The following is a 225,825-nucleotide window of genomic DNA, read 5'->3' on the forward strand; positions in this document are numbered from 1 at the left end:
GCGTGATCAATCATGGGCCTGACCTTAGCCCCGCCACACCTTTGGGTGAAGGTGGTGAACCTCCGCCAAAAATCGAAAGCACGTGCTATATCGTCGGGGGTGGCGTCGGGCATGCTGGATGACCGGGGGTTGTTATGCAACCGGGAAATCCGACCGGCGTTGTCAGTGGCTCCCCCTAGTCTCGAAGAAGCACGGGGGCCCCGCCCCTGTCACTTCTCTCAAGAAAGGTGCGGACCGGCGTGGCCGACCGTCTCATCGTCCGTGGCGCGCGCGAGCACAACCTGAAGAATGTCTCGCTCGACCTGCCGCGTGACTCGCTCATCGTCTTCACGGGCCTGTCGGGGTCGGGTAAGTCCTCGCTGGCCTTCGACACCATCTTCGCCGAGGGCCAGCGTCGCTACGTGGAGTCGCTCTCCTCGTATGCCCGCCAGTTCCTCGGCCAGATGGACAAGCCGGACGTCGACTTCATCGAGGGTCTGTCCCCGGCGGTCTCCATCGACCAGAAGTCGACCTCGCGCAACCCGCGCTCCACGGTCGGCACCATCACCGAGGTCTACGACTACCTGCGTCTGCTCTTCGCGCGCATCGGCAAGCCGCACTGTCCCCAGTGCGGACGCCCGATCTCGCGCCAGTCGCCGCAGGCCATCGTCGACAAGGTCCTGGAGCTGCCGGAGGGGAGCCGCTTCCAGGTGCTGTCGCCGCTGGTGCGCGAGCGAAAGGGCGAGTTCGTCGACCTCTTCGCCGACCTGCAGACCAAGGGCTACTCACGCGCGCGTGTGGACGGCGAGACCATCCAGCTGTCCGACCCGCCGACCCTGAAGAAGCAGGAGAAGCACACCATCGAGGTGGTCATCGACCGCCTCACGGTGAAGGACTCCGCCAAGCGCCGCCTCACCGACTCCGTGGAGACCGCCCTCGGCCTGTCCGGCGGCATGGTCGTGCTCGACTTCGTGGACCTCCCCGAGGACGACCCCGAGCGCGAGCGCATGTACTCGGAGCACCTGTACTGCCCGTACGACGACCTGTCCTTCGAGGAGCTGGAGCCCCGCTCCTTCTCCTTCAACTCGCCCTTCGGTGCCTGCCCCGAGTGCACCGGCATCGGCACGCGCATGGAGGTCGACCCGGAGCTGATCGTCCCGGACGAGGACAAGTCCCTGGACGAGGGCGCCATCCACCCCTGGTCGCACGGCCACACGAAGGACTACTTCGGCCGCCTGATCGGCGCCCTCGCGGACGCGCTCGGCTTCCGTACCGACATCCCCTTCGCAGGCCTGCCGCAGCGGGCGAAGAAGGCCCTGCTCCACGGTCACAAGACCCAGATCGAGGTCCGGTACCGCAACCGGTACGGCCGCGAGCGCGTGTACACCACGCCCTTCGAGGGTGCGGTGCCCTTCGTGAAGCGCCGGCACAGCGAGGCCGAGAGCGACGCCAGCCGCGAGCGCTTCGAGGGCTACATGCGCGAGGTGCCCTGCCCCTCCTGCGAGGGCACGCGCCTGAAGCCGATCGTCCTCGCCGTCACGATCATGGAGAAGTCGATCGCCGAGGTCTCCGCGATGTCGATCAGCGACTGCGCGGACTTCCTGGGCGAGCTGACGCTGAGCGCCCGCGACAAGAAGATCGCCGAGCGCGTCCTGAAGGAGGTCAACGAGCGGCTGCGCTTCCTGGTCGACGTCGGCCTCGACTACCTCTCCCTCAACCGCGCGGCCGGCACCCTCTCCGGCGGCGAGGCCCAGCGCATCCGTCTGGCCACCCAGATCGGCTCCGGCCTCGTCGGTGTCCTGTACGTCCTGGACGAGCCGTCCATCGGCCTGCACCAGCGCGACAACCACCGGCTGATCGAGACCCTGGTCCGGCTGCGCGACATGGGCAACACGCTCATCGTCGTGGAGCACGACGAGGACACGATCAAGGTCGCCGACTGGATCGTCGACATCGGCCCGGGCGCCGGCGAGCACGGCGGCAAGGTCGTGCACAGCGGCTCCCTGAAGGAACTGCTCGCCAACGCCGAGTCGCAGACCGGCCAGTACCTCTCGGGCCGCAAGTCCATCCCGCTGCCGGACGTACGGCGCCCGCAGGACCCGACCCGCCGACTGACCGTGCACGGCGCCCGGGAGAACAACCTGCAGGACATCGACGTGTCCTTCCCGCTCGGCGTGTTCACGGCCGTCACGGGCGTGTCCGGATCCGGCAAGTCGACGCTGGTCAACGACATCCTCTACACGCACCTGGCCCGCGAGCTGAACGGCGCGCGCAGCGTCCCCGGACGGCACACGCGCGTGGACGGCGACGACCTCGTCGACAAGGTCGTGCACGTCGACCAGTCGCCCATCGGCCGCACCCCGCGGTCCAACCCGGCGACGTACACCGGCGTCTTCGACCACGTCCGCAAGCTGTTCGCCGAGACCACCGAGGCGAAGGTCCGCGGCTACCTGCCCGGGCGGTTCTCCTTCAACGTCAAGGGCGGCCGCTGCGAGAACTGCGCGGGCGACGGCACCATCAAGATCGAGATGAACTTCCTCCCGGACGTCTACGTCCCGTGCGAGGTCTGCCACGGCGCCCGGTACAACCGGGAGACCCTGGAGGTCCACTACAAGGGCAAGTCCATCGCCGACGTGCTGAACATGCCGATCGAGGAGGCGACCGAGTTCTTCGAGGCGGTCCCGGCCATCTCCCGGCACCTGCGGACGCTGAAGGACGTCGGCCTCGGGTACGTGCGACTCGGCCAGTCCGCGACCACCCTGTCGGGCGGTGAGGCGCAGCGTGTGAAGCTCGCCAGCGAGCTGCAGAAGCGCTCCACCGGACGCACGGTCTACGTCCTGGACGAGCCGACCACCGGTCTGCACTTCGAGGACATCAGCAAGCTGCTGAAGGTCCTCGCCGACCTGGTCGACAAGGGCAACACGGTCATCGTCATCGAGCACAACCTCGACGTGATCAAGACCGCCGACTGGGTCGTCGACATGGGTCCGGAAGGCGGTGCCGGCGGTGGCCTCGTGGTCGCCGAGGGCACGCCCGAGGAGGTCGCGGGCGTTCCGGCCAGCCACACCGGCAAGTTCCTGCGCGAGATCCTCGGCGCCGACCGCATCAGCGACGCGGCACCGGTGAGGGCACCGCGCGGTGCGGCGGCCAAGAAGACGGCCGCGGCCAGGTCGACGGCGAAGAAGACGGTGACGGCCAAGGCCAACAACACGGCGACCAAGAAGGCCGCCGCGGCCACGCAGAAGACGACACCGGCCAAGAAGACGACGACGCGGGCCCGCAAGGCCTGAGGCCGGTTCGGGGCATGCCCTGACACGTCATCAAAAAAGCGGCGCCCCGCGGGAACTCCCCGCGGGGCGCCGTTCGTTCCACCATCAGCCACTTTGGCTCCGCGGTCCGGCCGTCCCACGAACCGCGGATCCGGTCGAACCTTGACACGAGCACAGAGGAAAGAGACCGCTCACAACTCGCCCAGCTCGGCCGCGTACGGCGGCTCCGCACCCGCGCGTGAGCAGGTGATCGCCGCTGCGCGTGCCGCGAACCGCAGCAGTCGCCGCCAGCCGTCCCGTCCCAGGGCGGCGAGTCCCTCCGGCGACAGCGCGTCCTGAGCGGACAGGCCGTGCAGCAGGGCCGCGTTCACCGTGTCACCGGCGCCGATGGTGTCCACGACCGCGACCTTCTCGCCTGGTACGGAGTACTCCGCGCCGTCCCGGGTGTGGACGGTGAGACCGTCGCCGCCCCGGGTCACCACAACAGCCGCCGGTCCCGCGGCCAGCCACTCGCGCGGGGTGCCACCCAGCCACTCCGCGTCCTCCGCGGACAGCTTCAGCAGCGTCACCGAGGGCAGCCAGCTCTTGAAACGCGCCCGGTAGGCGTCCGCGTCCGGGACGAGACCCGCCCGGATGTTGGGGTCGAGGGCGGTGAACAGGCCCTGCGCGGCCGCGTTTCGCATCAGCTCCTCGTAGGCGCTCGCTCCCGGTTCCAGGACGAGTGAGCAGGTGCCGAAGGACACCGCGCGCGTGCCGGCGGGGAGTCCGGCGGGGGTGCTGAAGAGACGGTCGGCGGTGCCGTCGACATAGAAGGAGTAGGCGGCGGAGCCGCCGCCGTCGATCGTGGCGACGGCGAGCGTGGTCGGCTCGGGGCCGCGCTGCACGCCGGACACGTCCACCCCGGCCCGGCGTAGCCCGTCCAGCAGGGCCTCGCCGAAGGCGTCGTGCGAGGTGCGGGAGCAGAACGCGGTCGGGGAGCCGAGGCGGCCGAGGGCCACGGCGGTGTTGTACGGGCCACCGCCGAGCGCCGGCTTCAGGTCCGCCAGCGCACCCGGGCCGTGCGGTACCAGGTCGATCAGTGCCTCACCGGCGACGACGATCACGAGGCGGTTCCCTTCTCGGACAGTGCGGACTGCGCGGAGTGTGCGGAGAGCGCGGACGGTTCGGTCTTCCGACCAGGTCCGGCCGACCTTGCGTCTGCGGCCCGGTCGTGGTCCTGGTCCTCCGGGCATCCGCAGGAGGTGCGGTGGACGAGGGTGCAGGGCAGCCGGACGGTCCGAGCCGGCCGGTCGGGGGCGGCCAGCCGGTCCAGGAGCACCCGGACGGCCTGGGCCCCGATCTCCCTGCTGGGCTGGGCGACGGCGGTGAGCCGGGGCGAGAACAGATCGGCCCAGGCGAAGTCGTCGAAGCAGCACAGGGCGATGTCGTCCGGGACGGCCAGGCCCTCCCGGCGCAGGGCGCGCAGGGCGCCGATGGTCATGGCGTTGTTGGCGGTGACCAGCGCCGTGGGCGGCGCCGGCAGGGAGAGCAGGGCGACCGTGGCCCGCTCGGCACCCGCCGACTCGGAGTTGCCGGACACCACGAGGTCCTCGTCGTGGGCCAGCCCGGCGGCGGCGAGACCCTGCCGGTAGCCGGTGATCCGCTCGCTGGTGGTGCTGAGCCCGGGCAGGCCCGCGACCAGGCCGATCCGGCGATGGCCGAGCCCGGCGAGATGGGTGACGAGGCGGGCCGTCGGGCCCTCGTTCTCGGCGCAGACCTGATCGAAACGCGCCTTCTCGGGGAGTACCCGGTCCAGGAACACCGTCGGAACCTCGTGGCGGCCGAGGTAGGCGACGAGGTCGTGCGGGTGTGCGGAGGGGGCGACGATCATGCCGTCCACCCGGCGCTCGTGAAGAAGCTGGACGACCTTCCGCTCGTGCGCGGGGTCGTCGTGCGGGTCGGCGATGAGCAGGCTGTAGCCCGCCTCCAGGGCGGCGGCCTCGACGCCCTGCAGGATCTCCGTGAAGTACGGGTTGCTGATCGCCGACACAGCGAGGCCGATGGAGCGGGTGCGGGAGGTCACCAGGGAGCGGGCGAGGGTGTTGGGTGTGTAGCCGAGGGCGTCGACGGCGTCCAGTACGGCCTGGCGGGTGTGGGGCAGCACCGGACGCGTGCCGTTGAGCACGTGGGAGACGGTTGCCACGGAGACTCCGGCACTCCGGGCGACATCCGCCATGGTGGCCATCGCGCTTTCCTCTCCCTGAGCCGCTGAGCCGCTGAGCCGCTGAGCCGCTGAGCCGCTGAGCCGCTGAGCCGCTGAGCCGCGGGACTTGTCGGACGCCGGGAAGGTATCCCATCCACCACCTCCGCGTAAACGCTTACGCAAACGTTTACGTGCCCGGATCCGATCTCCTCCCCACTCGCCACCCCCGCCCCGGAGCCGGTCGTTCCGTCCGAGTATCGTCGGCCTGCACACCCCCTGACCAGTGGAGACCTGATGTCCGCCCGATCGGCCCGCCCGTCCACGAGTCGTCGTACCGTCCTTCGAGGCGCCGCCGTGGCCCCGGTGGCAGGGCTCGGGCTGGCCGCCTGCTCGGCGCCGGGTGGCACCACCGCGGACGCGACGCCGACCGCGCCGGTCGACCTCGGTGCCGAGAGCGAGGTCGCCAAGGGCGGCGCGAAGCTCTACCGCGAGCACAACGTGGTCGTCAGCCGGGACGGGACCGGGGCCCTCAAGGCGTACAGCACGATCTGCACGCATGCGGGGTGCCCCATCAACAAGCTCCAGGGGACGACCCTGATCTGCCCCTGCCACGGCAGCCAGTTCGACGCCGTGACGGGCAAGGTGGTCCAGACGCCGGCCACCGAGCCGTTGAACGAGCTGCCGGTGAAGGCGTCGAACGGCAGGATCATCGCCGGTCCGGGCGCCTGACCGGCCCGCACCGCCGAGCGGCGCTCAGGTACTTACACCCGGCTCCCGCCACGCCGGCTCCGGGCGTTCCGGCCCCGCGTCACTCCCAGTCCCAGGCGATGCCGACCAGGCCCGGACGTATCCGGGGTTCGACCACGTGGACGCTGTGGTGCGGCCCGCTGACCGTGAGCTCGTGGCGGCCGCTGCGCGGGGCCGCGGGAGAGTGCTGGGCGAAGCGGTGGCAGCGGGTCGGCAGCACGGTCCGGTCGAAGCGCACCTGGAGCGCGTACTGGCCGCCAGGGAAGCCGAACCCGTGGACGTACTCGCGCGAGACCCCCGCCGTGCCGTCCTCGATGCCGTACCGGAAGAGGAAGGTGTCGCCGGCGCGCAGCCGGGTGCCGAAGAGGAGTTCGGCGACCAGCACACCCGTCTCCTGGTCCAGGCGGACGCGCCCGGTCCGGCAGTTCTCCAGGGCGTGCACCGCCATGGCGCGGGGGCTGCAGCCGGGGTCGCCGTGGTGGACGGCGAGGAAGCGGTCGACTCCGTCGCGGTGGGCCCGCACGATGTGGTGGGACTCGAGGCCGGCCAGTTCGCGGCGGGCGCCGATCCGGACTTGCTCGTGGTGGCCGAGGGTGTGCAGGCCGCCGTCGAGGGACCAGCCCAGGTCGCCCTGGAGCCGGTTCAGGGCGTCGGAGGCCTCGATCAGGGAGCGGTAGGAGCGGGCCGAGGTGCGCCGGACGGAGGTGGGCTCGCCGGACTCGGTGAGCAGCCGGATCAGGGACTCGTCCGGCAGCTGGAGGATCTCCTCCAGGGCCCGTACGGCGCGCAGCGACTCGGGGCGCTGCGGACGGCGGGCGCCCTGCTGCCAGTAACTCAGGCTGGTGACACCGACCTTGACCCCGTGGCGCGACAGATGGTGCTGCACACGCTGGAGCGGCAGCCCGCGGGCGGCGATCGCGGCGCGCAGCGCCACATGGAAGGGGCCGCCCCGCAGGGCCGTGTCCAGTTCCGCGGTGGGGACGTCCGCGTGCTCTGTGGCGTGCCGCATGCACAGGGGCCTTTCTGTGAGGTGTCGCGACGGCTGGTCAGACCGCTGGCGCAGGTGTGCGGGGCCACCCCCGTGGGCGTCGGGAGACGCCCCTGTGCGCACACACCGCGTCCGTACGCCGGCGTGCACGGCCCCGAGTTCCCCCGCATTGAAGCGTGTTGACCAGACCCCGACAACACCTCCGACCCGGTCACGGCCTACTCCTGGCCGAGCCGCGCCCCCCACGTGTGCGGGCCGGGGCCGTCACGGGCCGCAGGAGTGCACCCCGGGTGCCCTGCCGGGCAGGTTCGGAGGGACCGGCATGGCCGGAAATGCGGCCCTCGGGGGCAGTGCTGTGGGGGACCGCGCCGATCGGGGCTGACCGGGGGATCCGCGCCGGTGGGCGTTGTCCACAGGCGCGACGCGGTGTCGGTGCTCGCCAGTAGGGTGTGAGACATGGCCGACCCCTCCAGCTACCGCCCCAGGCCGGGTGAGATCCCGGACTCCCCGGGGGTGTACAGGTTCCGTGACGAGCACCGCCGGGTGATCTACGTCGGAAAGGCGAAGAGCCTGCGTCAGCGCCTGGCGAACTACTTCCAGGACCTGGCGAACCTGCACCCGCGCACCCGGACGATGGTGACCACCGCCGCGTCCGTGGAGTGGACCGTGGTGTCCACGGAGGTCGAGGCGCTGCAGCTGGAGTACTCCTGGATCAAGGAGTACGACCCCCGGTTCAACGTCAAGTACCGCGACGACAAGAGCTACCCGTACCTCGCGGTGACGATGAACGAGGAGTTCCCGCGCGTCCAGGTGATGCGGGGTCACAAGAAGAAGGGCGTCAGGTACTTCGGCCCGTACGGCCACGCCTGGGCCATCCGGGACACCGTCGACCTGCTGCTGCGGGTCTTCCCGGTGCGCACCTGCTCGGCAGGCGTCTTCAAGAACGCCTCCCGCACCGGCCGCCCGTGTCTGCTCGGCTACATCGGCAAGTGCTCCGCCCCCTGCGTCGGCCGCATCACCCCCGAGGACCACCAGGATCTGGCCGAGGAGTTCTGCGACTTCATGGCGGGCCGCACCGGCACCTACCTCCGCCGTCTGGAGAAGCAGATGATGGAGGCGGCCGAGGAGATGGAGTACGAGCGGGCCGCCCGCCTGCGCGACGACATCGAGGCCCTGAAGAAGGCCATGGAGAAGAACGCGGTCGTGCTCGCCGACGCGACCGACGCCGACCTCATCGCCGTCGCCGAGGACGAGCTGGAGGCGGCCGTCCAGATCTTCCACGTGCGCGGCGGCCGGGTGCGCGGCCAGCGCGGCTGGGTGACCGACAAGGTCGAGGAGGTCACCACCGGCGCCCTCGTCGAGCACGCCCTGCAGCAGCTGTACGGCGAGGAGACCGGGGACGCCGTCCCCAAGGAGGTCCTGGTCCCGGCCCTGCCCGAGCCGGTCGAGCCGGTCCAGGAGTGGCTGACCGGCCGCCGCGGGGCGAACGTCTCGCTGCGCATCCCGCAGCGCGGCGACAAGAAGGCGCTCATGGAGACCGTGGAGCGCAACGCCCAGCAGGCCCTCGCCCTGCACAAGACCAAGCGCGCCTCCGACCTGACGACGCGCTCCCGGGCGCTGGAGGAGATCGCCGACGCCCTCGACCTGGACAGCGCCCCGCTGCGCATCGAGTGCTACGACATCTCCCACCTGCAGGGAGACGACGTGGTCGCCTCCATGGTCGTGTTCGAGGACGGCCTGCAGCGCAAGAGCGAGTACCGCCGCTTCCAGATCAAGGGCTTCGCCGGCCAGGACGACGTCCGCTCCATGCACGAGGTCGTCACCCGCCGCTTCCGCCGCTATCTCGCCGAGAAGGAGAAGACGGGGGAGTGGGCCGACGGCGAGGAAGCACTGGCCGACGGCGAGCCGGTCCTCGGTGACGGCGATCCCCTCACCAGCTCCCTCAAGGACGACGACGGCCGTCCGAGGAAGTTCGCCTACCCGCCGCAGCTCGTCGTGGTCGACGGCGGGCAGCCGCAGGTCGCGGCGGCCCGGCGGGCGCTGGACGAGCTGGGCATCGACGACATCGCCGTATGCGGTCTCGCCAAGCGCCTGGAGGAGGTCTGGGTGCCCGGCGACGACGACCCGGTGGTCCTGCCCCGTTCCAGCGAGGGCCTCTATCTGCTCCAGCGCGTCCGCGACGAGGCGCACCGCTTCGCGATCACCTACCAGCGCACCAAGCGCGCCAAACGCTTCCGCGCCGGCCCCCTGGACGATGTGCCCGGCCTCGGCGAGACCCGCAAGCAGGCGCTCATCAAGCATTTCGGTTCGGTGAAGAAGCTGCGGTCGGCCACAATCGAGCAGATCCAGGAGGTGCCCGGGATAGGCCGGAAGACGGCCGAGACCATCGCAGCGGCCCTCGCCCGGGCGGCTCCGGCCGCACCCGCCGTGAACACGGCGACCGGAGAGATCATTGATGACGAGGAACCCGATACGACGGCGGGTTCCTCGGGGGAGCCCGTGTCCGCGGGTCTCCCGGACGAACGACGGGGGCAGGAGAGATGACCGAGCACGACGCACAGCCCACAGCGGACCGAGATCAGACGGCCGCGGGGGAGCCGCAGCAGGCGGCTGAGGAAAACGGAGCACAGGTGAGTACGGATGCCACGCCGGCCGGGGCGCCCGAAGCGGCCATCCCCGAGCTGGTGATCATCTCCGGCATGTCCGGAGCGGGCCGGTCGACGGCCGCGAAGTGTCTGGAGGACCTCGGCTGGTTCGTCGTGGACAACCTGCCGCCCGCCCTGATCCCCACCATGGTGGAGCTGGGTGCCCGCTCGCAGGGCAACGTGGCGCGGATCGCGGTCGTCGTCGACGTCCGCGGGCGGAGGTTCTTCGACAACCTGCGCGAGTCCCTGGCCGACCTCGACAGCAGGGGCGTCACGCGCCGGATCGTCTTCCTGGAGTCCTCGGACGACGCCTTGGTGCGCCGCTTCGAGTCGGTGCGCCGTCCGCACCCCCTCCAGGGCGACGGCCGCATCGTCGACGGCATCGCCGCCGAGCGCGAGCTGCTGCGCGAGCTGCGCGGCGACGCGGACCTGGTGATCGACACCTCCAGCCTCAACGTGCACGAGCTGCGCGCCAAGATGGACGCCCAGTTCGCGGGCGAGGAGGAGCCCGAGCTGCGGGCGACCGTGATGTCCTTCGGCTTCAAGTACGGCCTGCCGGTCGACGCCGACCTGGTCGCGGACATGCGGTTCCTGCCGAACCCTCACTGGGTCCCGGAGCTGCGCCCGTACACCGGCCTCAACGAGGAGGTCGCCGCCTACGTCTTCAACCAGCCCGGCGCCAAGGAGTTCCTCGACCGCTATGCCGAGCTGCTGCGGCTCATCGCGGCCGGGTACCGGCGCGAGGGCAAGCGGTATGTGACCATCGCCATCGGCTGCACCGGCGGCAAGCACCGCTCGGTCGCGATGTCGGAGAAGCTCGCCGCACGTCTCGCGGCCGAGGGCGTGGAGACGGTGCTCGTACACCGGGACATGGGACGGGAATGACGGAACGTACATCGCGGCTGAGCAGGCTGCGCCGGGTGGTGCCGGAGGGCCGTTCGAGCCGTGCCGCGACCGACGCGCGGGCGGCTCGCCCCGTCGAGGTCCGCGGCGGCCGGGTCCGTCGGCGCGGCGCCCAGCCCAAGGTCGTCGCCCTCGGCGGCGGCATGGGCCTGTCCGCCTCGCTCGCCGCGCTGCGCCGGATCACCGGCGACCTCACCGCCGTCGTCACGGTGGCCGACGACGGCGGCTCCAGCGGGCGCCTGCGCGACGAGCTGGGAGTGCTTCCCCCGGGCGATCTGCGCAAGGCCCTGGCCGCGCTGTGCGGCGACGACGACTGGGGCCAGACCTGGGCCCGGGTCATCCAGCACCGCTTCCAGTCCCAGGGCGAGATGCACGGCCACGCGGTCGGCAACCTGTTGATCGTGGCTCTGTGGGAGCAGCTCGGCGACCACGTCCAGGCCCTGGACCTGGTCGGCAAGCTGCTCGGCGCGCACGGCCGTGTGCTGCCCATGTCCGCCGTGCCGCTGGAGCTGCAGGCCCTGGTCAAGGGGCACGACCCGGAGCGCCCGGAAGAGGTCGACACCGTGCGCGGGCAGGCGACCGTCGCCCTCACCCCCGGTGAGGTGCAGTCCGTGCACCTCGTGCCGCACGACCCGCCCGCCGTCCCCGAGGCCGTCGCGGCGGTCCTGGACGCGGACTGGGCGGTGCTCGGCCCCGGTTCCTGGTTCTCCTCGGTCATCCCGCACCTGCTCGTCCCGGAGTTGCTGGACGCCCTCACCGAGACCAAGGCGCGCAAGGTCCTGTCCCTGAACCTCGCCCCGCAGCCCGGAGAAACCGAGGGCTTCTCCCCGCAGCGTCATTTGGAGGTTTTGGGGCGACACGCCCCTAAACTCGCCCTGGACGTGGTGCTGGCCGACGAGGCCGCGGTGCCCGACCGCGACTCGCTCACCGAGGCCGCCAAGCGGCTGGGAGCCGCGGTCGAGCTGGCGCCGGTGGCCCGGACCGACGGCAGCCCCCGGCACGACCCGGAGCTGCTGGCCGCCGCGTACGACCGTATTTTTCGGATGCATGGAAGGATCGGCCCATGGCGATGACGGCAGCGGTGAAGGACGAGATCTCCCGGCTCCCCGTCACCCGGACCTGCTGCAGGAAGGCGGAGGTCTCCGCCATTCTGCGGTTCGCCGGCGGCCTCCACCTGGTGAGCGGGCGCATCGTGATCGAGGCGGAGCTGGACACCGCGATGGCGGCCCGCCGGCTCAAGCGGGACATCCTGGAGATCTTCGGCCACAGTTCGGAACTGATCGTGATGGCGCCCGGCGGCCTGCGCCGCGGCTCGCGCTACGTGGTGCGCGTGGTCGCGGGCGGCGACCAGCTGGCCCGCCAGACCGGCCTGGTCGACGGCCGGGGCCGCCCGATCCGAGGCCTGCCCCCGCAGGTGGTCTCCGGGGCCACCTGTGACGCGGAGGCGGCCTGGCGCGGGGCCTTCCTGGCGCACGGCTCGCTGACCGAGCCCGGCCGCTCCTCCTCCCTGGAGGTGACCTGCCCGGGCCCGGAGGCCGCGCTCGCGCTGGTGGGCGCCGCACGTCGGCTGTCCATCGCGGCGAAGGCCCGCGAGGTGCGCGGGGTGGACCGGGTCGTCGTACGCGACGGCGACGCGATCGGTGCCCTGCTGACCCGGCTCGGGGCGCACGAGTCCGTGCTGGCCTGGGAGGAGCGCCGGATGCGGCGCGAGGTGCGGGCCACCGCCAACCGGCTCGCCAACTTCGACGACGCCAACCTGCGCCGCTCGGCCCGTGCCGCCGTGGCCGCCGGTGCCCGTGTCCAGCGCGCCCTGGAGATCCTCGGCGACGAGGTGCCCGAGCACCTCGCGGCCGCCGGCCGGCTGCGCATGGAGCACAAGCAGGCCTCCCTGGAGGAGCTGGGCGCTCTCGCCGACCCGCCGCTGACCAAGGACGCGGTCGCCGGCCGGATCCGCCGTCTGCTGGCGATGGCCGACAAGCGCGCCGCCGATCTGGGCATTCCGAGCACGGAGGCCAACCTCAGCGAGGAGCTGGCGGACAACCTGGCGGGCTGACCCGAAACACCGTCAACTCGCCGGTGCCGACGTCCATTCGGGTGATCGGCACCGGCGTTTGCGTGTCCATGAGGCGCCCTTGACTCGATCATGAAGTGACATGAGCCTGGCAACCTGTTCGCCGCTGTGGCGGACCACCGGTAGGGGGGTTCATGAGACCCAGAGCGAGATCGATCCTCGCTGTCGGCGCGCTCCTGATCGGGGGAGCGAGCCTTGCACCCATCGCCCGGGCGCAGAGCGGAAGTCCAGGCCCGTCCGACCCCGACGCGGTCAAGGTCTTCCGAGCTGACGTCACCCAGAAACAGATTCCGCTGCTCCTCGAGGCCGGGCAGGACGGCCAGGAACTCGGCGAGCAGGTGGCCGGGCACGGGAAGACCACCGTCGAGGTCTACCTCACCGACAAGCAGGCGAGGAAGCTCGAGAAGCAGGGCGTCCGGCTGACCGAGCGCGCCCTCTCGGCCAGGGCCGAGGCGCGCGTCGAGGGCGCCGCCCAGGGCGTGTTCCGGCCCTACGGCGGGAGCGGAGGTCTGGAGCAGGAGATCGTCCGGACCGGGCAGGCGCACCCCGGCCTCACCAAGGTCGAGTCCATCGGGAAGACGATCAACGGCCAGGACATCCTCGCGCTCAAACTGACCAGGAACGCGCGGAAGTCGAAGGACGGCTCCAAACCGGCTGTGCTGTACATGTCCAACCAGCACGCGCGCGAGTGGATCACGCCGGAGATGACCCGGCGTCTGATGCACTACTACCTGGACAACTACAGGACGGACCGGCGCATCAAGAAGATCGTCGACTCCACCGAGCTGTGGTTCGTCCTGTCGGCCAACCCCGACGGCTACGACTACACGTTCAAGGACTCCACCACCCGCCTGTGGCGCAAGAACCTGCGGGACGTCAACGGGGACGGCGTCATCAGCACGGGTGACGGCGTCGACCTCAACCGCAACTTCCCCTACAAGTGGGGCTACGACGACGAGGGTTCGTCCCCGAACCCCACCAGCCAGACCTACCGCGGCGCGAGCCCCGAGTCCGAACCGGAGACCAAGGCCCTCGACGCCTTCGAGAAGCGCATCGGATTCACCTACGGCATCAACTACCACTCCGCCGCCGAACTCCTTCTCTACGGCGTCGGCTGGCAGGTCGCCACACCCACCCCGGACGACGTGCTCTACAAGTCGCTCGCCGGCACGCCCGACAACCCGGCGATCCCGGGCTACCGCTCGCAGGTCTCCTCGGAGCTGTACACCACCAACGGCGAAGCGGACGGCCACGCCTCGAACGTCAACGGCATGGCGATGTTCACCCCCGAGATGTCGACCTGTCAGACCGCGTCGAACATCGACCCGAACGACGCCTGGAAGCCGGACGACTGCCAGTCGGTCTTCAACTTCCCCGACGACGAGAAGCTGATCCGGCAGGAGTTCGAGAAGAACGTCCCGTTCGCGCTCTCCGTCGCCGAGACCGCCGCTCACCCCGACCGGCCGGTCTCCTCGGTCGGCCTGAGCGCCGCCGACTTCACCCCGGCCGCGTTCTCCACGTCGTACGCGCGGGGCCGGGACCAGGAGGTCTCGGTCGTCGTCCGCAAGGCCGTGCGCGACAAGGAGCTCAAGTACCGTGTCAACGGCGGCCGTACGTGGGACCAGACGCTCAGGCACTGGAAGGGCGGAGAGACCTACGGCGGCGACGACAACCTCTACTTCGACGAGTACCGGGCCAAGGTCCAGGACGGCGAACCGGGCGACAAGGTCGAGGTGTGGTTCACCGGCGAGACCAGGAACGGCAAGAAGGTCTCCAGCTCCCACTTCACCTACACCGTCGCCGAGCGGCCCAGGGCCGACACCCTCGTCGTCGCCGAGGAGGGCGCGGCCGCCACGCAGGCGCATACGTACGTGGACGCGCTGAAGGCGGCCGGGCACAAGGCGATCGCCTGGGACGTCGCCACCCAGGGCGCGCCCGACGCGCTCGGCGTGCTGGGGCACTTCAGGACCGTCGTGCACTACTCGGGCGCCAAGGGCCCGGCCAACGCCACCCAGCTCCAGCTGCGCGCCTACCTCAACGAGGGCGGCCGGCTGATCGAGGCCGGCGAGCTGGCCGGTGGCAGCGTCGACCTCGGCGACGGCACCCTCTCGGACGACTTCAGCCAGTACTACCTGGGCGCCTACAGCCGTACGTCGACCAAGGGGGCCACCGCCTTCACCGGCTCCGGCGGCCTCGACGGCTACACTGGCGCCCTCGGTGACGCGCCCGGCAATCCGCTCGACAGGGCCGGCACCTACGGCGTCACCTCGGACGAGCTGCCCGCCGCCGCGTACCCGCAGTTCAAGAGCGCGGGTGCGGGCCGGTTCGCGGGGACCGTCAGCCCGTACGGCCCGTACTCCGGCTCTTACATGGCCGCGGCCCTGCACACCGACGACGCCTACAAGCGCCTCACCCGCACGATCGACCTCACCGGGGTCACCGCCGCCGACCAGCCGGCCCTGCGTGCCCGGCTGTTGTGGGACACCGAGCCCGGCTACGACCACGCGGTCGTCGAGGCCCACACCGTGGGCGCCGACGACTGGACGACCCTCCCGGAGGCCGGCGGCGCCACGAAGACGGCCGTACCGGCCGAGTGCGGGGCCGGGTTCCTGATCGGGGAGCACCCCTGGCTCAGGCACTACCTCACGCTCGCGGACAACGCCTGCACCGCGTCCGGCACCACCGGTTCGTGGCACAGCCTCACCGGCAGCTCCGGCGGCTGGCAGCAGGTGAGCTTCGACCTGAGCGCGTACGCCGGCAAGTCCGTCGAGATCTCGGTCAGCTACATCACCGACCCGGGCAGCGGCGGGCACGGCGTCCTCGTCGACGACGCCTCGCTCGTGGCCGGCGGCACGGCGAAGGAGACCGAGGGCTTCGAGTCGTCCCTGGGCGCCTGGAAGGTGGCCGGACCGCCCGCGGGCAGTCCGGCGGTCCTGAAGGACTGGACGCGCACGGGAACGCTCTTCCAGACGTACGGAGCGGTCACCACCGCGGACACCGTTCTGCTCGGCTTCGGTCTGGAACAGGTGCCGTCGGCGGCCGACCGGGCGGCCCTGCTGAGGAAGGCGTTCGGCTCGCTCGACAGATGAGACGGCCGTATTCAACATGTGAGCGGGGCCCCCACTCAACGGTGCGTGAAAACGGCACTCATCAGGTGAGCCGACCCGCTCACGAACGAGTGAAAAGAGCGCCAACGGGCGGCGGCATTACGTAACAAAGACTGGCAAAACAACCGCCGATCCGAGGTGGTCCGTACCCTACTGGCCGGTACGGACCGCCTGCCCTTTTATGCGGCATCTCGATGTCACCGCGGGGTCCCCAGAGGGGTAGGGTCGGGGGTGGTCGGGGACATCCCAAATACAGCTCGCCGGCACCGCATGGCCGGCGTACCAACGAGGAGATCGGTTCGTGACGATCCGCGTAGGCATCAACGGCTTCGGCCGTATCGGGCGTAACTACTTCCGCGCACTGCTGGAGCAGGGTGCCGACATCGAGGTTGTGGCTGTCAACGACCTGGGTGACACCGCGACCACCGCTCACCTGCTGAAGTACGACACCATCCTGGGTCGTCTGAAGCAGGAGGTGTCCCACACCGCCGACACCATCACCGTCGACGGTCACACCATCAAGGTGCTCTCCGAGCGCAACCCGGCCGACATCCCCTGGGGCGAGTTGGGCGTCGACATCGTCATCGAGTCGACCGGCATCTTCACGAAGAAGGAAGACGCCGCGAAGCACATCGCCGGCGGCGCCAAGAAGGTCCTCATCTCGGCTCCGGCCTCCGGCGAGGACATCACCATCGTGATGGGCGTCAACCAGGACAAGTACGACGCGGCCAACCACCACGTCATCTCCAACGCCTCCTGCACCACCAACTGTGTGGCGCCGATGGCGAAGGTCCTCGACGAGAACTTCGGCATCGTCAAGGGTCTGATGACCACGGTGCACGCGTACACGAACGACCAGCGCATCCTGGACTTCCCGCACAAGGACCTGCGCCGCGCCCGTGCCGCCGCCGAGAACATCATCCCGACCACCACCGGTGCCGCCAAGGCCACCGCCCTGGTCCTCCCGCAGCTCAAGGGCAAGCTGGACGGCATCGCCATGCGCGTCCCGGTCCCCACCGGCTCGGTCACCGACCTCGTCCTGGAGCTCGGCCGCGAGGTCACCAAGGAAGAGATCAACGCCGCCTTCCAGAAGGCCGCCGAGGGCGAGCTCAAGGGCATCCTGGAGTACACCGAGGACCCGATCGTCTCCTCCGACATCGTCAACGCCCCTGCGTCCTGCACCTTCGACTCCTCCCTGACCATGGTCCAGGAGGGCAAGAACGTGAAGGTCATCGGTTGGTACGACAACGAGTGGGGCTACTCCAACCGTCTCGTGGACCTGACGGTCTTCGTCGGCAACCAGCTCTGATCGGCCGCAGCAGGCCGCTGATGCGTCATGCAGGGCTCGGGCAGCGCACCGTCGCGCTGCCCGAGCCCTGACGCGCGTGCAGGCCGCCCCGGCCGACCTGCGAAGATCGGCCCTCGTAGGAACAAGAGCCCTCAGGAGTCCCCTCTCATGAAGACCATCGACGAACTTCTCTCCGCGGGCGTGGACGGCAAGCGGGTCTTCGTCCGTGCCGACCTCAACGTCCCGCTCGCCGACGGCGTCATCACCGACGACGGCCGCATCCGCGCCGTCCTGCCCACCGTCAAGGCCCTTGCCGAGGCGGGCGCCAAGGTGGTCGTCGCCTCGCACCTGGGCCGCCCCAAGGGTGCCCCGGAACCCGCCTTCTCGCTGCTGCCCGCCGCCGAGCGGCTCGGCGAACTCCTCGGCGCGCCGGTCGCGTTCGCCCAGGACACCGTCGGCCCCGCCGCCCACGACGCCGTGGACGGCCTGCAGCCCGGCCAGGTCGCGGTCATCGAGAACCTGCGTTTCAACGCCGGCGAGACCTCCAAGGACGACACCGAGCGCGGCGAGTTCGCCGACCGGCTCGCGGCCCTCGCCGACGTCTACGTCGGTGACGGCTTCGGCGCGGTGCACCGCAAGCACGCCTCGGTCTACGACCTCCCGGCCCGCCTGCCGCACTACGCCGGCTACCTGATCGCCACCGAGGTCGGCGTTCTGAAGAAGCTCACCAAGGACGTCGAGCGCCCCTACGTCGTCGCGCTCGGTGGCGCCAAGGTCTCCGACAAGCTCGCCGTCATCGACGAACTGCTCGGCAAGGCCGACCGCCTGCTCATCGGCGGCGGCATGGCCTACACCTTCCTCAAGGCCAAGGGCTACGAGGTCGGCATCTCCCTCCTCCAGGAGGACCAGGTCCCGGCCGTCACCGAGTACATGGCGCGCGCGGAGAAGCAGGGCGTCGAGCTGCTGCTCCCCGTCGATGTCGTGGTCTCCCCGGAATTCCCGGACCTGAAGGCCAAGGCTCCCACCGAGCACACCGTGGTCGACGCGGACAAGATCCCCGCCGACCAGGAGGGGCTGGACATCGGCCCCAAGACCCGAGAGCTGTACGCCTCGAAGCTCGCCGACGCCCGGACCGTCTTCTGGAACGGTCCCATGGGCGTCTTCGAGCACCCCGACTACGCCGAGGGCACCAAGGCGGTCGCCCAGGCCCTCGTCGAATCGGACGGCTTCACCGTCGTCGGCGGCGGTGACTCCGCCGCGGCCGTGCGTACGCTCGGCTTCGACGAAAAGGCATTCGGCCACATCTCGACCGGTGGCGGCGCCTCCCTCGAATACCTCGAGGGCAAGACGCTCCCCGGCCTCGCCGCACTGGAGGACTGACCTCAATGGCTGCATCTAATTTTTCTGGGCGCACGCCGCTGATGGCGGGCAACTGGAAGATGAACCTCAACCACCTCGAGGCCATCGCGCACGTCCAGAAGCTCGCCTTCGCCCTGGCCGACAAGGACTACGAGGCCGTCGAGGTCGCCGTCCTGCCGCCCTTCACCGACCTGCGCTCCGTGCAGACCCTGGTCGACGGCGACAAGCTCAAGATCAAGTACGGCGCCCAGGACCTCTCGGCGCACGACTCCGGCGCCTACACGGGCGAGATCTCGGGCCCGATGCTGGCCAAGCTGAAGTGCACCTACGTGGCCATCGGGCACTCCGAGCGCCGCCAGTACCACAACGAGACCGACGAGGTCGTGAACGCCAAGGTCAAGGCCGCCTACAAGCACGGCCTGACCCCGATCATGTGCGTCGGTGAGGAGCTGGACGTCCGCGAGGCGGGCAACCACGTCACCCACACCCTCGCCCAGGTCGAGGGCGGTCTCAAGGACCTCCCGGCCGAGCAGGCCGAGACGATCGTGATCGCCTACGAGCCCGTCTGGGCCATCGGTACCGGCAAGGTCTGCGGCGCCGAGGACGCCCAGGAGGTCTGCGCCGCCATCCGCGCCAAGATCGCCGAGCTGTACTCCCAGGAGCTGGCCGACCAGGTCCGCATCCAGTACGGCGGCTCGGTGAAGGCCGGCAACGTCGCCGAGATCATGGCACAGGCCGACATCGACGGCGCCCTGGTGGGCGGTGCCTCGCTGGACGCCGACGAGTTCGTCAAGATCGTGCGCTTCCGCGACCAGTGAGTATGCGCTAGACGCGATCCGTCGTACCCTGGCGGGGGCACAGCCGTGGTGCTGTGTCCCCGTCGTTCTATCCGAATCCGAGGAAGTTGGTCCAGCCGTGGTTTTGGGGTTCTCGATCGCCCTGATCGTCTTCAGCCTGCTGATGATGCTGCTGGTGCTGATGCACAAGGGGAAGGGCGGCGGCCTCTCCGACATGTTCGGTGGCGGCATGCAGTCGTCCGTCGGTGGCTCCTCGGTCGCCGAGCGCAACCTCGACCGCATCACCATCGTGATCGGTCTGCTCTGGTTCGCGTGCATCGTCGTCCTCGGCATCCTGATGAAGACGAACAGCTGATCGGCGTCTCGCAAGCACATACATTCCGTACGTAAGGCCCCATGTTCGGTACGCGCTCGTGAGCGCGGCCTATCATGGGGCTTGCGTCTAGATGTGGGGGCTGTAACTCCAATCACTGGACGCGCGTTGGGCCTTACGTAGACTGAGGCGCTCGCGGCGAAGCGGAACGCCGACTCGCTTCGCGGCACCATTACGCAGGGAGTTACACCGTGGCAAGTGGCAACGCGATCCGAGGAAGTCGGGTCGGGGCGGGGCCGATGGGCGAGGCCGAGCGCGGCGAGTCCGCGCCGCGTCTGCGCATCTCCTTCTGGTGCTCCAACGGGCACGAGACGCAGCCGAGCTTCGCCAGCGACGCACAGGTGCCCGAGACCTGGGACTGCCCGCGCTGCGGCTTCCCGGCCGGCCAGGACCGGGACAACCCGCCGGACCCGCCGCGCACCGAGCCGTACAAGACGCACCTCGCGTACGTACGGGAGCGGCGCAGCGATGCGGACGGCGAGGCGATCCTCGCGGAGGCGCTCGCGAAACTGCGCGGCGAGATCTAGGACTTGTCATCGGCCGGGTGCCCCACGGTGTCTGGCCGAAGCCGTTCCTCCCCGCGCGTCCGGCCGACTGTCAGTGGCACCCCCTACGGTTTACGTGAAGGCGTGAACCGCGAGGGGGAGTTGTGACGGCGGTCGGGGTGGCGGAGCCAGGTGCGCCCGCGTGGCGCGGGGGATTCGGGCGGCTGTGGAGTGCCGCGGTGCTCTCCAGCTTCGGTGACGCGCTGCGTACGGCCGCGCTGCCGCTGCTCGCCGCCTCGCTGACCGACGAGCCCCTGCTCATCGCGTCGGTCACCGCCTGCGGCTATCTGCCCTGGATCGTCTTCGGGCTGCTCGGCGGCGCCGTCGCCGATCGGGTGGACCAGCGGCGGGCCATGTGGACGGTCGACGGGCTGCGGGGCCTGCTGGTCGCGGGATTCGCCGTCGCCGTCGCGCTGGGGCACGCCTCGATCGGCCTGCTGATCCTGCTGGCCTTCACCCTGACCACGCTCCAGACGCTGTTCGACAACGCGTCGACGGCCCTGCTGCCCGCCCTGGTGGAGACCGAGGCGCTCGGCAGCGCGAACGCCCGGCTGATGACCGGACAGCGGATCGCCGGCGGACTGCTCGGCGCGCCGGCCGTGCCGCTGCTGATCGCCGCCGGGGCAGCCCTCCCCTTCGCCGTCGACGCGGCCACGTTCCTGGTGGCCGCCGCCCTGGTCGCCACCCTCCCGGTCACCCGGCGGACGACCGGCCCCGGAGGCGGCACCCTGCGCCGGGACATCGCGGACGGACTGCGCACCCTGTGGCGCGACGGCGCCCTGCGCGGACTCTGTGCCGCCACCGCCCTGTGCAACATCGGCATGGGCGCACTGCTCGCCACCCTGGTCGTCCTGGTCACCGGCTGGCTGGACGCGGGACCCGCGGGATTCGCGGCGGCGGGCACCGCCGTCACCCTGGGCAACCTGGCCGGAGGGCTGCTGAACGGCCGGCTGGTGGACCGCCTCGGCCGGACGGGCTCCGTCCTGCTCGCCGGCGCCGTGCAGACCGGGGCGCTCGTCGTCATGGGCGCCGTGCGCAGCCTGACCGTGCTGGTGGGGGCGCTCGCCGTCTTCGGGCTCATGGGCATGGTGTGGAACGTGAACACGACGACCCTGATGCAGGAGCGCAGCCCCGCCGAGCTGCTCGGCCGGGTCGCCGCTGCCTTCCGGACCCTGGCCTGCGCCGGCGTGCCCCTGGGCGCCCTGCTGGGCGGCGCCGTCGCGACCGCCTGGGGCGTCAACACCCCGCCGCTGCTCACGGCCGGTTTCTTCGTCCTCGCCGTCATCGCGCTGATACCCGCGCGCAAGCCGGACGTACCTGTTGTTGCCCCGCAGGACGGCGCCGCAACAGCTCAGGGCACCCACTGATCAACTAGGTTGGAACCGGCAGCGGGGCAAGGTACGCAGCAGGACAGGTTGCAGGAAAGAAGGCTGAAGTCGGATATGAACGCAGACGGACGTACCAGGCTCAACCAGACGCCCGAGTGGACCGCTCTCACCAAGCACCGGGAGGCGCTGGCCGACACCCGTCTGCGGGAGCTGTTCGCCGCCGATCCGGAGCGTGGCGCCGGGTACACCCTGCAGGTCGGCGACCTGTACATCGACTACTCGAAGCACCTGGTCACCGACGAGACGCTGCGGCTGCTGCGCGAGCTGGCCGCCACGACGGACGTCTTCGGCCTGCGGGACGCCATGTTCCGCGGCGAGAAGATCAACGTCACCGAGAACCGGGCGGTGCTGCACACCGCGCTGCGCGCTCCGCGGGACGCGGTGATCGAGGTCGACGGCGAGAACGTCGTCCCGGCCGTGCACGCCGTCCTGGACAGGATGAGCGACTTCGCCGAGCGCGTGCGTTCGGGTGCGTGGACCGGCCACACCGGCAAGCGCATCAAGAACGTGATCAACGTCGGCATCGGCGGCTCCGACCTGGGTCCCGCGATGGCCTACGAGGTGCTGCGCAGCTTCACCGACCGCGACCTCACCGTGCGCTTCGTCTCCAACGTGGACGGCGCCGACCTGCACGAGGCCACCCGCGACCTGGACCCGGCCGAGACGCTGTTCATCATCGCCTCCAAGACCTTCACCACCATCGAGACGATCACCAATGCGACCTCGGCCCGTAAGTGGCTGCTGGACGCGCTCGGCGCCGAGTCCGCGGTGGCCAAACACTTCGTGGCCCTGTCGACCAACGCCGAGAAGGTCGCCGAGTTCGGCATCGACACGGCCAACATGTTCGAGTTCTGGGACTGGGTCGGCGGCCGCTACTCCTACGACTCCGCGATCGGCCTGTCCCTGATGATCGCCATCGGGCCCGACCGCTTCCGGGAGATGCTCGACGGCTTCCGCCTGATCGACGACCACTTCCGCACCGCACCCGCCGAGTCCAACGTGCCGCTGCTCCTGGGCCTGTTGGGCATCTGGTACGACAACTTCCACGACGCCCAGTCGCACGCGGTGCTGCCGTACAGCCACTACCTGTCCAAGTTCACGGCGTACCTGCAGCAGCTGGACATGGAGTCCAACGGCAAGTACGTGGCGCGGGACGGCAAGCGGGTCGAATGGCAGACCGGCCCGGTGGTCTGGGGCACGCCCGGCACCAACGGGCAGCACGCCTACTACCAGTTGATCCACCAGGGCACCAAGCTGATCCCGGCGGACTTCATCGGCTTCGCCGAGCCGGTCGCCGAGCTGAGCGGTGAACTCAAGGCCCAGCACGACCTGTTGATGGCCAACTTCTTCGCCCAGACCCAGGCGCTCGCCTTCGGCAAGACGGCCGAGGAGGTCCGTGCGGAGGGCGTCGCCGAGGAGCTGGTCCCGCACAAGACGTTCCCGGGCAACCGGCCGACGACCACGATCCTCGCGCGCGAGCTGACCCCGTCCGTGCTCGGCCAGCTCGTCGCGCTCTACGAGCACAAGGTGTTCGTCCAGGGCGCCGTGTGGAACATCGACTCCTTCGACCAGTGGGGCGTGGAGCTGGGCAAGGTGCTCGCCAAGCGCGTCGAGCCGGCCCTGACGACGGGCGCGGAGGTCCCCGGCCTGGACGCCTCCACGAAGGCCCTGGTCGCCAGGTACCGGGAGCTGCGCGGCCGTAGCTGACCCGCACGCCCGAGCGCTGCCGCGGACGATTCTCCAGTGCGTCTTATGTGTGCTGTGGAAGTTCGGGGCAGGAGCAGGACGCCGGTCCCGGGTCGGCGGAACCGGGGTCAGGCCACCGCGCTCAGCGTGTCCGCCAGGCGGCGGCGTGCCGCCCGGGCCGCGGGGAGGGCGGCCAGGGCCGCGGCTCCCAGTACGGCGCCCGCGTCCAGCAGGAGCAGCAGGCCGGGCGAGGGTGCCTGGGCGATGCCGGCGCCGATGCCGTTGGAACTGCCCTGGGCGTCGATCAGCCGGTGCGCCAGTGGCAGTCCCAGGGCCGTACCGGCGAGGACCGCGGCCAGGGCCGTGCAGGTCGTCGCCGTGACGGTGATCGCGGTGATCTGCCGAGGGGACATGCCGATCGCTCGGAGGGCGAGCATGTCGCGCTCGCCCTCCCGGACGCTTCCGCCGATCGCGGTGAGCAGCTCGACGAGCCCGATGAGGGCGAGCACGGCGATCAGCCCGGCGACGACCGCGCGCAGCGGGGACAGCCCGTCGGCCGGGTTGGTCACGGCGTGCACGTCCAGGTGTCCGTTTCCGGCTGTGGCCAGGGCGGAGGCGACCCGCTGCGGGTCGGCGCCCGGGCGCAGCCGCAGCTGGTAGAAGGCCGGGGACAGCCGCGGGTCGTTCTCGCGGAGGGTGTCCAGGGAGGTCGTCACGACCCGGCCGGCGTTCTGCGGTTCGATGCTGCGGCCCACGATGTGCAGTATCTGCGGCTGCTCGCCCACCGTCATCCGCACCCAGTCGCCGACCCGCACATGCAGCAGGTCCAGCAGGCCCTGGCCGGCCACGGCCTCGTCCGGTCCGTGCGCGGCCCGGCCCTCGGCGAGGGTGTAGGGGTACGGCTGCGTACGGGTGCCGAGGCCGCGCAGCGCGATCGTCCCGGTCTGACCGGGGACCAGTGCGGCCAGCTCGACGCCCGGGTAGGCGGCGGTGACCTGGTTGTTCGCCGCCAGCAGGGCCCGTACGTCCGAGTCGCTCAGGTCGCCGTCCGAGCGGAGGGTGAGCGCCGTCGGCAGGCCCACCCGGTCCGGGCTGCTGTGGAAGCGGTCGATGGTGGTCCACGCGCTGAGCGCCACCACGATCAGCAGCAGCGGCAGCGTCAGCCTGGCCACGCCGGCCAGCGACCGGCCGCGGCCCGCGAACGCCTTGTGGCAGCCCAGGACCAGCGCGGCCGGCAGCCGCAGCCCCAGGGCACGGCGGGCCAGGCCGGTCAGCCGACCGCCCGCCGGAGCCGACGGGCGGGGCACCGGCACCGGCGGTACCCGGCCCGCCCGCCAGGCCGCGAGTCCCGTGGTCAGACCGATGAACAGCACCGCTGTCACGGGCACGGCGGAGAGCGCCACGGTGTGCCCCGGCAAGCCCTGCCACACGCCCACCGCGTCGCCGAGTCGTCCCGGGATCCAGGTGCCGAGACTCTCGGTCACCGCGGCCGCGGCCACCGCACCCAGCAGGGCGTACGCCAGGTGCTGGAGCAGGAAGATCCGTACGACCTGGCCCGGGGTGAAGCCGATCGCCTTCAGTACCGAGATGTCCCGCAGATGGCCTCGGATGCGGGTGCCGATCGCCCCGTGCACGGCGAATCCCGCGGCGACCAGGGCGCCGAGTCCGAACAGGCCGAGCACCTGGCCGAGGAGCCGGTTCTCGCCCTGTGCGTCGGCCCGCGCCTGCTGCCAGGTGGAGACCTCGCCGACCGCGCCCGCGCCCAGCACGGTGACGGCACGCTGGACCGCGTAGTCCGTGTCGGAAGGGTCCTTCAGGCGCAGCCCGGTCACCTGGCCGCCGGGGGCCCGCACGGCGGTCGGCAGCGCCCAGACGAGCCCCGGCTGGGCGCCCGGGCTGTAGCCGGGCTCCGCGCTGTCGGCGATGCCCTCGACGGTCAGGGTGCGGGCGGTGCCGGGGAGTGTCAGGGTGTCGCCGGGCTCGGCCAGCAGGGCCCGGGCCAGACGGGTCTCCAGGACCACGCCGTCCGGCTGCGCCGGATCCAGCCAGTGGCCGGCGGTGAGCAGCGGGCGCCCGACGGAGGGCAGGTGCGGGGTGCCGCGCAGCTCCACGGCGGCGCGGGTGCCGCGGGAGGCGACGGTGGCGGCCTCGGTCCGGTAGGGGCCGGCGACGGACTCGACACCGTCCAGCCGGGCGAGCCGCTGGGCGTCGGTGGAGGCGGCCGTGTGGATCCAGACGTGGGCCCCGCGTGCCTGGGTGAAGGTCCGCTGCCAGGGGTTGGTGGCGTAGCCGAAGAGGGCGGCGGCCAGCAGCAGCGAGGCGACGATGCCGGCGGTGGCGAGCGTGATGAACAGCGCCTCGCCGCGATGCGTGCGCAGATCGGAGTGGGCCCAGCGCAGGGTGGCTCGCACGGCTCAGCCCCCGGCCCCGGGCAGTCGGCGCGCCATCAGTCCCTCAGCTCCAGCACACCGGAGGTCCCGGGCTTGCGGGACGGGGTGCCGTCCAGTGCGGCGTCGTCGGCAATGCGGCCGTCGAAGAAGCTGATCACGCGGTCGGCGGCGCTGGCCAGCCGGGCGTCGTGGGTGACCAGCACGATGGTCTGGCCGCGCCCGTGGAAGCGGGACAGCAGCCGCATCACCTCACGGGTGCCCTTGCTGTCGAGGCTGCCGGCGGGCTCGTCCGCGAGCAGCAGCGGCGGGTGGTTGACCAGGGCGCGGGCGAGCGCGACCCGCTGCTGTTCGCCGCCGGACAGCTCGCCCGGCATGCTGCGCTCCTTGCCCTCCAGACCCAGCTCGGAAAGGAGGGCCTCGCGCTCGGCCCGGGCCCGCTTCGGCGGGACGCCGGCGAGCAGGGCGGGCAGCTCGACGTTGTCGGCGACCGACAGGTTCGACACCAGGTTGAAGAACTGGAAGACGATCCCGATGGCCTTCCTGCGCTCCACCGCCCAGCGCGCCTCGCTGAAGGAGTCCGTGCACCGGCCGTCGAGCCAGATGCTGCCCTCGTCCGGCCGCTGCAGGCCGCCGAGCAGGTGCAGCAGCGTGGACTTGCCGGCGCCGGACGGTCCGGTGATCGCCACGAACTCGCCGCGCTCGACGCTCAGGTCGACCCCGCGGACGGCACGCGCCGGCGCGCCCTCGCCGTGGTGGGTCTTCACCAGACTCTCGGCGCGCAGCACAGGAGCGTGGGCGTCGCTCACTCCAGCTCCTCCAGTTCCTCCTGGCACCGCTCCAGCCAGTCGAGGTCGGCCTGCAGGTGCAGCATCGCGCCCTCTATGAGCAGATGGGCGATTCGGTTGTCCCGCTTCTCGGCCGCGGCCAGCTTCGACAGGTTGCGCATGGTGTTGAGGTACTGGCGCCGCTGCTTGTTGATGAGGGAGATCTGCTCGACGAGACCGGTCTGCGGGGCGAGCGCGAGCTTCATGAAGAACTCGTCCCGGACCCGCGGCTCGTCCTCGGTCTCCTCGAACCAGGCGTGCAGCGCCTCGCGCCCGGCGTCGGTGAGGCGGTAGACCTTCTTGTTGGGCCGGCTGGACTGCTCGACGTCCTCGCCCTCGATCAGTCCCGACTTCTCGAGGCGGCCGAGGGTCACGTAGATCTGGCCGACGTTCGGCTGAGGGTACGCGGAGCCCAGCAGTTGCTCAAGGTCCTGCTTCAGCTCGTAGCCGTGGGCCGGGCCACGTGCCAGGAGTGCCAGGAGGGCAAGGCGCACTCGTGCTCTCCTCCTGTCTGCTCAATGTGCTCCAGGCCCTAGTATCGCCCATACCTAACAGGTATACATGGCCTCTGACCGTCGGGCGAGGGTGCCCGTGGCCGGGTGTACGTGTTCAGGGAGGAACCTATGCGGTGGATGCACGCCGCCGGTAGGGGGCTCCTCGTTCTGGCCGTGGCCCTGTCCGGGTACATGGCCTCCGGAGCCGGCGCGCCCGCCGACGAGCGCGACCGGAGCGGTCCGCTCACCCTGGCCACCGCCGGTGACCTCACCGGCTACCTCGGTCCGCTCCTGGAGGGCTGGAACCGTACGCATCCCGCGGAGAAGGTCACCCTCGTCGAGCTGCCGGACTCCGCCGACGAGACCCACGCGCAGATGACCACCGACCTGCGCGGCGGCGACCGGGGCCGGTTCGACGTCCTCAACATCGACGTCAACTGGACCTCGGAGTTCGCGGCCGCCGGCTGGATCCGCCCGCTGCCGCGCGACCGCTTCCCGCTCAAGAGCTTCCTGCAGCCGGTCGTGGACACGGCCACGTACGACGGGCGGCTGTACGCCGTGCCGTACGTCACCAACGCCGGGCTGCTGCTGTACCGCAAGGACGTCCTCGCCAAGGAGGGCGTGCCGCCGCCGCGCACCTGGGCCGAGCTGGAGCACGACGCGAAGACCGTCGCGCCCAAGTACGGTCTGGACGGCTACGCGGGCCAGCTCCTGCCCTACGAGGGCCTGACCGTCAACGCGGCCGAGGCCGTGTACTCGGCGGGCGGCTCCATCCTCGGCGACGAGGGCACCCGCGTCACCGTCGACTCGGACGCGGCCCGCGAGGGCATCGGCTTCCTGGCCCGCGGTCTGCGCGAGGGCTGGATCCCGAAGGCGGCGCTGACGTACAAGGAAGAGGAGTCCAAACAGGCCTTCCAGGACGGCCGGCTGCTCTTCCTGCGCAATTGGCCCTACGCCTACGCCGTGGCCTCGGCCCCGGGCTCCAAGGTCGCCGGCCGGATCGGCGCCGTACCGCTGCCCGGGCCCGACGGGCCGGGGAAGAGCGTCCTCGGCGGCTCCAACCTGGCCGTCAACACCCACGCCCGGCACCCCGACTCGGCCGCGCGCCTGATCGCGTACCTCACCAGTGAGGGCGTCCAGCGCCAGGTGCTCACCCGGGGCTCACTGCCACCCGTGCGCGCCGCGCTCTACGAAGACCCCGCGCTCGTACGGAAGTTCCCCTACCTGCCGACCCTGCGCACGGCCGTCCTCACGGCCGAACCGCGCCCCAAGAGCCCGCACTACGACCAGGTCAGTCTGGTGGTGCAGGCGGTCGTGCAGGACGCGCTGACCGGGCACGAGACGCCCGAGGCCGCGGTGCGCCGACTGGCGCACGAGCTGGCCGCCGTCTCCAGTCGCTAGTTACTTGTTAGGTAACGCGGACATCTCATCTGGCTTCAGAGTGCCCCAGTAGGTCCGTATTTGTTACCCCAACTCCCCAGTAGTGTTCGTTCTTTTCATTGACACCCTCGCGACACGCCTACCTAACATGCATGCATAACTGCTGCCCTTCACAGAGACAGGCCACAGGGTTGAACAGGCATCATTGGTGGCGTGACGCGGTGATCTACCAGGTCTACGTCCGCAGCTTCCTCGACAGCACCGGCGACGGCATCGGCGATCTCGCCGGAGTCCGCGCGGGACTGCCGTACCTGAAGAAGCTCGGCGTCGACGGGATCTGGCTGAGCCCCTTCTACCCCTCGCCCCAGCACGACCACGGCTACGACGTCGCCGACTACTGCGGCGTCGACCCGCTCTTCGGCGACCTCGCCGAGTTCGACCTGCTGGTGGCGGCCGCCCGGCGGCTCGGCGTCAGGGTGCTCCTGGACATCGTCCCCAACCACTGCTCCAGCGAGCACCCGTGGTTCCGCGAGGCCCTCGCCGCCGAGCCCGGCAGCCCGGCCCGCGCCCGCTTCCACTTCGCCGACGGCCGCGGCCCGGACGGCAGCGCGCCGCCCAACAACTGGCACGCCATGTTCGGCGGCCCGGCCTGGACCCGGGTCACGGAGGCGGACGGCCGCCCCGGCCAGTGGTACCTGCACATGTTCACGCCCGAACAGCCCGACTGGAACTGGCGCAACCCCGAGATCCCCGCCGAGTTCGACCGCGTCCTGCGCTTCTGGCTGGACCGCGGTGCGGACGGCTTCCGCATCGACGTCGCTGCCGGCCTCTACAAGCACCCCGGACTGCCCGACTCCGACGACCCGGAGGCCGACGCCCGCACCCGCGACTCGGTCAACCCGCTCGCCTGGAACCAGCCCGAGGTGCACGACGTGTGGCGGCACTGGCGCGCGGTGTGCGAGGAGTACACGGCACGCGACGGACGCGAGCGGCTGCTGGTCGGCGAGGTCTCGGTCCCCACCGCCCGCGAACACGCCCAGTACGTCCGCCCGGACGAACTCCACCAGGCCTTCTTCTTCGACCTGCTCGGCGCGGCCTGGGACGCCGACGCCTTCCGCAAGGTCATCTGCGAGGCCATGCAGGACATAGCCGGCACGGGTTCCACGGTCACCTGGGTGCTCAACAACCACGACCAGGTCCGCACCGTCACCCGCTACGGCGAACCCGCCACCGAGGGCAGCGGCCTCGGCGCCGCCCGCGCCCGCGCCGCCGCGCTGCTGATGCTGGCGCTGCCCGGAGCCGCGTACATCTACCAGGGCGAGGAACTGGGCCTGCCCGAGGTCGTCGACCTGCCCGACGACGTGCTCACCGACCCGATCTTCCACCGCACCGGAAGCCGCGCCCGCATCCGCGACGGCTGCCGGGTTCCGCTGCCCTGGTCCGGGCAGGCCTCCCCGTTCGGCTTCACCTCCGGCGCGGAGAGCGCCAAGCCGTGGCTGCCGCAGCCCGAGTACTTCGCCGAGTACGCCACCGACCGCGCCCTCGCCGACACCCGCTCCTTCTGGCACCTGTACCGAGACGGCCTCCAGCTCCGGGCCTCACTGCCCCAGTTGGGCGAGGGCGCGCTGCGCTGGCTGGACACCCCGCCGGGCGTCCTCGCCTTCGTCCGCGGCGACGGCCTCGTCTGCGCCGTCAACTTCGGTACGTCCCCCACGCCCGCGCCGGTCTCCGGCACCCCCCTGTTGTCCAGCGGTCCCTGCACGGCCGGGGTACTGCCCGGCTCGACGGCCGCCTGGTGGCTGAGCGACTCCGACCTCTGATCCTCCGTCAACTCACACCCCTCGAAGGGACATCAACGATGATGCGACGCCGTACCACCCTCCTCACCAGCTGCACCGCCCTCGCCCTGGCCCTCGGCGCGACCGCCTGTGGCGGCGGCCCGGTCACCGCGGGAGGTGGCGACAAGGCACTCAGCGGCCAGACGGTCACCGTGGCCGGCGTCTGGTCCGGCAGCGAGCAGAAGAACTTCCAGAAGGTGCTCGACGCGTTCACCGCGAAGACCGGCGCCAAGACGCAGTTCGTCTCCACCGGCGACAACGTCTCCACGGTCGTCGGCAGCAAGATCGAGGGCGGCAACGCGCCCGACGTCGTGATGGTCCCGCAGGTCGGCGTGCTCCAGCAGTTCGCGAAGCAGGGCTGGCTCAAGCCGCTGTCCCCGACCGCCGAGCAGACGGTCGGTGCCGACTTCGCGCCCGTGTGGAAGAAGTACGGCAGCGTCGACGGCACCCTCTACGGCCTCTACTTCAAGGCCGCCCACAAGTCGACCGTCTGGTACAGCCCCGACGCCCTCGCCCAGGCCGGCGTCAAGCCGCCCAAGACCTACGACGAGATGCTCAAGGCCGGGCACACCGTCTCCGACTCCGGGCTCTCGGCCTTCGCCGTCGCAGGTCAGGACGGCTGGACGCTCACCGACTGGTTCGAGAACATCTACCTCTCCCAGGCCGGACCCGAGAAGTACGACGCCCTCGCCGCCCACAAGCTGAAGTGGACGGACGCCTCGGTCGTCAAGGCACTCACCACGCTCGGCAAGCTCTTCAAGGACAAGCAGCTGATCGCCGGCGGCCAGAAGGGGGCGCTGAACACCGACTTCCCCAGCTCGGTCGAGAAGGTCTTCGGGCCCAAGCCCGCGGCCGGCATGGTCTACGAGGGTGACTTCGTCGCCGGCGTCGCCCACGACCAGTTCCAGAAGACCATCGGCAAGGACGCGAACTTCTTCCCGTTCCCCGCGGTCGGCGGCGGCACGGCACCGGTGGTCAGCGGCGGCGACGCGGCCGTCGTCCTCAAGGACGGCAAGAACGCCAAGGCCGGCATGAAGCTCCTGGAGTACCTGGCCACCCCGGAGGCGGCGGCCGTGTGGGCGAAGGCGGGCGGCTTCCTGTCCCCGAACAAGAAGCTCGACCTCGCCTCCTACAGCGACGACGTCACCCGGGCCACCGCCAGGTCCCTCGTCTCGGCCGGGGACTCGGTCCGCTTCGACATGTCCGACCAGGCACCGGCCGCCTTCGGCGGCACCAAGGGCGCGGGGGAGTGGAAGCTGCTCCAGGACTTCCTGCGCGACCCCTCGGACCCGAAGGGCACCGCGGCGAAGCTGGAGTCCGCGGCGGCCAAGGCCTACCAGGGCTGAGCTGACAGATGACCGCCACCACACTCGCCGAACGACAGGCGAACCCGCGGGCCGCAGGCGCGGCCCGCGGGCGCCGCGGCCGGCGGCGCGCCCGGATCGTCGCCTTGCTCTTCGTCTTCCCCGCCCTGCTCCTGCTCGGCGCCCTCGTCGTCTACCCGGTGCTGTTCTCCGTCGGCCGCAGCTTCTTCGACGCCTCCGGCACCCGGTTCGTCGGCGGCGACAACTACGCCGAGATGTTCCGCGACCCGGCCACCCTGAAGGCCATCCGCAACACCACCATCTGGGTCGTCGTGGCCCCGGCCCTGCTCACCGGCCTCGGCCTGATCCTGGCCGTCCTCGTGGAGAAGGTGCGCTGGGCCACCGCCTTCAAGCTCCTGCTGTTCATGCCGATGGCCGTGTCCTTCCTCGCCGCCGGCATCATCTTCCGGCTCGCCTACGACGAGGACCCGGACAAGGGTGTCCTCAACGCCGCCGTGGTCTCCGTCCACGACGCCTTCACGGGGACCTCGTCGTATCCGACGGCCCGGGCGCGTGACGGGCAGGGTCTCAGCCGGAGCCGGGACGGCTCGTACCTGACGGACGCGGACCTGTCCCCGGGGCACTCGGTGGCCCTCGGCCTGGTGGGCGTACTGCCCAAGGACCTGCCGAAGGGCACCTCGCCCGCCTACCCGGCCGCATCCCGCACGGCAGCCGCCGACGAACTGCGCGGCGTGGTCTACCTGGACTTCACGCCCGGCGGGGGAGGGAAGCGGGGCAGGGTCGACCCGAAGGAGCGCGGCCTGCCCGGCATGAAGGTCGAGGCGCTGCGCGACGGAAAGACGATCGCCGGCACCACGTCCGCGTCCGACGGCTCCTTCCACTTCACCGGGCTCGACCAGGGCTCGTACACGGTGGAGCTGCCCGCCTCGAACTTCGCGCCGCCCTACCAGGGAGTCTCCTGGCTCGGCCCGACGCTCGTCACACCGGCCATCATCGGCGCGTACCTGTGGATCTGGACCGGCTTCGCCATGGTGCTGATCGGCGCGGGTCTGTCGACCCTCCCACGGGACGCGCTGGAAGCCGCCCGGATGGACGGCGCGAACGAGTGGCAGATCTTCCGCAGGATCACGGTCCCGCTGCTCGCCCCCGTGCTGACCGTCGTGTTCGTGACCCTCGTGATCAACGTGATGAAGGTCTTCGACCTCGTCTACATCATCGCGCCGGGACCGGTGCAGGAGGACGCCACCGTCCTCGCGACCCAGATGTGGCTGGTGTCCTTCGGCGGCGGCAACAACCAGGGCCTGGGCAGCGCACTCGGCGTGCTGCTCCTGCTCCTGGTGATCCCCGCGATGGTCGTCAACGTCCGCCGCTTCCGAAGGAGTCAGCGATGAACTCGGCCATGAACACGGTCAGGCGTGGCCTGGGCAACAGTCTGGTCCAGGCGTTCCTCGTGGTGATCGGCCTGGTCTGGCTGACTCCGCTGGCGGGACTGTTCGTGTCGTCCCTCCGGTCGGCCCAGGACACGGCGAAGGGCGGCTGGTGGACCGCCCTGACCAGCCCCGGCCAGCTGTCCTTCGACAACTACTCGGCGCTGCTGAAGAACTCCGGGATGACCCAGGCGTTCTGGAACACCGTGCTGATCTCGGTGCCGGCGACCACCCTGGTCGTCGTCATCGCGGCGCTCGCCGGATACGCCTTCGCCTGGCTGGACTTCCCCGGCCGCGAGCCGCTGTTCCTGCTGGTGGTGGCCCTGTTGGTGGTGCCGGTGCAGATCGGCCTGCTGCCGGTGGCCAAACTCTTCGGCCAGCTGGGCCTGTTCGGCACGATCCCCGGTGTGGTCCTCTTCCACGTCGCCTACGGTCTGCCCTTCGCGGTGTTCCTGCTGCGGAACTACTTCGCGGAGATGCCGAAGGAGATGCTGGAGGCTGCGCGCATGGACGGCGGCAGCGAGTGGCGCATCTTCACCCGTCTTGTCCTGCCGGTGGGCCGCCCGGCCATCGCCAGCCTCGCCATCTTCCAGTTCCTGTGGGTCTGGAACGACATGCTGGTCGCCCTGCTCTTCGCCGACAGCTCGTCCCAGCCGCTGACGGTTGAACTCCAGTCCCAGATCCGCCAGTTCGGCAGCAACATCGACGTCCTGGCCCCGGGCGCGTTCCTGTCCCTGATCGTGCCGGTGGTGGTGTTCTTCGCCTTCCAGCGGCACTTCGTGCAGGGGGTGATGGCGGGGTCGGTGAAGTAGGGGTGGCGGCGCCGGGCGCCGCCACCCCCCGGTTCACGGCGAAGCCGGCGGGTACAGCGACCGGGGCAGCTGCGAAGCCGCAGCCGAGTCCAGCAGCCACAGGGTGCGTTGCCTGCCGTACGCGCCCGCCGCCGGTGCCTGGACCTCACCCGCGCCCGACAGGGCGATGGCCACGGCCTGGGCCTTGTCCTCGCCGGCCGCGAGCAGCCAGACCTCACGGGCCGAGCGGATCGCCGGAAGGGTCAGCGAGATGCGGGTCGGCGGCGGCTTGGGGGCGCCGTGGACGCCGACCACCGTCCGCTCCGTCTCGCGCACCGCGGGCAGCTCCGGGAAGAGCGAGGCCACGTGGGTGTCCGGACCGACGCCCAGCATCAGCACGTCGAAGGAGGGAACGGCCCCGTGGTTCTCCGGGCCGGCCGCCTTCGCCAGTTCCACCGCGTAGGCCTCCGCGGCCGCCTCCACGTCCGCACCGTACGGCCCGTCGGACGCGGGCATGGCGTGCACGCGCTCCGGGTCCACCGGCACGGCGTCCAGCAGGGCCTCGCGGGCCTGCGTGACATTGCGCTCCGGGTCGCCCTCGGGGAGGTAGCGCTCGTCGCCCCACCAGAGGTCGAGCCGGCTCCAGTCGACGGCGTCCCGGGCGGGGGCCGCCGCCAGCGCGGCCAGCAGGCCGTTGCCGTTGCGGCCACCGGTGAGGACCACGGACGCGTGGCCCCGGGAGGCCTGCGCGTCCACGACCTTCGTGATCAGACGGGCCGCGGCCGCCTGCGCCATCAGGTCCTTGTCGCGGTGCACGACCAGCTGCGGAGTGCTCACTTCGCCGCCGCCTTCTTCGCCGGGGCCTTCTTGGCGGCCGCCTTCTTCGCGGGTGCCGCGGCGACCTCCTCCGCCTCGGCCTCCGCCACCGGCGCCGCCGCAGCGGGCTCGGTGCCCGAGTTCAGCCGCTCCACGCCGTAGCGCAGCGCCGACGCGTAGGTGTCGTCCGGGTCCAGCCGGCGCAGCTCCTCCGCGATCAGCTCGGCGGTGTCCCGCCGCTTGAGCGCCACCGCGCGGGCCGGCTGGCCGTCGATGGCCAGGGTGGCCAGCGAGCCGTCGGCCCGGTCCAGGACGATCGGACCGCAGCTGGTGTCGATGCGGACGGCGGTCAGACCCGGGCCCGCGGACAGCGAGCGCCTGACGGGGACGTCCAGCCGGTCCGCGAGCCACATCGCCAGCAGCTCACAGCTCGGGTTGAACTCCTCGCCCTCCACCTCGACGGCCTTGACCTCGCAGACCACCTGGTCCAGAGCCGCCGCCAGCATCGAGCGCCACGGCGTGATCCGGGTCCAGGACAGGTCCGTGTCGCCGGGCGTGTAGGCCTCGGCACGGGCGGACAGCTCCCGTACCGGCTGCTCGGCGGCGTAGGTGTCGGTGACCCGGCGCTGGGCCAGCGCGCCCAGCGGGTCCTTGGCCGGGTCCAGCGGGGCGTTCACCGGCCACCAGACGACGACCGGGGCGTCCGGCAGCAGCAGCGGCAGGACGACCGAGTCGGCGTGGTCGGACACCTCGCCGTACAGCCGCAGCACCACCGTCTCGCCGGTGCCCGCATCCGCACCCACCCGCACCTCGGCGTCCAGCCGGGACGACGTACGGTCGCGCGGGGTGCGGGAGACGCGCTTGATGACCACCAGCGTGCGCGAGGGGTGCTCGCGCGAGGCGTCGTTGGCGGCCTTCAGGGCGTCGTAGGCGTTCTCCTCGTCGGTGACGATGACGAGGGTGAGGACCATGCCGACGGCCGGGGTGCCGATGGCCCGGCGGCCCTGCACGAGCGCCTTGTTGATCTCGCCGGCGGTGGTGCCGGTCAGGTCTATCTTCATGGCCGGCGCCAGCTCCGTCCGTCTCGTGCGAGCATCTCGTCCGCCTCGGCGGGGCCCCAGGTGCCCGACGGGTACTGCGCGGGCCTGCCGTGCTTGTCCCAGTACTGCTCGATCGGGTCGAGGATCTTCCAGGACAGCTCGACCTCCTCCGTGCGCGGGAAGAGGTTGGCGTCGCCCAGCAGCACGTCCAGGATCAGCCGCTCGTAGGCCTCCGGGCTGGACTCCGTGAAGGACTCGCCGTAGGCGAAGTCCATGGACACGTCCCGGATCTCCATCGAGGTGCCCGGCACCTTGGAGCCGAAGCGGACCGTGATGCCCTCGTCCGGCTGGACGCGGATGACGACCGCGTTCGAGCCCAGTTCCTCCGTCGCCGTGTGGTCGAAGGGGGAGTGCGGGGCCCGCTGGAAGACGACGGCGATCTCGGTGACGCGGCGGCCGAGACGCTTGCCGGTGCGCAGATAGAAGGGGACACCCGCCCAGCGGCGGTTGTCGATCGCCAGCTTCACGGCCGCGTAGGTGTCCGTCTTCGACTTCGGGTCGATGCCGTCCTCTTCGAGGTAGCCGATGACCTTCTCGCCGCCCTGCCAGCCCGCGGCGTACTGCCCGCGGACGGTGGAGCGGCCGAGGTCCTTCGGCAGCCGGACGGCGCCGAGCACCTTGGTCTTCTCGGCGGCCAGCGCGTCCGCGCCGAAGGAGGCGGGCTCCTCCATCGCGGTCAGCGCGAGCAACTGGAGCAGGTGGTTCTGGATGACGTCACGGGCGGCGCCGATGCCGTCGTAGTAGCCGGCACGGCCGCCGACGCCGATGTCCTCGGCCATGGTGATCTGCACATGGTCCACGAAGGACCGGTTCCAGATCGGCTCGAACATCGTGTTGGCGAAGCGCAGCGCCAGGATGTTCTGGACGGTCTCCTTGCCGAGGTAGTGGTCGATCCGGAACACCTGGTCCGGCTCGAACACCTCGTGCACGACCTTGTTCAGCTCCTCGGCCGACTCCAGGTCGTGGCCGAACGGCTTCTCGATGACCGCGCGGCGCCAGGAACCCCCGGTCTGGTCGGTCAGGCCGTGCTTCTTCAGCTGCTGGATGACCACGGGGAAGGAGCGCGGCGGCACCGACAGGTAGAAGGCGAAGTTGCCGCCCGTGCCCTGTGCCTTGTCCAGCTCCTCGATGGTGGCGCGCAGCCGCTCGAACGCGTCGTCGTCGTCGAAGGTGCCCTGGACGAAGCGCATCCCCTGGATGAGCTGCTGCCAGACCTCCTCACGGAACGGCGTACGCGCGTGCGCCTTGACGGCGTCGTGGACCTCGGACGCGAAGTCCTCGTTCTCCCACTCGCGGCGGGCGAAGCCCACCAGGGAGAAGCCCGGCGGAAGCAGACCCCGGTTCGCGAGGTCGTACACCGCGGGCATCAGCTTCTTGCGCGACAGGTCGCCCGTGACGCCGAAGATCACCAGGCCCGACGGCCCCGCGATACGCGGGAGCCGTCGGTCGGCGGGGTCACGAAGCGGGTTGGCTCCGGAACCAGCAAGGGGTGACAACTCAGCCCTCCGAGGGGGCGAGGCGCTTCAGCTCCGCCTCGGTCGACTTCAGCAGGTCGTTCCAGGACGCCTCGAACTTCTCGACGCCCTCGTCCTCCAGGACCTGGACCACGTCGTCGTACGAGATCCCGAGCTTCTCGAGCGCGTCGAGGTCGGCGCGAGCCTGCTCGTAGGTGCCGGCGACGGTGTTGCCGGTGATCTCGCCGTGGTCCTCGGTGGCCTCCAGGGTGGCCTCCGGCATGGTGTTGACCGTGTTCGGCGCGACCAGGTCCGTGACGTACATGGTGTCCTGGTACGCCGGGTCCTTCACGCCGGTCGACGCCCACAGCGGACGCTGCTTGTTGGCCCCCGCGTTCTCCAGCGCCTGCCAGCGGTCGGAGGAGAAGACCTCCTCGTACGCCTGGTAGGCGAGACGGGCGTTGGCGACGGCGGCCTTGCCGCGCAGCGCCTTGGCCTCGTCGGTGCCGAGCCCGTCCAGGCGCTTGTCGATCTCGGTGTCCACGCGGGACACGAAGAAGGACGCCACGGAGTGGATCAGGGAGAGGTCCAGACCCTTCTGGCGCGCCTTCTCCAGGCCCGTGACGAAGGCGTCCATGACCGCGCGGTAGCGCTCCAGGGAGAAGATCAGCGTGACGTTGACGCTGATCCCGTTGCCGATCGTCTCCGCGATCGCCGGCAGACCCGCCCTGGTGGCCGGGATCTTGATCAGGGTGTTCGGGCGGTCGACCAGCCAGGCCAGCTGCTTGGCCTCGGCGACGGTCGCCCGGGTGTTGTGGGCCAGGCGCGGGTCGACCTCGATGGAGACCCGGCCGTCCTGGCCGTCGGTGGCGTCGTAGACCGGGCGCAGGATGTCGGCGGCGTCCCGGACGTCCGCCGTGGTGATCATGCGGATGGCCTCGTCGACGGTGACCTTGCGGGCGGCGAGGTCCGACAGCTGCTGCTCGTAGCCGTCGCCGCCGCTGATCGCCTTCTGGAAGATCGTCGGGTTGGTGGTGACGCCCACGACGTGCTGCTGGTCGATCAGTTCGGCGAGGTTGCCGGACGTGATCCGCTTGCGCGACAGGTCGTCCAGCCAGATCGCGACGCCCTCCTCGGAGAGGCGCTTGAGTGCGTCTGTCATGGAATTACATCTCCTACGTGTCGTATATGAGCGTCAGCGCTGGGCGTCGGCGAGGGATTCCCGGGCCTTCGCGGCCACGTTCTCGGCAGTGAAGCCGAACTCGCGGAAGAGGACCTTGCCGTCCGCGGACGCACCGAAGTGCTCCAGGGAAACGATGCGGCCGGCGTCCCCGACGTACTTGTGCCAGGTGAGGCCGATGCCCGCCTCGACGGCGACACGGGCCTTCACGGACGGCGGCAGCACGGAGTCCCGGTACCCCTGGTCCTGCTCCTCGAACCACTCCACCGACGGCATCGACACGACCCGCGTCGGCACCCCGTCGGCCTGCAGCTGCTCGCGCGCCTCGACGGCCACGTGCACCTCGGAACCGGTGGCGATCAGGATCACCTGCGCGTCGCCGCCGTCCGCCTCGAACAGCACGTAACCGCCGCGCGCGGCCTCGTCGTTGGGCTCGTACACCGGCACACCCTGACGGGTCAGCGCGAGGCCGTGCGGGGCGCCCTTGCCGAACTCCTTGGTGTAGCGCTTGAGGATCTCGCGCCAGGCGATCGCGGTCTCGTTGGCGTCCGCCGGGCGGACGACGTTCAGACCGGGGATCGCGCGCAGCGAGGCCAGGTGCTCGATGGGCTGGTGCGTCGGGCCGTCCTCGCCCAGACCGATGGAGTCGTGCGTCCACACGTACGTCACCGGCAGGTGCATCAGGGCCGACAGGCGCACCGCGTTGCGCATGTAGTCGGAGAAGACGAGGAACGTACCGCCGTAGACACGGGTGTTTCCGTGCAGGGTGATGCCGTTCATCTCCGCGGCCATGGAGTGCTCGCGGATACCGAAGTGGATGGTGCGGCCGTACGGGTCCGCCTCCGGCAGCGGGTTGTCCGCCGGCAGGAACGAGCTGTCCTTGTCGATGGTCGTGTTGTTCGACCCGGCGAGGTCGGCGGAGCCGCCCCACAGCTCGGGGACGACCGCGCCCAGGGCCTGCAGCACCTTGCCGGAGGCGGCACGCGTCGCGACGCCCTTGCCCGGCTCGAAGACCGGGAGCTTCTCCTCCCAGCCGGTGGGCAGCTCGCCCGCGCTGATCCGGTCGAACTCGGCCGCGCGCTCGGCGTTGTTGTCGCGCCAGAGCTGGAAGGACTTCTCCCACTCGGCCTTGGCGTCGCGGCCGCACTCGACGGCCCGGCGGGTGTGGCCCAGTACCTCGTCGGCGACCTCGAAGGACTGCTCCGGGTCGAAGCCGAGGACGCGCTTGGTGGCCGCGACCTCGTCGTCGCCGAGCGCCGAGCCGTGCGCGGCCTCGGTGTTCTGCGCGTTCGGGGCGGGCCAGGCGATGATCGAGCGCATCGCGATGAAGGACGGCCTGTCCGTGACCTTCTTCGCGGCCTCGATCGCGTTGTAGATGGCGTGCGGGTCGAGGTCGCCGTCCGGCTTCGGGGCGATCCGCTGCACGTGCCAGCCGTAGGCCTCGTACCGCTTGACCGTGTCCTCGGAGACGGCCGTCTCGGTGTCGCCCTCGATCGAGATGTGGTTGTCGTCCCACAGCAGGATCAGGTTGCCGAGCTGCTGGTGGCCGGCGAGCGAGGACGCCTCGGCGGAGATGCCCTCCTGCAGGCAGCCGTCACCGGCGATGCAGTAGACGAAGTGGTCGAACGGGGACTCGCCCTGCGGGGCGTCCGGGTCGAACAGACCGCGCTCGTAGCGGGCGGCCATCGCCATGCCCACCGCGTTGGCGACACCCTGGCCCAGCGGGCCCGTGGTGGTCTCGACGCCCTTGGTGTGCCCGTACTCCGGGTGACCCGGGGTCTTCGAGCCCCAGGTGCGGAAGGCCTTCAGGTCGTCCAGCTCCAGGCCGAAGCCGGCCAGGTAGAGCTGCGTGTAGAGGGTCAGGGACGAGTGGCCGGCGGACAGCACGAAGCGGTCGCGGGCGACCCACTCCGGGTCGGCCGGGTCGTGCCGCATCACCTTCTGGAAGAGGGTGTACGCGGCCGGAGCCAGGCTCATCGCCGTACCGGGATGGCCGTTGCCGACCTTCTGTACGGCGTCGGCGGCCAGGACGCGAGCGGTGTCCACGGCCCGCTGGTCCAGCTCGGTCCACTCAAGGTCTGTGGTGGTCGGCTTGGTGCTCACCCTGGGTCAGGGCTCCTCTCCACATGTCGGTCGCCGGACTTCGGGGCATGCGCCCACCCGGCCGCCGGTGCACTTCTGCCCACCGGCCGTTGTTGAGCCTACCCCCGTAAGGACGTGCATTTTTTCGAGTGATTCCAGACTGCCGGGACTATCGGAGATCCGCCTCCCGACTGGCCGAGGACGCATTCGGCACATGAATACGGAGCCGCTCATCTGACTGCTCAATCGAGCCCCACGACCCCTCTGATGGGCCGCCCGCCAACACGACCCCACCCCCGCGAAGGCCGAGGTATGGGCAACGTCTAAAGTGGCGTGGTACGCGCGAGCCTTTACCGGGACTTCACACGGGGAGGCTTGCTGGGATGTCTCTGTCAGGGGTGTGCGTGACGGCCGTCGAATCCCGTCCAGCGGGTGTGGTTCGTGGTGCGAACCAGCGCCCGGTTCACCGGCCGTTCGGGGCCCGTGTCAAGGCGTTCGTGGCGCTGACCAAGCCGCGGATCATCGAGCTGCTGCTCATCACCACCGTTCCGGTGATGTTCCTGGCGCAGCAGGGTGTGCCCGACCTGAAGCTGGTCCTGCTCACCTGCGTCGGCGGCTACCTCTCGGCCGGCGGCGCCAACGCGCTGAACATGTACATCGACCGGGACATCGACGCCCTGATGGACCGCACCTCGCAGCGCCCGCTGGTGACCGGCATGGTCAGCCCGCTCGAGTGCCTGGTCTTCGGCATCGCCCTCGCGGTCGTCTCGACGCTGCTGTTCGGGCTGACCGTCAACTGGCTGAGCGCCTGGCTGTCACTCGGAGCGCTCCTTTTCTACGTCGTCGTCTACACGATGATCCTCAAGCGGCGTACGTCGCAGAACATCGTGTGGGGCGGCATCGCCGGCTGCCTGCCGGTGCTGATCGGCTGGTCCTCGGTCACCGATTCGATGTCCTGGGCGCCGATCATCCTCTTCCTCGTCATGTTCTTCTGGACGCCGCCGCACTACTGGCCGCTGTCCATGAAGGTCAAGGACGACTACGCGCGCGTGGGCGTGCCGATGCTCCCGGTCGTCGCCTCCAACAAGGTGGTCGCCCGGCAGATCGTCATCTACAGCTGGGTGATGGTCGCCGTCTCCCTGCTGCTGACCCCGCTCGGCTACACCGGCTGGTTCTACACCCTGGTCGCCCTCGCGGCCGGCGGCTTCTGGCTGTGGGAGGCGCACGGGCTGCAGAACCGGGCGAAGGCCGAGGTGACCGGCGCCAAGCTCAAGGAGATGCGCCTCTTCCACTGGTCCATCACCTACGTGTCGATCCTCTTCGTCGCGGTCGCGGTGGACCCCTTCCTGCGCTGACGGACCGCCGTACGTCACAGGTCACAGGGCCCTGCCCTCGCCAGCCGATCTACCCGTGAGTAGCATCCTGGCCATGGCAGACACGCAGCAGGTTGACCCGAAGGCCGAGCGCACCGCGGCCCGGCTCGCGAAGCAGATCAGCGCCTTCTCCAAGGCCCACGGCGGCGCCGAGGGCCAGGTGGCCCACATCGGCGAGCGCGGCGCCCGGATCGTCCTCGTCGGCGAGGACGGCGGCTGGGGCGACCTGGTGGCCCCCAGCACCGAGATCGCCGAGCAGGCGGTGCAGCAGGCGGGCATCACGGTCCACGAGTCCTTCGACGGCGAGTTCGCGGCGAAGGTGAAGACCGGTCCGTACGAGTGGAAGCGCATGGCGGGCATCCAGGTCGGCGGCTCGGCCAACAGCTGAGCAGCCGGTCAGAAGGGGCGCGGGGCTGTATCGACGCGCGGCTCCGCCGCCTGGGCGCGAGCGGCCACGGACAACTCGCAGCCGCCCGGCAACGCTGACGCCCGAGCTGAACCGCGACCTCGAACCCCGTTCACCCGTTAGGACGTGTAAGACCACGTCCCACGGGGAGCCCGGATGATCGAAACGCCGTCCCTCGTGGACCAGTACTGCCACGGCGTACTGAGAACGGAACTGGGCCTCGGCACCTTCGAGGCCCAGCTCGCACGCACCGAGGGCCCGCCCGCCCCGGGCACCACCCTCTTCGACACCCAGACCGGTTTCGCCGTGCGGCGCTGGTGCCCGCCCCTGCTCGGCCTGGAACCCCACTGCTCGCCCGCCCACTATCTCGCCCAGCGCCGCGAGCTCGGCATGCTGGAGGCCGGCCGCAGGCTGCTTCGGGGCAGCGGCATCACCACCTACCTCGTCGACACGGGCCTGCCCGGCGACCTCACCGGCCCCGCCGAGATGGCCTCCACGGGCGACGCCGAGGCCCGCGAGATCATCCGGCTTGAGCTGCTCGCGGAGCAGGTCGCCGACACCTCCGGCACGGTCGAGTCCTTTCTCGCCAACCTCGCCGAGTCGGTGCACGGAGCCGCCGCGAACGCCGTCGCCTTCACCTCCGTCGCGGGCGTACGGCACGGCCTCGCGCTCGCGCCGGAGCCGCCCGGACCGGGCGAGGTGCGCGGCGCGGCGGGCCGCTGGCTGGCCGGGCGACGGGTCGGCGGCGAGCTGACCGACCCGGTGCTGCTACGGCACCTGCTGTGGATCGCGGTCGCCTCGGGACGGCCCCTGCAACTGCACTCCGGGCTCGGCGAGCCGGGTTCGCGCATCGACCGTACGGACCCGGTCCTGCTCACCGACTTCGTCCGGGCCACGGCCGGGCTCGGCACGGATCTGATCCTGCTGCACAGCTACCCGTACCACCGTCACACCGCCCACCTGGCCGGCGTCTTCCCGCACGTGTACGCCGACTCGGGCGCGGCCCTGGTCCGCACCGGTGCCCGTGCGGCCACGGTCCTCGCCGAGATCCTGGAGCTGGCCCCGTTCGGCAAGATCCTGTTCTCCAGCGGCGCCCACGGCCTGCCCGAACTGCACGTCGTCGGGGCGCGGCTGTTCCGCGAGGCGCTGGGCCGGGTGCTGGGCGGCTGGGTGGCCGAGGGCGCGTGGTCCCTGGAGGACGCGCAGCGGGTGGCCCGGATGGTCGCGGCGGACAACGCGCGGCGGGTGTACGGGCTGGGGTGAGCTGTACAGACTGACGGGATGGACACCGAGCCCGACACCGAGACGTTACTGGCCCGCTTCCTCCGTGAACTGACGGCACTGAGGCCCGTCGCCGTCTGGGCGCACGGTTCGCTCGCCGCGGGCGACTACCAGGAGGGTCGCAGCGACCTTGATCTGATCGCGGTGCTGCCTCACTTTGTGACCCCGCGCGTCGTATGGAAGGTCGCGGTGGTGCATGCCCGCATGCGTGCCCAGCCCCTCGCCGCCACGTTGCACTGCACCTATCTGACCCCGGACACCGCGGACGACGCCGCCCGCCGCCATCTGACGTGGGCGCACGAGCAGCTGTTCAAGCGGCCGGTCACTCCGGTGACCCGGCGGGAGCTGCACACCTTCGGGCGGGTGCTGCACGGGCGCGTGCCCGCCGGGCTGCTGCCGCCGGTGCCGGACCGGGAGCTCGGCGACTTCGTCGTACGGGACCAGCGGGACTTCTGGCGGCCCGCCGTCGACAACGTCCCGCTGTGGACGCGGGACGTGTGGGTCGACCTGGGGATGATCACCTTCGCCCGGGCCACCGTCACCGCGCGCGAGGGCCGGCTGATCTCCAAGCGCGAGGCCCTCGACATGCTGCCCGGCCTGGGTGCACCCGTCGAGGTCGTCGAGGACATCCGCCGACGCCGCTACGGTGACTGGGCGCCGCCCACCGAGGAGTGGACGGCTCGTCGGGCCCGGCTGACCCGGGACTACCTGGGTCCGGCGATCGAGGCGTTCACGGAGTCGTACGACTGAGCGGGGAAACCGGCCGTCGCATCGGGGCGTTCCCGCAGCGCCAGCAGGACGCGCAGGACACCGATCCACACCAGGCACGAGCCGAACATGTGGAGACCGACGAGCAGCTCGGGCAGGTGCGTGAAGTACTGGACGTAGCCGATCACACCCTGCGAGAGCAGGATCAGGAACAGCTCGCGAGTGCGGTCGAGGGGGCCCTTGGGGGCGTCGACGGCCTTGAGCACGAACCACAGGGCGAAGGTGAGGGTCACCACGATCCAGGCGAGCACGGCGTGCAGCTTGCTGACCGTCTCCCAGTCGATCGGGATCCGGTTGATCTCGTTGGAGTCGCCCGCGTGCGGCCCGGCGCCGGTCACCACCGTGCCGACCGCGATGAGCAGCACGGACGCGACCACCAGGAACCAGACCAGCTGCTGCACGGCCTTGCCGACCAGCGGCCGCGGCGCCCCGTCGCCCTCGCGGGTGCGCTGCCACATCACCGTGGCGACGGTGATCAGGCCCGTCGAGAGCAGGAAGTGCGCGGCGACCGTGTACGGGTTCAGGCCCACCAGGACCACGATGCCGCCGAGCACCGCGTTGCCCATGACCACCCAGAACTGTGTCCAGCCGAGCCGGGTGAGGCTGCGCCGGTACGGCTTCTCCGAGCGTGCCGCGATGATCGCCCAGCCGATGGCGGCGCACAGCACGTACGTCAGCATGCGGTTGCCGAACTCGATGGCACCGTGGAAGCCCATCGCGCTGGTGGTGGTCAGCGAGTCCTCGGTGCACGTGGGCCAGGTCGGGCAGCCCAGCCCCGAGCCGGTCAGGCGTACGGCACCGCCGGTGACGACGATGACGACCGACATCACGAGCGCGGCGAGCGCCGCCCGCCGGACCGTCCGGGGATCCGGGGTCCAGCGTGCGGCGATGAAGGCGAGCGGGTTGCGCAGGGCCGCTACGGCGTCGGCGCGGGTCAGCTTTGGCACGTGCACCATCGTAGGCCGCCGCTTGTGCATGCTTTCACGAGGGTCCCGCCCCGGGACTACTCCCAGCGGAAGAACCGCCCGGCCGCCGCGAGCCCCACGACCGCCCACACGGCGAGGATGCCCAGGTCGCCCCACGGCATCCCGGCGCCGTGCTGGAGCACGTCCCGCAGGCCGTCCGAGAGGGCCGAGATGGGCAGCAGACCGAGGATGTGCTGACCGGCCGAGCCGAACTTGTCCAGCGGCACGATCACACCGCCGCCCACGAGCAGCAGCAGGAAGACCAGGTTGGCGGCGGCCAGCGTCGCCTCCGCCTTCAGGGTGCCCGCCATCAGCAGGCCGAGCCCCGAGAAGGCGGCCGTGCCGAGGATCAGCAGGAGCAGGACGGCGAGCGGGTTGCCGTGCGGGGACCAGCCCAGCGCGAAGGCGATCACCGTCAGCAGGATCACCTGGAGGACCTCGGTGACCAGGACGGACGCCGTCTTCGCGGTCATCAGGCCCCAGCGCGGCAGCGGGGAGGAGGCGAGCCGCTTCAGCACCCCGTAGCGGCGCTCGAAGCCGGTCGCGATGGCCTGCCCGGTGAACGCCGTGGACATCACGGCGAGGGCCAGGATGCCCGGGGCGAGGAAGTCCACCGCCTTGCCCTTGCCGGTGTCGACGATGTCCACGGAGCTGAAGAGCGCCAGCAGCAGGGTCGGGATCACGACCGTCAGCAGCAGCTGCTCGCCGTTGCGCAGCAGCATCTTCGTCTCCAGCGCCGCCTGGGCCGCGATCATGCGGGGGAGGGGCGCCGCACCCGGCTTCGGGGCGTACGTACCGGTCGCGGTCGTCATGAGCGCAGCTCCTTGCCTGTGAGCTCCAGAAAGACGTCTTCCAGGGTGTGCCGTTCGACCGAGATCCGGTCCGGCATCACCCCGTGCTGGGCGCACCACGAGGTCACCGTGGCCAGCAGCTGCGGGTCGACCTTGCCGACGACCCGGTAGCTGCCCGGGGTCAGCTCGGCGGCCGTGCAGTCGGCCGGGAGTGCCTTGAGCAGGGAGGCCACGTCGAGGCCGGGACGGCCGGTGAAGCGCAGGGTGTTCTCGGCGCCGCCCTTGCACAGCTCCTCCGGGGAGCCCTGGGCGATGACCCGGCCGCCGTCGATGATCGCGACGTCGTCGGCGAGCTGCTCGGCCTCGTCCATGTGGTGCGTGGTGAGGATCACCGAGACGCCGTCGGCGCGCAGGTCCTTGACCAGGTCCCAGGTGGCGTGGCGGGCCTGCGGGTCGAGGCCGGCGGTCGGCTCGTCCAGGAAGACCAGCTCCGGGCGCCCGACGACGGCCATGGCGAGCGCCAGCCGCTGCTGCTGGCCGCCGGACAGCCGGCGGTAGCTCGTGCGGCCGCAGGAGCCGAGCCCGAGGCGTTCCATCAGCGCGTCCACGTCCAGCGGCTGCGCGTGCAGCTTGGCCACGTGGCGCAGCATCTCGTCCGCTCTGGCGCCGGGGTACACGCCCCCGGACTGGAGCATCACGCCGATGCGCGGACGCAGCTCGGTGGCCTGCCGCACCGGGTCGAGGCCCAGCACGCGTACCGTGCCGGAATCCGGCTTCCGGTACCCCTCGCAGGTCTCGACCGTGGTCGTCTTCCCCGCCCCGTTGGGGCCGAGTACGGCGGTCACTCCCGCCTGGGCCACCAGGTCGAGGCCGTCCACCGCGGTCTTCGTGCCGTACCGCTTCACCAGGGCCTGGACCTCGATGAGCGGGTGCGGCGCGAAGCGTCTCGTCGAGGGACGGTGGTCGGGAGACGGGCGGGCGGGCTCACTTCGCATGGGTCCAGAGTCTAGGGAGGCGCCGCGCCGCTCAGGTGTGGGGGTGCGGGAACTCCTCCTCACGGGGGCGGTGAAGGGCCAGCCACCGCTCGGCGTAGGCCACGGCGTCCGCCACCGGGAACAGCCGGGCACCGGCCGCGCCGACCTGGCCGCGTACGACGGGACGGTCCCGTTCGTAGTCGTGGCCCAGCTCGTCGAAGCGGTCCGAGGTGATCGACACCTCGGTCACCGTCTCCCAGCCGCCGCCCGGTGCCGGCCGGCCGACCGGCACCAGCGGGGACGGTATGCGGTACTCGGCCAGGTGGAAGCTGGTGCAGGCGCCGTAGCCCGCGCCGAGCAGCAGGACCCGGGCGCCCAGCCGCTCCAGCCGGGCCAGCGGGCTGTACTCGCCCAGCCGGCAGTCGGGGGCGTGACCGTCGACGATCTCCGCGGCGCGGGGCCCCAGCGCGGCGAAGGAGGTCTGCGGGTGGGCGCTGCGCAGCGCCCCCGGCCAGGTGCGGACGGTCTCCGGGATCACCCCGACCCCGCGCGACGGGGTGATCAGCGGGTCGTAGGCGGGCATCGTGGCCCGGACCCTGTCCCACCATTCCCCGGGCACCGGAGGGTTGCCCCACACGGCCGGGTCGGACACGTCGCCGGACTGGGTGGGCACGACGAGCGTGCCGACGGGGCCGAGCGCGTCGAGGAGTCCCTGGACGACCGCGACGGCGCCTCCGTTGACCCAGCCGAGGGAACTCAGCGAGGAATGCACGAGGAGGATCTCGCCGGTCTCCACACCCAGCAGACGCAGCTGCGTGGAAACCGTGTCGCGAGTGACAAGTGGGCCGGTCGGAGGGGGTGTGGACATGGTTCGGGAGTCTTCCCGACGGGCGTGCGGGACGCCACCTCTTTGCTGTCCCGGCCCTGCTCGGACGATCACCGGAGGACCGGCGAATGATCGATCAGAAGATCATTTCCGCAGGTCAGATTAGGTATGCCTAAGTGACGCAGGGCACCGCCTGATGATCCGGACCGCGCTTGTCAGGCTCCGAAGAATTACGCAACAATGGCGTTGTGAAAAACGTCGGCGAGGCTCGGGAGACCCCGATGGGTACCCCGCAGGAGGAGCTCGCGACCGGAGAGCGCTCGACGCGCAACCGGGTCGCGCGGTCCATCCTGGACCACGGCCCGTCGACCGTCACCGAACTCGCCGGACGTCTGGGCCTGACCCCGGCGGCCGTACGACGGCACCTGGACGCGCTGGTCGCGGACGACGTCGTCGAGGCGCGCGAGCAGCGGGTGTACGGCACGCGCACGCGTGGCCGTCCCGCCAAGGTCTTCGCGCTCACGGACTGCGGCCGGGACGCCTTCGACCAGTCGTACGACAAGCTCGCCGCCGACGCCCTGCGCTGGATCGCCGAGCGGGAGGGTGGCGCCGAGGCGGTGGCCGCCTTCGCCCGCGCCCGGATCGCCGCCCAGGCGGGCGCGTACCGCAAGGCGATCGAGAGCGTCAGCCCCGACGAGCGCACCGAAGCGCTGGCCAAGGCCCTGAGCGTGGACGGGTACGCTGCTACGGCGCGCAGCGCACCGGTCGGCGAGCAGCTGTGCCAGCACCACTGCCCGGTCGCCCACGTGGCGGAACAGTTCCCGCAGCTGTGCGAGGCGGAGACGGAGATCTTCGCCGAGCTGCTCGGGACCCACGTCCAGCGACTGGCGACGATCGCGCACGGCGACGGCGTCTGCACGACGTTCATCCCCAAGATTTCCAAGACCAGCGACAACGCATCTGCAAGCACGGCCGGGAGGAACCCCGCATGACTCTCCCCACGGAGACTGCCCACCCCGAACTCGAGGGTCTGGGCACGTACGAATACGGTTGGGCCGACTCCGACGAGGCCGGCGCCTCTGCGAAGCGTGGTCTGAACGAGGACGTGGTCCGGGACATCTCGGCGAAGAAGTCCGAGCCGGAGTGGATGACCAAGCTCCGTCTCAAGGGCCTGCGCCTCTTCGAGAAGAAGCCCATGCCGAACTGGGGCTCGGACCTCTCGGGCATCGACTTCGACAACATCAAGTACTTCGTGCGCTCCACGGAGAAGCAGGCGGAGTCCTGGGAGGACCTGCCCGAGGACATCAAGAACACCTACGACAAGCTGGGCATCCCGGAGGCCGAGAAGCAGCGCCTCGTCGCCGGTGTCGCCGCCCAGTACGAGTCGGAGGTCGTCTACCACCAGATCCGCGAGGACCTGGAGGAGCAGGGCGTCATCTTCCTCGACACCGACACCGCGCTGAAGGAGCACCCGGAGCTCTTCAAGGAGTACTTCGGCACGGTCATCCCGGTCGGTGACAACAAGTTCGCCTCGCTGAACACCGCCGTGTGGTCGGGCGGCTCCTTCATCTACGTCCCGCCGGGCGTCCACGTGGAGATCCCGCTCCAGGCCTACTTCCGTATCAACACGGAGAACATGGGCCAGTTCGAGCGGACCCTGATCATCGTCGACGAGGGTGCCTACGTGCACTACGTCGAGGGCTGCACCGCCCCGATCTACAAGTCGGACTCGCTGCACTCCGCGGTCGTCGAGATCATCGTCAAGAAGAACGCCCGCTGCCGCTACACGACCATCCAGAACTGGTCGAACAACGTCTACAACCTGGTCACCAAGCGCGCCGTGGCGTACGAGGGCGCGACCATGGAGTGGATCGACGGCAACATCGGCTCCAAGGTGACGATGAAGTACCCGGCCGTCTACCTGATGGGCGAGCACGCCAAGGGCGAGACCCTCTCCATCGCCTTCGCGGGCGAGGGCCAGCACCAGGACGCCGGTTCCAAGATGGTCCACATGGCGCCGAACACCTCGTCCAACATCGTCTCCAAGTCGGTGGCGCGCGGTGGCGGTCGTACCTCGTACCGCGGCCTGGTCGAGATCGGCGAGGGCGCCGCCGGCTCCAAGTCGAACGTGCTCTGCGACGCGCTGCTGGTCGACACGATCTCCCGCTCCGACACGTACCCCTACGTGGACGTCCGCGAGGACGACGTGTCCATGGGCCACGAGGCGACCGTCTCCAAGGTCTCCGAGGACCAGCTCTTCTACCTGATGAGCCGCGGTCTGACCGAGTTCGAGGCGATGGCGATGATCGTGCGCGGCTTCGTCGAGCCGATCGCCAAGGAACTGCCGATGGAGTACGCGCTGGAGCTCAACCGGCTGATCGAGCTGCAGATGGAGGGCGCGGTCGGTTAGTCACCGGCCCGCAGTCCCCGTCAAGCCACTTACGCAAGAAAGCGAGCATTACGACAGCCATGGCTGAGGCTCAGAACATCCCCGTGGGCTCGACCACCGCGGGCCAGATCGCGGTGGCCGCCGAGTCGACCGTCGCCACGCGCATGAGCGCGCCCCCGTCCTTCGACGTCGCGGACTTCCCGGTCCCGCACGGCCGCGAGGAGGAGTGGCGGTTCACCCCGCTGGAGCGCCTGCGCGGGCTGCACGACGGCAGCGCCGTCGTGAACGGCGAGGGCGTGAAGGTCACCGTCGAGGCCCCCGAGGGCGTCACCGTCGAGACCGTCGGCCGCGACGACGCGCGCGTCGGCAGGGCGGGCACCCCGGTGGACCGCGTGGCCGCCCAGGCGTACTCGGCGTTCGAGCAGGCCGGCGTGGTCACCGTCCCCAAGGAGACGGTGCTCACCGAGCCGATCCGCATCGCCGTGCACGGTGCGGGCGGGGTCGCCTTCGGCCACCAGGTCATCGAACTGGGTGCCTTCGCCGAGGCCGTCGTCGTCATCGACCACACCGGTGACGCGGTGCTCGCCGCCAACGTCGACTACCTCCTGGGCGACGGCGCCAAGCTGACCGTCGTCTCCGTCCAGGACTGGGACGACAAGGCCGTGCACGTGGCCCAGCACAACGCCCTGATCGGCCGCGACGCGTCCTTCAAGTCGGTCGTCGTGACCTTCGGCGGCGACGTGGTCCGCCTGCACCCGCGCGTCACCTACGCGGGCACCGGCGGCGAGGCCGAGCTGCTCGGCCTGTACTTCACCGACGCCGGGCAGCACCAGGAGCACCGCCTGCTGGTCGACCACAACACCCCGCACTGCAAGTCGAACGTCGTCTACAAGGGCGCGCTCCAGGGCGACGACGCGCACGCGGTGTGGATCGGTGACGTGCTCATCGAGGCCAGGGCCGAGGGCACCGACACCTACGAGATGAACCGCAACCTGGTGCTGACCGACGGTGCGCGGGTCGACTCGGTGCCGAACCTGGAGATCGAGACCGGCGAGATCGTCGGCGCCGGCCACGCCTCCGCGACCGGCCGCTTCGACGACGAGCAGCTCTTCTACCTGATGGCCCGCGGCATCCCGGAGCACGAGGCCCGCCGCCTCGTCGTCCGTGGCTTCTTCGCCGAGCTGGTCCAGCAGATCGGTGTCGCGGACATCGAGGAGCGCCTGCTCGCGAAGATCGAGGAGGAGCTGGAGGCTGCGGTCGCATGACCTTCGTACGCGCCTGTGGGCTGAGCGAGCTGGAGGAGGACACCCCGAAGCGGGTGGAACTCGACGGCACGCCCGTGTCCATCGTGCAGACCGAGGGCGAGGTCTTCGCGATCCACGACATCTGCTCCCACGCGAACGTCTCGCTCTCCGAGGGCGAGGTGGAGGACTGCCAGATCGAGTGCTGGCTGCACGGCTCCAGCTTCGACCTCCGCACCGGTAAGCCGTCCGGCCTTCCCGCGACGCGCCCCGTCCCCGTATACCCCGTAAAGATCGAAGGGGACGACGTGCTCGTCTCCCTCACCCAGGAGTCCTGAGGCACCCATGGCAACGCTTGAAATCCGAGACCTGCACGTCACCGTCGAGGCCGACAACGCCACGAAGGAGATCCTCAAGGGCGTCGACCTCACCGTGAAGCAGGGCGAGACGCACGCCATCATGGGCCCCAACGGCTCCGGCAAGTCGACCCTCGCCTACTCGCTCGCGGGTCACCCGAAGTACACGATCACCAGCGGCACCGTGCTGCTCGACGGCGAGGACGTCCTGGAGATGTCCGTCGACGAGCGCGCCCGCGCGGGCCTGTTCCTGGCGATGCAGTACCCGGTCGAGGTCCCCGGCGTCTCGGTCTCCAACTTCCTGCGCACCTCCGCCACCGCCGTCCGCGGCGAGGCCCCCAAGCTGCGCACCTGGGTGAAGGAGGTCAAGGAGGCCATGGAGCGCCTCAACATGGACCCGTCCTTCGCCGAGCGCAACGTCAACGAGGGCTTCTCCGGCGGTGAGAAGAAGCGCCACGAGATCCTCCAGCTCGAGCTGCTCAAGCCGAAGGTCGCGATCCTCGACGAGACCGACTCCGGCCTGGACGTCGACGCGCTCCGCATCGTCTCCGAGGGCGTCAACCGCGTCCGTGAGACCGGCGAGGTCGGCACCCTGCTGATCACGCACTACACGCGCATCCTGCGCTACATCAAGCCCGACTACGTCCACGTCTTCTCCGCGGGCCGGATCGTCGAGTCCGGCGGTGCCGAGCTCGCCGACAAGCTGGAGGACGAGGGCTACGAGGCTTACACGAAGGGTGGCGCATCCGAGTGACACAGCTGCCGGGCCTCCTCGACACCGAGGCGATCCGCAAGGACTTCCCCGTCCTGGACCGACTGATCCACGACGGCAAGAAGCTCGTGTACCTGGACAACGCGGCGACCTCGCAGAAGCCGCGCCAGGTGCTGGACGCCCTGAGCGAGTACTACGAGCGCTACAACGCCAACGTCCACCGCGGTGTGCATGTGCTCGCCGAGGAGGCCACGGCGCTGTACGAGGGCGCGCGCGACAAGGTCGCCACGTTCATCAACGCGCCGAGCCGCGACGAGGTGATCTTCACCAAGAACGCCTCCGAGTCGCTGAACCTCGTGGCGAACATGCTGGGCTGGGCCGACGAGCCCTACCGGGTGGACCACGAGACCGAGATCGTCATCACGGAGATGGAGCACCACTCCAACATCGTGCCGTGGCAGCTGCTGGCGCAGCGCACGGGCGCGAAGCTGAAGTGGTTCGGCCTCACCGACGACGGCCGGCTGGACCTGTCCAACATCGACGAGATCATCACCGAGAAGACGAAGATCGTCTCCTTCGTGCTGGTGTCGAACATCCTGGGCACGGTCAACCCGGTCGACGCGATAGTCCGACGTGCGCAGGAGGTCGGTGCGCTGGTCTGCATCGACGCCTCGCAGGCCGCCCCGCACATGCCGCTGGACGTGCAGGCCCTGCAGGCCGACTTCGTGGCCTTCACCGGCCACAAGATGTGCGGCCCGACCGGCATCGGCGTTCTCTGGGGCCGCCAGGAGCTGCTGGAGGACCTGCCTCCCTTCCTGGGCGGTGGCGAGATGATCGAGACGGTGTCGATGCACTCCTCGACGTACGCCCCGGCCCCGCACAAGTTCGAGGCGGGCACGCCCCCGATCGCCCAGGCGGTCGGTCTCGGTGCCGCGATCGACTACCTGAACTCGATCGGCATGGAGAAGATCCTCGCCCACGAGCACGCGCTCACCGAGTACGCGGTGAAGCGCCTGGCAGAGGTCCCGGACCTGAGGATCATCGGCCCGACCACGGCCGAGGACCGCGGGGCGGCGATCTCCTTCACGCTGGGCGACATCCACCCGCACGACGTGGGTCAGGTTCTGGACGAGCAGGGCATCGCGGTCCGTGTCGGTCACCACTGCGCGCGGCCCGTCTGCCTCCGTTACGGAATTCCTGCGACCACGCGAGCGTCGTTCTATCTGTACTCCACGCCGGCCGAGATCGACGCACTGGTCGACGGCCTGGAGCACGTACGGAACTTCTTCGGCTGAAGGGCGTGCTGAAAAGGTGAAGCTGGACTCCATGTACCAGGAAGTCATCCTGGACCACTACAAGAACCCGCACGGGCGTGGTCTGAGGGATGGCGACGCCGAGGTGCACCATGTGAACCCGACGTGCGGCGACGAGATCACCCTTCGCGTGAAGTACGACGGAACGACGATCAGGGACGTCTCGTACGAGGGCCAGGGCTGCTCCATCAGCCAGGCCTCGGCCTCCGTGCTGAACGAGCTCCTCGTCGGCAAGGAACTGGCCGACGCGCAGAAGATCCAGGAGACCTTCCTGGAGCTGATGCAGTCCAAGGGAAAGCTCGAGCCCGACGACGCCATGGAAGAGGTGCTGGAGGACGCGGTCGCGTTCGCCGGTGTTTCCAAGTACCCGGCCCGGGTCAAGTGCGCCCTCCTCAGCTGGATGGCGTGGAAGGACGCGACGGCCCAGGCCCTGGGCGGGGCCGACGCCGAAAGGAAGACGGCATGAGCGACACCGTGGAGACGAAGCCGGCCTCGGAGGAGGAACTCCGCGAGGCCCTGTACGACGTCGTGGACCCCGAGCTGGGCATCGACGTCGTCAACCTCGGCCTGATCTACGGCATCCACATCGACGACGCGAACATCGCGACGATCGACATGACCCTGACCTCGGCGGCCTGCCCGCTGACCGATGTCATCGAGGACCAGGCCAAGTCCGCCACGGACGGCCTGGTGAACGAGCTGCGCATCAACTGGGTCTGGATGCCCCCGTGGGGCCCCGACAAGATCACGGACGACGGCCGGGAGCAGCTTCGGGCGCTCGGGTTCAACGTCTGAGACAAGCGCGTACGTGAAGCGGCGGCACCTGCGAGGTGCCGCCGCTTTCGTGTGTTCAGGCGAGCTCGTCCACCAGCAGGAACGCCGAGTCGGCCCGGTACAGGTCGGTGTTCTGGTACGGGTCCAGCCTCAGCTGGAAGTTCTGGTGGCGCAGGAAGCGGCCCGGGTAGTTGACCGACTCCAGCATGGTCGCGCCGGTGTGGGGGGACGTGCGGGGGCAGAACGTGGCGTCCTGCTCGAACAGGCGGGAGCCGTCGTCGTGTTCGGCGCGCAGGAGGAAGGTGCGGTGGCGGAGGTAGTCGCCGTCGGCTGTGGCGAAGGAGTAACAGCGGGCGTCGGACAGGCCCTTGACGAGTTCGAAGGTGGCGGCGCGGCGGGCGGAGGGTGAGTCGGCCGGGTCGAGCTTCACGTAGTCGCCGACGACGTGCCAGTAGCGGTCGGGGTAGTTCAGGGAGCGGACGGAGCGCCGGTCGGCGGTCGGCTTCGAGGAACTGCCGTGGTCGGCCGGGGGCTTGGCGGGGGAGGGTTTCGAGTCTGCCGGGTGGGTGGGCGCGGGGGACTCGGTTGTGGCGGGTGAGGCCGAGGCCATGCTCGTTCTGCCCTTCGGTGGAGCGGGCGTACTCACGGAAGGGGAGGCGAAGGAGAGCAGGCCGGGGCCGCTGTCCGTGGAGGCTCCGGCCGCGGGCCGGGTGGCCCGCTGCTCGCGGCTCTGGCCGGTCACGGCCGTCGCCGTCACACAGGCCGTGATCGCGGCCATGGCAAGTGCGCCTGCCAGCCAGAGTCTTCGGGTGCCGGGGGCCCGGGAGGTGTCCGGGTTCCAGTCGTTCTCCCAGGGCCGGTGTTGCGGGGAGTGGGGGGTGTTCTCAGGCATACGGCTCTCCACCGCCGCCCGGGGCGGCGGCTGGGGGTGTGTGGGTGAAGTGAGTGAAGCGTGAAGCTGAAGTGGTGCCGAGGGGCCGCACATTAGTGGAGCGGGGTGCTGTGGTGAGCGGTTTCTATGAAACTGAAACTTTCTCGTTGTGTACGGCCGTACACAACGCTGGGTACGCTGGTCCTCATGGGATACCTGTTGCTCGCCGGCGCCATCGCCGCCGAGGTCGCCGCCACGACGGCGATGAAGTACAGCGAGGGCTTCAGCAGGCTCTGGCCCTCGCTCGTGACGGCTCTGGGCTACGTCGTCTCCTTCGCGCTGCTCGCCCGGACGCTGAAGACCGTGTCGATCGGCACGGCGTACGCGATCTGGGCCGGCGTGGGCACCGCGACCATCGCCGTCATAGGCCTGGTGCTGTTCGGGGAGGGGCTGAGCGCGACCAAGGTCGCCGGGATCCTGCTGATCGTCGGGGGAGTGGTGGTGCTGAACCTGGGTGGGGCGCACTGATGCCCCGCCGTTACGACCCCGAGCGGCGGCAGCGGATCATCGACGCGGCGATCCGGGTCGTGGGGGAGAAGGGCATCGCCGGGCTGAGCCATCGCTCGGTCGCCGCCGAGGCGGACGTGCCGCTCGGCTCCACGACCTACCACTTCGCCACCCTGGACGACCTCCTGGTGGCCGCCCTGTGCCAGGCCAACGAGGGGTTCGCCAAGGTGCTCGACGCCAGTGAGGTGCTGGCCGACGCCGACGGTGATCTCGCGGCGGGCCTCGCCCGGATCCTCGGCGAGTGGCTGGGCGGCGACCGGCCGGGTGTCGAGCTGGAGTACGAGTTGTATCTCGCGGCCCTCAGGCGCCCCGCCCTGCGCCCCGTCGCCGCCCAGTGGACCGAGGAGACGGCCGCGCGGCTCGCCACGCGCACCGATCCCGTGACGGCGCGGGCGCTGCTCGCGCTGATGGACGGCATCTGTCTGCAGGTGCTGCTGACGGGCGGTTCGTACGACGAGGGGTACGCGCGCGAGGTGCTGAAGCGGGTGATTCCCTGATCACCAGCGTGTTCACCGGTCGAGCGACGACTTCCGGAAAACCGTGAACTCTCCGATGCCCATCGGGGAACAGGAGGTGACACGCACTCACCGACGAATCAGGGGAGCCTTGTGAGCGGACCACCGCCGTCCAGGGTACGGACGGAGGACGACGCGGACATCGTCGTGCAGTCGCTGGAGCAGCCGGAGCTGTTCGCCCTGCTCTACGACCGCTACGCCCCCGACATCCACCGCTACGCGGCTCGCCGCCTGGGCGACACCGCTGCCGACGACATCACCGCCGACACCTTCCTGGTCGCGTTCCGGATCCGGTCCCGCTACGACCGCACGCGCCCCAACGCGCGTCCCTGGCTGTACGGCATCGCCGGAAACCTCATCGGCAAGCAGCGCCGCGCCGAGGTACGGGCGCTCAGGGCACTCGCCCGCACCGGCCACGACCCGGTCGCCGAGTCCTGGGGCGAGTCCTGGGTCGAGGACACCGACAGCCGGATCGCGGCGCAGGGCCCCCTGGCCGGCGCCCTCGCCGGGCTGTCGGCGCCCGACCGGCACGTCCTGCTGCTCGTCGCCTGGGCCGAACTCACCTACCAGGAGGTCGCGGAGGCGTTGGACATACCGGTCGGCACGGTTCGCTCGCGGCTCAACCGGGCGCGACGCAAGGTACGTACGGCGCTGGGCGCCGATCCCGCATTCGTGACCGACGCGGTGGAGGTGGCGTAGCGATGGACGAGATGACCGAGGTGCGCGAGCTGCGCGCCCACGCACCGGTGCCCGACCGGGCCCGGCTCGCGCCGGGACGGGCGCGGCTCGCCGAGGCCGCGCGGGCGGGGGAGCTGCGCCGCGCGTTGTGGCGACGGCGGGAGTTCGTGATCGTCGCGGTCGTGGCCGCGGTGACCGCCGTCGCCGTCACCGCCACCCTGCTGGTGGGCGGGAAGGGCACGGGACGCAAGGTGCAGCCCGCGGCGACGCCGAGCGTGCGTTTCAAGGGGGTGAGTGCCGCCGAGTTCCTGCGGCAGGCCGCCGACGCGGTCGAGGCACAGCCGGACGGCGCCGTTCCCACGGCGAAGCAGTGGATCTACACCGAGGCGGCGCAGGAGCCTGAGGACAAGTCCCACAGCTTCCTGGGCGAGCAGGAGAGCTGGATCCGGTACGACGGCTCCGCCAGGGCCTCCCGGATACGGGACGAACCGCTTCACATCACCCAGCTGCACCTGGAGAACGGCGGCGAGGGCGACGAACGCTCGCCGCGCGAGATGTACCGGGTCCTCGTCGCCCTGCCGGCCGACGGCGAAGGGACGCTGAAGGCGCTCCGTGAGCAGAACGCCATCGCCGACAGCAAGGCAGTCTCCCAGGCACGCAACGACTACGTCGAGATCAGCGTCCTGCTGTCGGCCGACGTGATGCCGGCCAAGGGCCTGGCCTCTCTCTACCGCGCCCTCGCGCTCGTGCCGGGAGGGAAGGTCACCGGCCACCTCGTCGAGACCGCCGCCGGACGCCGGGCGATCGCCCTGGACTGCGGCCGCGAGGACAACCCCAAGACCGGTGAGTCGACGCATGACCAGTGGCTGATCGACCCGAAGACCTACCGGATCGTCGGCAGGCGGCTGGTCGGCGGCGGCAAGGTCATGGGCGGCAGTTCGGTCGTCACGACGGCTGTGGTGGACCGGGCGGGCGAGCGCGGCTGACCACCCACGATTCCGGGCGGCCCGCACCACAGGGGAGCGCGGGCCGCCCGTGTCCCACCCCGGCGGGAGAGTCACCGCAGAGACGACGCCGCCCGGCACATGAGACGCCCCCGGTACGGGTTCGCCCGCACGACCTCCCCCACGTTAGGTTTCCTACATGACCGACACTGCTTCCCGTACCACCGGCGCCGTCGCCGCCGGCCTCGCCACCCTCGCCTCCGACGGCACCGTTCTCGACACCTGGTTCCCGGCCCCCGAGCTCGTCACTGTGACTGCCGAGGGCCTCGGCCCCGCCGGCACCGAGCGCCTCTCCGCCGAGCAGGCCGCCGAGCTGCTCGGCAGCGGCGCCACCGCGGCGATCGGCCCGGACGCCCGCCGTGGTGTCGAGGTGGTCGCGGTCCGTACGGTCATCGCCGCCCTCGACGACAAGCCGCTCGACGCGCACGACGTCTACCTGCGCCTGCACCTGCTCTCGCACCGCCTGGTCAAGCCGCACGGCCAGAACCTGGAGGGCATCTTCGGGCACCTCGCCAACGTCGCCTGGACCTCGCTCGGCCCGGTCGCCGTGGACGACGTCGAGAAGGTGCGGCTGAACGCCCGCGCCGAGGGCCTGCACCTCCAGGTCACCTCGATCGACAAGTTCCCGCGCATGACGGACTACGTCGCCCCCAAGGGTGTCCGCATCGCCGATGCCGACCGGGTCCGCCTCGGCGCGCACCTCGCCGAGGGCACCACGGTCATGCACGAGGGCTTCGTGAACTTCAACGCCGGCACGCTCGGCACCTCCATGGTCGAGGGCCGTATCTCCGCGGGTGTCGTGGTCGGCAACGGTTCGGACATCGGCGGCGGTGCCTCCACCATGGGCACGCTGTCCGGCGGCGGCAACGTGATCATCTCCATCGGTGAGCGCTGCCTGATCGGCGCCGAGGCGGGTGTCGGCATCGCGCTCGGCGACGAGTGCGTGATCGAGGCCGGCCTGTACGTCACCGCGGGCACCCGGGTGACGATGCCCGACGGCCAGATCATCAAGGCCCGCGAGCTCAACGGCGCCTCCAACATCCTCTTCCGCCGCAACTCGGTCACCGGTGTCGTCGAGGCCCGTCCGAACAACGCGGTGTGGGGCGGTCTGAACGACATCCTGCACAGCCACAACTGACGCAGACGACACAGACGATCAACGGCGGCCGCAGATGCGGCCGCCGTTGCTGTTCGTGTGTGTCGGTCACAGGCCCATGGAGATGGCCAGCCGGGTCAGCTCGGCCGTGCTGTTGATGTTGAGCTTGGCCCGGATGCGGCGCAGGTAGGCGTCGACCGTGTGCTTGGAGAGTCCCATGTGGCGGGCGGTCTGCAGGTAGGTGCGGCCGGCCGCGATGTGCCGCAGGGTCTCCCGCTCGCGCGGAGCCAGCTCGGGGGCGGGGGCTTCGGCAGTCGTGGTGAGAGTGAGGCTCATGGGATTTCCTTCGGCGGGTCGACTCGGTCGTCGCTGCTCGCATCCTCGGAAGCAGTGGGCAAATGTCCGAATCTCGGCTTTTCGCCCTCTTTCTTCGAGTTTGAGACGGTGACGTCATGGCCGTGTCCGCCGACTGTCACAGCCGTGTCACGAGCCCGCCCAGAGCGTTTGCCAGCGCCGTGAAGTCCCCCTCGCGCAGTCCGAGCCGCGGGTCGACGTGGTGCAACAGTGCAGGCCCGGGGTGGTGCGCCGCCGCGTAGGCGGTGTCCGCCGGACTCTGCTCGTCGTCCACCCAGGCGAAGGGGCGCCCCGCCGCGTACGCCACGATCGCCGCCGTCTTCCAGTGGACTCCGTCCGGCCGCTCGGCGAACAGGTCGGCGCCGAAGTCGACGTACGGCAGCTCGGGCAGACCGACGACCGGCGCGATCCAGCGGTTGGCCTCCGCCATCCAGGTCGTCGCCCAGCACAGGTCATAGCCGAGCGACAGCAGCGCCGGGCCGTGGGACGGGTTCAGCCGGACCCGCAGGGGGCGGCCCGGGCGCAGGGAGGCCCTGATCGTCGTGTAACCCTCGGGGCGGCGTTCCGGCCTGGCCGCGTACGGGTTGAGGGGGCCGTCGACGTCCAGGAACAGCAAGGGGCGGGGCATGGGGGCACCGTACGGCGGCGGGGCCGGGGGATCTTCTGAATTTTCTGTGGCGGGCAGGCATAGCGGCGGGGCACCCCGCACGTCACATGGGGTACAGGGCCCGGACAGCAGGTCGGCCCGGGGGAAGAGAAGGTGACGATGGATGCCCAAGCGCAGGAGAGTTTTCGACAGTTCGTGGCCGGCAGGTCCTCGGCGCTGCTGAAGACGGCCGTCCTGCTGAGTGGCGGGGACCAGCACGCGGCCGAGGATCTGCTGCAGAACGCGCTGGTCAAGGCGGCCGGGCGATGGCAGCGCATCGACGAACCGGAGGCCTATGTCCGGCGGATCCTCTATCGGCAGCAGGTCAGCCGCTGGCGGCTGAAATGGCGGCGCCGGGAGGTCACCGTCGCCGAGCTGCCGGAGGCCGCCGCCGCCCCGGACGCGTCCGGCACCGCCGAGCTGCGGCTCGTGCTGCGCACCGCCCTGTCCCGGCTCACCGCACGCCAGCGCACCGTGCTGGTGCTGCGCTACTTCGAGGACCTGCCCGAGGCCGACGTGGCCCGGCTGCTCGGCTGCTCCGTCGGCACCGTACGGTCCACCACCCACCGCTCCCTGGCCCGGCTGCGCACCCTCGCGCCCGAGCTGGCCGCGCTCGGCCCGGACGGCAACGACCAGTGGCCGTCCCGTGACTTCTCGCCCGTGGAGGTGCGTCCGTGAACGTCGAGGAACTGGTACGTGACTCCCTGAAGGAGATGGCGGGACAGACGCAGCCCGCGTCCGCGAACCTCGCCGACCGGGTGTTCGCGCTGCGCCGCAGGCGTCGTACCCGCCGGATCGCCGTGGTCGCCGCGTCCGCCGCGGCCGTGGTCGCCGTCGCCGTGGGTGCGCCGCTGCTCGACGCCGGTGGCCGGGACGTACGGCCCGCAGGCGTCCCCGACGGCCGGGTCGTGGCCCACCCCGACCAGTCGCCGCCGCGCGAGCTGATCGGCGCCGGGGACACCGTCATGGCCGGGTACAGCACGCCGAAGACCGTGAAGCTGGCGAACAAGGACTGGATCTACCAGCACATCTACCGGCTGCTGGATCCCGGGACCGGTACCTACAAGAAGGACGACCGCTGGTCCTTCGTGACCGTCGCGCCGGGCGCGCGCACGGCCGCCGTGCTGGAGCGCGAGCTGCCCGCCACCCGGGTGGGCCTGCTCGACCTGGCCAGCGGCGAGGTCAAGCGGTGGATCCCGGTGCCGCAGGGCGCCGGAGGGGCCGCCTTCTCGCCGGACGGGACCAAGCTGGCCGTCACCACCTACGCCAAGAACCCCGACCGCGCCTTCTGGAGCGCCAAGGTCGAGGTCAACTCCAAGATGGAACCGCAGGGGGTGCCCAGCCGGACCGGGTTCACCCTGATCGACGTCGCCTCGGGCACGGGGCAGTGGCACAAGCTGCCCTTCTGGAAGGACAAATATGGGATGGGCGGCAACCCGCGCACGGATATGGAGTTCAGTCACGACGGGAAGTACCTCTGGGAACCCATGACCGAGAAGCCGTACCGCCAGTACCACGCCTTCGACGGCACCGACGTCCGGACGCCCGCAGCGGAGAAGTACGTGTCGCCCTACGTGGACGCCGGCCTCTCGCCCGACGGGAAGTACGCGGCGGGTGACTTCGCCGGGCACGGCAAGGTGATCGCCTCCGCCATCATCGACCCCGTCACCGGCAAGATGATCACCAAGGTTCCGGGTCAGCAGCTGCTGGCCTGGGCCGACGGCAAGCGGCTGATCGCGTGGGGCATCGGCGGCGACGGCAACGAGTTCCACCAGCGGCTGGTCCTCGTCACCGTGGGCAGCGACAAGGTGCAGCCGCTCAGCGGCTTCCGCTCGCCGAAGTACAACAGCGGCGGCCGCTGGGAACCGCTGTTCACGACCCGCTGACCAGCTCCTCGTACCGTGCCAGCAGCCCGTCGGCCGTCTCCCGGCCGGCGGGCAGCAGCGGTGCCCGCACCGGGCCCGCGGGCAGGCCGAGTTCACCGAGGAGCGCCTTGGCGGTGACCGTGCCGGGCAGGCCCGCGCCCATCATCGCCTCGATCAACGGCGTTGCCCGCAGCTGGAGTTCGGTCGCGCGGGCCGTGTCACCCGCGTCGAACGCGTCCAGGACGGCCGCGACGTGGCCGGGCACGGCGTTGGCGACCGTGCTCACGCACCCGGCCGCACCCACCGCGTACAGCGCGAGGACGTGCTCGTCGCAGCCGGCGTAGTACGCCAACTCCGTGTGCGCCAGCACCTTCTGGGTGCCGAGGAAGTCGTAGGAGCAGTCCTTGACCGCCACGATCCGCGGGTGCCCGGCGAGGCGGATCATCGTCTCCGGCTCGATCCGGGTGCCCGTGCGGCCCGGGATGTCGTAGAGCATCACCGGCAGCCCGCTCGCGTCGGCGACCTGGCGGAAGTGCGCCTCCAGCGACTCCTGCGGCGGCCTGCTGTAGTACGGCGTCACCACCAGCACGCCGTCCGCGCCCGCCTTCTCGGCGGCGAGGGCCAGTTCGACCGTGTGCCGGGTGTCGGCTGTGCCGACGCCGGCGACCAGCGAGATCCCGCCGCCGACCGCGTCCCGCACGGCCGCGATCAGCTCCGCCTTCTCCGTGTCCGTGGTGGTCGGCGACTCGCCCGTGGTGCCGTTCAGTACCAGGCCGTCGCAGCCCTCGGTCACCAGCCGGCCGGCCAGCCGCCGCGCCCCCTCCACGTCGAGCGTGCCCGCCTCGGTGAACGGGGTGATCATCGCGCAGAGCGTGCGGCCGAAGGGCCGGCGTCGATTCGTCATGGGAGTAGTCTCGGCAGGGCAACGGTGAAGCTCTACTTAATTCTGCTTAGATGTATTACTAAGCGTTGCTGATGAATTGAGGGGGTGCGCGGCCGATGGCCCTATGGGCAATTCGGTCCTTCATGCGTCACCATGGGCCGGGACGGTCATCGATGTCGGTCATGGGAGGCACCATGAAGCTCGGCAAGGCACTGGCCACCGGGGTCGCCGAAGAGCGGCCGCTCGTCCATGAGGAGGAGCCCCAGCTCCCCGAGGAGACCACCCTCAGCGCACCGGCCGAGCCGGCCCGCGAAGAGGTACCGGCGGCCCGATGAGGCTGCGGCTCCCGGCCGAACGCCCGACGGAGCCGCCGACCGGATACAAGATCGCCCGCCCGGTGCTGTCCCAGGACGGCACCCGGGCCGGGTTCACCGGCGTGTCGCTGGGCAGCGCGCTGCCGTACGGCGTGCTCGACGACGCCTCCTGCGTCTACGGGCGCAGACACCGCGCGCCCGCGCGGCTGTGCGACTGCGGCTTCCACTGCGTGCACGACCGGGCGGCCGCCGAGGCCCTGCTGTGCGCGGCGGAACACCGGGCCGCGGTCCTGCTGGAAGTCTCCGTGCTCGGCGCCTACATCCGCTTCGAGCGCGGCTTCCGCTACGCCCGCCAGCGGGTGCGCACGGCGACCGTCGGTCCCTGTGCCTGCGGCGCCACCGCGGTCGCGCTCGCCGCCGACGACGAGTGGGGCAGGCCCGGCTGGCGAGGTCTCGCCCCCGCGTGCGCGGGCTGTGTACGCGGCCGTACGTCCGTCTCGCTCGCCGGATTCGCCCGGCTGGCCGGGGAGGGCCTGCGGGTGAGGGCGGGCGGTGCCGGTGTGGCGGCTCCGAACGCCGGGTTGACGGCCGACGGCGAGCTGGGCGTGCCCGAACTCGTCGCGGAAGCCGCCCTGTTGCAGGCCCGGCTCGACTGGTTCCAGACCCAACTCGCACGACTCGGCAACCGCGGGGCCGGGGGAGCGGAGCACGACTGACGGTCTTCGGTGGGGGTACCCGGATGTTCCGCAGGGAGAGGAGGCGGAACACCCTGCCGGCGATGTGATCAGGGAAAGGGCACACCGATGAAGCACAGGATCCCGCACGGCTCGGGCGCCAAGGGCCCCGACGAGCTGCGGCACCAGTTCGAACAGACCCGCACCCGGCTCGGCCACAGTGTCGCCCAGTGGAAGGACAGGGCCGACGTGAAGGGCCGGGCGTCCACCCGGGCCGCCGACCTCAAGGACAAGGCCGGTGCCATGACCGTCCAGCTGCGCACCAGCGCCGCCGCACACCCGGGCCCCCTGCTGATCGCAGGAGCGGCGGGTGCCGCCGCCCTGGCCACGGCAGGCGTGCTGCGCCGCCGGCATCACTGACCGCGCGCCCGGGCCCACGGCGACACGAGGGTTCCGCGCACCCTCGCACCGAAAATTCTGCCCGCCTGGACAAAAAAAGTTTTCGGTGCGAGGGTGGACGCATGCTGGACGTGACCGTGATCGAGGACCCCGAGGCGGCGGCCGTATCGCTCGACCCGATACGAGCCCGGCTGCTCGCCGAACTGGCCGCCGGACCCGCGTCGGCCGCGATGCTGGCCGGCAGGGTCGGACTGCCCCGGCAGAAGGTGAACTACCACCTCAAGGCACTGGAGCGGCACGGCCTGGTCGAGCTGGCCGGGGAGCGTCGCAAGGGCAATGTCACCGAGCGGCTGATGCGCGCGACCGCCGCGTCGTACGTCATCTCGCCGGCCGCGCTCGCCCCCGTGCAGCCGGACCCGGAGCGCTTCCGTGACCAGCTCTCCGCGCGCTGGCTGCTGGCGCTCGGCGCCCGCCTGGTGCGGGACGTCGGCGCGCTGATCACCGGCGCCGAAAGGGCCCGCAAACGGCTCGCGACCTACGCCCTGGACGGCGAGGTCCGCTTCGCCTCCGCAGCCGACCGCGCGGCCTTCGTGCAGGAGCTGACGGCGGGCGTGAGCGCCCTGATCCGCAAGTACGACGCCCCCGACACCGAGGGCGGCCGCGACCACCGGATCGTCGTCGCCCTCCACCCCACGGTCAAGGACCAGCCCACGCCCGAACTGGATCGGTAGACAGCAGGAGCCCCACCATGTCCAAGGAATTCGAGATCGTCCGCGAGTTCGAGGTCGACGTCCCGCCCGAGAAGGTGTGGGAGGCGGTCACCACCGGAACCGGTGGCTACCTCTGGCCGATGGACCCGCCCGAGCCCCGGGTGGGCGGCAGCGGACCCTTCGGGTCCACCGTCACCGCCTGGGATCCGCCCCACCGCTACACGAACCGCAGTGAGGACGTCGGCTTCCCCGTCCAGTCGGTCAACCAGCTCGACTACACGATCGAGCCCCGCGACGAAGGCCGCCGCGCCTGGGTGCGCTACGTGCACAGCGGCATCTTCACCGACGACTGGAACAACCAGTACGACGGCGCCAGCAAGCACACCAACTTCTACCTGCACACCCTGTGCGAGTACCTCACGCACTTCGCGCCCCGCCCGGTCACCTTCGCCCAGCTGGAGGGGCCCGCGGCCACGCAGTCCCCGCGGGCGCTCGCCGCCGCCGGCCACGCGCTCGGCCTGGCGGACGACGCGGCCGCGGGCACGAAGGTCGGCGTCCAGGGGCCCGGCGGGCAGACCCTGGACGCCGTACTCGACTACCGCAACCCGTACTTCATCGGGCTGCGCACCGACCACGCCCTCATCCGCTTCTTCGGACGCGGCCACTGGGGCGCGCCGCTCGGCATCAGCATCCACGACTTCGCGCCGGACGCCGACGCCCAGGCGAACGAGACCGCCTGGCAGGACTGGCTGAACGGCGTGTTCGGCCAGTCCTGAGGTCCCCGGACCGGGTTACGGGCGGAACCGCAGCACCTGCGGGTCGTGGTCGGAGATCTGGTCGTTGAACTCCGAGTTGATGTGCACGCTGTCGTACTCGAAGTCGCAGCCGCGCCGGATCGAGGGGCTCACCAGGATCTGGTCCAGGACCTGCTGGTTGCCCTGGTAGTCGTAGGTGTAACGCTCGCTCTTCGGCAGCGACTTGATCGCCGACCACAGCTCGCCGTCGCCCTCGAGGATCTTCGCGGTCTCGGAGAACTCGAAGTCGTTCATGTCGCCGAGCGCGATGACGTTCGCGTTCTTCTGCACGGACAGGATGTCCTTGACGAACGCGTTCACCTCGGTCGCCTGCGCGTGGCGCTGGATCTCCGAGCTGCGCACCGGCGGCTGGTACTGCGAGGTCAGACCCTGGTCGCCGCCCTTGGAGTTGAGGTGGTTGGCGACCACGAACACGGTCTTGCCACGGAAGACGAACTCGCCGGCCAGCGGCTTGCGGCTGCTCTTCCAGGCCGCGTTGTCCGGGTCGATCCGGCCCGGCGAGACCGTCAGCTGGGCCTTGCCGTTCACCTTGGTGACGCCGACGGCGGTGGTGGAGTCGCCGCCCGCACGGTCCACGAAGGACACCCGCTCGGGGTTGAACAGGAGCACCTGGCGGATGTTGCCGCCGGGCTCGCCGCCGTCCTGGTCGTTGACCGGGTTGATCGAGCGCCAGTCGTACTTCGGGCCGCCCGCCGCGACGATCGCGTCGATCAGCTTGTTCACGGTCTCGCTCGCGTCGACCGTGCCGTCGTCCTTGGCGCCGTTGTTGTCCTGGATCTCCTCCAGGGACACGATGTCGGGCGACTGCAGGTTGTTCACGATCGCGGCGGCGTGCTTGTCGAAGGTGGCGTCCGACGGGTCGAGGTTCTCGACGTTGTAGGTCGCCACCGCCAGCTCGCGGCTCGACTGCTTGTGCGTGGTCTCCCGCTCCAGGCCGCCGCTCTCCAGCGTGCCGAGCTTGCTCGCGACCAGCGTGTAGCCGCCGAACTGGTTGAAGTCCAGCGGGCCGGTGGTGGCGCCCTCCAGGGTGTCGCCGGCGTTCGCCTTCGGGAAGTCGGCGGTCGAGCCCAGCGACTGGATCTGCAGCCGGCCGGTGTTCTGGGACGCGTAGGAGCCGTAGACCGTGCCGCCGCGGCGGTTGTGGTGCTCCCACGGCTTCACCGTGACCCACAGCTCGCTGTACGGGTCGGTCGCGGTGACCACGCGGGTGTCCTCGACCTGGACGTTCATGCCCTCCAGGGACTCGTAGTAGTCCAGGGCGTACGCCGACGGGTCGAGGGCCAGGCCGTTGATCGAGCCCGCGGCGGCGGTGTCGCCCTGCGGGGCGTACACGTCCGGCACCGAGTCCTCGTCGACCACGACCGGCGCCGGGACCGCGTTGCCCGTGGAGACGGTGGTGACCGTCGGCTTGGTGATCTCCGTCACCGACTGGTTGCCGGAGGAGGCACCGCCCGGGACGTACTCGGAGACCGTGCCGGTCACCGTGACCGAGTCGCCGACGGCGACCTTCGGCGCGGAGCTGGTGAAGACGAACACGCCCTCACTGGTGGCCGGGTTGTCGTCCGGGGTCGGGTCCTGGATCCAGAAACCCTTGGAGGAGCCGTAAGTGCGCGTGGCCGTGACGATGCCGGGCACGTCCGTGACCTTCTGGCCCGCGAACGGCGATATCCGGGTCGTGCCCTGGACGTCGTGGATGCGCACCGAGTCGGCGTGCGCGGGCGAGGTGAGGACGACGGCCGACGCGGCGGAACAGACGGCGGCGACGGTGAGCGCGGCGAGGCGCGCGGAAGACCTGCTCGGCAAGGGAATCCCTCCGGGGGCGTACATGAGCGCCGGGACGAGGTGGTGACGGAAGCGTGCGGGGCATGTAGCCCTGCGTGACACGCGTAGAGCAGAGTGAACAGTTGTCCCCCCAACTTCTACGCGCGTCAATCTCCTGCCTGCGCCCGGGAGTTGTCAAGGTTTCGGCCATGCACGAGCGCTGACGGGGAGATGAACCGGGCGGCATGGGTGGAAATCCGTCTAGGCTGAGCGGCCGAGTCATTTCACGGCCCGAGGAGAACCAGCCGATGTCAGACAGCTCCCCCCTGCCGCCCGTACGGCTGCACCCCGAAGCGGAGCTGGCGCGCGCCGCGCTGTCCACGCCGTTGCTCTCCCGCGCCGCCCGCCTCGCCCGCTGGGCCGGCCCCGACACCCGGGTGGACGCCGGTGGCGGACTGGTGGAGGAACAGCTTCCGGCCGCCGCCGAACTGCTCGGCCTGAGCGGGGACGACGCCGCCGCGTACGCCAGCGAGGCCTGGCGGGTGGCCGTGGACGCCGGACTGGTCGAGATCACCGACGAGGAAGCCGGAACCGTGGCGGCCGGGGACGAGCTGGCGCTGCTCACCGGCGGCTCCCCGCACGACGTGCTCACCGTCTGGCTCTCCGCCCTGGAGACCGTCGTCGCGGACGCGAGCGTGCCCGACCTGGACGGTCTGGTCGACGCGATGGACGAGGGCGGCGAGGTCGATTTCTCGTCACTCGACTGGGACCCGGAGGCCGAGGCGGAGTTCCTCGACGGCGTCCTCGGCAACCTCTACCTGCTGACCGTCAGTGAGGACGGCTCCGGCGACGCTCCCGTGCCGCTGCCCGCCCTCGCCGCCTCGATGATCGTCCCCAGCGACATGGGGGAGCCCACCAACGACGTCCTGGAGCAGGTCTCCGACGCGATGATGCGCCTCGACGACCAGTTCCGGACGCTGGAGCCGGTCGGTCTGGTGGAGTACCAGCCGGTGGACGAGGCCCTGATGGCCGACGGGGAGGAAGAGCCCGCGGCCCCGGTGGACGACACCGACGTCTCCCGCTACGGCATGGTCCGGCTGACCCCGCTCGGCGCCTATGGGCTGCGGGCGCGGCTGCTGGAGGCCGGGTTCGAGGCGCCCGCGATCGGTGAACTCGCCGACAAGGGCGCCGACGTGCTGCTCGACGGCACCGCCCACTTCGGGCAGTCCGCCGCCCAGGCCGAGACCGAGCAGTGGGTGGCCCGGCGGGAACCGCTCGCCGCGGCACGGGAGTTGCTCGCCGCGGCGCGGGGTGCCGACGCCGGGGCACCGTTGCGCAGGCTGCGCTGCCAGCAGGCGCTGTCCCTCCTCGGCCTGGAGGTCGAGGCCGCGCTGCGGGAGGTGCTGGACGATCCCGAGCTGGGCGGGCTCGCCCGGGTGTGGCTGAGCGAGCGCGGCGCCCCCGACGTGCCCGCGCCCTCGCAGGAGCTGGTGTTCTGGCTGACCGTCGACACGCTGGCCGCACAGCTCCAGGCGGAGGGCAACTCCGAGGAACTGCGGGCGCTGGTGGAAGGGCTGGCCGAACAGCACAGCGGGTTCTTCGCGGCGGCCTGGCGGGTGGAGCACCCCGACACCGCGGACGTGCTGGAGGCGATGGGCCGGCTGCACCCGGACAAGAAGGTGGCGAAGGAAGCGCGCAAGGCCGCCTTCAAGGCGCGGTCGGCACAAGGGGGTTGAGCGGCCCCGCCGATCGCGGACGGTTCGGCACCGCCTGACGGGTATGGCGGTCCTTACAGGGACGGCGATGGTGACGGCGACGGCGTGACCGATCGCCGTTACGGCGGCAAAGAGCTGGTGACACCGGGGAAGAACATGGCCGGTGTTTTGGGTGGCCATGGGTCTGCGTATACGGATTCATGGAACAGGGGTCTCTGAAGTAGCCGGGTGTTCAACCGCCGTTCAAAAGGTGGCGGGAGTGTGAGCGCCGCAACGAGGCCGCCACCCTCCACCCGGCACGCCCACCGTCACAGGAGACACCATGTCGCTCAGCCGCAGGGACTTCGCCAGGAAATCCGCGATCACCGGTGCCGGAGTCGCACTGGCGGGCAGCGTCGGCGCCCTCGCCACCGCCCCGAATGCCCTCGCCGCCACGGACGACATCGAGACCGTGGACGGCGAGTCGGCGCACGGGCACCACGGTGTCGGCTACGGGTCGCTGATCCCGGACCCGGACGGCATCCTCGCGCTGCCCGAGGGCTTCACGTACCGGGTCATCACCTACAGCGGCAGGACCAAGCTGGAGTCGGGTGAGTTCACCCCGTCCAACCACGACGGCACCTCCACCTTCGACGGCCCCCGCGGTGCCACCCTCCTCGTCAACAACCACGAGCTGAAGGGCCCGCGCACCGGCTGGAAGTACCCGGTCCCGCTCACCGAGGGCCTCGTCTACGACCCCGCCGCCTCCGGTGGCTGCACGGTGGTCGAGGTGCGCCGCGACCACGTCGCCGAGTGGGTCGGCATCGCCGGCACCTCCACCAACTGCGCGGGCGGCAACACCCCGTGGGGCACCTGGCTGACCTGCGAGGAGACCGAGGACAAGGCCGGCCAGAACGGCATGACCAAGGACCACGGCTACGTCTTCGAGGTCGACCCCGAGGACCGCCGGGCCAACCGCGACCCCAAGCCCGTCAAGGCGCTCGGCCGCTACGCCCACGAGGCCGTGGTCGTCGACCCCAGGCGCGGCCACCTGTACCTGACCGAGGACGCGGCCGGCCCCAACGGCCTGCTCTACCGCTGGACCCCGCCGGAGGGCTACCGCCACGGCCGCGGCAAGCTGCGTACCCTCGCCGACGACGCGGGTGTCCTGCAGGCCTTCAAGTGCTTCGACTCCGGCGGCAAGTTCGTCGACGACCTCTCCCGCGCGACGAAGATCGGCACCGTCTACGGCGTCGACTGGGTGGACGTCCCGGACCGCGACGCGAAGACGACCTCCGTCCGCAAGCAGTTCACCGAGGGCCAGGTCACCCGCGCTCGCAAGCTCGAGGGCATGTGGTGGGGTGACGGCGGCACCTACATCGTCTCCTCCTTCGCCCGCACCGAGAGCCCCGTCCAGCACGACGGCGCCGTCTGGTTCTACGACCCCAAGCGCCGCACCCTGACCCTCAAGGTCCTCCTCGGCGTCAACCCGGACCCGTCCGCCGACAACGGCAACTTCGACGGCCCGGACAACATCACCGTCTCCCCGTACGGCGGCCTGGTCATCGCCGAGGACGGCGAGGGCATCCAGCACCTGTTCGGCGCCACCGAGAGCGGCCGCACCTACCCGATCGCCCGCAACGACCTGAACATCGGCACCGCGGAGAAGCCCGAGTTCAGCGAGTTCACCGGCGTCACCTTCTCGCCCGACGGCCGCACCCTGTTCGCCAACATCCAGGAGCCCGGCATCATGCTCGCCATCACCGGCCCCTGGAAGCGGCAGAAGTGCGACTGACGGCCGCGCGGTAATTAATTCGCTCGCTCGTCCCGCGGCTCCCCTTCTAGAGTGATCCACGTCCAGGTGCGACAGGCAGGACCTACTTCCACTCTTAATGGGGAGGCCGCGGGTTCGAGTCCCGCCACCGGCTCAACGGGCCGGTGTAGCTCAGGGGTTAGAGCGCCAACCGTCGGTTCCGCCGACCTCGATCTCTGGACACCGAAAACTTCATGCACCTCCCGGTGCGCAGGCTGCGGTTACTTCTTTTGCACAGAGAATCCATGACCGCCGCCGAATTGATCTCGGGAGGCGCAGCACATGGTGGGTGTCCGGTGCGCAGGCAGCGGTTACTTCAACGGGACCAGACGGTTGCGGGTTCGACTCCCGTCATCGACTTCGGGTCGGTGTAGCTCAATGGGTAGAGCATCTGACTAAAGTCCGTCGCCGACTTCCGATCTCGGGCACCCTCCATTTGCTGTGCCTCCCTCCGAAACACCAACGAATTCGGGGGAATTCACCATGGCACGATTCAACACGCGTGCCGCCAAGGCGCAGCTGAAGTCGGCGGTGACGTCGACGGGCCGCATCCTGCGGACCTACGAGGGCGGCCGGGGTCAGGAGCGCGATCCGCGCTCCGAGCTTTTCCTGCTGGCGGTATCGCACTTCCTCGGGGGCACCTTCTACGAGAACGCCGAGGACCGCGACGACCGGTTCACCCGCCTGCTCCGCGACCTCGCCGTCAGCGACCCGGAGTGGACGGCCGGCCTGCTCGGCTGGCTGCGCGGTGAGGGCAACATGCGGACGGCCTCGATCGTGGGTGCCGCCGAGTACGTGCACGCCCGGCTGACCGCGGGCGCCACCGACGGCCCCTCCAACCGGCAGGTCGTGGCATCCGTGCTCCAGCGCCCGGACGAGCCCGGTGAGCTGCTCGCGTACTGGACGGCGACGTACGGCCGTGCCGTCCCCAAGCCCGTCAAGCGCGGTGTCGCCGATGCCGTACGACGGCTGTACCACGCCAAGTCGCTGCTCAAGTACGACACCGCGTCCAAGGGCTACCGCTTCGGCGACATCCTCAACCTGGTGCACGCGTCGCCGGACGCCGACAAGCCGTGGCAGGGCGACCTGTTCCGGTACGCGCTCGACCGGCGGCACAACCCGGACACCGCCGTGGCGCCCGCGTCGAGCCCGGTGCTCACCGCGCACCGTGAGCTGATGGCGCTGCCCGTAGGGGAGCGGCGGGCGGTCGTCACCGCGCCGGGCGGCGCCGAGCGGCTGGCGGCGGCCGGTATCACCTGGGAGGCGCTGGCCGGCTGGCTGCAGGGCCCGATGGACAAGGAGGCCTGGGAGGCCGTGATCCCGTCCATGGGCACGATGGCGCTGGTCCGCAACCTGCGGAACTTCGACGGCGCGGGGGTCTCGGACGAGGTCGCCGCCCGGGTCGCGGCGAAGATCAGCGACCCGCAGCAGGTGGCGCGCTCGCGGCAGTTCCCCTTCCGCTACCTGGCCGCCTACCGGCACGCGCCCTCGCTGCGCTGGGCGTACCCGCTGGAGCAGGCGCTCGGCCACTCGCTGGCCAACGTGCCCGCGCTGCCGGGCCGGACGCTGGTGCTGGTCGACCGGTCGGGCTCGATGTTCTGGTCGCCGGTGTCCGAGCGCGCCCAGCTCACCCGGGCCGACGCAGCGGCGATCTTCGGTACCGCGCTCGCGCTGCGGGCGGCGGACGCCGACCTGGTCGAGTTCGGCTCGACCAGCGCGAAGGTGGAGTTCCGCAAGGGCGAGTCGGTGCTGAAGATCCTGGAGCGCTTCGGCAACCTCGGTGGCACCGACACCACGGAGGCGGTGCGCCGGCACTACAGGAAGCACGACCGGGTGCTGATCGTCACCGACGAGCAGTACGCCCCGCACCAGCACGGCGACCCGACCGCCCAGATCCCGTCCCGCATCCCGGTCTACACCTGGAACCTGGAGGGCTACCGGGCGGGCCACGGGCCGTCGGGCGCGGACAACAGGCACACCTTCGGCGGCCTGTCCGACTCGGCCTTCCGGATGGTGTCCCTGCTGGAGGACGCTCGTGACTCCCGCTGGCCGTGGCAGGCCTGACCAGCGGCCGGTTCTGATCGTGGCCCGCACTTCCACGGGGGTGCGGGCCACACCCTTGCCTGCTCCGCACTGATATCTAACATTTCAGTTCGTGGAGACTCTGCGACCCGTTCCCCGCACCCTGCTCCGGGACCGCGCCTGTGCGGCGATCCGGGACGCCATCGTGGCAGGGGAGATCGAGCCCGGCGCGGTGGTGCGCGACGCCGACCTCGCCGAGCGGCTGGGGCTGTCCCGGGCGCCGGTGCGCGAGGCCTTCGCGCGGCTCGTGGACGAGGGGCTGCTGGAGAGCAAGCCGCAGAGCTACACCCGGGTCACCCCGCTCGTCGCCGCCGACGTACGGGACGCGGCGGCGGTGGTCGGTGCCCTGCACGAACTGGTCACCCGGGTCGCCGTACCCCGGCTGAGCCCGGCCGACCTCGACCGGATGCGCGCGGCCAACGACCGGTTCGGCACCGCCGTACGCACCGGTGACGTGGACGAGGCCCTGCGGGCCGACGACGAGCTGCACGACGTCCTGGTCCGGGTGAGCGGCAACCGTGCGGCCGCCGCGACCGTCGCCCGCTACACCCCGCTCATCCGCCGCCTGGAACGGCGGCGCTTCGGCGAGGGCGGCTCGTGCCGCTCGGCCGGGCTGCACGAGCGGCTGATCGAGGCCTGCGCCGACGGTGACGTGGACGGCGCGGTCCGGGTCACGGCGGACATCTGGCGCACCCTCGCAGACCTGGCCGACCCCGACTGAACCTGGAGGTCCCGTGTCCCTGTCTTCCTACGCCCGCTATCCGCTGCTGTTCGGCCCCTCGCCCGTGCACCCCCTGGAGCGCCTGACCGCCCACCTCGGCGGCGCCGCGCTGTGGGCCAAGCGGGAGGACTGCAACTCCGGGATCGCCTACGGCGGGAACAAGACCCGCAAGCTGGAGTACCTGGTCGCCGACGCGCTCGCGCAGGGCTGCGACACGCTCGTCTCGATCGGCGGGGTGCAGTCCAACCACACCCGTCAGGTCGCCGCCGTAGCGGCCCGCGCCGGGCTCAAGTGCGTGCTGGTGCAGGAGAGCTGGGTCGAGTGGCCGGACTCCGTGTACGACAAGGTGGGCAACATCCTGATCAGCCGGCTCGCCGGGGCCGAGGTGCGGCTGGTGCGGGCCGGGTTCGGGATCGGGTTCAAGGAGAGCTGGGAGCAGGCGCTGAGGGACGTGGAGGAGGCGGGCGGGAAGCCGTACGCCATTCCGGCCGGTGCCTCCGACCATCCGCTCGGCGGTCTCGGCTTCGCCCGCTGGGCTCATGAAGTCGCCGAGCAGGAGGAGGAGTTGGGTGTCGTCTTCGACACGGTGGTCGTGTGCTCGGTCACCGGCTCGACCCAGGCGGGCATGATCGCCGGATTCCGCGCCCTGGAGGAGGCGGGCGGCCGGCCGCGCCGGGTGCTCGGCATCGACGCCTCGGCCGAGCCCGCCCGCACCCGTGGGCAGATCGCCCGGATCGCTCACGCCACCGGCCAACTGATCGGTGTCAAAGGAGAGTTGACCGTCGAGCTGGACGAGCGGTACCACGCGGGGACGTACGGCATCCCCGACGATTCCACCCTGGACGCGATGCGGCTCGCCGCGCGGACCGAGGGCATGGTCACCGACCCCGTCTACGAGGGCAAGTCCATGGCCGGGCTCGTCGACCTCGTGCGGCGCGGCGAGATCGGCGCGGACGCGACGGTGCTCTACGCCCACCTGGGCGGCCAGCCCGCGCTCAACGCCTACAGCGCGCTGTTCTAGGCGGTACAGGGGGGACGGCCCGGGCACGGCCGGGCAGCGGCCGTCGGCGGACAGGGTCATGATGGCGGTGTGCCCTGCCCCTCGACACCCGGCCCGGGCGACGCCCTCGGCCGTCTGGAGTCGGCCCCCACGCCCCGGACCGCGGTGGTCTGGCTTCCCCCGGCCGACCTGTGGCCCGCCATCCAGCGCATCCGGGCCGAGCACGACCCGCAGATCCGCCGCTGGCCACCCCATGTGAACCTGGTCTTCGGCTTCGTACCGGAGGAGGACTTCCCGGCGGCGCTCCCGCTGCTGGCCGCCGCGGCCGCCGGGTGCGAGCCCTTCGGCATCCGGCTCAGCGGCGTCCGTTTCTTCCGTCACCGGTCGTACGCCACCGTGTGGCTCGACCCCGCGGCGGCCGGCGCGGCACCCTGGACGGAGCTTCAGCGCGCGCTCGCGGAGCCCTTCCCGTACTGCACGGACCGCTTCCCGCGCTTCACCCCGCACCTCTCGCTCGGGCGCACCCACGCCCCGCGTGTCCTCGCGGCCGAGTGCGCCGCCCGGCTCGACGCGCTGCACGCGCGCGTGGCGGAGATCGAACTGCTCTCCCGCCGCGGTGACGGCCCCATGCGGACGCGCGCCACGATCGGCCTGGGCACCGGCGAGGTACGCCGCACTCCCGGGCCGGACCCGGCCACCGGCGGGTACGAGCCACCGGAGCGGGCCTGACCGGACCGCGGTGGGCCTTTCGTGGTGCTCGATAATCTGCGGAGAGGATCCCCGGTCGGCAAGGAGCATCTGGATGGCGCAGGTCAGACCCATGCGTGCGGACGCTCGGCGCAATCACGAGCGGTTGCTGGAGGTGGCGGCCGAGGCCTTCGCCGAGCACGGGGAGAACGCGTCGCTGGACGACATCGCCAAGCGCGCCGGCGTCGGCTCCGGCACGCTCTACCGGCACTTCCCGACCCGGCAGGCGCTGCTGGAGGCCGCGTACGTGGACCGGATCCAGGCCATGGCGGCCCGGGCCGACGAGTTCGCCGCGGAACGTCCGCCGGGCGAGGCGCTGGTGGAGTGGCTCAACGAGGTGTGCGTCGGGACGATCCAGGTGCGCGGCATGAAGACGCTCCTGGGCTCGGCCGTCACCGACGGCAGCTCCGTCGCGGCCACGGCGTGCGGCACACATCTGCAGGAGGCGGCGCGGCGGCTGGTGGAGGCGGCGCAGCGGGAGGGCAGCCTGCGCCTGGATGTCGAGCCGATCGAGGTGCTGCGGCTGGCGCACGGCGTGTCGTCGGCGTCGGAGCTGGCGAGCGGGCAGGGGCAGCAGATACGGCGCTATCTGTCCCTGCTCACGGAGGGGCTGCGCCCGCGCGGGCAGGCCTGACAACCGGGCGCCCCCTGGCCGACGGGGGCGCCGATGGCTGTGTCGTACGACCGCCTACAGGGCCCGTGCTCCCGGGTCGACCATGTTCCGTACCGTACGTGCCTTCACGAAGTCGCCCATGGCCGTCATGTCCCACTCGCCGGAGAACTGGCGGATGAGCTTGGCCATCATGACGCCGGTCTGCGGTTCGGCGTTGGTGAGGTCGAAGCGGACCAGCTCCTCGCCCGTGGCCGCGTCCACCAGGCGGCAGTAGGCCTTGGCGACCTCCGTGAACTTCTGCCCGGAGAAGGAGTTGACCGTGAAGACCAGGCCGGTGACCTCCTGGGGGAGGCGGCCGAGGTCGACGGTGATCACCTCGTCGTCGCCCCCGCCCTCGCCGGTGAGGTTGTCACCCGAGTGTCTGATCGCGCCGTTCAGGATCGTCAGTTTGCCGAAGTAGCAGCTGTCGATGGCGTTGCGCTGCGGGCCGTAGGCGATGACCGAGGCGTCCAGGTCGATGTCCTTGCTGTGGAACGCGGGCTCCCAGCCGAGGCCCATCTGCACCACGGAGAGCAGCGGGCGGCCGCCCTTGACCAGGGAGACGGTCTGGTTCTTCTGGAGGCTGACCCGGCCCTTGTCCAGGTTGATCTTCCCGGCACCGGGCACCGGGGCGGGCGGGGCCGCAGGAACGGGCGGTGCGACCGGTGCCTGCGCGGCGGGCGCCGGCGGTGCGGCAGGTGCTGCCGCCGGTGCGGCGGCGGGCTCCTCCACCGTCACACCGAAGTCCGTCGCGATGCCGGCCAGGCCGTTGGCGTACCCCTGGCCGACGGCGCGGGCCTTCCACTGGCCGTTGCGCCGGTAGATCTCCACGATCACCAGCGCCGTCTCCGTGCCGAGCTGCGGCGGGGTGAACGTGGCCAGGACCGAGCCGCCGTCCGCGTCCCGGATCGTGGCCGTCGGCTCGATGCCCTGGAAGGTCTGGCCGGCCGCGTCCGGGCTGGCCGTGACCACGATCTTCTCGATGTCCGGCGGCACGGCGCCGGTGTCGACGGTGATCGCGTCGGGCGCCGCGCCACCACCGGACGTGTACGTCACGCCCGGCCCGGCGGGCTGGTTGTAGAAGATGAAGTCGTCGTCGGAGCGCACCTTGCCGTCGCCGGTGAGCAGCAGGCCCGACACGTCGAGCCGCACCGGCGCGGAGACGTCCACCGTCACGCGGGCGGCCGACAGGGAGATGTTCGAGCCTGGGGTCATAGCTGTCATGCCTGAGGTAACGAGCGGAGGCGCTTTACCGTTCCCTTACCCGCGGAACGACCCGCTCGGTTCGCGGCGACGACCTCGTCCAGCGGGCAGGTTCCACCGGACATCCGCCCGCCTGCGACCCGCTACGGCACCACCACGATCTTCCGCCCCACGCCCGCCGCGAACTGCTCCAGCGCCTCGGGGTACCGCTCCAGCGGGATCCGGTCGCTGATGAACACCTCGGGGTCCAGCACCCCGTTCGCGAACAGTTCTGCCGCGCGTTCGAAGCTGTGGAGGACGGCCATCGAGCCTGTGATCGTGATCTCGCGGTTGTAGATGCGGTACGGGTCGATCGTCACGCGCGTCGCGTAGTCGGCCACCCCGAACTGCAGGAAGGTGCCCGCCTTCGCCACCCGGTCCAGGCCGTCCTGGATGGCCGCCGCGTTGCCGGTCGCGTCGACGACCACGTCCCAGCCCTGCGGGCGGTCCAGTTCGTCCGCGCCCGCGGCGGACGCCGAGACGCCGAGGCGGCGGGCCGTCTCCAGGCGGGACGGGTTGAGGTCCACGACGTCCACGCTGGCCGCACCGGTGCGCTTGGCCAGTTCCAGCATCATCAGGCCCATGGTCCCGGAGCCGTAGATCAGGACGTGGGCGCCGAGGCGGGCGCGGAGGACGTCGTAGCCGCGTACCGCGCAGGACAGGGGTTCGACGAGGGCCGCGTCCTGGGTGCGGACGTGTTCGGGGAGCTTCACGCAGTTCGCCACCGGCGCCACCGCGTACCGGGCCGCACCGCCCGCCGTCGTCACGCCGATCGCCGCCCAGCGCTCGCACAGGTTGTTGTGCCCGGTACGGCAGTAGCGGCACTCGTAGCAGTACAGGGAGGGGTCCACGGCCACGCGGTCGCCGACGCCGACCTCCGTGACCTGGGTGCCGACCCCGACCACCTCGCCCGCGAACTCGTGCCCGGGGACGATCGGCAGCTTGGGCGCGAACTCGCCCTGGAGTATGTGCAGATCGGTGCCGCACAGGCCGCAGGCGGCGACCTCGACGACGACCTCGCGGGGACCGGGCGTCGGGTCCGGGACCTCGGTGACGACGGCGCGGCCCACGGACTCGATGACGGCGGCCTTCATTTCACGGCTCCCAACGACAGACCCTGGACCAGCTTGTCCTGGGCGGCGAACCCCGCGGCGAGCACCGGCAGGGAGATGACGAGCGACGCGGCGCACACCTTCGCCAGGAACAGGCCCTGACTGGTGATGAAGCCGGTCAGGAAGACGGGGGCGGTCTCGGCGACCACGCCCGTCAGGACTCGGGCGAAGAGCAGTTCGTTCCAGCTGAAGATGAAGCAGATCAGGGCGGTGGCGGCGATGCCGGGCAGGGCGATGGGGGCCACCACCCGGGCGAGGATCGTCGGCAGGCGGGCGCCGTCGATCTGCGCCGCCTCGATCACCGCCACCGGGACCTCGGCGAGGAAGGACTGCATCATCCACACCGCGATCGGCAGGTTCATGGAGGTGTAGAGGATGACGAGCAGCCAGATGTTGTCGAGCATCCCGGTGTTCTTGGCGAACAGGTAGATGGGCAGCAGGCCCGCCACCACCGGCAGCATCTTGGTGGACAGGAAGAAGAACAGGACGTCCGTCCACTTCTGCACCCGGCGGATGGACAGCGCGTACGCCGCGGGGAAGGCCAGCAGGAGCACGAACAGCGTCGAGGCCACCGATGCCATGGTCGAGTTGATCAACGCCGGCCAGGGGCTTGCGCCCCCGCCCGTGCCGAAGAAGTCGCGGTAGCCGTCCAGGGTCAGGGCCGCACCGAAGGACGGGGGATTGGTGGCGGCGTCGGCCTCCGAGTGGAACGAGGTCAGGACCATCCAGGCGATGGGCAGGAAGAACAGCAGACCGACCAGCCAGGCCAGCAGGCCGAGGCCCGCTCCGCGGCGACTGCGGACGCGTACGGCGACTGCGCTCATGCGCGGGACACCTCCTCGCGGAACAGGGACGACACGACGCGCAGGGCGAAGGTCGCGATGACGATCGAGCCGATGACGACCAGGACGCCGGCCGCCGAGGCGAGGCCGTTCTCATGGGCCTGGTAGAAGCTCTGGTAGACGGTGTAGGGAAGGTTCGCGGTGTCCAGGCCGCCGGAGGTGATCGTGAAGACCGCGTCGAAGTTCTGGACGATGTAGATCGAGCCCAGCAGGGCGCCCAGTTCGAGGTAGCGGCGCAGATGCGGGAGCGTGAGATGGCGGAAGATCTGCCAGTCGCTCGCGCCGTCCACCCGGGCCGCCTCGAGCTGCTCGGGGTCGCGGCTCTGCAGTCCCGCCAGCAGGATCAGCATCATGAACGGCGTCCACTGCCAGATCAGCGAGGCCTCGACCGCGAGCAGCGGGGTGTTCGAGATCCAGTCCGGCTGGGGGCCGCCCACATAGTGCAACAACCCGTTGAACAGGCCGTATTCGGGGTTGTAGAGCACGTGCTTCCACAGCAGGGCCGCGGCGACCGGGACCAGCAGGAACGGGGCGATCAGCAGGGTGCGGACCAGGCTGCGGCCCCGGAACCTCCGGTTGAGCAGCAAGGCTGTTCCGAGGCCCAGGACCAGGCTGACCAGGACCACGGTGACCGTCAGCAGGACCGTCGTCCACACCGAGTGGCGCAGGTCCGAGTCGGTCAGGACCTGGCGGTAGTTGTCGACGCCGGCGAAGTGACGGGCGTTCGGATAGAGGGCGTTCCAGTGGAAGAACGAGATCACCACGGTCGCCACGAACGGCAGCTGGGTCACCACGATCATGAAGACCAGGGCGGGCAGCAGAGGGGCCCGGACGGCCCAGGCTCGCATACGGTTCGGCGGCCGGGTCGCCGGCCGCGCGGTGGCGGCGGCGACTCGGGCGGAGGAGGTGGTGACGGTCATGACCCCTCGTACTTCTTGGCGACGGCCTCGGCGAGCTGCTGCGACTTCTGCAGCGCGCTGTCGACGGACTCCCGGCCGGCGACGGCGGAGCTGATCTCCTGGGAGACCTTGGTGCCCAGGTCGGTGAACTCGGGGATGCCGACGAACTGGATGCCGGGCGCGGGGCGGGGCTGCACACCCGGGTCGTTCGGCTTGGCACCGGCTATGGCGTTCCGGGTGACGTCAGCGAAGGCGGCCGCCTCCTTGCGGTACTCCGGGATGTCGTACGTCGAAGATCGTTTGCCGGCGGGCACGTTGGACCAGCCCGCCGTCCTGCCCACGAGGTTCTCGTAGCCCTTGCCGGACGCCCACGAGATGAACTTCCAGGCGTCACCGGCGTTCTTGGACGCCTTCTGGATGCCCCACGCCCAGGTGTAGAGCCAGCCGGAGCTGTCGGTCTTCTCGACCGGGGCCTGGACGTAGCCGATCTTGCCCTTGACCGGGGAACCGGAGGCCTCCAGCGAACCCGCGCCGGACGTGGCGTCGTACCACATGGCCGTCTTGCCCTGCGTCATGTCGTTCAGGCACTCGGCGAAGCCGGACTGCGCGGCGCCGGACTCGCCGTGCTTACGGACCAGGTCGACGTAGAACTGCGTGGCCTGCTTGAACTCCGGGGAGTCCACCTGTGCCTTCCAGTCCTTGTCGAACCAGGTGCCGCCGAAGGTGTTGACGACGGTGGTCAGCGGAGCCATCACCTCGCCCCAGCCGGGCAGCCCGCGCAGACAGATGCCCTTCATCCCGGACTCGGCGCCGTCCGCCTTGGCGGCCAGGGCGGCGACCTGCTTCCAGGTGGGCTTGGCCGGCATGGTCAGGCCCTTCTTCCGGAAGACGTCCTTGCGGTACATCAGGAAGGAGGACTCGCCGTAGAAGGGCTCGCCGTAGAGCTTGCCGTCCGCGGCGGTGAGGGCCTGCCGCATCGGGGCGAGGATGTCCTGCTGGTCGAAGGCGGTGTCGCTCTTGACGTACGAGTCGATCGGGTGGAGCCAGCCGTTCTTGGCGTAGATCGGGATCTCGTAGTTGCTGAGCGTGGCGACGTCGTACTGGCCCGCCTGGTTGGCGAAGTCCTGGCTGATCTTGTCTCTGACGTCGTTCTCCGGCAGGACGGTGAAGTTCACCTTGATCCCGGTGTCCTTGGTGAAGTTGCCGGCGGTGAGCTTCTGCAACTCCACCATCTGCGGGTTGTTCACCATCAGGACGTTGACGGAGTGGGCGGAGGACCCGCCGCCGGCGCCGCCGGCGCCCGAGCAGCCGGTGAGCAGTGGGGTGATCAGCGTTCCTGCGGCGGCCACGGCAAACAGGGCGCGGGGCGTTCGGCGGCTCTGGGTTGGCATGGAGTGCTCCTGAACGTATGGGGAGATAACGGGTGTCTGTGGGTGTGGCTGTGCCCCTGGGGACGGTGTTCGGTTTTTCAGACCCGGATGACCTGCGGGCCCAGCAGGGAGTAGCGGTGGGCCTCGGCCGACGGGAGCAGCGTGCTCGTCACGATCGCCTCCAGCGCGCCGACGTCGGCGAACCGGCAGAAGCTGACCGCTCCGAACTTGGTGTGCACGCCCGCGAAGACCGTCCGGCGCGCGGCGCGGATGGCCTGGGTCTTGACCTCGCTGACGGCGGGGTCGGGGGTGGTCAGGCCGTGTTCGCGGGAGATGCCGTTGGCGCCGATGAAGGCGAGGTCGATGACGAAGCCGGACAGCATCCTGGTCGTCCAGTGGTCGACGGTCGCCAGGGTGCCGGCGCGGACCCGTCCGCCGAGGAGCAGGACCGACATGTTCTCGGCCTCGGCGAGGGCGCCCGCGACGGGCAGGGACGCGGTGACCACGGTCAGCGGCCGGTCCGTCGGCAGGGCCTCGGCGATGAGCTGCGGGGTGAAGCCCTCGTCGACGAAGACCGTCTCCGCGTCCCCCAGCAGCTCGGCCGCGGCGGCCGCGATCCGGCGCTTCTCGGGGACGTGGCTGGTGGCGCGGAAGGCGAGTGTCGTCTCGAAGCCGGCGCTCTCCACCGGGTAGGCGCCGCCGTGGGTGCGACGGACCAGCCCGTGGTCCTCCAGGGCGCGCAGGTCGCGCCGGATGGTCTCCTTGGCCACGCCCAGCCGGGCGGCGAGTGCGGTGACGTCGACCGAGCCGGTGGCGCGCGCGGCCAGCACGATCTCGCGCTGGCGTTCTTCCGCCGTCCTCGTGCTCATGCCGTCACCCACTTCCCTGTGGAGCTGCCCGTTCGGGCTCATGGGGGAAGTTCTACAGCGGGTGTGCGGCGCTGACCAGGTCTGTTGCGGGTTCGATACTGCCCGTGTGTGCCCGTTTGCGAACCGGTGTGCCCGCCTCGGACCTGCGCGGCTGCCGGGCGAGGCGTGGGAGCGGGCGGCCCGGATGCCCGAACACGGGGGCGGGCGGGCCCGTTCGGTGCCCGCCCGCCGCGATGAGCGATCGTTTTCCGCCGCCTCGCCGGATATCCGGTCCCGCCGGAGGCTCAGTACGGCCAGAGGGGCGGATCGGTCACGAAGTGCCCGCCCAGGTGGCTGTGGGCCGGGTTCTCCGGGTCCAGCTCGCCCTGCTCGGCGATCAGTTTCCCGGCGTACGGCTCCGAGTCGTCCTGCGGCTCGTAGCCGAGCGACCGTGCGGTCGTGAGGTCCCACCAGAGGCGGGTGTTCGCCGAGGAGCCGTAGACCACGGTGTGGCCGACCTCCTCCGCGGTGAGGGCCGCGTGGAAGAGGCGGGCGCCGTCGGCCGGGCTCATCCAGACCGAGAGCATGCGCACGCCGGTCGGCTCCGGGAAGCAGGAGCCGATGCGCACCGAGACGGTCTCCAGGCCGTGCCGGTCCCAGTAGAGCTGGGCGAGGTCCTCGCCGAAGGCCTTGGACAGCCCGTAGAAGGTGTCGGGGCGGTGTGGGGTGTCGATCGGGATCAGCGCTCTTGAATCAAGAGGTGTGCCCGGGCGCGGGGCCGGGGTGAAGCCGACGGCGTGGTTGGAGGAGGCGAAGACGATCCGCGGCACGCCTTCGAGGCGGGCGACCTCGTACAGGTTGTAGGTGCCCTCGATGTTCGACCTGAGGATCTTCTCGAAGGGCGCTTCCAGGGAGATGCCCGCGAGGTGCAGGATCGCGTCCACGCCCCGCACCGCCTCGCGCAGCGCCTCCGTGTCGTTGAGGTCCGCGGTGATGGCGTCCGGCGCGTCCTCGACGGGGCGCACGTCGAGCAGGCGCAGTGTGTAGCCGTACTCCGGCAGCAGGGACCGCATCAGGGTGCCGAGCCCGCCGGCGGCGCCGGTGAGCAGCACGGTGCGGGGAGCGGGCATCCTCGATCTCCTTGACGACAGTGGCCGCATGCATGGACAGGATTCACATTCGTGGACACGCTAGGGAGCGGTGGCGGATTCAGTCAAGTGTGCCGTGGAGTGGGGAAATCCGTTGCCGTGTTGCGGGTTTGCCCGCTTGACCCACCCCGAGACGGGCCCGTAGCGTGAAGCAGTTCAGAAATATAGACGCTGATCAGAAACGTGCACCGACAGGGAGCACCCGTGACGCCAGCCCCTCTCGCCGCCCGGCTCCGCGACCCGAGCGGGCCGCTGTTCTTCCCCGTCACGGCCTACGGCCCGGACGGCTCCGGCGCCCCCGTCGATCTCGACGTCTACCGCACCCATGTGCGCCGGGGCGTCGCGGCCGGTGCCGCCGCCGTGTTCGCCTGCTGCGGCACCGGGGAGTTCCACGCGCTGCTGCCGGAGGAGTTCGAGGCCTGCGTGCGGGCGGCCGTCGAGGCGGCCGAGGGGCGCGTCCCGGTGATCGCTGGGGCCGGCTACGGCACGGCGCTCGCCGTCCGCTACGCACGTCTCGCCGAGGACGCGGGCGCCGACGGGCTCCTCGCCATGCCGCCGTACCTCGTGCTGGCCGGCCAGGAGGGCCTGCTGCGCCACTACCGGGAGGTCGCCGCCGCCACCGCCCTGCCGGTGATCGTCTACCAGCGCGACAACGCCGTCTTCACCCCGCACACCGTGGTCGAGCTGGCCCGCACCGAGGGCGTCATCGGTCTCAAGGACGGCCTCGGCGACCTGGACCTGATGCAGCGCATCGTCAGCGCCGTCCGCACCGAGGCCCCCGGCGACTTCCTGTACTTCAACGGCCTGCCCACCGCCGAGCAGACCCAGCTCGCCTACCAGGCCCTCGGCATCACCCTCTACTCCTCGGCCGTCTTCTGCTTCGCCCCCGAGATCGCCCTCGCCTTCCACCGGGCCCTCCGGACCGGCGACCGGGACACCGTGCGCCGTCTCCTGGACGGCTTCTACCGCCCGTTCGTGGAGCTGCGCGCCCAGGGCCGCGGCTACGCCGTCTCGCTCGTCAAGGCGGGCGTACGGCTGCGCGGCCTGGACGTCGGCGAGGTCCGGCCCCCGCTGCACGAGCCCGGCGAGGACCACGTCAAGCAGCTCGCTCAGCTGATCGAGCGCGGCTACGCGCTGCTGGAGGAGGACGCGTGAAGGCGTCGGCGTTCGTCTACCCCTGGGACGTCGACGGGGACCCCGAGGCCCCCGCCCGCATCGCCGCACTCGGCGTACGGCAGGCGACCCTCGCGTCCGCCTACCACTCCACCCGCGCCCTGACCCCCCGCCACCCGCGCCACCGCATCGTCACCGCCGAGTACGCGGCCGTCCTGTACCCGGTCGGCAACCGCTGGGCCGGCCGCGGTCTGCGCCCGTACACCGCCGGGCGCTGGGCTCCGGGAGACGCCTACGGAGAGGCCGCCGAGGCGCTCGCCGCGGCCGGACTCGACGTGCACACCTGGGTCGTCCTCGCGCACAACTCCCGCCTGGGCGCCGAACATCCGGACACCTCGGTCGTCAACGCCTACGGCGACCGCTACCCGTGGGCCCCCTGCATCGCCCAGCCCGCCACGCGCGCGTACCTGGTCGACCTCGCCGCCGAGGCGGCCGTACGCCCCGGCGCGCACGGCACCGAACTGGAGTCCCTCGGCTGGTACGGGCTCCAGCACCTGCACGCCCACGACAAGACCTCCGGGGTCGGCCTCGGGGACGCCGGGCAGTACCTGATGTCGCTCTGCTTCTGCCCCGCCTGCCGCGCCGGGTACGGCGAACAGGGCCTGGGCGCCGACGGGCTGGCGGCCGCCGTACGGGACGCCCTGGAGCCGCTGTGGCGGGGCGCGGCCGACGACGGGGGCTGGCCGACGGTCGAGAAGCTCCTCGGCCAGGACACCGCGGCCGCCACGCGCGCGTGGCGCGACACCAGCGCCCGCACCCTCCAGGAGCAGGCCGTCACCGCCGTACGCGCCGCCGCACCCGACGGCTTCCAGATCCTGCTGCACGCGGACCCGGTGCCGTACCACTGCGGCGCCAACGCCGGCGTCGACCCCGCCCACGTCCTCTCCGTCGCGGACGGCGTGGTGGTGCCGTGCACCGGCGGTACGGACCTGCTGGCGCCCTTCGCCGAGCAGGCGCGCGAGGGGACGGTGCTGGCCGCCAACTTCACGGTGGTCTCCGGGATGGGTGGCAGCCCCGGCACGCTCGCGGCCGACGCGGCACGCGCGCGTGCCGCGGGCGCGACGGAACTGCGTCTGTATCACGCCGGGTTGGCGTCGGACGGGGACCTCGCGGCGGTGCGTGAGGCGCTCGGCGCCCGCTGAGCCGCGAGCGCGGCGGCCGTCAGGAGCAGCCCCAGGCCGTACAGGGGCAGCAGCAGCCCGGGGCCGGCCAGTCCGACCAGGCCGGCCCCGACGGCCAGTCCGACCACGTTCGGAGTGAACATCAGCGTGTGGGCGGTGGCGGTCGCCCGGCCCAGCAGCGGACCCGGGGTCTCGCGCTGCACGGCGGTGAGCGCGGCGATCAGCACGCAGGGCAGACCGAGGCCGACGGCGGCCCCGGCCACCAGCGCCACCGGATCCGACGGCACGGCCCGCGCGGCCACCCCGGCCGCCGTCAGCGCGATCCCGGCCGCCGCGAACCGGCGCCCGCCGAGCCGCCGCAGCGCCGGCCCGGAGACCAGCCCGACCGCCACCGAGCCCGCGCCCTGGACGGCGTACAGCACACCCGCGTAGGCGGGGGAGTGCCCGAGACGGTCCACGACGGCGTACACCGTGGTGCTGCCCAGCGAGGCGAGGAGCATCGTCGTACCGCCCGCCCGGACCAGCGGACGCAGCCCCGGGTGCCCCCACAGATGACGGACGCCCTCGGTGGTCTGCCGCCACCAGCCGTCGCCCGACCGGGCGGGCCGTTCCTCGGGGACGCGCACGAGGGCGCACAGCCCGGCGGCGAGCACGAAGGTGACCGCGTCGAGACAGGCGACGGCCGGCCCGCCGAAGGCCGCGTACAGGCCCGCGCCGGTCAGCGGGGCGACGAGCTTCATGCCCTCGGTGGCGGTCATGCGCAGCCCGTTGAAGTCGCCGCGCAGGTCCGGGCCGACGGCGGCGGTGACCAGGGCCGACTCGGCCGCGTCGTGGACGACACCGGCGGCGCCGTACCCGAACAGCACGGCGAACAGGAGCCACAGGCGGCCGGGGGAGTCCACGGCGAACAGGGTGAGCAGGAGGGCGGCCACGGCGAGGTTGACCGTGATGAGCAGGGGTTTGCGGCGGAAGCGGTCGGCGAGCGTGCCGAGCGCCGGGCCGGCCGGGGTGGGCGCCCACATGGCGAGCATGCACAGGGCGGCCAGGCCGTTGGAACCGGTGAGGTCCTTGACCCACACGCCGGACGCCAGCCACAGCGAGGACGTGCCGAAACCGGACACGACCACACCCGTCAGAAACAGCCCCGCAGTGCGGTCCCGCAGCACGCGGACCACGGTCCAGGAAGTCGTCATGCCAGGTCATCGTGGCCCTAAGGGGGGCCCACGCGGATCGGTCACGTGCCCTGTCCCGGCCCGGGACTGCGGCCCCGGCCCATGACCACGGCCCCGGCCCATGACCGAGGCCCCGAGCCATGACCGAGGCGGCGACAATCCGTCGGAACCTGTCACTCACTCCCCTGGGGCGGCCGCGGCCCCGTCCCTACCGTCGACCGCATGCGCTACATCGCCCCGATCCTCATCGGCCTGCTCTACGTCCTGCTCATGTCCCTCGTTCCCGAGCCGCACCGGCGCCGCCTCAACGCGGTGATGATCGCCGGCGCGGGTGCCGCCTACCTCAGTGGCGGGGGCCTCGGCGGCTGGGAGTTCGCGTTCACCACGGTGGTCACCTACGTCGCCTACCGGGGCCTGGACTCCTGGACCTTCATCGGCGTCGGCTGGCTGCTGCACACCCTGTGGGACGTCGTGCACCATCTCAAGGGTCACCCGATCATCCCGTTCGCCCACGACTCGTCGTTCGGGTGCGCGTTCTGTGATCCGGTGATCGCGCTGTGGTGCTTCGCGGGCGGTCGGTCACCGTGGGAGTGGCTGCGCCGGCGCAGGGCACCGATGAGTTCCGCCGAGCCGGCCGGTCACCCCTCCGTACGGGCAACGCAACCCCCAAGGAGCAGGACATGACCGACCCGATCCTCGACCTCGGACCACAGACCCGGATCCTGGCACGGCTCGCGGAATCCGTGACCGACGACCAGCTGTCGGGCCCCACCCCGTGCCCCGACCTGGCGGTACGCAATCTGCTCGGCCACCTGCTGGGCCTGTCCGTCGCCTTCCGTGACGCCGCCCGCAAGGACCTGGGCACGAACACCGACACACCCCCGAACACCGTCGTCCCGGACATCGGCCCCGGCTGGCGCGAGGAGCTGCCCAAGGTGCTGGACGAACTCGCCGACGCCTGGCGCGACCCGGCCGCCTGGACCGGCATGACCCGCGCGGGCGGGGTGGACCTGCCCGGCGCGGTCGCGGGTGCGGTCGCCGCCGACGAGCTGGTGATCCACGGCTGGGACCTGGCCCGCGCCACCGGCATCCCCTACGCCCCCGACCCCGCGGCCCTCACCTCCGCCCACGGCTTCCTCCTCGCGGCGACCGACGACCCGAACCGCGGCAAGGGACCCTTCGGCCCGGTCGTCCCGGTCCCGGCCGAGGCGCCGCTGCTGGACCGGGCGGTCGGGCTGAGCGGGCGGGATCCGGGGTGGCGGCCGTAGGCGTACCGGCGATCTCCGGGCGGCGGAAGCGGCGCATCGGCCCTACGGTGACCTGAGAGGGGGGCAGGCCGTACACGTACGACGGAGGATGCCGCCATGCAGGAGCACTACGTGTGGGTGACGACGCGCCGCCTTCAGCCGGGGACGCTGGAGGAGTTCGAGCGGGCATGGCGCCCCGCCCCCGCCCCGCCGGGCCTGCACCGCGCCTACGCGTACTGGTCCGAGGACGGGCAGGAGATCACCGGCGTGTCGTTCTGGGACACCCAGGAGTCGTGCGACGCGTGGCGAACCTCCGACCCGGAGGCACAGCGGCGGGCGGCCATGGCCCCGTACGTCGTCTCGGAGAGCGAGGACTTCTACCGCGGCCGTGAACTCACCCTCCCCGGCGTCAGCCATGGGTGAGCGCGGCTGACATGAGCGACATCGTCGTCGTGTACGAGCTCGACCGTCCGGCGGCCGCACACACCTCCCCACCCGACGCGGACCGCCCCCCGCGCCGGGTGCACGCGGTGCCCACCGCCCCCGGCAGGCCGGACGCCGCCGGCCCGCGGACACTCTGCGGCAAGGACACCTTCGCCATGGAACCGGCCCGGTGGAAACCCTCCGAGCACTCCGGGGCGCCCTGGTACCCCGCCGAGTACGCGGCCGTGGTCTGCCCCGAGTGCGACGCCGTGATGGAGGTCTGAGCAGGGTCCCCGGTCCGGACGGGGAGCGGAGGCGTCATGGCGGGTCCCCGCCGGCGCCGCGTTCCTCGCCGACCGGCTGCGCCACCCTTGGCTCCACTTGGCGAAATGAGCCGGAGCCGGGCGAAAGGCGTCGTACTCTCCTGCCATGCCGCTCACCCTCACCGTCCTCGGTACCGCCTCGCCGCACCCGGGCCCCGACCGGCCCTGCTCCGGTTATCTGGTGTCCGGCGGCGGCGCCGAGGTGTGGGTGGACGCGGGGCCCGGTACCTTCGCCGCGTTGCAGCGGCACACGGATCCCGCCCGGCTCACCGCGATCTGGATCTCGCATCTGCACGCCGACCACAGCGCCGACCTGCTCGCCGCCGCCTACGCCTTCGCCTTCGGCGGCATGGCCCCGCACGCACCGATCCCGGTGTACGCGCCCCAGGACTGCGCGCGCCGGCTGGCCGGCTTCTTCGGCCGTCCCGACGTCGAGTTCCTGAAGGGCGTCTTCGACTTCCGGGACCTGTACGACGGCCACGACGTCCGGCACTGGAACCTCCGTCTGACCGCCCGCGCCGTCGCCCACGACACCGAGGCGTACGGGCTGCGCGCCGAGTCCCAGGGCAGCGTCCTGGCGTACTCGGGGGACAGCGGCCCCTGCCCCGCGCTCATCCAACTCGCCTCCCGTGCCGACCTGTTCCTGTGCGAGGCGGACCTCGACGAGCATCGCGTCGGCGAACACCCCCGGCAGGTCCATCTGACGCCCGAGGACGCCGGCCGCATCGCCCGGGACGCGCACGTGCGCGAGCTTGTCGTCACCCACGTCGGCCCCACGCTCACCCGCGAGGCGGCCACCGGGCGAGCCGCCGCGGTCTTCGGCCGGCCCACGTACACCGCCGTCGAGGGCGACATCCACGCCGTCTGAACCGGCCGCCCGGGCGTGCCGACTTCCTTTGTCAGAAGCATTGACGAATCACGGGCCCCCTCCTACCTTCAACGCGTCGTACTTCGTACGTCATATATGAGACGCGATATGTGAGATCCGAGAGGGCCGCATGACCTCTGTGCCCACCCCGATCCCGTCCCGCACGCAATACGTACTGGACGCGATCAAACACCGCATCCTGACGGGCCAGTTGACGCCCGGCCAGGCCCTGGTCGAGACGGAGCTGGCCGCGCAGTTCGGGGTGTCCAAGACCCCGGTGCGGGAGGCGCTGAAGACCCTCGCCGGGACCGGGCTCGTCGTGATGAGCCAGTACAAGGGCGTCACGGTGCGCATGGTGGACGCGGACATGGCGCGCGAGGTCTACGACGTGCGGCTGCTGCTGGAGCCCGAGGCGCTGCGCCGGGCAGTACGGCGCGGGGCCTCCCTCGACGCCGCCCGCGACGCGCTCACCCGGGCCGACGCCGCCGGCGACACTGCCGAACGCTCCCTGGCCAACCGGGAGTTCCACCGCGCCCTCTACCTGCCCTGCGGCAACCCGCTGCTCGGCCGGATGCTGGACGAGGTCCGCGACCAGGCCGCCCTCGTCTCCGCCGTGGCCTGGGCGACCGATCCCTCCTGGGAGCGGGAGGCCGCCGAACACCGGGAGATCCTGCGGCTCGCGCTGGACGGCGACGCGGACGGCGCCGCCAGCGCCCTGCACTCCCACATCGCCTCGTTCGTACGACGCGCTTTCCCCTCGGACACCGAGCCCCGCCCAGCGGAAGGTCATCAATGAGCAGCGTGACGTTCGAGACCCAACGGGCGGCCCTGGCCGACGTGGTGGCCATCCCGGTGACCCCCTTCGCCGAGGACGGCTCCGTCGCGCAGGACACCCACCGGGCCCTGCTGCGTCGCCTGCTCGACGGCGGGATCCGCACCCTCACCCCGAACGGCAACACCGGCGAGTTCTATGCCCTCACCCCCGAAGAGCGCCGCCTGGTCACCGAGTCGACCGTCGACGAGGCCGGCGACCGCGCCGTGATCCTGGTCGGCGTCGGCCACGACCTGCCCACCGCGACCGCCTCCGCCCGGCACGCCCGCGCACTCGGCGCGCAGATGGTGATGGTCCACCAGCCCGTCCACCCGTACGTCTCGGCGGCCGGCTGGGTCGACTACCACCGCGCCATCGCCGAGTCCGTACCCGAACTGGGCGTGGTCCCCTACATCCGCAACGCCCTGCTGCCCGGCGCCCGCCTCGCCGAACTCGCCGACCACTGCCCCAACGTCATCGGCGTGAAGTACGCCGTCCCGGACGCCGCGCGCTTCGCCGCCTTCGCGCGGGACGCGGGCCTGGACCGCTTCGTCTGGGTGGCGGGCCTGGCCGAACCGTACGCACCCTTCTACTTCTCGGCGGGCGCCACGGGCTTCACCTCGGGGCTCGTGAACGTCGCCCCGGCCGTTTCGCTGAACATGATTGAAGCGCTTCGATCCGGCGACTACCCGGCCGCCATGAAGGTCTGGGAGCAGATCCGCCGCTTCGAGGAACTGCGCGCCGCCCACGGCTCCGCCGACAACGTCACCGTCGTCAAGGAGGCGCTCGCCGCGCTCGGCCTGTGCCGCCGGGACGTCCGCCCGCCGAGCAGGCAGCTGCCCGACGGCGATCGCTCCGAGGTCGCCGCCATCGCCGCCGGATGGTCGATATGAAGCAGCCGCACGAGCTGCGAAGCCACCAGTGGTACGGCACCGACGGCCTGCGCTCCTTCAGCCACCGCGCCCGTACCCGCCAGCTCGGCTATCTGCCCGAGGAGCACCTGGGCAAGCCGGTCATCGCGATCCTCAACACCTGGTCGGACATCAACCCCTGCCATGTGCACCTGCGGGACCGGGCGCAGGCCGTGAAGCGCGGGGTCTGGCAGGCCGGGGGCTTCCCGCTCGAGTTCCCGGTCTCCACACTCAGCGAGACCTTCCAGAAGCCGACCCCGATGCTCTACCGCAACCTGCTCGCGATGGAGACCGAGGAGCTGCTGCGGTCGTACCCGGTCGACGGCGCCGTCCTGATGGGCGGCTGCGACAAGTCCACGCCCGCCCTGCTGATGGGCGCCGCCTCGGTGGACCTGCCCGCCGTCTTCGTGCCGGCCGGACCCATGCTCCCGGGCCACTGGCGGGGCGAGGTCCTCGGCTCCGGCACCGACATGTGGAAGTACTGGGACGACAAGCGGGCCGGCCTCATCGGGGACTGCGAGATGACCGAGCTGGAGAGCGGCCTGGCCCGCTCGCCGGGCCACTGCATGACCATGGGGACGGCGTCCACGCTGACCGCCGCCGCCGAGGCGCTCGGCGTCACCGTCCCCGGCGCGTCCAGCATTCCGGCGGTGGACTCCGGGCACGACCGGATGGCCGCAAGGGCGGGCCTGACGATCGTCGAACTGGTCCACAAGGACCGCAGGTTGAGCGAGATCCTCACCCGGGAGGCCTTCGCGGACGCGGTCACCACCGTGCTCGGCCTCGGCGGCTCCACCAACGCCGTGATCCACCTGATCGCCATGGCGGGCCGGGCCGGAGTGAAGCTGACGCTGGACGACTTCGACCGCATCGCCCGCACGGTCCCGGTCCTCGCCGACGTCCGCCCCGGCGGCCGGCGCCACCTCATGGAGGACTTCCATTTCGCGGGCGGCCTGCCCGGTTTCCTCTCCCGGATCCCGGACCTGCTCCACCTGGACCGCCCGACGGTGTCGCACGACACCCTGCGCGAGCAGCTGGACGGCGCGCAGGTGCACGACGACGACGTCATCCGCCACCGCGACAACCCGGTCGCCGGTGAGGGCGGGGTCGCGGTGCTGCGCGGCAACCTCTGCCCCGACGGCGCCGTCATCAAGCACATCGCCGCCGAACCCCACCTGCTCGAGCACACCGGCCCGGCCGTCGTCTTCGACGACTACAGGACCATGCAGCGCACCATCGACGACCCGTCCCTCGGCATCACCGCGGACAGTGTGCTCGTGCTGCGGAACGCCGGCCCGAAGGGCGGCCCGGGCATGCCCGAGTACGGCATGCTCCCGATCCCGGACCACCTGCTCAGGCAGGGCGTGCGGGACATGGTGCGGATCTCCGACGCCCGGATGAGCGGCACGAGTTACGGCGCCTGCGTCCTGCACGTGGCACCGGAGTCGTACGTCGGCGGCCCGCTGGCGCTGGTGCGCACCGGGGACCCCATCACCCTGGACGTCGAGGCACGCACCCTCCAGCTCCACGTGGACGACGCGGAGCTGGAGCGCAGGCGGGCCGAGTGGACACCGCCGCCCGCCCGTTACGAGCGCGGCTACGGCGCCCTCTACAACGAACAGATCACCCAGGCCGACACCGGCTGCGACTTCGAGTTCCTGGCCCGCCCGGGCAAGGTGCCGGACCCGTACGCCGGCTGAACCCCCGCACCACCCTGGTGAACGCTCACCCATGCGTATGAAGCAAGCGCTTCCTGTACTCGCTGAACAGTCCCACTGCGAACGGAGAACAGTCATGGCCCAAGCCGCAGCCGTGGCGAAACCGCCCGCGCCACCCCGGCGGCGCCGTGCCTCCGCGACCCCGCGCAGGCTGCCGTACCTGCTGATCGCCCCGGCGGCCCTGCTGATGCTGGGCTTCATCGCCTACCCGGTGCTCAGCGTCTTCTACTACAGCCTGCAGAACTACAACCCCACCAAGCCGTGGCGGAACGGCTTCGCGGGCTTCGACAACTTCACCCAGGCCTTCGCGCACGACCCGCAGTTCTGGGACACGCTGACCTTCAGCGCCAAGTGGGTCGTGGTGGAAGTCGGGCTGCAGCTGTTGTTCGGGCTCGCGCTGGCGCTCATCGTCAACGAGAGCTTCGTGGGCCGGGCGTTGGGCCGGGCGCTGGTGTTCTCGCCCTGGGCGGTCTCCGGCGTGCTGACCTCCGCGATCTGGGTGCTGCTCTACAACTCCCAGACGGGCATCACGCGTTATCTCGCCGACGCGGGGATCGGGTCGTACGGCACCAGCTGGCTGTCGGACACCTCGACCGTCTTCCCGGCCGCGGTCGTCGCCGACCTCTGGCGGGGCGTCCCCTTCTTCGCGATCCTCATCCTCGCCGACCTCCAGTCCGTCTCGAAGGACCTGTACGAGGCCGCCGAGGTCGACGGGGCGAGCCGCCTCAAGCAGTTCTGGCACATCACCCTGCCGCATCTGAAGGACGCGATCGTCCTGGCCACGCTGCTGCGCGCGGTGTGGGAGTTCAACAACGTCGACCTGCTCTACACCCTCACCGGCGGCGGACCCGCGGGGGAGACCACCACCCTCCCGCTCTACATCGCCAACACCAGCGTCGACGCCCACAACTTCGGCTACGCCTCCGCGCTGACCACGGTGGCGTTCGTGATCCTGCTCTTCTGCTCGATCGTCTATCTGCGGCTGAGCAAGTTCGGAGATGAGACCAAGTGATCACCGAGATCGCTCCCGCACCCGAGCACGTGGCGTCCGCGCCCGCCCGGCCACGCGGCAGGCGCCGCGCCTGGGACGAGGTCCCGCGCCGGCGGATCTACGTCCCCCTCGTGATCTACCTCCTCTTCACCCTGATCCCCTTCTACTGGATCCTGCTCTTCGCGCTCCGCCCGGCCGGCTCCACCTCACTGGTCCCCTGGCCGATGACCTTCGAGCACTTCCAGAAGGTGTGGACCGAGCGCAGCTTCGGCACCTACTTCGCCAACAGCGTCTACGTCGGCCTCGCCACGCTCTTCCTGACCACCGTGGTCGCCCTGGCCGGCGGCTACGCCCTCGCCCGCTTCGACTTCCGGATCAAGCGCGGCTTCATGCTCGCCCTGCTCTGCTCCCAGTTCGTGCCGGGCGCCCTGCTGCTGGTCCCGCTGTTCCAGATCTTCGCCAAGCTCCAGATGATCAACTCGCTGGGCAGCGTCGTCATCGCCGAGACGGTCTTCCAGCTGCCGCTGTCGATGATCCTGATCAGCGGGTTCATCCGGAACGTGCCGTACTCCCTGGAGGAGGCCGCCTGGGTGGACGGCTGCGACCGGCTGACCGCCTTCCGGATCGTCGTCCTGCCGCTGCTGCGGCCCGGGCTGATCGCCGTCGGCTCCTTCGCCTTCGTGCACGCCTGGAACCACTTCCTGTTCGCCCTGATGTTCCTCTCCGACCAGAGCAAGCAGACCGTCCCGGTCGGCCTCAACACCCTGATGAGCGCGGACAGCGTCGACCTGGGCGCCCTCGCGGCGGGCGGCATCATCGCCGCCGTACCGGTCGTGATCGTGTTCGCCTTCATCCAGAAGTGGCTGATCACCGGCTTCAGCGCGGGGGCGGTGAAGGGATGAGAGATCGACAGCGCCGCGGTGGCCGGCCGAGAGATGGCGCGCGGTGCGGGCGCGACGAGAATCCCATGACCGTACCCGTCGTCCTGGCGGGCGCGCGCGGCCACGGCCGCCGGCACCTGGACAACATCCGCCGGCTCCAGGCGAACGGCCTCGTCCGGCTGGCCGGGATCTGCGAACTGACCCCGCTGAGCCGGCAGGAGATCCCCGACGGCCTGGGCACGCCGGAGCAGTCCGCCGACTTCGGGGCGCTCCTCGACGCCACCGCAGCGAGGATCGCCGTCGTCTGCACGCCCATTCCCACCCACACCGACCTCGCGCTGCGGGCCGCCGAACGGGGCGTGCACCTCCTGCTGGAGAAGCCGCCCGCGCCCTCCTACGCCGAGTACCGGCGGATGGCCGACGGGGTCGCCGAGGCCGGTGTGGTCTGCCAGATCGGGTTCCAGTCGCTGGGCTCCCACGCCCTGCCCGCGATCCGGCGGCTCGTCGCCGAGGGCGCGATCGGCGAGATCCTCGGGGTCGGCGGCGCCGGGGCCTGGGCCCGCGACGAGGCCTACTACCGGCGGGCGCCCTGGGCGGGCAGGCGGCGCCTGAACGGCGTCGACGTGGTCGACGGGGTCCTCACCAACCCCCTCGCCCACGCCGTCGCCACCGGACTCGCCCTGCTCGGCACCACCCGCGCCGAGGACGTCACCGGCATCGAGACCGAGCTGCTGCGCGCCAACGACATCGAGTCCGACGACACCTCCTGCGTCCGCGTGCGCACCCCGCGCGGCCCGGTCACGGTCGCCGCGACCCTGTGCGCCGAGGAACCCGGGGAGCCGTACGTCCTGGTGCACGGCGACAAGGGCCGGATCACCTTCTGGTACAAGCAGGACCGAGTGCTGCTCCAGCGGGCCGGCCACGGCCCCCAGCAGTCCGAGTACGGCCGCACGGACCTGCTGGAGAACCTGGTCGAACACCTCACTACCGGCGCGCCGCTGCTGGCACCCCCGGACGAGACCGGCGCCTTCATGCAGGTGGTCGAGGCCATCAGGACCGCCCCCGACCCGGCACCCCTGCCCGAGACCGCCTGGCGCCCGCTGCCCGCCGAACGGCGCCGGGTCGTGCCCGGCATCGACGGTCTGGTCGCGGCCTCGGCCGACACCCTCACCCTCTACTCCGAGCTGGGCGCCTCCTGGGCCCTACCGAAAGAGGTGAGCACGTGATGACGCCACACGACGCCCCGGTCCTGCGGGTCGCCGGCCGACCGGTCGGCCGGTACGTCACCCGGCCCGAGCTGCCGGACCGTCTCGCCCCGCGCCCCTATCTGCACCCCGTCACCACCCTGGCCGGCACGGCGGTCACCGAGCTGAGCCCAGCCGACCACGCACACCACCTCGGCGTCGGTGTCGCCGTTCCCGACGTCGAGGGTCACAACTTCTGGGGCGGACGCACCTTCGTGCGCGACCACGGGCCGACCGAGCCGGCCCACCACGGCTCCCAGCGGCACACCGCCTTCCAGCTGCGCGACCCCGACGGCTTCGTGGCCGAGCTGCGCTGGGTCGCCGCCGGAGCCGAGCTGCTGCGCGAGCGCCGTACCGTCGCCGCCACCGAACTCACCGACACCGCCTGGGCGCTGGACTTCACCTTCTCCCTCACCAACGTCACATCGGGCCCACTGTCCATCGGGAGCCCCGCCACCAACGGGCGGCCCGGCGCGGCCTACGGCGGCTTCTTCTGGCGGGCCCGCAAGGAGGAGTCGGCGCCGGACGTCTTCACCGCCGACCGCGAGGGCGAGGCCGAGGTGCACGGCACCCGCGCCGACTGGCTCGCGCTGGCCGGGGCGGGCTGGACGCTGGTCTTCGCCGGGGCCACCGAGGACACCCGGCGTGATCCGTGGTTCGTGCGCACCGCCGAGTACCCGGGCGTGGGCTCCTCGCTGGCGCACACGCAGCGACTGCCGGTACCGCCCGGCGAGACCCTCGTACGCCGGGTCGTCACCGTCGTCGCCGACGGCCGCCGGGATCGCGGCGAGGCGGCCGCGCTGGTCCGGAAGGCGGTGGGCCAGTGACGAGCCGGACCTACCGGAACCCGGTCCTGAACGCCGACTGGTCCGACCCGGACGTCGTCCGCGTCGGCGACGACTTCTACCTCACCGCCTCCAGCTTCGGCCGCGCACCCGGCCTGCCCCTGCTGCACTCGCGCGACCTCGTCAACTGGACCCTCGTCGGCCACGCCCTCGAACGCCTCGAACCGGAGGCGGAGTTCGCGACGCCCCGGAACGACTGCGGGGTCTGGGCACCGGCGATCCGGTACCACGACGAGCGGTTCTGGATCTTCTGGGGCGACCCCGACCGGGGCATCCACCAGATCAACGCCCCCGAGATCCGTGGCCCCTGGACCCGCCCGCACCTCCTCAAGCCGGGCGAGGGCCTGATCGACCCGTGTCCGCTGTGGGACGACGAGACCGGCGACGCCTACCTCGTGCACGCCTGGGCCGGATCCCGCTCCGGCGTCAAGAACCGGCTCACCGGCCACCGTATGCACCCCGACGGCACCTCGCTGCTCGACGACGGCAAGGTGATCGTCGACGGCGACCGCATCCCCGGCTGGTTCACCCTGGAGGGACCCAAGCTCTACCGGCACGACGGCTGGTTCTGGATCCTCGCGCCCGCCGGGGGAGTGGAGACCGGCTGGCAGGGCGCCTTCCGCTCCCGCGGCTTCTTCGGGCCGTACGAGGAGCGGATCGTCCTGGAGCAGCGGGACACCGCGGTCAACGGGCCGCACCAGGGCGGCTGGGTGCGCACCGCGGCCGGCGAGGACTGGTTCCTGCACTTCCAGCAGCGGGGCGCCTACGGCAGGGTCGTGCACCTGCAGCCGATGAGCTGGGCGGAGGACGGCTGGCCCGTGCTCGGTGACGACGGCGCCCCCGTGGCCGTACACCGCCGTCCCGACCTCCCGCCGCAGGCCCCCGCGGCTCCCGCCACCGACGACGACTTCCCCGGCGGACGGTACGGCCGCCAGTGGCAGTGGGCGGCCAACCCGGGCGACGGCTGGGCCACCCACCACTGCGGGGACGGGCTGCGGCTGGCCTGCGTCCGTTCGGCCGACGCCCACGACCTGCGGAAACTGCCGCACGTCCTCACCCAGCGCCTGCCCGGCACACCCTGCGCGATCGAGGTCGAGCTGTGCCTGGACGGCACCGAGCCGGGCGCCCGGGCGGGGCTCGCGGTGCTCGGGGACACCTTCGGATGGATCGGGCTCGAACGGGGCGCCGACGGGACGGTCCGGCTCGTGCACCGGTTCGCGGAGGCGGTCGCCGTGGGGGCACCTCCCACGCCTTGCGGGCAGTGGGGGAGCGAGCGGGACGCCGGTGTGCCGTGCGTCGCGCCCGAGGGACGGGCCCGCCTGCGGATCGAGGTGGCGGCCGGGGCACGCTGCCGCTTCTCGTACGACGTCGGAGACGGCCCGCGCCTCTCCGGGCCCGTCTTCGCAGCCACCCCCTGGCGCTGGGTCGGCGCCCTGCTCGGCCTGTTCGCCGCCGCGCCCGAGGGACCGGGGCATGCGGGGGCGGCGACCTTCACGCAGTTCCGGATCAGCCCCTTGTAGTGCCCGGCACGACAGTTCCACCACTCCACTGGATCCAGAAGAAGAGAGCCGACCGATGAAGAGCAGCATCCACAGAAGCAGGCGCGCCGCCACGGCCGTCGCCCTGGGCTCCGTGCTCGCGCTGACCGCCACCGCCTGCGGCGACGACGGCAGCGGCGGCGCGGGGGACAAGGGGGGCGAGGGCTCCGGCAAGGGCACGATCACCTTCTGGGACAACAACGGCGGTGTGCGCACCGACATCTGGAAGCAGATCATCGCCGACTTCGAGAAGAAGTACCCGGACATCGAGGTCGAGTACGTCGGCATCCCGGCGGCGAGCGCCCAGTCCAAGTACGACACCGCCATCCAGGGCGGCGGCCTGCCGGACGTCGGCGGGGTGGGCACCGCGATGCTCGCCGAGGTCGCGGTCCAGGGGGCGCTGGAACCGCTGGACGGCCGGCTCTCGAAGAGCCCGCTGAACGGCAGGCTGAGTCAGAACCTCATCGACGTCAGCAAGGCGGCGGGCGGCGGGGACACGCTGTACCAGGTGCCGACCTCCGCCAACAACGGCACGCTGTGGTACCGGACGGACCTGTTCGAGAAGGCCGGTCTGGACGCGCCGACCACCTGGTCGAAGTTCTACGCGGCCGCCGACAGGCTCACGGACAAGGGGAAGAACAAGTTCGGCTTCACCATCCGCGGCGGCGAGGGTGCCATCGCGCCGGCCCTCGACGCGGTGTACGGCCAGACCGGCATCACCTCGTTCTGGAACGGCGACAAGACCACGGTCAACGACCCCAAGAACGTGGCCGCGCTGGAGAAGTACGTCGCGCTGTACAAGAAGGACACCCCGTCCGCCGACGTCAACAACGACTTCACGAAGATGGTCGCGCAGTGGGACAGCGGCACGATCGGCATGCTGAGCCACAACCTGGGGTCGTACCAGGACCATCTGAAGGCGCTCGGCAAGGACAAGTTCCGGGGCATTCCGAACCCCACACTCGACGACGGCACCCGGGTGCAGGTGTCCAACCCGGTGGACGGGCTGAGCCTGTTCAAGTCGAGCAAGAACAAGGCGGCCGCCTGGAAGTTCATCGAGTTCGCCGTGTCCGCCGAGGAGAACTCCAAGTTCAACGAGTCGGCGGGGCAGGTGCCGGCGAACACGGACGCCGCGAAGGACGCGTGGATTCAGCAGGCCGAGCCCACGAAGCTGGCGGCGGAGGCGCTGAACGGGAGCGGCACGAAGATCGTGCAGCTGCCGTACTACCTGCCCGACTGGAACACCATCTCCAAGGCCGACAACGAGCCCAATTTCCAGAAGGTGCTGCTGGGGAAGCTGAGCGCCAAGGAATTCCTGGACACGCTGGCCGATCAGCTGAACAAGGCGCAGGCGGACTGGAAGAAGAACCACTGAGAGTTCGGATGGTTCGGTTTCGTGGGCTGCCGGCCGGTGGGGGCCGGTCGCGCAGTTCCCCGCACCCCTGACGATCCTGAAAGGAGCTTCCTCGTGGCCCTTACCCGCAGACAGGTGACTTCCGCCGCTCTCGCGGCCGCTCCACTCGCCGTACGATCCCCGAAAGGGAACCGGACTCTCTACCTCGCCGGTGACTCCACCGCCGCCCAGAAATACGCCGATGCCGCTCCCGAGACCGGGTGGGGAATGGCGCTCCCTTTCTTTCTTCGGAAGGAGCCGGAGGTCGCCAACCATGCCGTGAACGGGCGGAGTTCGAAGAGCTTCGTGGACGAGGGGCGGCTCGACGCCATCCTGTCCCTGATCCGGTCCGGGGACCTCCTGGTCGTCCAGTTCGCGCACAACGACGAGAAGGCCACCGACCCGGCCCGGTACACCGAGCCCTGGACGACGTACCAGGAGTATCTGCGGCTGTACATCGACGGTGCCCGGTCCCGTGGCGCCCGGCCCGTGCTCGCCACCCCGGTCGAGCGCCGCAGGTTCGACGCCGAGGGCAACGCCGTGCCGACCCACGGCGACTACCCGGCTGCCATGCGCGCGCTCGCCGAAGCGGAGCGTGTCCCGCTGCTCGACATCGAGGCGCTGTCGCTGGCGCTGTGGCAGGAGCTGGGTGCCGAGGCGACGAAGAAGTACTTCAACTGGACGGACACGGAGCAGGACAACACGCACTTCAATCCGCTGGGCGCCATCGCCGTGGCCCGCCTCGTGGCGCAGGAGTTGCTGCGCACCCGGGTGCTGGCCCGGCACGACGTGGTCCGGCTGCACGCGGACATCCCCACGTCCTGGATCACCTGGCCGCCCGCATCACCGTCGTCACCTTCATGAAAGAGGAGACCCGCACCGTGCGTACACAGAAATGTCATGGACGCGTCATCGCCGTGGTCGTGGGCTGCACGGCTCTCGTGCTCGCCGTCACCGGCACCGGATCCGCGCAGGCCGCCCACCGGGCCGGTCCGGAGCGGCAGGTGCTTCCGGCCGGCGACGGCTGGGCCGCCTACGGCACCGGGACGACCGGCGGTGCCGCCGCCGATGCCGCGCACGTCTACACCGTCACCACCTGGGAGCAGTTCAAGGCCGCCCTCGCGGACGGCGGCAGCGCCCCGAAGATCATCAGAGTTAAGGGCACGATCGACGCGGACGGGCCGAGCTGCGCCTCGTTCGCCGTGCCTGGGTACGACTTCGAGACATACCTGAAGACCTACGACCCGGCGGTGTGGGGTCGCACCAGGAACCTCGACAGCGAGCCCGACGACAGCCCCGAGGGCCTGCGCCGCGCCTCCGCCGCCCAGCAGGACGCCTCCATCAAGGCGAACATCCCCGCCGACACCACCATCGTCGGCGTCGGCAAGGACGCCGGCTTCAAGGGCGCCAGCCTCCAGATCAAGGGCGTCGACAACGTCATCGTCCGCAACGTGAGCTTCGAGAGCCCCCTGGACTGCTTCCCGCAGTGGGACCCGACCGACACCGCCGACGGCAACTGGAACTCCGAGTACGACAGCGCGGTGATCTACGGGTCCACGCACGTCTGGACGGACCACGACACCTTCACCGACGGGGACCACCCGGACAGCACGCTGCCGTCCTACTTCGGCCGGATCTACGAGCAGCACGACGGCGAGCTGGACATCGTCAAGGGTGCCGACTACGTCACCGCCTCCTGGAACGTCTTCGAGGACCACGACAAGACGATCCTCATCGGCAACAGCGACAACGCCTCCACGGCCGCGGTCGACCGCGGGCACCTGAAGGTCACCTTCCACCACAACCTGTTCTCGAACCTGGTCGAGCGCGCACCCCGCGTCCGCTTCGGACAGGTGGACTCCTACAACAACCACTTCGTCGCCGGTGACGGCTACTCCTACAGCTACGGCATCGGCATGGAGTCCCAACTCGTCGCCGAGCACAACGCGTTCACCCTGCCGGCCGGCGCGAAGGCCGGTTCGATCCTCAAGAAGTGGAAGGAGTCGCCGCTCACCGCCGACGACAACTACGTCAACGGCGTGCTCACGGATCTGATCGCCGTCCACAACACCGAGATCCCGGGCGAGATCCTGCAGTCCGGGACCGACTGGACGCCGACCCTGCGCACCAAGGTCGACCCCGCCAAGGCCGTGCCGGGCCTGGTCGACCACTGCGCGGGCGCGGGCCGCCTGGGCTGACGCCACCGGGGCCGGACGCCCGGCCCCGACCCCCCTCTCTTTCTCACGAGCCGCACCGCGAAGGAGCACTCCCATGCCCTCGCCCCAACTCCCCCTGTCCAGACGGCGATTCCTGGCCACCAGTGCCGGGGCCGCCGGCGCGCTCGGCCTCACCGCCGGCCCCGCGCGGGCCGACGGGGGACCGCGCCCGTTCGGCCGCTACGGGTCGCCGGCCCGCCGCCTCACCCCGCAGACCCTGTACGTCGACCCGCACGGCGGCGGTGACTTCACCTCCGTGCAGGCCGCGGTGACCGCCGCCACCGGCAGCGGCCGCACGCTGGTCCTCGCGCCCGGCACCTACCGGGAGACGGTCGCCGTCGACGTCAGCCGTACGGAGACGACCTGGATCGGCGCCTCCGAGAACCCCCGGGACGTCGTCATCGTGTACGACCACGCGGCCGGCACCCCCAAGCCCGGCGGCGGCACCTACGGCACCACCGGGTCGGCCACCACCACCGTGCAGGCCGACGGCTTCACCGCCCGCTGGATCACCTTCGCCAACGACTGGCTGCGCGCCGACCACCCGGACATCAGCGGCACCCAGGCCGTCGCCGTCAAGGCGCAGGGCGACCGCAGCGCCTTCCTGCACTGCCGTTTCCTCGGCCACCAGGACACCCTGTACGCCGACTCGATGTCCCTCGGCACCTTCGCCCGGCAGTACTACGCCCACTGTCACGTCGAAGGAGACGTCGACTTCGTCTTCGGGCGGGCCACCGCCGTCTACGAGCACTGCCACTTCCGCACCCTGAACCGCACGGACCTGGCCGGCGCGCCCTACGGCTTCGTCTTCGCGCCCTCCACGGCCGTGGCCAACCCGCGCGGCTACCTGGTCACGCGCAGCCACGTCGGCAGCCAGGCCCCGGACGCCTACTACAAGCTGGCCCGCCCCTGGGTGCCGGGCTCCGACCCCACCGCCCGCCCCATGCTCACCGTCCGCGACACCTGGCTCGGCCCCGGCATCGACGCCGCCGCGCCCTACACCGACATGTCTGCCGGCTACCCGTGGCAGAACCAGCGGTTCACCGAGTACCGCAATTCTGGGCCGGGCGCGCTGATCACCGTCCCGGCCGACCGGCCCCAACTGACCGACGAGCAGGCCGCGTCGGCGACCCGCGAGGCCCACCTCGGGGACTGGACCCCGTGGGAGGGCTGCTGATGTCCCTGCCCCGACGGACCCTGCTCGCCGGTGTCGCGAGCGGACTCGCCGCCCTGGGTACGTCCCCGGTCCTGGCGGCAGACCCCCGCCCGGTCCTGCATGTCCGCCCCGGCGGCTCCGTCCAGGCCGCCGTGGACGCCGCCGACGGCCCCGGCCGGACGATCCTCGTGCACCCGGGGACGTACCGCGAGGTCGTCAACGTGCCTGCGGAAAAAGTCGAGTTGACGATTCGTGGGATCACGGGCGACCCCCGTGACGTCGTCATCGTCCACGACAACGCCAACGGCACCCAGAAGCCCGACGGCTCGGGCACCTACGGCACCGCCGGGTCCGCCACCTTCAGCTCTGCCGCTCCCGGGCTGACCGTGGGCGACCTGACCCTCGCCAACGACTGGCTGCGCGCCGACCACCCGGACATCACCGGGACCCAGGCCGTCGCCGCCTACGTCACCGGAGACCGCTCGTACTTCTCGAACGTCCGGCTGCTCGCCCACCAGGACACCCTGTTCGCGGACACCACCGCGCTGGACTCCTTCGACCGGCAGTACTACCGGAACTGCCACATAGAGGGCGACGTCGACTTCGTCTTCGGGCGGGCGACCACGGTGTTCGACCGCTGCCGCTTCCACACCCTGCAGCGGGACGTCACCTTCACCCCCAAGGGCATGGTCTTCGCCCCGTCCACCGCGCGGGCCAACCCGCACGGCATCCTCGCCGTCCGCTCCCGGTTCACCTCCGGCGCGGAGGACTCGGCGTACAAGCTGGCCCGGCCGTGGGTGCCGTCGTACGAGACGACCGCCTGGCCCTCGCTGGTCGTCCGGGACAGCCTCATCGGACCCGGCATCGACCCGGTCACCCCCTACACCACCATGCGCGACGCCTACCCCTGGCAGTCCATGCGCTTTCGCGAGTACCGCAACTCGGGGCCGGGCGCGGCGATCACCGCCCCCGCCGAGCGGCCCCAACTCACCGACGCCGAGGCCGCGCTGCACACCCCGGCGGCCTACCTCGGCGACTGGCACACCCGACCGGCCCGCTCACTCTGATCGACGAAAGGACCCGCACGTCATGCGTCGTATCAGCACACTGACCGCGTTCTCCGTCGCCGCCGCGTCCCTCGGACTCGGCCTCCTCGCCACCCCGGCCCACGCCGCGACCGTGGTCGTCAGCAACTCCACCGACCTGACGAACGCCATCAAGAACGCCACCGCCGGCACCGTCATCCAGGTGCGCGGCGGCACCTACTACCCGACCGCGACCCTGCAGTCGACGGCCAACGGCACCTCGTCCTCCCCGATCACCCTCACCGCGTACGGCTCCGAGACCGTGAAGATCGACGGGTCCTCGCTGCCCTCCGGCTCCTGGATCTTCAAGCTGACCGCCGACTACTGGAACGTCTCCGGCATCACCTTCCAGAACTCCCCGGACAGCGCGGTCGTCTGCCAGTCCTGCACCGGCACCAACTGGAGCAACATCAAGACCATCGACGGCGGCGACTCCGGCTTCACCCTCACCGGGGACGGCACGGTCGGCAACACCGTGAGGAACCTCGACAGTTACGGCAACTACGACGCCGCCACACACGGCCAGAACGCCGACGGCGTCGCCATCAAGTTCGGCTCGGGCACCGGCAACCTGGTCACCGGAGCGCGCCTCTACAACAACTCGGACGACGGCATCGACCTGTGGTCCTTCGCCTCCCCGGTCACCATCGAGCACACCTGGTCCTTCGGCAACGGCATGAACCGCTGGGGCGACTCCGCCTTCGAGGGCAACGGCAACGGCTACAAGCTGGGCGGCAACGGCGTGACGGTCGCCCACGTCGTCAACAACTCCGCGGCCTGGGGCAACGCCGGCAACGGCTTCACCGAGAACTCCAATACCGGCGCGCTCGTCATCAACCGCACCACCGCCTACGCCAACGCCAAGTGGGGCTACTACTTCGCCACCGGCTCCGCCCGCCTCGGCAAGAACCTCGCGGTGAGCAACGGCAGCGGTCCGGTCGGCAAGGGCTCCTCGGTGGTCTCCGCCGGCAACAACTGGGACTCCGGCATCTCCACCCCGTCCTTCGCATCCACGGACGCGTCGACGACGTACAACGCCCGCAAGTCGGACGGCTCCCTGCCTTTGACCACCTTCCTGACGACGGGCAGCACGACGATCGGGGCGACCATGAATGAGGAGGCGCGTTCGAGGTGAACCGGAAGGCGGACCAGTGACCGGAATTCCCGGGTCAGGTTCCTCCCGATCCCCCTACGCTGTTGTCCGACGGACGGTTGGGACGGGATGCAGGATCGGGGGAGCCTGTGGACGTACACGTGGATGTCCATCTTGCGGAGGGCGCGGAGGGTGCCGGCGAGGGCGCCGACGCAGACGAGACGCGGTCACTGCTCGCCTGGCTCACCGAGGCGGACGAGCTGCGCGGCAGAGTCACTCCACAGGAGGGACCGCCGGTGCCCGGCACACTGGGCCCGGTCCTGGACGGCCTGGTGGTCGCGCTCGGCTCCGGCGGCGCGGTCACCGGACTCACCACCGCCCTGGTGGCCTGGATCCGCAGCCGGCACAGCAACGTCACCGTCAAGGCGACCCGGCCCGACGGCGCCTCGCTGGAGATCTCCACGAAGCTCGTCGGGCCGATGACCCCCCAGGAACTGCGCACCTTCGTGACCGACACCTCCCGGATCCTGGAGACCGGCCGGGAAGCGGACGGCGGCGCGTCATGACCACCAGGTCCGCCGAGTCACCGACCGTCCCCACGCCCGGCACCGCGCTGGCGTCCTCCGGCGCCCGGGTGCTGCTCATCGGCACCGGCACCCACCACGGCCCCACGCTGACCTCCGTACTGGCGGTGCCACGCAGTGTGGAAGCCCTGGCGGCCACCCTGACCGAACGCTGCGGGGTGACCCCCGACCGGCTGCGCACCCTCATCGACCCGGCGGACGCCCGCACGATGGCCCTCGCCGTCGCCGACGCGGCGCAGGAGGCCGAGAGCACCCTGCTCGTGTACTACGTGGGACACGGCCTCATCGGCCCCGGCGACGAGCTGTACCTCGCCGCGAGCGCCACCGACCGGCTGACCCCGGGCCTCGCTGCACACCAGGCGCTCTCGTTCTCGGCCCTGCGCGAGGCACTCACCCTGTGCCGCGCCGCGTCCGTGATCGTCGTCCTGGACTGCTGCTTCGCCGGCCGCGCCCGCCTGGGCAACGGCACGCCCCAGCCCGCGGCCTTCAGCCTGCCCGCCGGGCACGGGATGTACCTGCTGGGATCCGCCGAGCAGCTGGCGCTCGCCCCCGACGACGCCGAACACACCGCCCTCACAGGCGAGTTGATCACCCTCCTGCGCGACGGCGATCCACGCGCACCGCGCCTGCTCACCCTGGACGACGTCTACGACCACCTGTTCCGCGCGTTACGGGCCCGGGGCGGGCCGCTGCCGCGCCGCCAGGCCGGCGACCGCTCGGGCGGACTGGTCGTCGCCGTCAACGCGGCCGCACCGACGACCGACGAGCCGGACGCCACCGCGGCCGAGGAGCCCGCGCCGGGTCCTTGCCCGTACCCGGGCCTCGACGCGTTCACCGTGGACGACGCCGAGTTCTTCCACGGCCGGGAGAAGCTGGTCGACGAGCTGCTCCGCGGCTGCCTCCGGGCCGTCGAGCAGGGCAGGCCGCTGGCGGTGGTCGGGCCGTCCGGCGCCGGCAAGACCTCCCTGCTGCACGCCGGACTCCTCGCGGCGTTACGGGCCGGACCCCCGCTGCTCCCCGGCTCGGCCGCCTGGCCCGGCCTCGTCCTGACCCCCGGCGAACACCCCCTCCGCAGCCTGACCACCGTCCTGCGGGGTGACACCGTCCTGTCGGCAGAGGACCCGAAGGCCGCCGTCGGCTGGGTCCACGACCTCGTTCCGGACCGGCGCCTGGTACTGGTGGTGGACCAGCTGGAGGAGCTGTTCACCCTCTGCCGCAGCCGGACCGAACGCAGCGCGTTCCTCGCCGCGTTGACGGCCCTGGCCGAGGCCGGAACGCTCGTCGTCGCCGCCCTGCGCGCCGACTTCTACGGCCACGCCCAGGCCCTGCCCGAGCTGGACGCGGTGCTGCGGTCCGACCAGGTGCTCGTCAGCCCGATGCAGCAGGAGGAGCTGAGGGCCGCGATCGAGCGCCCGGCCGGTGCCGTCGGCCTGGAACTCGACGAGGGCCTCGCCGACCTGCTCATCCACGAACTGGGCGCCGCCCGGCTGACCCGGTCCCGGACCGGCACCCTGCCCCTGCTCTCCCACGCACTCTGGTCCACCTGGCGACACCGGCAGGGCCGACGGCTGACCGTCGCCGGCTACCGCGAGAGCGGAGGCATCGACGAAGCCATCAAACAGACCGCCGACGACACCTACGACCACCTCGACGACGCGGGCCGCGCCGCCGCACGCCGCATGCTGCCACGTCTCGTGCACATCGACGACGACGCCCCGGACACCAGCCACCCCGTCGACCGGACCGTACTGCTGGACGGCCTCCCGGACCCCCAAGCCGCCGAGCGGGCCCTGAACCGACTGGCCGCGGCACGGCTGCTGGTCCTCGACGAGCACACCGTCCGCATCAGCCACAACGCCCTGCTGCACGCCTGGCCCCGGCTGCGCGAGTGGATCGACGCGGACCGCGACTGGCTGCGCGCGGGGCAGCAGGTGGTTGTCGACGCGGCGGCCTGGTGGGAGGCGGACCGGCATCCCTCGCTGCTCTATCGGGGGCCACGGCTTGCTGCGACCCGGGAGCGTCTGGAGGGCGCGGGTCTGACCTCCGCTGCGCGTGGCTCCCGCCGGGAGGAGTACGCCGGTGAACTCGAACCACGGCTGGCGGAGTTCCTGAACCAGTCGTGGCGTCAGGAACGGCGTGGGGTGCGTATCCGCAGGGCTGTGATCGCCTGTATGTGTGTGCTGACCCTGCTGGCCGGGGCGGGTGGGGGACTGGCCTGGTGGTCGGGGCAGAAGGAGGCGGCTCAGCGTCGGCAGGCTGTCGCGCGGCTGGTCGCCGAGGAGGCGGACCGTCTGCGGGGCAGCCGCCCGGGGCTGGCCAAACAGCTCAGCCTGGTCGCGAACCGGCTGGACCCGCAGATCGGGACGGCTTCGATGCTCGCTGGCATGGAGACGCCGGGCGTCTTCATGTCCGAGGCCTCCGCCGACGACATCTCCCTGGACGCCAGGGGCGAACGGATGGCCGTCTCGACCGGTTCTGACGTCGTCCTGTGGGACACGGCGCACGGCGAGGGAAAGGGTCACCTGGGTCAGATGCGGACCGGTGCGGTGGCGCTCAGCCCCGACGGACGGCTCGTGGCCGTCGTACGGGCGGGCAGCACGGCAAGTGGGTCGCTGGGGCTGTGGGATGTCACCGCGCCGGACCGCCCACGCCGCATTGCCGTCCCCGAGCAACGGACCAAGGCGCTGTCGCTGGCCATCAGTCCCGACGGCCGCAAGCTCGCGCTCGGTCGCGTCGACGGAACCATCCAGCTGTGGGACATCGCCCACCGGTCCGCCCCACGCCCGCTGCGCACGCTGAGCGGCCACACCGGGAACGTCGACTCGCTCGCCTTCGCCTCGTCCGGGCGGCTCCTGGCGAGCGCAGGCGCTGACGGAAAGGTACGGCTCTGGGACATGACGGACCAGCGGCGCACCTCGGCGACGGCGGTCCTCCCCAGTCTCAAGCTGGGCTCCCAGACCTACGACCTGAACGGAAAGCCGCTGCACCGGGTGGCGTTCAGCCCGGACGGCCGGCTGCTGGCCGGGCCCGGGGACGGGGACAAGACCCGTGTCCGTTTGTGGCGGCTGAGGGGCCGGGGGCAGCCGACATCGGCGGGCACGGCGAAGGACACGTACGTGACCGATTGTGCGGCGAACCTGGCTTCCGCCGCGTTCAGTCCGGACGGGAAGGCCCTCGCCACCGCCTGCGATACCAACACCTACCTCTGGGACGTCCCTCCAGGTTCCCGCCTGCAACAGTCCGCTCAGCTCAACAGAAACGGGAGCGGAAACGGAAGCGGGACGGGGCCGGCGCTCTTCGCAGCACACGGCCACCGGTTGCTGCGCGCCACGGACCGCGGCGTTCTGTTGTGGTACGTGGAGAACACGGCCCAGCCAACCGCTGCAGCCAGCTTCGGCCCGTCACCGTCCGGCTTCCATGTGACCACGAAGTTCAGTGGCGGTGTCCGGCGGCTGTTGGTCATTCACGGTGCCAACGGCGGTGCTCTGTGGGACCTGACCGGTACGGCCACGCTCCACAAGAGCCTGGCACGGCTGCCGGGCAGCGGTGACATCGGCGCGGAGGGGGCGGCCTTCAGCCCCGACGGGAAGATCCTCGCACTCAGCGAGCTGAGCGGTGACAGGCATGTCGTCCGGCTGCGGGACACCAGCCGGTCCGGCGCACCCGTCATCGCCACCATCACGGACATCGCCAACGGCATCGAGGACCTCTCCTTCAGCGCGGACGGACATCTGCTGGCCGTGGCCGACAGCAACGACAACACCGCTGCCCGGACCGAGCCCCCCTCGGTGAAGGTGTTCGACGTCACGACCGTCTCGCACCCCCGGCAGACCGCATCGATGAAGGGCAATGTCTTCGCCGTCACCTTCGCCCCGAAGGGTCGGCTCCTGGTCGCCAACACCGCCGACAGGCTGCTCTCCTGGACGGTGGCGAACGCGCACCGTCCGGTACCCAATCCGACCCGGTGGCTGACCCCGGGCGCCGGTGTGTCGAATGCTGCTTTCCGTCCCGACGGCGAACTGCTCGCCGCCACAGACACCAAGAACACCACTCGCCTCTGGCGGATCAAGGACGGCCGAATCACAGGCGATCCTTCCGTGATGCGCACGATCGGCTCGGGCGAAGGCATCACCTTCAGTCCGGACGGCAGGACCCTCGCCTGGGGAAGCTCCGGCGATCCGAACGACGTCCACTCGGAGAACCACATTGAGCTGTGGGACGTCAGCCGATGGCGGGTTCCGGTGTACAAGGGCGAGTTCGCCCTTGGTCAAGCAAGCCTCACGGGCTTCGGAAGCCTGTCATACAGCTCCCACGGCAAGCCCCTGCTGGCCGCGGCCGGGGAGAACATCGACGTCTGGGCCACCAACACCCCGGACCTGAAGTACCTCCTGTGCAAGAGCTACGGCGACGTGATCACCAACGATGAATGGAAGGCCTACGTCCCCGGCGAGCCCTACAACCCGCCCTGTGACTGACTCCCCCCGCCTTCAACCAAATTGGTGTGTATCGATCAGGCAACGGATCTCGCTTTGGACTGGGTGACGCGCGTAGAAACCTGTCATGCATAAATCACAGCGGATCGTGGCGATCACTGCCGCCTGCGCGCTCGCCGGTGGCGCCCTGTACGGCGCCGGCGCGGCCACGGCCGGTCAGTCGACGGCGAACTCGACCCACGAGCCCTACAACATTGGGCTCCTGGTGAAGGACATCGACACCTACTACGGCACCACCGCCGACGCCAACGGCGTCTACCAGGCGTCCCCGGACAGCCCGTACGCCCAGGACCTGGCGGAGATCGACGCCAGCGCCAAGCGTTATATCGACAAGGCGGCCCGCAAGGCGCACCGCCACGGCGAGAAGCCGGCCGTCGTCTTCGACATCGACGACACGCTGCTGCTCAGCCTCGACTACGAGAAGCGCTACAACTACACGTACAACTCGACCACCTGGGCCGACTACGTGAACAAGGCCGACCGTCCGGCCGTGTTCGGCAGCCCCGAGCTGGTCCAGTACGCCGCGTCCAAGGGCGTCGAGGTCTTCTACAACTCCGGTCTCAGCGAGGCGCAGCGCACCGCCGCCGTTGCGAACCTGAAGAAGATCGGCGCCGATGTGAACCTCGACGCCGACCACATGTTCCTCAAGGACAAGGCCAACCCGCCGGCCTACCTGGGCGACTGCGCCACCCCGGGCACCTGGACCTGCACGACGGTGCAGTACAAGTCCGGTACCCGCAAGCACATCGAGGACGACCTGGGGTACGAGGTCATCGCCAACTTCGGCGACCAGTACTCGGACCTGGACGGCGGCTACGCCGACCGTACCTACAAGCTGCCGAACCCGACCTACTTCGTCTCCTGACGGTCATCCGTAGGTCCTGAGCAGCCGCTCGTACTCGCCCCCGTCACCGGCACAACCGTGCCGTGGCGGGGGCCGGCGGGCAGTGCGTAGTCCGTGGACAGGGTCCACCGTACTCGTCGATGAACAGGTACCACTTCTTCTCGGTGTTGGACCGGAACACGGTCGGCCGCTCGCCCCGCTGAATGGAGCCGCTGCCGATGCAGTCGGAGACGAAGTCGTACGAGGTGCCGGTCAGGTTCCGCGACTTCTCCGCCGTGATGAATTTCGAGCAGGGCGAGCTGGAGATCGGGTCCCGCTCGTCGTTGGTGAAGCGGTAGTACGTCCCCTTGTCCTTGATCACCGTCGAGTCGATGACCGAGTAGTAGGCCTCCGGGGCCCAGGTGTTGCCCGCGGTTTCCGGCGCGTCAATCGGTGTGCGGGTGAGCGGGGCGGCCGAACGTTTCGGTTGTTTTCGCGCGGGGCGCGGCAACCTGTTCCGGCCATGGCGGCGACTGGACTGCGTCCCAACTCCCTAGGAAGGGAACGGCCAGTGCGGCAGAGCACCGGACGTCACCGCAGGACGCGCACCCTCTCGATCGCCGCCACGGTGGCCGTGGCCGCGGGGGCCGGCGGCGTCCACCTCGGCCTGTCGAACGGCGGTGCCCAGGCCGCCACGACCACGGTCACCGTCTCCACCACCGCCCAGTTGGAGTCGGCCGTCAGGAACGCCACCGCCGGTACCGTCATCCAGGTGCGGGGCGGCACCTACTACCCGACCGCCACCCTCAAGTCCACGGCCAGTGGCACCGGTTCGAACCGCATCACCCTCCAGGCGTACGGCAGCGAAAAGGCGCGGATCGACGGCTCCAAGGTGCCCGCGGGCAGTTCTTCTCGCCGGTCACCATCGAGCACAGCTGGGCCTTCGGCAACGGCAGGAACCGGTGGGGCGACTCCGCCTTCGAGGGCAACGGCAACGGGTTCAAGCCGGGCGGTGGAGGTGTTGCCGTCGTGCATGTCGTCAACAACGACGCGGCCTGGGACAACTCTCTCAACGGGTTCACCGAGAACTCCAACACCGGCGCGATCGTGCTGAACCGCAACACCGCGTACGCGAACGCTCAGGCGGGCTTCTTCTTCGAGTCCGGGAAGGCCCGGCCGGCGCGGAACCTGGCGGTGGGCAACAAGGGCGGCTCGGCGAAGGTCAGTTCGCGTACCGTCTCGGCCGCCAACAACTGGGAGAGCGGGGTGAGCACGCCTGCCTTCACGTCCACGGACGCCACGACGGCGTACGGCGCCCGCAGGCCGGACGGCTCCCTGCCGACGACGACCTTCCTCACCACGGGCTCTGCCACGATCGGCTCGACGATGAACTAGCTGCTCCAGGCGGTGGACGGCGGTCCGGCATACGGTGCAGCCCGTGCGAGCCGTGCCGGGCCTGCCGAACGGCTTCTGGTACGACGGGAGCCTCGACCACTCGGAGGAGGGTGTGAGTGTCCGACTACGCGAAGCCGAACCAGCGGTCCGGAGAGCAGGCGAAGGCGCTGGCGGATGCCGCGACGCTGGTCATCGAGGCGCAGCGGCAGGCCGCGGGCCTGGTGCGGAGAGCGGGTGTGGATCTGCAGCCGGAGGAGCGTGACTGGTTCGGGGAGCCCTGCTTGGGCCGACTGGATCCTCCCCCGACGCCTCACGAGTGCGGTTGCCCGGACTACAAGGGCAACGGCAGCGAGCCTTGTCTGAACTCGTTCATCGACTTCACCGGTCCTGATTTCGGCACGGGGTCACCGCGTGTGACGTGTGGGCACCACAAGGGTCAGCACGCCGAGTTCTGAGAGAGCCGCACGTCGCCACACGAACGCCCCCGCCGGTCGTCACCGGCGGGGGCGTTCCGCTGCCGGCCGAGGGGGGCTCAGGCCAGCAGGTCCACGCAGTCGAACGACGTGCCCGTGCTGAGGTAGGCCGTGCCGCCCGAGCCGCTCACGATGGTTGCCGCTGCCGAGCGAAGGGTTGCCGCCCGCTCCGGGATTTTCTACGAGTCGCTCGTGTGCGCCGCGAAGTCGCCGCCCACCGCGCGCTGCCTGCCGTCCGCCGTCGCCCTGATCGTGTAGCTGTCGTCCTTCGCGTCCCGGCCGCCGCGCTCGTGGTTGTACTGCCCGGCGAACACCCACTCGCCCTTGGGGACCGTACGACCCTCCTTGAGCACCCAGGTGTAGACGAGGAAGCCGTCCTGTTCGCCGACGGTCAGGGTGAAGTCCTGCTCCGGCAGCGAGCGCCAGGCGCCGGCCGAGCCGACCCCGCCGGTCTGCGCGACCTTCAGCTGCACGGTCAGGGAGGTGAGTTGCTCACTGGTTTTGAGCGTGACGTTGCTCTGCGCCCAGAAGTCGTTGCTGTGCGGGTCCACCGAGCCGTCCGACCAGAGCGGGCCGTCCGTCTCGCCGTCGGCCGACGGCACCACGGGCGCCGAGGCGGAGGGCGTCGAGGAGGGGGAGCTCCTCGGCTCGTGCGTCTCCGGCGCCCTGCTCGGCGCCGGGTTCACCGGCGGCACCGGGGCCCGGCTCGTCGCATCCGGCGAGGGTGTGGGCGTCGGTGAGACCGCGACCGTCTGCTGCGGGGGAGTGGTGTTGTCCTTGACCGCGGACGCCACCGCGTACCCGCCGACCGCGAGGACTCCGGCGACCGCCGCGGTGGCGCCGACCACGCGCACCCAGCCGAACACCGGCGGGCGCGTGGCCCGGTGGTCGGGGCGGCTCTTCGCGGCCATGCCCCGCTCGACCCGGGCCAGGATGTGCGCGCGGTCGGGTTCGTGGGCCTCGGCCGCCTCGTGCAGCCGGGCGCGCAGCTCGTCGTGCACGTCCTGCTGCCTCATCGGTTCCTTCCTCCGCTCACGCCGCCGCGCGCCATCGCCGCGTGCACCCGCTGCGGAACAACCTGAGTGCCGAGCAGGCGCTGCAGTTCGGCCATGCCCTTGGACGTCTGGCTCTTAACCGTACCCACGGACACCCCGAGGGCGAGCGCGGTGTCCCTTTCCGACAGGTCGAACGCATGTCGAAGTACCACACATGCGCGTTTGCGGAAGGGCAGGCGGCGCAGCGCCGACTGCACGTCCACCACGCCCGCGACGTCCGGGTTCTCGGTCTTCTCCTCGCGGTGCGACCAGAACAGCGCGATCCGGCGCCGCTCGCGCACCGCGCTGCGGATCCGGGTGCGGGCCAGGTTGGCGACCACGCCCCGCGCGTACGCGACCGGATGGTCGGCCGCGCGCACCCGGTCCCAGCGGTGCCACAGCGCCAGCAGCGCGTCCGCGGCCAGGTCGTCGGCGGCGTCGGCCTCGCCGGTCAACAGGTGGGCGAGGCGGGAGAGTTCGGCGTAGTGCTGTTCGAAGAAGGCATGGAACTCCACGGAGGCGGCGTCGTCGACGACTGAGCCCACGGGTGACCTCTTCTCGGTGCAACTCTGTGAGTGTCATGTGTATGACATGTGAACGTCCGGCGGAGCCTGGGACGGAGATCCGGAAGCGTAGCAGTGATCGCTTTCTGTCAGTCGTACGGGGAGTCGGACACCGTATGGCATACCGAACCCGATTCCGTAACACGTTGAAAACCTGAAACGGGTTCAACGTGGGAACAATCCAGCCAGCATCCGCACACGCACATCAGGCAACGAGGAGTGGGACCATGTCCGAGACGCAGAAGGTGGACCAGCGGCCGGATGCCGCGCCACCTGCCGGGAACAGCGTCGACCGGTACTTCAGAATCTCCGAGCGGGGATCGACCTTCGGCCGGGAGATACGCGGCGGCTTCGCCACGTTCTTCACCATGGCCTACATCCTTGTCCTGAATCCGATCATCCTGGGCAGCGCCAAGGACAAGTTCGGCCACACCCTCGACACCGGCCAACTCGTCACCGCCACCGCGCTGGTGGCCTGTGTGATGACGATCATCATGGGTGTCGGCGGCAACCTCCCGCTCGCGATCGCCGCCGGCCTCGGCCTCAACGCCGTCGTCGCCTTCCAACTCGCCCCGCTGATGAGCTGGTCCGACGCGATGGGCCTGGTCGTCCTCGAAGGCCTCGTGATCTGCCTGCTGGTCCTCACCGGGCTCCGGGAAGCGATCATGAACGCGATCCCGCAGCAGCTGAAGCAGGCCATCGGCGTCGGCATCGGCCTGTTCATCGCCTTCATCGGCTTCGTCGACGCCGGGTTCGTCAGCCGCATCCCGGACGTCGCGCACACCACCGTCCCGGTGCAGCTCGGCGCCGTCGGCCGCCTCACCGGCTGGCCCGTCCTGGTCTTCTGTCTCGGCGTCCTGCTGACCATCGCGCTGCTCGCCCGCAAGGTGAAGGGCGCGATCCTCATCAGCATCGTGACGATGACCGTCGTCGCGATCGTCATCGACGCCGTCGCCGACATCAAAAGCTGGGGCCTGACCACCCCGAAGGTCCCGGACAAGATCGTCGCCACCCCGGACTTCGGGCTCGTCGGTCACTTCAGCCTGTTCGGCGGCTTCGCCAAGGCCGGCGTCCTCACCGCCGTCCTGCTGGTCTTCACCCTCATCCTGTCCGACTTCTTCGACGCCATGGGCACCATCGTCGGCATCAGTGCGGAGGCCGGACTGCTCGACGAGAAGGGGCAGGTGCCCGGCATCGGCCGCGTGCTGTTCATCGACGGCGCCGCGGCCGTCGCCGGCGGTGTCGGCTCCGCCTCCTCCAACACCGCCTACATCGAGTCCGCTGCCGGTGTCGGCGAGGGGGCCCGCACCGGCTTCGCCAACCTGGTCACCGGCGGCCTCTTCGGCCTCGCGCTCTTCCTCACCCCGCTGCTGACGATCGTCCCGCTGCAGGCGGCGGCGCCCGCGCTGATCGCGGTGGGCTTCCTGATGATGACCCACGTCAAGCACATCGACTGGGACAAGTACGAGATCGCCATCCCGGCGTTCCTCACCATCGCCGCGATGCCGTTCACCTACTCGATAACCGATGGCATCGGTGCCGGTTTCCTGTCCTATGTGGTCATCAAGACGGTCCTCGGCAAGGCGAAGGAGGTCAACTGGCTGCTGTGGGGCGTCTCGGTGCTGTTCCTGGTCTACTTCGCGATCGATCCGGTGGAGCAGATCCTGGGCGTGAAGTAGAGCGGAGGGGGCGGTCGTGCCGAGCCGCCCCCTCCCGTCGGCTACTTGAGTGCTGCCTGCATCATCGCCTTGGCCACCGGCGCCGCCAGCCCATTGCCGCTGACCTCGGACCTGGCCGCATCCGACTGCTCCACCATCACCGCGACAGCGACCTCCTTGCCGCCGCTGTCCGACTTCCCGTACGACGTGAACCAGGCGTACGGCGTCTTGCTGTTGTTCTCGCCGTGCTGAGCGGTACCGGTCTTGCCGCCGACGGTCACCCCGTCGATCAGCGCGTTCGTACCGGTGCCGTCCTTCACCACCGTCTCCATCGCCGACTGCAGCTGCTCGGCGGTGGAGGAGCTCACGATCTCCTTGGTCTCCGCGCTGTCGTCGTAGTCCTTCAACACATCGCCGCCGCTGTCGGTGATCTGCGAGACCATGTGCGGCGAGACCAGCTTGCCGCCGTTGGCTATGGCCGCGGACACCATGGCCATCTGGAGCGGGGTGGCGGTGACGTCGAACTGGCCGATGCCCGACAGGGCCGTCTGCGCCTTGTCCATGTTCGAGGGGTAGACGCTGGAGTAGGCCCGCACCGGCACGTCCAGCGCATCGTTGTTGAAGCCGAACTTCTCGGCCATCGCCTTCACCTTGTCCTGGCCGAGGTCGACGGCCATCCTGCCGAAGACGTTGTTGCAGGAGTAGCGCAGGGCGACCCGGATGGACGCGTTCTTGCACGGGGCCGACTTGTTCTCGTTGGCCAGCACCCGTGTGGTGCCCGGCAGGGTGTACGGGTCCGGGCTGTCGGTGGGGTCGTCCACGTTCTTGTACAGCCCGTCCTCCAGCGCGGCGGCCGCCACGACCAGCTTGAACGTCGAGCCCGGCGGCAGCGGCTGGCGCAGCGCCCGGTTGGTGAGCGGCTTGTCCTTGTCCGAGTTGAGCTTCTTCCAGGCCACCCCCGCCGTGTTCGCGTCGGTGAGCTGCGCGGGGTCGTAGGACGGGGTCGACACCGCGGCGAGGATCTTGCCGGTCTTCGGGTCGATGGCGACGGCCGCGCCCTTGTTGTCGCCGAGCGCGTCGTACGCCGCCTTCTGCACGGCCGGATCGATCGTGGTGAGCACGTCGCCCGGGTCGGCACGCTCACCGGTGACCGTGTCCATCACGGTCTTGAGCCGGTTGTCCGTGCCGTTGAGGAGGTCCTGGTAGATGCCCTCCAGCTGGGTCGGGGCGTAGGCCTGCGAGGCGTAGCCCGTCACCGCCGCGTACAGCTCGCCGTTCTTGTACGTCCGTTTGTACGCGAGGTCGCTGCCCTTCGTCCGCGCCGAGCCGGTGATCGCGTCCCCGGCCACGATGATGTTCCCGAGCGGGTGTGAGTACGTCTCGATGACGTTCCGCCGGTTGTCGTTGTCGTCCGCGAGGGCCTTGCCGTCGTAGAACTGCACCCAGGTCGCCCTGACCAGCAGGGCGAGCACGAGCAGCAGCGCGAAGACGGACGCCCGCCTGATCGTCTTGTTCATGCCGCTCGTGAAGACGATCGGGACGAGGTCGATCGTTCCCGTACGTCCCGTTTTCTCATCGCACGTTCAGAAAACCGGCCTCGTACGCGGCGATCACCGCCTGCGTCCGGTCCCGGGCACCCGTCTTGGCGAGCACCGCCGCGACGTGCGACTTGACGGTGGCGGGGCCGACGTCCAGGCGCCGGGCGATCTCCGCGTTGGTCAGCCCGGCGGCCATGTGCCGCAGCACCTCGCTCTCCCGTCCGGTGAGCCTGCTCGCCCACGCCGGAGGTGCGGGCGCGGTGCGCGCGTGCTCGGCCGCGAGGGCGCGTACGGCCGACGGGAACAGCAGGCTGTCGGTGCGCGCGACCAGCCGTACCGCCTGGACGAGCGCGTCGGCGTCCGCCCGCTTCAGCAGGAACCCGGCGGCTCCGGCGCGCAGCGCGTCGTACACATAGGAGTCGTTCTCGAAGGTGGTCACGACCACGACCCGGGGCGGCTCGTCGAGGGTGGCGAGGATCTGCTCGGTGGCCCGGATGCCGTCCACCTCCGGCATACGGACGTCCATGAGGACGACGTCGGGGCGCAGCTCCCGGACCACGGACACCGCCTCGGCGCCGGTCGCCGCCTCGCCGACCACCTCCAGGCCGGGCTCGGCGGAGAGGATGGCGCGCAGGGCGGTGCGGACCATGCGCTCGTCGTCGGCGAGGACGATCCGGATGGCGGGCCGGGTCATGTCCGCCCTTTCGTCGGTCACGTGGATCCCTTCAGTGGCAGTCGGACGTGCAGGTGCCAGGTGCCGTTCTCGGCCCCCGCCCGGGAGGTGCCGCCGAGCAGCCGTACCCGGTCGGCGATGCCGCGCAGACCGTGGCCGCCGCCGGGACGGGGAGCGGGACAGGCGCCGAGGGGGTTCTCGACGGCGATGTCCAGGTGGCCGTCGGCGGTGGCGATGCGGAGGGCGACCGGTTCGCCGGCGTGCTTGAGGGCGTTGTTCAGGCCCTCCTGGACGATCCGGTACGCCTCCCGCGAGACCAGCGGGGGCAGGGCGGCGGGGCCGGTGTCGACGGTGGCCGTCACCCGCTGCCCGGCCGCCCGGGTCCGGCGCAGCAGCCCGTCCAGGTCGGCCGCGAGGGTCGGGGCGGGGGCGGTGCCCGGTGCGTCGCCGTCCCGCAACACGCCCAGTACGGCGTCCAGTTCGCCGACCGTGCGCCGGGTGGTGTCCTCGATGGCGGCCAACGCCTCGCGGACGAAGTCCGGGTCGGTGTCGAGGACGCGGCGGGCGGCGCTCGCCTGCAGGGTGACGGCGCTCAGCGCGTGTCCGACGGAGTCGTGCAGCTCGCGGGCGAGCCGGTTGCGTACGGCGAGGTCGGCGGCCCGGGCCTCGGCCGCGGCGAGCCGGTCCGCGGGGCTCGGCCCGAGCAGGGCGGGCGCCCAGTGGGCGAGCAGCGCACCGCAGGCGGCGACGCAGGCGGCGAGGGCGATCAGCATGGCGAGGGCGGCGACCGGGCAGAGCGCCAACGCCCAGCCGTGTTCGAGGACTTCGGGCGTGCCGATCCGGGTGTCGCGCAGTCCCTGGAACAGGGGCAGCAGCATGAGGAACACCGCGAACGGCGGTACGGCCAGCGACATCCCGGAGATGATCCCGCCGAGGCCCAGGTGCAGTGTGAACCAGGCTGCCGTACGCCCCCGTTCGGACCGCGTCCGGGCCGGGCCGTGGGCGAGGGCGTCCCCCTCGATGCCGCACAGGGCGCGGGCAGCGCCGGCCTCCAGCGGTCGGGTCAGCGGAAACAGCGAGGTCACGGTGGCGATCGGCAACCCGACCGCGAACGAGCCGAGTTGCAGGGGCAGGGACCCGAACACGTCGTTCACGCCGGTGAGCGGGCCGACGACCACCGAGCCGACGAGGACGTACGGCATGGCGAGCGCGCCGCCGAGGATCAGATGGATCCAGCGGCGCCGGGCCCGTCCGTCGAAGAGGAGTCCCCACGTTCGGGTCACCGTGGGGTCCTGGCCGAACGGTCCGCGACGTGGTGGGCGGCGACGGTCGCCACGAGCAGGCCGACGATCATCTGCACAGCGTAGGTGAGGCTCATCGCCGGTGTCGGGCGGTGGGCGAGATCGTGTGAGGTCACCAGGGCACCGAGGGCCATCCAGCCGCCCCAGCAGGCGACCGCCCCGGAGCCGACCCAGGCCAGGGCGAGCGGCACGGTGACCGGCAGGGTGCGGCCGCGGCGGAAGGCGAGCTGCCAGGCGCCGGTGACGGCGGCGGCGAGGAATGCGACGTAGACGACCTCCATGAGCCGGCCGCCGCTGAGGTTCCGCCCGGACGTGAACCCGCAGGCCCACAGCAGCCGCAGCGTGGCCGGGAAGAGTGCGAGCAGCGTGGCCGTCACGGCAGTCGTCCGCTGCGCGGCCGCCGTGCCGTGCGCGGGCAGCTCCCACACCCGCCCCCGCCACAGGTGGCCCCACCGCTCGCGGGCGTACCCGACGAACAGCACCCCGAGAGCGAGCCCCTGCACGATGAACCCCCCGTACACGACCCCGAACACCCATCCGTCGAGGAACGGCCGGTCGTCACCGCTGTCCGAACCCCCGTGCACGACCAGCTGCAGCGGAAAGCCCATCATGATCGGCGCGAGCAGCCCCGTGGCGACCCACATCGGCACCGCGAGCACCCAGGCGGGCACCCGCCGCCCCCACGCCTGGGTCAGCAACAGCGCCAGCACGATGACCGCGGCGTCCATGAGCACGGTGAGCCCGTTGGCCAGCGCCATGACCATCCGGTGCTCCAGCAACGGACTCCCGTCCGGGATACCGAGATGACTCCCGGCGATCCAGGCGAGCTTGAGGGACAGGTAGGGCAGACAGGAGACGACGGCCACGAGCCGCAGCACGGGGCGGAGCCGCGGGCCGGCGGCGTCGGTAGTGGTTGAGGAAGCCATGCCTCAACGCTCCCGCGCCCACGGGGCGCCCCACTTCCTGCGTGACGACGATCCGTCTCCGCCGCTCGGTGGAGACGTCGTCCTCCTCAGAGCCTCCGGGTGGCCAGCGTCAGGCGGTCCCGCGCGTCGAACAGGGCGTCCTTGATCATCTGTTCGTGGGCGGGGGTCAGCCGGGCCACCGGGACCGAGCAGCTGATGGCGTCGCGGGCGGGGGTGCGGTACGGGATGGCCACGCCGAAGCAGCGCAGGCCCAGCGTGTTCTCCTCGCGGTCCACGGCGAAGCCCTGCTCGCGGACCTGGTGGAGTTCCTCGATCAGCTTCTCGCGGTCGGTGATGGTGTGCTCGGTCAGGGCGGGCAGGGTCTCCGGGAGGAGCTTGCGGACCTGCTCGTCGGTGTGGGTGGCGAGCAACGCCTTGCCGAGGGACGTGGAGTGTGCGGGCAGGCGGCGGCCGACCCGGGTGAAGGGGCGCAGGTAGTGCTGGGACTGGCGGGTGGCCAGGTAGACGACGTTCGTGCCGTCCAGGCGGGCCAGGTGGATGGTCTCCGTGGTGTCGTCGGAGAGCCGGTCCAGGGTCGGCCGGGCCGCCGCCACCACCTCGTCGCCGTCGATGTAGGAGGTGCCCACGAGCAGTGCCCGCACCCCGATGCCGTACCGCGTCCCGGTCGCGTCCGTCTCCACCCAGCCCAGCTCCACGAGCGTGCGCAGCAGCATGTACAGGCTGGACTTGGGGTAGCCCACGGCCTCCTGGACGGCCGCGAGGGAGTGCATACCGGGCTTGCCGGCGAAGTACTCGAGCAATTCAACGGTCCGCACCGCGGATTTGACCTGCGCCCCGCCTGTCTCGCCTGCCGACATCGCCGTTGACCCCTTCGTTCGACGAGGACCTGGATATATAGTCTCCGAGCAGCGTATTCATCATCAGAGACAGTGTTCAGTATATCGAACGCGACTGATGGTTGACCCAGGAAGTGCGGCCTTACTTGGAGGGACCCGCGGTGGCAGCAGCACCAGTCTGGAGTGTCGACCCGCGCACCGGGAAGCAGCGTGAACAGGTTGCGGTGGAGGCCACAGCCCAGGAGGTGGACGCGGCCGTCAGGGCGGCACACGCCGTGCGCGGTGCCCTCGCCGACCGCACCGTCCGCGCCGCCTTCCTGCGCTCGGCCGCGGCAGGCCTGAACGCGGCGAAGGACGGTCTGATCGAGACCGCCGACGCCGAGACCGCCCTCGGCCCGGTCCGGCTGACCGGCGAACTCGCGCGTACGGCGTACCAGTTGCGGGCCTTCGCCGACATCGTCGACGAGGGCGCCTTCCTGGACGTCATCATCAACCACCCCGACGACACCGCCACCCCGCCCATACCGGACCTGCGCCGCTACAAGGTCCCGCTGGGCGTGGTGGCCGTCTACTCCGCCTCCAACTTCCCCTTCGCCTTCTCCGTGGCGGGCGGCGACAGCGCGAGCGCGCTGGCCGCGGGCTGCCCGGTGGTCGTCAAGGCCCACCCGGACCACCCGGCCCTGTCCGAGCTGGTCGCCAAGGTGCTGCGCCGGGCCGCCGCCGAGCACGGCATCCCCGAGGGTGTCGTCGGCCTGGTGCACGGCTTCGAGGCGGGCGTCGAGCTGATCGAGCACCCGCTGGTCGCCGCCGCGGGCTTCACCGGATCCGTACGCGGTGGGCGTGCCCTGTTCGACGCGGCCGCCGCGCGCCCGGTGCCGATCCCGTTCCACGGTGAGCTGGGCTCGCTGAACCCGGTCCTGGTGACCGAGGCGGCGGCGGCCGAGCGGGCGGAGGCGATCGGCTCCGGCCTCGCCGGGTCCATGACGCTGGGCGTCGGCCAGTTCTGCGTCAAGCCGGGCCTGGTGCTGGTGCCGTCCGGCGCGGCGGGCGACGGCCTGGTCAAGGCGCTCACGGACGCCGTCAGCGACACCGACGCGGGCGTCCTCCTCGACCACCGCATGCGGGACAACTTCGTCGCCGGCGTCGCCGAGCGGGCGCAGCTGCCCGAGGTGGACTCGCCGGTCACGCCGGGCGCGGGCGGCGAGCACACGGTCAGCGCGGGGTTCCTCACCGTGCCGGCGAGCAGGCTGGCCGAGCAGGGCGCGTACGACCTGCTGCTGGAGGAGTGCTTCGGGCCGGTGACCGTGGTGGTCCGGTACGAGGACGCGGGCGAGGCGACGGCGGTCCTGTCGCGGCTGCCGGGCAACCTCACGGCGACCGTCCAGCTGTCGGCCGAGGAGGCCGCCGGCGAGGGCCGGGGCGCCGAACTGCTCGCCGAGCTGACTCCGCTGGCCGGGCGCGTGCTGGTGAACGGATGGCCGACGGGTGTGGCCGTGGCTCCGGCCCAGCACCACGGCGGTCCGTACCCGGCGACCACCTCCACGTCCACGTCCGTGGGCGGCACCGCCATCGAGCGGTGGCTGCGGCCCGTCACGTACCAGGGCGCGCCGGAAGCCCTGCTGCCGCCGGAGCTGCGGGACGACAACCCCCTGGGCCTCCCGCGGCGGTTCAACGGCGGCCTGGAGCGCTGAACGCGTTCACGAGACGGATAAAAGGGAACCTGCGAGACTCGCGCAATGGACGTGGAACTTCCCGAACTGCCCTTTCCTCTTCGGACCTACGGGCCCGACGGCAACTGGTCCTACGAGGGGGGTGTGCTCACCGGGTGGGCCGGGCCCCGGCAGGACCGGTTCGTCACGCCCACCGGTGAGGCCCTGGAGCCCGCCTCCGACGCGCCCCGGCTGCTCGGGGCGCCCGAGGACGACTTCCGGCTGATAGCGCGGGTCACCGTCGGGTTCGGCGCCGCCTTCGACGCCGGAGTGCTCTACGTCCACGTCGGCGAACGCGCCTGGGCCAAGCTCTGTCTGGAGTACTCCCCGGACGTGCCCACCGTCTGCACGGTGGTCACCCGGGGGCACTCCGACGACGCGAACTCCTTCACCGTGGACGGGAGTTCGGTGTGGCTGCGGGTCAGCCGGACCGGACGGGCCTTCGCCTTCCACGCCTCCCGGGACGGCGAGCGCTGGACCTTCGTCCGGCTCTTCACCCTCGGCGAGGAGAAGGAGACCGGCGCGGCGCTGATCGGCTTCATGACCCAGTCGCCGATGGGCGAGGGCTGTGTGGTGACCTACGACCACATCGAGTTCCGGCCCGGCTGGCCGGACGATCTGCGGGACGGCAGCTGAGGGTGAGGGGCGGGGCGGGCGTGGAACCGGGGCCGGTGCCCGCACGTCCTCCGTTGCATGATCAGTGAACGCGTGAGCGGCGCCCTGGTGATCCGCACCGCCCTGCCCGCGGAAGCCGAGACCATCGCCGATCTGCACTTCCGGGCCAGGTCGACGTACTACCCGGACGGCGTCCCCCAGCAGGACGTCGACTGGGCGGAGGCCTGGAGCGGCTCCATCCGGCGGCCCGACGGCCATGTGCTGTGCGCCGTCGAACAGGGCCGGATCGTCGGCATCGCCTCCTTCCGCACCGAGGACGGCGCACCCGCGGAAACGGTCAAGCTGTTCCAGTTCCATGTCGACCCGGGCCACTGGCGCGCCGGCATCGGTACGGCCCTGCACGCGGCCTGCGTGGAGGAGTGGCGGGCCGACGGCAAGCGGACGGCCGTGCTCGACGTCCATGTGGACAACGCCCGGGCCCATGCCTTCTACGCCCGGCAGGGCTGGGTCGCCGATCCGGAGAACCCGCCCGCCGAGGACGATCACCACCGCTACCTGCGCTTCTCCGTGCCCGGGGAATGAACGCCGCTTATTGAACGTTCACGTACTGGGCGGAGAGAGCCTCCGTGCCCGTACGACCTGGAGAGAGCCGAAGACATGCGCGTCGAGATCTGGAGCGACATCGCCTGCCCCTGGTGCTACGTGGGCAAGGCCCGCTTCGAGAAGGCGCTGGCTGCCTTCCCGCACCGCGACGACGTCGAGGTGGTGCACCGCTCCTTCGAGCTGGACCCGGGCCGCGCCAAGGGCGACGTCCAGCCGGTGATCACCATGCTCACCAGGAAGTACGGCATGAGCGAGGCGCAGGCCCAGGCCGGCGAGGACAACCTGGGCGCCCAGGCCGCCGCCGAGGGCCTGGACTACCGCACCCGGGACCGCGACCACGGCAACACCTTCGACATGCACCGTCTGCTGCACTTCGCCAAGGAGCAGGGCAGGCAGGACGAGCTGATCCAGCTCCTGTACCGGGCGAACTTCGCCGAGGAGCGGTCCGTGTTCACCGAGGGCGACGAGCGCCTGGTGGAGCTGGCCGCCGAGGCCGGACTGGACGCCGAGGCCGCCCGCACGGTGCTCGCCGACCCGGACGCGTACGCCGACGAGGTCCGCGCCGACGAGCGCGAGGCCGCCCAGCTCGGCGCGAACGGCGTGCCCTTCTTCGTCCTGGACCGCACGTACGGCGTCTCCGGCGCCCAGCCCGCCGAGGTCTTCACCCAGGCGCTCACCCAGGCCTGGGGCGAGCGGTCCCCGCTGAAGCTGGTCGATCAGGGTGATGCCGAGGCCTGCGGCCCGGACGGGTGCGCGGTGCCGCAGCACTGAGAAACCGCAGGTCGGCGCGGACGTATAAGCGTCTCTACGCGGATCCACGTAAAAATCGGCAATGGACTACGACTTCATCCGGCCGCAGAGTGGACCCATGGAGACCACGGAGACGTTCGAGAGCCTCGTCCGCGCCGAGTTCACCCCGAAGACCACCTACCTCAACACCGCCAGCAACAGCCTGCTGCCGGCCCGTACCGTCGCCGCCCTCCACGAGGCGGCGCTGCTGCGGGCCGAGGGCCGGCCGCTGACCCCGCTGTTCGAGGACGTCGAGGCCTGCCGGGCCGCATACGCCCGGATCGCCGGAGTCCCGGCCACCCGGGTCGCGGCCGGTGCCTCGGTCGCCGCGCACAGCGGCGTGATCGCCGCCTCGCTGCCCGCCGGTGCCGAAGTCCTCACCGCCGAGGACGACTTCACCTCCGTGCTGAACCCCTTCCACGTCCGCGGCGACCTCAAGGTCCGCACGGTGCCGCTGGAGCGTGTCGCCGAGTCCGTCCGCCCGGACACCGCGCTGGTCGCGGTCAGCGCCGCCCAGTCCGCCGACGGCCGCCTCGCCGACCTGCCCGCCCTGCGGGAGGCCGCCCGCGCGCACGGGGCGCGCACCTACGTCGACTTCTCCCAGGCCGCCGGCTGGCTGCCGATGGACGCGGACGCCTACGACTTCACCGCCACGGTCTCCTTCAAGTGGCTGCTCGGCCCGCACGGCGCGGCCTTCCTCACGGTCCCCGAGGACTTCGGCGGGCTCACCCCGCTGCTCGCGGGCTGGGTCGCGGCCGAGCAGCCGTGGGACAGCTGCTACGGCCCGGTCGGCGAACTCGCCCACTCCGCCCGGCGGTTCGACCTCACCCACGCCCTGTTCACCTACGCCGGGCTGCGCCGCTCCCTCGAACTGCTCGAGGAACTCGGCGTGGCCGCCGTCCACGCCCACGACGTGGCCCTCGCCGACCGGTTCCGGGCCGGGCTCGCGACTCTCGGTCACGCACCGGTGCCCGCCCCCGGTTCGGCGATCGTCTCGGTCCCCGGGCTCGGCGGCCGCCAGCCCGAGCTGAGCCGCGCCGGCATCGAGGTCTCCGACCGCGCGGGCAACCTGCGCGCGGCCTTCCACCTGTTCAACACGCTCGCGGACGTGGACCGCCTGCTGGACGCACTGTCCGGCTGACACGACCGGACCGGGGCCTCCAGTCCCACACGAGGAGGTCCCGGCCCGGTGCTCTGGGGGTGCTACTTCACCGGGGTGAAGTCCCGCGCACCGATGAACTCCGGCCGGCGCACCGGCGCGGCGAACGGCTCCACCGCCGCGTTCTCCACGCTGTTGAACACGATGAAGACGTTGCTGCGCGGGAACGGCGTGATGTTGTCGCCGGACCCGTGCATGCAGTTGCAGTCGAACCAGGTCGCCGAGCCGGCCCTGCCGGTGAACAGCCGGATGCCGTACTCGCTCGCCATCTTGGTCAGCGCCTCGTCGGACGGGGTGCCCGCGTCCTGCATCTGCAGCGACTTCTTGTAGTTGTCCTCGGGTGTGGCCCCGGCGCAGCCCAGGAACGTCCGGTGCGAGCCCGGCATGATCATCAGGCCGCCGTTGGTGTCGTGGTTCTCGGTCAGCGCGATCGAGACGGACACCGTGCGCATGTTCGGCAGGCCGTCCTCGGCGTGCCAGGTCTCGAAGTCCGAGTGCCAGTAGAAGCCGCTCGCCCCGAAGCCCGGCTTGACGTTGATCCGGGACTGGTGGACGTAGACGTCGGAGCCGAGGATCTGCCGGGCACGGCCGACCACCCGCTCGTCCCGCACCAGGTTCGCGAACACCTGGCTGATCCGGTGCACCTCGAAGACGGAGCGGATCTCCTGCGACTTCGGTTCGACGATCGAGCGCTCGTCGGCCCGGATCGCCGGGTCCGCGATCAGCCGGTCCAGCTCGGCCTTGTAGACCTCGACGTCGCCGGGGGAGATCAGCTGGTCGATGGCGAGGAACCCGTCACGCTCGTACGACTGGAGGTCGGCGGTCGCGACCGGGCCGGGCGTCTCCGGGGAGCCCCAGACGACCGGGTCCTGGCGCGGGACGGTCACCTCGGCCGGGCCGCGGCTGGGGTACAGGTCGGTGACGTCGGTCATGGGTGTCACACCTCCTCGGGCTCGGTGAGCAGGGGATAGACGCCGTTCTCGTCGTGGTCCTCCCGTCCGGTGACGGGCGGGTTGAACACGCAGATGCAGCGGAAGTCCTCCTTGACGCGCAGCGTGTGCCGCTCGTGCCCGTCGAGGAGGTACATGGTGCCGGGAGTGATCGTGTACGTCTTCCCGGTCTCACGGTCGGTGAGTTCGGCCTCGCCCTCGACGCAGACGACGGCCTCGATGTGGTTGGCGTACCACATCGACGTCTCGGTCCCGGCGTACAGGACGGTCTCGTGCAGGGAGAAGCCGACGCGCTCCTTGGCGAGGACGATCCGCTTGCTCTCCCAGGTGCCGGACTTCGCCCGCACATGCCGGTCGGTGCCTTCGATGTCCTTGAAAGATCGGACGATCACGGTGGTGCACAGCCTCCTTGCTAGATGGTTTCCCGGACGGCACGGGCGAGGATGCTCAGCCCCTCGTCCAGTTCGTCGGCGGTGACGGTGAGGGCGGGCAGCAGCTTGACGACCTCGCCCTCCGGGCCGGACGTCTCGATGAGCAGCCCGAGTTCGAAGGCCCGCCGCGCGATCCGCCCGGCCCGGTCCTTCTCGTGGAACTCCAGGCCCCAGACGAGACCGCGCCCGCGGTACTCCTTCACGTCGGCGAGGTTCTCCTCGGTGATGGAGATCAGCGCCTGTTCGATCTGCTCGCCGCGGGTACGGGTCTGCTTCTCCATGGCGGAGCCGTCGGCCCAGTACGTCTCCAGGGCCGCGGTGGCGGTGACGAACGCGGGGTTGTTGCCGCGGAAGGTGCCGTTGTGCTCGCCCGGCTCCCAGACGTCGAGTTCGGGCTTGAACAGGCACAGCGACATCGGCAGGCCGTACCCGCTGATCGACTTGGAGACCGTGACGATGTCCGGCGTGATGCCCGCCTCCTCGAAGGAGAAGAACGCGCCCGTACGGCCGCAGCCCATCTGGATGTCGTCGACGATGAGCAGCATGTCCTGCCGCTCGCACAGGTCGGCGAGCGCCCGCAGCCACTCCGGGCGGGCGACGTTGATGCCGCCCTCGCCCTGCACGGTCTCCACGATCACGGCGGCGGGCTTGTTGAGCCCGGACCCCTGGTCCTCCAGCAGCCGCTCGAACCACAGGAAGTCCGGGACCGTGCCGTCGAAGTAGTTGTCGAACGGCATGGGCGTGCCGTGCACCAGCGGGATGCCGGCGCCGGCCCGCTTGAAGGCGTTGCCGGTGACGGCGAGGGAGCCCAGCGACATGCCGTGGAAGGCGTTCGTGAACGACACGATCGCCTCCCGCCCCTTCACCTTCCGGGCGAGCTTCAGCGCGGACTCCACGGCGTTGGTGCCGGTCGGGCCCGGGAACATGACCTTGTACGGCAGGTCGCGCGGACGCAGCACCAGGTCCTGGAAGGTCTGCAGGAAGGTCCGCTTGGCCGTGGTCGACATGTCCAGGCCGTGGGTGACGCCGTCCCGGGACAGATAGTCGATCAACGCCCGTTTCAGGACCGGGTTGTTGTGGCCGTAGTTGAGTGAGCCGGCCCCGGCGAAGAAGTCGAGGTACGCGTGGCCGTCCTCGTCGTACATCCGGCTGCCCTGCGCACGGTCGAACACGGTGGGCCAGCCGCGGCAGTAGCTGCGCACCTCGGACTCGACTGTCTCGAAGACGCTGAGGTCGGGCTGGGTGATGGTCACGGTGAATCGCTCCTCAGTGCGCGGTGGGGGTCAGCGGGCCGATGCGGTACAGCACTTCGGGGTCGTGCGGGCCGTCCGGGAACAGGTCGGCGGGGAACAGCACCTCGCGGGCCAGGTCCGCGCCGTGGCGGGCGGCGAACGAGGTGAACAGCCGCTCGGAGGCGGTGTTCCCGGGGGTGATGGTGGTCTCGACGCCGGTGATGCCGAGCTCGGCGGTGAGCCGGGAGGTCAGCCCGTCCAGCAGGGCGGCGGCGATGCCCAGACCCCGGTGGGCGGAGTCGACGGCGACCTGCCAGACGAGCAGGGTGCCGGGGCGGTCGGGCCGCACGTACCCGGTGACGAAACCGACGGGCTCGCCGTCCGCGCCGCGCGCCACCGCCGAGGTGCCGGCGAAGTCGCGGCACCACAGCAGATAGCTGTACGAGGAGTTCAGGTCGAGGGTTTTCGAGTCCTTGGCGAGACGCCAGAGCGCGGCTCCGTCGGACACCGTCGGTCGGTCGATGAGTAGGTCTGCTGGTCGGGCAGTCATGCGGCAGGAATTTAGCGAGGCAAATTCAGAAATGCACGGCGGGGTTGGCTGAGGTGGGGACTGGGGGCGGCGAAATGCCCGAGTTATCCCACATCAAATCACGACAAAATACCCCCGATGTGGAGTGTGTCACAGACCGGAAATCCCTACGAAACCTTGTTGTTTAGCCTTGCGAAAAGCGGGCAGAAGAAGACGGGAAGCTGTTCTCGAATGAATTCTGGAAATAGCGGCCGGAATTCATGTGGGTCGTGTGAATTGAGGGGGAACCGCATGACCGATGACCGCATCGAACTGGCCGACGCCGTCGAGGCCGTACGCAACGAACTCGTCACCGCCGCCGCCCGCTCGGCCGGACAGGACGTGACCTTCGAGGTCGGGGACATCGAGCTGGAGTTCGGCGTCGAGCTGCGCAGGGAGGCCAGGGGCGGGGTGAAGGTGAAGGCCTGGGTGGTCGAGGCCGGCGCGGACGGCGGCGGGGGCACGACCCGCGCGCACCGCGTCGCGGTGACGCTCAGACCGGTGGACGCACGCACCGGACAGCCCTGGAAGGTGCGCAACGAGAACCGGGGGAGCACGGCCCGGTTCGGCGGGAGCGCCGGGGAGAGGTGACGGTGGACCTCGGGGGCTTCGCCCTGGACCGGGTGGTGGTGGTACAGGGCGAAGGGCAGGGCAGCGGCGTGCTGCTCGATCCGTACACCGTTCTGACGGCACGGCATGTGGTGGGGGACCGGGACGCCGTCGAGGTGATCCATCCGTCCTCGGGCGTCCCCGTGTCCTGCCGGGTGAGGCGCTCGGATCCCGGCCCCGACGCCGTCCTGCTGGCCGCCGACTCGATGGTGATCGGCGGTGACCGGGCGGCTCGGCTCGGGCCGATCAGATACGGCAGGGTCGCGACGGACGCACCCCTGCCGCACTGCCAGATCGTCGGCTTCCCCGAGATCCAGCGGTACGGGGACCACGGCGAGGATCTGGAGTACGACCAGTACGGCGTGAGCGTGCTGCCCATGGCCGGGCGGCTGCGCGATCTGCTCGTCTGCCAGCTCGACCAGCCCGCCGCCGCCGAGCGGGGCCGCGGGAACTCGCCGTTGGCGGGACTGTCCGGGGCGCCGGTGTTCGCCGGGGGCGCGCTGCTCGGGGTGGTGACCCAGGTGCCTCGCGACCGGCACCACCTCAGGGTCGAGGCGGTCCCGGTCGAGACCCTGGTGCCGGACCGGCACTTCGAGGACGTCACCGACGTACACCCGCAGGACGAGCTGTTCGAAGCCCGGTACGCGGCCGACCTGAGCGCCCGGTACCGCAGCACGGAGATCTTCGGCATCGAGGAGCTGGGAAGGAGGGAGTCGCGGTGGGACCTCGACACGGCCTACCTCAGCCTGGAGGCCGGTGGGGGCGAGTCCGCGCCGCAGCGGATCGACGCGCTGCTGGCGGACCGCCCCCGCACCCTGCTCCGGGGCGAGGCCGGCGCCGGCAAGACCACCCTGGTCCGGTGGCTCGCCGCCCACGCCGCGAACGGCACCCTCGGACCGAAGCTCCGGCGACTCAACCGCCTCGTCCCCTTCGTCGTGGCGCTGCGCGACGTGCAGGCACGCGGCGGACGCTTCCCCGCGGTGTCCGAGCTGCTCTCCGCCGGCCGCGTCGTCACGGACGACGCCCCCGAGGGATGGTCGCGCCGGGTGCTGGAGGCGGGGCGCGGGCTGCTGCTCGTGGACGGGCTCGACGAGATCCCCGAGCGGGACCGGGAGGAGGCCCGCCGCTGGCTCACCGCCCTGCTCGACCGCTATCCCCGCACCCGCTGTCTGGCGACCGTCCGGCCGAGCGCCGTCGCCAGGGACTGGCTTGCCGAGGAGGGCTTCGCAGAGCTGACGCTGCTGCCGATGAACGACCAGGACATCGTCACGTTCATCGGCGCGTGGCACGACGCCGCCCGACTGGAGTGCGACCAGCTCCACGAAGCCGGGCGGGCCGCCGAGGAGCGGGAACTGCTCGGCACACTCGAAGCGTCGTTGCTCCCCCGGCTCGTCGAGAGCCCCGCGCTCTACCGGCTCGTGCGCACGCCACTTCTCTGTGCCGTCGTCTGCGCCCTGCACCGGCGCAGACGCGGCCTGCTGCCGACCACCCGCTGGTCGCTCTTCCGCGCCGCTCTCGCCATGCTCCTGGGCGGTCGCGACGCCGAGCGGGGGGTCGGCCGATCCGACGTCCTCCTCGACTCCGACGAGCAGCACGCGCTGCTTCAGCCGCTCGCCCTCCGGCTCCTGCGCACCGGTCAGGAGCAGCTGACCCATGACCAGGCGATCGAACAACTCGCCCTGACCATGAGGGACATGCCGCGGATCCGCGCCCGGGCGGAGCCCGAGCGGGTGCTGCGCTTCCTGCTCGACAGAAGCGGACTGCTCGCCGAACCCTCGGACGGCGCCGTCCAGTTCATCCACCGCACGTTCCAGGACTACTTGGCGGCGAAGGAACTGCACGAGAGCGGCCGGCTGTCCGAAGCACTGAAGCACGCGCACGAAGCGGCGTGGACGGACGTCATCGTGATGGGCGTCGGCCACGCCACCCGCAAGGAAGCCCACCATGTCGTCAGGAGGCTGGTGAGGATCGGCGACACGGCCCGGCACCCGGTGGTGCGGCGCTGGCATCACCTGCTGGCCGCGCTGTGTGCGGACAGCCTGTTGTCGCTGGACGCGGAGCTCATGGAGAAGGTGCGGGCGAGGGTCGCGGCCCTGCTTCCGTTCAAGGACGCGGCGGAGACCCTGGACTTCGCCAGGCTGGGTGACTGGGTCGTGGACCTGCTGCCGGGGCCCGAGGGGCTGGACGACCGGCAGGCCGAGTACGTGGTGAAGGCCCTGACGGAGATACGCAGTGCGTCGGCACGCCGGGCGCTCAGGGGATTCGCGTCGCACCCTGCGGCGGCCGTGCGCCTGGAGCTCGTCGCCGGCTGGTACCGGCACCCGGCCGAGGAGTACGCCCGGGACGTGCTGTCAGGAGTGCGGCTCGACTCCGTGACCGTGCCGAGCCGGGCGCACCTGACGGCTCTCGCCCGGTTGGGCTCGGTACGGGGACTCGTCCTGACCGGGGACCTGGAGCCGGCGGACCTGGAGGCCCATCTCCCGGCGGGAGTCCGGGGTCTGTGGATCAGACAGAACCGGAAGGTCGAGGACCTCGGACTGCTGCGGAGACTGCCGGATCTGGAGAAGGTGTCCCTGAGCGAGTGCCCGGCGCTGCGGGACATCTCCGCGCTCGCGGACACCGGCGTGTCCTCACTGGGAATCGGGCCCGGGATGAGCCCGGAGATCTGGGACATGATCTCCGGACTGCCCCGGCTTCCCGAAGTCGGGCTGCACGACGGGGCCTTGCACGACGTACTCCCGCACGCGCCCACCCCGAACATCCGGCACCTGCACGTCTACATCGCGCCGGATCGTCTCGACCTCGACGTGCTGTGCCGGACCTTCCCCGATCTCCGGTACCTCTCCCTGGACCTGGTCGACCCGATGGACGCCGGGACCGCGCTGGACCTGTCCCCGCTGCGGCACCACCCGGGCCTGCCGGTCCTGGTCTCCGGACGCCTCCACGACGGGATGCGCATCGTCGGAGCGGAGGAACTCGGCGACCGGTTCATCGTGATGCGCGAGCAGGTACAAGGAAGCCCGTCCGAGCCGCCGGAGGCACGCTGAGCCGAGGGTTCACGCGGCGGGCTCGGCCCGCTCGGCCGCCCGCAGGGCACCCGGCACGTCCACGTCCAGCCCCCGCTCGGCCAGCGCGGCGCCCAGCGCCGTGAGGCAGCTGCGCACCGCGCCCGGCGTGGCGTCCGCGCCGTAGTGGTTGACCCGGATCATCTCGCCGGCCAGAGCCCCGCCACCCGCGGCCAGCGGCAGTGCGGGGTCGGCCGCCAGCGCCCGTGCCACCAGCTCCGACGCCACCACACCCGCCGGCGTCCGCAGCGTCGTCGCCACCGGCGCCGCGTCCTTCGCCTCGTACACGTACGGCTCCAGGCCCGCGCCGAGGGCGGTCACGCCGGCGCGCACGGACAGCGCGGCGTCCCGGTGCCGGGCCATCACCGTCCGCAGGCCCGCCGACTCGATCCGCTCCAGGCACGCCTCCAGCGCCAGCATCTCCAGCTGGGCGGGCGCGTGCAGCAGCGCCTTGCGGCCGCCGTCGATCCAGCGCTCCTTCCAGTCGAGGAGGGAGAGGTAGGAACGGCGCGGCGCGTTCGGGTTGGCCGCCATGCGGGCCCACGCCCGCTCGCTCACCGAGATCGCCGACACACCCGCCGGGCCGCCCATCGCCTTCTGCGCGCCGATCACGCACAGGTCCACACCCCACGCGTCCGGCAGCACCGGCTCCGCCCCGACGGCGGCGACCGCGTCCAGGTAGAAGAGCGCGCCGTGCTCCCGCACCACCTCGCCGATCTCCGCGACCGGATTGGTGTTGCCGGTCGCCGCCTCCGCGTGGACGAGGGACACGAAGTCGATCTCCGGGTGGGCGGCGAAGGCCTCCCGGACCAGCTCGGCCGTCACCGTGGTGTGGAAGGGCACCGAGAGGTCGTACACCGTCGCACCGGCGTCCCGGAGCCAGTCGCCGAACGTCCGGCCGTACGGGCCCGTGATCACGTTCAGCGCCGTGGTGCCGGGACCGGCGGTCGCGCGGATCGCGCCCTCCAGCGGCAGCAGCGCCTCACCCTGGGTGATCACCACGTCCTGCCGGGTGTCCAGCAGTCGGGCCACCCGGTCCTCGATGGCGGCGAACCGCTCGGCGCTCAGCGGGGGCAGATCGAGGAAGGGGTGGCTCACGGCGCTGCTCTCTTCGTTCAGGGGGTGTTCCACGGGCGCGACTCCATCGATCTTAAGTCGAAAGGCTCCGTAACCATCGGTTTGGTTTGAGAGACTCAAACTCTTCCTTATAATCGGAACCCACAGTTCCCCCACAGGGAGATCCCCCCATGAAAACGCTCCTCGGACGCCGGACCCGCATCCTGGCCGCCACCACCGCGACGGCCGGGCTCGTGCTCGTGGCCGGCTGCTCCTCCGGCGGCTCGGAGAGCGGCAAGACCACCGCCAAGGGCGTCCACCTCGTCAAGGCCGGTCAGCTGACCACCTGCACCCACCTGCCGTACCCGCCGTTCCAGTCGGAGATCAACGGCAAGGTGCAGGGCTTCGACGTCTCCCTGATCGACCTCGTCGCCAAGAACCTGGGCGTCAAGCAGCAGATCCTCGACACGCCGTTCGAGAACTTCAAGACCGGCGCCTTCCTCAACTCCGGGCAGTGCGACCTCGCCGCCGCCGGCATGACCATCACCGCCGAGCGCAAGAAGAACGTCGACTTCTCCGACCCGTACTTCGACGCCACCCAGGCCGTCCTCGTCGACAAGAAGGCCGGCGTGAACTCGCTCGCCGACGTCAAGGCCAAGGGCAAGAAGCTCGGCGCCCAGGCCCAGACCACCGGCGAGGACTACGCCAGGAGCAAGGGCTTCGACCCGGTCTCCTTCCACTCCTCCGACGCGGTCCTCAACGGTCTGCGCACCGGCCAGGTCCAGGCCGTCGTCATCGACTACCCGGTCGTCCGGGGCTGGCTGAAGGACAAGGCCAACGCCGACGCCTTCAAGGTCGTCGACAACCTCAACACCGGTGAGCAGTACGGCTTCACGGTGAAGAAGGGCAACACCGCGCTGCTCGCCGCCGTCAACAAGGCCCTCAAGGACGCCAAGGCCGACGGCACGTACAAGAAGCTCTACGAGCAGTGGATCGGCCCGTACGGCGCCTCCGCCGCCTCGCCGTCCGCCTCCTGACCCCATGACCGAGACGGACACGCAGATCCAGCCGAGGAAGACGGGCCTGACCCGCCGCCAGAAGCGCAGGCTGTCGCGCGCGGCGCAGTACGCGGTCTTCGTCGCCGCCGTGGTCGCGTTCGCGGCCGCGGCGGACTGGGGACGGCTGAAGAACCAGTTCGCGCAGGCCCACATCGCCGAGCAGATGTTCCCGGACGTCATCACGGTGGCGCTCAAGAACACCGTGCTGTACACCCTGTCCGGCTTCGTCGTGGGCCTCGCCCTCGGCATGGTCATAGCCCTGATGCGGCTGTCCTCCGTGGGGCCGTACCGCTGGGTCGCCGGCATCTACATCGAGATCTTCCGCGGCCTGCCCGCCCTGCTGATCTTCATCTTCGTCGGCGTGGGTGTGCCGCTGGCCTTCCCGGACATCCAGTACCCCGGCGGCACCTACGGCAAGGTCGCGGTCGCCCTCGGCCTGGTCTCCGCCGCGTACATGGCGGAGACCATCCGCGCCGGTATCCAGGCGGTGCCCAAGGGGCAGATGGAGGCGGCCCGTTCCCTGGGCTTCTCGCCCACCCGGGCCATGATCTCCATCATCGTCCCGCAGGCCTTCCGGATCATCCTGCCGCCGCTGACCAACGAGCTGGTCCTGCTCTTCAAGGACTCCTCGCTGGTGCTGTTCCTCGGCGTCACCCTGGAGGAGCGCGAGCTGTCCAAGTTCGGCAACGACCTGGCCAGTACGACCGCCAACTCCACCCCGATCCTGGTCGCGGGCCTGTGCTACCTGCTCATCACCATCCCGCTCGGCTTCGTCGTCCGCCGCATGGAGTCCGGTTCCAAGGAGGCGATCCGATGAGCCGCCCGGAGATCCGCGTCCAGGACCTGCACAAGTCCTTCGGCGACAACCACGTCCTGCGCGGCATCGACCTGGAGATCGGCCAGGGCGAGGTCGTCTGTGTCATCGGCCCGTCCGGCTCCGGCAAGTCGACGCTGCTGCGGTGCGTGAACCTCCTGGAGGAGCCCACCCAGGGTCGGGTCTTCGTCGGCGGAACCGAGATCACCGACCCGGACGTCGACATCGACGCCGCACGCCGCCGCATCGGCATGGTCTTCCAGCAGTTCAACCTCTTCCCGCACCTGACCGTCACCGAGAACCTGACGCTCCCGCAGCGCCGGGTCCTCAAGCGGGACAAGGCCACGGCCGCGAAGACCGCCGCCGAGAACCTCGCCCGGGTCGGCCTGTCCGAGAAGGCGGACGCCTACCCGTCCTCCCTCTCCGGCGGCCAGCAGCAGCGCGTGGCCATCGCCCGGGCGCTGGCGATGGGCCCCGAGGTGATGCTCTTCGACGAGCCGACCTCGGCGCTCGACCCGGAGCTGGTCGGTGACGTCCTCGCCGTCATGCGCATGCTCGCCACCGAGGGCATGACCATGATGGTCGTCACCCACGAGATGACCTTCGCCCGCGAGGTCGCCGACCGGGTCGTCTTCATGGACGGCGGCGTGATCGTCGAGGACGGCAGCCCCGACCAGGTCATCGGCAGCCCCCGCCACGAACGCACCCGCCACTTCCTCTCCCGCCTGCTCGACCCGGCGATGGCCGAGGTGGAGAAGGCGGGACCGGACCAGGTGGGCAAGACCGAGTCGTAGGTCACTGTCAGGACCGGGTCCCGGCTCATTAAGGTGCGAGGCATGAGCGATCACGCGGTGCTGCACGTGAAGGGCCGGGTCCTGGTGGGCCCCGAGGACGTCCGCGACGAGCTGTGGGTGGTCGGCGGGCGCGTCTGCCACGACCGCCCCGCCGGGGCCCGGGACGTCCGGACCGTCGAGGGCTGGGCGCTGCCCGGCCTGGTCGACGCGCACTGCCACGTCGGACTCGGCGCGGACGGCCCGGTGGACGCGGACACCGCCGAGAAGCAGGCGCTGACCGACCGGGAGACCGGAACCCTGCTGATCCGCGACGCGGGCTCGCCCTCCGACACCCGCTGGGTCGACGACCGCGACGACCTCCCGAAGATCATCCGGGCCGGCCGGCACATCGCCCGCACCCGCCGCTACATGCGGAACTACGCCCACGAGATCGAGCCGGACGAACTCGTCGCGTACGTCGCCCAGGAGGCCCGGCGCGGCGACGGCTGGGTCAAGCTGGTCGGCGACTGGATCGACCGCGACCTCGGTGACCTGTCCGCCTGCTGGCCGCGTGAGGCGGTGGAGGCGGCCATCGCCGAGGCCCACCGCCTCGGCGCCCGCGTCACCGCGCACTGCTTCGCCGAGAGCTCGCTGCGCGACCTGGTCGAGGCGGGCATCGACTGCATCGAGCACGCCACCGGCCTCACCGAGGACCTGATCCCGCTCTTCGCCGAGCGCGGTGTGGCGATCGTCCCGACCCTCGTCAACATCGCCACCTTCCCGCAGCTCGCGGCGGGCGGCGAGACCAAGTACCCGCGCTGGTCGGCCCATATGCGCCGACTGCACGAGCGCCGCTACGACACCGTGCGCGGCGCCTACGACGCCGGCATCCCGGTGTACGTCGGCACCGACGCGGGCGGCTCACTGGCCCACGGCCTGGTGGCGGGCGAGGTCGCCGAACTCGTCACCGCGGGCATCCCGCCGGTCGCGGCGCTGTCGGCCACCAGCTGGGGGGCCCGGGCCTGGCTGGGCCGCCCCGGTCTGGAGGAGGGCGCACCGGCCGACCTGGTGGTGTACGAGTCCGACCCGCGGGCGGACGTAAGGGTGCTGGCGGCGCCGCGCCGGGTGGTGCTCAACGGGGCCGTGGTCGAGTAAGGGAACGCGTGTGCCTGGCGATTCGAAGAGGCGTGCGGAATATCCACGTTTGAGTGAAGTGACCCAGGATAGCTGACCGTTCACCCACAGTGCGTACAAGGTTGACGGGTCCCAAGCAAGTTCCGTCTGGGGGTCCCACCGCCTTGAACAGCAACAACTTCCGTATGCCCGCACGCCGTCTCGCCACGGTCGCGACGGTCACCGCCCTGGCCGCAGGTCCCGCGGTCCTGGGCGCGGGCGCCGCGCACGCGACCACCGACCACGGTCGCGCCTCCGCCGTCGTGCTCCGCACCGGACTCGACGTGTCCCTGCTCAACAAGACCGTGAACGTCCCGCTCGCGGTCACCCTCAACGAGGTCCAGGCGCCCCGGAGTGCCGACAGAACCGCGCTCTCCGCCCGGCTCGACGGCGTGAACGGCGGCAAGCCGTTCACGGTCTTCGGCGCGGACGTCGCCCAGGCCAAGGCCACGGTGGACAACAAGCTCGCCGAGGGCTCGGTCCGCGTCGTCCACGCCAAGGTGCACGTCCCGGGCCTGCCCCTGCTCTCCCTCGTGGAGGTCGACACGGTCACCGCGAAGGCGACCTGCGCGGTCGGCAAACGGCCCGTCGCCTCCGCCGACGTCCTCGGCGCCGTCACGGTCCTCGGCAAGCGCGTCACGCTGACCGCGGGCGGCCCCACCGAGGTGAAGGTGCCTGGCGTCGGCGAGGTCCGCCTCGACCTCTCCCGGCACACGACCACGACCCGCACGGCGGCCGCGACGGCCCTCGAACTCAAGGTCTCCGTCAACCCGCTGAAGCTCAACGTGGCCGACGTAGCAGGAACGATCACCCTGGCCAAGGCCACCTGCGAGTCCCCGATGCACCCGCCCACCGGACACTCGGTCCCGAACCACGACCCGGCGACCGACGTGAAGCCCCAGGGCGCCCGCGCCGACCTGGCCGAGACGGGCGGCAACGCGACGACGCCGTACATCGCGGGCGGCGCACTGGCGCTGCTGCTGGTGGGCGGGGGAGCGGTGACGGTGGCCCGACGCCGGCGCGGGTGACAGCCGGTCCGGGCCGGCAGCAGCCGGCAAGCGCTGCCGGCCCGGCGGCCGGAGTCAGATCGCCCGTGCGGGCGCGGCCTGCTGTGGCAGCCCGGCGCGGTCCGGGTCTGCCGCGATCTCGTCGCGCATCGCCTCCACGGCTTCGCGCAGAAGGGGCAGGCCGACGACATTGACGAGGAGCAGACCCAGACCGAAGGCCTTCTGGGCATCCGACATCTCGCTGCCGGCCAGGGCCTCGTTCGCGACCGCGAGTTTCCCCTGCTCCTCCTGCGGACTGTTCTGCAGGAGTGCCAGGCAGAAGGTGGGCAACGCCAACTGGGCCTTGTCGTAGGAGATGCCCCGCATGATCTTCACCACCTGGCGGGAGCGGTCGCGACCCCGGGCCCGGTCGACTCCGCGGTCGGCCACGGACAGCAACGTGCTGAGAATCGACGAGGGGCCGATGCCGACGTCCTGACCGCTCACGCGAATGGTGAACAGTGAACTGCGCAGCACCGTGGGTGCCCCGAAAAGTGCGACGAGCACCTGGGTGGTGCCCTCGGTGCCGGGTTCCGACGCGCCGAAGGTGAGCGCGAAGGTGTGGGTGAGCAACAGGACACCGCCGGATGCCGCCGCGTTGATGGCGATGTACATCCAGGCGCTGGCCACCCCCAGCAGCGCTGCTGGGCTGTCCCGGTAGCGGGAGAACAGCTCCACCAGGCCCACCAGGGCCCCTCCGCCACATGCCACCACGTAGTCGAGCACGGCCGTCCCCCTCCTCGGCACCTGCGGTCGGTTCGGTGGGCAGGCCGTCAGGCCTGCATGTTCGCGAGCACTGCCTGAAGGGCGGAGACGATGGCCTCCAACGAGGACACGGCCGCGACGTCGTGGCCGACCTCGGTGATGAGCGCACGCAGCAGATGCAGGTCCGGGGAGCTCCGGACCGCCTCGTCCTGCGCCCGGCCGATGAGCGTGAGCACCCGTTCCCGATGGCCGAGAGCCGCTCCGTGCTCCTCGACCTGGACCGACAGGTGGCCCAGCAACTCCAGGAGCGATTCCCGCAGTTGGGATGAAGCGCCCGACGTTCCCTGGACCGACTGATGCTGACGGATCGACATGGACGTGTTGAGGAAGGTGCTGAACGGGTCCGACATGTATGCCCCGATCGTCCCGGACCGTCATGAATATGAAGCGATGGTAAGGGAAGAACAGGATACGTGTCACAAGGGCACAAACAGGGGGAGGGGACGGGGGAATTCATGCCGGATGGTGTGTTCGGGCTGCCCGGTCTCGAGAACTGGCGTGACCTTCGGAAGATCGGAACAGGCGGTTGGGGGGACGTCTACGCCGGCATCGACCCGGCCGCGAACGAGACACGGGCCGTCAAGGTCCTGCGGGACGAGGCCGACGAGCCCGATCCGCGGGCGACGGCCCTGTTCCGGCGTGAACTCGAGATATCCCTGGCGCTGGTGCACCCGAACGTGGTGCGCATGCACCGCACCGCGGAGGCGGCCGGCCGGCCCTGTCTGGTGATGGAGTTCTGTGGCCTCGGAAGTCTCGCCGACCGGATCGCGCGGTCCGGCCCGCTGCCGGTGGCGGAGGCGGTCCCGCTGTTCGTGGGCGTGCTCGACGGCCTGGACTACGCCCATCACGCCCCGCTGAACACGGTCGACGCCCGGGGCGAGCCGGTCACGGTGCAGGGGGTTGTCCACCGTGACGTGAAGCCGCCGAACATCCTGCTCGGGCAGGGGCCGGACGGTGCGACGGTGGCGAAACTCGCGGACTTCGGGCTCGCCAAGGCGTGCGAGGCCGCCGGTCTCACCAGCATCACCCGCACCGGTCAGTACGGCGGCAGCCCTGGCTTCATGCCGCGGGCGCAGATGGTGGACTACAAGCGGGTGCCGCCGGGGGTCGACGTCTGGGCGGTGGCCGCCTCGCTGTACTTCGCGCTGACCGGGCACATGCCCCGTGATCTGGACCCCGACCGGGACCCCTGGCTCGGGGTGCTGGAGACCCCTCTGGTGCCGTTGGGCGCGCGGGGTGCGCGGGTGCCCGACGCCCTGGCGGGCCTGGTGGACGAGACCCTTCGCGCGGACCTGGTGCCGCCCGCGATGCCTGCGGCGGACCTGCGGTCCGCACTGGCCGCCTTCGGCTGACGGCCGATGCGTTCCGGCTGATTTCCGGCTGAGTCCGGTGGAGATGGGGGCAGGGTGTACGAACGATCTTCCGGCGGGGACGTACTCGAGGGCTTCGTCGTCGAACGACGCCTCGGCCGCGGGGTGAGCACCGTGGACCTGGCACGTCAGGTACGCACGGGAGAGCGCTACGCGGTGAAGCACATACGCACCAGAACGGCCGGTGACTCGGCGCTGGCGTTCCAGGAGGCCCAGCGGTGGGTCGGGCTGCCCGCCCACCCGTACATCACGACCTGTCACTTCACCCGGCTCGGGCAACGCCATCTCGCCGTCTTCGGCGAGTACGTCCCGGGCGGCTCGCTCGCGGACCGGCTTGCCGACGGGGCCTGGCCCCCGGCCGACGAGGCCACCGCGCTGTCCACCGTTCTCGGTCTCGCGGCCCAGACCGCCTGGGCCCTCGACGCCGCGCACGCGTCGGGAACGCTGCACCTCGATGTGAAGCCCTCCAACATCCTGCTCACCGCCGAGGGCACGGTGAAGCTGACCGACTTCGGCGTCTCCACCCGGGCCTGGTCCCGCACCGAGGTGCAGAACCGCCAGCTGCGGGCCTGGCTGCGGGAGATGGGCAACCCCGTCGACGAACTGCCGGAGAACGCCGGGGAACTGGTCGCCATGATGGACCGCGCCCGGCGCGGCCTGGACCTCGGCACTCCGCAGGACGACCTCGCGGCCGGGCGCCGCTCCCTGCCGTACGTCTCACCCGAGCAGGCCGAGGGACGCACGCTCACCGTGGCGACGGACGTGTGGAGCTGGGCGGTCACCCTTCTGGAACTGCTGGTGGGCGAACGTACCTGGCCCTCGGGAACCGTGGCCCCCTACGTGCTGCGGGCCGCGGCCGAAGGCCCGCTGCGGCCGCAGTCGATCACCATCCCGCCCGCGCTCACCGACGTACTCGCAGCGTGCTTCCACCCGGACCCCGAACGCCGGCCGGCATCACTGCGCGAACTCGCCGACCGGATGCTGGAGATCGCGGTCGAGGAGACGGGCATCCCGCTGGATCTCGCCGCCCCCGAGCCGCCGGCGCCGGAAGCCGTGGACTTCCGGCCGGCGGATCGCCGCACACCCAGCGGCGCGTACTGGGAGAGCGGCCGCTCGTTGCTGCTGCGTGCCAGCGACCTCACCGGCCGGCCCTATGCGCAGACGCTTCCGTTCTGGCCCAGCGACGAGGGCGGCATGAAGTCCCGGCTGCTGCAGGAACTCAACGCGTCCGACGAGGCACACCGGATGGTCACCGAGGCGCCGGGCCCGGGCACACCGGAACGGACCGATCTGGTCTGCCGGAGCCTGCTCTCCACGGGACGTCTGCTGGCTCGGCTGGGCGACGGCCGTGGCGCGACCGCGAGATTCCGGGACTGTGTGGCGGCGGCGGGAGAGACGCCCACCGTGCTGCTGGGCGACGCCCTGACGGTGCTGGCCAACCACCTTTACAACGCGGGCGAGGTCGAGGAGGCGGCGCGGGTCAGCGAGCGGGCACTCGCCGTGGTGCGTCGGCTGCCGCCTTCCGAGGAGACGGCAGGACTCTTCGGTGTGGCACTCAACACCAGGGCACGGAGCGTCGGCGACCCGGAGGAGAGCCTCGGGCTGCTGCGGCAGGCCGCCGACGACGCGAGGTCCAGAGAAGACGTGACGGGAGTGTTCGTCAGCGTCTTCAACACGGGTGTCGTCCTGCGGCAGCTGGGCCGTGAGGAGGAGGCGCGGGAATGCTTCCAGCAGGTCGAGGAGTGGCTCGACGGCCCGGAGCCGGTCGGCTATCTGGACCCGGCACGGCAGGCGGAGATCTGGCTCATGCTCGCGAGGGGCCGTGTCGTCGACCCCTTCCTGACCCTGCGCCGGGCGGCGCGGGCCCAGGACATCGTGCGGGAGCTGGTGGCGCACGGCCGTGGTGACCTGCTCGGTCTCCTCGGTCAGGTGGAGTTCTTCACCGGCCAGATCCACGACTGGCTGGGGGAGGACCGGAGGGCCGTCGACGCCTACCGGCAGGCCCGGTCGCATCTGGAGACCGCGGTGCGCACGGACGGGCGGGCCGAACTCGTCCACGATCTCGCCGAGGCCTGCGACCATGCCTCGGCCATGCTCTGGGACGAGGACACGGACGCGGCCCTCGAAGCGGCCACCGCGGGGCTGGCCAGGTGGAAACAGCTGGCGGAACTCGAAGGCGTCGCCCGCTGGGGCGCCGAACTGGTGGACGCCCACCGCAAGACCGGAATCGTCCACCTCAAGGCCGGGCAGCAGGGCACGGCGGAGGACTACTACGCGAAGGGGCTCGATGTCACCCGCGACCCGGACTACCCGGCCACCGTCAAGGGTCGTGGCGTGACCGCGGGACTCTGCCGGGAGATCGCGATCCTGCGCCGGCGCGGCGGGGACCGGGACTCGGCACGCCGGCTGTGCGAGCGGGCACTCGGCCTGCTGGACGCCGCGGACGACCGCAACCACGCCCACCTGCGCATCCTCACGTGCTATCTGCTGGCCAACCTGTACTACGACGAGCACCGGTACGACCAGGTCCTGCGCGTGGAGGTGGAGAACCAGGCGGAGATCGAGGCGGCCGTCGACCGGGGCAAGCTGCTCCCGGACCAACTCGCCGAAGTGGCCCAGCGGGTGGCCGCCGCGGCGAGCGAGTGGGGCGAACTGCCCTTCGCCGTGGCGTCGGGTGAGCTCGCCCTGCGGATCTTCCTGCGGCTGGCCGAGGAGGGCCGGGCACTGCACGACGCGGCAGGTCGGGCCGCCACCGCACTGGCCCTCGACCTCGTCCGGGCGGGCCGTCTTCCCGAAGCCGAGACACTCCTCGTCCAGGCGCGGCGGAGCCTTGCCACAGCGGACAGGAACGCCGAGCTGGTCACCGACCTGAACCGGGTGAGCGGCCTTTCGCGGGCGGCCGTGATCGCGCGGACCGAGCAGGCACTGGACACGGTCCGGACATGCCGAGGCGTGGGCCCCGACGACCTCGTCCCCCTCCTGTACGCCCTGGAGAGCAGCCTGGCGGAGGTCGTCGAACAACTGCGGGCCGAGGGGCCCGGCTCCCCTGTCTGGGGCCATCTGACGCTGCGGGTGGGCATGCTCGAATGGCTGTCCACGACCCACGGCACAGCCCCCGCACGGGAGTTGCACGCGCGGACGGCCCTCTGCCAGGGAGTGTACGGAGCGAAAGGACACCGCCACAGCGCCGCGGTACACGGCTTCCGCGTGGCAGCGGAGCAGTACCGCGTCCTGGCCGGGCTGCACCCGGCGGACACCGGGAGCGCCCCCGACCCGATGCATGTGGACGCGTTGCTGTCCGCCCTCACCGGCCTGACCGGGGCGCAGGTGAGGCGCAGTGACATGACGGCGGCACGACTCACCTGGGACGAACTGGGCACGGTGGTACGGGAGGTATGTCCGGAGCAGACGGGCCTCTGGGGGATGCTGGCGGCCCAGAGCTGGAACGAGGGATGGGGCAGGGCATGGCTCGACCACCATGACGGCCCGGCGGCGGCCGTTCTCTGACCGCCCCTCGTGCCCACCGAGACGGGTGGGCGGGTGCGAGAACTACGGCATCACCGCCGACAGTGCCCGCAGGAACCCGCTCACCGTGCCTCGGTCCCGCACGGCCAACCGCACCCACTCCTCACCGAGCCCGGGAAATGTGTCCCCACGCCGCACCGCGTAGCCCAGCTCGCGCAACCGGCGCCGTACGACAGCAGCCCCAGGCATACGCACCAGGACGAACGGCCCTTCCGCAGGCTCCACCACCTGCACACCGCGGGACGCGAACGCAGCCAGCCCCGCCACCAGCTGGGCCCGGTCCGCCGAGATCCGGTGGGCCGCGTGTGCCGCCTCCGCCAGAGCCCGCGGCGCCACGCACGCCTGAGCCGCGGCCAGTGCCGGTGTCGACACCGGCCACAGCGGTTGGGCCCGCTCCAGCTCGGTGATCGTCTCCGGTGCGGCCAGCACGTAGCCGATGCGCAGCCCGGCCAGACCCCATGTCTTGGTCAGGCTGCGCAGTACGACCAGGCCGGGCACGTCGGTTCGCCCCGCCAGCGCCTCGCGCTCGCCGGGCACCGCGTCCATGAACGCCTCGTCGACGACCAGCGTCCGCCCCGGGCGGGCGAGTCCGGCGATCGTGCCGGCCGGGTGCAGGACCGACGTCGGATTGGTCGGGTTCCCGATCACCACCAGGTCGGCGTCCTCGGGGACGGCCGCCGGGTCCAGCCGGAAGCCGTCGGTCTCCCGCAGCAGCACCCGGTCCACGGTGTGCCCCGCGTCCCGCAGCGCCGCCTCCGGCTCCGTGAACTGAGGGTGCACGACGACCGGCCGGCGCACCTTCAGCGCCCGCGCCAGCAGCACGAACGCCTCCGCCGCCCCGGCCGTCAGCAGCACCCGTTCCACCGGCAGACCGTGCCGCGCCGCCACCGCCGCCCGCGCGGCCCGCCCGTCGGGGTAGGCCGCGAGCGACGACAGCGACCCGGCGATCTGCTCCCGCAGCCACGTCGGCGGCGTGTCCGCGCGGACGTTGACCGCGAGGTCGACCAGCGCGGCCCCGTCGTCACGGACCTCGGCGTCCCCGTGATGCCGCAGATCGTGCCCGGTGTCGTCAGTGTGCATGGCTGTGCGTGTGCCCCCCGTGATGGTGGTGCCCGTGACCGTGGTGGTGGCCGTCGTCGTCCGGGTGGAAGTGCGGCTGCTGCGGCAGCCCCACCTTGTCCTCGAAGCCCGGCAGCGCGATCCGGTACACGCAGGAGTCGCAGTTCATCCGGAGGTCGCCCTTGACGGCCTCCTCGTACCGCTCCATCACCAGATCCAGCAGCTCCGGCTCGGGCCCGATGACGTCCGCCGAGCGCACCTCGACCTCCGGGTGCGCGGCCGCCCAGCCCTCGGTCTGCTGCCGCACCCGGTCCGGCAGGATGCCGGTGAACAGGAAGTAGGGGAGGACGACGATCCGCTTCGCCCCCAGCCTCGCGCACCGGTCGAGACCGCTCGGCACGTCCGGCGCCGCCAGCGACACGAACGCCGTCTCCACACCGGCGTACCCGCGCCCCTCCCACAGCAGCCGGGCCGCCTTGCACACCTCGGCGTTGGCGTCCGGGTCGGTGGAGCCCCGGCCCACCAGCAGCACGGTCACGTCGGCCCGGTCCTCGGGTGTACGGGCCGTGCCCCCGAGGGCCTCGTCCAGCCGCCGCTCCAGCACGTTCAGCAGCGACGGGTGCGGTCCGAGCGGGCGGCCGTAGGTGTACGAGATCCCGGGGTGCCGCTCCTTCTCGCGGGCCAGCGCCGCCGGGATGTCACCCTTGGCGTGCCCGGCGGACACCAGCATCAGCGGCACGGCCGCGAACCGCCGTACGCCTCGCCCGACCAGGTCGGTGACGGCCTCGCCCAGCGGCGGCGGGGACAGCTCGATGAAACCGCCCGCGACGGGCAGTTCGGGGTGGCGGCGGCCCAGCTCCCGTACGAAGTCGCGGAACGCCTCGGCTCCGGCCTCGTCCCGGGTGCCGTGGCCGGCGATGAGCAGGGCGGGCGGCGGGGTGGTCACGGCTTCTCCTCGGTGGAAATCGGGTGGTACAGCAGGGCGTTGAGCGCGGCGGCGGCGACCGCCGAGCCGCCCTTCTCGGACACGTTGCTCACGGCGGGCAGCCCGCTCGCCCGCAACGCCTCCTTGGACTCGGCCGCGCCGACGAAGCCGACGGGCAGGCCGATGACGAGCGCGGGCGAGGCGTCCAGGGTCAGCAGCTCCTCCAGGGCGGTCGGCGCACAGCCGATCACCCACAGGGCGCCGGGCCCGACCTCCTCGTACGCGAGCCGGATCGCGTGGGCGGAACGGGTCAGCCCCGGCCCGGCCCCGGCGTCCTTCAGCCGGCATACGGTCTCCCGGCGGGTGATGCCGGCCGCGACCATCTCCACGTCCACGACGACGGGCGCCCCGGCGTGCAGCGCGGCATGCGCCTTCACCAGGTCGCTCTCGTCGGTGACGAGGTCGGTCGCGTACTCCAGGTCGGCGGCGGAGTGGATGACCCGCTCCACCACCGCCCGGGTCAGCGGCGGGAAGTGCGAGGTGTCCAGGCGGGTGCGCAGCCGCCGGAAGGACTCCTGCTCGATGGGATGGACCACACGGGCCACAGGGTTCACTGGGCGCCCTCCTCCGTGCTCACCTGCGTGCTCTCCTGCCCCGCGGCGGAGCCGCTCATCGATGCAGCCTCCTGCCAGCGGTAGCCGCGCGGGGTCACCATGCGCCCCGCGATGTCCCGGGTCGCGGTGTTGCCCACGGTCACGACCGTCATCATGTCGACCGTCGCCGGGTCGAGCGCGGCCAGCGTCGTCAGCCGGCTCGACTCGTCCGGCCGCGAGGCGTTGCGTACGACACCGACGGGCGTCGTCGGCTCCCGGTGCCCGGCGAGGATCGCGAGCGCCTTGGGCAGCTGCCAGTCGCGGCCCCGGGAGCGCGGGTTGTAGAAGGTGACCACGATGTCCGCCTCGGCGGCCGCCCGCACCCGCCGCTCGATGACCTCCCACGGCGTGTGCAGGTCGGACAGGCTGATCGACACGTGGTCGTGGCCCAGCGGCGCGCCCAGGATCGCCCCGGCGGCCAGCGCGGCCGTCACACCCGGCACGCCGATCACGTCGATGTCGTCGGACGCCTCGGCGAGCGCGGGGGAGGCCATGGCGTACACGCCCGCGTCCCCGCTGCCGATCAGCGCCACCGCATGCCCCTTGCGGGCCTCGGCGACCGCCGTACGGGCCCGCTCCTCCTCGGCGCCGAGCCCCGACTCCAGCACCCGGGTACCCGGCCGCAGCAGGTCGCGGATCTGGTCGACGTACTGGTCGAGGCCCACCAGCACGGACGCCCGCCGCAGCTCCGCCGCCGCGCGTGGGGTGAGCAGGTCCCGGGCGCCGGGGCCGAGCCCGACCACCGCGAGCCGCCCGCGCCCGGGGCGTCGTACGACGGCACAGGTCGCCATGGCCGGCTGCCCGTCGGCACGCTCGGACTTCCGCTTGGGCACCAGGAGTTCACCGCCGCGCACCAGCGCCGCCGCCTCGGCGACGGACGGGGTGCCGACGGCCGCGAGCGGGGCGTCCGACGGGTTGGGCACCCGCACGGCAGCCAGCTCCTCGGCCGGGTACGTCACCAGCGGCACCCCCAGCCGCTCGGCGGCCGCGACGATGCCGGGCTCCTCCGACTTGGCGTCCACGGTGGCGAGTTCGGCCACCGACCTCGGCGAGAGACCCGCCTCCCGCAGCGCGTCCTCGACCAGACCGAGCACCTCCTCGACCGGCGCACCCCTGGAGGCGCCGACCCCGACCACCAGGGACGGCGGCCGGAGCAGCACCTCCCGCTCGCCCGGTTCGACGGCGCGGTCCGTGAGCCGGACCGTGTACGACCCCCGCGGCGAGGTCGGCAGCGGGGGCAGCGGCCACGGCACCTCGGTCTCCAGAGCGACGGGTTCGCCGTCCAGCAGAGCCCGGGACACCGTGGCGACCGAGCCCTCGAACGGGAACCCGAGGGTGTCGAGACCCGGCAGCCCCACGGCGTCCGTCGCGGTCGTCACCACCGGCTCCGCGCCCAGCAACGCGCCCACCTCTCGGGCGAGTTCGTTGGCGCCGCCGCCGTGCCCGCCGACCAGCGACACCGCGAAGCGGCCGCTCTCGTCCACGCACACCACACCCGGGTCCGCCGCCTTGTCGCCGAGCAGCGGCGCGAGCAGCCGTACCGTCGCGCCCGTCGCCAGGAAGCACACCAGCTGCCCGCACTCCGCGAACGCGGCCCGGACGGCCTCCCCGACGGGACCGTCGTACACCCGCGTACGGTCCGGCCAGGCCGCGGCCAGCCGGTCGCGCGCCACCGCCCCCGCCGCGGTGGCGGAAATGAGGCCGATCACTGAGCAACTCCTTCACTAGACGCCGGGGTTCTGACGCCCCACAGCAGGAAAACGGGATTGGTCGCCGCGAGCCGGGTCACGTCACCCGGCAGCGGCGCCAGCCGCGACGACTGCAACAGCACCCCGTCGCAGGCGAACCCGGCACTCGTCAGCGCCGCACGCGCCGCCGGCACCCGGTCCAGCGCCGCCATGGCGACGACGACGGTCCGCCGCGCCCGTCGCGCGCACGCGCCGACAACGGCAGGCAACTCACGCCCGCCGCCGCCGACGAACACCGCATCGGGATCGTCGAGTTCGACCAGCGCATCCGGCGCCGAGCCGTGCACCACACGGACGTCGACACCGTGCGCCCGCGCGTTGGCACGGATCCGCTCGACCCCGTCCGGGGCCTTCTCGACGGCCACGACGGCCGCGCCGAGCCGCGCGCACTCCACGGCCACCGAACCCGAACCCGCGCCGACGTCCCACACCAGGTCGCCCAGGCGCGGCCCGAGCCGGGCCAGCGCCAGCGCCCGCACCTCGAACTTGGTGATCATCGAGTCGCGGTGCGCGAAGTCGCTCTCGTCCAGCGCCCATCGGTCCGGCTGCGCGGGCACCCCGGCGACGGTGCGCAGCCCGCCCAGCGCCCGGGTCTCGTCCAGGCACAGCACCACGCTCACCGCGGTACCCCAGTCCCGTGCCGCGGCCTCGGCGGGCGTCACCCGCTCCACCCGCTCGCGCTCCGGATCGCCGAGCGCGCTCGCCACGACGAGGACCCGGCCGTCGTCGAGCGCTGCGCCCAGCTCGGCGGGCCCGGCCCCGGGCCCGGTCAGCACCGCCACCTTCGGGTGCGCCCGGCACACGTTGACGGCCGTGCGCAGGTCACGCCCGTGCGCGCTCACCACGACCGCGTCGTCCCACGGCAGCCCGATCCGTGCGAACGCCGTCGCCACCGACGACACCCCGGGCCGCACGTCCAGCAGCCCGGCCCCGAACCGCTCGGCCAGCGCCCGCACGATCCCGAAGAACCCGGGATCCCCGGAGGCCAGCACGACCACCGGCAGCTCCTTGCCGACGTACTCCGCGACCCTCTCCAGGGCGGGCGCCAGCGGCCCGAGCACGATCCGCTCCGCGCCCTCGGGCAGCCGTACGGCGTCCAGATGGCGCCGCCCGCCGACGACCAGAGCGGCACCGGCGAGGACGTCCGCGGGAACCGGCGCCCCCGTCCCCGTACCGACGACCGTGATCAACTGTTCGCACCCCGCTCGCGCAGCGCCCGCCGCGCCTCGGGGTCCGCCTTGCGGTACCCGTGGAAGTGACCGGGGTGGTACAGGTGCGAACGCGTCCCGTGGGCGTCCAGCGCCGGGCCGACGAGGAAGAGCGTGTGCTTCCAGAGCTTGTGCTCCTTGACCGTCTCCTCCAGCGTGCCGATCGTGCACTTCACGACCAGCTCCTCCGGCCAGGTCGCCTGGTAGGCGATGACCACGGGGGTGTCCGTCGGGTAGCCGCCCTCCAGCAGCTCCCGCACCAGCTGGCCGCTGCGCGCCGCCGACAGGAAGATCGCCATGGTGGTGCCGTGCCGGGCGAACTCGCGCACCTCCTCGCCGGGCGGCATCGGCGTCTTGCCGCCGCCCAGCCGGGTCAGCACCACGGACTGGGCGACCTCCGGGATGGTCAGCTCACGCTGCGCGAGGGCGGCGACGGCGGAGAAGGAGGAGACGCCCGGCACGATCTCGGTCTCGATCCCGATCTCGGCGCACCGGTCCAGCTGCTCCTGCGTGCCGCCCCACAGCGCCGGGTCGCCGGAGTGGATCCGTGCGACCTTCAGGCCCTCGGTCAGGGCCCGCCGGTAGACGGCCACGACGTCCTCCAGGGACATGGCCGCCGAGTCCAGGATCTCCGCGCCCGCGCGTGCGTGCTCGAGCACCTCCGCCTGGACCAGGCTCGCCGCCCAGATCACCACGTCGGCCTCGGCGATCGCGCGTGCGGCGCGGAACGTCAGCAGGTCGGCGGCGCCGGGGCCGGCACCGACGAACGTCACCTTGCCGGTGGGGGCATCGGCCATGGGAAGAGGTCCTCTCGTGCGGGGGTGCGAGTCGAAATCGGGGGATATGTCAGGGTCTGGGGGCATGTGGAAGGCGCCGGATGTGCGCGAAGGCGCCTCCATCGGATAGCAAGGCCCTATGGCGGTCTTTGTCGCGCTCGGCGCGTTCCTGATGACGCTGGCCGGCGGCTGGACGGCACAGCGCGTGACCGACCGTCGGCACCTGGTCCTGGGTCTGGCCGGCGGTCTGATGCTGGGCGTGGTCGGCCTGGACCTGCTGCCGGAGGCGCTGCACGCCGCCGACCGCGAGATCTTCGGCGTACCCGCGGCCCTGCTGCTGTTCGTGGCCGGATTCCTGCTGGCCCACCTGGTGGAGCGGACGCTGGCCGCACGGCAGGCGTCGCACGGGGGCGACGAGCACAACCACCGCGCGCCCGAGGTGGGCCTGACGGCGGCCGCCGCGATGGTCGGCCACAGCGCGATGGACGGTGTGGCGATCGGCGCGGCCTTCCAGGTGGGCGGCGGCATGGGCGCCTCCGTCGCGTTCGCCGTGATCGCGCACGACTTCGCCGACGGCTTCAACACCTTCACGATCACGAGCCTGTACGGCAACGCGCGGCGCCGGGCGATAGGCATGCTCGTCGCCGACGCCTTCGCACCCGTCGTGGGCGCGCTGTCGACCGCGTTCTTCCACATCCCCGAACCGCTGCTCGGCGGCTATCTCGGCCTCTTCGGCGGCGTCCTGCTCTATCTCGCCGCAGCCGAGATCCTCCCCGAGGCCCATCATGAGCACCCCGCCCGCTCCACCCTGCTGTGCACGGTGGCCGGCGTGGCCTTCATCTGGCTGGTGGTAGGCATCTCCGGCGGCTGACCGCAGCGGCCTCACAGCTTTCCGCCCCGCCCGCCGTCCCGCCGCGGCGGCGCGATCAGCGTCGACAGGTACGGCAACGGCTCCCCGTCCAGCTCCGCGGCCGGCCGCACCGACTCCTCCGGCAGCCCGAGCGCCGAGCCCCACACGGCGTCCCCGATCCGCCCGGTCTCCCGCAGCACCTCGGCGACCTCGGCGGCCTGCCGCCCGAACTTGTACGCCACGACGGTCCCCGGCCCGGCCAGTGCCTCCTTGAGCACCGCCGAGCCCGCCGTGACCGGCACGAGCGTCAGCGGCTCGGTGCCCTCGGTCAGCACGGCTCCGGACCTGGCCGCCAGATCCTGCATGGCGGTGATCCCGGGCACGGTCTCCACCACGACACCCGGCACCAGCTCCGTGATCGTCTGCGCGAGATACGTGAACGTCGAGTACACGTTCGGATCCCCGATGGTGGCGAAGGCGACGGACCCGTGCCGCCGCAGCAGTTCGGCGACCGTCTCGCCCGCCGCGTCCCAGGCGGCCTCCCGCCGCGCCCGGTCGGTCCGCTCGTTCAGCGCGAACACCACCCGGACGACCTTCTCCGCGGGCACGTAGTGCAACACGGTCGCCTCGGCCCGGCCGCGTTCACCGGTATCCATGACCGGTACGACGACGACGTCCGCCGCGCGCAGCGCGTTGACCCCCTTGACGGTCACCAGCTCCGGGTCACCGGGACCGACCCCGACACCGACCAGCCTGCTGCTCATGACGTCCGGCACCTCTCCACGAACCGACGGGCCACACCGGGCTCGGACGCCCAGTGCGTGTGCAGATAACTCGCGTGCACGCCCTGCTGTACAAAACCTTCGACCCGCCGCACCGGGGTGCGCACCCCCCAGGCGGGAGCGGGCCCCGCCCCGGGCTCGACGACCGTGCGGTGGAACTCGTGCCCCCGCATCCGCGTCCCCGCGACGGCCAGCACACTGTCCCCGACGGCCACCGCGTCCCGGTACCCCAGAGTGAGCCGTTCACTCATCCGCGCGGTGGCGTCCAGCACCCCGCACATGGGCTTCCCGTCCAACTCCCGGCAGAGATAGAGGAGCCCGGCACATTCGGCGGCGACCGGAGCACCGCTGAGAGCCAGCTCGGCGACGGCCTTGCGGAGCGGCTCGTTGGCGGACAACTCGGCGGCGTACACCTCGGGGAAACCGCCCCCGATGACCAACCCGGCGGTGCCCTCGGGCAGTTGCTCGTCCCGGAGCGGATCGAAGGTGACCACTTCGGCACCGGCTGCGGTCAGCAGCTCGGTGTGCTCGGCGTAGGAGAAGGTGAACGCTTCCCCGCCGGCGACAGCGACGACCGGACCTGGCCCTTCCGTCAACCGAGTCGGGTGCTGGGTGGGCATGGGTTCGGGGGTCCAGGGGGCGGAGCCCCCTGGTACAGCGCCGGCACCCCGGGCCAGTGCCTCCAGCGCGGCCAAGTCGCAACCACGGGCCACCTGCTCACCCATCGCGGCAACAGCCTCGACCGCAGCGGAGTGCCGCTCGGCGACCGGCACCAACCCCAGATGCCGAGAAGGCGTATCCACCTGAGCGGCCCGCCGCAGCACACCCAGCACCGGCACCCCGGCCGCGTCCAGCGCGTCCCGCAGCAGCTCCTCGTGCCGGTCGGAGCCCACCTTGTTCAGGATCACGCCCCCGACCCGCACCTCCGGATCCCAGGAAGCGAACCCGTGCACCAGCGCCGCCACCGACCGCGACTGCGACGACGCGTCCACGACCAGCACCACCGGCGCCCGCAACAACTTCGCGACATGAGCCGTGGACGCGAGTTCCCCCTCGCCCGCGGCCCCGTCGTACAGCCCCATCACGCCCTCGACGACCGCGAGGTCGCACCCGGACGCCCCGTGCAGGAACAGCGGGGCGACCAGCTCGGGGCCGCACAGGTAGGCATCAAGGTTGCGCCCCACCCGCCCGGTCGCGAGCGCGTGATACCCGGGGTCGATGTAGTCGGGCCCGACCTTGTGCCCGGACACGGCGAGCCCCCGCGCGGCGAACGCGGCCATCAGCCCCGTGGCGACGGTGGTCTTGCCGCTGCCGGAGGACGGCGCGGCAATGACCAGCCGGGGAACGGCACTCACCACTCGATGCCCTTCTGGCCCTTCTGCCCCGCGTCCATGGGGTGCTTGACCTTGGACATGTCGGTGACGAGGTCGGCGAAGTCCACGAGCTTCTCCGGCGCGTTACGACCGGTGATCACCACATGCTGGGTACCCGGCCGGTTCCGCAGGACGTCCACGACCTCGTCCGTGTCCACCCATCCCCAGTGCATCGGGTAGGCGAACTCGTCCAGCACGTACAGCCGGTACGTCTCGGCCGCCAGGTCCCGCTTGACCTGTTCCCAGCCCTCCCGGGCCTTCTCCTCGTTGTCCATCTGGGCGTCCCGCTGGACCCAGGACCAGCCCTCGCCCATCTTGTGCCAGTCGACGGTGCCGCCCTCGCCGGAAGCGCCGAGCACGCGCAGCGCGTTCTCCTCGCCGACCTTCCACTTCGCCGACTTGACGAACTGGAACACCCCGATCGGCCACCCCTGGTTCCAGGCGCGCAGCGCGAGCCCGAACGCGGCGGTCGACTTGCCCTTGCCGATGCCCGTGTGGACGACGACCAGCGGGCGGTTGCGCCGCTGCCGGGTCGTCAGCCCGTCCTCCGGCACCACACTCGGCTGCCCCTGCGGCATTACGCGGCCCTCCTCGAAGTCCCGTGCGTCCCCTGCACATCCCTGACCAGCCCGGCGATCGAGTCGGCCCGCAGCTCGTCCAGCGTGACGGCCGTACCGCCCAGCTCACCCGCGAGCTGCCCGGCGAGCCCGAGCCGCACCGGCCCCGACTCGCAGTCCACGACCACCGAGGCGATGCCCTCGGCCGCGAACAGCCGGGCCGCCCGTCCCGCCAGCGCGACCGGCTCCGGGCCGCCGGTGGCCCGCCCGTCGGTCACGACCACGACCAGCGCCCGCCGCGCCGGATCACGCAGCCGCTCCACCCGCAGCACCTCGTGCGCCTTGAGCAGCCCCGCCGCCAGCGGCGTACGGCCGCCCGTCGGCAGCGACTCCAGCCGGGCCGCCGCGGCGTCCACCGACGAGGTCGGCGGCAGGGCCACATCCGCCGCCGCGCCCCGGAAGGTCACCAGGCCCACCTTGTCCCGCCGCTGGTAGGCGTCCAGCAGCAGGGACAGCACGGCACCCTTCACGGCGCTCATCCGCTGCCGTGCCGCCATCGACCCGGACGCGTCGACCACGAACAGCACGAGGTTCCCCTCGCGCCCCTCCCGCGTCGCCTGCCGCAGATCGTCCCGGCGCAGCACCAGCCCGGGCCCGGACCGCCCGCGCGCCCGCTGGTGCGGGGCCGCGGCCAGCACGGTCGCCGCCAGGTGCAGCCTGGTGAGCGTTCCGCGCGGCCGCCGGGCCCCGGTGGTCCGCCCGTGCTCGGTCCGCGCGCGCGAGCGCCGCCCGGCGGCACCCTCGCCGATCCCGGGCACGCTCAGCGCCTTCGTACGGAACGGTTCGGCGGCCCGTACGGCCCGCTGTTCCTGTGCGCCGGAGGCCTGCGGCTGTCCGCTCTCACCGGCCTCGGGCCGCGCGGCGGTGTCGCCGCCGCCCTGCGGACCGCCGTCGGACTGCGGCGGCTGCCCACCGCCCCCGCCGGGACCGTCGGGGTCGGGGTCCTCGTCGTCCGAGCCGCCGAACTCCTCCAGGGTCTCGTCCAGCTTGTCCTCGTCAAGACCCGGCGCGTCGAACGGATTGCGCCGGCGCCGGTGCGGCAGCGCCAGCAGCGCCGCCTGCCGGACGTCCTCGGCGAGCACGTCCGTCCGCCCGGCCCAGGCGGCCAGCGCGGTCGCCGTACGCGCCATCACGATGTCGGCACGCATGCCGTCCACCTCGAAGGCCGCGCAGGTCGCCGCGATCTGCCGCAGCGCCCCGTCGCCCAGCCGCACCTGCGGCAGCAGTTCACGCGCGGCCACGATCCGGGCCCGTACGGCGGCCTCCTCGTCGGCCCACCGTGCGGCGAAGCCCGCCGGGTCGTCGTCGTAGGCGAGCCGCCGCCGTACGACCTCCACCCGCTGGTCGGGCTCCCGTGAGGCCGCGACCTCCACGGTCAGCCCGAACCGGTCGAGCAACTGCGGCCGCAGCTCGCCCTCTTCCGGGTTCATGGTGCCGACGAGCAGGAACCGGGCCGCGTGCCGTACCGAGACGCCCTCGCGCTCGACGTAGGACGCGCCCATCGCCGCCGCGTCCAGCAGCAGGTCGACCAGGTGGTCGTGGAGCAGGTTGACCTCGTCGACGTAGAGGATCCCGCGGTGCGCGTCGGCCAGCAGGCCCGGCTCGAACGCCTTCACGCCCTCGGCCAGCGCCCGCTCGATGTCCAGCGCGCCCACCAGCCGGTCCTCGGAGGCGCCGACGGGCAGCTCGACCATCCGCGCGGGCCGCGCCGCACCGGCCCCGGCCTCGTGCGGCCCGTCCGGGCAGGACGGGTCCGGTGCCGCCGGGTCACAGGAGAAACGGCACCCGGGGACCACGGGCACCTGCGGCAGCAGCGCCGAAAGGGCCCGTACGGCCGTCGACTTGGCGGTGCCCTTCTCGCCGCGCACCAGCACACCGCCGACCGCCGGGGACACGGCGTTCAGCAGCAGCGCGAGCCGCAGGTCGTCCTGGCCGACGACGGCCGTGAACGGAAACGGGGTACTCACTTCTCGTCGCCCTCCAAGTCGCCTTCCAGCTCCAGGTAGGTGGCGCGCAGCCGCTCCAGCGTGTCCGCGTCCGGCTCGGCCCACAGCCCGCGGTCCGCCGCCTCCAGCAGCCGCTCGGTGATCCCGCGCAGCGCCCACGGGTTGGACTTCTTCATGAAGTCCCGGTTCTCCGGGTCGAAGACGTACTCCGCGCTGAGCTTCTCGTACATCCAGTCGTCGACCACGCCCGCGGTGGCGTCGTAGCCGAACAGGTAGTCCACGGTCGCCGCCATCTCGAAGGCGCCCTTGTAGCCGTGCCGGCGCATCGCCGCCATCCAGCGCGGGTTGACCACGCGCGCCCGGAAGACGCGGTGCGTCTCCTCGCCGAGCGTGCGGGTCTTCACCTGGTCGGGTACGGCGCTGTCACCGACGTAGGCCTCGGGGTTGGCGCCGGTCAGGTGGCGGACCATGGCGACCATGCCGCCGTGGTACTGGAAGTAGTCGTCGGCGTCGACCAGGTCGTGCTCGCGGGTGTCGACGTTCTTCGCCGCCACCGCGATCCGCTTGAACGCGGTCTCCATGTCCCCGCGCGCCGCCCGTCCGTCGAGCCCGCGCCCGTACGCGTAGCCGCCCCACACCGCGTACACCTCGGCGAGGTCGGCGTCGGAGCGCCAGTTGCGGGCGTCGATCAGCGGCAGCAGACCGGCGCCGTACGCGCCCGGCTTGGAGCCGAAGACACGGGCCGTGGCGCGCCGCCGGTCACCGTGCTCGGCGGTGTCCTCGTCGGCGTGCGCCTTCACGAAGTTCTGCCCGGCGGGCTCGTCCAGCTCGGCCACCGCCCGCACCGCGTCGTCGATCAGCCCGACCACATGCGGGAACGCGTCCCGGAAGAAGCCGGAGATGCGGACCGTGACGTCGATGCGCGGACGGCCCAGCTCCGCCAGGGGAATCACCTCGAACCCCGTCACCCGGCGCGAGGCCTCGTCCCACACCGGGCGGCAGCCCAGCAGCGCCAGGATCTCGGCGATGTCGTCGCCCTGGGTGCGCATGGCCGACGTGCCCCAGACCGTGAGGCCGACGGACTTCGGGTACTCACCCGTGTCCTGCAGATACCGCTGCACCAGCGAGTCGGCGAGCGACTGGCCGACCTCCCAGCTCAGCCGGGAGGGAATGGCCTTGGGGTCGACCGAGTAGAAGTTGCGGCCGGTCGGCAGCACGTTGACCAGACCGCGGGTCGGCGAACCCGAGGGACCTGCCGGGACGTAACCGCCGTCCAGCGCCCGGAGGATGTGGCCGATCTCGTCGGTCGTGCGGGCGAGCCGGGGGACCACCTCCGTGCACGCGAACTCCAGCACCGCGACCGCGTCCGGGATGTCGGTGCCGAGGACCTCACGGATGAGCGGCACGCTCTCGGCGACCGCCCAGGCACGGGCCTCCATGCCCTCCGCGATCCGCCGGCACAGCTGCTCCAGCAGGTCGATCGTGTCGGCGGCCGTACGGGACGGGCCTTCCACGAGGTCCGTCAGCTCGACCGGCACCTTCACCGGCGCGCCCGGTTCGGCGAGCAACTCCTTCTCGACCAGCCCGAAGTGCTCGGCCAGCGAGGCCCGCAGCCCCGGCAGCGCGTTCGCCTGGCCGCCCCACACCTGCGAGGCGCGCAGCACGGCGAGGACCAGGTTCACGCGCGGCTCGCCGACCGGACCACCGCCGAGGATGTGCAGACCGTCCCTGATCTGCACGTCCTTGATCTCGCACAGATAGCCGTCGATGTGCATGACGAACTCGTCGAAGTCGTCGTCCTCCGGCTGCACGTCCACATGCAGGTCGTGGTGCAGCTCGGCCGCCTTGACCAGCGTCCAGATCTGCGCCCGCACGGCCGGTGCCTTCACCGGGTCCAGGTCGGAGACGAGCGCGTACTCGTCCAGCAGCTGCTCCAGCTTCGCCAGGTCGCCGTAGGTGTCGGCACGGGCCATCGGCGGCACCAGGTGGTCGACCACCGTGGCGTGCCCGCGCCGCTTGGCCTGCGTGCCCTCGCCGGGGTCGTTGACGATGAACGGGTAGACGAGGGGCAGCTCGCCGAGGACGGCGTCCGGGGCGCAGCCGGCGCTCAGACCCAGGCCCTTGCCCGGCAGCCACTCCATCGTGCCGTGCTTGCCCATGTGCACGATCGCGTCGGCGCCGAAGCTGTTGTCGAGCCAGCGGTAGGCCGCCATGTAGTGGTGCGACGGCGGCATGTCGGGGTCGTGGTAGATCGCGATCGGGTTCTCGCCGAAACCGCGCGGCGGCTGGATCATCACGACGACGTTCCCGAACTGCAGGGACGCGAGCACGATCTCGTCCCCGTCGACGTACAGGCTGCCCGGCGGCTCGCCCCACGCCTCCAGCATCGCGTCCCGCAGCTCCGGGTCGAGCTTGTCGAACCACGCCCGGTAGTCGGCGAGCGGCACCCGCGCGGGCGCGGCCGCCAGCTGCTCCTCGGTGAGCCACTCGACGTCGTGCCCGCCGGCCTCGATCAGCCGGTGGATCAACTCGTCGCCGTTGTCCGGGTATGCGGTCAGCCCGTACCCGGCTTCCTTCAGGGCGTCCAGGACGCGTACCGCCGACGCGGGCGTGTCCAGGCCCACCGCGTTGCCGACCCGGGAGTGCTTGGTCGGGTAGGCGGTGAAGACCAGCGCGATCTTCTTGTCCGCGTTCGGCTTGTGCTTCAACTGCGCGTGCCGTACGGCGATCCCGGCCACCCGCGACGCCCGCTCGGGGTCGGCGACGTACACCGGGACGTCGTCCGGTCCCTGCTCCTTGAAGGAGAACGGCACCGTGACGAGGCGGCCGTCGAACTCGGGGATCGCGACCTGCATCGCCGCGTCCATGGGGGAGAGCGCGGCGTCCGACTCGTCCCAGGCGGCCCGCGAGGAGGTGAGGCAGAGACCCTGCAGCACCGGGACGTTCAGGTCGGCGAGCGCCCCGATGTCCCAGGACTCCTCGTCGCCGCCCGCCGAGGCCTGCGAGGCGTGCGTACCGCCGGCCGCCAGGACGGTGGCGACCAGGGCGTCGGCCCGCCCCAGCAGCTCGTACAGCCCGGCGTCCGCGCCGCGCAGCGAACCGCAGTACACGGGCAGGGCGTTGACGCCCCGCGCCTCGATCGCCTCGCACAGCGTGTCCACGAAGGCGGTGTTGCCGCTCAGCTCGTGCGCCCGGTAGAAGAGGACGCCCACGGTCGGCCGGCCGTCCCGGATCTCGTACGAGCCGTGCAGGCCGTACTCGGGCATCTTCCGCGGCTCTTCGAAGCCCTCGCCGGTCAGCAGCACGGTGTCGGACAGGAACCGGGCCAGCTCGGTCAGGTTCGCGGGCCCGCCCTCGACCAGGTACTTCAGGGCCTCCGCCACGACACCCGCCGGTACGGACGACTCGGCCATCAGCTCGGCGTCCGGCACGGACTCGCCGCCCAGCAGCACGGTCGGCACGCCGGACGCCCGGAGCGCGGCCAGCCCGTCCTCCCAGGCGCGCTTGCCGCCCAGCAGCCGTACGACGGCGATGTCCGCGCCCTCGACGAGGCCCGGCAGCTCCTCCGCGACGTCCACCCGGGTGGGGTTCCCGATCCGGTAGCCGGCGCCGGAGGCCCGGGCCGCCAGCAGATCGGTGTCGGCGGTCGACAACAACAACACTGTGCTCATGCGGGCGCTCCCGGTGGAATGAAAGGCAGTCCTTGCGGCGCGCCCGACTCGATGAGCCGCCAGAGCGCGTCCGTGTCCGCGTGCTGTTCGATCAGGTCGCCGAGCCGGTCGAGCTGCTCCTCGCGCAGCGCGGCGAACGAGGTGTCGGGGGCCGGTACGAAGCGGCGCCCCGCGGCGGCCGCCACCTCGCGCAGGAAGGCCCGCCGGAAACCGTCCGACTCCAGCGAGCCGTGCCAGTGCGTGCCCCAGGTCTGACCGACCCGGCAGCCGTCCAGGCCGTGTCCCCTGCCATCGGTGATGAACGCCTCCCCTCCCTCGACGGAGGCGACCCCGTGATGGATCTCGTAGCCCTCGACCCGCTCCCCGAGGGCTTCCCCGGTCGGCCGGGTGAGGGTCTTCTCGCGGGCGAACCGCACCCGCACGGGGAGCACTCCGAGCCCCGCGACGCTGCCGGCGCGCGACTCGACCTCGTCCTCGATGTGCTCGCCGAGGATCTGGAAGCCGCCGCAGACGCCGAGAACCGGGCGTCCCTCCGCGGCCCTTCTGACGAGGGCGTCCGCGAGGCCCCGCTCCCGCAGCCAGGCGAGGGCCCTGACCGTCCCCCGGGTCCCCGGGATCACCACGAGGTCGGCGTCCGCCAGCTCCTCCGGCCGGTCCACGAACCGCACGACGACGCCCGGTTCGGCGGCCAGCGCGTCCACGTCCGTAAAGTTGGACATGAGCGGGAGCGCGCAGACCGCTACCCGCAGCACGTCCTCGCCGACGGGCGGGGCGGTGTTCGACTCCCGCACGGTCCCGCGCAGCGAGACCCTCAGTCCGTCCTCCTCGTCGATACCGAGCCCGTGCCGGAACGGCAGCACGCCGTAGGTGTGCCGCCCGGTGAGCCCGTGCAGCATGTCCAACCCCGGCTCCAGCAGGCTGACATCCCCACGGAACTTGTTCACCAGGAACCCGGCGACCAGCTCCTGGTCCTCCCGGGACAGCAGCGCGACGGTTCCGAAGAAGGAGGCGAACACGCCCCCGCGGTCGATGTCGCCCACCACCAGCACGGGCAGCCGCGCGTTCCGCGCGATCCCCATGTTCACGATGTCGGTACGCCGCAGATTGATCTCCGCGGGCGAACCGGCCCCCTCACAGATCACCGCGTCATACGTGCCCCGCAACTCGGCCAGACAGTCCAGCACCGTGCCGAGCAGCTGCTGTTGGCGCCCCCCGTGGTACCCGCGTGCGCTCAGCTCGCCCACCGGCTTGCCGAGCAGCACCACCTGGCTGCTCTGCTCGCCACCGGGCTTGAGCAGCACGGGGTTCATCAGCGCGGTCGGCTCGACACGACAGGCCTGGGCCTGCATGGCCTGGGCCCGCCCGATCTCGGCGCCCTCCCGGGTCACGAACGAGTTGAGGGACATGTTCTGCGCCTTGAAGGGCGCGACCTTGACGCCCTGGCGCACCAGCCACCGGCAGATCCCGGCCGTCACGACGCTCTTGCCGGCGTCGGAGGTGGTGCCGGCGACGAGAAGACCACCGTTCACTTCCCACGTCCCTTCACGAGTCGGCGCGCGGCGACCGTGACGCCGAGCGCGAGCAGGCCGACCCGGCGGGAGAGCCGTACGGCCCGGTCGATGTCGGTGACCCGGACGGCCCGTCCGGTGTCCCCGCCCAGTACGGGCCGGTGTTCGACGCGCCCGCCGTAGGAGAGCGTCCCGCCCAGCCGCACACCGAGGGCACCCGCGAACGAGGCCTCGACGGGCCCGGCGTTGGGGCTCGGGTGCTTGCGGGCGTCCGCCCGCCAGGCACGCACGGCGCCGCGGGGGTCCGGTCCGGCCACGGCGGCGAGTACGGCGGTCAGCCGCGCCCCCGGCCAGCCGACGAGGTCGTCGAGCCGGGCGGAGGCCCAGCCGTAGCGCCGGAAGCGGGCCGACCTGTGCCCCACCATCGCGTCCAGGGTGTTGACGGCCCGGAACCCGAGCAGCCCCGGCACCCCGCCCACCGCACCCCACACGAGCGCGCCCACGACGGCGTCGGAGGTGTTCTCGGCGACGGACTCGACCACGGCCCGGGCGATCCCGTCGGCGTCGAGGGCCTGCGGATCCCGCCCGCACAGATGCGGCAGCCGCGCCCGGGCCGCCTCGACGTCCCCGGCCTCCAGCGCGCGCCCGACGGTCCACGCCTCCCGGGCGAGCGAAGTACCCCCGACCACGGCCCAGGTGGCGGCGGCGGTCAGCGCGACGGAAGCGACGGGGGAGCGGCGCACGGCCCGCTCGGCCACGGCCCCCAGCGCGACGGCACCTCCGGCGCACACGGCGGTGTGCAGCGCACCCCAGCCGCGGTGGTCGTGCCACAGCGCGCGTTCCACGGCGGCGGCTGCCCGGCCGAACGCGGCGACCGGGTGCCCACGGCGCGGATCGCCGAGGACCAGGTCGCCGAGGAGGCCGGCGGCGGCGCCGTACGCGTAGCAGCGATCGGCACCCATCGGCTCAGCCGGCCGTGGGGGCAGGCAGGGCCTGGTTACTGAACCTCAATCGGCAGCCGCGCATGGCGATATGTCCTCACTCAGGGTGTCCACGCCCTGGTTCGACGAGACCGGCGGTGAGAGTTCCTGGCTCCCGGGGATTTCTTCCCCGGTGACAGTGGCGGGACCGCGCCGGATTCGCACCGGCTTCCTCTCCTGCCGCCGTACATGGCCTGGGCAGTCCACCACGCGCCCGGAAGGGCCGTCAACTTGCCTTTGACCTGGGATGCCGGACTGTGCTGAGGCCCACACCGCGGGCACGCGGGGCGGCGCCGAGCGACCGGGTTGCGGTGAATTCCACTCCCTCGGGCGGCACTCGGGGCTCCCGTTCGTACTCACGGACCGTCACGGCCCGCACCGGCGCGTACGTCTCAGGGGCGGACATGCGTCCGCCCTGTCGTTCCGCTGGAGCGGTGCCGACAGGGCGGACGAGGGAGAGACTTCGGTGTCAGGGCTTCGCCACGATCAGATAGATCCCGTACGCCACCGCAGCGGCACAGGCCGCGAAGCACACGTACGCACCGGTCACGGACAGCGCCGCGGACCCACCCTGCGCCGTGGCCTTCTCGCGGCGCGACAGGCCGTTGACGCCGAGGGTGAACAGGGCCACCAGGCCCACCGTGAACGCGAGGCTGACGCCGAAGACGGAGCCGAGGGCCGCCCAGTCGATCTTCATGGGGATGCTTCCTTCAGTTTCCGGGCGGTCAGACTGCGGCGGCCGGCGGGGTCGCCGGAGCCGGTTCGGTGGTGGCCTGCGCCGGGATCGTGGCCGACAGACCCTCGGCGACGGTGCCCGCGGGCGGCGGGGTCACCGCGGCGATGGCGGTGGTCACCACACCGGCCGGCTCCACCGTGTCGTCGACGACGTTGGTGTGGTCCACGACCTCGCGGCGGGAGATCTTCCAGATCGCGGCGCTGGCACCGACCAGGAAGACGGCGACGGCCGCGGTGCCCCAGTCACCCAGGTCCGTGACGGACTCGGCGCCCGCGCCGACCAGCGCGGCGGCCGGCAGGGTCAGCCCCCAGGCGATGAACATGCGGGTCGCGGTGGACCAGCGGACCACACCGCCCTTGCGGCCCAGGCCCGCACCCATCACCGAGCCGGAGACGACGTGGGTGGTGGAGAGGGAGAAGCCGAGGTGCGAGGAGGCCAGGATGGCCGTGGCCGCGCTGGTCTGGGCGGCGAAGCCCTGTCGCGGCTCCAGGTCGGTCAGGCCCTTGCCCATGGTGCGGATGATGCGCCAGCCGCCGATGTAGGTGCCGAGCGCGATGGCCAGACCCGCGGAGAGGATGACCCAGGTGGGAGGGTTGGAGCCGGGGGCGATGGCGCCGCCCGCGATGAGGGCGAGGGTGATGATGCCCATCGTCTTCTGCGCGTCGTTGGTGCCGTGGGCGAGGGAGACCAGACCGGCGGAGGCGATCTGACCGGCGCGGTAGCCCTTGCGGGTGGCCTCGCCTTCGGCGTTCTTGCCGATGCCGTAGGAGAAGCGGGTGGCCAGCATCGCGGCGAGACCCGCGACGATCGGCGCGGCGACCGCCGGGAGCAGCACCTTGGTGACGAGCACGTCACTGTGGACGGCACCGAAGCCGGCGGAGGCGACGGTGGCGCCGATCAGGCCGCCCATCAGGGCGTGCGAGGAGCTGGACGGCAGTCCGACCAGCCAGGTCAGCAGGTTCCAGAGGATCGCGCCGACCAGGGCGGCGAATATGACCTCGGGACGGATGCCGGTCTCATCGACCAGGCCCTTGGAGATCGTGTTGGCGACCTCCACGGAGAGGAAAGCGCCTACAAGGTTGAGGGCGGCGGACATGACCACCGCGACCTTGGGCTTGAGTGCACCGGTCGAGATGGTGGTGGCCATCGCGTTGGCGGTGTCATGAAAACCGTTCGTGAAATCGAACGCAAGTGCGGTTACCACCACAATCGCGAGGATCAGCGAGAAGTTTTCCATTTACCCAGGCAATCGTTCGAGGTCGTTGGCTGTTGGACCGTAGGCAACCTGGGTGAACGGAAGGTGAACTGGGGCGGGCGTCAGGGTGTCATCAGGGGGGTGGGTGGGATTTCGTTCGGATCCAAGCCCCAGGCGCCCCTTGGCTACCAACCCCGCGCGAAGGCCCGCAGCCGGCTCGGCGGCCCGTTGAAGAGATTCTGGTCACCCGGCAGACCGCCCTCGGTGCCGAACTGCCAGAAGGTCCACTGCGTCCAGCCGCCCGGCAGTTCTCCCGGGTCCGACGTGCCGTGCCGGGCGATCCACAGGGGGTGGTCCGCGGCGAAGGCGCGGCTGTCGCCGGTGCAGGCCTGCCACCAGTGGGCGGTGGTGTAGATGACCGGACGCCGGCCGGTCTCCCGCTCGACCTCGTCGCTGAAGGAGCGGATCCAGTCGACCATCCCCGTCCAGCCCAGCCCGTAGCACTTGTGCTCGTCGTCGTACGGGTTGTACTCGATGTCGAGCGCGGGCGGCAGCGTCCAGCCGTCCGCCCGCCAGTCCCCGCCGTGCTGCACGAAGTACGCGGCCTGCTCGGCGCCCGAGGAGCGGTCCGGCCGTGCGAAGTGGTACGCGCCCCGGACCAGGCCCGCCTGGCGTGCGCCTTCGTACTGCCGGTCGAAGTAGGGGTTGCGGTAGGTCGTGGACTCGGTCGCCTTGATGTAGGTGAACCGTGCGCCGTCCGACCGGGCGGCGGGGAAGTCGACGTGCTGCTGGTGGGACGACACGTCGTGCCCTCTGAGCGGGCCCACGGCGGAGGCCGGTGCCCCGGCGGCCGCGGCCTGGCTGCCCGTGAGGGCGAGGGCCGCGGTGGCGGCCGCGAGCACGACCGCGCGGCGACGGGAGCGGGAGGCGGTGCGAGCACGAGGCATGTGTCCCCCTGGAGTGGCGGTGGAACGGCGTCCAGTGAGTAAGAAAGATCATTGAATGCCTGATGATCACTTGAAACATGATGATTTCGGGTTTTTCGCGGTGGTCTTCACCCGTTCGGCGGTACGGGTTCCGGTCCGAAGCGCGCCGACGGGCCGCTCCGAGCCGGGCCGGCTGGCAGGATCACGGCATGGCTGAACAGCGGCGGGAAGCGGAGCGGGAAGCGGAAGCGGCGCGCGTCTGGGAGGCGCTGGTCGCCACGGCCCGCCGGACGGTAGCCGACGGCCTGGTCGTCGGCACCTCGGGAAACGTCTCGGCACGCGTCGGGGACGTCGTACTGGTCACCCCTTCGGGCGTGCCCTACGACCGGCTGACCCCGGACGACATCACCGGCGTCGACCTCGACGGGCGCCAGGTGCTCGGCACACTGGGACCGACCAGCGAACTGCCCATGCACCTCGCCGTCTACCGCACGACCGACGCCCGGGCCGTCGTCCACACCCACGCCGTGCACGCCACGGCCGTCTCCACCCTCGTGACCGAGCTGCCGCCGATCCACTACATGGCCGGCGCCCTCGGCGGACGCGTGCGCGTCGCCCGCTATGCCACCTACGGCACCGACGAGCTGGCCGCGAACATGCTCGACGCCCTCGCCGACCGCTCCGGCTGCCTCCTGCAGAACCACGGCACGATCACCTACGGCGCCAGCCTCGACCAGGCCTACGACCGCACCGCCCAGCTGGAGTGGATGTGCCGCCTGTGGCTGACGGCATCGTCCGCGCCGGGCCTGACGCCCTCCCTGTTGACGGACGTACAGATGGAGGAGGCCAGCGCGCGTTTGAAGGGCTACGGCCAACGCGGCTGACCCGGGCCGCCTGGCAGCCTGCTCGCCTTCACCGCCTGGCAGCCCGGTCGCCCGGCCGCGCGCCGCACCGGCCCGGCCCGGTCCTGCCCATCGGCTCTCTCCGCCGCAGCGGCGCTCGGCCACGGCGCACGTCTCCGCAACGGCGCTCAGCCGCAGCGCACGCCTCCGGCTGTGCCGCGCCCTCCCGTACCCCGCCGGATCCCGGCCACCCTCACCGTTCCGCTGGCCCGTATCGAGAACCCGCACGACACTGGAACCCGTGGGCACCGTCAGAGCGACCGCCGCCGCACTCACCGCTGTTCTGGCCGCCGGCGCGGCCTCCGTGGCCGCCGGGCGGCTCGCCAGTGACGCCGCGCTGAAGGTGCCCCCCGGTCGCCCGCTGCCCACCGAACCCCGGCTCACCGTGCACGGCACGGCCGCGGGACAGATCACCCTCACCCGCGACCTGGCCTCGCTGCGCCCCGGCACGTACGGCCTGGCCGGCGACGGGTCGCACGCGGTCGTCGGCCCCGTCCTGGCGACGGCCGCGCACACCGCCGACACCGTCGTACGCCGCCTCGTACGCGTCACGCACGGCACCCTCGCCGCCGGCGACTCCGTGTGGCTCACCCCGAACGTGCACGTCGGCAACCCGGACGCCGCCCTCGGCCTCGAACACGCCGACATCGACGTGCCCGGCGAACTCGGCGCCCTGCCCGCCTGGTTCGTGCCCGGCTACCGGGACACCTGGGTGATCGCCGTGCACGGCCTCGGCACCACCCGCGAGCACGCCATGAACGTCATGGAGTTCCTGCACGCCCGCCGGCTGCCGATCCTCGCGCTCGCCTACCGCGGCGACCTCGGCGCCCCACGCCCGCCGGACGGCCTCAATCACCTCGGCGAGACCGAGTGGCGGGATGTGGACGCCGCGATCCGCTACGCCGTCCGCTACGGCGCCCGCCGGGTCATCCTCCTCGGCTGGTCCACCGGTGCCACCATGGCCCTGCGTGCCGCCGAGCACTCCGTCGTGCGCGAGCGCGTCGCCGGGCTGGTCCTCGACTCGCCGGTGCTCAGCTGGCCGGCCACCCTGCGCGCCCTCGCCCAGGCCCGCCACACCCCCGAACCCCTGCTGCCGCTCGCCGTGTGGGCCGCGCAGGGCCGGGCCGGTCTCAACGCCGACGGGGCGGGGGAGGCCGCCGACCCCGGGCTGCTCGACGTGCCGACCCTGATCGTCCACGGCCCGGACGACACGCTCGCCCCGTGGGAGTACTCACGGCGCCTGGCCGCCCGCCGCCCCGACCGCGTCGCCCTGCACACCGTGCCGCAGGCTCCGCACGGGGCGATGTGGAACGCGGACCCGAAGGAGTACGAGGAGCGTCTGCGCCGGTTCCTGACCCCGCTGATGTGAAGCCGCCCCCTGTTCCACCTGCACAAGTCGGAAGCCCCGGTTCCAGACGTTCCGTTTAAGGCCGAACGACTGGCCTGATCATGTCTCCTCGCCCGCCGTCGCCCCCGGTGCGTTGGCCAGCCCCGTCGCCCCCCGTGACATTCCGTTTGGGTTTTCGGACCGTCAACCGGAAGACTGCACCCGTGACGTCCCGTATCCCGCGCGACTCCAGGCTTCGACTCGTCCGACCGCGACCCCTGGCCGCCGCCCCCAGAGCTGTGAACCAGCGGCGCCCACGCCGCCCCGCACCCCGGCCGCCGGAGGGCACACCGGCCCCCGCCGAACTGGCCAGAATGGCGCGCACCGGACTGGGCGGTGCGGTCCGCGTCGCCCGCTGGGCCGACGCCGCCCTCGGTCCCGGCCGCGACGGCGCCACCGCCGACGGCAAGGCCACCCTCTCCGACACGAGCGCCGAACGCGCCGCCGCCGACCTCGCCCTGAGCACCGCTCAGATCCGCGCCGACTGGGACACCGCCCGCCTCGCCGGACTTGTCGAGGTGCACGGGGACAGTGCGCGCCCCGGCTGGCGCCTGCGCGCCTGGGACCGCGACGACAGCGCCGTGCTGCGTGGCTGGGTCGCCCTCTTCGACGCCTGGTCGCTGGCCAGTCCGGAACCCGCGGACCACGAGCCGGCCGCCGTCGCCGAGGTCGTCTCGGCCATGCCCCAGGTGCTCTCCTTCCTCCAGCTGTCCGCCGGTCCCGTCCCGGTGGAGCAGCTCCTCGACCTGCTCCAGCAGCGGGTCACCGAGCTGCGCACCGAGCGCTGCGAGATCCCCTACGAGCCCGGCTCCGCGGGGCCCGACGGGGCTCTGGGCCCGGCCGAACCCGCACCGGTCGGGGACACCCCGCTCGCCCCCCTCCTCGACTGGGCCCTCCGGGCCCTCGCCTCCGTCGGCGCCCTGACCTACGGCGACGGCCAGGCCACGCTCACCCCGCTGGGCAGCTGGGCGGTCTGGGTCAAGCTGGAGCAGATCTGCGTGGCCGCGCAGAGCCCCGCCGGCAACATCGAGCAGGCGGCCGAGGACATGCTCCGCGGCTGCGCCCAGCTCCGCCCCAACGCGGCCCGCGCCGAGTACCGCGCCTGGCTCGCCGCCCGCCCCGTCGGCAGCGCCGTCACCGAGCTGCTCGGCGCCGCCCGCGGCGATGACGCCCTGCTGCGCGGCCTCGCCTTCGAGGCGCTGCGCGTCGTCGGCGCCCCCGCCGAGCCCGACGTACGCGCCGTGCTGGACGATCCGGCCCTGCGGCCGTACGCCCTGCTGTGGCTCGCCGAGCACGACGGCGTCGACCCGGAGGACGCCCACGAGGTCCTCACCCGTGAGGAGGCCACCTGGCTGTGGGTCGACACCGCCGCCGCCGTCGCCGACCACGGCGAGACGGAGATGCTGGTACGGCACCTGGAGGCCGCTGTGCAGCCCACCGTCCCCACGCTGCTGGACGAGGTCCGTGCCGTCGGCCACCCGCGCACCGTGCAGGTCCTGGTCGCGCTCGCCGCCGCCCACCCCGACCCCGCTCTGGCCAAGGCCGTGCGCCGGGCCGCCTTCCAGGTGCACACCGGCGGATAGCCGGCGGACCGCGGGACCGGTCCGCTCAGCCGCCGATCTCGGGGGTGTACGTCCCGAAGCTCCAGATGTTGCCCTCGGTGTCCCGGGCCATGTAGTCCCGCGAGCCGTAGTCCTGGTCCGTCGGGGGCATCAGGACCTCCACGCCGTGCTCCACGGCCCGCTGGTGGTGGGCGTCGACGTCGTCCACGACGATGTACACCCCCGCGGGCCCGGCGTCCTTCATCGCCGTGTCGAAGAGGCCGCCGCGGCCCTTGGAGCCGACCATCACCGCGCCGTTTCCCTGGACCAGCTCGGCATGCAGCACCGAGCCGTCCTCCGTCTCGTACACCGACAGCTCGGTGAAGCCGAAGGCCTCCGTGAGCTGCTTGATCGCCGCCTTCGCGTCCGCGTACAGCAGCGTCGGATAGATGCTCGGCCGTCCGCCCGTGCCTGCCATGCCGATCACTCCTTCGTGCGTTGGTGGGGTCCTCGCATCGAGTCTTGCAGCCACCACTGACAACGCCTCGGCGGAACGTGCGTGTGGTGCATGTCACGGCATCGCCCCTCGGGCAACAGCCCCTGGACAGCGGCCCGAACGCACGGACGTAGAAAAACCGCTTGCACGGCCCCGTTAGACTTGGCCCATGGCCATTCTCCTCGCGCATTAGACGGCGGGAACGTCCTCAGCCGCCCACCGCCCAATCCCGTACGCCCTGGAGTCTGTCCGTGATCTCCGCCTCCGGTATCGAGCTGCGCGCCGGTGCGCGCATCCTCATCGAGAACGCCACCTTCCGTGTCGCCAAGGGCGACCGCATCGGCCTCGTCGGCCGCAACGGCGCAGGCAAGACCACCCTCACCAAGGTCCTCGCCGGCGAAGGCGTCCCGGCCGCCGGCAACGTCGCCCGCTCCGGCGAGGTCGGCTACCTCCCGCAGGACCCGCGCACCGGCGACCTCGACGTCCTCGCCCGCGACCGCATCCTCTCCGCGCGCGGCCTCGACGTCCTGATCCGCAAGATGCGCGACAACGAGCAGCGCATCGCCAACGGCCAGGGCGCCACCCGCGAGAAGGCCCTCAGGCAGTACGAGCGCCAGGAAACCGAGTTCCTCACCAAGGGCGGGTACGCCGCCGAGGCCGAGGCCGCCACCATCGCCGCCGCGCTCAACCTGCCCGACCGTGTGCTCGGCCAGCCCCTGCACACGCTCTCCGGCGGTCAGCGCCGCCGTGTCGAGCTGGCCCGGATCCTCTTCTCCGACGCCGACACGCTGCTGCTCGACGAGCCCACCAACCACCTCGACGCCGACTCGATCATCTGGCTGCGCGACTACCTGAAGACCTACCGCGGCGGCTTCATCGTCATCTCCCACGACGTCGACCTGGTCGAGACGGTCGTCAACAAGGTGTTCTACCTGGACGCCAACCGCTCCCAGATCGACGTCTACAACATGGGCTGGAAGCTCTACCAGCAGCAGCGCGAGGCCGACGAGAAGCGCCGCAAGCGCGAGCGCGCCAACGCCGAGAAGAAGGCCGCCGCCCTCAACGCGCAGGCCGACAAGATGCGCGCCAAGGCGACCAAGACCGTCGCCGCGCAGAACATGGCCCGCCGCGCCGACAAGCTGCTCTCCGGCCTGGAGGCGGTCCGCCAGTCCGACAAGGTCGCCAAGCTCCGCTTCCCCGAGCCCTCGCCCTGCGGCAAGACCCCGCTGATGGCCGAGGGCCTGTCGAAGTCGTACGGCTCCCTGGAGATCTTCACCGACGTCGACCTGGCCATCGACAAGGGCTCACGCGTCGTGATCCTCGGCCTCAACGGCGCCGGCAAGACCACCCTGCTGCGGCTGCTCGGCGGGGTCGAGCAGCCCGACACCGGCGAGGTCCGCCCCGGCCACGGCCTCAAGCTCGGCTACTACGCCCAGGAGCACGAGACCCTGGACCCCGAGCGCACGGTCCTGGAGAACATGCGCTCGGCCGCCCCCGACCTGGACCTCGTGGAGGTCCGCAAGGTGCTGGGCTCGTTCCTGTTCTCCGGCGACGACGTCGACAAGCCCGCCGGTGTCCTCTCCGGCGGCGAGAAGACCCGTCTCGCCCTGGCCACCCTGGTCGTCTCCTCCGCGAACGTCCTGCTCCTGGACGAGCCGACCAACAACCTCGACCCCGCCAGCCGCGAGGAGATCCTCGGCGCCCTGCGCACGTACAAGGGCGCGGTCGTCCTCGTCACCCACGACGAGGGCGCCGTCGAGGCGCTCCAGCCCGAGCGGATCATCCTGCTGCCCGACGGAGTCGAGGATCTGTGGGGCGCCGACTACGCGGATCTCGTCGCCCTGGCTTGATCGAAAGACTGATCCACTCGGTATGGATCATTCGGCCGAGCCGTGATCCATCATCTGTGTGAGATCTCCTCGTATCGAGGTGTGTCGTACATCGATTTCGCGGCCGATCCCTTGGCCACCAAGGGATCGGCCGCTTCGCGTCCCTGACCTGGCACTTCGCGAATCCACCCGTTCGGCCCCATGGGTGCTCCGCTGTGGAATCACAGATTCCGCTTGTGGGGATGCGCTCCTGTCGTCACAACGATGTCTCACGGACCTTGCCGAATGGGTGGCCATCACGCCCCGGAGGGGTGATCATGAGGAGACCAGAGCGCACTTCCCATGAGGAGGCACGGGTGGCCGAGACTCTGAAGAAGGGCAGCCGGGTAACCGGCGCCGCGCGCGACAAGCTCGCGGCAGACCTGAAGAAGAAGTACGACTCCGGTGCGAGCATCCGGGCGCTGGCCGAGGAGACCGGCCGCTCGTATGGCTTCGTACACCGGATGCTCAGCGAGTCGGGCGTCACGCTTCGTGGGCGTGGCGGAGCGACCCGGGGCAAGAAGGCCGCATCGTCCTGACTCCGGGCGGCCCCTCGCCTTCGACGGTGGCCACCCGGTCGGTTGCCTGATCGGCCGGGTGGTTACTGTGCAGTCACTTAGCATGCCGGTACGGCAATGCGTGATGACCGCACCCATCGGAGGCGCCCCATGGCTTCGCCCGACCAGGACCTCGCTCCTGTACTCGACAAGGACGGCGTACGGCTCACCGTCGACGACGCGCTCGCCACGGTGACGCTGACCAATCCGGCCAAGCGCAATGCGCAGAGCCCCGCCCTGTGGCGGGCGCTCACCGAGGCCGGTCGGCTGCTGCCGGGCTCCGTCCGTGTCGTGCTGCTGCGCGGCGAGGGCAAGTCCTTCTCCGCCGGGCTGGACCGGCAGATGTTCACCCCGGAGGGGATCCCGGGCGAGCCGACCTTCACCGATCTCGCGCGCCGTGACGACGCCGGGCTCGACGCGTCCATCGCCGAATTCCAGGAGGCGTTCACCTGGTGGCGACGGAACGACATCGTGTCCATCGCCGCCGTCCAGGGGCACGCCATCGGTGCCGGGTTCCAGCTCGCGCTCGCCTGCGACCTGCGAGTCGTCGCGGACGACGTGCAGTTCGCCATGCGCGAGACCGCCCTCGGCATCGTTCCCGACCTGACCGGCACGCATCCGCTGGTCGGCCTAGTCGGGTACGCCCGCGCGCTCGAGATCTGCGTGACCGGGCGGTTCGTCGGGGCGGCGGAAGCGGTGGCGTCGGGGCTGGCCAACCTTGCCGTGCCAGCCGTCGAACTGGACGGTGCGGTGGGGGACTTGGCCGCGGCGATGATGGCTGCGCCGCGGGATGCCGTGGTGGAGACCAAGGCGTTGCTGCGCGGTGCTGCCGGTCGTACGTACGACGAGCAGCGTGCGGCTGAGCGGGCTGCCCAGGGGCGGCGGCTGCGGGACCTGGCCGGCGTCGGCGAGTGAGTGCGGGCGCTGGTCAGCCGACTGCCGTGACCAGCACCGCCACGGTCGGGTGATCGTCCAGCGCGTCCCGTACCGCCACGCGTACCTGCCGGGCCACGTCCAGGGCCCGGTGGTCCGTGCCGGTCGCCAGTTCCACGCGTACGTGCCGGCGGGGCAGGGAGGTTCCCTCGGCGCGCTGTTCGACGTGCACCGCCCGGCCCAAGCCCGCGAGTGAGCCCGTCAGACGGGCCACCCCGGGGACGGACAGCGCGGCTGCCGTCACGAGGGACTCGTCGGGGTTCGTCGTCTCGCGGGCCGGTGGCGGCTGCGGTGCAGCCACCGCGGGCTCCTGCCCGTCCGCAGCTTCGAGCAGGTCCGTCACCCGCAGGTCGACCTCCGTGACCGTGAGGCCCAGGCGGTCCGTCGCGGCCGTCGCCAGCGTCAGCCGCAGGCGGGACGCCGTCGTCGGCAGGGGCTCGGCGGCCGTGGCGGCGAAGTCCGCCGTCACCCGGAGCGCGCCCGGGAGCAGGGCGCTCGGCGGGGACGGTACGACGGGATCGTGGACGTCCTCCGGATGGGCGAGCGTGACCCGCAGTGCGCGGAGGCGCACGTCCGGTACCTCCGTCGCCGCCGCGCGCGCCAGCACTGCCGCGGCCGCCCCCTCGGCGATCCACGCCCCGTCGCGCCGGTCACCGAGCGGCAGCAGCCGGCCGAGCCCCAGCTGGTGCCTGACTTCCTGTGCCCACCGGTCTGCCGTCATTCCTCCAGCCTGCCGCATCCCTGGCGCGCAACCGAGCATCCTTGCTTACGGTGGTCGCAGGACGACGACCGAAAGGGACGTACGGCGATGACCGAGATGACGACGACCCCAGACGGTGACGACGAGCCGCAGGTGTCGACCCGTAAGGCAACAAGGCGTGGCGGTGGGGACCCGGCGACCCGGGGGCGCACCACCATCGCCGACGGTGTCGTGGAGAAGATCGCAGGACTGGCCGCCCGGGAGGTGCTGGGCGTTCACGCCATGGGCAGCGGCCTGGCCCGCACCTTCGGGGCCGTGCGCGACCGGGTGCCGGGCGGTGCGAAGTCGGTGACCCGGGGTGTGAAGGCCGAGGTCGGTGAGGTGCAGACGGCGCTCGACCTGGAGATCGTCGTGGACTACGGCGTGTCCATCACCGATGTCGCCCGCGCGGTACGGGAGAACGTGATCGCCTCCGTGGAACGGATGACCGGACTCGAGGTCGTCGAGGTCAACATCGCGGTGAGTGACGTCAAGCTCCCCGAGGAAGAGGAAGAGGAGCCCGCGCCGCCCCGGATCCAGTGAGGCGCCGGGCCCCGCACAGCTGACGAGCTGAGGAGTGCTGCATGAGCATGGCCGTGGTCGGCATGATCGCCGGAATGGCGCTGGGGTTCGCCGGGTACTTCGGCGGGTTCGGAGCCTTCCTTCTGGTGGCGGCGCTGGGCGCCGTCGGGTTCATCGCCGGCCGGTTCCTGGAGGGCGACCTGGAGCCCGGTGACTTCTTCCGCACCCGCGGCGACCGGCGCGACCGCGGGCGGTGAGCGCCGTGAGCGCCGTGAGCGCGGAGACGGGCACGGTGCGCGGGCCCCTGGACCTCGCGTCGCCCGGTGAGCGGGGTGCCACCCGGATCGCCGACCGGGTCGTCGCGAAGATCGCCGCCCAGGCCGCACGCGAGGCGCTCGCCCCGCTGCCCGAGGGCGCCGCGCCCCCGCACGCCACGGTCGTGGTGCTCCCCCACTCTCGGCTTCGCTCGAGCGGGGGGACCCCCATCGCGACGGTCCGCGTCCGTGTCGTCCTCGAACTCGGCTATCCCTGCGACATCGGCGCCCGCTGTGCCGCCGTGCGTCGCCAAGTCGTGGAGCGGGTAGGTGCGTTGGTGAGCATGGAGGTGCCGGAGGTCGCCGTCCAGGTCGAGCGGCTGCACCGGACACCGGCACCCGGCACATCCCACGGGAGGACGCCATGAGCGAGCCCCGGCCACCCGAGAGTCCCACCCGGCGACTGCCCGTCCTCGACGTCGAGAAGACTCCCGACGCCCCACCGGCCCTGCTCCCGGAAGGCAGCGGCCGCTTCTGGTCGGCCCGCCGCGTCCCGGCGGGCATCGTCGCCCTGTGCCTCCTGGCCGGCGCGGCCGTCCTCCTGTACGACATCGCCGCCGTCCGCGCCCACCGTCCGGCGATGCACTGGCGCGGGGCACTGGCCCGGCAACTCGCCGAGCGGCCCCTGGACAACACCTGGGTGCTGGCCGGAGCGGGGGTCACCGCCGCCCTCGGCCTCTGGCTGATCGTGCTCGCCCTCACCCCCGGCCTGCGGGACCTGCTGCCCATGCGGCGCCCACACCCCGACATCCGCGCCGGACTCCGGCGCGAGGCGGCCGCCCAGGTGCTGCGCGACCGGGCCATGGAGGTCTCGGGCGTGCGGGCGGTACGGGTGCGGATGCGGCGGAAGCGGGCCGACGTCCGCGTGGTCTCGCACTTCCGCGGCCTGGACGAGGTACAGGCCGACCTGGACGCCGTACTCACCGAGGCGGTCCGGGGACTCGGGCTGTCCCGCCCGCCCGCGCTGTCGGTGCACGTCCGACGCCCCGGATCGAAGAGGTGAGGCGGATGCGCAGGGGTACCGTCAACCGCGTCCTGCTCGGACTCGTGGGTCTGCTGCTGCTCGCCCTGGGCGGCGCGGTGCTGGCCGTGGGCCTGGGCGCGCCGCCACCCCACTGGTGGCTCCACACCGGCCCGCACGACGTCCTGCTCAGCAATGCCGAGCGCACCCGCTGGCGGCAGGCCGGCTGGTGGTGGCCGACGGTCGTCGCCGCCCTGGCCCTCCTCGTGCTGCTCGCCCTGTGGTGGCTCACCGCGATCCTGCGCCGACGCCGTCTGACCGAGGTCCTGGTCGAGACCGGCGACGGCGAGGGCGCCCTGCTCCGCGGCAAGGCCGTGGAGTCGGCCCTGGCCGCGGACGCGGCCCACCAGCAGGGCGTGACCCACACCGAGACCCTGCTGACGGGCCGCCGTACGACGCCCGCGGTGCGCGCGTGGCTCCAGCTGGAACCGGACGTGGACCCCGGAACTGCACTGATCGACTTCACGGCCCAGGCGCTGACGCACGCACGCGAGTCGGCGGGCCTGGCGTCACTTCCGGCGGAAGTACACCTGAGGGCGGTGAAGCACCGTGCAGAGAGGGTGACTTGATACCGCGGACCCTCAGAACCCGTGCCTCATCCCGCCGTCCACCGGCACCATGATTCCCGTCAGATAGGAAGCCGCCGGAGACAGCAGGAACGCGGACACCCGCCCGAACTCCTCGGGCGCCCCGTACCGCCGCAACGGAATCCGGACCTCGTTCGCCGCCCGAGTGGCCTCAGGATCAGCGGACAACGCATCGAGCTCGCGCACGCGATCCGTGTCGATACGCGCCGGCAGCAACCCCACGACCCGGATACCCCGCGGCCCCAACTCGTCCGCGATGGACTTGGCGAACCCGGCGAGCCCGGGCCGCAGCCCGTTGGAGATCGTCAGCGCGGGGATCGGCTCGTGCACCGACCCGGACAGCACGAACCCGATGACCCCGCCCGGCTCCAGCTCGGCCGCCGCCGCGCGGGCGAACCGGACCGCGCCGAGGAACACCGACTCGAACGAGTTGCGCCACTGCTCGTCCGTGTTGTCCGCGACGAACCCGGGCGGCGGCCCGCCGACGCTCACCAGGACGCCGTGGAAGCCGCCGAAGTGCTCCCGGGCGGCCGCGATCAGCCGCTCGGGCGCCCCCGCTTCGGAGTTGTCGACGGCCACGCCGACCGCGTTCTCGCCCAGTTCGGCGGCCGCGTCGGCCACCCGCTTCTCGTCACGGCCGGTGATGACCACCTTCGCCCCGTCGGCGACCAGCTCCCGCGCGGCGGCGTTGCCCAGCCCGCGCGTGGCGCCGGTGACGATGTACACCCGGTCCTTCAGTCCAAGATCCATGGCCCCTATCCTGCCCCGTGCCCGGTCTTCCGGTCCCCTCCGTCCCCGAACAGTGTGAGGGCGGTGTTCACCAGCGCGATGTGGCTGAACGCCTGCGGGTAGTTGCCCACCTGGCGGCCCAGCTCCGGGTCGTACTCCTCCGCCAGCAGCCCCACGTCGTTGACGAGGCCGACCAGCCGCTCGAACAGCTCCCGGGCCTCGTCGGTGCGGCCCGTCATGTGCAGGGCGTCGGCGAGCCAGAACGAGCAGGCGAGGAAGGCGCCCTCGCCGCCCGGCATGCCGTCGACGCCGACGGCGTCCGTGTCGTAACGGCGCACGAAGCCGCCGTGGCCCAGGTCCTCGCGGATCGCGTCGACCGTGCCGATCACACGGGGGTCGTCGGGGGGCAGGAAACCGAGCCGCGGGATCAGCAGCAGGGAGGCGTCCAGCTCGCGCGAGCCGTAGTACTGGGTGAAGGTGTTGCGCCGGCGGTCGAAGCCCTGCTCGCACACCTCCCGGTGCACCGCGTCGCGCATCGCCCGCCAGCCGTCCAGATCGCCGCTCAGGTGCGGATGCTTCTCCAGCGTCCGTACGGCGCGGTCGGCGGCCACCCACACCATCACCTTCGAGTGCACGAACTGCCGGCGGCCGCCGCGCACCTCCCACAGGCCCTCGTCGGGCTGCCGCCACGCCGACTCCAGGAACGTCATCAGTGCGCACTGCAGCGACCACATGTGCGGCTTGGTGCTCAGGCCTGTCTCGCGGGCCAGGTACAGCGAGTCCATGACCTCGCCGTACACGTCCAGCTGGAGCTGCTCGACGGCTTCGTTGCCGATCCGTACGGGTGTGGACTCGGCGAACCCGGACAGCCACTGCGCCTCCCACTCCGTCAGCCGTCGCTCGCCCGCCAGGCCGTACATGATCTGCAGGTCCGCCGGGTCGCCCGCGACGGCGCGGAGCAGCCAGTCGCGCCAGGCCTCGGCCTCCCGGTGGTAGCCCGCGGAGAGCAGGGCGCCGAGGGTGAGAGTGGCGTCGCGCAGCCAGCAGAAGCGGTAGTCCCAGTTGCGCACGCCGCCCAGCTCCTCGGGCAACGAGGTGGTGGCCGCGGCGACGATCCCGCCCGTCGGGGCGTAGGTGAGGGCCTTGAGCGTGATCAGGGACCGTACGACGGCGTCCCGGTGCGGCCCGTCGTAGCGGCAGCGGGCCGTCCAGCGCCGCCAGTCGCGCACGCTGACGCTCAGCGCCTCGTACGGATCGACGAGCGCGGGGCGCGGCTCGTGCGAGGGGTGCCAGGTCAGCACGAAGGCGACCCGCTCGCCCTCGGCGACGGTGAACTCGGAATGCGTCGCCATGTGCTCGCCCCAGGTGTGCACGGGCGGTTCGGTGCGCAGCCACGCCGAGTCCGGGCCGGCGACGGCCACCCGGTGGCCGTCCGCGCGGCGCACCCACGGCACGATCGAGCCGTAGTCGAAGCGCAGACGCAGCGTGCTGTGCACGGTGACACGCCCGCTGACGCCCTCCACGATGCGTACGACGTCGGGGGCGCGGTCGCGCTGCGGCATCAGGTCGGTGACGCGCACCGTGCCCTCGGGGGTGTCCCACTCGGTGTCCAGGACGAGGGTGTCGGTCCGGTAGGCGCGGCGGGTGCAGGTGCCCGCGCCGTTCGGCGCGATCCGCCAGTGGCCGTTGTCCTCGTCGCCCAGCAGCCGGGCGAAACAGGCGCCGGAGTCGAAGCGGGGCAGGCACAGCCAGTCGATCGAGCCGTCCCTGCCGACCAGCGCCGCGGTCTGCTCGTCGCCGATGAGGGCGTAGTCCTCGATGCGCGCGTTCACGGGATGCGGGTTCCCGAAGGACCCCGGGGTCAATCCGGAGGTGCGCCGGGGGAGTGACGGCTCCCCCCGGGGGCGCCGGGGATCACACGGCGGCCGGTTCCGCCTCCTCGGGCGTCTCCTCGGCCGCGGCCTCCGCGCGGTCCCGGATCTCGCGGCGGACCAGGAACCACCAGCCGACCGGGACACCCGCGGCGAACAGCCACCACTGGAGCATGTACGCGTAGTTCAGCGGGGCGTCCTCGCTGCCCGGGTCGGAGATCTGCTCCGGGGAGCCGCTCTTGGGCTCGGGCGCGGTCTGCTCGACGTAGCCGCCGAGCACCTGCGCGCCGAGCCGCCGCGCCTCCTCGGCGCTGTCGATCAGCATGATTTGCCGGTCGGGCAGGCCCTTGACGTTCTTGATGCCGCTCGCCGCGGTGGTCTCGTCGGCCTTGAGGCGCCCGGTGATGGTGGTCCGGCCGGCGGGCGGCGCGGGGATCTCGGGGAAGGCGGTCTGCACGCCGTTCGCGGGGATCCAGCCGCGGTTGACCAGCAGCACCTTGCCGTCCGTCAGGACGAACGGGGTCAGGACGTGGAAGCCGACCTCGTCGTCGGAGTTGGTCCTGCGGCGGACCACGACCTCCCGCGAGGGGTCGAAGGTGCCGGTCGCGGTGACCGTGCGGTACTTCTCGGTGCGGGTCACGGCGTGCCCGGGGGAGGTGAGCCGCTCCACGGGGACCGGCTCGGCGTGCAGCGCCTGGGAGACCAGGTCGTTGCGGGCGGTGCGCTCCTCGTACCGGTGCTGCTGCCAGAAGCCGAGCCTGATCATCGTCGGGATCAGCGCGATCGCGACGAGGGTGAGGATCACCCACTGGAGGGTCAGCAGAAAGCGGTAGCGGTGCACCCCACGACGGTACAACTCGGTCGTGGGGTGCGATCGGGCGGGTGTCGGGTCACACGCGGTCGACGATCCCCACCTTCCCCTCGGCACGGGCGCAGTGGGCGCCGCAGTAGAAGCTGCCGTCCGCCTCCACGCCCTGGCCGATGATCGAGACCTTGCAGTGCTCGCAGACCGGGGCCATGCGGTGGATCGCACAGGAGAAGCAGTCGAACACGTGTACAGCGCCCTGTGCGTGGACCTCGAAGGTCATCCCGTAGTCATTGCCGCAAACTTCGCAATTCGCCATGCGCCACAGGGTGAGCCGTCGCCCTCGCCGCGGGGTGGTGGGCGCCGGGCGAGTCGCGCTGAATCACCCATCCGTACGGGTCCCGCGTCCGCTCATCCGTCGGCGGGTTCGACATCCCTCAGCAGCTGCCCGAAGGCGGCCTCGTCGACGATCGGCGTGCCGAACTGCCGCGCCTTGACCACCTTCGAGGTGCCCGAGTCGGGGTCGTTGGTGACCAGCAGGCTGGTCAGCCGGGACAGGCTCGTCGCCACGTGCAGCCCGGCCTCGGTCGCCCGGTCCTCCAGCAGCTCCCGCTCGGTGGAGGTGTCCCCGGAGAACGCCACCCGCATGCCCTGTTTGAGGTGTTTGCCGTCTTCGTACCGGCCCGGGTTGGGGTAGGGGCAGGCGGGCCGCTTCCGGGACGGGCGCCAACTGGACGGCCGGTAGCCGCCGTAGCCCCCGCTCGCCTGCCGGCCGATCCGGGGCGTGTCCGACCACTCCGTCAGCGGCCGGCACTCCAGCAGCGGCAGCCGTACGCCGTCCGCAGCCGCGGCCCGCAGACTGGGCCGGAACGCCTCGGCGAGCACGCGCGCGTCGTCCAGCGCGTGGTGCGCCCGCTGCTGTACGACACCGAAGTGCGCCGCCAGCGACTCCAGCTTGAAGTTGGGCAGCGGCAGCCCCAGCTCCTTGGACAGTGCGATGGTGCACAGCCGCTGCCGCACCGGCGCCTCGCGCTCCGCGCGCGCGTACTCGCGCGCGATCATCTGCCAGTCGAAGACCGCGTTGTGCGCGACCAGCACCCGGCCGTCCAACCGGGTGGCGAACTCCTCGGCGACGTCCCCGAACAGCGGCGCCCCTTCGAGCACCTCGCTCGTCAGACCGTGTATCCACACCGGGCCCGGATCGCGCTCCGGGTTGACCAGGGTGTACCAGTGGTCCTCGACCTCGCCGCGCTCGTCCAGCCGGTAGACGGCGGCGGAGATGATCCGGTCGTCCCGGGCCAGGCCGGTGGTCTCCACGTCAACGACCGCGTATCCCTTCGGATACGCGGCCGGCCACTGGGTGGGGGAGGACACTGCGGTCGCACGGTCTTCGAGCATGGTCATTGAGGATACGGGCCACGACCGACAGCGCTGTCCCGCAGGGGCCGAACCCGCCCCTCGCACTCGCCCTCCCGCTCGGCCGCCGCACGCGCGTGCGTGCCCGCAAGGCGGCGGACCCACGGGACAGTTCGGGGCGGACGGGTCGGCGTCAGCCCAGCGCGGCCACCAGATCCCCGGCCGCCAGCGGCTCCAGACCGCAGCCGTCGGCCGGGCCGGGCAGCAGCCGGTACACCGCCCCGGTCGCGCCCTCCGGCGCCACCCCGCCGTGCACCAGCGCGAGCAACACGTGCTTCTTCGCGGCCGCTTCACCCGCACGCGTGTCGGCGTCCGCCGCGTCCGTCGCGGGCTCCCGGCGCTCCGGCGGCTCCAGGGCGCGCACCCGGGCGGCGAACGCGGTGTCCGGCTCCCCCTCGTGGCGCCGGTAGTGCCACAGCTCGTCGACGGCGCGCCGGTCGGGCGCGCGCCGGACGACCAACACCTCGTCACCGCGGGCCGCCGCGTGCCACACCGCGAGGTCCCACAGCGTCGTGCGGCCGGACGCGAAGTACTGGAACAGGTCCCGGCCGACGCGGCCCAGGTCCTCGCCGTGCCGGTACACGTTGTGGAAGCCGTCGTCCGACGGCAGGTGGAGGTCCGTCCACAGGAACGTGCGGTGGCGCAGGTCGACCAGCATCGGCACATGGATGCGCGAGTCGCCCACCAGGTCGTAGCGCTGGCGCACCGTGCGCGGGTGGTACCCGGCGCCGCGCGCCTCCTCGGCCGCCGACGGCAGCGCCATGAAGCCCGCGAAGGCGTCGAGCAGCTCCTCGAACGGGATGTTGTTGAAGCTGAAGACGACCGGCACCGCGTACCGCACCCCCTGCTCGCCGAGGGACGCGAGGTCCAGGTCGACGTACTCGGTCGCGCCGTCCGGCGCGGGTGCCGACGTCAGGTCACCGGAGTGGACGGCCCACCGCTCGCCGTACACCAGGTTCGTGTAGTCGCACAGGCCCGCGAACTCCCAGTCCTCGTCGTACAGGGCCACCGACAGGTCCAGGTCCACGCGTGTCTTCATGGGCTGCATCCAGTGCAGGAAGAGCCGCAGCACCGCGCCCTCGGGCAGCGGCTGGGTGCTGCCGCGCGGCACCGACACCAGCGCCTTGGCGGCGGTCCGCTCGGCGGCGGGCACCGCGAGCCCGGCGAGAGCCGCGTCGAGCACCGCCAGGTCGAACCGGGGCCGGTCGGCCAGGCGGCGCAGCGCCTCGGCCTCCAGCAGCGCGCACGCGCGCGTGGTGACCGCCTCGGCGAGCGGCGCCCGGGTGTCGTCGACCGTGAACGCGTGCGTCACCTGCCCGCGCGGGAAGAACACCCGCCGCTCCCCGGGCAGATGACGGATCCGCATCCGGCCCAGCGCGGAGAGCAGCGGGCCGGGGCCCGCCTTGGGCAGGACGCGGCGCAGCACGTCGGCGAACTCGTCCGGCAGCGTGTCGAGTGTGCGCAGCCGCAGCAGGTGGTCGAGACGGCGCAGCAGCTCGCCGGGTCGCTGTGCGAGGAGGGCCAGGGCGGCCTGCGTGTCCCGCTCGTGCAGCGCCTGCTCCAACCGCGCGCCCCAGGTGGCAGCCCGGATGCGGTCGCCGGCGACCCGTACGGCCTCCGGATGCTCGGCCGCCGTACGCAGCAGGGCCTCGCCCAGGGCGGTGCCGGCGGTGTCGGTGCCGCGCAGCACGGCGAAGGCGAGGGCGGCCCGCGGGTGGCGGGCGTGACGCTCGAAGGGGTGCAGGATCTCGGCGGCCCGCTTCCACGGGCCCGGGTGCCGCAGCACGTCCTCCACGAGCGACGGCACCGCGAGACCGTCGAGCACGGCGAGCAGCCGGCCGCGCAGCGCGCGGGGCAGCGAGCGCAGCCGCGGCGGCTCCAGCAGATCCCCCTCGCCGCCGGACCACACGCACAGCAGGCGCAGGACGTCGGTCGCGGTGGTCAGATACGCGGCGAGCAGCTCGGTGACGGCCGCGCGCGTGTGCCGGTCGGTCAGCAGTGTGCCCAGGACGAATGCCTTGGTCTCGCGGACCGGGATCTCCTCGGGCAGCCAGCCGAGGTCCGCGGGGGCGTGCCTCAGCAGCACCCTCAGGTCGGCCCGGTCCTGCGGCGGCAGGGGAGTGCGGCGGGCCAGCAGGGTCCGCAGGGCCCGCACCGTGTCCGCGGCGCGGTCCGTGCCGAGCGCGAGCAGCTTCAGCGGACCGGCCGACACATCGCGCGGGCGGCGCGGCTCGACCGGCGCCAGAAAGGGATCGGCGGGGTCGATCCGGCGGCGGCACAGCGGGCAGCCCGTGTAGTCCGCGCCGTCCCAGCAGGCACGGCACACGAGGTGCGCGCAGGGCGCCACCGGGTGCACGCTGCCCACCGTGCCGCACAGCACGCAGGGCTGCGCGGGCCACTGCAGCAGCAGGGTGAAGACCCGGTCGACGTACAGCTGGAACGTGTCGTCGGGGACGGAGGCCGGGAAGCTGCGGAACAGCGGCATGTGGGTGCGGTCGGCGCCCAGCTCGGCGTCGATGTGCCGGATCAGCTGCCGGCCCGCGTCCGCGAGCCCCGCCGGTCCCAGCCAGGCCAGGGCCGCGCGCAGCTGTGCCGTCGGTGCGCATCCCCGGTCGAGCAGTTCGCCCTCCAGGGCGACGAGTCCCTCCGCGGTCGACGGATCGCCCGGGCGTGGTCCGGCCTGGTCGACGTAGACGGTACGGAGGCGGCGGAGCAGCACGGACGACAGTTCGGACAAGCGGAATCCCCCGACGGAAGGAAAGAGGCGGCAGAAGGCCGCAAGAAGGTGGTCGAGGCGGAGGCGGAGAGTGAGCGCGCTGCAGATTCCAGGAAAGGGAGAGAAGGAAGCACGCTTGCGGAGCCGCCCCCGCGATCAGGAACAGTAGGGGGAGCGGGAGTTCGGGCGCCAGTTATTTTCCGCGCGGTGCGAGCAGCGCTCCCACCAGCGCCCGTACCGCGGTGACGAACAGCCGCTCCGTGTCCGCGGGACGGGCCAGCGCACGGGCCAGGGCGGGGTCGTCACCGGCGGCCTCGGCGCTCCACAGCTCCTCCTCGCCGGGCCGCTGCACCGGGGCACGCTCACGGTTGCGCTCGACCAGCACATGACCGACGACCTGGAACTGCACCGCCCGCACGAACTCGGCGGCCCGGGCGCCGCGCAGCCCCGCCGCGTGCGCCTCGCGCACCAGGGCCTGCTGGGCGGGCAGGAACATCCGCTCGGTCAGCCCGCGCTCGTGCACCAGGGCCACCAGATGCGGATGGTCGCGCAGCTGCCGGCGCAGGGCGCGCGCCACGGAGACGACCCGCTGCTCGGGCGTGCGCCCGACGGGCCGGATCTCACCGAGACCGGCCACGGTCCGCTCCACCAGCGCCTCCAGCAGGGCCTCGCGGCCCCCGACGTGCCAGTAGATCGAGGTGACGGCGGTGCCCAGCTCGGCTGCCAGCTTGCGCATGGTGAGCGCGTCCGGGCCATGCTGCCGCACCAGCCCGGCGGCGGCCTCCAGGACCTCCTCCCGGCTGAGCGCACCTCTCACCATGATCCCTCCAACTCCGGTCGGTGCACGCGTATTTACCCCGCGTCCCGACTGCTGTAACTCTGTTACAGATGACGGCCCGTCAGACGAAGGGCGGTACGGCGTATGGCACGCGTACGGTACGGAGCACGGACCGAGGGAGAGATCGCCGCCACGCGCACCGCGAGCGCGCGGCTCCCCGACATCTGGTCCACCGGAGTGGTGGCCGTCTGGGAGACCGACCCGGACGCGGTCGCGGCGGTGCTGCCACCACCCCTGAAACCCACGGGCAGCCCGCTCGTCCGGGTGAACATCAGCAAGGTCGACCTGCCGGGATACCCGCTCGGCGCCGGCTCCTTCGCGGTCGCCGCCGCGCACGGCGAGGTCGAGGGCTGGTACCCGCTGGTGATGCCGATGACCCACGAACGCGCCCTCACCGGCGGCCGTGAGGTCTTCGGGGAGCCCAAGAAGCTCGGCGAGGTGACCGTCGAGCGCGACGGCCTCGTCGTACGGGCGTCACTCGCCCGGCACGGCATCGCCTTCGTGGAGGTGCGCGGCGCGGTGAGCGGCGAACTGCCCCTCCCGGAGCCCTCACGCAAGACCGACTTCTACTTCAAGTTCCTTCCCGCCGTGGACGGCTCGGGCTTCGACGGGGACCCCGTCCTGGTGCACTGCGTACGGCACGAGAAGGTGCGCCGCCTGGAGCGCGTCACCGGGGACGTCGTGCTGCGCGAGTCCGTGTACGACCCCGTCGCCGACCTTCCGGTGCTGCGCCTGCGGGAGATCACCGTCGGCGAGAAGACCAGCGACCAGAGCGGCCGGGTGGTCGAACGGGTCGACGGGCAGGCCCTGTTGCCGTACGTCCACCAGCGCTACGACGACCCGCTCCAGGTCCACGACGGGCCGCCGGAAGGGAGTCGGTGATGGACCTGCGAGCGGGACAGGTCGCCGTCGTCACCGGGGCGGCGAGCGGGATCGGGCTGGCGATGGCGCGGCGGTTCGCGGTCGAGGGCCTGACGGTCGTCCTCGCCGACGTCGAGGAGACGGCGCTGGACAAGGCCGCCGCCGACCTGCGCGCGGACGGCGCCGACGTGCACGCGCGCGTGGTCGACGTCGGCGTACGCGAACAGGTCCTGGAGCTCGCCGAGTCGGCGTACGAGGCCTACGGGGCCGTACACGTCCTGTGCAACAACGCGGGGGTCGGCTCGGGCGCCGAGGGGCGCATGTGGGAGCACGAGCCGAACGACTGGCAGTGGGCCTTCGCCGTCAATGTGTGGGGGGTCTTCCACGGCATCCAGGCGTTCGTGCCACGGATGATCGAGTCCGGACAACCTGGTCATGTCGTCAACACGTCCTCCGGCGACGGCGGCATCGCGCCCCTGCCGACCGCCTCCGTGTACGCGGTCACCAAGGCGGCCGTCGTCACCATGACCGAGTCCCTGTACGCCCACCTGAAGGCGGAGCACGCGCGCGTGGGCGCCTCCGTGCTCTTCCCCGGGCCGCACATGCTGCGCACCGGCCTGTGGGAGTCGCACCGCAACCGGCCCGCCCGCTACGCCAAACAGCGCCCCAGGAAGACGCCGTACCGCAGCCTCGACCAGTGGGAGTCGGCGATGCGCGCGGCCGGCCGGGAGGTCGACTTCACGCCCGTCGAGGAGGTCGCCGAGCTGGTCCTGGACGGCATCCGCGCCGACCGCTTCTGGCTGCTGCCGGCGAGCGAGCACAGCGACGCCCAGATCCGCGCGCGGGCGCACTCGATGCTGGGCCGCGCGAACCCGTCGTACCTCGAAAGCTTCATACTCGATTGACCGGGAGGCTGTTGTGACCGGCCAGGACCCGTACCTGATCATCTCCTCCGACTGCCACGCCGGGCTGCCCACCGAGCAGTACCGGCCCTACCTTGAGTCCCGGTTCCACCGGGACTTCGACGAGTTCCTCGCGGGCCGCGAACGGCGCCGCGAGGAGATGACCCGGCTCGGCATCCGCAACGAGGCCTTCGCGACCAAGTGGTTCCAGGACAACGAGGAGGGCCTGCGCGGGGGCTGGGACACCGCACAGCGGCTGAAGGAACTCGACGGGGACGGGGTGGCGGCGGAGGTGGTCTTCCCGGACGCCGACGCCGTGGACAGCCAGACCGCCGCGCCCTTCGGCGTGGGCCTCGGCCTCTCCGGGGACCACGACCCCGAGTTGGGCATGGCGGGCGCCCGGGCGCACAACCGCTGGCTCGCGGACTTCGTGTCCGAGAACCCCGAACGGCACTGCGGCGTGGCCCTGCTGCCGGTCACGGCCGAGGTGGCGAAGGTGGTCGCCGAGATCCACCGCGCCAGGGAGTCCGGGCTCGGCGCCCTGATGATCCCCGCCCTGTGGGGCGACAAGGAGCCGTACCACGACCGCCGGTACGACCCCGTGTGGGCGGCGGCCGCCGAGTGCGGGACGCCGGTGCTGACGCACTCCGGATCGGCGCCGCGCCACGAGTACGGCGACCACCTGGGGATCTTCGTCAGCGAGGTGACCTGGTGGCCGGCCCGGCCGCTGTGGTTCCTGCTCTGGTCCGGTGTCTTCGAACGCCACCCCGGACTGCGCTTCGGCGTCGCGGAGTCGGGCTGCTGGTGGCTGCCGAACCTGCTGTGGTTCATGGACCGCCTCTACCTCGGCGCCCACGGCGGCAAGAAGCTCTCCCCGTTCCAGGAGCTGAAACGCCCGCCGCACGAGTACCTCGACCGGCAGATCTTCGTCTGCGCCACCAACACCAAGCGCCGCGAACTGGCCCAGCGCTACGAGATCGGCGTGGACAACATCCTCTGGGGCAGCGACTTCCCGCATCCCGAGGGCACCTGGCCCGACACGCGCGCGTGGCTGCGGCGCACCTTCCACGACATCCCGGTGAGCGAGACGCGCCGGATGCTGGGCCTCGCGGCGGCGGAGGTCTTCGGCTTCGACGTGCACAGGCTGGCACCGCTCGCCGCGCGCATCGGCCCCACCCCGGCGGACCTCGGCCAGCCGGCCGACCAGGCGGCCGTGGAGGCGTCCTGGGCGCGCTCGCGCGAGGTGGGCCGGCACTGGCTGACCGACCACGACTTCCCGACGCTGGGGGTGACGCAGTGAGCGACCGGTACACGGTGATCTCCGCCGACTGCCATGCGGGAGCCGATCTCCTCGACTACAAGCCGTACCTGGACAAGCGCCACCACGACGACTTCGACGTCTGGGCGGCCACCTACGTCAACCCGTACGAGGACCTGCTCGCCGACTCGGCCGACCGGAACTGGAACTCCGAGCGGCGTCTCGCGGAGCTGGAGGCGGACGGGATCGTCGCGGAGGTGATCTTCCCGAACACCATCCCGCCGTTCTTCCCGTCCGGCTCCCTGATGGCCCCGCCCCCGAGCGCCGAGGACTTCGAGCGGCGCTGGGCCGGTCTGCGCGCCCACAACCGCTGGCTCGCGGACTTCTGCGCGGCCGCGCCCGGCCGCCGGGCCGGTGTCTTCCAGATCCTCCTGGGCGACGTCGAGGAGGCCGTCAAGGAGATCAGGTGGGCCGCCTCGGCGGGCCTCAAGGGCGGCCTCATGCTGCCCGGCACCCCGCCGGGCTCGGGCCTGCCCGAGCTGTACTCGCGCACGTACGACCCGATCTGGGCCGTCTGCTCGGAACTCGGCGTCCCCGTCAACCACCACGCGGGCTCCGCCTCCCCGCCCCTCGGCGACGAACCGGCCGCCCGCGCGGTCTTCATGGTCGAGACGACCTGGTTCTCCCACCGCGCGCTGTGGCACCTGGTCTTCGGCGGGGCCTTCCGCCGTCACCCCGGGCTGCGGCTGGTGCTGACCGAGCAGGGCTCCGGCTGGATCCCCGGGGTCCTCGACATGCTGGACTACTACCACGGCCGCCTGGTCGCGGCCGCCTCGAAGGCCGACACCGCCGAGGCCAAGTTCGGCGCCGGTCTCGCCGCGAGCATGGGCGAGGCGCCGTCCCGGGTCTGGCACGACCACTGCTTCGTCGGCGCCAGCTTCATGCGCCCGCACGAGGTGCAACTGCGCGACCGCATCGGCATCGACAAGATCATGTGGGGCAGCGACTACCCGCACGACGAGGGCACCTACCCGTACACCCGCGAGGGCCTGCGCTTCGCCTACCCGGGGGTCCCGCGCGCGGAGCTGGCGGCCATGCTCGGCGGCAACGCGGCCCGCGTCTACGGCTTCGACCTGGACCTCCTGGACCCCATCGCGGCGAAGGTCGGCCCGACGGTGGCCGAGCTGGCCGAGCCACTGCGGGAGCCGCCGGCGGACGCGACGAGCCCGGTGTTCGCGAGAGGAGCGTCGGTACGGGTCTGGTGACGTCCGGGGTGCGATCCTCCCTGCTGTGACGGAACCAACCCATGACGAGGCCCACGGCGGTGCGCTGGGCACCCGCCTGAACTGGCTGCGGGCGGCCGTCCTCGGCGCCAACGACGGCATCGTGTCCACCGCCGGACTCGTCGTCGGCGTGGCCGGTGCCACCGACTCCCGCGCCGCCCTGCTCACCGCCGGCCTGGCCGGCCTGCTCGCCGGGTCCATGTCGATGGCGGCGGGCGAGTACGTGTCGGTGTCGACGCAGCGCGACTCGGAGAAGGCCGCGCTGGCCATGGAGCGGCAGGAGCTGCGCGAACAGCCCGAGCTGGAGCTGGAGGAGCTGACCGGGCTCCTCCGGCAGCGCGGGCTGTCCCAGGAGGTGGCCCGCGAAGCCGCCGAGCAGCTCACCGCACGGGACGCGCTGAGAGCACACGCGCGCGTGGAGCTGGGCATCGACCCGGACCAGCTGACCAACCCCTGGCACGCGGCCTGGGCGAGCTTCCTGGCCTTCACCGTGGGCGCGCTGCTGCCGCTCCTCGCGATCGTCCTGCCGCCGGCCGCCTGGCGGCTCCCGGTCACCGTGGTCTGCGTGCTGGCCGCGCTCGTCCTCACCGGGTGGAGCAGCGCCCGGCTGGGAGCGGCCGACCCGAAGCGCGCGGTGCTGCGGAACGTGGCGGGCGGGGCGCTCGCCATGGGCGTGACGTACCTGGCGGGGACGCTGCTGGGCGCGGCGGGCGTGTAGCGGACCCGGACCCTGGCCGCGCGGCCCCTCGGGGCCACGGCGTACCGTGAAGTGCGCTCGACCACCCCCTGAGCGCCCTGCACGAAACCCGCACGAGAAGGACCCTCGCCATGCGCGCCACCACCATCCACGCCCCGTACGACATGCGCGTGGAGAACGTCCCCGAGCCCATGGTGCAGCTGCCCACCGACGCCGTGGTGCGGGTGCTGCGCGCCTGCATCTGCGGCAGCGACCTGTGGGCGTACCGGGGCGAGGCGGCCCGGCAGCCGGGGCAGCGCATCGGGCACGAGTTCCTCGGCGTCGTCGAGGAGACCGGCTCCGAGGTGAGCACCGTCCGGCGCGGTGACCTGGTGGTCGCGCCCTTCATGTGGTCCGACGGCGTCTGCGACTACTGCCGCGAGGGCCTGACGACCTCCTGCGAGCACGGCGGCTTCTGGGGCTCCGTCGGCTACGACGGCGGCCAGGGCGAGGCGGTGCGCGTGCCGTTCGCCGACGGCACCCTCGTCCAGCTGCCCAAGGAGGCCGCCTCCGACGACCACCTGCTGTCCGCCCTGCTGACCCTCTCCGACGTCCTCGGCACCGGTCACCACGCCGCCCTCGGCGCGGGCGCCCGCCCGGGCGCCACGGTCGCCGTGGTCGGTGACGGCGCGGTGGGCCTGTGCGCGGTGCTGGCCGCCAAGCGGCTGGGTGCCGAGCGGATCATCGCGCTGGGCCGGCACGAGGTCCGCACCGACATCGCGCGCCGCTTCGGCGCCACCGACGTCGTCGCCGAGCGCGGGGACGCGGCCGTCGAGGCCGTCCGGGAACTCACCCGCGGCCAGGGCGCGCACGCCGTCGTCGAGGCCGTCGGCACCGAGCAGTCCATGCGGACGGCCGTGAACATCACCCGCGACGGCGGCGCGATCGGTTTCGTGGGCGTCCCCCACGGCAGCGGCACCGGCCTGGACCTCGGTGTCATGTTCGACCGGAACATCGCCCTGCGCGGCGGTGTCGCGCCGGTCCGCGCCTACATCCCCGACCTGCTGCCCGACGTCCTCGACGGCACGATCGACCCCTCGCCGGTCTTCGACATGACCGTCGGCATCGAGGGCGTGCCGGACGGCTACAAGGCGATGGACGAGCGCACCGCCCTCAAGGTGCTCGTCACCAACGATCTGTGACAGGCCCTAGAACCAGCGGATCGGCAGCGGCAGCGCCGTGAGCAGGCCCGAGACCGCGACCACCGCGCCCAGCGCGACCACCTCGGCCCGCGCGGGCACAGAGGCGGTCAGCGGGTCGGCCGCCCGGCTCAGCCGGATCCGCGCCCACAGGGCGAGCACGGCGACGACGGCGACCAGGATCACCTTGGCCAGCAGGGTGCGTCCGTACGCCGTCGTCGTCAGCTGGTCCAGGATCGTGGCCGCCGGCATGCGCCGCAGCGCACTGCACACGCCCGTCGCCGTGAGGGCCGCGAGCAGAACGGCGGCCACGCGCGCGTAGCGCCCCAGCAGCGCGGCCGCGGCCGCGTCGCCGCGCCACAGCCGGACCGTCCGCAGCGCGTGCAGCAGGCCGCCCGCCCACAGCGCCGCGCAGGTCAGGTGCACCAGTGTCAGACCCGACCCGACCAGCGGGCCGTGCTCGGCCGTGGGGTGGGCGCGCAGCGCCTCCGCGACCACCACCGCGGCCAGCGGCCACACCTGGGCCGCCGGGCGGCGCGAGCGCGCGCACAGCGCCGCCGACAGGAAGGCGTTGACCTCCAGCAGCGCCAGCCTGCCGTCGCGGGAGTCGTACAGCCCGCCGACGTCGATCTGGCCGAGACTGTGCGGGACCAGATTGCCGGTGGAGACGACCGAGGCGAGGGCCAGCGCGGCCAGGAAGCCCGCGCCGTTCGCCGACAGGGCCCAGCTGCGCGGCCGTTCGGCCGGGGCAGCGGGCAGGCGCCGGGCGAGCCGGAGCACGAGCAGCTCGCCCAGCGGGACGCACAGGGCGGCGAACAGCACCCCGCGCAGCAGTGCGATGCCGCCCACGCCGGGAGCGGCGGCCTCCCCGGTGCCGTGCAGCGCGGCGGACGGCCCCAGCAGCGGGACCAGGGCGGCCAGGGCCACCAGGACCAGGACGGCGACGGCGCGGCCGGTGCCGGACCGGCCCGCCGGTCCGTTCGCGTCGGCGGCGTCGGCACCCGGTCGTATCAAGGTCACCCCGTGATCTTCGCCAGCCGTCACAGAACCGGGCAAGTCCCGGAAAACAACTGGGGCTACGGCATTCCACCCATAGATACGTTTCCGGCCGCCCGCGCACTCATCTCCAGACGGCCGGGTCCGAACCCCACGGCACCGGAGGTCGCGCCCAGTCGGCGGGGCCGCCCGCGAAGGACAGCGGCGGCAGGGCGTGCCGCAGCGTGCCGAGCGGGCTGTCCGTCTCGGCCAGCCAGGCGTCCGGTCCCTCGTACGTGAGGTCGTCCGTGGCCCGGTCGGGCCGGATCTCGTCCGTCAGCCAGTGCGCGGTCCGGGCCAGCGCCAGCCGGACGAGCCGGCTGCCTCCGTCGTACGACTGCTCGGTCACCGCCCGCAGCACGGCCGCCGCCAGCAGATAGCCGGTGCCGTGGTCCAGGGCCTGCGCGGGCAGCGCGCCGGGCTGCCCGGCAGAGTCCTCGGTCGCCGCGATGCCGGTCGCGACCTGCACCAGGCTGTCGAAGCCGCGCCGCCCGCCCCAGGGCCCGTACGCGCCCCACGCCGACACCTGCGCCACGACCAGCCCGGGGCGCCGCTCGGCCAGCGCCCGCGGGGACAGCCCGAACCGGTCCAGGGCGCCCGGCCGGTAGCCGGTGACCACGACGTCGGCCGAGGCCAGCAGCTCCTCGAAGATGTCCCGGTCGGCGGTGAGGTCGAGCGTCGCCGACCGCTTCCCGAAGCCCGTGTCGGCGTGCTGGTCGGCGAGTTCGGGCCGTTGCGGGGCGTCCAGGCGCAGCACGTCCGCGCCGAGCAGGGCCAGCGTCCGGGTGGCGACCGGCCCGGCGAGCACCCGGGTCAGGTCGAGGACGCGGAGCCCGGCGGCGGGCAGCAGGGGAGCGGTGGCCGCGTCGAGCGCGGGGAGCACGCGCGCGTGCACCGGGTCCAGCCGCTCCCGCTCGACCAGGGGCCGGGCGGCCACCTCGGCGGCCTGCTCGTGCGCCGCCCACTCCTTCGGGGTGCGCAGGGCCACGGCGAGACCTCCGGCCCCGTACACCGTCTCCTCCACCTCCAGCGCGGGAAGTCCGGCGAGCCGGGCGGCCACGTCCTCCACCGAGGCGTCCGCCGGCAGGCCCAGTGCGTCGAGCAACCGGGCCCGGTGGTGCGGGTAGTTGGCGTGGGTGCGCACCCAGCCGTCGGCCGTCCGCCAGAACCGTGACAGCGGCGCGAAGGCGACCGGAGCCCGCCCGTCGATCTGTAGCAGCCGCTCACTGTGGAAGGCGGCGGCGACCGCACCGTCGTCCACCCGGACCTCCGGCACCTCGGCGAGCCCCGCCCGCCGCGCCCCCAGCTCGGCGGCGGCCAGCGCGCACGCCCCCACACAGGCGCGCGCCAACTCCCGCACGGGCAGCCTCGCTTCGAGCACTCCCCGGCGTACGGCATCCGACATACGCGACCCGAGAGCGGGATCGCCGCCCACCGCGTCCCAGGCGTACTTGATTTCAGTCATGACTGCACTATGCATCATTGATTCAATCAACTATTGCCGGGCGCCTGATACGAGCAGGTCCCGCTGGAGAGACTCCAGCGGGACCTGCTCGTCAGCCGTGTCGGACCGGTGGTGTGCTAGTCGACCGCGCGCAGCGCGTTGACGACACCGAAACCGTAGAAGCCGTTGACACGCTTGCCGCCGACGCAGGTCGCGTCCACGACGCCGTCGCCGTTCCCGTCGTACGGGTCGCTCGGGCAGCCGGGGTTGTCCGCCTGGGCCTTCAGGAGGGCCTGCAGCTGGGCGGGGGTGGCGTGCGAGTGGGCCGACTTCAGCAGCGCGGCCACGGCGGCCACGTGCGGGGAGGCCATCGACGTGCCCTGGAGGAAGCCGTACTGGTTGTTCGGCAGCGTGGACAGGATGCGGCCGTTCTTCGACGGCGTGTCCGGGATCTGGTACTTGTCGCCGCCCGGCCCCGCCACGTCGACGACGCCCTGGCCGTAGCTGGAGTAGTACGACTTGGTGCCCTTGACGCCCACCGCGCTCACGGTGACCACACCGGGCAGCTGGGTCGGCACGTCGAAGCACTCGTGCGGGTCGATCGTCCGGTTCGTGGCGGTGGAGTCGTCGGGACTGGAGGTGTCCACGATCGCGTCCGCGTCGAGGTCGTGGTTGGAGTTGCCGGCCGACGCCACATTGAGCGTGCCCTTGCGCTGTGCGTACAACTGGGCCCTGTTGACCGCGTCAACGATGGCACGTTGATCGGGGTCGTCCATGCAGTTGTACAGCCACGGGTCGACGTAGTAGCTGTTGTTGGTGATCTCGATGCCGTGGTCCGCGGCGAACACGAAGGCGCAGACCACGCTTTCGGGGTAGAACAGCGAGGTCGCGTCCGGCTGGGCCACGGTGATGCTCGCGACCTTCACCCCGGGCGCCACACCCGCCACGCCTATGCCGTTGCGGGCCGCGGCTATCTCGCCCGCCACATGCGTGCCGTGGTAGTGGTCGGCGTCCACCGGCCGCCAGGAGCCGTACGTCGTGTCCGCCTTGCCGCTCACGCAGTTCGCCGACTGGGACGCGGAGAAGTTCGGGGCGATGTCCGGGTGGGTGTCGTCGACGCCGGTGTCGATCACACCGACGGTCACGTTCCTGCTGCCCGGGTTGATCGTCGCGGCCTTGTCTGCGCCTATCGCCCGCAGATCCCACTGGTCGGCCTCGAGGGGCTCCTGGCCGGCCGTCGCGTCCCCGGCGAGCTTCGCGGCCTCCGCCTTCGACAGGACCTGGACCGCGCCCTCGTCCGTCGTGCCCGCGGCGGTCAGCGGAGCGGTCCGCGTGGCACCCGCCGACTGCACTCCGCGCACGGCGCGCATCTGCGCGCCGAAGTCGGGGTTCGCGGAGTGGGCGACGATCACGCCGATCCGGTCGTAACTCTCCACGATGGTGCCACCGTTGCGGGTGACGGCCTGCTGGACCGACTCGATCGTGTGGCGGTCCGTGCCGGTGTTGACCACGTAGGCGAGGTTGGGGCCGTCCGCCGCCCGCGCCGCCGTGGCCGCGGGGGTCGCCGCCGAGGCCGCCGTCGGCAGGAAGCCGAGTGAGGCGGTCAGCGACAGAACGACCGGCACGGCGAGCGCGAGCCGGCGTCTGGAGCGCAGATGAGCCATGGGATCTCCACATCATCCGGATACAAAACCGCCCGAGACACAGGTGGTGCTCGGGCAGGTACATGACGGGTGGTGCAGGGCGAAGCTATCTCCCGAGACTGATCTCCGAAAGGGTCAGGCGGACTTGAACCGCTCCGCGCGTGGCGCCGTGACCGTGGACGGAGGGCCCAGCAGGATCGTGCCCCCGCCAGGATCACTCAAGGGAGTCGGTCGATGACTCCCTGTAATGTGATCCACGTTCCTGTGAGGTCAGAAAGCGCATGTCCGTGACGCGAGGAGACTCCGTGGCTACCGAGACACCGCCCCCTGCGAAACCCCAAGTCCACCTTCCCTCCACCGAGGAGTTCGCCGAGGTGCAGCAGAGCGCGGAGTTCGGTGAACTGCGCCGCTCCCACCGCTCCTTCGCCTTCCCCCTGACCATCGCCTTCATCGCCTGGTACCTGCTGTACGTCCTGCTCTCCAACTACGCGGGCGACTTCATGGGCACCAAGGTGGCCGGCAACATCAACGTGGCCCTCGTCCTGGGCCTCGCCCAGTTCCTCACCACGTTCCTCATCGCCTGGTGGTACGCGCGGCACGCCGCGGCCAGGCTCGACCCCAAGGCCGAGGCCATCAAGTCCCGGATGGAGGGCGGCGCATGAGCCCCGCACCGCACACCCTGCTGGCCGCCGGCGAGGCGAGCGAGCACCGCCCGCTGATCATCACCCTGTTCGCGTTGTTCGTCGCCGCGACCCTCGTCATCACCGTCTGGGCCGGCCGGCAGACCAAGGACGCCGCCGACTTCTACGCCGGCGGCCGCCAGTTCACCGGCTTCCAGAACGGCCTCGCCGTCTCCGGCGACTACATGTCCGCCGCGTCCTTCCTCGGCATCGCCGGCGCCATCGCCCTCTTCGGCTACGACGGCTTCCTCTACTCCATCGGCTTCCTCGTCGCCTGGCTCGTGGCCCTGCTCCTGGTCGCCGAACCGCTGCGCAACTCCGGGCGCTACACGATGGGCGACGTACTGGCCTACCGGATGCGCCAGCGGCCGGTCCGTACCGCCGCCGGCACCTCCACGATCGTCGTCTCGATCTTCTACCTGCTCGCCCAGATGGCCGGCGCCGGCGTCCTGGTCTCGCTGCTCCTGGGCATCACCAGCGACGGCGGCAAGATCGGCATCGTCGCCCTGGTCGGCCTTCTGATGATCGTGTACGTCACCATCGGCGGCATGAAGGGCACCACCTGGGTCCAGATGGTCAAGGCCGTGCTGCTGATCGCGGGCGCCCTGCTGCTGACCTTCCTGGTGCTGCTGAAGTTCCACTTCAACGTCTCGGACCTGCTCGGCAAGGCCGCCGACAACAGCGGCAAGGGCTCCGCGTTCCTCGAGCCCGGCCTGAAGTACGGGGCCACCGGCACCACCAAGCTGGACTTCATCTCGCTCGGCATCGCCCTGGTCCTCGGCACCGCCGGCCTGCCGCACATCCTGATCCGCTTCTACACGGTCCCGACGGCCAAGGCCGCCCGCAAGTCCGTGATCTGGGCGATCGGCCTGATCGGCGCCTTCTACCTGATGACCCTCGCCCTCGGCTTCGGCGCGGCCGCGCTGATCAAACCGGACGAGATCATCGCCTCCAACAAGGCGGGCAACACCGCGGCACCCCTGCTCGCCCTCCACCTCGGCGGAGTGGACTCCAGCTGGGGCGCGATCCTGCTGGCCACCATCTCCGCGGTCGCCTTCGCCACGATCCTCGCGGTCGTCGCCGGCCTGACCCTGGCGTCGTCCTCCTCCTTCGCCCACGACATCTACGCCAACGTCATCAAGAAGGGGCAGGCCACCGAGAAGCAGGAGATCAACGCGGCCCGCTACGCGACCGTCGGCATCGGCGCCGTCTCGATCGTCCTGGGCGCCCTCTCCCGCGACCTGAACGTCGCCGGCCTGGTCGCCCTCGCCTTCGCGGTCGCCGCCTCCGCCAACCTGCCGACCATCCTCTACAGCCTGTTCTGGAAGCGGTTCACCACCTCGGGCGCCCTCTGGTCGATCTACGGCGGCCTGGTCACCGCGGTCGGCCTGGTGCTGTTCTCGCCGGTGGTGTCCGGCAAGCCGACCTCGATGTTCCCCGACGTGGACTTCCACTGGTTCCCGCTGGAGAACCCCGGCATCATCTCGATCCCCGTCGGCTTCCTGCTGGGCGCCGTGGGCACCCTGCTGTCGAAGGAGGTCCCGGACGCCGGCAAGTACGCGGAGCTGGAGGTGCGGTCCCTGACCGGGACCGGAGCGCACTGACCTTCGTACGGACGGCCGCGTCGTTCGGGACTGTACGGTCCTACGACGCGGCCGTGTCGTACCTCGTAAGATCAGGCCGCTGTCGATGTCAGTCGACTCACGTAGGCTCGCAAGTGACGGAAAATGAGTGCTCCGGATCGAGGGAGGGGGCCCACGTGCTCATCGACACCTACGGCCGAGTGGCCACCGACCTGAGGGTCTCGCTGACCGATCGGTGCAATCTGCGCTGTACCTACTGCATGCCCGAGGAAGGCCTGCAGTGGCTCGCCAAGCCCGACCTGCTCACGGACGACGAGATCGTCCGTCTCATCGACATCGCGGTCCGCCTGCTCGGCATCGAGGAGGTCCGCTTCACCGGCGGCGAGCCGCTGCTGCGCCCCGGGCTGGTCGGCATCGTCGAGCGGGTCGCGGACCTCGCCCCCCGCCCCCAGATGTCCCTCACGACGAACGGCATCGGCCTGAGGCGCACCGCTGTCGCGCTGAAGGCCGCGGGCCTGGACCGGGTCAACGTCTCCCTGGACACCCTGCGCCCCGACGTCTTCAAGACCCTCACCCGCCGCGACCGGCACAAGGACGTCATCGAGGGCCTCGAAGCCGCCCGCGAGGCCGGCCTCGCCCCGGTCAAGGTCAACACGGTCCTGATGCCGGGCCTGAACGAGGACGAGGCCCCGGACCTGCTCGCCTGGGCGCTGGAGCACGAGTACGAGCTGCGCTTCATCGAGCAGATGCCGCTCGACGCCCAGCACGGCTGGAAGCGCGAGAGCATGGTCACCGCCGGGGACATCCTGGCCTCCCTGCGCACCCGCTTCGACCTCACCCCGGAGGGCGCGGACGAGCGCGGCGCGGCACCGGCCGAGCGCTGGCTGGTGAACGGCGGCCCGCAGCGGGTCGGCGTGATCGCCTCGGTCACCCGGCCGTTCTGCGCGGCCTGCGACCGCACCCGCCTCACCGCCGACGGCCAGATACGCACCTGCCTGTTCGCCACGGAGGAGACCGACCTGCGAGCGGCCCTGCGCTCGGGCGCCCCCGACGAGGAGATCGCCCGCATCTGGCGCCTGGCGATGTGGGGAAAGAAGGCGGGAGCGGGCCTGGACGACCCGACCTTCGTTCAGCCGGACCGGCCGATGTCCGCCATCGGCGGTTAGGATTCTGCGGGGGCTTCCCAGTCCTCGAACTTCACCACGTCCTTGAGGAACCCCCGGACCCCGAGGAACTGCGAAAGATGCTCGCGGTGCTCCTCGCAGGCGAGCCACGTCTTGCGCCGCTCCGGCGTGTGAATCTTCGGGTTGTTCCACGCCAGAACCCACACGGCGTCGGCACGGCAGCCCTTGGCGGAGCAGATGGGGGTCTCGTCACTCACAGGTTCGTCACTGGTTCCGTATCACAGAGCCCCCGTAAACAAGGCGACGCCGAGCAGCCACGGGGGGAGCTGCCCGGCGTCGGTCCGTCGCTCCGACGGGGGATGCGGAGCGCGTACGCAGTATGTCACGGGTCACCCGTCGCCCGGCACTGGAACTACACGATTGATCTGAGCTTTTCTTGAGCTTGACACGCAGCCGCCGGCAGTGACCGGCGCGTCCGCCGTGGTCACGTCCCTTCGGGCCGCTCGGACTCCGCCCGACTCGTCTCCTCCTCCGCGCGCGGCGGCGCTACCATCGGCCGCGTCGGTGCGGTGATGAAGGTCGACGGAAGATTGGGCGGCCGCTCCCGGCCCGCGTTCGCGATCACCACGGCGACATAGGGGAGCAGCGCACCGAGCACCAGCGCCACGACGGCGACGTACCGTTCGACGTTCCACAGCGAGACCGCGAGGATCACGGAGAGGGTACGGATCGTCATCGAGATGACGTACCGCCGTTGCCGGCCCCGCACGTCCTCGGCCAGCCCGGTCCGGGCGCCGGTGATCCGGAACACCTGGACGCTGCCACCGTGCTGCTTGCGCATCACACTCCACCATCCGCCCGCAGACTCTCCCCGGCCCGCACCTGCGTCCACGCCCGGCGGGGAACCGGACCAGGACATCTCCACGGTACGCCGCGGCCGCACGCCCGACGAGACCGGGTCGCACCCTGCCTGCGCGAACGTCCTCGGCCCTGCCGCCGACGGGTGAACCCGACGTGCGCCGTACGGCGCACGGACCCAGACTGACCGTAGTGCTCACGTCGAGTCGTACGAGGAGGCAGCCATGGGCTGGTTGTGGGCGATCATCGTGGGATTCGTACTGGGCCTCATCGCGAAGGCGATCATCCCGGGCAAGCAGCACAGCCCCCTCTGGCTGACCACCATCTGCGGCATCCTGGGCGCCGTCGCCGGTAACGCGATCGCCGCCGCCCTCGGCGTCGCACAGACCCGCGGCATCGACTGGAGCCGGCACGCCTTCCAGCTCATCGCCGCGATCATCATCGTCTTCGCCGTCGACAGGCTCTACATGGCGACGCTGGGAAAGAAGAAACAGCAGGCCGTCTGAGAGCGGACACAGCGAAGGGCGGCCCCGCTCCGAGGGGCCGCCCTTCGGTCCGTCCTAGGCGCCGGTGACCTCTACCGCGGCCAGGTTCTTCTTGCCCCGTCGCAGCACCAGCCACCGCCCGTGCAGCAGGTCCTCCTTGGCGGCCACGGCATCCTCCGCGGTGACCTTCGCGTTGTTCACGTAGGCCCCGCCCTCCTTCACGGTCCGCCGCCCGGCGGACTTGCTGGCCACCAGGCCGACCTCGGCGAACAGGTCGACCACCTGGCCCAGCTCGGCGACCTGGACGTGCGGCACCTCGGACAGCGCCGCCGCCAGCGTCCGCTCGTCCAGCTCCGTCAGCTCGCCCTGGCCGAACAGGGCCTTGGACGCGGCGATCACGGCGGCCGTCTGGTCGGCGCCGTGCACCAGCGTCGTCAGCTCCTCGGCGAGCGCGCGCTGCGCGGCACGGGCCTGCGGACGCTCCTCGGTCTGCTGCTCCAGCTCCTCCAGCTCCTCGCGGGACTTGAAGGACAGGATCCGCATGTACTTCGAGATGTCACGGTCGTCCACGTTCAGCCAGAACTGGTAGAACGCGTACGGCGTCGTCATCTCCGGGTCGAGCCAGACGGCGCCGCCCTCGGTCTTGCCGAACTTGGTGCCGTCCGCCTTGGTCATCAGCGGGGTGGCCAGCGCGTGCGCCTCGGCCTCCGGCTCCAGCCGGTGGATCAGGTCGAGGCCGGCCGTGAGGTTGCCCCACTGGTCGCTGCCGCCCTGCTGGAGCGTGCAGCCGTACCGCCGGTACAACTGCAGGAAGTCCATGCCCTGCAGGATCTGGTAGCTGAACTCGGTGTAGCTGATGCCCTGGTCGGACCCCAGACGGCGGGCCACGGAGTCCTTCGTCAGCATCTTGTTGACGCGGAAGTGCTTGCCGATGTCCCGCAGGAACTCGATCGCGGAGAGGTTCGCGGTCCAGTCGAGGTTGTTCACCATGACCGCCGCGTTCTCGCCCTCGAAGGACAGGAACGGCTCGATCTGCGCGCGCAGCTTGCCCACCCAGCCGGCCACCGTCTCCGGGTCGTTCAGCGTGCGCTCCGCGGTGGGGCGCGGGTCACCGATCAGGCCCGTCGCGCCGCCGACCAGCGCCAGCGGCCGGTGCCCGGCCTGCTGGAGCCGGCGCACGGTGAGCACCTGCACCAGATGCCCCACGTGCAGCGACGGCGCCGTCGGGTCGAAACCGCAATAGAACGTGACGGGACCGTCCGCGAGCGCCTTGCGCAAAGCGTCCTCGTCGGTGGACAGGGCGAACAGCCCACGCCACTTCAGCTCGTCGACGATGTCCGTCACGGTTCTCGCGTCTCCTCGGTGATCCAGGGGCAGTCGGGTGACAGCCGACTACGAGGTTATACGCCCTGACTGACAGAGCTCATATTGAAATCGGGGATCCGCAGGGCGGGCATCGCGGCCCGGGTGAAGTAGTCGCCCCACTCCCGCGGCAGTGTCTTCTCCGTACGCCCCGCCTCCGTGGCCCGGCCGAGCAGGCCCACCGGCGACTCGTTGAACCGGAAGTTGTTCACCTGCCCGGTCACCTCGCCGTTCTCCACGAGGTAGACGCCGTCCCGGGTCAGCCCGGTGAGCAGCAGCGTCGCCGGGTCGACCTCGCGGATGTACCACAGGCAGGTCAGCAGCAGCCCCCGCCCGGTCGCCGCGACCATCTCCTCCAGCGAGCGGTCCTGACCGCCGTCCAGGATCAGGTTCCCGATCGCCGGGGCGACCGGCAGCCCGGTCAGGCCCGCGCTGTGCCGGGTGGTGATCAGGTGCTTGAGCACGCCCTCGCCGATCCACTCGGTGGGGTGTACCGGCAGCCCGTTGTCGAACACGGACTGGTCGCCGCCGGAGGAGTGGGCGACCACGAAGGGCGCGCACTCCAGGCCCGGCTGGTTCGGGTCGCTGCGCAGGCTCAGCGGCAGTTCGCTCAGCTTCTCGTCCACACGGGTGCCACCGCCCGGCTTGGAGAACACCGTCCGGCCCTCGGCCGCGTCCCGGCCCGAGGCCGACCACAGCTGGTAGATCAGCAGGTCAGCGACCGCGGTCGGCGGCAGCAGCGTCTCGTACCGGCCCGCGGGCAGCTCCACCCGCCGCTCGGCCCAGCCGAGGCGTACGGCCAGCTCGGCGTCCAGGGCGCCCGGGTCGACGTCCTTGAAGTCCCGCGTGGAGCGGCCCGCCCACGCCGAGCGGGCCCGGTCCGGGGACTTGGCGTTCAGCTCCAGCGTGCCGTTCGGCTGGTCGTGCCGCAGCCGCAGTCCCGTGGACGTGCCCACGTACGTCGACACCATCTCGTGGTTGGCGAAGCCGTACAGCTCGCGGCCGCCGGCCCGCGCGCGTGCGAAGGCCTCGCCGAGCGCCGGTGCGAACTCCGCGAAGACGGCCGAGGAGGTCTCGGCGGGCGCGTCCGTGAAGTCCGGGGACTCCTGGACACCGCTGATCAGCGGCTGGGCGTCCTCGGCGGGCCCGGCCCCGCGCGCCGCCGCCTCGGCGGCCCGCACCAGCGGCTCCAGCTCCTCGGCGGTCACCGCCGACCGCGACACGACACCGGAGGCCGTGCCCTCCTTGCCGTCCACGGTCGCGATCACCGTGAGGGTACGGCCACGGGTCACACCGTTGGTGGTGAGCGCGTTGCCGGCCCAGCGCAGGTTGGCGCTCGACTCCTCGTCGGCGATGACGACGCAGCCGTCGGCCCGGGACAGCGCGAGGGCCTGCTCGACGACCTCGTGCGGCTTGTTGGTACGGGCGCTCATCGACCGGCCTCCTGCGTGGTGTTCAGAATGTTGACGCCCTTGAAGAGGGCGGAGGGGCACCCGTGGGACACGGCGGCGACCTGGCCCGGCTGGGCCTTGCCGCAGTTGAAGGCGCCGCCCAGGACGTAGGTCTGCGGGCCGCCCACCGCCGCCATGGACCCCCAGAAGTCGGTGGTCGTGGCCTGGTAGGCGACGTCCTTCAGCTGCCCGGTGATCCGCCCGTTCTCGATCCTGAAGAAGCGCTGCCCGGTGAACTGGAAGTTGTACCGCTGCATGTCGATCGACCAGGACCGGTCGCCGACGACGTAGATGCCCCGGTCGACGCCGCCGATCAGGTCCTCGGTGGACAGCCCGGCGGGATCCGGCTGCAGGGACACGTTGGCCATGCGCTGCACCGGCACATGCCCGGGGGAGTCGGCGAACGCACAGCCGTTGGACCGCTCGAAACCGGTCAGCTTCGCGATCCTGCGGTCCAGCTGGTAGCCGACGAGCGTGCCGTCCTTCACCAGGTCCCAGGACTGCGCCTCGACGCCCTCGTCGTCGTACCCGACGGTCGCGAGGCCGTGCTCGGCGGTGCGGTCACCGGTGACGTTCATCAGCTCGGAGCCGTACCTCAGCTTGCCGAGCTGGTCGAAGGTGGCGAAGGAGGTGCCCGCGTACGCGGCCTCGTAGCCGAGCGCGCGGTCCAGCTCGGTGGCGTGCCCGATGGACTCGTGGATGGTCAGCCACAGGTTGGACGGGTCGACCACGAGGTCGTACAGGCCCGCCTCGACGCTCGGCGCCCGCATCTTCTCGGCGAGCAGCTCCGGGATCTGCTCCAGCTCGGTGTCCCAGTCCCAGCCGGTGCCGGTGAGGTACTCCCAGCCGCGCCCGACCGGCGGCGCGATCGTGCGCATCGAGTCGAACTCGCCGCTCGACTCGTCGACCGACACGGCCGTCAGCTGCGGATGCAGCCGCACCCGCTGCTGGGTGGTCACGGTGCCCGCGGTGTCGGCATAGAACTTGTTCTCGTGCACGGTGAGCAGCGAGGCGTCCACATGGTTCACGCCACTGGCCGCCAGCAGCCGGTTGCTCCACTCCGCCAGCAGCGCGGCCTTCTCCTCGTCGGGCACGGAGAAGGGATCGATCTCGTACGAGGAGATCCACGTCTTCTCGGCATGGACCGGCTCGGCGGCCAGCTCCACCCGCTCGTCCGACCCGGCGGCCTTGATCACCTGCGCGGAGAGCTTCGCCATCGCCACCGCCTGCGAGGCGACCTTGGCGGCCGCGTCCAGGGTCAGGTCAACCCCGGACGCGAAGCCCCACGTACCGCCGTGCACGACCCGGACCGCGTACCCGAGGTCGGTGGTGTCCGACGATCCCGCCGGCTTGGCGTCCCTGAGCCGCCAGGACGCGCTGCGCACCCGCTCGAACCGGAAGTCCGCATGCTCGGCCCCCAGCGCACGCGCGCGCGCCAGCGCGGCGTCGGCCAGAGCCTTTAGCGGAAGCGCCGTGAAGGCTTCGTCGATGGAATGAGGCACGGAGGTCTCCCTGCTGTCGTGGCCTGTCGGTTCCGATCATGTCGCGGGAGCGGCCCGGCGGACCACACGTTTCGGTCCGAGGCGGGGCCATTCTGTAGGGACCCGACAGCGTTGCACTCGCGCCACTGTCGGTGCCCGATTCCCCACGGAAGCGGCGCTGCCGATAGGTTTTCGATGAAGCCGCCTGCCATCCAGCTGTTCGGGCGGGCTGCCCGACCGCATCAGACCGCAAACGAAAGGGTGATCCGTTGAGCCGCTCGGTTCTCGTCACCGGAGGCAACCGGGGCATCGGCCTCGCCATCGCCCGCGCTTTCGCCGACGCCGGCGACAAGGTCGCGATCACGTACCGCTCGGGTGAGCCGCCGGCCGGCTTCCTCGCCGTCAAGTGCGACATCACCGACGCCGAGCAGGTGGAGCAGGCCTACAAGGAGATCGAGGAGCAGCACGGTTCGGTCGAGGTCCTCGTCGCCAACGCCGGCGTCACCAAGGACCAGCTCCTGATGCGCATGTCCGAGGAGGACTTCACCTCGGTCATCGACACCAACCTCACCGGCACCTTCCGCGTCGTCAAGCGAGCCAACCGCGGCATGCTTCGCGCCAAGAAGGGCCGCGTCATACTGATCTCCTCCGTGGTCGGCCTGCTCGGCCAGGCGGGACAGGCGAACTACGCCGCCTCCAAGGCCGCCATGGTCGGCTTCGCGCGTTCCCTCGCCCGTGAGCTGGGCTCGCGCAACATCACCTTCAACGTCGTCGCGCCCGGCTTCGTCGACACCGACATGACCAAGGCGCTCACCGAGCAGCAGCGCGAGAGCATCGTGTCGCAGGTGCCGCTCGGCCGTTACGCGCAGCCGCAGGAGATCGCCGCGACGGTGCGGTTCCTCGCCTCGGACGACGCTTCGTACATCACTGGAGCCGTCATCCCCGTTGACGGCGGACTGGGAATGGGTCACTGATCACCATGAGCGGAATCCTCGAGGGCAAGCGCATCCTGATCACGGGTGTGCTGATGGAATCCTCCATCGCCTTCCACGTCGCCAAGCTCGCCCAGGAGCAGGGCGCCGAGATCATCCTGACCGCCTTCCCGCGGCCCACGCTGACCGAGCGCATCGCCAGGAAGCTGCCGAAGCCGACCAAGGTCATCGAGCTGGACGTCACCAACGACGAGCACCTCGCCCGCCTGGCCGACGTGGTCGGCGAGGAGCTGGGCGGCCTCGACGGCATCGTCCACTCCATCGGCTTCGCCCCGCAGGACGCGCTCGGCGGCAACTTCCTCAACACGCCGTTCGAGTCGGTCTCCACCGCCATGCACGTCTCGGCGTTCTCCCTGAAGTCGCTGACCATGGCCTGCCTGCCGCTGATGCAGAACGGCGGCTCGGTCGTCGGCCTCACCTTCGACGCCTCCTTCGCCTGGCCGCAGTACGACTGGATGGGCCCGGCCAAGGCCGCCCTCGAGGCCACCAGCCGCTACATGGCGCGCGACCTGGGCAAGCAGAACATCCGCTGCAACCTCGTCTCGGCCGGTCCGATCGGCTCCATGGCCGCCAAGTCCATCCCGGGCTTCAGCGAGCTGGCCTCCGTGTGGGACAGCCGCTCCCCGCTGGAGTGGGACCTCAAGGACCCGGAGCCGGCCGGCAAGGGTGTCGTCGCGCTGCTGAGCGACTGGTTCCCGAAGACCACCGGCGAGATCATCCACGTGGACGGCGGTCTGCACGCCATCGGCGCGTGACCCTCGCCTGACGTCGACGCCCCGTTCTCCGCGGTCCGCGGGGGCGGGGCGTCACTCGTTCGGCGTACCCGGCCGGGCGGGGCCCGGGGCCAACGGCGCACTCTGGATTACGGGTTCACCCCGCGCATCCTCCGCAGCCCGGCCGAGGAGGTCCCCTTGTGCGCCTGTCCCGCAGCCTGGCCCCGCTGACCGTGGCCGTAGCCCTCGTGCTCTCCCTGCCGTACGACGCGCTGCCCCACGCGCGCGCGGGCCACGGCGAACCGCCCGCGCCGAGCCTGTTCGGCGCCGCGTGCCGTACGACCGTCACCGGCTCGCACGTGGTGGCGTACTGCCACAACCCCTACGTCGACACCGACCGGGTGCGGCTGCACGTCGAATGCGCCCGCTGGTGGGACATCGACACCGACAGCGCCCCGGTGGACACCGCGGCCGCCATGACCGTACGGCTGACCGGCCGGTGCTGGAAGGAAGTCCGCTCGGTGTGGATCAGCCACCAGAAGGCGCGCTGAACCTCCCCGGACGGCACAGGAACGGATAGCTCGCCGCCTCCGCGGCGGCGGCCTCCGCGTCGCCCGTCCGGATCGCGTCCACCAGCCGGGTGTGGTCCATGTACGTCTCGGGCGTCAGCTCGGCGCCGACGTCGGCGCGCAGCCAGTCCCGCAGCACCTCTCCCAGGTCGGCGTACATCGCGGTCATGACGTCGTTGTGGGAGGCGGCCACCACGGCGAGGTGGAAGGTGGCGTCGGCGGTCACGAACGCCTCGGCCTCGCCGGTCTCCCAGGCCTCCTCGCGCCGGGCCAGGAGCGCGTCCAGCTGCTTGAGGTCCTTCTCAGTGCGCCGCTCGGCCGCCAGCTTGGCCGCCGCCGACTCCAGCGTGGAGCGCAGCTCGGCGATGTGCCGGGGGTCGGCGTCCGCGAACCGGCGGTGCATCACGCCGGCCAGCTCGCTGGTCGCCGCGACGTACGTGCCCGAGCCCTGGCGGATGTCCAGCAGGCCGTTGTGCGCGAGCGCGCGGACGGCCTCGCGGACGGTGTTGCGGGCGACGCCGAGCTGCTCGACCAGCTCGGGCTCGGTCGGGATGCGCGAGCCGACCGGCCACTCGCCGGAGGCGATCTGGTTGCGCAGCTCGGCGATGACCTGCTCGGACAGCGCCGAACGACGTGGGTGGCTCAGGGGCATGGCACACCTTCGCACGCGAGGCCCGGGCGACTGTGTCCCGGGGATGGACAACCAATCATCCCATGATTCTATGATGGGTGACATGGCTAGTGAGGAAACCCGGACCGCGGAGAACCCGACCGCGGCAACCCGTACGGAGCCGTCGTCGGCCGACCGCGGTGCGACCACCGCGGCGGCCACCCGTCGCACGCCCCCCACGCGCGCGTGGGCGACCCGGCTGGTCGTCGTCGGCATCGTGCTGTCCGCGCTGAACCTCCGGCCGGCCATCACGAGCCTCGGCGCACTCCTGGAGGAGGTCCGCGACGGCCTCGGCATGAGCGGCAGCGTGGCCGGGCTGCTCACCTCCGTGCCCCCGCTCTGCTTCGCCGTCTTCGGCGTCACCGCCCCCCGGCTGGCCCGCCGCTTCGGGCCGGCCGCCGTGGTGTGCGCGGGCATGGCCGCCATCACAGCGGGCCTGCTGATACGGCCCTACGCCGGCGGCACGGCCGGCTTCCTGGCCGCCAGCGCACTCACCCTCATGGGCATCGCCGTCAGCAACGTGCTGATGCCCGTCATCGTCAAGCGCTGGTTCCCCGACCGGGTCGGCTCCATGACCGGCCTGTACTCCATGGCCCTCGCCCTCGGCACCTCCGTCGCCGCCGCGGTGACCGTGCCCCTGACCGGCGCCCTGGGCGGCAGCTGGCAGTCCGGACTCGCCGTGTGGGCGGCGCTCGCGGCAGCCGCCGTACTGCCCTGGCTGCCGCTGGTACGGGGGCGGGGCGCCGAGCCCGCCCCCGAGCCGGTGCGCGCGACGCGGGACCAGCAGGCCTTGCTGCGCATCACCCGCAGCCGTACCGCCTGGGCGCTCGCCGTCTTCTTCGGGCTCCAGGCCACCGCCGCGTACATCACGATGGGCTGGATGGCCCAGATCTTCCGCGACTCCGGCGTCCCCGCGGGCACGGCGGGCCTGCTCCTCGCCGTCACCATGGTGATGGGCGTGCCCCTGGCCTTCGTCATCCCGCGGGTGGCCACCCGGCTGCCCCACCAGGGGCCGATCGCGCTGCTCCTGGGCGTCTGCGGCCTCGCCGGATACGCCGGCCTGTACTTCGCGCCGGCCGCCGGCGCCTGGGCCTGGGCCGTGCTGCTCGGCATCTCCAACTGTGCCTTCCCGCTGGCGCTGACCATGGTCGGCATGCGGGCCAGGACCGGCCCGGGCGTGGTCCAGCTGTCCGCGTTCGCCCAGAGCACCGGATACCTGATCTCCATCCCCGGCCCGCTGCTGGTCGGTGTGCTCTACCAGCAGAGCGGCGGCTGGGGGGTGCCGATCGCCCTCATGGCGGGACTGATGCTGCCCCAGATGGCGGTGGGCTTCCTGGCGGGCCGCGACCGCACCGTGGAGGACGAGGCGGCGGCGCGCTGACGACCCCGGCGCACGGGACGCGCACCCAGGGTGCGAGACTGGCGGCATGCCAGTGCTCGACCCGAACCCGCAGAACGGCCAGAAGAAGATGCTGATCATCTTCGGCGCGTTCTTCGCCATCTTCGCGATCATCGCCGTCATCGCGACGATCGCCTCACCCTGATCAGGCCCCCCGCACGACCCGTGACCCGCCCTGATGGTGGGGCTGGCCCCCCATCCCCTAGGGGGCCAGTGTCAGGGTCAAGTGGGTGGGTCACCGGATGGGTTGAGGGCCCCGGACTCCGTAGCTTCGAGAGGTGACCGCAGCAGGCGGCCAGGAGCACTCGAGGACCCACGGAGGCGACCATGCCGGCCCGCACGCACACCCGGCCACGCCCGGCGACCCCGGGCAGCGTCGACATCCGGCTGCCCTGGTGGGCGCTCGCCCTGCCCGCGCTCGCCTTCGTCGCGCTGCTGACGCTGATACTGAACCCGTCGGACGCCCACGCCGCGACCGGCGATCCGGCGATCACGCAGCTCCTCGAGCGCGTGCAGCAGCTCCTCACGCGCTGACGCGGGGCCTCCGTACCCGGTGAATCCGCATGTCAACTCCCTGCGCCGCATGGCCTGTTTCATGCGAAGCTGGGTCCCATGAGCGTCGCAGAACCCCGCAGGATCGTCCTCTTCCGGCATGCGAAAGCCGACTGGCCCCAGGTGTCCGACCACGACCGCCCGCTCGCCGAGCGGGGCCGCATGGACGCCGCAGTCGCCGGGCGCAGGCTGGCCGACACCGGCATCACCTTCGACCTGGCCCTGTGCTCCACCGCGGTCAGGACCCGCGAGACCTGGAAGCTCGCCGTCCACGAACTCGCGCACCGGCCGAAAACCACCTATGAGGAGCGGGTCTACGAGGCCTCGCCCGGCGAGCTGATCGCCGTGCTCAACGAGATCCCGGACGACGTGCAGAACGTGATCCTGATCGGTCACAACCCGGGCGTGCACGGCCTGGCAGACATCCTCGCGGGCGACTCCGAGGGTGACGCCCGCGAGCGGATGAACCGCCGCGGCTTCCCCGCCGCGTGCTTCGCGGTTCTCTCCTACGACGGTGCCTGGAAGAGCCTGGAGCCGGCCGCCGCCACGCTGACGGACTACTGGGCACCCTCCGAGTGACGGCACCCACGGCAGGAGGGCCCGGCATCGTGGCGGTGCCGGGCCCTCCTCACATCCGCTGCGCGCTCCGTCCGGGGCGGCTCAGCCCTCGTCGTGCGTGTCGGCTGCCTCGACCTCTTCGCGGGTGATGCCCAGCAGATAGAGGACCGTGTCGAGGAAGGGGAAGTTCACCGCCGTGTGCGCGGCCTCGCGGACCACCGGCTTGGCGTTGAAGGCGACCCCGAGACCGGCCGCGTTCAGCATGTCCAGGTCGTTGGCACCGTCACCGATCGCCACCGTCTGCGACAGCGGCACCCCGGCCTCCGCCGCGAAGCGGCGCAGCAGCCGCGCCTTGCCCGCGCGGTCCACGATCTCGCCGGTGACCCGCCCGGTCAGCTTCCCGTCGACGATCTCCAGCGTGTTGGCCTGCGCGAAGTCCAGCCCCAGCCGTTCCTTCAGGTCGTCCGTGACCTGAGTGAACCCACCGGAGACGACCCCGACTTGGTAGCCGAGGCGCTTCAGGGTGCGGATGAGCGTGCGCGCGCCCGGCGTCAGCCGTACCTCGTTGCGCACCTTCTCCACCACCGAGGCGTCCAGCCCCTTCAGCAGGGCGACGCGCGCGTGCAGCGACTGCTCGAAGTCCAGCTCCCCGCGCATCGCCGCGGCCGTCACCTCGGCGACCTGGTCCTCGCAGCCGGCGTGCGCGGCGAACAGCTCGATGACCTCGTCCTGGATGAGCGTGGAGTCCACGTCCATGACCACCAGCCGCTGGGCGCGCCGGTGCAGGCCCGCCGAGACGACGGCGATGTCGACACCCAGTGCCGCCGCGTCGGACGCCAGGGCCGTGCGCAGCGGCTCGGTCTCCACCCCGGAGACGGCGAACTCCACCGCGGTCACCGGGTACTTGGCGAGGCGGAAGATACGGTCGATGTTGCCGCCGGCCTTGGCGATCCGGGCGGCGATGGCAGCCGTCGACTCGGCGGTGAGCGGGTGACCGAGGACCGTCACCAGGGAGCGCCCGTGACCACGGGGACGGTTGTCGCCGTGCCCCGAGATGATCTCCGCCTGCATCTTCATCGACTCGGCCCAGCTGTGCACGGTGGCCCTCAGATCGCCCTCCAGGCCCGCCGGCGGCTGGGTGACCAGCACGCACAGCACCAAGCGGCCCCGGGTGACGACCTGCTCGATGTCGACCACGTCGACGAGGTAGGCGGCAAGGGTGTCGAAGAGGCCGGCCGTGATGCCCGGCCTGTCCTTGCCGAAGATCTTGACGAGGAGAGTGGGGACCTCGGAGGTCTGCGAAGCGCTCATGGTGTCACCACCGTATCCGGCACCCAGTGCCTTCCGCCCGTGAGGTCCGCCTGACGGACACGGAACAATGGGTGTCGGGCCGATGTAGAGGATCTTGCCGCTGGACGACGGCGCGCCCGCTGCGCCACCGGTCTACGGCTCGGGCTCTACCACGACTGTGACACGCCCGCGCTCGCGACGGGCGGCACCGGGTCGTCCGCTCCACGCGGCCCCCACGGGGTCACCTCCTGGGCCTGCCGGGCGGAGACGGAGGCACCGGCGGAGGGGGCGGCGGCCCCTCGTCCGGCGGGTCCGGCGCGCGATCACGCGGGCGCGCGCCGGGACGGCCCCGGGGTGCGGGAGGGAGCGGGCCGAGAGGCCGGGCCACGGTGGGGGCGCCGTACACGTCGTTCCCGCTCGACGGCGGCCGCGCGTCCTCGGGCTCCTTCCGGAACCGCTCCGGCACCTGGAGATAGGGGTTCGTGTCCGGGTTCGGGGGCCGGTACGGCCTGCCCGGCGCGTACGGTCCGGCCCCGTCGCCACGGCCGTACGCAGAGCGCCCGGACGCACCGCCGTACCCCGGATCCGCGCCCCGCACCCCACCCCGCCCCGGCCCCACCGCGCGCGCCCCCGCGGCCCCCGCCACCCGGGCGAGCAGCGCTCCCGCCGCCCCGGCCCCCGCACCCCACAGGGCCCCCAGAAGCAGCGCCATGCCCAGGTGACCGTGCAGCTCGATGCCCGCGCCGAAGGCGTCGAAGCCCAGCACGGACAGCGAGGCGTCCACCGAGACATCGGCCAGCCAGGCGAGGAAGGGCAGAGCGAGCGCGGTCGCGATCCCGAGCCGCAGAGCGCAGCGGCCGGCGAACCCCGCCGTACCGACCGGCCCGGGCAGCGGCGTCCGTACCGCCGTCAGTACCCCGGCCAGCAGCATCATCAGCGCCGTCGCGACCACGAGCAGCCACACCCGCCCGTCCAGCTCGGCCAGCCGGCCCACCGTGACGGGCTGGTCCGAGTGTGCGCTCAGAAGCTGGTCGAGCGGGTGGGGCAGCACGGTGCCCAGTGCGCCGGTGGCCTTGCCGTCCCACGGGACGAACAGGCCGATCGGGACGCCCAGCCACACCCCGTTCGGGGCGCCCAGCAGGGCCGCGCCCGCGATCCGGCGCGGATGGTCGTCGCCGATCGCCGCGTACGCCGCCGCCGCGAGCCCGGCGGCCACGGCCGTCAGCAGCACGGTGACGAGCGCCGACACGGCCGGCCGCACGACCCGGTGCACGGCGTCCCAGCCGGGCGGCAGGGGAGTGCGCCGGGAGGCGAGCAGGGCGATCAGCAGGATTCCGGCGGACCAGCAGAGGCCGCCGAGGAGGGTGGGCGCGGTGTCCACGGTGAACCCGACGGCGGCCTTCGCGTGGATCAGATCGCCGATCCGGTCCGGCAGCAGCCCGCCGATGTCCCCCAGGCCGGGGATGCGCAGGCCGCCCCCCTTGCCGCCCCCGCCTGGCAACTTGTCCAGACCGAGCGAGCCGCCGTCGATCGTGATGACGTCGTGTCCGGCCCACGCCAGCCCGCCCAGCGTGGCCACGAAGAGGGCGACCACCGCGCCTGCGCGCGCGAGGAGTTCGGACGGCGCGATCACAACTCCGGCCGTACGCAGGGACCGTAGGAAGAACCACGACAGCAGCAGGGCACCGACCAGGCTCACCCCCAGTGGCGTGATCTCGACGGCCGTGTGGGCCTCGGCGCCCTTCAGCCCGAAAGCGGACACATCGCCCGACGGTGAGACCGAACCACCCGCCCCGAGCGCCACAACAGCCGCCGTCATGGGGCCCAGTGAGCCCGCCGCGTCCGCCTGCAGCAGATGCAGACCGAGCGCGGCCGTGCCCGCCATCCCTATCAACGCCCAGCTGACGGCGGCGATCGCGGACAGCAGGATGTCCGTCCACGGCAGCGAGGTGCCGTGCCGTGCGGTCTCGACGCCCGTGGCAGCACTCATGGCAGAGCCCCCGATCCGCGGCGCGGCACCGGAGCCGCGCTTGTCCCCCTCGCGGGGGATTACCACTCTCCGGCCCGGTTTCAACCCCGTCAACGGGGCGAGTTGAAGCGCGTACGGGCGCCCTCGACAAGGCCCGACTTTCGGTCACGGGGCCCCGCCTGAAATAGTTCCCCACGATGTTCGACATCCCTAGACTCCCTGTGATGGGGGTAACTCGGGGGACAACTCAGTGGGGCATGGAGTGCCGGAACTCGTACTGGAAACAAACGGACAGACCTGGACGCTCGATTCGTCCAGGTCTTACACCCTCGGACGCGATCCGCAGGGTGACATCGTCTTCGACGACGCCAGGGTCTCCTGGCGTCACGCCACGGTCAGCTTCAACGGCCGCAGTTGGGTCATTGAGGACCACGGCAGCACCAACGGCACCTTCGTGCAGGGCCAGCGGATAAGTCAGACCGAGATCGGCCCGGGCTCGGCGGTGCACCTCGGCAACGCGACCGACGGACCGCGCCTGAACCTGTCCGGCGCCGCCGCGGCAGCTCAGCCTCAGCAGCAGGCCGCGCCGTACGCCGCCCAGGGCGCGGGGGCCGGCTGGGCGCAGCAGGCTCCGCCGCAGCAGGCTCAACAGCAGGCCCCTCAGGGGGGTTGGCAGCAGCCGCAGCAGGGCGCGCCGATCCCGCAGCAGCAGGGCGCACCGGCCGAGCAGTACGCACAGAAGGTGCCCGGTGGTGGCGCGGGGGCGCCGCCGGTCTACGGCGACCGCAGCCCCACGACCTTCCACCAGTTCGCCATAGGCAACGTGATGCGCATCGGCCGTGCCCTGGAGAACGAGCTGGTCGTCTCCGACCTGCAGGTCTCCCGGCACCACGCCGAGTTCCACTCGATGCCCGGCGGCCGCTTCGAGATCCGTGACCTGGGCTCGCACAACGGCACCTACGTCAACGGCCAGCCGATCGCCAAGGGCGGCTCGGTACAGCTCGGCCCGAACGACATCGTCGGCGTCGGCCACTCCACCTTCCGTATCGTCGGCGACCGCCTCGAGGAGTTCGTCGACACCGGTGAGGTCTCCTTCTCCGCGCGCCACCTGACCGTCACGGTCGACGGCGGCAAGCAGATCCTGAAGGACGTCTCCTTCGGCGTCCCGGAGAAGTCGCTGATCGCGGTCATCGGCCCGTCCGGTTCCGGCAAGTCGACCCTGCTGAAGGCGCTGACCGGCTACCGGCCCGCCAACCAGGGCGAGGTGCTGTACGACAACCGCAACCTGTACAAGCAGTTCGCCGAGCTGCGCCAGCGCATCGGTCTGGTCCCGCAGGACGACATCCTGCACAAGGAGCTGACCGTCAAGAAGGCCCTCAAGTACGCGGCCAAGCTGCGCTTCCCCGCCGACACCACGGCCCAGGAGCGCGACGCCCGTATCGACGAGGTGCTGCGCGAGCTGAAGCTCGACATCCACAAGGACAAGAAGGTCACGTCCCTCTCCGGTGGTCAGCGCAAGCGTGTGTCGGTGGCCCTGGAGCTGCTCACCAAGCCGTCGCTGATCTTCCTGGACGAGCCGACCTCGGGCCTCGACCCGGGCATGGACCGCGACGTCATGCAGCTGCTGCGGGGCTTGGCCGACGACGGCCGCACGGTCCTCGTGGTCACCCACTCCGTGGCGGAGCTGGCGATCTGCGACAAGCTCCTGGTGATGGCGCCCGGCGGTTCGGTGGCCTACTTCGGCCCGCCGGAGGAGGCGCTGAACTTCTTCGGCTACGACACCTGGGCCGACGTCTTCTCCGCCTTCGAGAACTACCGCGACTACGACTGGGCGGGCCGCTGGAAGGGCTCGCAGCACTACCAGATGTACGCCGCGGACATCGACGCCGTCGCCCCGCAGTCCGTACACATGCCTCCGCCGCAGGCGATGAAGCCGCCCAAGCCGCAGGGCTGGGGTTCGCAGCTGATGACCCTGATCCGGCGGTACGTGGCGGTCATAGCCTCCGACAAGGGATTCCTGGCGCTGACGGTGATCCTGCCGGCGGTGCTCGGCGCGGTCAGCCTGCTGATCGACCACAACCGGGGCCTGCTGGTCAACGAGGCGGTCAATCCGCGCACCGGCGCGCACGTCCCGAACGGCACGGCCACCACGGTGCTGCTGATTCTCGCGGTCGGCGCGTGCTTCGCCGGTGCGGCCAACTCGGTGCGTGAGCTGATCAAGGAACGGGTCATCTACGAGCGGGAGCGCGCGACCGGCCTGTCCCGGTCGGCCTACCTGATGTCGAAGGTGGTCGTCCTGGGTGCGGTCACCGTGCTCCAGGGCCTGATGGTCGGCGTGATCGGCTTCTCCAGCCGTGAGATCCCGGACAAGGGGCTCGTCCTCGGCAGCTCGACACTGTTCGAGCTGTGCCTGCCGATCATGGCGCTCGGCTTCACCTCGATGATGTTCGGCCTGGTGATCTCCTCGCTGGTGAAGACCGCCGAGAAGACCATGCCGCTGCTGGTGATGTTCGCGATCATCCAGGTCGTCTTCACCGGCTGCCTCTTCACCCTGCACGGCACCCTCGGCGTCAACGAGTTCTCGTACCTGATGCCGTCGCGCTGGGCGGTGGCCGCCGCGGGCGCCACGCTGGACTTCAACAACATCGCGCCGAACACCGACGACCCGAGCAGCACGGACCCGCTGTGGAACCACGAGGCCTCGGCCTGGGGTCTGGACATGTTCGCGCTGATCGTTCTCGGTGTGGTCTGCGGCTTCTTCGTCGCCCGCTTCCTGCGCCGGCACGAGCCGGAGGTCATGCGGAAGTAACCGCGCCCGTACGACGCGAAGGGCGGCACCCCCTCACAGGGTGCCGCCCTTCGGCGTTGCGTCGTCAGAGGTCCGCGCTGCCTCAGTACGCGCTGTTGACGTTGTCGATCGAGCCGTACTTGTCGGCCGCGTAGTTGGCCGCGGCGGTGATGTTGGCGACCGGGTTGTAGATGTTCCACGAGGTGCCGCCGACGTGGTACGCGTTGAAGGTCGGCGGGATGACCTGCAGCAGGCCCTTCGACGGGATGCCGTTGATCGCGTTGATGTCCCAGTTGTTGATGGCCATGGGGTTGCCGGACGACTCGCGCATGATGTTCTTGTGCAGGCCGTTGTAGCTGCCCGGGATGCCCTTGGCCTTCATGATGTCCAGGGCCTGGCGGATCCAGCCGTCGAGGTTGTTCGCGTAGGTCTTCGCGGCGACCAGCTGGATCTGGGGGCGCTGCGCGGAACGGCTCGCGGCCTCCTTGGCTGCGCGCTCCTGGGCGGCCTTCTTGACGGCCTCGGCGGCGGCCTTCTGCTTCGCCGCGGTCTCGGCCTTCGCCTTGACGGCGGCGTCGACCGCGGCCTTCTGCTTGGCGGCGAAGGCGTCGAGCTTGACGGTCTCCGTGGCGAGCTGGCTGGTGAGCGTGCCCTTGACGTCCTTGACCGGCTGGGCGGCCACCTGCGGCGCCTCGGCCGGGGCACCGGCGGAGATGGTCTCGGCGCTGCTGGGCACGGCCGAGAAGGCGAGAGCGGCGGCGCCGAGGACGCCGACACCGGCGATCGCGATCTTGTGGTGCTTGGTCAGCGAGCGACTATGGCCACGGGTGAGGATGTTCTTGGGCATGCTGATGGACCTCTTCGGATAGCGCGGAGGTCGCTCTGCGTCACGCCGGAGGAATCCGGTCCTCCTGCACGAACGCCGCGGGGGGAACCCCGCAGCGCTGAGCGACGGGAGCAATTCTTAGCGGCCGCAAAATCCCGTGGCAAAGGTGTGACGTACGATCCCCGGTAGTGGATCGGGGAAGGGCAAAACGGGACAGACTGGAACGTCTGCCCCGTTCGTGCCGGGAGGCTATATCTCCTATGTCCGTTCGTACGTGATGTGTGCCCTATGCGCGGGCTCACATCGGAGGCGTGACGGTCTCACCAGGAGTTGCCGTCGCAACGCTCTGCGTGAGGGGTCTCCTGCGGGAGGATGAGGTGGACGTCGCCGAACTCGTGCCACAGGTAGAGCCCGCGCAGCGCCTCCTCGTACGCGCGGTCGACCGCGGCCCGCCCCGCGACCGCCTGCAGCATCAGCAGATGCGAGGCCTCCGGCTCGTGCAGCCCGGTCAGCAGCCCGTCGACCACGCGTACCCCCCGCTCGGGCGTGACCACCAGATCGGTCCACCCCTCGGCCGCCCGCACCACCCCGTCCGGCCCGGTCGCCGACTCCACGGCCCGCACGGCCGTCGTCCCCACCGCGATCACCCGCCCGCCCAGCCGTTTCCCACCACCACCCTTCCAAGGAAGCGCCTCGCGCCCTGCTTGCTTCGCCCTCACGGCGTTGATCAGCCGCGCCGACGCCGCCGGCACCGCGAACCGCTCCGGGTACGGCGGCTCGTGCGCCTCCGCCGACGCCACCCCCGTGTGCAGAGTGATCGGCGCGAACTGCACCCCACGGCTCACCAGCTCCGCCACCAGCCGCGCGGTGAAGGGCCGCGCCGCACTCGGCATCTCCGCGCTGCCCGCCCCGTCCGGCGAGGGCAGCGCGAACACCGTCTGATAGACGGACAGCGGCTGGTCCCGCTCCGTATAGGAGTAGCGGATGGGCCGCCCGTGCTCCCGCAGCAGCCGATGGACCTCCGCCCCGGACACCCGCGCCCACCAGAGTCGCTCACCCCGCTCGCTCAGCGGCTCCTCCAGCACCAGCCGGGCCCCGCCCGGCAGCCACACCTCTCTCCGCGCGGGCCCTCCCGCCCTGTTTTCTTTACGCGCGCGCGTAGTACCCCTCCCGTCCGGATCCCGCAGCTCGACCGCCCACCGCCCGTCGTCCCCGCGCGTGGAGAAGTGCACCACCACGCGCGCGTGCCCGATCCGCCCGTCCACCGCGGCGGCCAGTGTGGGCGAGGTGTTCACCACCAGCAGGTCCCCCGCCCGCAGCAGCCGCGGCAGCTCGGCGAACTCGTGGTGGGTCACCTCGGTGCCGCGCGACACCAGCAGCCGTACGTCGTCCCGGTCAAGACCGGGCCCGCGCTGCTCGGCCGGCACCCGCGCCGACAGCTCCTCCGGCACCTTCACCGCGATGGTCATCGCCCCTCCGCCAGGGCCGGCGCCGCATACCGCCCGCTCGCCGGCCGCTCGTCCAGCAGCCGCAGGAACGCCGGTACGACACTGCCGGGCGCCGGACGCGGATCGTCGTCGTCCGGTACGGCCGCCGCGTACAGGTCCGTGGCCATGTCCCCGGGATCCACCGCCCACACCCGCAGCCCCGGCTCCTCCGCGCCGAGCACCGCGGCGAGCTGGTCCAGGGCCGCCTTCGAGGCGCCGTAGCCGCCCCACGTCTCGTACGCCTCCGCCGCCGCGTCCGAGCTGACCGCGACGACCGCGCCCGCCGGCGACTCCCGCAACAGCGGCAGCGCCTCCTGGACCAGGCCCAGCGCCGCCACCACGTTCACCTCCAGCGCCCGCCGCAGCCCCGTGAGGGGCAGCTCCGCCAGCCGCACCAGTGGCTCGGCACCCAGCGCGCTGGCGTTGCTCACCACCAGGTCGACACCGCCCAGCTTCCGCGCGGCGGCCACCAGCTCGGCCCGGTGCCCCGCGTCCGTGACGTCCCCGGGCAGCGCCTCCACCCGCGTACCGTGCCCGGCGACCGCCTCCGCGGCCTCGTCCAGGGGCCCCGCGCCACGGGCGTCGAGCACCAGGTCCCAGCCCCGCGCGGCCAGCGCCTCGGCGAGCGCCCGCCCCAGGCCCTTGGAGGCCCCCGTGATGATCGCTACCGGCATGACAACCGTCCCCTCGTCGCTTGCCGCCCTCGTCGGAGCGGTGACCACAACGTAGGAACGGCACCCCCCGCGCCGCCTCGGACGCGGGCCTCAATACGGTGGGGTCCTTCGACGTACGCCGCACGTCGCGGGGCCGGAGACCTACCTCACCGGTCCTAGGTCCATCGGACCGGACCCGGCGGTCACCGGTCCGATCCGCACCGTCACACCCCGCCGGTACCGTGAGGACATGAGTCAAGGCCCCCGGTCCGGTCTGGCCGCGGTGAGTTCCGCGCTGCTGGCCATGAGCAGGCATCTGGAGGTGCGCGACGTCCTCAAGACGATCGTCGCCTCCGCCCGCGAGCTGCTCGACGCGCAGTACGCCGCCCTCGGCGTCCCCGACGACCACGGCGGCTTCGCCCAGTTCGTCGTCGATGGCGTCAGCGACGCCCAGTGGAAGGCGATCGGCCCGCTGCCCCGCCAGCACGGCATCCTCGCCGCGATGCTGCAGGAGGCCCGGTTCGAGCGCCTCGCCGACGTGCGCAAAGACCCGCGCTTCGAGGGCTGGCCGTCCGCCCACCCGGAGATGTCCGACTTCCTGGGCCTGCCGATCAGGGACGGCGACGAGGTCATCGGCGCCCTGTTCCTGGCCAACAAGAACTGTCCCAAACCGGAAGGCACCTGCGGCTTCACCGAGGAGGACGAGGAACTGCTCGCCATCCTCGCCCAGCACGCCGCGATCGCCCTCACCAACGCCCGCCTCTACGAGCGCAGCCGCGAGCTGACCATCGCCGAGGAGCGCTCCCGCCTCGCCCACGAGCTGCACGACGCCGTCAGCCAGAAGCTCTTCTCCCTGCGCCTGACCGCCCAGGCCGCGGCCGCGCTGATCGACCGCGACCCCACCCGCGCCAAGGGCGAGCTGCACCAGGTCGCCGCGCTCGCCGCCGAGGCCGTCGACGAACTGCGCGCCGCCGTGGTGGAGCTGCGCCCCGCCGCCCTGGACGAGGACGGCCTGATCGCCACCCTGCGCACCCAGATACAGGTCCTCGACCGCGCCCACACCGCGCACGTCACCTTCGCCGGCAACGGCTTCCGCGCCCTGCCGGCCGCCCAGGAGGAGGCCCTGCTCAGGGTCGCCCAGGAAGCCCTGCACAACGCCCTGCGGCACTCCGGCGCCGGGCACGTCGGCGTGAGCGTGGACCGGCGCGGCGGCGGAGCCGTGCTGCGCGTCAGCGACGACGGCAGCGGCTTCGACCCCCGGTCGGTCCGCAGCGCCGGACGGCACCTGGGCCTGGTCTCGATGCGGGACCGGGCGAGCGGTGTCGGCGGCACACTGACCGTGGAATCGGCGCCCGGCAAGGGCACCACGATCGAGATGGAGGTCCCCGGTGGCTGACGCAATCAAGGTGCTGCTGGTCGACGACCACCAGGTCGTCCGCCGGGGCCTGCGCACGTTCCTGGAGGTGCAGGACGACATCGAGGTCGTCGGCGAGGCCGCCGACGGCGCCGAGGGAGTCGCCCGTGCCGAGGAACTGCGGCCCGACGTCGTCCTCATGGACGTCAAGATGCCGGGCATGGACGGCATCGACGCCCTGCGCAGACTTCGCGAACTGGACAACCCCGCGCGCGTGCTGATCGTCACCAGCTTCACCGAGCAGCGCACGGTCGTCCCGGCCCTGCGCGCGGGCGCCGCCGGGTACGTCTACAAGGACGTGGACCCCGACGCGCTGGCCGGCGCCATCCGCTCCGTGCACGCGGGGCACATCCTGCTGCAGCCCGAGGTCGCCGGTGCCCTGCTCTCCCAGGAGGAGGCCAACTCGGGACAGGGACGAGGGGGCTCGCTCACCGAACGGGAGCGCGAGGTGCTCGGCCTGATCGCCGACGGCCGGTCCAACCGGGAGATCGCCCGTGCTCTCGTGCTGTCCGAGAAGACCGTCAAGACGCACGTCTCCAACATCCTGATGAAGCTGGACCTCGCCGATCGCACCCAGGCCGCCCTGTGGGCCGTACGCCATGGCGTGACCGGCTGAAACGCCCTCCCCAACGCCTCACGGACGGCAACTCGGAAGGTTCCGTTCCGGGCTGAGATTCATACCGTCGTGGGAATGTCACCCGGATGGCGCATCCTCCGGTGATCTCCGCCGTTCTCCAGTGCGTGCCGCGGTGAACCGTCGCGGCGAACGCCAAGGAGGGCTCAGACAGTGAAGAACCTGAAGAAGGCAGCGGCCGTGACGATGGTGGCCGGTGGTCTGGTGGCCGCCGGCGCGGGGATGGCCTCCGCCACGGACGGGGCCTGGGCCGGCGGTGCCGCCCACGGCTCTCCGGGTGTCGGCTCGGGCAACGTCGTCCAGGCCCCGGTGCACGTCCCGGTGAACGTGTCCGGCAACAGCGTGAACGTCATCGGCGTGCTGAACCCGGCCTTCGGCAACCTCGGCCTCAACCAGTGAGGCACGGCCACTGACGACCTCAGGCCTCCCGGGCCCACCGGGAGGCCTGTCCGGTTTTCATCCGAGTGGCCTGAACGGGGGCTCGGCGGGCGCACCCCGCACCCCGGCGAGGACTCCGGCGTTGATCAGCGCACGACCCACGGCCGGGTCGGACCCGCACACGCAGGAGGTACCCGTTCCATGAACATCGCCAAGAAGGCCGCCCTCGCCCTGACCGTCGCCGGCATCGCCGCAGGCGCCTCCGCCGGAGCCGCCATCGCCGACTCGACCGCGAACGGCGCGGCCACGACCTCCCCGGGTGTCGCTTCGGGCAACGTCGTCCAGGCCCCGGTCCACGTCCCGGTGAACGTGACCGGCGACAGCGTGAACGTGATCGGCGCCCTGAACCCGGCCTTCGGCAACACGACGGCCAACGGCTGAGGCGGCAAGCAGCCGAGAGGGCTCCTCGACCGCCTCGGGGAGCCCCTGCCGGCTCAGCGACCGCGCTCCCGCTCCTCCACGACGGAGTTGTACGCCGCCACCTGCGCCCGCCGGGCCGTCCGCTCGACCGGCCGCAGCGCCGCGGACCGCGCCGCCATCTCGGCGGAGCTGACCGCACCCCCGTGCCCGTTGCCGTAGGCCAGGGACACCAGCATCCCCACCCGCTGCGCCAGCTCCAGCACCCGCACCGCACGAGGCGGGTAGCCGGGCGCCAGCACCTGCCGCCCCCGCTCGGCCCGCGCCCGGTAAGCGTCGATCGCCGCCTCCGCCACCGGACCCGACCCGGCGACATCCAGCTTCGACAGCACCTCCGTCGCCTCCCGCAGGGCCTCCGCCAGCTCCCGCTCCGCCTCGCCCAGCGACGGCACATCGGCGGGCGGCGCCTCCCGCACCGGCAGCACATGCCAGGCGACCTCGATATGCAGATCACCGTCGGGCCCGGCCGCGTACACCTCCGGAACCAGCCCGAACGCGGCGCCGAAGCAGACCACCGCCTCCTCGGCCTCCAGCGCCCGCGCATTGAACTCCGGCGGACCGCTCAGCCCCAGCGGATGACCGGGCGCGGGCAGCGCGACCCGCAGGCCGGTCACCCCCAGCGTCCGCAGCCGCCCGAGCGCGAGCGTGAGCCCGACCGGCGCCGGCTCACCCGGCAGCCCCTGGACCCGGTGCACCGCGTCCTCGCCCACGATGGCGAGTGCGGCGTCGTCCGGAGAGATATCTCCGGCCAAAAGGGCATTTCCCCAAGCGGCAAGGCGTCCTGAACGCGGTTCCGAGAGCATGCCCCCACCCTAAGGACCGGACCGATGGAATGGAGCGGCGCACTCGTGGCGTAGATTTCATGGGGGGCTGCGCCCACCGGCGCGGCGGACCGAGCCCACAGGCGTACGCGACAGCCGAGACCGGCACACTGCAAGGGGAGACAACGCGCTCATGAGCGATGTTCTGGAGCTTCAGGACGTATCCGTGGTCCGCGAGGGCCGGGCTCTGGTGGACCAGGTCTCCTGGTCGGTCAAGGAGGGAGAGCGCTGGGTCATCCTCGGCCCCAACGGCGCCGGCAAGACCACCCTCCTGAACGTCGCCTCCAGCTACCTCTACCCCAGCAAGGGCACCGCCACCATCCTCGGCGACACCCTCGGCAAGGTCGATGTCTTCGACCTGCGCCCGCGCATCGGCGTGGCCGGCATCGCCATGGCCGACAAGCTCCCCAAGCGCCAGACCGTCCTGGAGACCGTGCTGACGGCCGCGTACGGCATGACGGCCCACTGGCAGGAGGAGTACGACGAGGTCGACGAGCAGCGCGCCCGCGCCTTCCTCGACCGCCTCGGCATGAGCGACTACGTCGAGCGCCGCTTCGGCACCCTCTCCGAGGGCGAGCGCAAGCGCACCCTGATCGCCCGCGCCCTGATGACCGACCCCGAGCTGCTCCTGCTCGACGAGCCCGCCGCCGGCCTCGACCTCGGCGGCCGCGAGGACCTGGTCCGCCGCCTGGGTCGGCTGGCCCGCGACCCCATCGCCCCCTCGATGATCATGGTCACCCACCACGTCGAGGAGATCGCCCCCGGCTTCACCCACGTCCTGATGATCCGTCAGGGCAAGGTTCTCGCCGCCGGCCCGATCGAGCTGGAACTGACGTCCCGTAACCTCTCCCTCTGCTTCGGCCTGCCGCTCGTCGTCGAGCAGGTCGGCGACCGCTGGACCGCGCAGGGCCTGCCCCTGTCCTGACGCCGCCCCGCTCCCCGTTCGCGCCCTGTCCGTCGCCCGAACGCGGTCCTACCATGACCATGTGAACGACATCTCCGCATGGGTGTGGTGGCTCGTCGGCGCGGCGGCGCTCGGAATCCCGCTCGTGGTCACCGCGATGCCGGAGTTCGGCATGTTCGCGGTGGGAGCCGTCGCGGCCGCGGTCGTCGCCGGCCTGGGCTTCGACGTCGTGATCCAGGTGCTCGCCTTCGTCGTCGTCTCGGTCGCCCTCATCGCCGTGGTCCGCCCCATCGCAGCCCGGCACAGCAGACAGCGGCCTCAATTCGCCACCGGCATCGACGCCTTGAAAGGCAAGCAGGCCGTCGTCCTGGAGCGCGTCGACGGCTCCGGCGGCCGCATCAAGCTCGCCGGTGAGATCTGGTCGGCCCGCGCCCTGGACACCGGTCGTGCCTACGAAGTCGGCCAGGAGGTGGACGTCGTGGACATCGAGGGAGCCACCGCGATCGTCATCTGAGCCATCCTCCCTGCGAGTTGGGCGACGGTCTGACAGACTCGACCAGCAAGATCTTCAACAGCCATAAGATCTGCCGAAGGCGCCGAGGCGGAGAAGGGTACGGGGAACGATGGACGCGATCATCATCGTCCTGATCATTCTGGTGGTGTTGGTCTTCATCGCCCTGATCAAGACGATCCAGGTCATCCCACAGGCCAGCGCTGCAATCGTGGAGCGCTTCGGCCGCTACACGCGGACACTCAACGCGGGCCTCAACATCGTGGTCCCGTTCATCGACACCATCCGCAACCGCATCGACCTGCGCGAACAGGTCGTACCGTTCCCGCCCCAGCCGGTGATCACCCAGGACAACCTGGTCGTGAACATCGACACGGTCATCTACTACCAGGTCACGGACGCGCGGGCGGCCACCTACGAGGTCGCCAGCTACATCCAGGCCATCGAGCAGCTCACGGTCACCACGCTCCGCAACATCATCGGTGGCATGGACCTCGAACGCACCCTGACCTCCCGCGAGGAGATCAACGCGGCCCTGCGCGGCGTCCTCGACGAAGCCACCGGCAAGTGGGGCATCCGCGTCAACCGCGTCGAGCTGAAGGCCATCGAGCCGCCCACCTCCATCCAGGACTCGATGGAGAAGCAGATGCGCGCCGACCGTGACAAGCGCGCGGCGATCCTCACCGCGGAAGGTACGCGCCAGGCGGCCATCCTCACCGCCGAGGGTGAGAAGCAGTCCCAGATCCTGCGCGCCGAGGGTGAGGCCAAGGCCGCCGCCCTGCGCGCCGAGGGCGAGGCCCAGGCCGTCCGTACGGTCTTCGAGGCGATCCACGCCGGCGACCCGGACCAGAAGCTGCTCAGCTACCAGTACCTGCAGATGCTCCCGAAGATCGCCGAGGGCGACGCCAACAAGCTCTGGATCGTCCCCAGCGAGATCGGCGACGCCCTCAAGGGCCTGTCCGGCG

Annotated in this window: 210 protein-coding genes, 2 pseudogenes and 1 riboswitch (2 of these 213 running past the window's edge); of the genes and pseudogenes, 128 read left to right on the forward strand and 84 right to left on the reverse strand. The window is 71.4% G+C overall.

Features of this window, described 5'->3' with window-relative positions:
* On the reverse strand, positions 1–14 hold the 5' portion of the coding sequence (locus ACIRVH_RS20820; protein ID WP_403955316.1) for a maleylpyruvate isomerase family mycothiol-dependent enzyme. Its footprint begins 673 nt before the window's first position; only the first 14 of its 687 coding nucleotides appear in the window; the start codon lies at positions 12–14; the stop codon falls past the left edge of the window.
* Positions 15–239: 225 nt separating this feature from the next.
* Between ACIRVH_RS20820 and uvrA the strand changes: the two genes are divergently transcribed.
* The gene (gene uvrA, locus ACIRVH_RS20825) at positions 240–3,269 is read left to right on the forward strand and encodes an excinuclease ABC subunit UvrA (protein ID WP_403955319.1); all 3,030 of its coding nucleotides are present in this window, start codon (positions 240–242) and stop codon (positions 3,267–3,269) included.
* A gap of 170 nt (positions 3,270–3,439) precedes the next feature.
* On the opposite strand, the gene ACIRVH_RS20830 is transcribed toward uvrA, so the two are convergent.
* Both ACIRVH_RS20830 and ACIRVH_RS20835 read right to left on the reverse strand, forming a co-directional pair.
* Positions 3,440–4,351: a carbohydrate kinase gene (locus tag ACIRVH_RS20830; RefSeq protein WP_403955321.1), complete on the reverse strand. Its 912-nt coding sequence runs from the start codon at positions 4,349–4,351 to the stop codon at positions 3,440–3,442.
* A complete protein-coding gene (locus ACIRVH_RS20835) occupies positions 4,348–5,472 on the reverse strand; it encodes a LacI family DNA-binding transcriptional regulator (RefSeq protein ID WP_403955323.1) in 1,125 nt (374 codons plus the stop codon). The genes ACIRVH_RS20830 and ACIRVH_RS20835 overlap by 4 nt, the downstream gene beginning before the upstream one ends.
* A gap of 252 nt (positions 5,473–5,724) precedes the next feature.
* Here ACIRVH_RS20835 and ACIRVH_RS20840 point away from each other — a divergent pair, with 252 nt between their 5' ends.
* Positions 5,725–6,159 (forward strand): ubiquinol-cytochrome c reductase iron-sulfur subunit, encoded by a 435-nt coding sequence (locus ACIRVH_RS20840; protein ID WP_403955326.1) that lies wholly within the window; start codon positions 5,725–5,727, stop codon positions 6,157–6,159.
* 79 nt (positions 6,160–6,238) lie between these two features.
* On the opposite strand, the gene ACIRVH_RS20845 is transcribed toward ACIRVH_RS20840, so the two are convergent.
* Positions 6,239–7,186: a hypothetical protein gene (locus ACIRVH_RS20845; protein ID WP_403955328.1), complete on the reverse strand. Its 948-nt coding sequence runs from the start codon at positions 7,184–7,186 to the stop codon at positions 6,239–6,241.
* Between the two features lie 435 nt (positions 7,187–7,621).
* On the opposite strand from ACIRVH_RS20845, the gene uvrC reads away from it, so the two are divergent.
* The 12 genes from uvrC (at position 7,622) to pgi (ending at position 23,348) form a co-directional block, all read left to right on the forward strand.
* Entirely contained in the window at positions 7,622–9,709 is a 2,088-nt protein-coding gene (gene uvrC / locus ACIRVH_RS20850) for an excinuclease ABC subunit UvrC (RefSeq protein ID WP_403955330.1), read from the forward strand.
* Entirely contained in the window at positions 9,706–10,695 is a 990-nt protein-coding gene (gene rapZ / locus ACIRVH_RS20855; protein ID WP_403955333.1) for an RNase adapter RapZ, read from the forward strand. Before uvrC ends, rapZ begins: the two co-directional genes overlap by 4 nt.
* On the forward strand, positions 10,692–11,786 hold the full coding sequence (yvcK, locus tag ACIRVH_RS20860) for a uridine diphosphate-N-acetylglucosamine-binding protein YvcK (protein ID WP_403955334.1): 1,095 nt from the start codon (positions 10,692–10,694) through the stop codon (positions 11,784–11,786). Before rapZ ends, yvcK begins: the two co-directional genes overlap by 4 nt.
* Entirely contained in the window at positions 11,777–12,766 is a 990-nt protein-coding gene (whiA, locus tag ACIRVH_RS20865) for a DNA-binding protein WhiA (protein ID WP_071381536.1), read from the forward strand. The genes yvcK and whiA overlap by 10 nt, the downstream gene beginning before the upstream one ends.
* Positions 12,767–12,918: 152 nt before the next feature.
* The gene (locus tag ACIRVH_RS20870; RefSeq protein WP_403955337.1) at positions 12,919–15,873 is read left to right on the forward strand and encodes a M14 family zinc carboxypeptidase; all 2,955 of its coding nucleotides are present in this window, start codon (positions 12,919–12,921) and stop codon (positions 15,871–15,873) included.
* Between the two features lie 319 nt (positions 15,874–16,192).
* Positions 16,193–17,200 carry a type I glyceraldehyde-3-phosphate dehydrogenase gene (gene gap / locus ACIRVH_RS20875; RefSeq protein ID WP_403955339.1) on the forward strand — a complete coding sequence of 336 codons (1,008 nt, stop codon included), beginning with the start codon at positions 16,193–16,195 and terminating at the stop codon, positions 17,198–17,200.
* A gap of 147 nt (positions 17,201–17,347) precedes the next feature.
* Positions 17,348–18,559 carry a phosphoglycerate kinase gene (locus ACIRVH_RS20880; RefSeq protein WP_403955341.1) on the forward strand — a complete coding sequence of 404 codons (1,212 nt, stop codon included), beginning with the start codon at positions 17,348–17,350 and terminating at the stop codon, positions 18,557–18,559.
* 41 nt (positions 18,560–18,600) lie between these two features.
* Positions 18,601–19,356 carry a triose-phosphate isomerase gene (gene tpiA, locus ACIRVH_RS20885; RefSeq protein WP_403955760.1) on the forward strand — a complete coding sequence of 252 codons (756 nt, stop codon included), beginning with the start codon at positions 18,601–18,603 and terminating at the stop codon, positions 19,354–19,356.
* A 103-nt stretch (positions 19,357–19,459) separates the two neighbouring features.
* Complete coding sequence (secG, locus tag ACIRVH_RS20890; RefSeq protein WP_403955762.1) at positions 19,460–19,690, forward strand: preprotein translocase subunit SecG; 231 nt, start codon at positions 19,460–19,462, stop codon at positions 19,688–19,690.
* Between the two features lie 257 nt (positions 19,691–19,947).
* Positions 19,948–20,235, forward strand: coding sequence for an RNA polymerase-binding protein RbpA (locus tag ACIRVH_RS20895; RefSeq protein WP_007448238.1), 288 nt, complete (start codon positions 19,948–19,950; stop codon positions 20,233–20,235).
* Positions 20,236–20,357: 122 nt separating this feature from the next.
* Positions 20,358–21,620: an MFS transporter gene (locus tag ACIRVH_RS20900; RefSeq protein ID WP_403955343.1), complete on the forward strand. Its 1,263-nt coding sequence runs from the start codon at positions 20,358–20,360 to the stop codon at positions 21,618–21,620.
* 75 nt (positions 21,621–21,695) lie between these two features.
* Entirely contained in the window at positions 21,696–23,348 is a 1,653-nt protein-coding gene (pgi, locus tag ACIRVH_RS20905; RefSeq protein ID WP_403955346.1) for a glucose-6-phosphate isomerase, read from the forward strand.
* Between the two features lie 107 nt (positions 23,349–23,455).
* Here pgi and ACIRVH_RS20910 read toward each other — a convergent pair whose 3' ends face one another.
* The 3 genes from ACIRVH_RS20910 to ACIRVH_RS20920 are packed head-to-tail and all read right to left on the reverse strand — an operon-like array spanning position 23,456 to position 27,035.
* Positions 23,456–25,738: an FtsX-like permease family protein gene (locus tag ACIRVH_RS20910; RefSeq protein WP_403955349.1), complete on the reverse strand. Its 2,283-nt coding sequence runs from the start codon at positions 25,736–25,738 to the stop codon at positions 23,456–23,458.
* Between the two features lie 35 nt (positions 25,739–25,773).
* The gene (locus tag ACIRVH_RS20915) at positions 25,774–26,523 is read right to left on the reverse strand and encodes an ABC transporter ATP-binding protein (protein ID WP_403955352.1); all 750 of its coding nucleotides are present in this window, start codon (positions 26,521–26,523) and stop codon (positions 25,774–25,776) included.
* Positions 26,520–27,035 carry a PadR family transcriptional regulator gene (locus ACIRVH_RS20920; RefSeq protein ID WP_403955354.1) on the reverse strand — a complete coding sequence of 172 codons (516 nt, stop codon included), beginning with the start codon at positions 27,033–27,035 and terminating at the stop codon, positions 26,520–26,522. The genes ACIRVH_RS20915 and ACIRVH_RS20920 overlap by 4 nt, the downstream gene beginning before the upstream one ends.
* A 129-nt stretch (positions 27,036–27,164) precedes the next feature.
* Between ACIRVH_RS20920 and ACIRVH_RS20925 the strand changes: the two genes are divergently transcribed.
* The 5 genes from ACIRVH_RS20925 to ACIRVH_RS20945 all read left to right on the forward strand — a co-directional run bounded on the left by ACIRVH_RS20925 (position 27,165) and on the right by ACIRVH_RS20945 (position 33,817).
* Positions 27,165–28,436 carry an ABC transporter substrate-binding protein gene (locus tag ACIRVH_RS20925; protein ID WP_403955358.1) on the forward strand — a complete coding sequence of 424 codons (1,272 nt, stop codon included), beginning with the start codon at positions 27,165–27,167 and terminating at the stop codon, positions 28,434–28,436.
* A gap of 131 nt (positions 28,437–28,567) precedes the next feature.
* Positions 28,568–30,235 (forward strand): glycoside hydrolase family 13 protein, encoded by a 1,668-nt coding sequence (locus ACIRVH_RS20930; protein WP_403955361.1) that lies wholly within the window; start codon positions 28,568–28,570, stop codon positions 30,233–30,235.
* A 38-nt stretch (positions 30,236–30,273) separates the two neighbouring features.
* The gene (locus ACIRVH_RS20935) at positions 30,274–31,599 is read left to right on the forward strand and encodes an ABC transporter substrate-binding protein (RefSeq protein WP_403955364.1); all 1,326 of its coding nucleotides are present in this window, start codon (positions 30,274–30,276) and stop codon (positions 31,597–31,599) included.
* A gap of 8 nt (positions 31,600–31,607) precedes the next feature.
* Positions 31,608–32,969 (forward strand): ABC transporter permease subunit, encoded by a 1,362-nt coding sequence (locus tag ACIRVH_RS20940; protein ID WP_403955366.1) that lies wholly within the window; start codon positions 31,608–31,610, stop codon positions 32,967–32,969.
* An 8-nt stretch (positions 32,970–32,977) separates the two neighbouring features.
* Positions 32,978–33,817, forward strand: a complete 840-nt coding sequence (locus ACIRVH_RS20945; protein ID WP_403955764.1) for a carbohydrate ABC transporter permease — start codon at positions 32,978–32,980, stop codon at positions 33,815–33,817.
* 33 nt (positions 33,818–33,850) lie between these two features.
* Here ACIRVH_RS20945 and pgl read toward each other — a convergent pair whose 3' ends face one another.
* From pgl to tkt, 5 genes are read right to left on the reverse strand one after another with little or no spacing between them, the layout of a single operon-like run.
* Complete coding sequence (gene pgl, locus ACIRVH_RS20950; protein WP_403955369.1) at positions 33,851–34,633, reverse strand: 6-phosphogluconolactonase; 783 nt, start codon at positions 34,631–34,633, stop codon at positions 33,851–33,853.
* Positions 34,630–35,673, reverse strand: a complete 1,044-nt coding sequence (gene opcA, locus ACIRVH_RS20955) for a glucose-6-phosphate dehydrogenase assembly protein OpcA (protein WP_403955372.1) — start codon at positions 35,671–35,673, stop codon at positions 34,630–34,632. Before opcA ends, pgl begins: the two co-directional genes overlap by 4 nt.
* Positions 35,670–37,208: a glucose-6-phosphate dehydrogenase gene (gene zwf / locus ACIRVH_RS20960; RefSeq protein ID WP_403955374.1), complete on the reverse strand. Its 1,539-nt coding sequence runs from the start codon at positions 37,206–37,208 to the stop codon at positions 35,670–35,672. The genes opcA and zwf overlap by 4 nt, the downstream gene beginning before the upstream one ends.
* A 1-nt stretch (position 37,209) precedes the next feature.
* Complete coding sequence (gene tal / locus ACIRVH_RS20965; protein WP_403955377.1) at positions 37,210–38,328, reverse strand: transaldolase; 1,119 nt, start codon at positions 38,326–38,328, stop codon at positions 37,210–37,212.
* 33 nt (positions 38,329–38,361) lie between these two features.
* Positions 38,362–40,449 (reverse strand): transketolase, encoded by a 2,088-nt coding sequence (gene tkt, locus ACIRVH_RS20970; RefSeq protein WP_403955380.1) that lies wholly within the window; start codon positions 40,447–40,449, stop codon positions 38,362–38,364.
* A 377-nt stretch (positions 40,450–40,826) separates the two neighbouring features.
* On the opposite strand from tkt, the gene ACIRVH_RS20975 reads away from it, so the two are divergent.
* From ACIRVH_RS20975 to ACIRVH_RS20990, 4 genes are all read left to right on the forward strand, one after another.
* On the forward strand, positions 40,827–41,783 hold the full coding sequence (locus ACIRVH_RS20975) for a heme o synthase (RefSeq protein WP_403955766.1): 957 nt from the start codon (positions 40,827–40,829) through the stop codon (positions 41,781–41,783).
* A gap of 73 nt (positions 41,784–41,856) precedes the next feature.
* Positions 41,857–42,189, forward strand: coding sequence for a hypothetical protein (locus tag ACIRVH_RS20980; protein ID WP_403955383.1), 333 nt, complete (start codon positions 41,857–41,859; stop codon positions 42,187–42,189).
* Between the two features lie 174 nt (positions 42,190–42,363).
* A complete protein-coding gene (locus ACIRVH_RS20985; protein WP_403955386.1) occupies positions 42,364–43,470 on the forward strand; it encodes an amidohydrolase family protein in 1,107 nt (368 codons plus the stop codon).
* A gap of 18 nt (positions 43,471–43,488) precedes the next feature.
* Positions 43,489–44,238 (forward strand): nucleotidyltransferase domain-containing protein, encoded by a 750-nt coding sequence (locus tag ACIRVH_RS20990; RefSeq protein ID WP_403955388.1) that lies wholly within the window; start codon positions 43,489–43,491, stop codon positions 44,236–44,238.
* Here the strand turns inward: ACIRVH_RS20990 and ACIRVH_RS20995 are convergent.
* Genes ACIRVH_RS20995 through ACIRVH_RS21010 form a run of 4 tightly spaced genes read right to left on the reverse strand, consistent with a single transcriptional unit; the run spans position 44,193 to position 47,854 of the window.
* Positions 44,193–45,212, reverse strand: coding sequence for a heme A synthase (locus ACIRVH_RS20995; RefSeq protein WP_403955391.1), 1,020 nt, complete (start codon positions 45,210–45,212; stop codon positions 44,193–44,195). The two genes, ACIRVH_RS20990 and ACIRVH_RS20995, sit on opposite strands and share 46 nt — an antisense overlap.
* A 47-nt stretch (positions 45,213–45,259) precedes the next feature.
* Positions 45,260–46,033, reverse strand: a complete 774-nt coding sequence (locus ACIRVH_RS21000) for an ABC transporter permease (protein WP_403955394.1) — start codon at positions 46,031–46,033, stop codon at positions 45,260–45,262.
* Positions 46,030–47,007, reverse strand: a complete 978-nt coding sequence (locus ACIRVH_RS21005; protein ID WP_403955396.1) for an ABC transporter ATP-binding protein — start codon at positions 47,005–47,007, stop codon at positions 46,030–46,032. Before ACIRVH_RS21005 ends, ACIRVH_RS21000 begins: the two co-directional genes overlap by 4 nt.
* A gap of 31 nt (positions 47,008–47,038) precedes the next feature.
* Entirely contained in the window at positions 47,039–47,854 is an 816-nt protein-coding gene (locus ACIRVH_RS21010) for an aminoglycoside N(3)-acetyltransferase (RefSeq protein ID WP_403955398.1), read from the reverse strand.
* Positions 47,855–48,060: 206 nt separating this feature from the next.
* Here ACIRVH_RS21010 and ACIRVH_RS21015 point away from each other — a divergent pair, with 206 nt between their 5' ends.
* Genes ACIRVH_RS21015 through ACIRVH_RS21050 form a run of 8 tightly spaced genes read left to right on the forward strand, consistent with a single transcriptional unit; the run spans position 48,061 to position 54,618 of the window.
* Positions 48,061–48,804: a helix-turn-helix transcriptional regulator gene (locus tag ACIRVH_RS21015; RefSeq protein ID WP_403955400.1), complete on the forward strand. Its 744-nt coding sequence runs from the start codon at positions 48,061–48,063 to the stop codon at positions 48,802–48,804.
* Positions 48,801–50,222, forward strand: a complete 1,422-nt coding sequence (sufB, locus tag ACIRVH_RS21020) for a Fe-S cluster assembly protein SufB (protein WP_235456655.1) — start codon at positions 48,801–48,803, stop codon at positions 50,220–50,222. The genes ACIRVH_RS21015 and sufB overlap by 4 nt, the downstream gene beginning before the upstream one ends.
* A gap of 59 nt (positions 50,223–50,281) precedes the next feature.
* The gene (sufD, locus tag ACIRVH_RS21025) at positions 50,282–51,466 is read left to right on the forward strand and encodes a Fe-S cluster assembly protein SufD (RefSeq protein WP_403955403.1); all 1,185 of its coding nucleotides are present in this window, start codon (positions 50,282–50,284) and stop codon (positions 51,464–51,466) included.
* Entirely contained in the window at positions 51,463–51,780 is a 318-nt protein-coding gene (locus tag ACIRVH_RS21030; RefSeq protein ID WP_094214788.1) for a non-heme iron oxygenase ferredoxin subunit, read from the forward strand. Before sufD ends, ACIRVH_RS21030 begins: the two co-directional genes overlap by 4 nt.
* Before the next feature lie 7 nt (positions 51,781–51,787).
* Complete coding sequence (gene sufC / locus ACIRVH_RS21035) at positions 51,788–52,552, forward strand: Fe-S cluster assembly ATPase SufC (RefSeq protein ID WP_403955405.1); 765 nt, start codon at positions 51,788–51,790, stop codon at positions 52,550–52,552.
* Positions 52,549–53,805: a cysteine desulfurase gene (locus ACIRVH_RS21040; RefSeq protein ID WP_403955407.1), complete on the forward strand. Its 1,257-nt coding sequence runs from the start codon at positions 52,549–52,551 to the stop codon at positions 53,803–53,805. Before sufC ends, ACIRVH_RS21040 begins: the two co-directional genes overlap by 4 nt.
* A gap of 16 nt (positions 53,806–53,821) precedes the next feature.
* Positions 53,822–54,289 carry a Fe-S cluster assembly sulfur transfer protein SufU gene (gene sufU / locus ACIRVH_RS21045; RefSeq protein ID WP_403955410.1) on the forward strand — a complete coding sequence of 156 codons (468 nt, stop codon included), beginning with the start codon at positions 53,822–53,824 and terminating at the stop codon, positions 54,287–54,289.
* Complete coding sequence (locus tag ACIRVH_RS21050) at positions 54,286–54,618, forward strand: metal-sulfur cluster assembly factor (RefSeq protein ID WP_145874896.1); 333 nt, start codon at positions 54,286–54,288, stop codon at positions 54,616–54,618. Before sufU ends, ACIRVH_RS21050 begins: the two co-directional genes overlap by 4 nt.
* A gap of 55 nt (positions 54,619–54,673) precedes the next feature.
* On the opposite strand, the gene ACIRVH_RS21055 is transcribed toward ACIRVH_RS21050, so the two are convergent.
* The gene (locus ACIRVH_RS21055) at positions 54,674–55,489 is read right to left on the reverse strand and encodes an AbfB domain-containing protein (protein WP_403955413.1); all 816 of its coding nucleotides are present in this window, start codon (positions 55,487–55,489) and stop codon (positions 54,674–54,676) included.
* A gap of 186 nt (positions 55,490–55,675) precedes the next feature.
* On the opposite strand from ACIRVH_RS21055, the gene ACIRVH_RS21060 reads away from it, so the two are divergent.
* The 5 genes from ACIRVH_RS21060 to dapD all read left to right on the forward strand — a co-directional run bounded on the left by ACIRVH_RS21060 (position 55,676) and on the right by dapD (position 59,370).
* On the forward strand, positions 55,676–55,996 hold the full coding sequence (locus ACIRVH_RS21060) for a DMT family transporter (protein ID WP_403955415.1): 321 nt from the start codon (positions 55,676–55,678) through the stop codon (positions 55,994–55,996).
* The gene (locus tag ACIRVH_RS21065; protein ID WP_403955418.1) at positions 55,996–56,532 is read left to right on the forward strand and encodes a TetR/AcrR family transcriptional regulator; all 537 of its coding nucleotides are present in this window, start codon (positions 55,996–55,998) and stop codon (positions 56,530–56,532) included. Before ACIRVH_RS21060 ends, ACIRVH_RS21065 begins: the two co-directional genes overlap by 1 nt.
* Before the next feature lie 111 nt (positions 56,533–56,643).
* Positions 56,644–57,249 carry an RNA polymerase sigma factor gene (locus tag ACIRVH_RS21070; protein WP_403955421.1) on the forward strand — a complete coding sequence of 202 codons (606 nt, stop codon included), beginning with the start codon at positions 56,644–56,646 and terminating at the stop codon, positions 57,247–57,249.
* 2 nt (positions 57,250–57,251) lie between these two features.
* A complete protein-coding gene (locus tag ACIRVH_RS21075; protein ID WP_403955424.1) occupies positions 57,252–58,214 on the forward strand; it encodes a CU044_5270 family protein in 963 nt (320 codons plus the stop codon).
* 157 nt (positions 58,215–58,371) lie between these two features.
* Positions 58,372–59,370: a 2,3,4,5-tetrahydropyridine-2,6-dicarboxylate N-succinyltransferase gene (gene dapD, locus ACIRVH_RS21080; RefSeq protein ID WP_403955427.1), complete on the forward strand. Its 999-nt coding sequence runs from the start codon at positions 58,372–58,374 to the stop codon at positions 59,368–59,370.
* A gap of 66 nt (positions 59,371–59,436) precedes the next feature.
* On the opposite strand, the gene ACIRVH_RS21085 is transcribed toward dapD, so the two are convergent.
* Together ACIRVH_RS21085 and ACIRVH_RS21090 are read right to left on the reverse strand one after the other, a co-directional pair.
* Positions 59,437–59,664, reverse strand: a complete 228-nt coding sequence (locus ACIRVH_RS21085) for a response regulator transcription factor (protein ID WP_403955430.1) — start codon at positions 59,662–59,664, stop codon at positions 59,437–59,439.
* Positions 59,665–59,800: 136 nt separating this feature from the next.
* Positions 59,801–60,310: a hypothetical protein gene (locus ACIRVH_RS21090; RefSeq protein ID WP_403955434.1), complete on the reverse strand. Its 510-nt coding sequence runs from the start codon at positions 60,308–60,310 to the stop codon at positions 59,801–59,803.
* A gap of 138 nt (positions 60,311–60,448) precedes the next feature.
* Between ACIRVH_RS21090 and ACIRVH_RS21095 the strand changes: the two genes are divergently transcribed.
* The gene (locus ACIRVH_RS21095) at positions 60,449–61,006 is read left to right on the forward strand and encodes a SigE family RNA polymerase sigma factor (RefSeq protein WP_403955437.1); all 558 of its coding nucleotides are present in this window, start codon (positions 60,449–60,451) and stop codon (positions 61,004–61,006) included.
* Positions 61,003–62,214, forward strand: coding sequence for a WD40 repeat domain-containing protein (locus tag ACIRVH_RS21100; protein WP_403955441.1), 1,212 nt, complete (start codon positions 61,003–61,005; stop codon positions 62,212–62,214). The genes ACIRVH_RS21095 and ACIRVH_RS21100 overlap by 4 nt, the downstream gene beginning before the upstream one ends.
* On the opposite strand, the gene dapA is transcribed toward ACIRVH_RS21100, so the two are convergent.
* A complete protein-coding gene (gene dapA / locus ACIRVH_RS21105; RefSeq protein ID WP_403955444.1) occupies positions 62,201–63,097 on the reverse strand; it encodes a 4-hydroxy-tetrahydrodipicolinate synthase in 897 nt (298 codons plus the stop codon). The genes ACIRVH_RS21100 and dapA overlap by 14 nt on opposite strands.
* A 173-nt stretch (positions 63,098–63,270) precedes the next feature.
* Between dapA and ACIRVH_RS21110 the strand changes: the two genes are divergently transcribed.
* The 5 genes from ACIRVH_RS21110 (at position 63,271) to ACIRVH_RS21130 (ending at position 65,949) form a co-directional block, all read left to right on the forward strand.
* On the forward strand, positions 63,271–63,411 hold the full coding sequence (locus ACIRVH_RS21110; protein WP_179851743.1) for a hypothetical protein: 141 nt from the start codon (positions 63,271–63,273) through the stop codon (positions 63,409–63,411).
* Complete coding sequence (locus tag ACIRVH_RS21115; protein ID WP_403955447.1) at positions 63,408–64,106, forward strand: hypothetical protein; 699 nt, start codon at positions 63,408–63,410, stop codon at positions 64,104–64,106. The genes ACIRVH_RS21110 and ACIRVH_RS21115 overlap by 4 nt, the downstream gene beginning before the upstream one ends.
* Before the next feature lie 87 nt (positions 64,107–64,193).
* The gene (locus ACIRVH_RS21120; RefSeq protein ID WP_403955450.1) at positions 64,194–64,484 is read left to right on the forward strand and encodes a DUF3618 domain-containing protein; all 291 of its coding nucleotides are present in this window, start codon (positions 64,194–64,196) and stop codon (positions 64,482–64,484) included.
* Between the two features lie 101 nt (positions 64,485–64,585).
* Entirely contained in the window at positions 64,586–65,194 is a 609-nt protein-coding gene (locus ACIRVH_RS21125; RefSeq protein ID WP_403955453.1) for an ArsR/SmtB family transcription factor, read from the forward strand.
* A gap of 17 nt (positions 65,195–65,211) precedes the next feature.
* Positions 65,212–65,949: an SRPBCC domain-containing protein gene (locus tag ACIRVH_RS21130; protein WP_403955455.1), complete on the forward strand. Its 738-nt coding sequence runs from the start codon at positions 65,212–65,214 to the stop codon at positions 65,947–65,949.
* Between the two features lie 15 nt (positions 65,950–65,964).
* On the opposite strand, the gene ACIRVH_RS21135 is transcribed toward ACIRVH_RS21130, so the two are convergent.
* On the reverse strand, positions 65,965–67,791 hold the full coding sequence (locus tag ACIRVH_RS21135; RefSeq protein ID WP_403955458.1) for an endonuclease/exonuclease/phosphatase family protein: 1,827 nt from the start codon (positions 67,789–67,791) through the stop codon (positions 65,965–65,967).
* 266 nt (positions 67,792–68,057) lie between these two features.
* Here ACIRVH_RS21135 and ACIRVH_RS21140 point away from each other — a divergent pair, with 266 nt between their 5' ends.
* From ACIRVH_RS21140 to ACIRVH_RS21170, 7 genes are all read left to right on the forward strand, one after another.
* Positions 68,058–69,485, forward strand: coding sequence for a hypothetical protein (locus tag ACIRVH_RS21140; protein WP_403955461.1), 1,428 nt, complete (start codon positions 68,058–68,060; stop codon positions 69,483–69,485).
* Between the two features lie 301 nt (positions 69,486–69,786).
* The gene (locus ACIRVH_RS21145) at positions 69,787–71,238 is read left to right on the forward strand and encodes an alkaline phosphatase PhoX (RefSeq protein WP_403955464.1); all 1,452 of its coding nucleotides are present in this window, start codon (positions 69,787–69,789) and stop codon (positions 71,236–71,238) included.
* Between the two features lie 501 nt (positions 71,239–71,739).
* The gene (locus ACIRVH_RS21150) at positions 71,740–73,320 is read left to right on the forward strand and encodes a TROVE domain-containing protein (protein WP_403955467.1); all 1,581 of its coding nucleotides are present in this window, start codon (positions 71,740–71,742) and stop codon (positions 73,318–73,320) included.
* A gap of 91 nt (positions 73,321–73,411) precedes the next feature.
* Positions 73,412–74,059 carry a GntR family transcriptional regulator gene (locus ACIRVH_RS21155; protein WP_403955470.1) on the forward strand — a complete coding sequence of 216 codons (648 nt, stop codon included), beginning with the start codon at positions 73,412–73,414 and terminating at the stop codon, positions 74,057–74,059.
* 13 nt (positions 74,060–74,072) lie between these two features.
* On the forward strand, positions 74,073–75,080 hold the full coding sequence (locus tag ACIRVH_RS21160; protein WP_403955474.1) for a 1-aminocyclopropane-1-carboxylate deaminase: 1,008 nt from the start codon (positions 74,073–74,075) through the stop codon (positions 75,078–75,080).
* 69 nt (positions 75,081–75,149) lie between these two features.
* Positions 75,150–75,788 (forward strand): 2'-5' RNA ligase family protein, encoded by a 639-nt coding sequence (locus ACIRVH_RS21165; RefSeq protein ID WP_403955477.1) that lies wholly within the window; start codon positions 75,150–75,152, stop codon positions 75,786–75,788.
* Between the two features lie 73 nt (positions 75,789–75,861).
* Positions 75,862–76,440: a TetR/AcrR family transcriptional regulator gene (locus ACIRVH_RS21170; RefSeq protein ID WP_403955480.1), complete on the forward strand. Its 579-nt coding sequence runs from the start codon at positions 75,862–75,864 to the stop codon at positions 76,438–76,440.
* Positions 76,441–76,494: 54 nt separating this feature from the next.
* Here the strand turns inward: ACIRVH_RS21170 and ACIRVH_RS21175 are convergent, their stop codons facing one another.
* The 7 genes from ACIRVH_RS21175 to ACIRVH_RS21205 form a co-directional block, all read right to left on the reverse strand.
* Positions 76,495–77,673 carry a TerD family protein gene (locus tag ACIRVH_RS21175; RefSeq protein ID WP_403955483.1) on the reverse strand — a complete coding sequence of 393 codons (1,179 nt, stop codon included), beginning with the start codon at positions 77,671–77,673 and terminating at the stop codon, positions 76,495–76,497.
* Between the two features lie 131 nt (positions 77,674–77,804).
* On the reverse strand, positions 77,805–78,794 hold the full coding sequence (locus ACIRVH_RS21180) for a zinc-dependent alcohol dehydrogenase family protein (protein WP_403955487.1): 990 nt from the start codon (positions 78,792–78,794) through the stop codon (positions 77,805–77,807).
* Complete coding sequence (locus tag ACIRVH_RS21185; protein ID WP_403955490.1) at positions 78,791–79,636, reverse strand: carbohydrate ABC transporter permease; 846 nt, start codon at positions 79,634–79,636, stop codon at positions 78,791–78,793. Before ACIRVH_RS21185 ends, ACIRVH_RS21180 begins: the two co-directional genes overlap by 4 nt.
* Complete coding sequence (locus ACIRVH_RS21190; protein WP_403955493.1) at positions 79,633–80,574, reverse strand: carbohydrate ABC transporter permease; 942 nt, start codon at positions 80,572–80,574, stop codon at positions 79,633–79,635. The genes ACIRVH_RS21185 and ACIRVH_RS21190 overlap by 4 nt, the downstream gene beginning before the upstream one ends.
* Positions 80,571–81,944, reverse strand: a complete 1,374-nt coding sequence (locus ACIRVH_RS21195; RefSeq protein WP_403955496.1) for an ABC transporter substrate-binding protein — start codon at positions 81,942–81,944, stop codon at positions 80,571–80,573. Before ACIRVH_RS21195 ends, ACIRVH_RS21190 begins: the two co-directional genes overlap by 4 nt.
* A 77-nt stretch (positions 81,945–82,021) precedes the next feature.
* Positions 82,022–82,792, reverse strand: coding sequence for a DeoR/GlpR family DNA-binding transcription regulator (locus tag ACIRVH_RS21200; protein ID WP_403955500.1), 771 nt, complete (start codon positions 82,790–82,792; stop codon positions 82,022–82,024).
* 284 nt (positions 82,793–83,076) lie between these two features.
* Complete coding sequence (locus ACIRVH_RS21205) at positions 83,077–83,901, reverse strand: NAD-dependent epimerase/dehydratase family protein (RefSeq protein WP_403955503.1); 825 nt, start codon at positions 83,899–83,901, stop codon at positions 83,077–83,079.
* Positions 83,902–84,123: 222 nt separating this feature from the next.
* On the opposite strand from ACIRVH_RS21205, the gene ACIRVH_RS21210 reads away from it, so the two are divergent.
* Positions 84,124–85,074 carry a 5-dehydro-4-deoxyglucarate dehydratase gene (locus ACIRVH_RS21210; RefSeq protein ID WP_403955506.1) on the forward strand — a complete coding sequence of 317 codons (951 nt, stop codon included), beginning with the start codon at positions 84,124–84,126 and terminating at the stop codon, positions 85,072–85,074.
* Positions 85,071–86,234, forward strand: coding sequence for a hypothetical protein (locus ACIRVH_RS21215; RefSeq protein WP_403955509.1), 1,164 nt, complete (start codon positions 85,071–85,073; stop codon positions 86,232–86,234). The genes ACIRVH_RS21210 and ACIRVH_RS21215 overlap by 4 nt, the downstream gene beginning before the upstream one ends.
* On the opposite strand, the gene ACIRVH_RS21220 is transcribed toward ACIRVH_RS21215, so the two are convergent.
* Entirely contained in the window at positions 86,171–87,406 is a 1,236-nt protein-coding gene (locus ACIRVH_RS21220) for an MFS transporter (RefSeq protein ID WP_403955511.1), read from the reverse strand. The two genes, ACIRVH_RS21215 and ACIRVH_RS21220, sit on opposite strands and share 64 nt — an antisense overlap.
* 201 nt (positions 87,407–87,607) lie before the next feature.
* On the opposite strand from ACIRVH_RS21220, the gene ACIRVH_RS21225 reads away from it, so the two are divergent.
* The 22 genes from ACIRVH_RS21225 (at position 87,608) to ACIRVH_RS21330 (ending at position 112,070) form a co-directional block, all read left to right on the forward strand.
* A complete protein-coding gene (locus ACIRVH_RS21225; RefSeq protein ID WP_403955514.1) occupies positions 87,608–88,069 on the forward strand; it encodes a DUF6010 family protein in 462 nt (153 codons plus the stop codon).
* Positions 88,066–88,653, forward strand: coding sequence for a TIGR03086 family metal-binding protein (locus ACIRVH_RS21230; RefSeq protein ID WP_403955516.1), 588 nt, complete (start codon positions 88,066–88,068; stop codon positions 88,651–88,653). Before ACIRVH_RS21225 ends, ACIRVH_RS21230 begins: the two co-directional genes overlap by 4 nt.
* 96 nt (positions 88,654–88,749) lie before the next feature.
* On the forward strand, positions 88,750–89,055 hold the full coding sequence (locus tag ACIRVH_RS21235; RefSeq protein WP_403955519.1) for a hypothetical protein: 306 nt from the start codon (positions 88,750–88,752) through the stop codon (positions 89,053–89,055).
* 11 nt (positions 89,056–89,066) lie between these two features.
* Positions 89,067–89,339, forward strand: coding sequence for a hypothetical protein (locus tag ACIRVH_RS21240; RefSeq protein WP_403955522.1), 273 nt, complete (start codon positions 89,067–89,069; stop codon positions 89,337–89,339).
* 145 nt (positions 89,340–89,484) lie between these two features.
* Positions 89,485–90,246 carry an MBL fold metallo-hydrolase gene (locus tag ACIRVH_RS21245; protein WP_403955525.1) on the forward strand — a complete coding sequence of 254 codons (762 nt, stop codon included), beginning with the start codon at positions 89,485–89,487 and terminating at the stop codon, positions 90,244–90,246.
* Between the two features lie 130 nt (positions 90,247–90,376).
* Positions 90,377–91,042 (forward strand): GntR family transcriptional regulator, encoded by a 666-nt coding sequence (locus ACIRVH_RS21250; RefSeq protein ID WP_403955528.1) that lies wholly within the window; start codon positions 90,377–90,379, stop codon positions 91,040–91,042.
* Complete coding sequence (locus tag ACIRVH_RS21255; RefSeq protein WP_403955530.1) at positions 91,039–91,950, forward strand: dihydrodipicolinate synthase family protein; 912 nt, start codon at positions 91,039–91,041, stop codon at positions 91,948–91,950. The genes ACIRVH_RS21250 and ACIRVH_RS21255 overlap by 4 nt, the downstream gene beginning before the upstream one ends.
* The gene (gene araD, locus ACIRVH_RS21260) at positions 91,947–93,668 is read left to right on the forward strand and encodes an L-arabinonate dehydratase (RefSeq protein ID WP_403955534.1); all 1,722 of its coding nucleotides are present in this window, start codon (positions 91,947–91,949) and stop codon (positions 93,666–93,668) included. The genes ACIRVH_RS21255 and araD overlap by 4 nt, the downstream gene beginning before the upstream one ends.
* Positions 93,669–93,762: 94 nt before the next feature.
* The gene (locus ACIRVH_RS21265; RefSeq protein WP_403955536.1) at positions 93,763–94,698 is read left to right on the forward strand and encodes a carbohydrate ABC transporter permease; all 936 of its coding nucleotides are present in this window, start codon (positions 93,763–93,765) and stop codon (positions 94,696–94,698) included.
* Positions 94,695–95,579, forward strand: coding sequence for a carbohydrate ABC transporter permease (locus ACIRVH_RS21270; protein WP_403955539.1), 885 nt, complete (start codon positions 94,695–94,697; stop codon positions 95,577–95,579). Before ACIRVH_RS21265 ends, ACIRVH_RS21270 begins: the two co-directional genes overlap by 4 nt.
* Positions 95,580–95,644: 65 nt before the next feature.
* Complete coding sequence (locus ACIRVH_RS21275) at positions 95,645–96,784, forward strand: Gfo/Idh/MocA family protein (RefSeq protein ID WP_403955541.1); 1,140 nt, start codon at positions 95,645–95,647, stop codon at positions 96,782–96,784.
* Positions 96,784–97,629, forward strand: a complete 846-nt coding sequence (locus tag ACIRVH_RS21280) for a PmoA family protein (RefSeq protein WP_403955544.1) — start codon at positions 96,784–96,786, stop codon at positions 97,627–97,629. The genes ACIRVH_RS21275 and ACIRVH_RS21280 overlap by 1 nt, the downstream gene beginning before the upstream one ends.
* Positions 97,626–99,167, forward strand: coding sequence for a family 43 glycosylhydrolase (locus tag ACIRVH_RS21285; protein ID WP_403955547.1), 1,542 nt, complete (start codon positions 97,626–97,628; stop codon positions 99,165–99,167). Before ACIRVH_RS21280 ends, ACIRVH_RS21285 begins: the two co-directional genes overlap by 4 nt.
* A gap of 55 nt (positions 99,168–99,222) precedes the next feature.
* Positions 99,223–100,560, forward strand: coding sequence for an ABC transporter substrate-binding protein (locus ACIRVH_RS21290; protein WP_403955551.1), 1,338 nt, complete (start codon positions 99,223–99,225; stop codon positions 100,558–100,560).
* A 93-nt stretch (positions 100,561–100,653) separates the two neighbouring features.
* Positions 100,654–101,442 (forward strand): rhamnogalacturonan acetylesterase, encoded by a 789-nt coding sequence (locus tag ACIRVH_RS21295; RefSeq protein ID WP_403955555.1) that lies wholly within the window; start codon positions 100,654–100,656, stop codon positions 101,440–101,442.
* The gene (locus tag ACIRVH_RS21300; RefSeq protein WP_403955557.1) at positions 101,439–102,776 is read left to right on the forward strand and encodes a polysaccharide lyase family 1 protein; all 1,338 of its coding nucleotides are present in this window, start codon (positions 101,439–101,441) and stop codon (positions 102,774–102,776) included. The genes ACIRVH_RS21295 and ACIRVH_RS21300 overlap by 4 nt, the downstream gene beginning before the upstream one ends.
* Positions 102,777–102,849: 73 nt before the next feature.
* The gene (locus ACIRVH_RS21305; RefSeq protein ID WP_403955560.1) at positions 102,850–103,971 is read left to right on the forward strand and encodes a pectinesterase family protein; all 1,122 of its coding nucleotides are present in this window, start codon (positions 102,850–102,852) and stop codon (positions 103,969–103,971) included.
* Between the two features lie 5 nt (positions 103,972–103,976).
* On the forward strand, positions 103,977–105,017 hold the full coding sequence (locus ACIRVH_RS21310; RefSeq protein ID WP_403955768.1) for a pectinesterase family protein: 1,041 nt from the start codon (positions 103,977–103,979) through the stop codon (positions 105,015–105,017).
* A gap of 22 nt (positions 105,018–105,039) precedes the next feature.
* Entirely contained in the window at positions 105,040–106,170 is a 1,131-nt protein-coding gene (locus tag ACIRVH_RS21315) for a chondroitinase-B domain-containing protein (protein ID WP_403955563.1), read from the forward strand.
* Positions 106,171–106,289: 119 nt separating this feature from the next.
* Positions 106,290–106,694, forward strand: coding sequence for a hypothetical protein (locus ACIRVH_RS21320; protein WP_403955566.1), 405 nt, complete (start codon positions 106,290–106,292; stop codon positions 106,692–106,694).
* Entirely contained in the window at positions 106,691–111,187 is a 4,497-nt protein-coding gene (locus tag ACIRVH_RS21325; protein WP_403955568.1) for a hypothetical protein, read from the forward strand. The genes ACIRVH_RS21320 and ACIRVH_RS21325 overlap by 4 nt, the downstream gene beginning before the upstream one ends.
* An 85-nt stretch (positions 111,188–111,272) precedes the next feature.
* The gene (locus tag ACIRVH_RS21330) at positions 111,273–112,070 is read left to right on the forward strand and encodes an HAD family acid phosphatase (protein WP_403955570.1); all 798 of its coding nucleotides are present in this window, start codon (positions 111,273–111,275) and stop codon (positions 112,068–112,070) included.
* 9 nt (positions 112,071–112,079) lie between these two features.
* On the opposite strand, the pseudogene ACIRVH_RS21335 reads toward ACIRVH_RS21330, so the two are convergent.
* Positions 112,080–112,473: pseudogene (locus ACIRVH_RS21335) on the reverse strand (1,4-beta-xylanase); the annotation flags it as partial.
* A 126-nt stretch (positions 112,474–112,599) separates the two neighbouring features.
* On the opposite strand from ACIRVH_RS21335, the pseudogene ACIRVH_RS21340 reads away from it, so the two are divergent.
* Positions 112,600–113,423 (forward strand): annotated as a pseudogene (locus tag ACIRVH_RS21340) (hypothetical protein).
* 116 nt (positions 113,424–113,539) lie between these two features.
* The gene (locus ACIRVH_RS21345) at positions 113,540–113,878 is read left to right on the forward strand and encodes a DUF6422 family protein (protein ID WP_403955571.1); all 339 of its coding nucleotides are present in this window, start codon (positions 113,540–113,542) and stop codon (positions 113,876–113,878) included.
* 197 nt (positions 113,879–114,075) lie between these two features.
* Here ACIRVH_RS21345 and ACIRVH_RS21350 read toward each other — a convergent pair whose 3' ends face one another.
* Together ACIRVH_RS21350 and ACIRVH_RS21355 are read right to left on the reverse strand one after the other, a co-directional pair.
* The gene (locus tag ACIRVH_RS21350) at positions 114,076–114,912 is read right to left on the reverse strand and encodes a hypothetical protein (protein ID WP_403955572.1); all 837 of its coding nucleotides are present in this window, start codon (positions 114,910–114,912) and stop codon (positions 114,076–114,078) included.
* On the reverse strand, positions 114,909–115,475 hold the full coding sequence (locus ACIRVH_RS21355) for a SigE family RNA polymerase sigma factor (RefSeq protein WP_403955573.1): 567 nt from the start codon (positions 115,473–115,475) through the stop codon (positions 114,909–114,911). The genes ACIRVH_RS21350 and ACIRVH_RS21355 overlap by 4 nt, the downstream gene beginning before the upstream one ends.
* Positions 115,476–115,720: 245 nt before the next feature.
* Between ACIRVH_RS21355 and ACIRVH_RS21360 the strand changes: the two genes are divergently transcribed.
* Positions 115,721–117,172 (forward strand): NCS2 family permease, encoded by a 1,452-nt coding sequence (locus ACIRVH_RS21360; protein ID WP_403955574.1) that lies wholly within the window; start codon positions 115,721–115,723, stop codon positions 117,170–117,172.
* A 41-nt stretch (positions 117,173–117,213) separates the two neighbouring features.
* Here ACIRVH_RS21360 and ACIRVH_RS21365 read toward each other — a convergent pair whose 3' ends face one another.
* The 5 genes from ACIRVH_RS21365 to ACIRVH_RS21385 all read right to left on the reverse strand — a co-directional run bounded on the left by ACIRVH_RS21365 (position 117,214) and on the right by ACIRVH_RS21385 (position 122,446).
* Entirely contained in the window at positions 117,214–118,668 is a 1,455-nt protein-coding gene (locus ACIRVH_RS21365) for a peptidoglycan D,D-transpeptidase FtsI family protein (RefSeq protein WP_403955576.1), read from the reverse strand.
* 55 nt (positions 118,669–118,723) lie between these two features.
* Positions 118,724–119,383 carry a response regulator gene (locus ACIRVH_RS21370; protein ID WP_403955770.1) on the reverse strand — a complete coding sequence of 220 codons (660 nt, stop codon included), beginning with the start codon at positions 119,381–119,383 and terminating at the stop codon, positions 118,724–118,726.
* A gap of 17 nt (positions 119,384–119,400) precedes the next feature.
* Complete coding sequence (locus tag ACIRVH_RS21375) at positions 119,401–120,645, reverse strand: sensor histidine kinase (RefSeq protein WP_403955579.1); 1,245 nt, start codon at positions 120,643–120,645, stop codon at positions 119,401–119,403.
* A complete protein-coding gene (locus ACIRVH_RS21380) occupies positions 120,642–121,589 on the reverse strand; it encodes a hypothetical protein (RefSeq protein WP_403955581.1) in 948 nt (315 codons plus the stop codon). The genes ACIRVH_RS21375 and ACIRVH_RS21380 overlap by 4 nt, the downstream gene beginning before the upstream one ends.
* Before the next feature lie 86 nt (positions 121,590–121,675).
* Positions 121,676–122,446, reverse strand: coding sequence for an IclR family transcriptional regulator (locus ACIRVH_RS21385; protein WP_145874802.1), 771 nt, complete (start codon positions 122,444–122,446; stop codon positions 121,676–121,678).
* 140 nt (positions 122,447–122,586) lie between these two features.
* Here ACIRVH_RS21385 and ACIRVH_RS21390 point away from each other — a divergent pair, with 140 nt between their 5' ends.
* The 5 genes from ACIRVH_RS21390 to ACIRVH_RS21410 all read left to right on the forward strand — a co-directional run bounded on the left by ACIRVH_RS21390 (position 122,587) and on the right by ACIRVH_RS21410 (position 127,282).
* Positions 122,587–124,116: an aldehyde dehydrogenase (NADP(+)) gene (locus tag ACIRVH_RS21390; protein WP_403955584.1), complete on the forward strand. Its 1,530-nt coding sequence runs from the start codon at positions 122,587–122,589 to the stop codon at positions 124,114–124,116.
* A 45-nt stretch (positions 124,117–124,161) separates the two neighbouring features.
* Positions 124,162–124,770 carry a DUF1349 domain-containing protein gene (locus ACIRVH_RS21395; protein ID WP_403955586.1) on the forward strand — a complete coding sequence of 203 codons (609 nt, stop codon included), beginning with the start codon at positions 124,162–124,164 and terminating at the stop codon, positions 124,768–124,770.
* Positions 124,771–124,827: 57 nt separating this feature from the next.
* Positions 124,828–125,331 (forward strand): GNAT family N-acetyltransferase, encoded by a 504-nt coding sequence (locus tag ACIRVH_RS21400; protein WP_403955587.1) that lies wholly within the window; start codon positions 124,828–124,830, stop codon positions 125,329–125,331.
* A 75-nt stretch (positions 125,332–125,406) separates the two neighbouring features.
* A complete protein-coding gene (locus ACIRVH_RS21405) occupies positions 125,407–126,123 on the forward strand; it encodes a DsbA family oxidoreductase (RefSeq protein ID WP_403955588.1) in 717 nt (238 codons plus the stop codon).
* Between the two features lie 97 nt (positions 126,124–126,220).
* Positions 126,221–127,282 (forward strand): aminotransferase class V-fold PLP-dependent enzyme, encoded by a 1,062-nt coding sequence (locus ACIRVH_RS21410; protein ID WP_403955590.1) that lies wholly within the window; start codon positions 126,221–126,223, stop codon positions 127,280–127,282.
* A 62-nt stretch (positions 127,283–127,344) separates the two neighbouring features.
* Here ACIRVH_RS21410 and thpD read toward each other — a convergent pair whose 3' ends face one another.
* From thpD to ectA, 4 genes are read right to left on the reverse strand one after another with little or no spacing between them, the layout of a single operon-like run.
* Positions 127,345–128,232, reverse strand: a complete 888-nt coding sequence (gene thpD, locus ACIRVH_RS21415) for an ectoine hydroxylase (protein WP_403955591.1) — start codon at positions 128,230–128,232, stop codon at positions 127,345–127,347.
* A gap of 5 nt (positions 128,233–128,237) precedes the next feature.
* Positions 128,238–128,642 (reverse strand): ectoine synthase, encoded by a 405-nt coding sequence (locus tag ACIRVH_RS21420; RefSeq protein ID WP_145874792.1) that lies wholly within the window; start codon positions 128,640–128,642, stop codon positions 128,238–128,240.
* A 20-nt stretch (positions 128,643–128,662) separates the two neighbouring features.
* On the reverse strand, positions 128,663–129,934 hold the full coding sequence (gene ectB, locus ACIRVH_RS21425; RefSeq protein WP_403955593.1) for a diaminobutyrate--2-oxoglutarate transaminase: 1,272 nt from the start codon (positions 129,932–129,934) through the stop codon (positions 128,663–128,665).
* Positions 129,935–129,947: 13 nt separating this feature from the next.
* Positions 129,948–130,463: a diaminobutyrate acetyltransferase gene (ectA, locus tag ACIRVH_RS21430; protein WP_403955595.1), complete on the reverse strand. Its 516-nt coding sequence runs from the start codon at positions 130,461–130,463 to the stop codon at positions 129,948–129,950.
* A gap of 270 nt (positions 130,464–130,733) precedes the next feature.
* Between ectA and ACIRVH_RS21435 the strand changes: the two genes are divergently transcribed.
* Together ACIRVH_RS21435 and ACIRVH_RS21440 are read left to right on the forward strand one after the other, a co-directional pair.
* Complete coding sequence (locus tag ACIRVH_RS21435) at positions 130,734–131,072, forward strand: trypco2 family protein (protein WP_403955597.1); 339 nt, start codon at positions 130,734–130,736, stop codon at positions 131,070–131,072.
* On the forward strand, positions 131,069–134,137 hold the full coding sequence (locus ACIRVH_RS21440; protein WP_403955598.1) for an NACHT domain-containing protein: 3,069 nt from the start codon (positions 131,069–131,071) through the stop codon (positions 134,135–134,137). The genes ACIRVH_RS21435 and ACIRVH_RS21440 overlap by 4 nt, the downstream gene beginning before the upstream one ends.
* Before the next feature lie 9 nt (positions 134,138–134,146).
* Here ACIRVH_RS21440 and ACIRVH_RS21445 read toward each other — a convergent pair whose 3' ends face one another.
* Positions 134,147–135,253, reverse strand: a complete 1,107-nt coding sequence (locus tag ACIRVH_RS21445; RefSeq protein ID WP_403955772.1) for a pyridoxal-phosphate-dependent aminotransferase family protein — start codon at positions 135,251–135,253, stop codon at positions 134,147–134,149.
* Positions 135,254–135,402: 149 nt separating this feature from the next.
* Here ACIRVH_RS21445 and ACIRVH_RS21450 point away from each other — a divergent pair, with 149 nt between their 5' ends.
* The 5 genes from ACIRVH_RS21450 (at position 135,403) to ACIRVH_RS21470 (ending at position 140,057) form a co-directional block, all read left to right on the forward strand.
* Entirely contained in the window at positions 135,403–136,248 is an 846-nt protein-coding gene (locus ACIRVH_RS21450) for a transporter substrate-binding domain-containing protein (protein ID WP_403955600.1), read from the forward strand.
* Positions 136,249–136,252: 4 nt separating this feature from the next.
* Positions 136,253–137,086, forward strand: a complete 834-nt coding sequence (locus ACIRVH_RS21455) for an amino acid ABC transporter permease (protein WP_403955602.1) — start codon at positions 136,253–136,255, stop codon at positions 137,084–137,086.
* The gene (locus ACIRVH_RS21460) at positions 137,083–137,877 is read left to right on the forward strand and encodes an amino acid ABC transporter ATP-binding protein (protein ID WP_403955605.1); all 795 of its coding nucleotides are present in this window, start codon (positions 137,083–137,085) and stop codon (positions 137,875–137,877) included. Before ACIRVH_RS21455 ends, ACIRVH_RS21460 begins: the two co-directional genes overlap by 4 nt.
* A 42-nt stretch (positions 137,878–137,919) precedes the next feature.
* Positions 137,920–139,011 carry an amidohydrolase family protein gene (locus ACIRVH_RS21465; RefSeq protein WP_403955606.1) on the forward strand — a complete coding sequence of 364 codons (1,092 nt, stop codon included), beginning with the start codon at positions 137,920–137,922 and terminating at the stop codon, positions 139,009–139,011.
* A 143-nt stretch (positions 139,012–139,154) separates the two neighbouring features.
* Entirely contained in the window at positions 139,155–140,057 is a 903-nt protein-coding gene (locus ACIRVH_RS21470) for an SCO1860 family LAETG-anchored protein (protein ID WP_403955609.1), read from the forward strand.
* A gap of 54 nt (positions 140,058–140,111) precedes the next feature.
* Here ACIRVH_RS21470 and ACIRVH_RS21475 read toward each other — a convergent pair whose 3' ends face one another.
* Both ACIRVH_RS21475 and ACIRVH_RS21480 read right to left on the reverse strand, forming a co-directional pair.
* A complete protein-coding gene (locus tag ACIRVH_RS21475; RefSeq protein WP_403955611.1) occupies positions 140,112–140,801 on the reverse strand; it encodes a hypothetical protein in 690 nt (229 codons plus the stop codon).
* 47 nt (positions 140,802–140,848) lie between these two features.
* On the reverse strand, positions 140,849–141,190 hold the full coding sequence (locus ACIRVH_RS21480) for a hypothetical protein (RefSeq protein WP_403955613.1): 342 nt from the start codon (positions 141,188–141,190) through the stop codon (positions 140,849–140,851).
* Between the two features lie 105 nt (positions 141,191–141,295).
* Here ACIRVH_RS21480 and ACIRVH_RS21485 point away from each other — a divergent pair, with 105 nt between their 5' ends.
* Both ACIRVH_RS21485 and ACIRVH_RS21490 read left to right on the forward strand, forming a co-directional pair.
* Positions 141,296–142,192: a serine/threonine-protein kinase gene (locus tag ACIRVH_RS21485; protein WP_403955615.1), complete on the forward strand. Its 897-nt coding sequence runs from the start codon at positions 141,296–141,298 to the stop codon at positions 142,190–142,192.
* A gap of 54 nt (positions 142,193–142,246) precedes the next feature.
* On the forward strand, positions 142,247–145,717 hold the full coding sequence (locus tag ACIRVH_RS21490; protein WP_403955617.1) for a protein kinase: 3,471 nt from the start codon (positions 142,247–142,249) through the stop codon (positions 145,715–145,717).
* 42 nt (positions 145,718–145,759) lie between these two features.
* Here the strand turns inward: ACIRVH_RS21490 and cobC are convergent, their stop codons facing one another.
* From cobC to cobM, 6 genes are read right to left on the reverse strand one after another with little or no spacing between them, the layout of a single operon-like run.
* Entirely contained in the window at positions 145,760–146,815 is a 1,056-nt protein-coding gene (gene cobC, locus ACIRVH_RS21495; protein WP_403955619.1) for an Rv2231c family pyridoxal phosphate-dependent protein CobC, read from the reverse strand.
* Entirely contained in the window at positions 146,805–147,740 is a 936-nt protein-coding gene (locus ACIRVH_RS21500) for a sirohydrochlorin chelatase (protein WP_403955621.1), read from the reverse strand. The genes cobC and ACIRVH_RS21500 overlap by 11 nt, the downstream gene beginning before the upstream one ends.
* Positions 147,737–148,324 (reverse strand): precorrin-8X methylmutase, encoded by a 588-nt coding sequence (locus tag ACIRVH_RS21505; RefSeq protein WP_393482242.1) that lies wholly within the window; start codon positions 148,322–148,324, stop codon positions 147,737–147,739. Before ACIRVH_RS21505 ends, ACIRVH_RS21500 begins: the two co-directional genes overlap by 4 nt.
* A 5-nt stretch (positions 148,325–148,329) precedes the next feature.
* The gene (gene cobJ, locus ACIRVH_RS21510) at positions 148,330–150,081 is read right to left on the reverse strand and encodes a precorrin-3B C(17)-methyltransferase (RefSeq protein ID WP_403955622.1); all 1,752 of its coding nucleotides are present in this window, start codon (positions 150,079–150,081) and stop codon (positions 148,330–148,332) included.
* Positions 150,078–151,310 carry a precorrin-6y C5,15-methyltransferase (decarboxylating) subunit CbiE gene (cbiE, locus tag ACIRVH_RS21515; protein ID WP_403955623.1) on the reverse strand — a complete coding sequence of 411 codons (1,233 nt, stop codon included), beginning with the start codon at positions 151,308–151,310 and terminating at the stop codon, positions 150,078–150,080. Before cbiE ends, cobJ begins: the two co-directional genes overlap by 4 nt.
* The gene (gene cobM, locus ACIRVH_RS21520) at positions 151,307–152,125 is read right to left on the reverse strand and encodes a precorrin-4 C(11)-methyltransferase (RefSeq protein WP_403955625.1); all 819 of its coding nucleotides are present in this window, start codon (positions 152,123–152,125) and stop codon (positions 151,307–151,309) included. Before cobM ends, cbiE begins: the two co-directional genes overlap by 4 nt.
* Before the next feature lie 118 nt (positions 152,126–152,243).
* Here cobM and ACIRVH_RS21525 point away from each other — a divergent pair, with 118 nt between their 5' ends.
* Positions 152,244–152,975: a ZIP family metal transporter gene (locus ACIRVH_RS21525; RefSeq protein WP_403955627.1), complete on the forward strand. Its 732-nt coding sequence runs from the start codon at positions 152,244–152,246 to the stop codon at positions 152,973–152,975.
* Between the two features lie 11 nt (positions 152,976–152,986).
* Here ACIRVH_RS21525 and cobI read toward each other — a convergent pair whose 3' ends face one another.
* From cobI to ACIRVH_RS21575, 10 genes are all read right to left on the reverse strand, one after another.
* Positions 152,987–153,718: a precorrin-2 C(20)-methyltransferase gene (cobI, locus tag ACIRVH_RS21530; protein WP_403955629.1), complete on the reverse strand. Its 732-nt coding sequence runs from the start codon at positions 153,716–153,718 to the stop codon at positions 152,987–152,989.
* Positions 153,715–155,094 carry a cobyrinate a,c-diamide synthase gene (locus ACIRVH_RS21535; RefSeq protein ID WP_403955631.1) on the reverse strand — a complete coding sequence of 460 codons (1,380 nt, stop codon included), beginning with the start codon at positions 155,092–155,094 and terminating at the stop codon, positions 153,715–153,717. The genes cobI and ACIRVH_RS21535 overlap by 4 nt, the downstream gene beginning before the upstream one ends.
* Positions 155,088–155,687 carry a cob(I)yrinic acid a,c-diamide adenosyltransferase gene (gene cobO, locus ACIRVH_RS21540; protein WP_403955633.1) on the reverse strand — a complete coding sequence of 200 codons (600 nt, stop codon included), beginning with the start codon at positions 155,685–155,687 and terminating at the stop codon, positions 155,088–155,090. Before cobO ends, ACIRVH_RS21535 begins: the two co-directional genes overlap by 7 nt.
* On the reverse strand, positions 155,687–157,693 hold the full coding sequence (locus tag ACIRVH_RS21545; protein ID WP_403955635.1) for a putative cobaltochelatase: 2,007 nt from the start codon (positions 157,691–157,693) through the stop codon (positions 155,687–155,689). Before ACIRVH_RS21545 ends, cobO begins: the two co-directional genes overlap by 1 nt.
* Positions 157,690–161,343, reverse strand: coding sequence for a cobaltochelatase subunit CobN (gene cobN / locus ACIRVH_RS21550; protein ID WP_403955637.1), 3,654 nt, complete (start codon positions 161,341–161,343; stop codon positions 157,690–157,692). The genes ACIRVH_RS21545 and cobN overlap by 4 nt, the downstream gene beginning before the upstream one ends.
* Positions 161,340–162,872 (reverse strand): cobyric acid synthase, encoded by a 1,533-nt coding sequence (locus ACIRVH_RS21555; RefSeq protein WP_403955639.1) that lies wholly within the window; start codon positions 162,870–162,872, stop codon positions 161,340–161,342. Before ACIRVH_RS21555 ends, cobN begins: the two co-directional genes overlap by 4 nt.
* Entirely contained in the window at positions 162,869–163,813 is a 945-nt protein-coding gene (locus ACIRVH_RS21560; RefSeq protein WP_403955641.1) for a cobalamin biosynthesis protein, read from the reverse strand. Before ACIRVH_RS21560 ends, ACIRVH_RS21555 begins: the two co-directional genes overlap by 4 nt.
* A gap of 99 nt (positions 163,814–163,912) precedes the next feature.
* A riboswitch (cobalamin riboswitch) is annotated at positions 163,913–164,055 on the reverse strand.
* 245 nt (positions 164,056–164,300) lie between these two features.
* Positions 164,301–164,528 carry a hypothetical protein gene (locus tag ACIRVH_RS21565; RefSeq protein ID WP_403955644.1) on the reverse strand — a complete coding sequence of 76 codons (228 nt, stop codon included), beginning with the start codon at positions 164,526–164,528 and terminating at the stop codon, positions 164,301–164,303.
* 28 nt (positions 164,529–164,556) lie between these two features.
* Complete coding sequence (locus ACIRVH_RS21570; RefSeq protein ID WP_403955647.1) at positions 164,557–165,804, reverse strand: anion permease; 1,248 nt, start codon at positions 165,802–165,804, stop codon at positions 164,557–164,559.
* A gap of 143 nt (positions 165,805–165,947) precedes the next feature.
* Positions 165,948–166,709, reverse strand: a complete 762-nt coding sequence (locus ACIRVH_RS21575; protein WP_403955649.1) for a lysozyme — start codon at positions 166,707–166,709, stop codon at positions 165,948–165,950.
* Between the two features lie 188 nt (positions 166,710–166,897).
* Here ACIRVH_RS21575 and ACIRVH_RS21580 point away from each other — a divergent pair, with 188 nt between their 5' ends.
* The 3 genes from ACIRVH_RS21580 (at position 166,898) to ACIRVH_RS21590 (ending at position 170,560) form a co-directional block, all read left to right on the forward strand.
* A complete protein-coding gene (locus tag ACIRVH_RS21580) occupies positions 166,898–167,572 on the forward strand; it encodes a class II aldolase/adducin family protein (RefSeq protein ID WP_403955651.1) in 675 nt (224 codons plus the stop codon).
* 259 nt (positions 167,573–167,831) lie between these two features.
* Positions 167,832–168,959 carry an alpha/beta hydrolase gene (locus ACIRVH_RS21585; protein WP_403955653.1) on the forward strand — a complete coding sequence of 376 codons (1,128 nt, stop codon included), beginning with the start codon at positions 167,832–167,834 and terminating at the stop codon, positions 168,957–168,959.
* Between the two features lie 182 nt (positions 168,960–169,141).
* Positions 169,142–170,560 (forward strand): hypothetical protein, encoded by a 1,419-nt coding sequence (locus tag ACIRVH_RS21590; protein ID WP_403955654.1) that lies wholly within the window; start codon positions 169,142–169,144, stop codon positions 170,558–170,560.
* Between the two features lie 25 nt (positions 170,561–170,585).
* Here ACIRVH_RS21590 and ACIRVH_RS21595 read toward each other — a convergent pair whose 3' ends face one another.
* Positions 170,586–170,996 (reverse strand): VOC family protein, encoded by a 411-nt coding sequence (locus tag ACIRVH_RS21595; RefSeq protein ID WP_403955656.1) that lies wholly within the window; start codon positions 170,994–170,996, stop codon positions 170,586–170,588.
* 269 nt (positions 170,997–171,265) lie between these two features.
* Between ACIRVH_RS21595 and ACIRVH_RS21600 the strand changes: the two genes are divergently transcribed.
* The 3 genes from ACIRVH_RS21600 (at position 171,266) to ACIRVH_RS21610 (ending at position 174,354) form a co-directional block, all read left to right on the forward strand.
* Positions 171,266–172,864: an ABC-F family ATP-binding cassette domain-containing protein gene (locus ACIRVH_RS21600; RefSeq protein WP_403955658.1), complete on the forward strand. Its 1,599-nt coding sequence runs from the start codon at positions 171,266–171,268 to the stop codon at positions 172,862–172,864.
* 335 nt (positions 172,865–173,199) lie between these two features.
* On the forward strand, positions 173,200–173,421 hold the full coding sequence (locus ACIRVH_RS21605) for a helix-turn-helix domain-containing protein (RefSeq protein ID WP_004002281.1): 222 nt from the start codon (positions 173,200–173,202) through the stop codon (positions 173,419–173,421).
* 129 nt (positions 173,422–173,550) lie between these two features.
* Positions 173,551–174,354 carry an enoyl-CoA hydratase/isomerase family protein gene (locus ACIRVH_RS21610; RefSeq protein ID WP_403955660.1) on the forward strand — a complete coding sequence of 268 codons (804 nt, stop codon included), beginning with the start codon at positions 173,551–173,553 and terminating at the stop codon, positions 174,352–174,354.
* Between the two features lie 13 nt (positions 174,355–174,367).
* Here the strand turns inward: ACIRVH_RS21610 and ACIRVH_RS21615 are convergent, their stop codons facing one another.
* Entirely contained in the window at positions 174,368–175,093 is a 726-nt protein-coding gene (locus ACIRVH_RS21615; RefSeq protein WP_403955662.1) for a nucleopolyhedrovirus P10 family protein, read from the reverse strand.
* Between the two features lie 87 nt (positions 175,094–175,180).
* Between ACIRVH_RS21615 and ACIRVH_RS21620 the strand changes: the two genes are divergently transcribed.
* From ACIRVH_RS21620 to amaP, 5 genes are read left to right on the forward strand one after another with little or no spacing between them, the layout of a single operon-like run.
* Entirely contained in the window at positions 175,181–175,654 is a 474-nt protein-coding gene (locus ACIRVH_RS21620; protein ID WP_403955664.1) for an Asp23/Gls24 family envelope stress response protein, read from the forward strand.
* 41 nt (positions 175,655–175,695) lie between these two features.
* Positions 175,696–175,890, forward strand: coding sequence for a hypothetical protein (locus tag ACIRVH_RS21625; RefSeq protein WP_094214678.1), 195 nt, complete (start codon positions 175,696–175,698; stop codon positions 175,888–175,890).
* Positions 175,891–175,895: 5 nt separating this feature from the next.
* Positions 175,896–176,315 (forward strand): hypothetical protein, encoded by a 420-nt coding sequence (locus ACIRVH_RS21630; protein ID WP_403955666.1) that lies wholly within the window; start codon positions 175,896–175,898, stop codon positions 176,313–176,315.
* A complete protein-coding gene (locus ACIRVH_RS21635) occupies positions 176,312–176,950 on the forward strand; it encodes a DUF6286 domain-containing protein (protein WP_403955668.1) in 639 nt (212 codons plus the stop codon). The genes ACIRVH_RS21630 and ACIRVH_RS21635 overlap by 4 nt, the downstream gene beginning before the upstream one ends.
* A gap of 5 nt (positions 176,951–176,955) precedes the next feature.
* Positions 176,956–177,537, forward strand: a complete 582-nt coding sequence (gene amaP / locus ACIRVH_RS21640) for an alkaline shock response membrane anchor protein AmaP (protein ID WP_403955669.1) — start codon at positions 176,956–176,958, stop codon at positions 177,535–177,537.
* Positions 177,538–177,549: 12 nt separating this feature from the next.
* Here amaP and ACIRVH_RS21645 read toward each other — a convergent pair whose 3' ends face one another.
* From ACIRVH_RS21645 to ACIRVH_RS21675, 7 genes are all read right to left on the reverse strand, one after another.
* Positions 177,550–178,305, reverse strand: coding sequence for an SDR family oxidoreductase (locus tag ACIRVH_RS21645; protein WP_403955671.1), 756 nt, complete (start codon positions 178,303–178,305; stop codon positions 177,550–177,552).
* Between the two features lie 5 nt (positions 178,306–178,310).
* The gene (locus tag ACIRVH_RS21650) at positions 178,311–180,116 is read right to left on the reverse strand and encodes a glycoside hydrolase family 15 protein (protein ID WP_403955673.1); all 1,806 of its coding nucleotides are present in this window, start codon (positions 180,114–180,116) and stop codon (positions 178,311–178,313) included.
* A gap of 82 nt (positions 180,117–180,198) precedes the next feature.
* Positions 180,199–180,996 (reverse strand): SURF1 family protein, encoded by a 798-nt coding sequence (locus tag ACIRVH_RS21655; protein ID WP_403955674.1) that lies wholly within the window; start codon positions 180,994–180,996, stop codon positions 180,199–180,201.
* Between the two features lie 49 nt (positions 180,997–181,045).
* A complete protein-coding gene (locus ACIRVH_RS21660) occupies positions 181,046–181,279 on the reverse strand; it encodes a hypothetical protein (protein WP_066991839.1) in 234 nt (77 codons plus the stop codon).
* A gap of 92 nt (positions 181,280–181,371) precedes the next feature.
* Complete coding sequence (locus ACIRVH_RS21665) at positions 181,372–182,358, reverse strand: DEDDh family exonuclease (protein WP_403955675.1); 987 nt, start codon at positions 182,356–182,358, stop codon at positions 181,372–181,374.
* A 151-nt stretch (positions 182,359–182,509) separates the two neighbouring features.
* Positions 182,510–185,113, reverse strand: a complete 2,604-nt coding sequence (locus tag ACIRVH_RS21670) for an MXAN_6230/SCO0854 family RING domain-containing protein (RefSeq protein WP_403955677.1) — start codon at positions 185,111–185,113, stop codon at positions 182,510–182,512.
* Positions 185,114–185,285: 172 nt separating this feature from the next.
* A complete protein-coding gene (locus ACIRVH_RS21675) occupies positions 185,286–185,912 on the reverse strand; it encodes a TetR/AcrR family transcriptional regulator (RefSeq protein ID WP_403955679.1) in 627 nt (208 codons plus the stop codon).
* Between the two features lie 102 nt (positions 185,913–186,014).
* Between ACIRVH_RS21675 and ACIRVH_RS21680 the strand changes: the two genes are divergently transcribed.
* The 6 genes from ACIRVH_RS21680 (at position 186,015) to ACIRVH_RS21705 (ending at position 192,112) form a co-directional block, all read left to right on the forward strand.
* Entirely contained in the window at positions 186,015–186,812 is a 798-nt protein-coding gene (locus ACIRVH_RS21680) for an acetoacetate decarboxylase family protein (RefSeq protein WP_403955681.1), read from the forward strand.
* A complete protein-coding gene (locus ACIRVH_RS21685; protein ID WP_403955683.1) occupies positions 186,812–187,696 on the forward strand; it encodes an SDR family NAD(P)-dependent oxidoreductase in 885 nt (294 codons plus the stop codon). Before ACIRVH_RS21680 ends, ACIRVH_RS21685 begins: the two co-directional genes overlap by 1 nt.
* A gap of 13 nt (positions 187,697–187,709) precedes the next feature.
* Entirely contained in the window at positions 187,710–188,993 is a 1,284-nt protein-coding gene (locus ACIRVH_RS21690; RefSeq protein ID WP_403955685.1) for an amidohydrolase family protein, read from the forward strand.
* A complete protein-coding gene (locus ACIRVH_RS21695) occupies positions 188,990–190,216 on the forward strand; it encodes an amidohydrolase family protein (RefSeq protein ID WP_403955686.1) in 1,227 nt (408 codons plus the stop codon). Before ACIRVH_RS21690 ends, ACIRVH_RS21695 begins: the two co-directional genes overlap by 4 nt.
* A 25-nt stretch (positions 190,217–190,241) precedes the next feature.
* Entirely contained in the window at positions 190,242–190,952 is a 711-nt protein-coding gene (locus ACIRVH_RS21700; RefSeq protein WP_403955690.1) for a VIT family protein, read from the forward strand.
* Positions 190,953–191,062: 110 nt separating this feature from the next.
* Positions 191,063–192,112, forward strand: coding sequence for a zinc-dependent alcohol dehydrogenase family protein (locus tag ACIRVH_RS21705; RefSeq protein WP_403955692.1), 1,050 nt, complete (start codon positions 191,063–191,065; stop codon positions 192,110–192,112).
* 6 nt (positions 192,113–192,118) lie between these two features.
* Here the strand turns inward: ACIRVH_RS21705 and ACIRVH_RS21710 are convergent, their stop codons facing one another.
* From ACIRVH_RS21710 to ACIRVH_RS21720, 3 genes are all read right to left on the reverse strand, one after another.
* Complete coding sequence (locus ACIRVH_RS21710; protein ID WP_403955694.1) at positions 192,119–193,129, reverse strand: CopD family protein; 1,011 nt, start codon at positions 193,127–193,129, stop codon at positions 192,119–192,121.
* A gap of 100 nt (positions 193,130–193,229) precedes the next feature.
* Complete coding sequence (locus ACIRVH_RS21715) at positions 193,230–194,609, reverse strand: CoA transferase (RefSeq protein ID WP_403955696.1); 1,380 nt, start codon at positions 194,607–194,609, stop codon at positions 193,230–193,232.
* Positions 194,610–194,725: 116 nt separating this feature from the next.
* Positions 194,726–196,252, reverse strand: a complete 1,527-nt coding sequence (locus ACIRVH_RS21720; protein ID WP_403955698.1) for a S8 family peptidase — start codon at positions 196,250–196,252, stop codon at positions 194,726–194,728.
* A 284-nt stretch (positions 196,253–196,536) separates the two neighbouring features.
* Here ACIRVH_RS21720 and ACIRVH_RS21725 point away from each other — a divergent pair, with 284 nt between their 5' ends.
* The 3 genes from ACIRVH_RS21725 to moaA all read left to right on the forward strand — a co-directional run bounded on the left by ACIRVH_RS21725 (position 196,537) and on the right by moaA (position 199,660).
* The gene (locus ACIRVH_RS21725) at positions 196,537–196,893 is read left to right on the forward strand and encodes a DUF485 domain-containing protein (RefSeq protein WP_403955699.1); all 357 of its coding nucleotides are present in this window, start codon (positions 196,537–196,539) and stop codon (positions 196,891–196,893) included.
* The gene (locus ACIRVH_RS21730) at positions 196,890–198,515 is read left to right on the forward strand and encodes a cation acetate symporter (protein WP_403955700.1); all 1,626 of its coding nucleotides are present in this window, start codon (positions 196,890–196,892) and stop codon (positions 198,513–198,515) included. Before ACIRVH_RS21725 ends, ACIRVH_RS21730 begins: the two co-directional genes overlap by 4 nt.
* Positions 198,516–198,670: 155 nt before the next feature.
* Positions 198,671–199,660 (forward strand): GTP 3',8-cyclase MoaA, encoded by a 990-nt coding sequence (gene moaA / locus ACIRVH_RS21735; protein WP_403955702.1) that lies wholly within the window; start codon positions 198,671–198,673, stop codon positions 199,658–199,660.
* Here the strand turns inward: moaA and ACIRVH_RS21740 are convergent.
* Both ACIRVH_RS21740 and ACIRVH_RS21745 read right to left on the reverse strand, forming a co-directional pair.
* The gene (locus tag ACIRVH_RS21740) at positions 199,657–199,875 is read right to left on the reverse strand and encodes a hypothetical protein (RefSeq protein ID WP_403955703.1); all 219 of its coding nucleotides are present in this window, start codon (positions 199,873–199,875) and stop codon (positions 199,657–199,659) included. The genes moaA and ACIRVH_RS21740 overlap by 4 nt on opposite strands.
* A 227-nt stretch (positions 199,876–200,102) precedes the next feature.
* Entirely contained in the window at positions 200,103–200,459 is a 357-nt protein-coding gene (locus ACIRVH_RS21745) for a DUF3099 domain-containing protein (RefSeq protein ID WP_403955704.1), read from the reverse strand.
* A gap of 241 nt (positions 200,460–200,700) precedes the next feature.
* Between ACIRVH_RS21745 and ACIRVH_RS21750 the strand changes: the two genes are divergently transcribed.
* Positions 200,701–200,982 carry a GlsB/YeaQ/YmgE family stress response membrane protein gene (locus ACIRVH_RS21750; protein WP_403955705.1) on the forward strand — a complete coding sequence of 94 codons (282 nt, stop codon included), beginning with the start codon at positions 200,701–200,703 and terminating at the stop codon, positions 200,980–200,982.
* A gap of 54 nt (positions 200,983–201,036) precedes the next feature.
* On the opposite strand, the gene tyrS is transcribed toward ACIRVH_RS21750, so the two are convergent.
* Genes tyrS through ACIRVH_RS21765 form a run of 3 tightly spaced genes read right to left on the reverse strand, consistent with a single transcriptional unit; the run spans position 201,037 to position 205,276 of the window.
* Positions 201,037–202,305, reverse strand: coding sequence for a tyrosine--tRNA ligase (tyrS, locus tag ACIRVH_RS21755; RefSeq protein ID WP_403955708.1), 1,269 nt, complete (start codon positions 202,303–202,305; stop codon positions 201,037–201,039).
* Positions 202,306–202,361: 56 nt separating this feature from the next.
* A complete protein-coding gene (locus ACIRVH_RS21760) occupies positions 202,362–203,756 on the reverse strand; it encodes a metallopeptidase TldD-related protein (RefSeq protein ID WP_403955710.1) in 1,395 nt (464 codons plus the stop codon).
* The gene (locus ACIRVH_RS21765; protein ID WP_403955712.1) at positions 203,753–205,276 is read right to left on the reverse strand and encodes a TldD/PmbA family protein; all 1,524 of its coding nucleotides are present in this window, start codon (positions 205,274–205,276) and stop codon (positions 203,753–203,755) included. The genes ACIRVH_RS21760 and ACIRVH_RS21765 overlap by 4 nt, the downstream gene beginning before the upstream one ends.
* Before the next feature lie 248 nt (positions 205,277–205,524).
* On the opposite strand from ACIRVH_RS21765, the gene fabG reads away from it, so the two are divergent.
* The 3 genes from fabG (at position 205,525) to ACIRVH_RS21780 (ending at position 207,511) form a co-directional block, all read left to right on the forward strand.
* A complete protein-coding gene (fabG, locus tag ACIRVH_RS21770) occupies positions 205,525–206,229 on the forward strand; it encodes a 3-oxoacyl-[acyl-carrier-protein] reductase (RefSeq protein WP_403955713.1) in 705 nt (234 codons plus the stop codon).
* A 5-nt stretch (positions 206,230–206,234) separates the two neighbouring features.
* Positions 206,235–207,002, forward strand: a complete 768-nt coding sequence (gene fabI, locus ACIRVH_RS21775; RefSeq protein WP_403955715.1) for an enoyl-ACP reductase FabI — start codon at positions 206,235–206,237, stop codon at positions 207,000–207,002.
* A 158-nt stretch (positions 207,003–207,160) separates the two neighbouring features.
* The gene (locus tag ACIRVH_RS21780) at positions 207,161–207,511 is read left to right on the forward strand and encodes a hypothetical protein (RefSeq protein ID WP_403955717.1); all 351 of its coding nucleotides are present in this window, start codon (positions 207,161–207,163) and stop codon (positions 207,509–207,511) included.
* Here the strand turns inward: ACIRVH_RS21780 and ACIRVH_RS21785 are convergent.
* Entirely contained in the window at positions 207,489–208,181 is a 693-nt protein-coding gene (locus tag ACIRVH_RS21785; protein WP_386573901.1) for a FadR/GntR family transcriptional regulator, read from the reverse strand. The two genes, ACIRVH_RS21780 and ACIRVH_RS21785, sit on opposite strands and share 23 nt — an antisense overlap.
* 82 nt (positions 208,182–208,263) lie before the next feature.
* On the opposite strand from ACIRVH_RS21785, the gene ACIRVH_RS21790 reads away from it, so the two are divergent.
* From ACIRVH_RS21790 to ACIRVH_RS21805, 4 genes are all read left to right on the forward strand, one after another.
* On the forward strand, positions 208,264–209,580 hold the full coding sequence (locus tag ACIRVH_RS21790; RefSeq protein WP_403955719.1) for a CynX/NimT family MFS transporter: 1,317 nt from the start codon (positions 208,264–208,266) through the stop codon (positions 209,578–209,580).
* 46 nt (positions 209,581–209,626) lie between these two features.
* Positions 209,627–209,743 (forward strand): SGM_5486 family transporter-associated protein, encoded by a 117-nt coding sequence (locus tag ACIRVH_RS21795; RefSeq protein ID WP_145874680.1) that lies wholly within the window; start codon positions 209,627–209,629, stop codon positions 209,741–209,743.
* Between the two features lie 182 nt (positions 209,744–209,925).
* Positions 209,926–210,132, forward strand: coding sequence for a hypothetical protein (locus ACIRVH_RS21800; protein ID WP_403955721.1), 207 nt, complete (start codon positions 209,926–209,928; stop codon positions 210,130–210,132).
* Between the two features lie 78 nt (positions 210,133–210,210).
* On the forward strand, positions 210,211–210,729 hold the full coding sequence (locus ACIRVH_RS21805; RefSeq protein WP_403955723.1) for a SixA phosphatase family protein: 519 nt from the start codon (positions 210,211–210,213) through the stop codon (positions 210,727–210,729).
* An 81-nt stretch (positions 210,730–210,810) separates the two neighbouring features.
* On the opposite strand, the gene serB is transcribed toward ACIRVH_RS21805, so the two are convergent.
* Positions 210,811–212,019 (reverse strand): phosphoserine phosphatase SerB, encoded by a 1,209-nt coding sequence (serB, locus tag ACIRVH_RS21810; RefSeq protein WP_393482194.1) that lies wholly within the window; start codon positions 212,017–212,019, stop codon positions 210,811–210,813.
* A 220-nt stretch (positions 212,020–212,239) separates the two neighbouring features.
* A complete protein-coding gene (locus ACIRVH_RS21815) occupies positions 212,240–213,988 on the reverse strand; it encodes a streptophobe family protein (protein WP_403955725.1) in 1,749 nt (582 codons plus the stop codon).
* 241 nt (positions 213,989–214,229) lie between these two features.
* On the opposite strand from ACIRVH_RS21815, the gene ACIRVH_RS21820 reads away from it, so the two are divergent.
* Entirely contained in the window at positions 214,230–216,776 is a 2,547-nt protein-coding gene (locus ACIRVH_RS21820; protein WP_403955727.1) for an FHA domain-containing protein, read from the forward strand.
* 82 nt (positions 216,777–216,858) lie between these two features.
* Here the strand turns inward: ACIRVH_RS21820 and ACIRVH_RS21825 are convergent, their stop codons facing one another.
* From ACIRVH_RS21825 to ACIRVH_RS21835, 3 genes are all read right to left on the reverse strand, one after another.
* Positions 216,859–217,602: a transglycosylase SLT domain-containing protein gene (locus ACIRVH_RS21825; protein WP_403955728.1), complete on the reverse strand. Its 744-nt coding sequence runs from the start codon at positions 217,600–217,602 to the stop codon at positions 216,859–216,861.
* A 299-nt stretch (positions 217,603–217,901) separates the two neighbouring features.
* Positions 217,902–219,050 (reverse strand): S-adenosylmethionine:tRNA ribosyltransferase-isomerase, encoded by a 1,149-nt coding sequence (locus ACIRVH_RS21830; RefSeq protein ID WP_403955730.1) that lies wholly within the window; start codon positions 219,048–219,050, stop codon positions 217,902–217,904.
* Positions 219,047–219,742: an SDR family NAD(P)-dependent oxidoreductase gene (locus ACIRVH_RS21835; RefSeq protein WP_403955731.1), complete on the reverse strand. Its 696-nt coding sequence runs from the start codon at positions 219,740–219,742 to the stop codon at positions 219,047–219,049. The genes ACIRVH_RS21830 and ACIRVH_RS21835 overlap by 4 nt, the downstream gene beginning before the upstream one ends.
* Positions 219,743–219,971: 229 nt before the next feature.
* Here ACIRVH_RS21835 and ACIRVH_RS21840 point away from each other — a divergent pair, with 229 nt between their 5' ends.
* The 4 genes from ACIRVH_RS21840 to ACIRVH_RS21855 all read left to right on the forward strand — a co-directional run bounded on the left by ACIRVH_RS21840 (position 219,972) and on the right by ACIRVH_RS21855 (position 222,588).
* Entirely contained in the window at positions 219,972–221,117 is a 1,146-nt protein-coding gene (locus ACIRVH_RS21840; RefSeq protein ID WP_403955733.1) for a GAF domain-containing sensor histidine kinase, read from the forward strand.
* Complete coding sequence (locus ACIRVH_RS21845; protein ID WP_094214635.1) at positions 221,110–221,751, forward strand: response regulator transcription factor; 642 nt, start codon at positions 221,110–221,112, stop codon at positions 221,749–221,751. Before ACIRVH_RS21840 ends, ACIRVH_RS21845 begins: the two co-directional genes overlap by 8 nt.
* A gap of 171 nt (positions 221,752–221,922) precedes the next feature.
* On the forward strand, positions 221,923–222,168 hold the full coding sequence (locus ACIRVH_RS21850) for a chaplin (RefSeq protein WP_393482216.1): 246 nt from the start codon (positions 221,923–221,925) through the stop codon (positions 222,166–222,168).
* 180 nt (positions 222,169–222,348) lie between these two features.
* Complete coding sequence (locus ACIRVH_RS21855; protein ID WP_403955736.1) at positions 222,349–222,588, forward strand: chaplin; 240 nt, start codon at positions 222,349–222,351, stop codon at positions 222,586–222,588.
* A gap of 53 nt (positions 222,589–222,641) precedes the next feature.
* Here ACIRVH_RS21855 and ACIRVH_RS21860 read toward each other — a convergent pair whose 3' ends face one another.
* Positions 222,642–223,427 (reverse strand): hypothetical protein, encoded by a 786-nt coding sequence (locus tag ACIRVH_RS21860; protein ID WP_403955737.1) that lies wholly within the window; start codon positions 223,425–223,427, stop codon positions 222,642–222,644.
* Between the two features lie 151 nt (positions 223,428–223,578).
* Between ACIRVH_RS21860 and ACIRVH_RS21865 the strand changes: the two genes are divergently transcribed.
* The 3 genes from ACIRVH_RS21865 to ACIRVH_RS21875 form a co-directional block, all read left to right on the forward strand.
* Entirely contained in the window at positions 223,579–224,370 is a 792-nt protein-coding gene (locus tag ACIRVH_RS21865; RefSeq protein WP_403955738.1) for an ABC transporter ATP-binding protein, read from the forward strand.
* Between the two features lie 61 nt (positions 224,371–224,431).
* Complete coding sequence (locus ACIRVH_RS21870) at positions 224,432–224,863, forward strand: NfeD family protein (protein ID WP_403955739.1); 432 nt, start codon at positions 224,432–224,434, stop codon at positions 224,861–224,863.
* A 109-nt stretch (positions 224,864–224,972) separates the two neighbouring features.
* Positions 224,973–225,825: the 5' portion of an SPFH domain-containing protein gene (locus tag ACIRVH_RS21875; protein WP_403955741.1), read on the forward strand. 98 nt of this gene lie beyond the right edge of the window; the window shows 853 of its 951 coding nt (coding positions 1–853); its start codon is at positions 224,973–224,975; its stop codon lies beyond the right edge, outside the window.

It is taken from the genome of Streptomyces sp. NPDC101165 (assembly GCF_044768135.1).
GTDB lineage: Bacteria > Actinomycetota > Actinomycetes > Streptomycetales > Streptomycetaceae > Streptomyces.

Bases quoted from the DNA above. Each gene is read 5' to 3' on its own strand.
- ACIRVH_RS20835 (WP_403955323.1), bottom strand. From the start codon at position 5,472: ATGGCCACCATGGCGGATGTCGCCCGGAGTGCCGGAGTCTCCGTGGCA.
- ACIRVH_RS20840 (WP_403955326.1), top strand. From the start codon at position 5,725: ATGTCCGCCCGATCGGCCCGCCCGTCCACGAGTCGTCGTACCGTCCTT.
- ACIRVH_RS20845 (WP_403955328.1), bottom strand. From the start codon at position 7,186: ATGCGGCACGCCACAGAGCACGCGGACGTCCCCACCGCGGAACTGGAC.
- uvrC (WP_403955330.1), top strand. From the start codon at position 7,622: ATGGCCGACCCCTCCAGCTACCGCCCCAGGCCGGGTGAGATCCCGGAC.
- rapZ (WP_403955333.1), top strand. From the start codon at position 9,706: ATGACCGAGCACGACGCACAGCCCACAGCGGACCGAGATCAGACGGCC.
- yvcK (WP_403955334.1), top strand. From the start codon at position 10,692: ATGACGGAACGTACATCGCGGCTGAGCAGGCTGCGCCGGGTGGTGCCG.
- whiA (WP_071381536.1), top strand. From the start codon at position 11,777: ATGGCGATGACGGCAGCGGTGAAGGACGAGATCTCCCGGCTCCCCGTC.
- ACIRVH_RS20870 (WP_403955337.1), top strand. From the start codon at position 12,919: ATGAGACCCAGAGCGAGATCGATCCTCGCTGTCGGCGCGCTCCTGATC.
- ACIRVH_RS20880 (WP_403955341.1), top strand. From the start codon at position 17,348: ATGAAGACCATCGACGAACTTCTCTCCGCGGGCGTGGACGGCAAGCGG.
- tpiA (WP_403955760.1), top strand. From the start codon at position 18,601: ATGGCGGGCAACTGGAAGATGAACCTCAACCACCTCGAGGCCATCGCG.
- ACIRVH_RS20895 (WP_007448238.1), top strand. From the start codon at position 19,948: ATGGGCGAGGCCGAGCGCGGCGAGTCCGCGCCGCGTCTGCGCATCTCC.
- pgi (WP_403955346.1), top strand. From the start codon at position 21,696: ATGAACGCAGACGGACGTACCAGGCTCAACCAGACGCCCGAGTGGACC.
- ACIRVH_RS20925 (WP_403955358.1), top strand. From the start codon at position 27,165: ATGCGGTGGATGCACGCCGCCGGTAGGGGGCTCCTCGTTCTGGCCGTG.
- ACIRVH_RS20930 (WP_403955361.1), top strand. From the start codon at position 28,568: ATGCATAACTGCTGCCCTTCACAGAGACAGGCCACAGGGTTGAACAGG.
- ACIRVH_RS20935 (WP_403955364.1), top strand. From the start codon at position 30,274: ATGATGCGACGCCGTACCACCCTCCTCACCAGCTGCACCGCCCTCGCC.
- ACIRVH_RS20940 (WP_403955366.1), top strand. From the start codon at position 31,608: ATGACCGCCACCACACTCGCCGAACGACAGGCGAACCCGCGGGCCGCA.
- ACIRVH_RS20945 (WP_403955764.1), top strand. From the start codon at position 32,978: ATGAACACGGTCAGGCGTGGCCTGGGCAACAGTCTGGTCCAGGCGTTC.
- opcA (WP_403955372.1), bottom strand. From the start codon at position 35,673: ATGAAGATAGACCTGACCGGCACCACCGCCGGCGAGATCAACAAGGCG.
- tal (WP_403955377.1), bottom strand. From the start codon at position 38,328: ATGACAGACGCACTCAAGCGCCTCTCCGAGGAGGGCGTCGCGATCTGG.
- ACIRVH_RS20980 (WP_403955383.1), top strand. From the start codon at position 41,857: ATGGCAGACACGCAGCAGGTTGACCCGAAGGCCGAGCGCACCGCGGCC.
- ACIRVH_RS20985 (WP_403955386.1), top strand. From the start codon at position 42,364: ATGATCGAAACGCCGTCCCTCGTGGACCAGTACTGCCACGGCGTACTG.
- ACIRVH_RS20990 (WP_403955388.1), top strand. From the start codon at position 43,489: ATGGACACCGAGCCCGACACCGAGACGTTACTGGCCCGCTTCCTCCGT.
- ACIRVH_RS20995 (WP_403955391.1), bottom strand. From the start codon at position 45,212: ATGGTGCACGTGCCAAAGCTGACCCGCGCCGACGCCGTAGCGGCCCTG.
- ACIRVH_RS21000 (WP_403955394.1), bottom strand. From the start codon at position 46,033: ATGACGACCGCGACCGGTACGTACGCCCCGAAGCCGGGTGCGGCGCCC.
- ACIRVH_RS21005 (WP_403955396.1), bottom strand. From the start codon at position 47,007: ATGCGAAGTGAGCCCGCCCGCCCGTCTCCCGACCACCGTCCCTCGACG.
- ACIRVH_RS21010 (WP_403955398.1), bottom strand. From the start codon at position 47,854: ATGTCCACACCCCCTCCGACCGGCCCACTTGTCACTCGCGACACGGTT.
- sufB (WP_235456655.1), top strand. From the start codon at position 48,801: ATGACTCTCCCCACGGAGACTGCCCACCCCGAACTCGAGGGTCTGGGC.
- sufD (WP_403955403.1), top strand. From the start codon at position 50,282: ATGGCTGAGGCTCAGAACATCCCCGTGGGCTCGACCACCGCGGGCCAG.
- ACIRVH_RS21030 (WP_094214788.1), top strand. From the start codon at position 51,463: ATGACCTTCGTACGCGCCTGTGGGCTGAGCGAGCTGGAGGAGGACACC.
- sufC (WP_403955405.1), top strand. From the start codon at position 51,788: ATGGCAACGCTTGAAATCCGAGACCTGCACGTCACCGTCGAGGCCGAC.
- ACIRVH_RS21050 (WP_145874896.1), top strand. From the start codon at position 54,286: ATGAGCGACACCGTGGAGACGAAGCCGGCCTCGGAGGAGGAACTCCGC.
- ACIRVH_RS21055 (WP_403955413.1), bottom strand. From the start codon at position 55,489: ATGCCTGAGAACACCCCCCACTCCCCGCAACACCGGCCCTGGGAGAAC.
- ACIRVH_RS21060 (WP_403955415.1), top strand. From the start codon at position 55,676: ATGGGATACCTGTTGCTCGCCGGCGCCATCGCCGCCGAGGTCGCCGCC.
- ACIRVH_RS21065 (WP_403955418.1), top strand. From the start codon at position 55,996: ATGCCCCGCCGTTACGACCCCGAGCGGCGGCAGCGGATCATCGACGCG.
- ACIRVH_RS21075 (WP_403955424.1), top strand. From the start codon at position 57,252: ATGGACGAGATGACCGAGGTGCGCGAGCTGCGCGCCCACGCACCGGTG.
- dapD (WP_403955427.1), top strand. From the start codon at position 58,372: ATGACCGACACTGCTTCCCGTACCACCGGCGCCGTCGCCGCCGGCCTC.
- ACIRVH_RS21085 (WP_403955430.1), bottom strand. From the start codon at position 59,664: ATGAGCCTCACTCTCACCACGACTGCCGAAGCCCCCGCCCCCGAGCTG.
- ACIRVH_RS21090 (WP_403955434.1), bottom strand. From the start codon at position 60,310: ATGCCCCGCCCCTTGCTGTTCCTGGACGTCGACGGCCCCCTCAACCCG.
- ACIRVH_RS21095 (WP_403955437.1), top strand. From the start codon at position 60,449: ATGGATGCCCAAGCGCAGGAGAGTTTTCGACAGTTCGTGGCCGGCAGG.
- dapA (WP_403955444.1), bottom strand. From the start codon at position 63,097: ATGACGAATCGACGCCGGCCCTTCGGCCGCACGCTCTGCGCGATGATC.
- ACIRVH_RS21110 (WP_179851743.1), top strand. From the start codon at position 63,271: ATGAAGCTCGGCAAGGCACTGGCCACCGGGGTCGCCGAAGAGCGGCCG.
- ACIRVH_RS21115 (WP_403955447.1), top strand. From the start codon at position 63,408: ATGAGGCTGCGGCTCCCGGCCGAACGCCCGACGGAGCCGCCGACCGGA.
- ACIRVH_RS21120 (WP_403955450.1), top strand. From the start codon at position 64,194: ATGAAGCACAGGATCCCGCACGGCTCGGGCGCCAAGGGCCCCGACGAG.
- ACIRVH_RS21125 (WP_403955453.1), top strand. From the start codon at position 64,586: ATGCTGGACGTGACCGTGATCGAGGACCCCGAGGCGGCGGCCGTATCG.
- ACIRVH_RS21130 (WP_403955455.1), top strand. From the start codon at position 65,212: ATGTCCAAGGAATTCGAGATCGTCCGCGAGTTCGAGGTCGACGTCCCG.
- ACIRVH_RS21140 (WP_403955461.1), top strand. From the start codon at position 68,058: ATGTCAGACAGCTCCCCCCTGCCGCCCGTACGGCTGCACCCCGAAGCG.
- ACIRVH_RS21145 (WP_403955464.1), top strand. From the start codon at position 69,787: ATGTCGCTCAGCCGCAGGGACTTCGCCAGGAAATCCGCGATCACCGGT.
- ACIRVH_RS21150 (WP_403955467.1), top strand. From the start codon at position 71,740: ATGGCACGATTCAACACGCGTGCCGCCAAGGCGCAGCTGAAGTCGGCG.
- ACIRVH_RS21170 (WP_403955480.1), top strand. From the start codon at position 75,862: ATGGCGCAGGTCAGACCCATGCGTGCGGACGCTCGGCGCAATCACGAG.
- ACIRVH_RS21175 (WP_403955483.1), bottom strand. From the start codon at position 77,673: ATGACCCCAGGCTCGAACATCTCCCTGTCGGCCGCCCGCGTGACGGTG.
- ACIRVH_RS21180 (WP_403955487.1), bottom strand. From the start codon at position 78,794: ATGAAGGCCGCCGTCATCGAGTCCGTGGGCCGCGCCGTCGTCACCGAG.
- ACIRVH_RS21185 (WP_403955490.1), bottom strand. From the start codon at position 79,636: ATGAGCGCAGTCGCCGTACGCGTCCGCAGTCGCCGCGGAGCGGGCCTC.
- ACIRVH_RS21190 (WP_403955493.1), bottom strand. From the start codon at position 80,574: ATGACCGTCACCACCTCCTCCGCCCGAGTCGCCGCCGCCACCGCGCGG.
- ACIRVH_RS21195 (WP_403955496.1), bottom strand. From the start codon at position 81,944: ATGCCAACCCAGAGCCGCCGAACGCCCCGCGCCCTGTTTGCCGTGGCC.
- ACIRVH_RS21200 (WP_403955500.1), bottom strand. From the start codon at position 82,792: ATGAGCACGAGGACGGCGGAAGAACGCCAGCGCGAGATCGTGCTGGCC.
- ACIRVH_RS21205 (WP_403955503.1), bottom strand. From the start codon at position 83,901: ATGCCCGCTCCCCGCACCGTGCTGCTCACCGGCGCCGCCGGCGGGCTC.
- ACIRVH_RS21220 (WP_403955511.1), bottom strand. From the start codon at position 87,406: ATGACGACTTCCTGGACCGTGGTCCGCGTGCTGCGGGACCGCACTGCG.
- ACIRVH_RS21225 (WP_403955514.1), top strand. From the start codon at position 87,608: ATGCGCTACATCGCCCCGATCCTCATCGGCCTGCTCTACGTCCTGCTC.
- ACIRVH_RS21230 (WP_403955516.1), top strand. From the start codon at position 88,066: ATGACCGACCCGATCCTCGACCTCGGACCACAGACCCGGATCCTGGCA.
- ACIRVH_RS21235 (WP_403955519.1), top strand. From the start codon at position 88,750: ATGCAGGAGCACTACGTGTGGGTGACGACGCGCCGCCTTCAGCCGGGG.
- ACIRVH_RS21240 (WP_403955522.1), top strand. From the start codon at position 89,067: ATGAGCGACATCGTCGTCGTGTACGAGCTCGACCGTCCGGCGGCCGCA.
- ACIRVH_RS21245 (WP_403955525.1), top strand. From the start codon at position 89,485: ATGCCGCTCACCCTCACCGTCCTCGGTACCGCCTCGCCGCACCCGGGC.
- ACIRVH_RS21250 (WP_403955528.1), top strand. From the start codon at position 90,377: ATGACCTCTGTGCCCACCCCGATCCCGTCCCGCACGCAATACGTACTG.
- ACIRVH_RS21255 (WP_403955530.1), top strand. From the start codon at position 91,039: ATGAGCAGCGTGACGTTCGAGACCCAACGGGCGGCCCTGGCCGACGTG.
- araD (WP_403955534.1), top strand. From the start codon at position 91,947: ATGAAGCAGCCGCACGAGCTGCGAAGCCACCAGTGGTACGGCACCGAC.
- ACIRVH_RS21265 (WP_403955536.1), top strand. From the start codon at position 93,763: ATGGCCCAAGCCGCAGCCGTGGCGAAACCGCCCGCGCCACCCCGGCGG.
- ACIRVH_RS21275 (WP_403955541.1), top strand. From the start codon at position 95,645: ATGACCGTACCCGTCGTCCTGGCGGGCGCGCGCGGCCACGGCCGCCGG.
- ACIRVH_RS21280 (WP_403955544.1), top strand. From the start codon at position 96,784: ATGACGCCACACGACGCCCCGGTCCTGCGGGTCGCCGGCCGACCGGTC.
- ACIRVH_RS21290 (WP_403955551.1), top strand. From the start codon at position 99,223: ATGAAGAGCAGCATCCACAGAAGCAGGCGCGCCGCCACGGCCGTCGCC.
- ACIRVH_RS21300 (WP_403955557.1), top strand. From the start codon at position 101,439: ATGAAAGAGGAGACCCGCACCGTGCGTACACAGAAATGTCATGGACGC.
- ACIRVH_RS21305 (WP_403955560.1), top strand. From the start codon at position 102,850: ATGCCCTCGCCCCAACTCCCCCTGTCCAGACGGCGATTCCTGGCCACC.
- ACIRVH_RS21315 (WP_403955563.1), top strand. From the start codon at position 105,040: ATGCGTCGTATCAGCACACTGACCGCGTTCTCCGTCGCCGCCGCGTCC.
- ACIRVH_RS21325 (WP_403955568.1), top strand. From the start codon at position 106,691: ATGACCACCAGGTCCGCCGAGTCACCGACCGTCCCCACGCCCGGCACC.
- ACIRVH_RS21330 (WP_403955570.1), top strand. From the start codon at position 111,273: ATGCATAAATCACAGCGGATCGTGGCGATCACTGCCGCCTGCGCGCTC.
- ACIRVH_RS21350 (WP_403955572.1), bottom strand. From the start codon at position 114,912: ATGAGGCAGCAGGACGTGCACGACGAGCTGCGCGCCCGGCTGCACGAG.
- ACIRVH_RS21360 (WP_403955574.1), top strand. From the start codon at position 115,721: ATGTCCGAGACGCAGAAGGTGGACCAGCGGCCGGATGCCGCGCCACCT.
- ACIRVH_RS21365 (WP_403955576.1), bottom strand. From the start codon at position 118,668: ATGAACAAGACGATCAGGCGGGCGTCCGTCTTCGCGCTGCTGCTCGTG.
- ACIRVH_RS21370 (WP_403955770.1), bottom strand. From the start codon at position 119,383: ATGACCCGGCCCGCCATCCGGATCGTCCTCGCCGACGACGAGCGCATG.
- ACIRVH_RS21380 (WP_403955581.1), bottom strand. From the start codon at position 121,589: ATGGCTTCCTCAACCACTACCGACGCCGCCGGCCCGCGGCTCCGCCCC.
- ACIRVH_RS21385 (WP_145874802.1), bottom strand. From the start codon at position 122,446: ATGTCGGCAGGCGAGACAGGCGGGGCGCAGGTCAAATCCGCGGTGCGG.
- ACIRVH_RS21395 (WP_403955586.1), top strand. From the start codon at position 124,162: ATGGACGTGGAACTTCCCGAACTGCCCTTTCCTCTTCGGACCTACGGG.
- ACIRVH_RS21400 (WP_403955587.1), top strand. From the start codon at position 124,828: ATGATCAGTGAACGCGTGAGCGGCGCCCTGGTGATCCGCACCGCCCTG.
- ACIRVH_RS21405 (WP_403955588.1), top strand. From the start codon at position 125,407: ATGCGCGTCGAGATCTGGAGCGACATCGCCTGCCCCTGGTGCTACGTG.
- ACIRVH_RS21410 (WP_403955590.1), top strand. From the start codon at position 126,221: ATGGAGACCACGGAGACGTTCGAGAGCCTCGTCCGCGCCGAGTTCACC.
- thpD (WP_403955591.1), bottom strand. From the start codon at position 128,232: ATGACCGACGTCACCGACCTGTACCCCAGCCGCGGCCCGGCCGAGGTG.
- ectA (WP_403955595.1), bottom strand. From the start codon at position 130,463: ATGACTGCCCGACCAGCAGACCTACTCATCGACCGACCGACGGTGTCC.
- ACIRVH_RS21435 (WP_403955597.1), top strand. From the start codon at position 130,734: ATGACCGATGACCGCATCGAACTGGCCGACGCCGTCGAGGCCGTACGC.
- ACIRVH_RS21450 (WP_403955600.1), top strand. From the start codon at position 135,403: ATGAAAACGCTCCTCGGACGCCGGACCCGCATCCTGGCCGCCACCACC.
- ACIRVH_RS21455 (WP_403955602.1), top strand. From the start codon at position 136,253: ATGACCGAGACGGACACGCAGATCCAGCCGAGGAAGACGGGCCTGACC.
- ACIRVH_RS21460 (WP_403955605.1), top strand. From the start codon at position 137,083: ATGAGCCGCCCGGAGATCCGCGTCCAGGACCTGCACAAGTCCTTCGGC.
- ACIRVH_RS21465 (WP_403955606.1), top strand. From the start codon at position 137,920: ATGAGCGATCACGCGGTGCTGCACGTGAAGGGCCGGGTCCTGGTGGGC.
- ACIRVH_RS21480 (WP_403955613.1), bottom strand. From the start codon at position 141,190: ATGTCGGACCCGTTCAGCACCTTCCTCAACACGTCCATGTCGATCCGT.
- ACIRVH_RS21485 (WP_403955615.1), top strand. From the start codon at position 141,296: ATGCCGGATGGTGTGTTCGGGCTGCCCGGTCTCGAGAACTGGCGTGAC.
- cobC (WP_403955619.1), bottom strand. From the start codon at position 146,815: ATGCACACTGACGACACCGGGCACGATCTGCGGCATCACGGGGACGCC.
- cobM (WP_403955625.1), bottom strand. From the start codon at position 152,125: ATGGCCGATGCCCCCACCGGCAAGGTGACGTTCGTCGGTGCCGGCCCC.
- ACIRVH_RS21525 (WP_403955627.1), top strand. From the start codon at position 152,244: ATGGCGGTCTTTGTCGCGCTCGGCGCGTTCCTGATGACGCTGGCCGGC.
- cobI (WP_403955629.1), bottom strand. From the start codon at position 153,718: ATGAGCAGCAGGCTGGTCGGTGTCGGGGTCGGTCCCGGTGACCCGGAG.
- cobO (WP_403955633.1), bottom strand. From the start codon at position 155,687: ATGCCGCAGGGGCAGCCGAGTGTGGTGCCGGAGGACGGGCTGACGACC.
- cobN (WP_403955637.1), bottom strand. From the start codon at position 161,343: ATGAGCACAGTGTTGTTGTTGTCGACCGCCGACACCGATCTGCTGGCG.
- ACIRVH_RS21560 (WP_403955641.1), bottom strand. From the start codon at position 163,813: ATGGGTGCCGATCGCTGCTACGCGTACGGCGCCGCCGCCGGCCTCCTC.
- ACIRVH_RS21565 (WP_403955644.1), bottom strand. From the start codon at position 164,528: ATGAAGATCGACTGGGCGGCCCTCGGCTCCGTCTTCGGCGTCAGCCTC.
- ACIRVH_RS21570 (WP_403955647.1), bottom strand. From the start codon at position 165,804: ATGGAAAACTTCTCGCTGATCCTCGCGATTGTGGTGGTAACCGCACTT.
- ACIRVH_RS21575 (WP_403955649.1), bottom strand. From the start codon at position 166,709: ATGCCTCGTGCTCGCACCGCCTCCCGCTCCCGTCGCCGCGCGGTCGTG.
- ACIRVH_RS21580 (WP_403955651.1), top strand. From the start codon at position 166,898: ATGGCTGAACAGCGGCGGGAAGCGGAGCGGGAAGCGGAAGCGGCGCGC.
- ACIRVH_RS21595 (WP_403955656.1), bottom strand. From the start codon at position 170,996: ATGGCAGGCACGGGCGGACGGCCGAGCATCTATCCGACGCTGCTGTAC.
- ACIRVH_RS21610 (WP_403955660.1), top strand. From the start codon at position 173,551: ATGGCTTCGCCCGACCAGGACCTCGCTCCTGTACTCGACAAGGACGGC.
- ACIRVH_RS21615 (WP_403955662.1), bottom strand. From the start codon at position 175,093: ATGACGGCAGACCGGTGGGCACAGGAAGTCAGGCACCAGCTGGGGCTC.
- ACIRVH_RS21620 (WP_403955664.1), top strand. From the start codon at position 175,181: ATGACCGAGATGACGACGACCCCAGACGGTGACGACGAGCCGCAGGTG.
- ACIRVH_RS21625 (WP_094214678.1), top strand. From the start codon at position 175,696: ATGAGCATGGCCGTGGTCGGCATGATCGCCGGAATGGCGCTGGGGTTC.
- ACIRVH_RS21635 (WP_403955668.1), top strand. From the start codon at position 176,312: ATGAGCGAGCCCCGGCCACCCGAGAGTCCCACCCGGCGACTGCCCGTC.
- amaP (WP_403955669.1), top strand. From the start codon at position 176,956: ATGCGCAGGGGTACCGTCAACCGCGTCCTGCTCGGACTCGTGGGTCTG.
- ACIRVH_RS21645 (WP_403955671.1), bottom strand. From the start codon at position 178,305: ATGGATCTTGGACTGAAGGACCGGGTGTACATCGTCACCGGCGCCACG.
- ACIRVH_RS21660 (WP_066991839.1), bottom strand. From the start codon at position 181,279: ATGGCGAATTGCGAAGTTTGCGGCAATGACTACGGGATGACCTTCGAG.
- ACIRVH_RS21665 (WP_403955675.1), bottom strand. From the start codon at position 182,358: ATGCTCGAAGACCGTGCGACCGCAGTGTCCTCCCCCACCCAGTGGCCG.
- ACIRVH_RS21675 (WP_403955679.1), bottom strand. From the start codon at position 185,912: ATGGTGAGAGGTGCGCTCAGCCGGGAGGAGGTCCTGGAGGCCGCCGCC.
- ACIRVH_RS21680 (WP_403955681.1), top strand. From the start codon at position 186,015: ATGGCACGCGTACGGTACGGAGCACGGACCGAGGGAGAGATCGCCGCC.
- ACIRVH_RS21685 (WP_403955683.1), top strand. From the start codon at position 186,812: ATGGACCTGCGAGCGGGACAGGTCGCCGTCGTCACCGGGGCGGCGAGC.
- ACIRVH_RS21705 (WP_403955692.1), top strand. From the start codon at position 191,063: ATGCGCGCCACCACCATCCACGCCCCGTACGACATGCGCGTGGAGAAC.
- ACIRVH_RS21715 (WP_403955696.1), bottom strand. From the start codon at position 194,609: ATGACTGAAATCAAGTACGCCTGGGACGCGGTGGGCGGCGATCCCGCT.
- ACIRVH_RS21720 (WP_403955698.1), bottom strand. From the start codon at position 196,252: ATGGCTCATCTGCGCTCCAGACGCCGGCTCGCGCTCGCCGTGCCGGTC.
- ACIRVH_RS21730 (WP_403955700.1), top strand. From the start codon at position 196,890: ATGAGCCCCGCACCGCACACCCTGCTGGCCGCCGGCGAGGCGAGCGAG.
- ACIRVH_RS21745 (WP_403955704.1), bottom strand. From the start codon at position 200,459: ATGCGCAAGCAGCACGGTGGCAGCGTCCAGGTGTTCCGGATCACCGGC.
- ACIRVH_RS21750 (WP_403955705.1), top strand. From the start codon at position 200,701: ATGGGCTGGTTGTGGGCGATCATCGTGGGATTCGTACTGGGCCTCATC.
- ACIRVH_RS21760 (WP_403955710.1), bottom strand. From the start codon at position 203,756: ATGAGCGCCCGTACCAACAAGCCGCACGAGGTCGTCGAGCAGGCCCTC.
- fabI (WP_403955715.1), top strand. From the start codon at position 206,235: ATGAGCGGAATCCTCGAGGGCAAGCGCATCCTGATCACGGGTGTGCTG.
- ACIRVH_RS21785 (WP_386573901.1), bottom strand. From the start codon at position 208,181: ATGCCCCTGAGCCACCCACGTCGTTCGGCGCTGTCCGAGCAGGTCATC.
- ACIRVH_RS21790 (WP_403955719.1), top strand. From the start codon at position 208,264: ATGGCTAGTGAGGAAACCCGGACCGCGGAGAACCCGACCGCGGCAACC.
- ACIRVH_RS21795 (WP_145874680.1), top strand. From the start codon at position 209,627: ATGCCAGTGCTCGACCCGAACCCGCAGAACGGCCAGAAGAAGATGCTG.
- ACIRVH_RS21800 (WP_403955721.1), top strand. From the start codon at position 209,926: ATGCCGGCCCGCACGCACACCCGGCCACGCCCGGCGACCCCGGGCAGC.
- ACIRVH_RS21805 (WP_403955723.1), top strand. From the start codon at position 210,211: ATGAGCGTCGCAGAACCCCGCAGGATCGTCCTCTTCCGGCATGCGAAA.
- serB (WP_393482194.1), bottom strand. From the start codon at position 212,019: ATGAGCGCTTCGCAGACCTCCGAGGTCCCCACTCTCCTCGTCAAGATC.
- ACIRVH_RS21815 (WP_403955725.1), bottom strand. From the start codon at position 213,988: ATGAGTGCTGCCACGGGCGTCGAGACCGCACGGCACGGCACCTCGCTG.
- ACIRVH_RS21825 (WP_403955728.1), bottom strand. From the start codon at position 217,602: ATGCCCAAGAACATCCTCACCCGTGGCCATAGTCGCTCGCTGACCAAG.
- ACIRVH_RS21830 (WP_403955730.1), bottom strand. From the start codon at position 219,050: ATGACCATCGCGGTGAAGGTGCCGGAGGAGCTGTCGGCGCGGGTGCCG.
- ACIRVH_RS21835 (WP_403955731.1), bottom strand. From the start codon at position 219,742: ATGCCGGTAGCGATCATCACGGGGGCCTCCAAGGGCCTGGGGCGGGCG.
- ACIRVH_RS21840 (WP_403955733.1), top strand. From the start codon at position 219,972: ATGAGTCAAGGCCCCCGGTCCGGTCTGGCCGCGGTGAGTTCCGCGCTG.
- ACIRVH_RS21855 (WP_403955736.1), top strand. From the start codon at position 222,349: ATGAACATCGCCAAGAAGGCCGCCCTCGCCCTGACCGTCGCCGGCATC.
- ACIRVH_RS21860 (WP_403955737.1), bottom strand. From the start codon at position 223,427: ATGCTCTCGGAACCGCGTTCAGGACGCCTTGCCGCTTGGGGAAATGCC.
- ACIRVH_RS21865 (WP_403955738.1), top strand. From the start codon at position 223,579: ATGAGCGATGTTCTGGAGCTTCAGGACGTATCCGTGGTCCGCGAGGGC.